General features: G+C 63.7%; 218 protein-coding genes and 8 tRNA genes (2 of these 226 cut by a window edge). 107 read left to right on the top strand and 119 right to left on the bottom strand.

Annotated features, from left to right (window positions below; translation table 11 throughout):
- Positions 1-351, bottom strand: partial view of an MmgE/PrpD family protein gene (locus HG718_RS07045; protein WP_160587991.1) — the start only. The gene continues 996 nt to the left of window position 1, outside the view; the window shows 351 of its 1,347 coding nt (coding positions 1-351); the start codon lies at positions 349-351; its stop codon lies off the left edge, out of view.
- A 128-nt stretch (positions 352-479) separates the two neighbouring features.
- Here HG718_RS07045 and HG718_RS07040 point away from each other — a divergent pair, with 128 nt between their 5' ends.
- The 11 genes from HG718_RS07040 to HG718_RS06990 all read left to right on the top strand — a co-directional run bounded on the left by HG718_RS07040 (position 480) and on the right by HG718_RS06990 (position 10,148).
- Positions 480-1,568 carry a septal ring lytic transglycosylase RlpA family protein gene (locus HG718_RS07040; RefSeq protein ID WP_160587989.1) on the top strand — a complete coding sequence of 363 codons (1,089 nt, stop codon included), beginning with the start codon at positions 480-482 and terminating at the stop codon, positions 1,566-1,568.
- A gap of 275 nt (positions 1,569-1,843) precedes the next feature.
- Positions 1,844-2,989, top strand: a complete 1,146-nt coding sequence (locus tag HG718_RS07035) for a D-alanyl-D-alanine carboxypeptidase family protein (protein ID WP_027841083.1) — start codon at positions 1,844-1,846, stop codon at positions 2,987-2,989.
- Positions 2,990-3,000: 11 nt separating this feature from the next.
- On the top strand, positions 3,001-3,651 hold the full coding sequence (gene tmk, locus HG718_RS07030; protein WP_160587987.1) for a dTMP kinase: 651 nt from the start codon (positions 3,001-3,003) through the stop codon (positions 3,649-3,651).
- A complete protein-coding gene (locus HG718_RS07025) occupies positions 3,651-4,772 on the top strand; it encodes a DNA polymerase III subunit delta' (RefSeq protein WP_160587985.1) in 1,122 nt (373 codons plus the stop codon). Before tmk ends, HG718_RS07025 begins: the two co-directional genes overlap by 1 nt.
- Before the next feature lie 30 nt (positions 4,773-4,802).
- A complete protein-coding gene (gene metG / locus HG718_RS07020) occupies positions 4,803-6,359 on the top strand; it encodes a methionine--tRNA ligase (protein WP_160587983.1) in 1,557 nt (518 codons plus the stop codon).
- A 7-nt stretch (positions 6,360-6,366) separates the two neighbouring features.
- Complete coding sequence (locus HG718_RS07015; RefSeq protein ID WP_160587981.1) at positions 6,367-7,146, top strand: TatD family hydrolase; 780 nt, start codon at positions 6,367-6,369, stop codon at positions 7,144-7,146.
- Between the two features lie 106 nt (positions 7,147-7,252).
- Positions 7,253-7,777: a superoxide dismutase family protein gene (locus HG718_RS07010; protein WP_244617712.1), complete on the top strand. Its 525-nt coding sequence runs from the start codon at positions 7,253-7,255 to the stop codon at positions 7,775-7,777.
- 80 nt (positions 7,778-7,857) lie between these two features.
- The gene (locus tag HG718_RS07005) at positions 7,858-8,670 is read left to right on the top strand and encodes an MBL fold metallo-hydrolase (RefSeq protein WP_160587979.1); all 813 of its coding nucleotides are present in this window, start codon (positions 7,858-7,860) and stop codon (positions 8,668-8,670) included.
- Positions 8,667-9,140 carry a GNAT family N-acetyltransferase gene (locus HG718_RS07000; protein ID WP_160587978.1) on the top strand — a complete coding sequence of 158 codons (474 nt, stop codon included), beginning with the start codon at positions 8,667-8,669 and terminating at the stop codon, positions 9,138-9,140. The genes HG718_RS07005 and HG718_RS07000 overlap by 4 nt, the downstream gene beginning before the upstream one ends.
- Before the next feature lie 91 nt (positions 9,141-9,231).
- The gene (locus HG718_RS06995) at positions 9,232-9,657 is read left to right on the top strand and encodes a VOC family protein (RefSeq protein WP_160587976.1); all 426 of its coding nucleotides are present in this window, start codon (positions 9,232-9,234) and stop codon (positions 9,655-9,657) included.
- Positions 9,658-9,767: 110 nt separating this feature from the next.
- Entirely contained in the window at positions 9,768-10,148 is a 381-nt protein-coding gene (locus HG718_RS06990; protein WP_027841074.1) for a hypothetical protein, read from the top strand.
- 37 nt (positions 10,149-10,185) lie between these two features.
- Here the strand turns inward: HG718_RS06990 and HG718_RS06985 are convergent, their stop codons facing one another.
- The gene (locus HG718_RS06985) at positions 10,186-10,617 is read right to left on the bottom strand and encodes a YbaN family protein (protein ID WP_160587975.1); all 432 of its coding nucleotides are present in this window, start codon (positions 10,615-10,617) and stop codon (positions 10,186-10,188) included.
- Between the two features lie 118 nt (positions 10,618-10,735).
- Between HG718_RS06985 and HG718_RS06980 the strand changes: the two genes are divergently transcribed.
- The 4 genes from HG718_RS06980 to HG718_RS06965 are packed head-to-tail and all read left to right on the top strand — an operon-like array spanning position 10,736 to position 14,602.
- Positions 10,736-12,232 carry a hydroxymethylglutaryl-CoA synthase family protein gene (locus tag HG718_RS06980; RefSeq protein ID WP_160587973.1) on the top strand — a complete coding sequence of 499 codons (1,497 nt, stop codon included), beginning with the start codon at positions 10,736-10,738 and terminating at the stop codon, positions 12,230-12,232.
- A 9-nt stretch (positions 12,233-12,241) separates the two neighbouring features.
- Complete coding sequence (locus HG718_RS06975) at positions 12,242-12,970, top strand: alpha/beta fold hydrolase (protein ID WP_160587972.1); 729 nt, start codon at positions 12,242-12,244, stop codon at positions 12,968-12,970.
- Complete coding sequence (locus HG718_RS06970) at positions 12,970-13,341, top strand: DoxX family protein (protein ID WP_244617741.1); 372 nt, start codon at positions 12,970-12,972, stop codon at positions 13,339-13,341. The genes HG718_RS06975 and HG718_RS06970 overlap by 1 nt, the downstream gene beginning before the upstream one ends.
- 58 nt (positions 13,342-13,399) lie before the next feature.
- Positions 13,400-14,602 carry an acetyl-CoA acetyltransferase gene (locus HG718_RS06965; RefSeq protein WP_027841068.1) on the top strand — a complete coding sequence of 401 codons (1,203 nt, stop codon included), beginning with the start codon at positions 13,400-13,402 and terminating at the stop codon, positions 14,600-14,602.
- A 79-nt stretch (positions 14,603-14,681) separates the two neighbouring features.
- On the opposite strand, the gene HG718_RS06960 is transcribed toward HG718_RS06965, so the two are convergent.
- From HG718_RS06960 to HG718_RS06925, 8 genes are all read right to left on the bottom strand, one after another.
- Entirely contained in the window at positions 14,682-14,885 is a 204-nt protein-coding gene (locus tag HG718_RS06960; RefSeq protein ID WP_160587967.1) for a hypothetical protein, read from the bottom strand.
- 136 nt (positions 14,886-15,021) lie between these two features.
- The gene (locus HG718_RS06955; protein WP_027841066.1) at positions 15,022-15,567 is read right to left on the bottom strand and encodes a hypothetical protein; all 546 of its coding nucleotides are present in this window, start codon (positions 15,565-15,567) and stop codon (positions 15,022-15,024) included.
- Between the two features lie 196 nt (positions 15,568-15,763).
- The gene (locus HG718_RS06950; protein WP_160587964.1) at positions 15,764-16,927 is read right to left on the bottom strand and encodes a DUF3089 domain-containing protein; all 1,164 of its coding nucleotides are present in this window, start codon (positions 16,925-16,927) and stop codon (positions 15,764-15,766) included.
- Between the two features lie 42 nt (positions 16,928-16,969).
- Positions 16,970-17,560 carry a YceI family protein gene (locus HG718_RS06945; RefSeq protein ID WP_160587961.1) on the bottom strand — a complete coding sequence of 197 codons (591 nt, stop codon included), beginning with the start codon at positions 17,558-17,560 and terminating at the stop codon, positions 16,970-16,972.
- Positions 17,560-18,357: an enoyl-CoA hydratase/isomerase family protein gene (locus HG718_RS06940; RefSeq protein WP_160587960.1), complete on the bottom strand. Its 798-nt coding sequence runs from the start codon at positions 18,355-18,357 to the stop codon at positions 17,560-17,562. The genes HG718_RS06945 and HG718_RS06940 overlap by 1 nt, the downstream gene beginning before the upstream one ends.
- Before the next feature lie 60 nt (positions 18,358-18,417).
- Positions 18,418-18,807: a DUF6285 domain-containing protein gene (locus HG718_RS06935; protein ID WP_160587957.1), complete on the bottom strand. Its 390-nt coding sequence runs from the start codon at positions 18,805-18,807 to the stop codon at positions 18,418-18,420.
- A 12-nt stretch (positions 18,808-18,819) separates the two neighbouring features.
- The gene (locus HG718_RS06930; RefSeq protein WP_160587955.1) at positions 18,820-19,842 is read right to left on the bottom strand and encodes a phosphotransferase family protein; all 1,023 of its coding nucleotides are present in this window, start codon (positions 19,840-19,842) and stop codon (positions 18,820-18,822) included.
- Complete coding sequence (locus HG718_RS06925) at positions 19,839-20,870, bottom strand: DUF7064 domain-containing protein (RefSeq protein WP_160587953.1); 1,032 nt, start codon at positions 20,868-20,870, stop codon at positions 19,839-19,841. Before HG718_RS06925 ends, HG718_RS06930 begins: the two co-directional genes overlap by 4 nt.
- 158 nt (positions 20,871-21,028) lie before the next feature.
- On the opposite strand from HG718_RS06925, the gene HG718_RS06920 reads away from it, so the two are divergent.
- Together HG718_RS06920 and HG718_RS06915 are read left to right on the top strand one after the other, a co-directional pair.
- Entirely contained in the window at positions 21,029-21,757 is a 729-nt protein-coding gene (locus HG718_RS06920) for a DUF502 domain-containing protein (RefSeq protein WP_160587951.1), read from the top strand.
- A complete protein-coding gene (locus HG718_RS06915) occupies positions 21,754-22,098 on the top strand; it encodes a cupin domain-containing protein (protein ID WP_160587948.1) in 345 nt (114 codons plus the stop codon). The genes HG718_RS06920 and HG718_RS06915 overlap by 4 nt, the downstream gene beginning before the upstream one ends.
- A gap of 9 nt (positions 22,099-22,107) precedes the next feature.
- On the opposite strand, the gene HG718_RS06910 is transcribed toward HG718_RS06915, so the two are convergent.
- The 3 genes from HG718_RS06910 to HG718_RS06900 all read right to left on the bottom strand — a co-directional run bounded on the left by HG718_RS06910 (position 22,108) and on the right by HG718_RS06900 (position 27,142).
- On the bottom strand, positions 22,108-24,027 hold the full coding sequence (locus tag HG718_RS06910; protein ID WP_205345680.1) for a diguanylate cyclase: 1,920 nt from the start codon (positions 24,025-24,027) through the stop codon (positions 22,108-22,110).
- Positions 24,028-24,138: 111 nt separating this feature from the next.
- Positions 24,139-26,295: an ATP-dependent DNA helicase RecG gene (recG, locus tag HG718_RS06905; RefSeq protein WP_160587945.1), complete on the bottom strand. Its 2,157-nt coding sequence runs from the start codon at positions 26,293-26,295 to the stop codon at positions 24,139-24,141.
- Positions 26,261-27,142, bottom strand: a complete 882-nt coding sequence (locus HG718_RS06900; RefSeq protein WP_160587942.1) for an alpha/beta fold hydrolase — start codon at positions 27,140-27,142, stop codon at positions 26,261-26,263. Before HG718_RS06900 ends, recG begins: the two co-directional genes overlap by 35 nt.
- A 137-nt stretch (positions 27,143-27,279) precedes the next feature.
- Here HG718_RS06900 and HG718_RS06895 point away from each other — a divergent pair, with 137 nt between their 5' ends.
- The 3 genes from HG718_RS06895 (at position 27,280) to HG718_RS06885 (ending at position 33,024) form a co-directional block, all read left to right on the top strand.
- Positions 27,280-27,591, top strand: coding sequence for an FAD assembly factor SdhE (locus tag HG718_RS06895; protein ID WP_160587940.1), 312 nt, complete (start codon positions 27,280-27,282; stop codon positions 27,589-27,591).
- Positions 27,592-27,645: 54 nt separating this feature from the next.
- Positions 27,646-31,176 carry a transcription-repair coupling factor gene (mfd, locus tag HG718_RS06890; protein ID WP_170080225.1) on the top strand — a complete coding sequence of 1,177 codons (3,531 nt, stop codon included), beginning with the start codon at positions 27,646-27,648 and terminating at the stop codon, positions 31,174-31,176.
- A 126-nt stretch (positions 31,177-31,302) separates the two neighbouring features.
- A complete protein-coding gene (locus HG718_RS06885; RefSeq protein ID WP_027841834.1) occupies positions 31,303-33,024 on the top strand; it encodes a methyl-accepting chemotaxis protein in 1,722 nt (573 codons plus the stop codon).
- A 67-nt stretch (positions 33,025-33,091) separates the two neighbouring features.
- Here HG718_RS06885 and HG718_RS06880 read toward each other — a convergent pair whose 3' ends face one another.
- Both HG718_RS06880 and HG718_RS06875 read right to left on the bottom strand, forming a co-directional pair.
- Positions 33,092-33,652 (bottom strand): GNAT family N-acetyltransferase, encoded by a 561-nt coding sequence (locus HG718_RS06880; RefSeq protein ID WP_160587936.1) that lies wholly within the window; start codon positions 33,650-33,652, stop codon positions 33,092-33,094.
- Entirely contained in the window at positions 33,649-34,296 is a 648-nt protein-coding gene (locus HG718_RS06875) for a DsbA family oxidoreductase (protein ID WP_027841836.1), read from the bottom strand. The genes HG718_RS06880 and HG718_RS06875 overlap by 4 nt, the downstream gene beginning before the upstream one ends.
- A 231-nt stretch (positions 34,297-34,527) precedes the next feature.
- On the opposite strand from HG718_RS06875, the gene HG718_RS06870 reads away from it, so the two are divergent.
- Positions 34,528-35,292, top strand: coding sequence for an SDR family NAD(P)-dependent oxidoreductase (locus HG718_RS06870; RefSeq protein WP_160587934.1), 765 nt, complete (start codon positions 34,528-34,530; stop codon positions 35,290-35,292).
- A 248-nt stretch (positions 35,293-35,540) separates the two neighbouring features.
- On the opposite strand, the gene HG718_RS06865 is transcribed toward HG718_RS06870, so the two are convergent.
- Together HG718_RS06865 and HG718_RS06860 are read right to left on the bottom strand one after the other, a co-directional pair.
- The gene (locus HG718_RS06865) at positions 35,541-35,954 is read right to left on the bottom strand and encodes a hypothetical protein (protein WP_160587932.1); all 414 of its coding nucleotides are present in this window, start codon (positions 35,952-35,954) and stop codon (positions 35,541-35,543) included.
- Positions 35,955-36,008: 54 nt separating this feature from the next.
- Positions 36,009-36,323, bottom strand: coding sequence for a hypothetical protein (locus HG718_RS06860; RefSeq protein WP_160587931.1), 315 nt, complete (start codon positions 36,321-36,323; stop codon positions 36,009-36,011).
- Positions 36,324-36,433: 110 nt separating this feature from the next.
- On the opposite strand from HG718_RS06860, the gene HG718_RS06855 reads away from it, so the two are divergent.
- Entirely contained in the window at positions 36,434-36,919 is a 486-nt protein-coding gene (locus HG718_RS06855) for a winged helix-turn-helix transcriptional regulator (protein ID WP_244624787.1), read from the top strand.
- Positions 36,920-36,962: 43 nt separating this feature from the next.
- Here HG718_RS06855 and HG718_RS06850 read toward each other — a convergent pair whose 3' ends face one another.
- Positions 36,963-38,441 carry a class I adenylate-forming enzyme family protein gene (locus HG718_RS06850; RefSeq protein ID WP_244617710.1) on the bottom strand — a complete coding sequence of 493 codons (1,479 nt, stop codon included), beginning with the start codon at positions 38,439-38,441 and terminating at the stop codon, positions 36,963-36,965.
- A 676-nt stretch (positions 38,442-39,117) separates the two neighbouring features.
- Between HG718_RS06850 and HG718_RS06845 the strand changes: the two genes are divergently transcribed.
- From HG718_RS06845 to HG718_RS06835, 3 genes are all read left to right on the top strand, one after another.
- Positions 39,118-40,248 carry a CaiB/BaiF CoA transferase family protein gene (locus HG718_RS06845; RefSeq protein ID WP_160587928.1) on the top strand — a complete coding sequence of 377 codons (1,131 nt, stop codon included), beginning with the start codon at positions 39,118-39,120 and terminating at the stop codon, positions 40,246-40,248.
- Between the two features lie 28 nt (positions 40,249-40,276).
- Positions 40,277-41,014 carry a histidine phosphatase family protein gene (locus tag HG718_RS06840; RefSeq protein WP_160587926.1) on the top strand — a complete coding sequence of 246 codons (738 nt, stop codon included), beginning with the start codon at positions 40,277-40,279 and terminating at the stop codon, positions 41,012-41,014.
- Between the two features lie 73 nt (positions 41,015-41,087).
- Positions 41,088-41,675, top strand: coding sequence for a VOC family protein (locus tag HG718_RS06835; RefSeq protein WP_160587924.1), 588 nt, complete (start codon positions 41,088-41,090; stop codon positions 41,673-41,675).
- Positions 41,676-41,704: 29 nt separating this feature from the next.
- Here the strand turns inward: HG718_RS06835 and HG718_RS06830 are convergent, their stop codons facing one another.
- Positions 41,705-43,525, bottom strand: coding sequence for an extracellular solute-binding protein (locus tag HG718_RS06830; RefSeq protein WP_244617709.1), 1,821 nt, complete (start codon positions 43,523-43,525; stop codon positions 41,705-41,707).
- Positions 43,526-43,841: 316 nt separating this feature from the next.
- Between HG718_RS06830 and HG718_RS06825 the strand changes: the two genes are divergently transcribed.
- Entirely contained in the window at positions 43,842-44,459 is a 618-nt protein-coding gene (locus HG718_RS06825; RefSeq protein WP_027841845.1) for an invasion associated locus B family protein, read from the top strand.
- Between the two features lie 111 nt (positions 44,460-44,570).
- On the opposite strand, the gene HG718_RS15695 is transcribed toward HG718_RS06825, so the two are convergent.
- Both HG718_RS15695 and HG718_RS06820 read right to left on the bottom strand, forming a co-directional pair.
- Entirely contained in the window at positions 44,571-44,699 is a 129-nt protein-coding gene (locus HG718_RS15695) for a hypothetical protein (RefSeq protein ID WP_280179184.1), read from the bottom strand.
- A gap of 80 nt (positions 44,700-44,779) precedes the next feature.
- Entirely contained in the window at positions 44,780-45,502 is a 723-nt protein-coding gene (locus tag HG718_RS06820) for an acyltransferase (RefSeq protein WP_027841846.1), read from the bottom strand.
- Between the two features lie 119 nt (positions 45,503-45,621).
- Between HG718_RS06820 and HG718_RS06815 the strand changes: the two genes are divergently transcribed.
- From HG718_RS06815 to HG718_RS06805, 3 genes are all read left to right on the top strand, one after another.
- On the top strand, positions 45,622-46,728 hold the full coding sequence (locus HG718_RS06815) for an NADH:flavin oxidoreductase (protein ID WP_036264880.1): 1,107 nt from the start codon (positions 45,622-45,624) through the stop codon (positions 46,726-46,728).
- Between the two features lie 188 nt (positions 46,729-46,916).
- Positions 46,917-48,275 carry a DUF1835 domain-containing protein gene (locus HG718_RS06810; protein WP_160587920.1) on the top strand — a complete coding sequence of 453 codons (1,359 nt, stop codon included), beginning with the start codon at positions 46,917-46,919 and terminating at the stop codon, positions 48,273-48,275.
- Between the two features lie 40 nt (positions 48,276-48,315).
- Positions 48,316-49,227 carry a VOC family protein gene (locus HG718_RS06805; RefSeq protein WP_160587918.1) on the top strand — a complete coding sequence of 304 codons (912 nt, stop codon included), beginning with the start codon at positions 48,316-48,318 and terminating at the stop codon, positions 49,225-49,227.
- Positions 49,228-49,293: 66 nt separating this feature from the next.
- Here HG718_RS06805 and HG718_RS06800 read toward each other — a convergent pair whose 3' ends face one another.
- The 7 genes from HG718_RS06800 to HG718_RS06770 form a co-directional block, all read right to left on the bottom strand.
- Positions 49,294-49,914, bottom strand: coding sequence for a pyridoxamine 5'-phosphate oxidase family protein (locus HG718_RS06800; protein ID WP_160587915.1), 621 nt, complete (start codon positions 49,912-49,914; stop codon positions 49,294-49,296).
- Positions 49,915-50,112: 198 nt separating this feature from the next.
- Positions 50,113-50,373 carry a hypothetical protein gene (locus HG718_RS06795; RefSeq protein ID WP_160587913.1) on the bottom strand — a complete coding sequence of 87 codons (261 nt, stop codon included), beginning with the start codon at positions 50,371-50,373 and terminating at the stop codon, positions 50,113-50,115.
- A 71-nt stretch (positions 50,374-50,444) separates the two neighbouring features.
- A complete protein-coding gene (locus HG718_RS06790) occupies positions 50,445-52,061 on the bottom strand; it encodes an SPOR domain-containing protein (RefSeq protein ID WP_160587911.1) in 1,617 nt (538 codons plus the stop codon).
- A 368-nt stretch (positions 52,062-52,429) separates the two neighbouring features.
- Positions 52,430-54,256, bottom strand: a complete 1,827-nt coding sequence (glmS, locus tag HG718_RS06785) for a glutamine--fructose-6-phosphate transaminase (isomerizing) (RefSeq protein ID WP_027841852.1) — start codon at positions 54,254-54,256, stop codon at positions 52,430-52,432.
- A gap of 3 nt (positions 54,257-54,259) precedes the next feature.
- Positions 54,260-55,621 carry a bifunctional UDP-N-acetylglucosamine diphosphorylase/glucosamine-1-phosphate N-acetyltransferase GlmU gene (glmU, locus tag HG718_RS06780; RefSeq protein WP_160587909.1) on the bottom strand — a complete coding sequence of 454 codons (1,362 nt, stop codon included), beginning with the start codon at positions 55,619-55,621 and terminating at the stop codon, positions 54,260-54,262.
- A 123-nt stretch (positions 55,622-55,744) separates the two neighbouring features.
- Positions 55,745-57,646, bottom strand: a complete 1,902-nt coding sequence (locus HG718_RS06775; protein ID WP_160587907.1) for a polysaccharide biosynthesis protein — start codon at positions 57,644-57,646, stop codon at positions 55,745-55,747.
- A 167-nt stretch (positions 57,647-57,813) separates the two neighbouring features.
- Entirely contained in the window at positions 57,814-58,143 is a 330-nt protein-coding gene (locus HG718_RS06770; RefSeq protein ID WP_160587905.1) for a hypothetical protein, read from the bottom strand.
- A gap of 635 nt (positions 58,144-58,778) precedes the next feature.
- On the opposite strand from HG718_RS06770, the gene HG718_RS06765 reads away from it, so the two are divergent.
- The 3 genes from HG718_RS06765 to HG718_RS06755 all read left to right on the top strand — a co-directional run bounded on the left by HG718_RS06765 (position 58,779) and on the right by HG718_RS06755 (position 62,752).
- Entirely contained in the window at positions 58,779-59,531 is a 753-nt protein-coding gene (locus HG718_RS06765; protein ID WP_170080189.1) for an SPOR domain-containing protein, read from the top strand.
- A gap of 246 nt (positions 59,532-59,777) precedes the next feature.
- Positions 59,778-60,650 carry an esterase/lipase family protein gene (locus HG718_RS06760; protein ID WP_160587901.1) on the top strand — a complete coding sequence of 291 codons (873 nt, stop codon included), beginning with the start codon at positions 59,778-59,780 and terminating at the stop codon, positions 60,648-60,650.
- Positions 60,651-60,718: 68 nt separating this feature from the next.
- Complete coding sequence (locus HG718_RS06755) at positions 60,719-62,752, top strand: aldo/keto reductase (RefSeq protein WP_160587899.1); 2,034 nt, start codon at positions 60,719-60,721, stop codon at positions 62,750-62,752.
- 31 nt (positions 62,753-62,783) lie between these two features.
- Here the strand turns inward: HG718_RS06755 and HG718_RS06750 are convergent, their stop codons facing one another.
- Together HG718_RS06750 and HG718_RS06745 are read right to left on the bottom strand one after the other, a co-directional pair.
- Complete coding sequence (locus HG718_RS06750) at positions 62,784-63,452, bottom strand: glutathione S-transferase family protein (protein ID WP_160587897.1); 669 nt, start codon at positions 63,450-63,452, stop codon at positions 62,784-62,786.
- A gap of 198 nt (positions 63,453-63,650) precedes the next feature.
- Positions 63,651-64,331, bottom strand: coding sequence for a TetR/AcrR family transcriptional regulator (locus HG718_RS06745; protein ID WP_160587895.1), 681 nt, complete (start codon positions 64,329-64,331; stop codon positions 63,651-63,653).
- On the opposite strand from HG718_RS06745, the gene HG718_RS06740 reads away from it, so the two are divergent.
- From HG718_RS06740 to HG718_RS15640, 4 genes are all read left to right on the top strand, one after another.
- Positions 64,321-65,313: a nickel/cobalt transporter gene (locus HG718_RS06740; protein ID WP_160587893.1), complete on the top strand. Its 993-nt coding sequence runs from the start codon at positions 64,321-64,323 to the stop codon at positions 65,311-65,313. The two genes, HG718_RS06745 and HG718_RS06740, sit on opposite strands and share 11 nt — an antisense overlap.
- Positions 65,314-65,378: 65 nt before the next feature.
- Positions 65,379-67,742, top strand: a complete 2,364-nt coding sequence (locus HG718_RS06735) for a DUF3604 domain-containing protein (protein ID WP_160587891.1) — start codon at positions 65,379-65,381, stop codon at positions 67,740-67,742.
- A gap of 13 nt (positions 67,743-67,755) precedes the next feature.
- Positions 67,756-68,652, top strand: coding sequence for a peptidylprolyl isomerase (locus HG718_RS06730; protein WP_160587889.1), 897 nt, complete (start codon positions 67,756-67,758; stop codon positions 68,650-68,652).
- Positions 68,649-69,917, top strand: a complete 1,269-nt coding sequence (locus HG718_RS15640; RefSeq protein ID WP_160587887.1) for a HupE/UreJ family protein — start codon at positions 68,649-68,651, stop codon at positions 69,915-69,917. The genes HG718_RS06730 and HG718_RS15640 overlap by 4 nt, the downstream gene beginning before the upstream one ends.
- A gap of 7 nt (positions 69,918-69,924) precedes the next feature.
- Here HG718_RS15640 and HG718_RS06720 read toward each other — a convergent pair whose 3' ends face one another.
- Positions 69,925-71,019, bottom strand: coding sequence for a zinc ABC transporter substrate-binding protein (locus HG718_RS06720; protein WP_160587885.1), 1,095 nt, complete (start codon positions 71,017-71,019; stop codon positions 69,925-69,927).
- A gap of 114 nt (positions 71,020-71,133) precedes the next feature.
- Here HG718_RS06720 and HG718_RS06715 point away from each other — a divergent pair, with 114 nt between their 5' ends.
- From HG718_RS06715 to HG718_RS06695, 5 genes are all read left to right on the top strand, one after another.
- Complete coding sequence (locus tag HG718_RS06715) at positions 71,134-71,625, top strand: Fur family transcriptional regulator (RefSeq protein WP_160587883.1); 492 nt, start codon at positions 71,134-71,136, stop codon at positions 71,623-71,625.
- Positions 71,622-72,419 carry an ATP-binding cassette domain-containing protein gene (locus HG718_RS06710; RefSeq protein ID WP_160587881.1) on the top strand — a complete coding sequence of 266 codons (798 nt, stop codon included), beginning with the start codon at positions 71,622-71,624 and terminating at the stop codon, positions 72,417-72,419. Before HG718_RS06715 ends, HG718_RS06710 begins: the two co-directional genes overlap by 4 nt.
- Complete coding sequence (locus HG718_RS06705) at positions 72,355-73,203, top strand: metal ABC transporter permease (RefSeq protein WP_244617707.1); 849 nt, start codon at positions 72,355-72,357, stop codon at positions 73,201-73,203. Before HG718_RS06710 ends, HG718_RS06705 begins: the two co-directional genes overlap by 65 nt.
- Positions 73,204-73,260: 57 nt before the next feature.
- On the top strand, positions 73,261-74,781 hold the full coding sequence (locus HG718_RS06700) for an AbgT family transporter (RefSeq protein WP_027841664.1): 1,521 nt from the start codon (positions 73,261-73,263) through the stop codon (positions 74,779-74,781).
- Between the two features lie 105 nt (positions 74,782-74,886).
- Complete coding sequence (locus HG718_RS06695) at positions 74,887-76,296, top strand: aldehyde dehydrogenase family protein (protein ID WP_160587879.1); 1,410 nt, start codon at positions 74,887-74,889, stop codon at positions 76,294-76,296.
- 1,164 nt (positions 76,297-77,460) lie between these two features.
- Here HG718_RS06695 and HG718_RS06690 read toward each other — a convergent pair.
- The 3 genes from HG718_RS06690 to HG718_RS06680 all read right to left on the bottom strand — a co-directional run bounded on the left by HG718_RS06690 (position 77,461) and on the right by HG718_RS06680 (position 80,439).
- Complete coding sequence (locus HG718_RS06690; RefSeq protein ID WP_160587876.1) at positions 77,461-78,570, bottom strand: S-(hydroxymethyl)glutathione dehydrogenase/class III alcohol dehydrogenase; 1,110 nt, start codon at positions 78,568-78,570, stop codon at positions 77,461-77,463.
- A 66-nt stretch (positions 78,571-78,636) separates the two neighbouring features.
- Positions 78,637-79,704: a nickel/cobalt transporter gene (locus HG718_RS06685; RefSeq protein WP_160587874.1), complete on the bottom strand. Its 1,068-nt coding sequence runs from the start codon at positions 79,702-79,704 to the stop codon at positions 78,637-78,639.
- Positions 79,705-79,722: 18 nt separating this feature from the next.
- Positions 79,723-80,439: a DUF1007 family protein gene (locus HG718_RS06680; protein WP_160587872.1), complete on the bottom strand. Its 717-nt coding sequence runs from the start codon at positions 80,437-80,439 to the stop codon at positions 79,723-79,725.
- A 170-nt stretch (positions 80,440-80,609) separates the two neighbouring features.
- On the opposite strand from HG718_RS06680, the gene HG718_RS06675 reads away from it, so the two are divergent.
- The gene (locus HG718_RS06675; RefSeq protein ID WP_160587870.1) at positions 80,610-81,017 is read left to right on the top strand and encodes a DUF4332 domain-containing protein; all 408 of its coding nucleotides are present in this window, start codon (positions 80,610-80,612) and stop codon (positions 81,015-81,017) included.
- 82 nt (positions 81,018-81,099) lie between these two features.
- Here HG718_RS06675 and HG718_RS06670 read toward each other — a convergent pair whose 3' ends face one another.
- Positions 81,100-81,978, bottom strand: coding sequence for a tetratricopeptide repeat protein (locus HG718_RS06670; RefSeq protein WP_160587868.1), 879 nt, complete (start codon positions 81,976-81,978; stop codon positions 81,100-81,102).
- 173 nt (positions 81,979-82,151) lie between these two features.
- Positions 82,152-82,255 (bottom strand) — tRNA-Ser (locus HG718_RS06665).
- 138 nt (positions 82,256-82,393) lie between these two features.
- Here HG718_RS06665 and HG718_RS06660 point away from each other — a divergent pair.
- Entirely contained in the window at positions 82,394-82,948 is a 555-nt protein-coding gene (locus HG718_RS06660) for a hypothetical protein (RefSeq protein WP_160587866.1), read from the top strand.
- Positions 82,949-83,073: 125 nt separating this feature from the next.
- Here the strand turns inward: HG718_RS06660 and HG718_RS06655 are convergent.
- From HG718_RS06655 to HG718_RS06620, 8 genes are all read right to left on the bottom strand, one after another.
- A tRNA-Lys gene (locus tag HG718_RS06655) sits at positions 83,074-83,149 on the bottom strand.
- Positions 83,150-83,252: 103 nt separating this feature from the next.
- Positions 83,253-84,392, bottom strand: coding sequence for a tRNA guanosine(34) transglycosylase Tgt (gene tgt, locus HG718_RS06650; protein ID WP_160587864.1), 1,140 nt, complete (start codon positions 84,390-84,392; stop codon positions 83,253-83,255).
- Positions 84,389-85,483 carry a tRNA preQ1(34) S-adenosylmethionine ribosyltransferase-isomerase QueA gene (queA, locus tag HG718_RS06645; protein ID WP_244617736.1) on the bottom strand — a complete coding sequence of 365 codons (1,095 nt, stop codon included), beginning with the start codon at positions 85,481-85,483 and terminating at the stop codon, positions 84,389-84,391. The genes tgt and queA overlap by 4 nt, the downstream gene beginning before the upstream one ends.
- Before the next feature lie 76 nt (positions 85,484-85,559).
- Positions 85,560-86,027: a peptidylprolyl isomerase gene (locus HG718_RS06640; protein ID WP_027841674.1), complete on the bottom strand. Its 468-nt coding sequence runs from the start codon at positions 86,025-86,027 to the stop codon at positions 85,560-85,562.
- 37 nt (positions 86,028-86,064) lie between these two features.
- Positions 86,065-86,640 (bottom strand): peptidylprolyl isomerase, encoded by a 576-nt coding sequence (locus HG718_RS06635; RefSeq protein WP_160587860.1) that lies wholly within the window; start codon positions 86,638-86,640, stop codon positions 86,065-86,067.
- A 53-nt stretch (positions 86,641-86,693) separates the two neighbouring features.
- Positions 86,694-87,218, bottom strand: a complete 525-nt coding sequence (gene coaD, locus HG718_RS06630; RefSeq protein WP_244617706.1) for a pantetheine-phosphate adenylyltransferase — start codon at positions 87,216-87,218, stop codon at positions 86,694-86,696.
- Between the two features lie 107 nt (positions 87,219-87,325).
- Positions 87,326-90,145 carry a DNA gyrase subunit A gene (gene gyrA / locus HG718_RS06625; RefSeq protein ID WP_160588165.1) on the bottom strand — a complete coding sequence of 940 codons (2,820 nt, stop codon included), beginning with the start codon at positions 90,143-90,145 and terminating at the stop codon, positions 87,326-87,328.
- Between the two features lie 348 nt (positions 90,146-90,493).
- On the bottom strand, positions 90,494-91,360 hold the full coding sequence (locus tag HG718_RS06620; RefSeq protein ID WP_160587858.1) for a protein phosphatase 2C domain-containing protein: 867 nt from the start codon (positions 91,358-91,360) through the stop codon (positions 90,494-90,496).
- 176 nt (positions 91,361-91,536) lie between these two features.
- Between HG718_RS06620 and HG718_RS06615 the strand changes: the two genes are divergently transcribed.
- Positions 91,537-91,920, top strand: a complete 384-nt coding sequence (locus HG718_RS06615; protein WP_160587857.1) for a hypothetical protein — start codon at positions 91,537-91,539, stop codon at positions 91,918-91,920.
- Here HG718_RS06615 and HG718_RS06610 read toward each other — a convergent pair.
- Positions 91,917-92,414, bottom strand: a complete 498-nt coding sequence (locus HG718_RS06610) for a single-stranded DNA-binding protein (RefSeq protein WP_160587855.1) — start codon at positions 92,412-92,414, stop codon at positions 91,917-91,919. The two genes, HG718_RS06615 and HG718_RS06610, sit on opposite strands and share 4 nt — an antisense overlap.
- Before the next feature lie 290 nt (positions 92,415-92,704).
- Here HG718_RS06610 and uvrA point away from each other — a divergent pair, with 290 nt between their 5' ends.
- Complete coding sequence (gene uvrA, locus HG718_RS06605; RefSeq protein WP_160587853.1) at positions 92,705-95,824, top strand: excinuclease ABC subunit UvrA; 3,120 nt, start codon at positions 92,705-92,707, stop codon at positions 95,822-95,824.
- Between the two features lie 31 nt (positions 95,825-95,855).
- Here the strand turns inward: uvrA and HG718_RS06600 are convergent, their stop codons facing one another.
- Positions 95,856-96,572, bottom strand: a complete 717-nt coding sequence (locus HG718_RS06600) for a DJ-1/PfpI family protein (protein WP_160587851.1) — start codon at positions 96,570-96,572, stop codon at positions 95,856-95,858.
- Positions 96,573-96,760: 188 nt separating this feature from the next.
- On the opposite strand from HG718_RS06600, the gene HG718_RS06595 reads away from it, so the two are divergent.
- The 3 genes from HG718_RS06595 to HG718_RS06585 all read left to right on the top strand — a co-directional run bounded on the left by HG718_RS06595 (position 96,761) and on the right by HG718_RS06585 (position 101,115).
- On the top strand, positions 96,761-98,200 hold the full coding sequence (locus HG718_RS06595; protein ID WP_160587849.1) for an amidase: 1,440 nt from the start codon (positions 96,761-96,763) through the stop codon (positions 98,198-98,200).
- A 13-nt stretch (positions 98,201-98,213) separates the two neighbouring features.
- The gene (locus HG718_RS06590; RefSeq protein WP_160587847.1) at positions 98,214-99,644 is read left to right on the top strand and encodes an amidase; all 1,431 of its coding nucleotides are present in this window, start codon (positions 98,214-98,216) and stop codon (positions 99,642-99,644) included.
- A 94-nt stretch (positions 99,645-99,738) separates the two neighbouring features.
- On the top strand, positions 99,739-101,115 hold the full coding sequence (locus tag HG718_RS06585) for a DUF3179 domain-containing protein (protein ID WP_160587845.1): 1,377 nt from the start codon (positions 99,739-99,741) through the stop codon (positions 101,113-101,115).
- A 5-nt stretch (positions 101,116-101,120) separates the two neighbouring features.
- Here HG718_RS06585 and HG718_RS06580 read toward each other — a convergent pair whose 3' ends face one another.
- Positions 101,121-101,435: a 7(1) septoil knot domain-containing protein gene (locus HG718_RS06580; protein ID WP_205345679.1), complete on the bottom strand. Its 315-nt coding sequence runs from the start codon at positions 101,433-101,435 to the stop codon at positions 101,121-101,123.
- 185 nt (positions 101,436-101,620) lie between these two features.
- On the opposite strand from HG718_RS06580, the gene trmFO reads away from it, so the two are divergent.
- The gene (trmFO, locus tag HG718_RS06575) at positions 101,621-103,021 is read left to right on the top strand and encodes a methylenetetrahydrofolate--tRNA-(uracil(54)-C(5))-methyltransferase (FADH(2)-oxidizing) TrmFO (protein ID WP_160587843.1); all 1,401 of its coding nucleotides are present in this window, start codon (positions 101,621-101,623) and stop codon (positions 103,019-103,021) included.
- Positions 103,022-103,028: 7 nt separating this feature from the next.
- Here trmFO and HG718_RS06570 read toward each other — a convergent pair whose 3' ends face one another.
- Complete coding sequence (locus HG718_RS06570; protein WP_160587841.1) at positions 103,029-103,874, bottom strand: phytoene/squalene synthase family protein; 846 nt, start codon at positions 103,872-103,874, stop codon at positions 103,029-103,031.
- Positions 103,875-103,988: 114 nt separating this feature from the next.
- On the opposite strand from HG718_RS06570, the gene HG718_RS06565 reads away from it, so the two are divergent.
- Positions 103,989-104,573, top strand: a complete 585-nt coding sequence (locus tag HG718_RS06565) for a superoxide dismutase (RefSeq protein WP_160587839.1) — start codon at positions 103,989-103,991, stop codon at positions 104,571-104,573.
- An 87-nt stretch (positions 104,574-104,660) separates the two neighbouring features.
- On the opposite strand, the gene HG718_RS06560 is transcribed toward HG718_RS06565, so the two are convergent.
- The 4 genes from HG718_RS06560 to yajC form a co-directional block, all read right to left on the bottom strand.
- Entirely contained in the window at positions 104,661-105,281 is a 621-nt protein-coding gene (locus HG718_RS06560; RefSeq protein WP_027841687.1) for a urate hydroxylase PuuD, read from the bottom strand.
- A 170-nt stretch (positions 105,282-105,451) separates the two neighbouring features.
- Positions 105,452-106,396, bottom strand: coding sequence for a protein translocase subunit SecF (gene secF, locus HG718_RS06555; RefSeq protein ID WP_160587837.1), 945 nt, complete (start codon positions 106,394-106,396; stop codon positions 105,452-105,454).
- Positions 106,397-106,422: 26 nt separating this feature from the next.
- A complete protein-coding gene (gene secD, locus HG718_RS06550) occupies positions 106,423-108,027 on the bottom strand; it encodes a protein translocase subunit SecD (protein ID WP_027841689.1) in 1,605 nt (534 codons plus the stop codon).
- Positions 108,028-108,063: 36 nt separating this feature from the next.
- Positions 108,064-108,444, bottom strand: coding sequence for a preprotein translocase subunit YajC (gene yajC / locus HG718_RS06545; RefSeq protein WP_027841690.1), 381 nt, complete (start codon positions 108,442-108,444; stop codon positions 108,064-108,066).
- A 226-nt stretch (positions 108,445-108,670) separates the two neighbouring features.
- On the opposite strand from yajC, the gene HG718_RS06540 reads away from it, so the two are divergent.
- A complete protein-coding gene (locus tag HG718_RS06540; protein ID WP_160587835.1) occupies positions 108,671-109,582 on the top strand; it encodes an ATP-binding protein in 912 nt (303 codons plus the stop codon).
- Between the two features lie 7 nt (positions 109,583-109,589).
- On the opposite strand, the gene HG718_RS06535 is transcribed toward HG718_RS06540, so the two are convergent.
- From HG718_RS06535 to HG718_RS06465, 15 genes are all read right to left on the bottom strand, one after another.
- Positions 109,590-110,627 carry a M23 family metallopeptidase gene (locus HG718_RS06535; RefSeq protein WP_160587833.1) on the bottom strand — a complete coding sequence of 346 codons (1,038 nt, stop codon included), beginning with the start codon at positions 110,625-110,627 and terminating at the stop codon, positions 109,590-109,592.
- A 159-nt stretch (positions 110,628-110,786) separates the two neighbouring features.
- Positions 110,787-111,449 carry a protein-L-isoaspartate(D-aspartate) O-methyltransferase gene (locus HG718_RS06530; protein WP_280521612.1) on the bottom strand — a complete coding sequence of 221 codons (663 nt, stop codon included), beginning with the start codon at positions 111,447-111,449 and terminating at the stop codon, positions 110,787-110,789.
- An 8-nt stretch (positions 111,450-111,457) separates the two neighbouring features.
- Positions 111,458-112,279: a 5'/3'-nucleotidase SurE gene (gene surE, locus HG718_RS06525; RefSeq protein WP_027837851.1), complete on the bottom strand. Its 822-nt coding sequence runs from the start codon at positions 112,277-112,279 to the stop codon at positions 111,458-111,460.
- Positions 112,280-112,354: 75 nt separating this feature from the next.
- The gene (serS, locus tag HG718_RS06520) at positions 112,355-113,653 is read right to left on the bottom strand and encodes a serine--tRNA ligase (protein WP_160587831.1); all 1,299 of its coding nucleotides are present in this window, start codon (positions 113,651-113,653) and stop codon (positions 112,355-112,357) included.
- A gap of 104 nt (positions 113,654-113,757) precedes the next feature.
- Entirely contained in the window at positions 113,758-114,567 is an 810-nt protein-coding gene (gene tatC, locus HG718_RS06515; protein ID WP_027837849.1) for a twin-arginine translocase subunit TatC, read from the bottom strand.
- Positions 114,564-114,932 (bottom strand): Sec-independent protein translocase protein TatB, encoded by a 369-nt coding sequence (tatB, locus tag HG718_RS06510; RefSeq protein WP_160587830.1) that lies wholly within the window; start codon positions 114,930-114,932, stop codon positions 114,564-114,566. The genes tatC and tatB overlap by 4 nt, the downstream gene beginning before the upstream one ends.
- Positions 114,933-114,977: 45 nt before the next feature.
- The gene (locus HG718_RS06505; RefSeq protein WP_160587828.1) at positions 114,978-115,214 is read right to left on the bottom strand and encodes a twin-arginine translocase TatA/TatE family subunit; all 237 of its coding nucleotides are present in this window, start codon (positions 115,212-115,214) and stop codon (positions 114,978-114,980) included.
- Positions 115,215-115,357: 143 nt separating this feature from the next.
- A complete protein-coding gene (locus HG718_RS06500) occupies positions 115,358-116,407 on the bottom strand; it encodes an ABC transporter ATP-binding protein (RefSeq protein WP_160587826.1) in 1,050 nt (349 codons plus the stop codon).
- A gap of 76 nt (positions 116,408-116,483) precedes the next feature.
- Complete coding sequence (scpB, locus tag HG718_RS06495; protein ID WP_308936415.1) at positions 116,484-117,521, bottom strand: SMC-Scp complex subunit ScpB; 1,038 nt, start codon at positions 117,519-117,521, stop codon at positions 116,484-116,486.
- Positions 117,518-118,405, bottom strand: coding sequence for a segregation and condensation protein A (locus tag HG718_RS06490; RefSeq protein ID WP_160587823.1), 888 nt, complete (start codon positions 118,403-118,405; stop codon positions 117,518-117,520). The genes scpB and HG718_RS06490 overlap by 4 nt, the downstream gene beginning before the upstream one ends.
- A gap of 64 nt (positions 118,406-118,469) precedes the next feature.
- Complete coding sequence (gene nagZ / locus HG718_RS06485; RefSeq protein WP_373868330.1) at positions 118,470-119,480, bottom strand: beta-N-acetylhexosaminidase; 1,011 nt, start codon at positions 119,478-119,480, stop codon at positions 118,470-118,472.
- Entirely contained in the window at positions 119,477-120,325 is an 849-nt protein-coding gene (locus HG718_RS06480) for an SPOR domain-containing protein (RefSeq protein WP_160587819.1), read from the bottom strand. The genes nagZ and HG718_RS06480 overlap by 4 nt, the downstream gene beginning before the upstream one ends.
- Before the next feature lie 63 nt (positions 120,326-120,388).
- Complete coding sequence (gene argS / locus HG718_RS06475; RefSeq protein WP_160587818.1) at positions 120,389-122,155, bottom strand: arginine--tRNA ligase; 1,767 nt, start codon at positions 122,153-122,155, stop codon at positions 120,389-120,391.
- 111 nt (positions 122,156-122,266) lie between these two features.
- The gene (locus tag HG718_RS06470) at positions 122,267-123,487 is read right to left on the bottom strand and encodes a deoxyguanosinetriphosphate triphosphohydrolase (protein WP_244624786.1); all 1,221 of its coding nucleotides are present in this window, start codon (positions 123,485-123,487) and stop codon (positions 122,267-122,269) included.
- A gap of 3 nt (positions 123,488-123,490) precedes the next feature.
- Entirely contained in the window at positions 123,491-123,946 is a 456-nt protein-coding gene (locus tag HG718_RS06465) for a YtoQ family protein (protein WP_160587816.1), read from the bottom strand.
- Positions 123,947-124,115: 169 nt separating this feature from the next.
- On the opposite strand from HG718_RS06465, the gene erpA reads away from it, so the two are divergent.
- The 3 genes from erpA to HG718_RS06450 all read left to right on the top strand — a co-directional run bounded on the left by erpA (position 124,116) and on the right by HG718_RS06450 (position 125,796).
- Positions 124,116-124,487, top strand: coding sequence for an iron-sulfur cluster insertion protein ErpA (erpA, locus tag HG718_RS06460; protein ID WP_160587814.1), 372 nt, complete (start codon positions 124,116-124,118; stop codon positions 124,485-124,487).
- A 76-nt stretch (positions 124,488-124,563) separates the two neighbouring features.
- Complete coding sequence (gene xth, locus HG718_RS06455; RefSeq protein ID WP_160587812.1) at positions 124,564-125,355, top strand: exodeoxyribonuclease III; 792 nt, start codon at positions 124,564-124,566, stop codon at positions 125,353-125,355.
- A 15-nt stretch (positions 125,356-125,370) separates the two neighbouring features.
- The gene (locus HG718_RS06450) at positions 125,371-125,796 is read left to right on the top strand and encodes a GFA family protein (protein WP_160587810.1); all 426 of its coding nucleotides are present in this window, start codon (positions 125,371-125,373) and stop codon (positions 125,794-125,796) included.
- On the opposite strand, the gene HG718_RS06445 is transcribed toward HG718_RS06450, so the two are convergent.
- Positions 125,769-127,346: a M81 family metallopeptidase gene (locus HG718_RS06445; protein WP_160587808.1), complete on the bottom strand. Its 1,578-nt coding sequence runs from the start codon at positions 127,344-127,346 to the stop codon at positions 125,769-125,771. The two genes, HG718_RS06450 and HG718_RS06445, sit on opposite strands and share 28 nt — an antisense overlap.
- 242 nt (positions 127,347-127,588) lie before the next feature.
- Here HG718_RS06445 and HG718_RS06440 point away from each other — a divergent pair, with 242 nt between their 5' ends.
- Positions 127,589-127,957, top strand: a complete 369-nt coding sequence (locus HG718_RS06440; protein WP_027837839.1) for an EthD domain-containing protein — start codon at positions 127,589-127,591, stop codon at positions 127,955-127,957.
- A 26-nt stretch (positions 127,958-127,983) separates the two neighbouring features.
- Here HG718_RS06440 and HG718_RS06435 read toward each other — a convergent pair whose 3' ends face one another.
- From HG718_RS06435 to HG718_RS06390, 10 genes are all read right to left on the bottom strand, one after another.
- The gene (locus HG718_RS06435) at positions 127,984-129,051 is read right to left on the bottom strand and encodes a succinylglutamate desuccinylase/aspartoacylase family protein (RefSeq protein ID WP_205345678.1); all 1,068 of its coding nucleotides are present in this window, start codon (positions 129,049-129,051) and stop codon (positions 127,984-127,986) included.
- Positions 129,044-129,973, bottom strand: coding sequence for a 30S ribosomal protein S6--L-glutamate ligase (gene rimK, locus HG718_RS06430; protein ID WP_160587804.1), 930 nt, complete (start codon positions 129,971-129,973; stop codon positions 129,044-129,046). Before rimK ends, HG718_RS06435 begins: the two co-directional genes overlap by 8 nt.
- A gap of 13 nt (positions 129,974-129,986) precedes the next feature.
- Complete coding sequence (locus HG718_RS06425) at positions 129,987-130,505, bottom strand: ATP-dependent zinc protease family protein (protein WP_160587803.1); 519 nt, start codon at positions 130,503-130,505, stop codon at positions 129,987-129,989.
- Between the two features lie 76 nt (positions 130,506-130,581).
- Positions 130,582-131,310, bottom strand: a complete 729-nt coding sequence (locus HG718_RS06420) for a tetratricopeptide repeat protein (RefSeq protein ID WP_160587802.1) — start codon at positions 131,308-131,310, stop codon at positions 130,582-130,584.
- On the bottom strand, positions 131,297-133,021 hold the full coding sequence (gene ilvD / locus HG718_RS06415) for a dihydroxy-acid dehydratase (protein ID WP_160587801.1): 1,725 nt from the start codon (positions 133,019-133,021) through the stop codon (positions 131,297-131,299). The genes HG718_RS06420 and ilvD overlap by 14 nt, the downstream gene beginning before the upstream one ends.
- Before the next feature lie 131 nt (positions 133,022-133,152).
- Positions 133,153-134,340, bottom strand: coding sequence for a serine hydrolase (locus HG718_RS06410; RefSeq protein ID WP_160587800.1), 1,188 nt, complete (start codon positions 134,338-134,340; stop codon positions 133,153-133,155).
- A 4-nt stretch (positions 134,341-134,344) separates the two neighbouring features.
- Positions 134,345-137,179: a valine--tRNA ligase gene (locus HG718_RS06405; RefSeq protein ID WP_160587799.1), complete on the bottom strand. Its 2,835-nt coding sequence runs from the start codon at positions 137,177-137,179 to the stop codon at positions 134,345-134,347.
- Between the two features lie 165 nt (positions 137,180-137,344).
- A complete protein-coding gene (locus HG718_RS06400) occupies positions 137,345-138,121 on the bottom strand; it encodes a DUF2497 domain-containing protein (RefSeq protein WP_160587798.1) in 777 nt (258 codons plus the stop codon).
- Positions 138,122-138,343: 222 nt separating this feature from the next.
- A complete protein-coding gene (locus tag HG718_RS06395) occupies positions 138,344-139,822 on the bottom strand; it encodes a TolC family outer membrane protein (protein WP_205345677.1) in 1,479 nt (492 codons plus the stop codon).
- Between the two features lie 240 nt (positions 139,823-140,062).
- On the bottom strand, positions 140,063-140,731 hold the full coding sequence (locus HG718_RS06390; RefSeq protein ID WP_160587797.1) for a protein-L-isoaspartate O-methyltransferase family protein: 669 nt from the start codon (positions 140,729-140,731) through the stop codon (positions 140,063-140,065).
- Positions 140,732-140,995: 264 nt separating this feature from the next.
- On the opposite strand from HG718_RS06390, the gene HG718_RS06385 reads away from it, so the two are divergent.
- Positions 140,996-141,069: transfer RNA gene (locus HG718_RS06385), tRNA-Cys, on the top strand.
- A gap of 53 nt (positions 141,070-141,122) precedes the next feature.
- Here the strand turns inward: HG718_RS06385 and HG718_RS06380 are convergent.
- The gene (locus HG718_RS06380; RefSeq protein WP_160587796.1) at positions 141,123-141,398 is read right to left on the bottom strand and encodes a hypothetical protein; all 276 of its coding nucleotides are present in this window, start codon (positions 141,396-141,398) and stop codon (positions 141,123-141,125) included.
- Between the two features lie 221 nt (positions 141,399-141,619).
- On the opposite strand from HG718_RS06380, the gene HG718_RS06375 reads away from it, so the two are divergent.
- Positions 141,620-141,695: transfer RNA gene (locus HG718_RS06375), tRNA-Asn, on the top strand.
- A gap of 78 nt (positions 141,696-141,773) precedes the next feature.
- On the opposite strand, the gene HG718_RS06370 is transcribed toward HG718_RS06375, so the two are convergent.
- Positions 141,774-142,805 carry an SDR family oxidoreductase gene (locus tag HG718_RS06370; protein WP_160587795.1) on the bottom strand — a complete coding sequence of 344 codons (1,032 nt, stop codon included), beginning with the start codon at positions 142,803-142,805 and terminating at the stop codon, positions 141,774-141,776.
- Between the two features lie 167 nt (positions 142,806-142,972).
- Here HG718_RS06370 and HG718_RS06365 point away from each other — a divergent pair, with 167 nt between their 5' ends.
- The 9 genes from HG718_RS06365 (at position 142,973) to HG718_RS06325 (ending at position 152,703) form a co-directional block, all read left to right on the top strand.
- Entirely contained in the window at positions 142,973-144,022 is a 1,050-nt protein-coding gene (locus HG718_RS06365) for an ABC transporter substrate-binding protein (protein ID WP_205345676.1), read from the top strand.
- 15 nt (positions 144,023-144,037) lie between these two features.
- A complete protein-coding gene (locus HG718_RS06360; protein ID WP_160587794.1) occupies positions 144,038-144,898 on the top strand; it encodes an ABC transporter permease in 861 nt (286 codons plus the stop codon).
- Positions 144,895-145,698, top strand: coding sequence for an ATP-binding cassette domain-containing protein (locus HG718_RS06355; protein WP_160587793.1), 804 nt, complete (start codon positions 144,895-144,897; stop codon positions 145,696-145,698). The genes HG718_RS06360 and HG718_RS06355 overlap by 4 nt, the downstream gene beginning before the upstream one ends.
- A 150-nt stretch (positions 145,699-145,848) precedes the next feature.
- The gene (locus HG718_RS06350; protein WP_160587792.1) at positions 145,849-147,300 is read left to right on the top strand and encodes a cryptochrome/photolyase family protein; all 1,452 of its coding nucleotides are present in this window, start codon (positions 145,849-145,851) and stop codon (positions 147,298-147,300) included.
- 43 nt (positions 147,301-147,343) lie between these two features.
- On the top strand, positions 147,344-148,645 hold the full coding sequence (locus HG718_RS06345; RefSeq protein WP_160587791.1) for an NAD(P)/FAD-dependent oxidoreductase: 1,302 nt from the start codon (positions 147,344-147,346) through the stop codon (positions 148,643-148,645).
- On the top strand, positions 148,642-149,535 hold the full coding sequence (locus tag HG718_RS06340; protein ID WP_160587790.1) for a DUF1365 domain-containing protein: 894 nt from the start codon (positions 148,642-148,644) through the stop codon (positions 149,533-149,535). Before HG718_RS06345 ends, HG718_RS06340 begins: the two co-directional genes overlap by 4 nt.
- A gap of 5 nt (positions 149,536-149,540) precedes the next feature.
- Positions 149,541-150,800, top strand: coding sequence for an SAM-dependent methyltransferase (locus tag HG718_RS06335; protein WP_027837825.1), 1,260 nt, complete (start codon positions 149,541-149,543; stop codon positions 150,798-150,800).
- Between the two features lie 10 nt (positions 150,801-150,810).
- A complete protein-coding gene (locus HG718_RS06330) occupies positions 150,811-152,163 on the top strand; it encodes an MFS transporter (RefSeq protein ID WP_160587789.1) in 1,353 nt (450 codons plus the stop codon).
- Positions 152,164-152,214: 51 nt separating this feature from the next.
- Positions 152,215-152,703: a DUF3833 family protein gene (locus HG718_RS06325; RefSeq protein ID WP_160587788.1), complete on the top strand. Its 489-nt coding sequence runs from the start codon at positions 152,215-152,217 to the stop codon at positions 152,701-152,703.
- A 3-nt stretch (positions 152,704-152,706) separates the two neighbouring features.
- Here HG718_RS06325 and HG718_RS06320 read toward each other — a convergent pair whose 3' ends face one another.
- Both HG718_RS06320 and HG718_RS06315 read right to left on the bottom strand, forming a co-directional pair.
- Complete coding sequence (locus HG718_RS06320) at positions 152,707-153,522, bottom strand: SDR family NAD(P)-dependent oxidoreductase (RefSeq protein ID WP_160587787.1); 816 nt, start codon at positions 153,520-153,522, stop codon at positions 152,707-152,709.
- A gap of 11 nt (positions 153,523-153,533) precedes the next feature.
- Positions 153,534-154,184, bottom strand: a complete 651-nt coding sequence (locus HG718_RS06315) for a ChrR family anti-sigma-E factor (protein WP_160587786.1) — start codon at positions 154,182-154,184, stop codon at positions 153,534-153,536.
- Positions 154,185-154,473: 289 nt separating this feature from the next.
- Here HG718_RS06315 and HG718_RS06310 point away from each other — a divergent pair, with 289 nt between their 5' ends.
- From HG718_RS06310 to HG718_RS06300, 3 genes are read left to right on the top strand one after another with little or no spacing between them, the layout of a single operon-like run.
- Positions 154,474-155,499 (top strand): cysteine synthase A, encoded by a 1,026-nt coding sequence (locus tag HG718_RS06310; RefSeq protein WP_160587785.1) that lies wholly within the window; start codon positions 154,474-154,476, stop codon positions 155,497-155,499.
- Positions 155,496-156,356 (top strand): 3-mercaptopyruvate sulfurtransferase, encoded by an 861-nt coding sequence (gene sseA, locus HG718_RS06305; protein WP_160587784.1) that lies wholly within the window; start codon positions 155,496-155,498, stop codon positions 156,354-156,356. The genes HG718_RS06310 and sseA overlap by 4 nt, the downstream gene beginning before the upstream one ends.
- A 21-nt stretch (positions 156,357-156,377) precedes the next feature.
- Positions 156,378-156,893, top strand: coding sequence for a GNAT family N-acetyltransferase (locus tag HG718_RS06300; RefSeq protein ID WP_160587783.1), 516 nt, complete (start codon positions 156,378-156,380; stop codon positions 156,891-156,893).
- On the opposite strand, the gene HG718_RS06295 is transcribed toward HG718_RS06300, so the two are convergent.
- From HG718_RS06295 to HG718_RS06280, 4 genes are all read right to left on the bottom strand, one after another.
- Entirely contained in the window at positions 156,890-157,690 is an 801-nt protein-coding gene (locus HG718_RS06295; protein ID WP_027837818.1) for an amino acid ABC transporter ATP-binding protein, read from the bottom strand. The two genes, HG718_RS06300 and HG718_RS06295, sit on opposite strands and share 4 nt — an antisense overlap.
- Complete coding sequence (locus HG718_RS06290) at positions 157,683-158,822, bottom strand: amino acid ABC transporter permease (RefSeq protein WP_160587782.1); 1,140 nt, start codon at positions 158,820-158,822, stop codon at positions 157,683-157,685. The genes HG718_RS06295 and HG718_RS06290 overlap by 8 nt, the downstream gene beginning before the upstream one ends.
- A 3-nt stretch (positions 158,823-158,825) precedes the next feature.
- Entirely contained in the window at positions 158,826-160,031 is a 1,206-nt protein-coding gene (locus HG718_RS06285) for an amino acid ABC transporter permease (RefSeq protein ID WP_160587781.1), read from the bottom strand.
- A 90-nt stretch (positions 160,032-160,121) separates the two neighbouring features.
- On the bottom strand, positions 160,122-161,183 hold the full coding sequence (locus tag HG718_RS06280; protein ID WP_373868282.1) for an amino acid ABC transporter substrate-binding protein: 1,062 nt from the start codon (positions 161,181-161,183) through the stop codon (positions 160,122-160,124).
- Positions 161,184-161,437: 254 nt separating this feature from the next.
- Between HG718_RS06280 and metC the strand changes: the two genes are divergently transcribed.
- From metC to HG718_RS06255, 5 genes are read left to right on the top strand one after another with little or no spacing between them, the layout of a single operon-like run.
- Positions 161,438-162,592, top strand: coding sequence for a cystathionine beta-lyase (gene metC, locus HG718_RS06275; RefSeq protein ID WP_160587780.1), 1,155 nt, complete (start codon positions 161,438-161,440; stop codon positions 162,590-162,592).
- Entirely contained in the window at positions 162,589-163,416 is an 828-nt protein-coding gene (modA, locus tag HG718_RS06270; protein WP_160587779.1) for a molybdate ABC transporter substrate-binding protein, read from the top strand. Before metC ends, modA begins: the two co-directional genes overlap by 4 nt.
- A gap of 3 nt (positions 163,417-163,419) precedes the next feature.
- Complete coding sequence (gene modB / locus HG718_RS06265; RefSeq protein ID WP_160587778.1) at positions 163,420-164,103, top strand: molybdate ABC transporter permease subunit; 684 nt, start codon at positions 163,420-163,422, stop codon at positions 164,101-164,103.
- Between the two features lie 34 nt (positions 164,104-164,137).
- Positions 164,138-164,350, top strand: a complete 213-nt coding sequence (locus HG718_RS06260) for a biotin/lipoyl-binding carrier protein (RefSeq protein ID WP_160587777.1) — start codon at positions 164,138-164,140, stop codon at positions 164,348-164,350.
- A gap of 3 nt (positions 164,351-164,353) precedes the next feature.
- On the top strand, positions 164,354-164,764 hold the full coding sequence (locus HG718_RS06255) for a c-type cytochrome (protein WP_160587776.1): 411 nt from the start codon (positions 164,354-164,356) through the stop codon (positions 164,762-164,764).
- On the opposite strand, the gene HG718_RS06250 is transcribed toward HG718_RS06255, so the two are convergent.
- The 3 genes from HG718_RS06250 to HG718_RS06240 form a co-directional block, all read right to left on the bottom strand.
- Positions 164,758-166,098 (bottom strand): D-arabinono-1,4-lactone oxidase, encoded by a 1,341-nt coding sequence (locus HG718_RS06250; protein ID WP_160587775.1) that lies wholly within the window; start codon positions 166,096-166,098, stop codon positions 164,758-164,760. The two genes, HG718_RS06255 and HG718_RS06250, sit on opposite strands and share 7 nt — an antisense overlap.
- A gap of 163 nt (positions 166,099-166,261) precedes the next feature.
- Positions 166,262-167,632 (bottom strand): DUF1329 domain-containing protein, encoded by a 1,371-nt coding sequence (locus HG718_RS06245; RefSeq protein WP_160587774.1) that lies wholly within the window; start codon positions 167,630-167,632, stop codon positions 166,262-166,264.
- Between the two features lie 205 nt (positions 167,633-167,837).
- Positions 167,838-168,620, bottom strand: coding sequence for a tetratricopeptide repeat protein (locus tag HG718_RS06240; RefSeq protein ID WP_160587773.1), 783 nt, complete (start codon positions 168,618-168,620; stop codon positions 167,838-167,840).
- A gap of 260 nt (positions 168,621-168,880) precedes the next feature.
- Between HG718_RS06240 and HG718_RS06235 the strand changes: the two genes are divergently transcribed.
- On the top strand, positions 168,881-170,869 hold the full coding sequence (locus HG718_RS06235; RefSeq protein WP_160587772.1) for a TonB-dependent receptor domain-containing protein: 1,989 nt from the start codon (positions 168,881-168,883) through the stop codon (positions 170,867-170,869).
- The gene (locus HG718_RS06230) at positions 170,866-171,987 is read left to right on the top strand and encodes a PepSY-associated TM helix domain-containing protein (RefSeq protein WP_170080187.1); all 1,122 of its coding nucleotides are present in this window, start codon (positions 170,866-170,868) and stop codon (positions 171,985-171,987) included. Before HG718_RS06235 ends, HG718_RS06230 begins: the two co-directional genes overlap by 4 nt.
- 23 nt (positions 171,988-172,010) lie before the next feature.
- Here the strand turns inward: HG718_RS06230 and HG718_RS06225 are convergent.
- The 7 genes from HG718_RS06225 to HG718_RS06195 all read right to left on the bottom strand — a co-directional run bounded on the left by HG718_RS06225 (position 172,011) and on the right by HG718_RS06195 (position 175,356).
- Positions 172,011-172,087, bottom strand: a tRNA-Arg gene (locus HG718_RS06225).
- 104 nt (positions 172,088-172,191) lie between these two features.
- Positions 172,192-172,500, bottom strand: coding sequence for an ETC complex I subunit (locus tag HG718_RS06220; protein WP_027837807.1), 309 nt, complete (start codon positions 172,498-172,500; stop codon positions 172,192-172,194).
- A 144-nt stretch (positions 172,501-172,644) separates the two neighbouring features.
- A complete protein-coding gene (locus tag HG718_RS06215) occupies positions 172,645-173,349 on the bottom strand; it encodes a TetR/AcrR family transcriptional regulator (RefSeq protein WP_160587770.1) in 705 nt (234 codons plus the stop codon).
- A gap of 179 nt (positions 173,350-173,528) precedes the next feature.
- A tRNA-Pro gene (locus HG718_RS06210) sits at positions 173,529-173,605 on the bottom strand.
- Positions 173,606-173,719: 114 nt separating this feature from the next.
- Positions 173,720-174,199 (bottom strand): PaaI family thioesterase, encoded by a 480-nt coding sequence (locus HG718_RS06205; protein WP_160587769.1) that lies wholly within the window; start codon positions 174,197-174,199, stop codon positions 173,720-173,722.
- A gap of 33 nt (positions 174,200-174,232) precedes the next feature.
- Positions 174,233-174,739 (bottom strand): DUF192 domain-containing protein, encoded by a 507-nt coding sequence (locus HG718_RS06200; protein ID WP_160587768.1) that lies wholly within the window; start codon positions 174,737-174,739, stop codon positions 174,233-174,235.
- A 77-nt stretch (positions 174,740-174,816) separates the two neighbouring features.
- Entirely contained in the window at positions 174,817-175,356 is a 540-nt protein-coding gene (locus HG718_RS06195) for a cold-shock protein (protein WP_160587767.1), read from the bottom strand.
- Between the two features lie 336 nt (positions 175,357-175,692).
- On the opposite strand from HG718_RS06195, the gene HG718_RS06190 reads away from it, so the two are divergent.
- The 10 genes from HG718_RS06190 to HG718_RS06145 are packed head-to-tail and all read left to right on the top strand — an operon-like array spanning position 175,693 to position 183,385.
- Positions 175,693-176,166, top strand: a complete 474-nt coding sequence (locus HG718_RS06190; RefSeq protein ID WP_027837804.1) for a Na+/H+ antiporter subunit E — start codon at positions 175,693-175,695, stop codon at positions 176,164-176,166.
- 13 nt (positions 176,167-176,179) lie between these two features.
- Entirely contained in the window at positions 176,180-176,488 is a 309-nt protein-coding gene (locus HG718_RS06185; protein ID WP_027837803.1) for an MrpF/PhaF family protein, read from the top strand.
- Positions 176,485-176,868: a monovalent cation/H(+) antiporter subunit G gene (mnhG, locus tag HG718_RS06180; RefSeq protein WP_188658397.1), complete on the top strand. Its 384-nt coding sequence runs from the start codon at positions 176,485-176,487 to the stop codon at positions 176,866-176,868. The genes HG718_RS06185 and mnhG overlap by 4 nt, the downstream gene beginning before the upstream one ends.
- Entirely contained in the window at positions 176,865-177,443 is a 579-nt protein-coding gene (locus HG718_RS06175; RefSeq protein WP_036261224.1) for a DUF4040 domain-containing protein, read from the top strand. Before mnhG ends, HG718_RS06175 begins: the two co-directional genes overlap by 4 nt.
- Entirely contained in the window at positions 177,440-177,889 is a 450-nt protein-coding gene (locus HG718_RS06170; protein ID WP_027837801.1) for a Na(+)/H(+) antiporter subunit B, read from the top strand. Before HG718_RS06175 ends, HG718_RS06170 begins: the two co-directional genes overlap by 4 nt.
- A 3-nt stretch (positions 177,890-177,892) precedes the next feature.
- Positions 177,893-178,327: a cation:proton antiporter subunit C gene (locus HG718_RS06165; RefSeq protein ID WP_160587766.1), complete on the top strand. Its 435-nt coding sequence runs from the start codon at positions 177,893-177,895 to the stop codon at positions 178,325-178,327.
- The gene (locus HG718_RS06160; protein ID WP_205345674.1) at positions 178,327-179,877 is read left to right on the top strand and encodes a monovalent cation/H+ antiporter subunit D family protein; all 1,551 of its coding nucleotides are present in this window, start codon (positions 178,327-178,329) and stop codon (positions 179,875-179,877) included. The genes HG718_RS06165 and HG718_RS06160 overlap by 1 nt, the downstream gene beginning before the upstream one ends.
- The gene (locus HG718_RS06155; protein ID WP_205345673.1) at positions 179,874-181,397 is read left to right on the top strand and encodes a monovalent cation/H+ antiporter subunit D family protein; all 1,524 of its coding nucleotides are present in this window, start codon (positions 179,874-179,876) and stop codon (positions 181,395-181,397) included. Before HG718_RS06160 ends, HG718_RS06155 begins: the two co-directional genes overlap by 4 nt.
- Positions 181,398-181,412: 15 nt before the next feature.
- Positions 181,413-181,685: a hypothetical protein gene (locus HG718_RS06150; RefSeq protein ID WP_027837798.1), complete on the top strand. Its 273-nt coding sequence runs from the start codon at positions 181,413-181,415 to the stop codon at positions 181,683-181,685.
- Positions 181,682-183,385, top strand: a complete 1,704-nt coding sequence (locus HG718_RS06145) for a proton-conducting transporter transmembrane domain-containing protein (protein WP_160587765.1) — start codon at positions 181,682-181,684, stop codon at positions 183,383-183,385. Before HG718_RS06150 ends, HG718_RS06145 begins: the two co-directional genes overlap by 4 nt.
- Here HG718_RS06145 and HG718_RS06140 read toward each other — a convergent pair.
- Positions 183,376-184,980 (bottom strand): alpha-amylase family glycosyl hydrolase, encoded by a 1,605-nt coding sequence (locus tag HG718_RS06140; protein ID WP_244617705.1) that lies wholly within the window; start codon positions 184,978-184,980, stop codon positions 183,376-183,378. The two genes, HG718_RS06145 and HG718_RS06140, sit on opposite strands and share 10 nt — an antisense overlap.
- 103 nt (positions 184,981-185,083) lie before the next feature.
- On the opposite strand from HG718_RS06140, the gene HG718_RS06135 reads away from it, so the two are divergent.
- From HG718_RS06135 to HG718_RS06125, 3 genes are all read left to right on the top strand, one after another.
- The gene (locus tag HG718_RS06135) at positions 185,084-185,812 is read left to right on the top strand and encodes an SDR family oxidoreductase (protein WP_160587763.1); all 729 of its coding nucleotides are present in this window, start codon (positions 185,084-185,086) and stop codon (positions 185,810-185,812) included.
- A 139-nt stretch (positions 185,813-185,951) separates the two neighbouring features.
- Positions 185,952-186,557 (top strand): PAS domain-containing protein, encoded by a 606-nt coding sequence (locus tag HG718_RS06130; protein ID WP_160587762.1) that lies wholly within the window; start codon positions 185,952-185,954, stop codon positions 186,555-186,557.
- 236 nt (positions 186,558-186,793) lie between these two features.
- Positions 186,794-187,414 (top strand): PAS domain-containing protein, encoded by a 621-nt coding sequence (locus HG718_RS06125; protein WP_160587761.1) that lies wholly within the window; start codon positions 186,794-186,796, stop codon positions 187,412-187,414.
- On the opposite strand, the gene HG718_RS06120 is transcribed toward HG718_RS06125, so the two are convergent.
- Entirely contained in the window at positions 187,391-188,110 is a 720-nt protein-coding gene (locus tag HG718_RS06120) for an SIR2 family NAD-dependent protein deacylase (RefSeq protein ID WP_160588145.1), read from the bottom strand. The genes HG718_RS06125 and HG718_RS06120 overlap by 24 nt on opposite strands.
- 162 nt (positions 188,111-188,272) lie before the next feature.
- On the opposite strand from HG718_RS06120, the gene HG718_RS06115 reads away from it, so the two are divergent.
- Genes HG718_RS06115 through HG718_RS06100 form a run of 4 tightly spaced genes read left to right on the top strand, consistent with a single transcriptional unit; the run spans position 188,273 to position 190,607 of the window.
- A complete protein-coding gene (locus HG718_RS06115) occupies positions 188,273-188,692 on the top strand; it encodes a VOC family protein (protein ID WP_160587760.1) in 420 nt (139 codons plus the stop codon).
- Positions 188,693-188,707: 15 nt separating this feature from the next.
- Positions 188,708-189,352, top strand: a complete 645-nt coding sequence (locus tag HG718_RS06110; protein WP_170080186.1) for a hypothetical protein — start codon at positions 188,708-188,710, stop codon at positions 189,350-189,352.
- 51 nt (positions 189,353-189,403) lie between these two features.
- Positions 189,404-190,024, top strand: a complete 621-nt coding sequence (locus HG718_RS06105; protein ID WP_160587758.1) for a cytochrome b — start codon at positions 189,404-189,406, stop codon at positions 190,022-190,024.
- Between the two features lie 4 nt (positions 190,025-190,028).
- Complete coding sequence (locus HG718_RS06100) at positions 190,029-190,607, top strand: YceI family protein (protein ID WP_160587757.1); 579 nt, start codon at positions 190,029-190,031, stop codon at positions 190,605-190,607.
- Between the two features lie 11 nt (positions 190,608-190,618).
- Here the strand turns inward: HG718_RS06100 and HG718_RS06095 are convergent, their stop codons facing one another.
- From HG718_RS06095 to HG718_RS06045, 11 genes are all read right to left on the bottom strand, one after another.
- Positions 190,619-191,239: a PAS domain-containing protein gene (locus tag HG718_RS06095; protein ID WP_160587756.1), complete on the bottom strand. Its 621-nt coding sequence runs from the start codon at positions 191,237-191,239 to the stop codon at positions 190,619-190,621.
- Between the two features lie 262 nt (positions 191,240-191,501).
- Positions 191,502-192,119, bottom strand: a complete 618-nt coding sequence (locus HG718_RS06090) for a PAS domain-containing protein (protein ID WP_160587755.1) — start codon at positions 192,117-192,119, stop codon at positions 191,502-191,504.
- Between the two features lie 64 nt (positions 192,120-192,183).
- Positions 192,184-192,258: transfer RNA gene (locus tag HG718_RS06085), tRNA-Glu, on the bottom strand.
- A gap of 127 nt (positions 192,259-192,385) precedes the next feature.
- Positions 192,386-194,200 carry a single-stranded-DNA-specific exonuclease RecJ gene (gene recJ, locus HG718_RS06080; RefSeq protein WP_160587754.1) on the bottom strand — a complete coding sequence of 605 codons (1,815 nt, stop codon included), beginning with the start codon at positions 194,198-194,200 and terminating at the stop codon, positions 192,386-192,388.
- Positions 194,184-195,182 carry a class II fructose-bisphosphatase gene (gene glpX, locus HG718_RS06075; protein ID WP_027837788.1) on the bottom strand — a complete coding sequence of 333 codons (999 nt, stop codon included), beginning with the start codon at positions 195,180-195,182 and terminating at the stop codon, positions 194,184-194,186. Before glpX ends, recJ begins: the two co-directional genes overlap by 17 nt.
- 78 nt (positions 195,183-195,260) lie before the next feature.
- Complete coding sequence (locus HG718_RS06070; protein WP_160587753.1) at positions 195,261-196,577, bottom strand: homoserine dehydrogenase; 1,317 nt, start codon at positions 196,575-196,577, stop codon at positions 195,261-195,263.
- Positions 196,578-197,843, bottom strand: a complete 1,266-nt coding sequence (locus HG718_RS06065; RefSeq protein ID WP_160587752.1) for an LL-diaminopimelate aminotransferase — start codon at positions 197,841-197,843, stop codon at positions 196,578-196,580. It abuts the gene before it with no gap.
- Between the two features lie 267 nt (positions 197,844-198,110).
- Entirely contained in the window at positions 198,111-199,676 is a 1,566-nt protein-coding gene (locus HG718_RS06060; RefSeq protein ID WP_160587751.1) for an OmpA family protein, read from the bottom strand.
- A 484-nt stretch (positions 199,677-200,160) separates the two neighbouring features.
- The gene (gene argC, locus HG718_RS06055; RefSeq protein WP_160587750.1) at positions 200,161-201,120 is read right to left on the bottom strand and encodes an N-acetyl-gamma-glutamyl-phosphate reductase; all 960 of its coding nucleotides are present in this window, start codon (positions 201,118-201,120) and stop codon (positions 200,161-200,163) included.
- Positions 201,121-201,230: 110 nt separating this feature from the next.
- Positions 201,231-202,067 carry an esterase/lipase family protein gene (locus tag HG718_RS06050; protein WP_160587749.1) on the bottom strand — a complete coding sequence of 279 codons (837 nt, stop codon included), beginning with the start codon at positions 202,065-202,067 and terminating at the stop codon, positions 201,231-201,233.
- A 92-nt stretch (positions 202,068-202,159) separates the two neighbouring features.
- Positions 202,160-202,423 carry a DUF2061 domain-containing protein gene (locus tag HG718_RS06045; protein WP_036261215.1) on the bottom strand — a complete coding sequence of 88 codons (264 nt, stop codon included), beginning with the start codon at positions 202,421-202,423 and terminating at the stop codon, positions 202,160-202,162.
- Between the two features lie 218 nt (positions 202,424-202,641).
- Here HG718_RS06045 and HG718_RS06040 point away from each other — a divergent pair, with 218 nt between their 5' ends.
- Positions 202,642-203,391 (top strand): SDR family oxidoreductase, encoded by a 750-nt coding sequence (locus HG718_RS06040; RefSeq protein ID WP_160587748.1) that lies wholly within the window; start codon positions 202,642-202,644, stop codon positions 203,389-203,391.
- A 64-nt stretch (positions 203,392-203,455) separates the two neighbouring features.
- Here HG718_RS06040 and rpsI read toward each other — a convergent pair whose 3' ends face one another.
- Positions 203,456-203,962, bottom strand: a complete 507-nt coding sequence (gene rpsI / locus HG718_RS06035) for a 30S ribosomal protein S9 (protein WP_160587747.1) — start codon at positions 203,960-203,962, stop codon at positions 203,456-203,458.
- Between the two features lie 14 nt (positions 203,963-203,976).
- Entirely contained in the window at positions 203,977-204,441 is a 465-nt protein-coding gene (rplM, locus tag HG718_RS06030) for a 50S ribosomal protein L13 (protein ID WP_027837780.1), read from the bottom strand.
- Between the two features lie 334 nt (positions 204,442-204,775).
- On the opposite strand from rplM, the gene HG718_RS06025 reads away from it, so the two are divergent.
- The 3 genes from HG718_RS06025 to HG718_RS06015 all read left to right on the top strand — a co-directional run bounded on the left by HG718_RS06025 (position 204,776) and on the right by HG718_RS06015 (position 207,373).
- Positions 204,776-205,600 (top strand): enoyl-CoA hydratase, encoded by an 825-nt coding sequence (locus tag HG718_RS06025; RefSeq protein ID WP_160587746.1) that lies wholly within the window; start codon positions 204,776-204,778, stop codon positions 205,598-205,600.
- Between the two features lie 2 nt (positions 205,601-205,602).
- Positions 205,603-206,031 (top strand): CoA-binding protein, encoded by a 429-nt coding sequence (locus HG718_RS06020; protein WP_027837778.1) that lies wholly within the window; start codon positions 205,603-205,605, stop codon positions 206,029-206,031.
- A 64-nt stretch (positions 206,032-206,095) separates the two neighbouring features.
- Positions 206,096-207,373: an O-acetylhomoserine aminocarboxypropyltransferase gene (locus HG718_RS06015; protein WP_160587745.1), complete on the top strand. Its 1,278-nt coding sequence runs from the start codon at positions 206,096-206,098 to the stop codon at positions 207,371-207,373.
- A 91-nt stretch (positions 207,374-207,464) separates the two neighbouring features.
- On the opposite strand, the gene HG718_RS06010 is transcribed toward HG718_RS06015, so the two are convergent.
- Positions 207,465-208,538 (bottom strand): COX15/CtaA family protein, encoded by a 1,074-nt coding sequence (locus HG718_RS06010; RefSeq protein ID WP_170080185.1) that lies wholly within the window; start codon positions 208,536-208,538, stop codon positions 207,465-207,467.
- A gap of 119 nt (positions 208,539-208,657) precedes the next feature.
- On the opposite strand from HG718_RS06010, the gene HG718_RS06005 reads away from it, so the two are divergent.
- Positions 208,658-208,876 (top strand): DUF2842 domain-containing protein, encoded by a 219-nt coding sequence (locus HG718_RS06005; protein ID WP_160587743.1) that lies wholly within the window; start codon positions 208,658-208,660, stop codon positions 208,874-208,876.
- A 274-nt stretch (positions 208,877-209,150) separates the two neighbouring features.
- On the opposite strand, the gene HG718_RS06000 is transcribed toward HG718_RS06005, so the two are convergent.
- A complete protein-coding gene (locus HG718_RS06000) occupies positions 209,151-210,209 on the bottom strand; it encodes a polysaccharide deacetylase family protein (protein WP_160587742.1) in 1,059 nt (352 codons plus the stop codon).
- Between the two features lie 152 nt (positions 210,210-210,361).
- Here HG718_RS06000 and HG718_RS05995 point away from each other — a divergent pair, with 152 nt between their 5' ends.
- The 6 genes from HG718_RS05995 to HG718_RS05970 all read left to right on the top strand — a co-directional run bounded on the left by HG718_RS05995 (position 210,362) and on the right by HG718_RS05970 (position 217,553).
- Positions 210,362-211,582 carry a GNAT family N-acetyltransferase gene (locus HG718_RS05995; RefSeq protein WP_160587741.1) on the top strand — a complete coding sequence of 407 codons (1,221 nt, stop codon included), beginning with the start codon at positions 210,362-210,364 and terminating at the stop codon, positions 211,580-211,582.
- A 72-nt stretch (positions 211,583-211,654) separates the two neighbouring features.
- Complete coding sequence (locus HG718_RS05990) at positions 211,655-212,617, top strand: cupin domain-containing protein (RefSeq protein WP_160587740.1); 963 nt, start codon at positions 211,655-211,657, stop codon at positions 212,615-212,617.
- Positions 212,618-212,637: 20 nt separating this feature from the next.
- Positions 212,638-213,861 (top strand): GNAT family N-acetyltransferase, encoded by a 1,224-nt coding sequence (locus tag HG718_RS05985; protein WP_160587739.1) that lies wholly within the window; start codon positions 212,638-212,640, stop codon positions 213,859-213,861.
- Positions 213,858-215,267 (top strand): oligosaccharide flippase family protein, encoded by a 1,410-nt coding sequence (locus HG718_RS05980; RefSeq protein ID WP_160587738.1) that lies wholly within the window; start codon positions 213,858-213,860, stop codon positions 215,265-215,267. Before HG718_RS05985 ends, HG718_RS05980 begins: the two co-directional genes overlap by 4 nt.
- Before the next feature lie 121 nt (positions 215,268-215,388).
- Positions 215,389-216,630 carry a GNAT family N-acetyltransferase gene (locus HG718_RS05975; protein ID WP_160587737.1) on the top strand — a complete coding sequence of 414 codons (1,242 nt, stop codon included), beginning with the start codon at positions 215,389-215,391 and terminating at the stop codon, positions 216,628-216,630.
- A complete protein-coding gene (locus HG718_RS05970; RefSeq protein WP_160587736.1) occupies positions 216,630-217,553 on the top strand; it encodes a JmjC domain-containing protein in 924 nt (307 codons plus the stop codon). The genes HG718_RS05975 and HG718_RS05970 overlap by 1 nt, the downstream gene beginning before the upstream one ends.
- On the opposite strand, the gene HG718_RS05965 is transcribed toward HG718_RS05970, so the two are convergent.
- Positions 217,541-219,706: a GumC family protein gene (locus tag HG718_RS05965; protein WP_160587735.1), complete on the bottom strand. Its 2,166-nt coding sequence runs from the start codon at positions 219,704-219,706 to the stop codon at positions 217,541-217,543. The two genes, HG718_RS05970 and HG718_RS05965, sit on opposite strands and share 13 nt — an antisense overlap.
- A 386-nt stretch (positions 219,707-220,092) precedes the next feature.
- Between HG718_RS05965 and HG718_RS05960 the strand changes: the two genes are divergently transcribed.
- The 3 genes from HG718_RS05960 to HG718_RS05950 are packed head-to-tail and all read left to right on the top strand — an operon-like array spanning position 220,093 to position 223,128.
- Positions 220,093-220,602, top strand: a complete 510-nt coding sequence (locus HG718_RS05960; protein WP_160587734.1) for a polysaccharide biosynthesis/export family protein — start codon at positions 220,093-220,095, stop codon at positions 220,600-220,602.
- A gap of 9 nt (positions 220,603-220,611) precedes the next feature.
- The gene (locus tag HG718_RS05955) at positions 220,612-221,844 is read left to right on the top strand and encodes a glycosyltransferase family 4 protein (RefSeq protein ID WP_160587733.1); all 1,233 of its coding nucleotides are present in this window, start codon (positions 220,612-220,614) and stop codon (positions 221,842-221,844) included.
- Between the two features lie 3 nt (positions 221,845-221,847).
- Positions 221,848-223,128, top strand: a complete 1,281-nt coding sequence (locus HG718_RS05950) for an O-antigen ligase family protein (protein ID WP_160587732.1) — start codon at positions 221,848-221,850, stop codon at positions 223,126-223,128.
- 27 nt (positions 223,129-223,155) lie between these two features.
- Here the strand turns inward: HG718_RS05950 and HG718_RS05945 are convergent.
- From HG718_RS05945 to plsX, 5 genes are all read right to left on the bottom strand, one after another.
- Positions 223,156-223,232 (bottom strand) — tRNA-Pro (locus HG718_RS05945).
- Between the two features lie 101 nt (positions 223,233-223,333).
- Positions 223,334-223,825, bottom strand: coding sequence for a MerR family transcriptional regulator (locus HG718_RS05940; protein WP_192928116.1), 492 nt, complete (start codon positions 223,823-223,825; stop codon positions 223,334-223,336).
- A 90-nt stretch (positions 223,826-223,915) separates the two neighbouring features.
- Positions 223,916-224,266 carry an integration host factor subunit alpha gene (locus tag HG718_RS05935; RefSeq protein WP_160587730.1) on the bottom strand — a complete coding sequence of 117 codons (351 nt, stop codon included), beginning with the start codon at positions 224,264-224,266 and terminating at the stop codon, positions 223,916-223,918.
- 119 nt (positions 224,267-224,385) lie between these two features.
- A complete protein-coding gene (locus tag HG718_RS05930; RefSeq protein WP_160587729.1) occupies positions 224,386-225,354 on the bottom strand; it encodes a beta-ketoacyl-ACP synthase III in 969 nt (322 codons plus the stop codon).
- Positions 225,351-225,796 carry the end of a phosphate acyltransferase PlsX gene (gene plsX, locus HG718_RS05925; protein WP_160587728.1) on the bottom strand. The gene runs 640 nt beyond the window's last position, so 446 of the gene's 1,086 nt are visible here — the last part of the coding sequence; its start codon lies beyond the right edge, outside the window; it ends in the stop codon at positions 225,351-225,353. Before plsX ends, HG718_RS05930 begins: the two co-directional genes overlap by 4 nt.

The following is a 225,796-nucleotide window of genomic DNA, read 5'->3' as shown; positions in this document are numbered from 1 at the left end:
ACGCAGGGCCATCGCCCACGCCGCCGGCACCACCACGCAGCCCGGATGCACCACCGAGGCGCGATGCAGATCGTCTGTCTCAAGAATATGCGTGAGCCCGCCCATCAGGAAGGCGCGGGCCCCGGTCTCAGCGGGGCTTGCGGGCGCCAGCGGCCCGTTGCCCGCCCAGCGCAGCAAAAGCCGCCCGGCCTCGCTGTTGCGCCCGCCCAGCGTATTCGCCACCGCATCAAGGACGAACAGCGCCGCCAGCGCCAGATCGTCACCGGACGATGCCTTGGCGCGGGCATGGGTCACCAGGCGGCGGGTAAGGGAGGGCGCCGCGTCGGCAGCATGGGCTTTGGGAGAAGTCATGAAATCGTAAACGCCTCGTTTACCTTCGTGAAGGTATTCTAATGAATGAGGGTGAGACGCGCGCTGACAGCCTTGGCGGCACGCGCCCCTGACGGTTCGGGGTCAGTTCAGGTGGGGATAATGAAGCCATGATCCACATGATGTCACGCACGGGCGCGAAGTCCGTTCTGCGCGCCGGCGCACTGCCGGTCGTGCTGTCCGCGGTTCTGGCGCTTGCAGGCTGCGCCGAGACACAGCTCGCAGGCGCCGTCCTAAAGGATGTGAGCCGCAGCGAAACGCCCACCGGGGCAGGCGGTTACTGGAAGGTCGGCACGCCCTACAAGATCGCCGGTGAGTGGTATTACCCGAAGGACGATCCGAACTACGACAATGTGGGCATCGCGTCGTGGTACGGCCCCAACTTCCACAAGAAGAAGACCGCCAATGGCGAGATCTTCGACATGTACAAGGTCTCCGCCGCGCACCCGACGCTCCCCATGCCGGTGATCGCGCGCGTGACCAATCTCGAAAACGGCCGCTCCCTTATCGTCCGCGTCAATGACCGCGGGCCTTTCGCCCATGATCGCGAGATCGACATGTCGATGCGCGCGGCAGAGCTTCTCGGCTTCAAGGAGCAAGGCACGACCAAGGTGCGCGTGCAGTATTTGTCCCGCGCCGCCGACTGGAAGGGCGAGCAGGGTCTGCAGACGGCCCAGGCGCAGCCCCAGTCCCAGCCTCAGGCGACCCAGCCCGCCGCCCGCCAGGTTGCCGCGGCCTCTGCCGCATCCATGCAGCCCATCCGCGACGACCAGCCGAAGGATAATGACGACAGCGGCATCGCCACGGCAGGCCTGCCGCCATTACCCTCCATGCCCATGGATGTGTCGCTGCTCGCAGGCGCGGGCAGCGCCGCCGCCTCTGTGCCCTCCGCCATCACGGCCCCCCAGGCCGCGCCCGCAAGCCAGCCGCCGGTTTCGGAAACGCCGACTCGCGCCATGGCACCGGTGACGGATAATTTCTTCGTCCAGGCCGGCTCCTTCCGCAGTGCCAGCAATGCCAACAGCCTCGCTACCCAGCTCAAGGATCTGGGGCCCGTCGAGGTGAAGGAGACGGTCGTCAATGGCACACCCTGGTACCGCGTCCGCGTGGGGCCTGTGGATAACGCACCCGGTGCGGACAGCCTGCTCGAATCAGTCATCTCAAGAGGCCAGGACGGTGCCCGCGTCGTCGTGAACTGACGTTCCACCGTCCCATCAGTGCCTTGCCGCCATTGCCTCAGCCATCGCAGCAGGCGCGCAATCCGGCGGAACAGGGGCCTGCCGCCGCCAAGAATTCCCGCGGGCCCTCTGGTCCCGGGGCCCAAGACGCGGTAATCCAACAGGCGTCCATGGCCGGGTGCGGCACGCCATGCACCGCATGGGGAATGCACTCTCCGGCCAGACACTAAGTCCTGCGTGCCCGCTACGTGTCCCCGCGTACCCGCTACAGCCAATCCGGATGGAGCAGCCGTTTCATGACCGCCCGCCTGACCCTCCTGTCGTCCTTCCTCATCCTTCTGGCCGTGCTGGCCGCGGCCCCGGCCCGCGCCATTGAAAGCCCGGCTGAATACATCTCGCTGATGGATTACGACACCGGCGAGATCATCTACGAGAAGAACGGCACGGAGCTGATGGCCCCGGCCTCCATGTCCAAGCTGATGACCATGGTCATGCTGTTCGACGCGATCCGCGACGGCCGGGTGACGCTGGAAGACGAATTCGTCATCTCCGAAAATGCCTGGCGCAAGGGCGGTGCCGCATCGGGTTCCTCCACCATGTTCGCCGAGCTCGGCAGCCGCGTGCCGGTGAAGGACCTCATCTACGGCGTCATCGTCCAGTCCGGCAACGATGCCTGCATCGCCATCGCCGAAGCGCTGGAAGGGTCTGAAGCTGCCTTCGCCGAGAAGATGACTGAACGCGCGCGCGAAATCGGCCTGGCGAAATCCACTTTCCGCAACGCGACGGGCTGGCCCGATGAAGGCCATCTGATGACCGCCAACGAGCTGGCGAAGCTCGCGCGCTACATCATCGACACCTATCCGGAATTCTACGAGATCTACGCGGTCCGCGATTTCGAGTGGAACGGCATCTCCCAGTCCAACCGCAATCCGCTGCTCTACATGAACATGGGCGCCGACGGCCTGAAGACCGGCCACACCTCGGTGTCCGGCTACGGCCTCACCGCGTCCGCCACGCGTAATGACCGCCGCCTGATCCTGGTGGTGAACGGCCTGGACTCCGAAAAGGCCCGCGCCAATGAGACCCAGCGCCTGATGGACTGGGCCTTCCGCGAGTTCCGCAAATATGACCTGCTGGAAGCCGGTCAGGAACTCGAGCGCGCGCCTGTCTGGCACGGCACCAGCCGCACCGTGCCGCTGGTGATCCCCGAGGCGCTGGCACTCACCATGTCGCGCGACGCACGCAAAAACCTCGACCTCAAGGTCCGTTATGACAGCCCTGTGCAGGCTCCCATCGAACAGGGGCAGGTGATCGGCAAGTTGCAGGTCTCCGCGCCCGGCATGCCCACGCGCACCTACGACCTTCAGGCTGGCGAAAGCGTCGATGAGCTTGGATTGTTCGGCAAGGCCATGAGCGCCCTGGCGGCGCTCATCTCCGGCTGATCCCCGCCGCCATGGGGCAGGGACGCTTCATCAGCTTTGAAGGCGGGGAGGGCGCGGGCAAGACCACGCAGATCCGCCGGCTGGTGGCGGCGCTGGAAGAGCGCGGTATCGAAACCATCGCAACGCGGGAGCCCGGCGGCACCCAGGGGGCCGAGGAAATCCGCGCGCTGCTGGTGCGCGGCAGCGCTGATCGCTGGTCACCGCTCACCGAGGCCCTGCTGCACAACGCCGCCCGTTCCGATCATCTCGACCGTGTCATCCGCCCCGCACTCGATCGCGCCGCATGGGTGGTGACGGACCGCTTTGCCGATTCAACCCGTGCCTATCAGGGCCATGCCCTTGGGCTGGGCGATGAGGCCATCGGCACCCTCGAGGGCCTGACGGTCAGCTTCACGCGCCCGGACATCACCTTCATCCTTGATCTGCCGGTGGAAGAGGGCCTGGCCCGCGCCCGCGCCCGTGAGGCGGACGCCCAGGCGGGCGAGGACCGCTATGAGGGCTTGGACGTGACCTTCCACGAAAAGCTGCGTCAGGGCTTTCTCGCCATAGCCCGGGCCGAGCCGGAGCGCTGCATGGTGGTGGACGCGCGCGACCCCGCCGATGCCGTATCGGAAATTATCTGGCAGGAAGTCGCCCGCCGCTTTCCGGAGGTGACCGGCTGATGGCGCGCACGCCCGAACCCGTGGACATTCCCGAACCGGACAGCCTTGAAGGCTTTCCCCATCCGCGCGAGACCGAAATTCTCTATGGTCATCAGCAGGCGGAGGATGCGCTGCGCCAGGCCTTCATGGCGGGCCGCCTGCACCATGCCTGGCTGGTGACGGGTCCTATCGGTATCGGCAAGGCCACGCTGGCCTATCGCTTTGCCCGCTTCCTGCTCAAATATGGCGACCCGCGCGGGGCGGAGGCCACCGGTGTGTCCACCCTGCATGTGCCGCCCGAGGACCCCGTCTTCCGACGCATCGCCGCGCGGGGCCACGCCAATGTGCTGACCCTGCGCAAGCCTTGGGACGACCGGGCCAAGAAGTTCAAGACAGTGCTGACCGTGGACGAGGTGCGCCGCACCAGCGCCTTTTTCGGCATGAAGGCGGGCGAGGGCGGCTGGCGCATCTGCATCGTCGATACGGCGGATGACATGAACGCCAACGCCGCCAACGCCCTGCTGAAGGTGCTGGAGGAACCGCCAGCGCAGACTGTCTTTATGGTGCTGGCCAACCATCCCGGCCGCCTGCTGCCCACCATCCGCTCGCGCTGCCGCCAGCTGCCGCTGACGCCCCTAAGCCACGACCAGCTACTCTCCGCCGTGCACGGGCATCTGGGTGACATGGCCGATGGCGACATGGAGGCCATTGCCCGGCTGGCCCAGGGCAGCGTCGGCCGCGCCCTGCTGCTGGCGGGCGGCGGCGGGCTGGAACTCTACCGCGAACTGTTTACCGTCATGTCCAGCCTGCCGCGGCCGGACGTGCCCGCCATCCATGCCCTGGCCGACAAGCTGGCCCGGCGCGGCGCGGACCAGTCCTATGCCATGTTCCGTGAGCTCTTGTCGGACTGGCTGGTGCGCATGGTGCGCCAGGCCGCCGGTGGCCCGGCCATGACCGATGAAGTGATCGCCGGGGAGGCCGATGTGATGAACCGCCTCGCCGCCGGGGCGCCGCTTGATCGCTGGGTAGAGGTATGGGAAAACACCGCGCGCAATGCCGAGCGGGCGGACGCGCTGAATCTCGACCGAAAACAAGTGATCCTCGGCACGTTTGCAGCCCTCGAGACTGCGGCGCGCGGATAGGTCACGCTGCTATTTGCCGGACCAGACCCCATGCCGGGCGACAAGACCTTCTACATCACCACCGCCATTTCCTACCCCAATGGCGCCCCCCATATCGGCCATGCCTATGAAGCGTTGAGCACGGATGTTCTCGCGCGCTTCAAGCGGCTGGACGGCTATGACGTGTTCTTCCTGACCGGCACCGACGAGCACGGCCAGAAGATGGTGGAGACCGCCGAGAAGGAAGGCATCACCCCCGCTGAACTGGCCGACCGCAACACGCCCATGTTCAAGAACCTGGCGGCAGCGCTTGGGTGTTCGAATGATGATTTCATCACCACCCGCGAAGAGCGCCACGTCAAGGCATCGCAGGAAATCTGGCGCCGCCTTGCCGCCAAGGGCGACATCTATCTGGGCAAGTATGAAGGCTGGTACTCGGTGCGCGACGAGGCGTTTTATACCGAGACCGAACTCACCGAAGGCCCCAATGGCGAGAAGCTGGCCCCCACCGGCACCGAGGTGAAGTGGATGGAGGAGGAGAGCTATTTCTTCAAGCTTTCCGCCTATCAGGACAAGCTGATGGAGCTGTATGAAAGCCAGCCCGGCTTCGTGCAGCCAGATGCCCGCCGCAACGAGATCATGTCTTTCGTGAAAGGCGGCCTCAAGGACCTGTCCGTCTCCCGCAAGACGCTGAAATGGGGCGTGCCGGTGCCCGGCGACGACGACCACGTGATGTATGTGTGGATCGACGCGCTGACCAACTACATCACCGGCGTTGGTTTTCCGGATACGGACGAAGAGGCCTTCACCAAATACTGGCCAGCGGATTTGCACATCATCGGCAAGGACATCCTGCGCTTCCACACGGTCTACTGGCCGGCCTTCCTGATGTCGGCGGATGTGCCGCTGCCCAAGCGCGTCTTCGCGCACGGCTTTCTCTATAACCGCGGCGAGAAGATGTCGAAGTCCCTCGGCAACGTGCTCGATCCCTTCGAGATGATCGACAAATACGGGCTGGACCCGTTCCGCTATTTCTTCTGCCGCGAAGTGCCCTATGGCCAGGACGGCAGCTACGGCCATGAGGCGATGGTCAACCGCATCAATGCGGACCTCGCCAATGACCTTGGCAATCTCGCCCAGCGGTCCCTGTCGATGATCGCCAAGAACTGTGACGGCAAGGTGCCCCAGCCGGGCGCACTGACCGACGACGACACCGCCATGCTGGCAGCCGTCGACGGCCTGCTGGAGCCTGCCCGCGCTGCCATGGACGAGCAGGCGATCCACACCTATGCAGGGGACGTCTGGAAGGTGGTGGCCGAGGCCAACCGCTATTTTGCCGGCCAGGAACCCTGGGCGCTGAAGAAGACAGACCCCGAGCGCATGGGCACCGTGCTCTATGTGACGGCCGAGATCATCCGCCAGATCGCGATCCTGGCGTCCCCAATCATGCCAACGTCCTGCGCCAGGCTGCTGGACCTTGTTGTGATCCCCGAAGCAGACCGCACCTTCGCAGCGCTGGGCGAGGGGGGCCGCCTCACGCCGGGCACGGAACTTCCCAAGCCCGAAGGCGTTTTCCCCCGTTACGTGGAAGAAGAGAAAGCCGAGTAACCGTCCCATGCTTGTCGACAGCCATTGCCATCTCGATTATCCGGGCCTCGTCGAGGACATCGACGCCGTGGTCGCCCGCGCGGGCGAGGCGGGCATTGGCCGTATGCTGACCATCTGCGTCAAGCTGTCGGAGTTCGACCGCGTGCATGACGTGGCCAAACGCTTCGACAATGTGTGGTGCACTGTCGGCGTCCACCCGCATGAGGCCGACAGCGAAACCGGCGTCACCGCCGCGCGCATCATCGACGCGACGAACTCACCGGACGTGGTCGGCATCGGCGAGACGGGGCTCGATTATTTCTACGACAATGCCCCGCGCGATGAGCAGAAGACCTGCTTCCTTGCCCATATCGAAGCCGCGCGCGAGACCCAGCTGCCGCTGATCATCCACGCCCGCGAGGCGGATGAGGATATGGCGGAGATCCTGGAAGCCGAACACGCTAAGGGCGCGTTCCCCTTCCTGCTGCATTGCTTCTCGTCCGGCCCCGAATTGGCCCGGCGCGCGGTGGCCATCGGCGGCTATGTCTCATTGTCCGGCATCATCACCTTCAAGAAGGCCGATGACATCCGCGAGACCGTGAAGCAGCTGCCGCTAGAGCGCCTGCTGGTCGAGACAGACGCGCCCTATCTCGCGCCCGTGCCCCATCGCGGAAAGACCAATGAGCCCGCCTTCACGGCGCACACGGCAGCCAAGCTGGCGGAAATCAAGGGCGTGACGCCGGAGGAGATCGAAGAGATCACCACCGCCAATTTCCACCGCCTGTTCACCAAGGTGCCGCCCCTTTAGGGCCGCCCCCACAAGGCAGCCTGTTCCCGCCACACTTGTCTTTGGTTGATCCAGGGCCAAGACTGGCACGCCGCATTTCTCGCGGCGAGCGACAGAGGGGACATCCATGGCATTTCATTCAATGACAGCAGCGCTGGTTCTGGCCGCAGGCCTCGGGCTGGCCGGTGCCGCCCAGGCAGCTGCCACCGATGTGGATATCATCGGCGGCGCGGGCGATACCATCGGCCGCGCCAGCCTCACCCCGGCACCCACCGGCATCCTGATCCGCATCGAGATCAGCCCCGGCGGCCTTACCCCCGGCTGGCACGGCATGCACCTGCACAGCGTCGGTGACTGCTCCGACGTGGGGACCTTCAAGAAATCCAAGGGCCACATCAATTTCGACGACAACGCCCACGGCCTGCTCAACGATGAAGGCCCGGACAATGCGGACCTTCCCAACATCCACGCCGATGAGACCGGCGCGGCGCACGCCGAAGTGTTCACCCATCTGGTGAAGATGGACGGCGAGCGTGGCCTGCTGGACGCGGACGGCTCGGCCCTGGTGATCCACGCCAATGAGGACGATCATCTGAGCCAGCCCATCGGCGGGGCCGGTGCCCGGCTTGCATGCGGCGTCATCGGCGGGTAGTAGCCTACCCGTCACATCATTTGCGGCGGCACCGGCAAAGGCTCCGGCGCCGCCGCTGCGTTCTGAGGGTCTGACGGGGCATGAGCGGGTTTCTTGAGGTCACCATTCTCGGCTGCGGGTCATCCGGCGGGGTGCCGCGCATCGGCAATGTCTGGGGTGATTGCGACCCTGACGAGCCGAAGAACCGCCGCCGCCGCTGCTCGATCCTCGTACGCAAGAGCGAAGCCAAAGGCGGGCCGACCACTGATGTGCTGATCGATACGTCCCCCGATATGGCCGAGCAACTCAACCGCGCCAATCAGGGCCGGCTGGACGCTGTGCTCTATACCCACGCCCATGCCGACCAGGCCCACGGCATCGACGATCTGCGCATGGTCGCCATGAATATGCGCGCCCGCGTGGATGTCTATATGGACGAGACCACCGCCAGCTGGCTCAAGACGCGGTTCGACTACTGCTTCAGGACGCCCGACGGCTCAAGCTACCCGCCCATCCTCAACGCCCATGAGATGGAAGCCCATTCACCGGTCACCATCGACGGGCCTGGCGGCGCGGTCACCTTCGAACCGCTGCTGCTCGAGCATGGCGATATTCCCTCTCTCGGCTTCCGCATGGGCAGCGTTGCCTATTCACCGGATGTCATCGGCGTGCCGGAGCGCGCGCGCCAATCTCTGCGCGGCATCGACTGCTGGATCGTCGATGCGCTGCGCCGCGCGCCGCACCCCTCCCACGCCAATCTCGACCTGGCGCTGGAATGGCTCGGCGAGATGAAGCCAAAGCTGGGCGTGCTGACCAACCTGCATGTGGACCTCGACTACCGCACGCTGCTGGGCGAGCTGCCCGAGGGCATCGTACCCGCCTATGACGGCATGGTGCTGGAGTATCCCCTGTGAGCACTGAAACCCAAACGCGCTGGACCGGCAGCACCTTCCGCGAGGGCGACTTCGAGGTGTCCACCGACCGCAACCGGCTCGACCGGGCGGTCATCATGAACACCCTGTCGGAAACCTACTGGGCCGGCGACATGGCACCGGAGCAGCTGATGGAAAGCGTGGCCAACGGCCTGCCCTTCGGCCTCTATCACCTGCCCACCGGCCGCCAGATAGGCTTCACCCGCCTGGTGACGGATATGACGCGTTTTGCCTGGGTGTCGGACGTCTTCGTCATCGACAGCTTCAAGGGGCAGGGCTGCGGCAAGATGCTGATGCGCGCCATCCTCAGCTATCCGCCGCTGGAGAAGGTCTATAACTGGACGCTGGCCACCAAGGACGCGCACGGCTTCTACGAGCAGTTCGGCTTCCGGCTAGCCGAGGGCAAGGACGCGATGATGCAGCTCAAGCGCCCCAAGCGGCCGTCTCTCTGAGCACGAATTTACCGCTCCCGTTCTAGCACTTACCGCAGCGCCGCGTATGCTGCATCGTCCCGATCCGGACGATCTTAGCCAGGAATGTTGCATGGACCAGCGAATCAGCGTCATCACGCTCACCGTAAAAGACCTCGCCGCCTCGCGGGCCTTCTATGGCCGTCTCGGCTTTGAGGAAGCCGCCTCGTCAGAGGACAGTATCGCCTTCTTCAACATGGGCTGCTTCGTCTTCGCGCTCTACCCGCATGAGGAGATGGCAAAGGAGTTCCCGGGCGAGACGATGCCGGAGACAGGGCCTGCCCGTATGACCTTCGCCTACAATGTGCGCGAGAAGGGCGAGGTCGCCACGGTGCTGGACGAAGCGGTGGCCGCCGGTGCCCGCTTGGTTAAGGCCGGTGAGGACGTGTTCTGGGGCGGGCATTCCGGCTATTTCGCCGACCCGGACGGCCATATGTGGGAAGTGTCCTGGAATCCGCACGCTCCCTTGGCCGAAGACGGAGCCCAGCGCTTCCCGTAAGTCGTTTGATGTGGCCGTGAATTGTCCTGTTCCGGCCTAATGGTCCGTTAATATCCACATGCCAGACTAATCATCTGGGAACAGCCCGTTTCCGGTTTGGAGGTGTCTGCATGGTTCGCTACGTAGGCAAAGTTGAGACGCGCAAGGTCGACCGTCTGCTGACGAGTGCCGAGCTTGACCGCGAGCAGCGCCACGCGCTGCAGGCGTTCCGCGAACGCATGGATCGCACCATCATGGATGCGAACGAGATGGTGCTGCGCGCCAAGCTGCCGGAAATCACCCCCGAGGTGATGACTCGCATGGCTGTCCGCATCGCGGAGCTGCGCGCCGGCTACCTCGCAAAGGCGCTGGCCCTGGTGGAGACCCCAGGCGTGCCGCCGGTGGCAGCCCTTGATGACCTGCAGCGTCACCGCATGGCGTTCGAAGAACTGCGCGAAGCCTTTGAAGCCATCGAGCGCGTGATCGAGCGCGGCTATACCAAGGTCGTCTAGCGGCCCTGCGGCGGCGGCCCGCCAAAGCCGCCTTTCATCATTTTGTTTCGTGGGACGACGGTCGGCTGGCCACATAAGCTGAGCCGATGCCGCACAGTCCTATGCCGAGGGCAGCCAGCGCCCAGTGCATGTCCGCCCCGAACGCCATCCACGCCGAGGCCAGACCCATGCTGCCCAGCGCCAGCAGCTTGGCGCGCGGCTTGATGACCCCATAGGTCTCCCACTCAAGAATGAACGGCCCGAACAGCCGGTTGCTCAACAGCCAGCGATGCAGGGCAGGGGAGCCCTTGGCGAAGGCCCAGGCGGCGACGATCAGCGGGCCGGTTGTGGGGATCAGGGGCAGAAAAACGCCCACCGCCCCGATCAGCAGGAAGCTGACACCCAGCGCGATCCACAAACCCCGGCGCGATAAATGCAGCCAGGCGGGACCGATTTCCGCAGCGTCATTCTGCTTATCCGGAACGGGCACCAATTCCTCCGCCAAAACCGGCGTTTCCAACGTGCCCAATATGTTGTGCGCCATCCCGAGTTCCCCCTAAACTCCCGCCCAATCAACATTGAACAAAACAAGCATGGGGAACGCGTTAATGACCCAGGATATCGGGCTCACCTCGCTTGGCGGATATATTCCGCGTTTGCGTCTTCAACGTAAGTCCATTGCCGCCGCACACCAATGGCTGGCACCCAACTTAATCGGCAAGGCCAAGGGCGAGCGCTCCATGGCCAATTGGGATGAAGACGCGATCACCATGGCGGTGGAAGCCGCCCGTGACTGCCTCGGCAAGGATGACGACCGCAGCCACATCGACGCGATCTTTTTCGCCTCCACCACCATGCCGTTCACCGACCGCCTGAACGCGGGCATCGTGGCGGCGGCCCTGACGCTTGAAAGCGGCATCCAGTCCGCCGACATCGCCTCCACCCAGCGCGCCGGCACCTCGGCCCTGATCCAGGCGCTCAATGCCGTAGGTGCGGGCACCGCAAAGAACGCGCTCGTGGCGGCAGGTGAACATCGCCGCAGCCGGGCCGCCAGCGCCCAGGAAATGGATTTCGGTGATGCCGGTGCCGCGCTCAGCGTCGGCACAGAGAATGTCATCGCCAAATTCATCGGCGCCCACACCGAGACGGTGGACTTCGTCGATCACTTCCGCGGTGAGGGCGAGGAGTTCGACTACAACTGGGAAGAACGCTGGATCCGCGACGAGGGCTACTCAAAGATCGTGCCCAAGGCCATTGCCGCGGTACTCGAGAAGACCGGTGTCAGCGCCGGGGACATCGATCACTTCGTGCTGCCTTGCGTGTTCCCGCGCCTGCCGCAGTCGCTTGCCAAGAAGGCCGGTATCGACCCCGAAAAGGTGCGCGACAATCTCGCCCTTCAGTGCGGCGAAGCCGGGGCTGCCCACGGGCTCGTCATGCTGGTGCATGCGCTTCAGGACGCCAAGCCCGGCGACAAGATCCTGGCGCTGCAATTCGGCCAGGGCTGCGACGCGCTCATCTTCGAGGCGACCGACCTGATCGGCTCCATGGCCGACAAGCGCGGCATCACAGGCTCGCTGGCCCAGGGCCGCCAGGAAGACAATTACATGAAGCTCCTCGTCTTCAACGGTCTCGTTGAATGGGAGCAGGGCATGCGCGCCGAGCAGGACAACAAGACGGCGCTCACCACGCTTTACCGCAACGAGGACATGATCATGGGTCTCGTCGGCGGCCGCTGCACCAAGACGGGCACCGTCCAGTTCCCCCGGTCACGCATTTCGGTGAACCCGAATGACCACACGGTGGACACCCAGGAGCCTTACAAGTTCGCGGAGAAGAAGGCCAAGATCCTGTCCTGGTCCGCGGATTTCCTGTCGGCGTCCAAGAACCCGCCCAACCATTACGGCATGATCACCTTCGAGGAAGGCGGCCGCATCATGATGTCCTTCACAGACGTTATTCCGGGTACGGTGGATTCCGGCATGGAGGTGGACCTCGCATTCCGCATCCACTCCAAAGACGACCGCCGCGGCTTCACCCGGTATTTCTGGAAGGCCGTTCCCAAGGTGGAGGCCGCCGCCGGACAGACGGCCCAGGCAGCGGAATAGGGGCCGAAGGTGGCAACGCTCATCCTCGTCCATGGCGCGTGGCATGGCCCCTGGTGCTGGGAGCGGCTGGTGCCGCTTCTGGAAGCCAAGGGCCACACGGTGCTGACGCCCGCGCTGCCCGGCCATGACACGGCGGATGGCGCACCGGCCACCACAACGCTGGAAGACTATGGCCGCGCGATTGCATCTGTCGCCAATGGTGAGAGCGGGCAGGTGGTGCTGGTGGGCCATTCCATGGGCGGGGCTGTCATCACCCACGCGGCGGCGCTATCCAGCAATGTGGCGGGCCTGATCTATCTCGCAGCCTTCGTGCCGGACCACGGCGACAGCATCGCCGAGCTTGCCGGGGCAGCCCCGGCGGACGAGCTGAGTGAGCGCGTGGCGCTTGCACCGGACGGTGGCCGCACGGTGATTGAGGACGGCGCCGGGAGTGATGTCTTTTATGCGGACTGCACGGCAGAAGATCAGTCCCGGGCCAATGCCCGGCTGATCCCGCAGCCGATCCAGCCGATCACAGAAGCACTGGAGGATCCCGAGGGCCGCGCCGCGTCGCTGCCTGCCTTCGGCATCATCTGTACACAGGACCGCGCCGTGCACCCGGACCTGCAGCGTGACATGTGTGACGCGCGGGGCATGCCGACCAGCGAGATGGCAGCAAGCCACTCGCCCTTCCTGTCCGTGCCGCAGGACCTGGCGGATGAAATCAACAAGGCACTGGGCAAGATGGGGGTGTCGTGATGGGGATTGTTGGTGTTGTCGGCCGCGTACTGCTGGGCCTGTTCTTTCTGCTGCCCGGCCTGATGAAGGCCATGGACCCGGCCCAGGGGCTGGAATTGATGGTGGCGCGCGACGTGCCGTTCCACGTGCCCCTGTTCTGGGCATCGGTGGTGATCGAGGTGGTGTTCGGCGCCATGCTGGTGTTTGGCCTCCAAGCCGTGATCGCGGCCCTGGTGCTGGCGGGGCTGACGCTGGCGATCAATATCGGCGTCCACAATTTCTGGGCCGTGCCGGAGGACCTCATGCGCGCGGAACTTCAGCTATTTGTGAAGAACACAGCGGTCATGGGCGGGCTTTTGGTCGCCGCCGCATGGGCCTATTCTAAACGGTAACAAGAAACTCGAACTGCAATCGCCCGGCACGGACCGGGCCCACAGGAGGAAGTGCAACATGGCAAGCGGCATCAAGGACAAAGTCGCCATTCTGGGCATGGGCTGCTCGAAATTCGGCGAACGCTGGGACGCCGACCCCGAAGACCTGATGGTCGAGGCCTATCTCGAGGCGATGCAGGACGCAGGCGTGGAACCGACGCAGCTCGACGCCGCCTGGTTCTCCACCCATATCGATGAGATCGGCACCGGCAAGGGCGGCACGCCGCTGTCGGTTGCTCTCAAGCTGCCGAACATCGCCGTCACCCGCGTCGAGAATTTCTGTGCCTCCGGCTCCGAAGCGTTCCGCGGCGCGGTCTATGCCGTGGCGTCCGGGGCCTGCGATATCGCGCTGGCGCTTGGTGTCGAGAAGCTGAAGGACACGGGCTATGGCGGCCTGCCGGTGGGCAATATGGGCACGCTCATTCCGCAGTGGGCCCCGACGGGCTCAGCGCCCGGCAACTTCGCCCAGCTCGCCTCCGCCTATCGCGCCAAGCACGGCGTCAACAAGGACGATTTGAAGCGCGCCATTGCGCATGTGTCGGTGAAGAGCCACGAGAACGGCGCCAAGAACCAGAAGGCGCATCTGCAGAAAGCCGTGTCCGAAGAGCAGGTGCTGAACGCCCCGATGATCGCCGAGCCGCTGGGCCTGTTTGATTGCTGCGGCGTGTCGGATGGCGCAGCGGCTGCCATCGTGACGACGCCGGAGATCGCCAAGTCCCTCGGCAAGCATGACATCGTCACCGTGAAAGCGCTGCAGCTGTCGGTGTCGAACGGTCTGGAAAGCCAGCACAATTCGTGGGACGGCTCCTATTTCCACACCGCCCGCATCGCCGCTAAGAAGGCCTATCAGGAAGCCGGCATCGAAAAGCCGCGCGACGAGGTCTCGATGATGGAAGTGCATGACTGCTTCTCCGTCACCGAACTGGTGACCATGGAAGACTTGTTCATCTCGCCGGAAGGCGGCGCCGTGAAAGATGTGATGGATGGCTTCTATGACGCCGACGGCCAGGTGCCGTGCCAGATCGATGGCGGCCTCAAATGCTTCGGCCACCCGATCGGCGCGTCGGGCCTGCGCATGCTCTATGAAATGTACCTGCAGCTGCAGGGCCGGGCAGGGGAGCGCCAGCTCGCTGACCCGAAGATCGGCCTGACCCACAATCTCGGCGGGTCGCCGTCATCGAATGTGTGTTCGGTGTCGATCATCGGTGCCCACGGCGCGTAACAGCGCGCCCGTCAGAACGCGAAAAAGGCCGGGGCAATGCCCCGGCCTTTTTGTTTGTGTACGGATATGGGGCCGAAGCCTACTTCTCGATTACCCGCAGGCACACATATTGAAGCGCACCGGCCTCATAGGCCTTCTGCTCATCTTCCTTGAGCTTGGCCGGCACCGACTTGGCGACCTCCGCCTCGCAGGCGGCCTTGTCCTTGAAGGTGCCCGCATCGGTAACGACCCAGACATCCGGGCCCGACAGCAGGTGAAGCGTGACAGCGAGAATGGCGTACATGATGGTTCCCCCGATCATTTCATGGTGAGGCGCAAGCGCCAGCAAGACCTGTAGCAAGTCCCTGTGACAAACAGAAGAGGCCCGCACCGGGGTGCGGGCCTCTGTGTAAGGCTGCTGGCTTGAATACGTGTACGGATCAGTTGATCTGCCGCACCGCGAAGCCTTCGAAGCTCTCGGCCACCGTGTCGTCCACCATGTGGCTGTAGGCCAGCTCCAGCCCGTCATCGGTCAGCGTGCGTTTGTAGACCCGGTAATTGGCCTCGTCCGCCCGCTGGAACGACAGCATGGTGATGGTCAGCGTGTCCCCGGCGATCCGCGCCCAGGCGCAGCCGACCCGTGACACCGGGTTGCAGTCCGACTGTGCCTCGAAAACGCCCGGCTGCACCGTCGGCTCGAAGACCAGCGTCATCGAGTTCTGCACTTCCTCGCCCGCCGACCACAGCACTTCGCGCTGCGAGACGATGAAGCCGCCGGCGCCCTTGGGATAGATCTGCACATCCAGATCGGTGCCGCGGAAATCGACATTCTCCATGGCCCCGCTGCTCTTGGTTACGCCCTCGCCCAGCCATTGACCGAGAAACGGTTCGACGCCGCTGAACGCCCACGCGGCCGGTGCGCCGAACATCGACGCTGCCACCGCAAGCGCCGAAGCAAGACGGAGTCCTGACTTGAACTGCTTCATGATTTTTCCTCCCCATCATCCCCGCCGGGTCAAGCCCCGGAGCGGGCATGCGTGATGTTGCCATCGAGGCCAAGCCCGTCATTGGGCGCGGTGCTTTGACCTTGAGGCAAAGGCTACGCCCGCACGCCACGCCCGCCAAGTGGGCCGTCGTGCAGTGCAACATCCGTGGACACGGGGGAACGGATCTGCCCGGAATTTATTGCAGCGCAAGATATGCGGCCGCACGCAGCGCCGCATTGTCGCGAATGGAGCCGTAGAACAGGTTGTAGTCATAGACGTGATAGTCGTCATTGGCGAAAACCATCTCGCTGAACACCTCCGGCGGCTCCCGGTCCATATAGGCAATGCCCTCCCGGCACTGGACCGAAAAATCAAGCTGCTGCGGATCGGCCAGCCGGGTCAGCGGGGCGTCGTCCTCGATCCCGCTATAGGGCAGGGCCCCCTTGTGCAGCGCGCCGCCCGCCGCTGCGCCGTCCAGCCGCCAGCTCAGGGGATTGGTGCAGTTGAGCGCGCGGCCCGCAACGGGCTCCAGCCGGTTGCCCTGCCACACCCGCTGCTGCTCGAACCAGTCCACAGGATGGCCCGCGGGACCGAAGCTGTTGAAACTGACGAGACAGCCGGTCTCTTCCGGCGCCGCACAGGGCGGCACATGGGCAAGCTCGCGCGAGAACAGCGACACGGGCACTGACATGCCGATGGGATAGGCCGCCACCAGCCGCTGCTTCAGCTCGGGCCGGCGCAGATAGTCCTGCATCAGCCGCAGAAGATGCAGCGACCCCTGACTATGCGCTGCCAGGATGAACGGCCGCCCGTTGTTGTAGAGACGGATATAGGCCTCAAAGGCCCGCGCCACGTCCTGATAGGCAAGGTCCAGCGCCTTCGGCCCCTGCGGGTCCGACAGCTCGTCCCAGGGTTCAAGGAAGGAGTAGAGCGTCGCCTGCCGGTAGCGCGGCGCGTAGATGCGGCCGGCCAGGTTGAAGGCGCTCGCCTGGTGGGCCATCACCGCCCGGTCGACCAGCCGCCGGGACTCCGGCTCGTCGATCGCAGCGTTCCAGCTCTCGCCGGTGAGATGGGTTGTCGGGTGGATGAAGAACACGTCCACCTGCGCGGCCCTGTCATCCGGCTGCTGGTCCATGCCCGGCGGCACCAGGTCCGCCGTGTCATCACGGCCGGGCAGGGCGGACCACGAGGCCGCGTCGGCATAGTCCGGCGCAGGCGGCGGTGTATAGGCCATGAAGGCGTCCCCCGGCTGCACCATGAAGCGTATGATCTCGGCCCGGAACAGGAACAGCGCCACAACGCCAAGGGCGATCAGCGCGATCACACCGCCTGCGAGCCAGGCCAGATATCTGAGCATCATCAGGTCACTCCGCTTGGGTACCGCCGCATGAGGGCAGGGGCGCTAGTCATCCGTATCCTGAAGGAATTCCGTGTCGATAGTCAGGGTGATCTCGTCCCCGACGAAATCAAGCCCGAAATCCATCCCGAAATCGGACCGCCGGATCACCCCCTTCGCCGTGAAACCGTGCCGGGTCTTGCGCGAGGAAAACGGATCGCCCGCCGACCCGTTATAGGTCACATCCAGCGTCACCGGCCGGGTCACGCCGCGCAGGGTCAGGTCTCCCGTCAGAAGACCTGCCGCTTCACCTGACGGGTCGAACCCGGTGGCGACAAAGTTCATGCGCGGATGATCCTCCGCGTCGAACCACGACCCGCCCATCAGATTGGCGTCGCGCGCGTCCAGCCCGCTGTCGAGGCTTGCAATGTCGATGCTGACCTCCACCACGGCGCTCTCCGGCCGGTTGCGGTCCACCACCGCCCGTCCTTCCACCTTGTCAAAGGTGCCGTGGGTGCGCGCCAGCCCCAGATGCATGACGCTGAACATCACATGGGTGTGCTGCGGGTCAAGCGTCAAGAACAGGGTCTCCGCCCGCAGCGGAAGGGGCAGCGCCATAACGCTTGCCATCATCAGCACGGCCAGGAAACGCTGCATCAGGCAATCTCCCCGTCGCCGTCGAGAAAGGCCTGCATCCGCGCCATGGCGTCATCATCCTCAACCAGCAGCCGCATGAAGGCGGCGCGCTCCTCCGCCAGCCCGTCCGCCAGCGGCCGGTCCGTCGCGCCCTTCACCAGCCGCTTCGCTGCCGCCAGCGCGGCAGGCGCCTTGCGCGCCATATCCTTGCCGACATTGATCGCCGCCTGCAGCAGATCATGGGTCTCCACCCAGTGCACCATGCCCAGCTGCGCCGCTTCCTCCGGCGACACCACGCGCCCGCGCAGGATCATTTCCAGCGCGCGCGCTTCGCCCACCGCCCGCGGCAGACGCTGGGTCCCGCCCGCACCGGGAAAGATGCCCACATTGGTTTCAGGCAGGCCGATGGTGTAGGGGCCCGGCGCCGCGATGCGGATGTCGCAGCACAGGGCAAACTCGAACCCGCCGCCCATGCACATGCCGTTGATCGCCGCGATCGTCGGCTTGCCCATCCGGTCCACCCGGTCAAACAGCCGGGCGATATCGGTTTCCGCCCGCGCCGCCTCGGCGATGTCGTCTGTCGAACGGCCGGACTGGCGCACCAACTCGCCCGCCTGCACGATCTCGCCCACGTCATAGTGCCGGATGAAGACGTTTGGCAGCCCGCCGGTGAAGACAATGGCCCGGACATTGTCGTCCGCCTCATAGGCGGCGACGATCCGGTCCAGCTCCTTCACCATCTCCATGTTCATGAATCCCATCGGCGGGTTCTCGAAGGTGACAATGGCCACCGGTCCGTCGTCGGACATCATGATCATGGAAGGCTCCTCGGCTCTGTTTCGGTCAGTGCGCCCGGCGTGACGGCCGGGCGGGGGCCATCACGCATCCAGCTCCGCGATGGTATCCTTCGCCCGGCGATAGGCCGCATAGCGGGGCTGGTCGATGGCAAGCTTGGTCAGCGTCGTCAGCCAAAGGTGGTCCGCCAGCCCTTGCGTGTCCAGCGTCATCCGCCCCTCGCTGATCGCGTCGCACAGCTTTACGTTGAGGTCGTGCAGCGAACCGTCTTCGCCCAGTAGGCTGCGCAGCCGCGCTGCCTCCTCCGCATTGCTGTCCGGCCCGATGACCAGCTCGCGCTCCACGATGGCCAGCGCATTCGCCGCCACGCGTGCATGAAAGGCGTCGTGCCCCTCGAGCTTCGGCATGGCGACATTTTCAAGAAACTCGCGCACGGCCAGCACGAGGTCTTTTGCAGCGGGTTGATCCTGCATGGGAGTGCTCCTTCAGATATGGCGCGGGGCGAGGAGATTGAGCAGGTCAATCTCGGTTTCAGAGGCGCGCCGCCCGATGGCCGCGCGTTCGACGGAGCGGTCCATGCCGCTGCTGAAGGCCTGCACCATGATGAGGCACATCACCCCCCATTTGAGCGTGCCCAGCACTTCCCAGTACTTCACCCGCTCCGGGTCCACGCTCGGCCCGCCGGCGGCTTCATAGCCGGCGAACATGTCCTCCCGCGAGCCGAAGCCGCCGACAGGATTGTCGATCTCACCGAACCGCCATGAATTGACACAGATCCAGCCGAGGTCCTCCATCGGGTCACCGATATGCGCCAGCTCCCAGTCCAGCACCGCGCGCACGCCGTCAGGCCCCACCATCAGGTTGCCGTTCCGGAAGTCCCCATGCACCAGCGTCAGCCGGTCGTCCGCCGGCAGATTGTCTTCCAGGTAGCGGAAGGCCAGCTCGAACACCGGATGCGGATGGTTGGTCGATTTATAGATGTCGCGATACTTGTCGATCTCCGCCCGCGCCGGGGAGCGCTGGAGGTCCGGCAATTTATCAAGCGGCACATCATGGATGCGGGCAAGCATCTCGCCGCATTGCCGAGCAAGCCTCGGCCGCGCCTCCGCATAGGCCTCGTCGCGGAGGATCTTCCGCGCAATGGTCTCGCCCTCGATGCGCTCCATGATGAAGCCGTCACCAAGCCCGTCGGTCTCGTCCAGCACCAGCGTCACCGGCGGCACCGGCACGCCCTGCTTCTGGGCCAGCTGGATCAGATGCGCTTCGGTCGCCAGCGGCACCGCCGTGTCGCGCTTGGTATTGGTGTGCCCGCCCGGTGCCCGGCGCAGGATCAGCGGGTGGACGTGATGGTCCGTCACCGCGTCAAACGCCCATGTCTCCTGGCTCGCACCGCCCGACAGCCGCCGTACATTGCGCACAAGGTCGATATTGGCGAGCGCCCGCCCCAGTGCCTCGCGAAGGGCCAGGGCAATGTCGTGTTTCGGATCGTTGTTTTCCGCAGCACTCATGATGCGAGGCTCACAGGTTTGCCGTCCACGATCTGGTCGAGATATTCCGACAGGCCATAGCCCGTCTGCCCGTCGCAGGTGAACTCGGTCATGCCTTCGGTGATCCGCGTCAGCAGCTCATCGCCTTCAGGCGTGGTCCGCCGGTTGCGCAGGGGAATGAGGGACATCACCTTGCCGCTCACCTCGTAGGCGGCACCGCTTTCCGTCCGCACAGTCGCGCGCATTGCGGTCTGGTACCAGTTGTCGTCCCAGTCGCTGTCGATCTCCGCGTGCTCGATCAGGTCATAGGCGCCGTCCTTCAGCACCATGCCCCCCATCCGGCTCTGGCCTTCCGCATTGGTGACGATGGAAATCATCATCGCGAAGTCACGCCCGAAATTCATCGGCAGCCAGCGATACCAGTGGATCGCCTGCCAGTAGCGCGGCCCCCAGCTCTTGTCGCGCAGGCCGAAGCCGTCCACCTCAAAGCGCTCGTCGCCGATGGCGAAGTGCCCGCTGGCGGCGCAGTGCTGCTCGTAGTGAGCCTTGGCAAAGCTCTTCTCCGGGTCCAGGTCCAGCTCGCTGCCGTCTTCTTTCACCGTCTGCCCGCCGAACATCGGCGACACGCCCTCATAGTCGAGGGCCACCTCGCAATCGACGACAGGGTTGGTCTTGAAGGCGCGCGACGGCTCGGCCATTTCGTTCGGCTCCGTCATCACGCACAGCTTGCCTGAATAGGTCACCCGCAGCTTCTTGAACGGCTCCACGACCTCGATCTTCAGCCCGCCCGCATTCAGCTCGGTGTTGCCGCTGATCTTCGGCCGCGCATACATGAAGCCCACGCGCCCGTCCGGCAGGTAGAGGCACACGGACATTTCCGCGTAGCCTTCATTGGGCCGGTTGCCGACGCGGAACCAGCCGCCGACCTTCCGCTCCGGGTCGAACACGTTGAAATACATGCTCTCATTATAGTTCTTGGCCGCGTCCGGCTCGTGGCAATACTCGTCTTCCGGGTCCAGGCGGATGCGGTGTCCGGCGGGTGCTTTCATGGGTGTTTCCTCTGTCCGCCGCCCGCCCGTTCTGCGGGGCGTGGGGCGTGTTTGAATGGCGTTTTCCCGTTCATTCTAGCCCCCAAGAGGCTGATGACCAGACGCCTTCCGTCAGGCTAGACTGCCCCTACGTCACTCCCCAGCCGGATCTTCCATTCATGACCGACGACCTGCCGGAAACCCCTGACCGCCCCTCGCGCCTGGGGATTCTGTCGCGCCTGCGCAACTACTTCCTGACGGGCCTTGTGGTGGCCGCCCCGGTGACCATCACCGTGCTGCTCATCATGTGGTTCGTTGATTTCGTGGATGCCTGGTTCACGCCCATGATCCCGGCGCGCTACCGGCCGGAACAATATCTGGATGTCACCATACCCGGCGTCGGTGTCGTGCTTGCGGTGCTGCTGCTCACCCTGCTGGGGGCACTCACCGCCAACCTGTTCGGCCGTACCCTCGTCAGCTATGGCGAGCGGCTGGTGGGCCGCATGCCGCTGGTGCGCAACATCTATGGCGCGCTGAAGCAGATTTTTGAAACGGTCCTGAGCCAGTCTCAGAACTCGTTCCGGGAAGTGGCGCTGATCGAATATCCGCGCCGTGGCGTCTATTCCATTGCCTTCGTCACCACCGCCGCCAAGGGCGAGATACAGGCGCGGGCGGATGAGGAAATGGTGAGCGTCTTCCTGCCCACCACACCCAACCCCACCAGCGGCTTTTTGCTGTTTGTCCCGCGCAGCGATGTCATCCCCCTTCAGATGTCCGTGGAGGATGCCGCCAAGATGGTCATTTCCGCGGGCCTGGTCGCACCGGAATACAGGCCCGAGGATGGCGGCGAGCCGTACCACGTGCATACCGAGGCGGAGCTTGAACGGGTGCTGGAGCGGAATCGGTGAGCACGCAAGGCGGCAATCTGTTCTCTGGTCTGCCGGATCATCCGCTGACGGAGGAAGAATATGATCCGCTGCTGTCGCACGGCCCCGTGCGCATCGAGCGCATCGTCTCCACCGGCCAGACCGCGCCGGAAACAGGCTGGTTCGACCAGGAAGAGGATGAATGGGTCTGCCTGCTGGAAGGCAGCGCGCGGCTGGAGATCGAGGGGGAAGGGGAGCGCGGGCTTGTGCGGGGTGACTGGCTGTTCCTTCCGGCCCATTGCCGCCACCGGGTCACCTACACACAGGCAGCACCACCGACCGTCTGGCTCGCCGTCTTCATGGCGCAGCGCCGAGCAGGCTGAGGCGCCGCCTCAGGAGCGCGGCTTGCGCGGGCCGGCCGACAGCAATGTGAGATGCTTGCGCGTATGCAGGTCGGAACGCACCTGGTTCCGCCCGCTCTGCTTGGCGAGATAGAGAAGCTGATCTGCCCGGCTCATCAGGTCTTCCAGGCTTTCGCCGTCCTGGTGCGTTGCAACCCCGAAGCTTGCGCTGATCTTGATGTCGGTATCCTTGGAAAAATAGGTGTGCGCCTCGATCGCCTGGCGCACTTTTTCCATGGCTTCATATGCGCCGTTGGCCGGGGTTTCCGGAAGGAGCAGGGCAAATTCCTCACCGCCGATACGCCCCACGCAATCAACGGTGCGGATGGCATTCTTCAGGATGTTGGCCGTCTCCACCAACGTCAGATCGCCGGTCGCATGGCCATGGGTGTCGTTAATCGACTTGAAGTAGTCGATGTCCATGATCGCAATTGAGAATGTGGTCTCATAACGGCGCGCGCGGTCCACTTCGCATTGCCCGCGCCGTAGCAATTCACGCCGGTTCGGCAGGTTGGTCAGCGGATCCGTGGTTGCCAGCTCATGCAGCTCGCGCTCGCGGCTCGCAATTTTCTCATCGGCCTGGGTGCGGGCGATTTCGCGGGCGATGATGCTGCCGGCCAGACGCACGACCTCGATCTCGATGTCGAGGAATTTGCCCGTGTGGGGCGCTGTGTTGGCAAAGCCCACACCGCCGATCACCTCATTGTTGACGACGATTGGCGCCCCGGCAAAGGCACGGATCGGAAACTTGCCCGGCGTAATGCCGGAGACGTCAGGGTCGATCTTGACGTCTTCAATGGCAACGCAGTCCCCGCTGGAGACTACCCGCCGCATCAGGTGCTTTGCCACCGGCATGCCGCCGATCTGGAAACCGTCCGGCGCATGGGTCACAGTGCTCTCAAACTGGCCCGTGGGCGAGCGCCGCATGATGCCGGCAAAACGCATGTTGAGCAGGTTCGCCACACGCCCCAGTGCATCCTGGGAGTTTTCAGCGAGGTTGGCATTGGCACCGAAATGCATTCGCGCCAGCGCGGCGATACTGGATTCCAGCCGCCGCCGCCGCGTAACGTCGGTGCCAAGAGCAGTGATGCTGATCACATTTCCATGTGCGTCGAAGTTTGGCTGATACCGCACTTCGTAATTTATGGGCTCGCCGTCCTTGTCGGTGCTCGCGGCCTCGAAATGCACCGTGTGCCCCTCAAGGGCACGCTTGAGGTAGGGCTCAATGATCGCAAAGCGTTCCTCGCCCAGAACGTCCCGCATCCGCATGCCGGGGCGAAGTTTGCCGTGGGAAAACTGGGAGAAGCTCTGATTGATCAGCTTGTAGGTGAGGTCCGTATTGATGACCGCCAGCGTCGCCGGCATGTTCTCGATCACCAGCCGGTGCAGGCTGCGTTCGTCATCCAGCCCGGATAGGGCGTGTTCCATCTGCTCACGGGCATGGCCCGCTGCCAGTTCGTGGGACGCTGTTGCCGCCAGGTCCTCAAGGATGGGCAGATGAGGCTCCGTATCCAGGCGCGGGATGGTGTCGATCACGCACAGCGTGCCGAGCACATAGCGCCCGCAGGAGGAAAACAGCGGCGCGCCCGCGTAAAAGCGGATGTTCGGGTCGCCCGTCACCAGCGGGTTGTCCTCGAAGCGCCCATCCTTGGTCGCGTCCGGCACCAGCACCAGTTCACGGCTGCGCACCGCGTGCTCGCAGAAAGCAAGGCTGCGCGGCGTCTCGCTGACATCCAGTCCCTGACGCGACTTGAACCACTGCCGGTCTCGGTCAACCAGTGACACAAGGGCGATGGGGGCATTGAACGCGCGCGCGGCAATACGGGTCAAACGGTCGAACCGTTCTTCCTGCGCCGTTTCGAGCACGTTCAGTGCATGTAGAGCGTCGAGGCGTGCCTTTTCGGTATCCACCACGTCCGTCCTGTTTCGTGTCCCCAACCGGGGACATTAGCCAGAAGAACGAAACACTTTCCTAACCCGCATCACGAGAAAGCGGGAAAAATACAACCAAAAAGTGTGGGGTTAACCGGCCCGCAGGAAGCGGATCGCCTCGTCCCGCTCGAATAAATAGAGCAAAACCCTGAGCGCCGCCCCGCGCTCGCTCTCAAGCTCCGGGTCCCGCTGCAGGATCAGCTCCACATCATCCCGCGCCGCAGCAATCAGGTCCGCATGGGCTTCCAGCGACGCAAGCCGGAATTGCGGCAGCCCTGATTGCCGCGTGCCCAGCACTTCGCCGGCCCCGCGCAGGATCAGGTCTTCCTCGGCAATCACGAAGCCGTCTTCCGTGTCCCGCAGGGTCGCAATGCGCTTCTTGGCGACCTCGCCGAGGGGCGTCTTGTAGAGCAGCAGGCAGCTTGATGCCGCCGACCCCCGGCCCACGCGGCCCCGCAACTGGTGCAGCTGCGCCAGCCCGAACCGCTCCGCGTGCTCGATCACCATGATCGACGCATTGGGCACATCCACGCCCACCTCGATCACAGTCGTCGCCACCAGGATGTCGATGTCACCTGCCTGGAACGCGCCCATCACCTCTTCGCGCTCCGGCCCCTTCATCCGCCCATGCACCAGCCCGACCCGCGCCCCCAGCGCGGCTTTGAGGCCTGCATAGCGGTCCTCGGCGGCGGCAACGTCCAGCACGTCGGACTCTTCCACCAGCGGACACACCCAATAGACCTGCCGTCCCTCGCCGATGGCCCGGGCGAGCCCGGCGATCACCTCATCCATCCGCTCCAGCGGCAGGGCGCGGGTGACGACAGGCTTGCGGCCCGACGGCTTCTCCGTCAGCCGCGACACATCCATGTCGCCATAGGCAGTGAGCTGCAGCGTGCGTGGAATGGGGGTCGCGGTCATCACCAGCACGTCCGTACCGGCCACGCCCTTGGATGACAGTTCCATCCGCTCGCGCACCCCGAAGCGGTGCTGCTCGTCCACCACGGCGACCGCAAGGTCCCGGAAGGCTACGCTGCCCTGGAACAGCGCGTGCGTGCCGACCAGAATATCAATCTCCCCGGCTTCCGCCGCCTGCACGATGGCCTCGCGCGCCTTGCCCTTGTCGCGCCCGGTCAGCACCGCCAGCCGCACCCCCGCTGCCTCGCAGAGCGGGGCCAGCGTCTTGGCGTGCTGCCGTGCCAGGATTTCCGTCGGCGCCATCAGCGCCGCCTGCGCCCCGGCCTCGACCGCCACCAGCATGGCCATCAGCGCCACCATGGTCTTGCCGGAGCCCACATCCCCTTGCAGCAGCCGCAGCATGCGATAGGGCTCCTTGAGATCAGCTTCGATCTCCGCCACCGCCAGCATCTGCCCGCGGGTCAGCTCAAACGGCAGGTGATCCATCACCTTGCGCCGCAGCCGCCCGTCGCCGGTCAGCGGCCGCCCGCGTGTCCGTTTCATCCGTGCCCGGACAAGCGCCAGCGCCAGTTGGTTTGCCAGCATCTCGTCATAGGCCAGCCGCGCCCGGGCCGGGTGGCGCGGCTCAATGGCGTCGGGCGCCTCCGGCTGGTGCACCGCGCGCACCGCCTCATGCCAGGCGGGATAATGCTGCTGCCGTGCCCAGGCCGCGTCCATCCATTCCGGCAATTCCGGCACCCGCTCCAGCGCCGCCTGGATCGCCTTGGCCAGCACCTTGCCGGACAGTCCCGCCGTCAGCGGATAGACGGGCTCATAGGGGGGCAGGTCCTGCGCTTCATCAGGGGTCAGGATGTGGTCCGGGTGGGACATCTGCGCCAGCCCGTTATAGATCTCCACCTCGCCTGAAATGATCCGCCGCTCGCCCTCCGGCAGCGTGCGGCGGAGATAGTCCTCCCGCGCATGGAAGAAGGTGAGGGTGATCTCCCCGGTCTCGTCCGTGCACGGAATGCGGTAGGGCGCCCGGCTGCCCCGTGGCGTCGGCTTGTGCGGCCCCACGGTCACGTCCAGCGTTGCCACCTGTCCGGCCCGTGCGTCGATGATATGGGGCCGGTGCCGCCGGTCGATCAGTCCGGAAGGCAGATGCCACAAAAGGTCGATGACTTTGGGGCCGGTCAGCTTTTCCAGCAGTTTCTGCAGCCGCGGCCCGATGCCCGGCAGCTTCACCGCCTCCGCGAACAGCGGAAACAGGTTTTCAGGCCGGCCCTTGGGGACGCGGGGGCTTGGGGGGACGCGGGGGCTAGAGGTGGCTGACGAGCCGCTGGATGATGTCATCCCGGTGATTTAGCACGACTGAGAAATGCCCGTCATCGGGGCTGAAATGGCTTTCGATGCCCGGCACACGCTCGGCGTAATAGCGGCCCACCGACGGCGGCACGATGATGTCCGCTTCCCCGTGCCACAGATAGAAGGGCACCCGCAGCTCCGCCAGCCGCCACCCCCACGGCGTGCCGTAAATGCGCGCATCCGCCGAAATGCCCTCAATGCCGGTATTGAGCGCCTCTCGCCAGCTTTCCAGCATCAGCTGACCCATCTCGCCGCGCATCAGGGCCTGGTCCGCGCTCGCCCGCGGCATCCGCGCGCGATAGGCCAGCGCCCGGCGCACCAGCCGGTCATCCAGCATGATCGCCCGCCCAAGCCGGAACAGCACCGCCCGCGACACCGGACGCCGGCCGAGATCTGTCAGCAGCTTCAGCCGCCCGCGCCGCATGGCAGGCGCTTCCGGCGGCCCCAGCGGGCACACCAGCGCCGCCGCCGCCACCCGGTCCGGCAGCATCCGTGCGCAGATCGCCGCATAGGGCCCGCCGCCGGACACGCCCATCACCCCGAATGACCCGATCCCCAGATGATCCGCCAGCGCGGCGATATCCGCCGCGAACCCCCGCAGGGTCCGGCCCCGCAGGGGAGTGGAAAGCCCATATCCCGGCCGGTCCACGCCGATCAGCCGCGCCTCGGGAATGGTCAGGAACGAGGCTTCCAGCCGCGAGCCGGGAAACCCGTGGAAATAGAACACCGGCGGCAGGCTTTCATCGCCCGTATCCGCATAGCCCAGCCGCCGCCCGTCAGGCAGCAGGGCGGTTTGCCGGGCTTTCCGGCTGCGAATGGTCTCGAAAGGGCTCATGGCGCGATGCCTGTGGCGGGGGACTGTGGAAGGGGGCAGGCAGGGCTGCGGAAGGCGGGCCAGGTGGCAGATTTGTGAGGCCGATATAGCTATCTAGGGGCTGACTTTCATCCCCATCACAAGGTATATCGCTGGCCATGACAGACACCACACAGACTTCCGGGTCCGACAGCCTGGATGACGGCGCCCGCCGCCGCCGTCTGCGCTTCCGCGCGTGGCATCGGGGCATCAAGGAAAACGACCTCATCATCGGCACGTTCGTTGATACCTATATTGATGACCTCAGCACGGACGACATCGCAGCGCTCGAAGCGCTGATGGAAGAAAACGACCAGGACGTCTATCGCTGGATTTGCCAGACCAAGCCCGTGCCCGAGGCCCACATGACGCCGGTCCTGCGCCGTCTCCAGGCGCATATCGTGGGCACGCGCGAGCGCATGGGCGGCTGAGTACCGCAAGACACTTTTAAGATGAGCAAAAGCCAGACCAGCATGCCGGGCCGGATGGCGGCGGCAGACACTCCCTTTGTCTCCGCCGAAGGCCGCCTTGCGACCGGCGGCGTGCCGGAAGGCTTTGATGCCATCGCCCTGGGCGACCTCGCCCGCGCCCGCAATGGTCTTGTCGTCCACATCGCCCGCGACGAGCCGCGCCTGGCCCGCCTCAAGGAAGCGCTGTGCTTCTTCTCGCCCGACATCGCCATCATCGAACTGCCTGGCTGGGATTGCCTGCCCTATGACCGCGTGTCGCCCAACAGCGACGTCGTGGCCCGGCGCATGGCCGCGCTGGCGGAACTTGCCGCACGGGACGAGACATCCGGTCCGGCCATTCTCATCGCCACCGTCAATGCCAGCCTCCAGCGCATGCCGTCCCGCAGCGTCATGGCGGATACCAGCTGGCGCGCTGCCCAGGGCAATGTCATCGACCTCGACAAGCTGCTCGCCTTCCTTGGGCGCGACGGCTATCTGCGCTCGGGCACCGTGCGCGAACAGGGCGAGTTCGCCGTGCGCGGCGGCATCGTCGATATCTTCCCGCCCGGCTTTGCCGAGCCCGTGCGGCTTGACTTGTTCGGCGACACGCTGGAAGCCATCCGCAGTTTCGATCCGGAGACCCAGCTCACCACCGGCCAGCTCACTTCGGTGGAACTGGTTCCGGCGACCGAGATCATGCTGGACGAGGAGACCATCCGCCGCTTCCGGGCAGGCTATGTCCAGCTCTTCGGCACCGTCACCGGCGAGGACCCGCTCTATGAGGCGGTGAGCGAAGGCCGCCGCCACCAGGGCATGGAGCACTGGCTCCCGCTCTTCCATGAGGATGTGGCAACGCTCTTCGACTATGCGGGGGAGGGGACCATCATCACCCTCGATCCGCTGGTGGAGGAAGCCGCCGGCGAGCGCCGCGAACTCATCGACGATTACTACGCGGCCCGCGCCGAAGACGCCGAAGCCAGCGCCGCCGTCGCCAAGGCATCGAAGAAAAAGAAAACCGCGGCCGATTTCGATACGCCGTCCTACCGGCCCATGCCGCCGGACTCGCTCTACCTCACCATGGATGAGTTCGCAGCTTCCCTGCGCGACCACCCGGTCCGCGCCCTGTCGCATTTCGATGTGCCGGATGCGCCTGACGCGATGGATATGGGCGCCCGCCCGGGCCGCGACTTCGCGCCTGAGCGCAAGGCCGAGAACGCCAATGTGTTCGATGCCCTGCGCGGCCACATCAACGGCCTGGCGAAATCCGGCAAGCGCGCGGTGATCGCTGCATGGTCCGACGGCTCCGCCGAGCGCATGAGCCACGTGCTGGCCGAGCACCGTATCGAGCCTGTCACCATCGTCGATAGCTGGCACGACGCCCTGTCCGCGCCGAAGGGCACGGTCCCGCTCGTGGTGCTGGGCCTTGAAACGGGGTTCGAGACCCCGGACCTCGCCGTCATCGCCGAGCAGGATGTGCTGGGCGACCGCCTGGTCCGCACCCGGAAGACCCGCCGCGCCCAGAATTTCCTGTCGGAAGTCTCAAGCCTGTCCCAGGGCGATTTCGTCGTTCACGTTGATCACGGCATCGGCCAGTTCACCAGCCTTGAGACCATCGAAGTCCAGGGCGCGCCGCATGACTGCCTGCTGATCGTCTATGCGGGCAACGACAAGCTCTATTTGCCCGTCGAGAATATCGAGCTGCTGTCCCGCTACGGCTCCGACGACACCGAAGTGGTGCTCGACAAGCTGGGCGGCGGGGCATGGCAGGCGCGCAAGGCCAAGATGAAGGAGCGCATCCGCGAAATCGCGGATCAGCTCATCGCCGTTGCTGCCGCCCGCGCGCTCAAGACAGCCGAACCGGCCGTGCCCGCGGCGGGCCTCTATGATGAATTCGCCGCCCGCTTCCCATACGAGGAAACCGAGGATCAGGCCCGCGCCATTGGCGACGTGATCTCCGACCTTGCCGAGAGCAAGCCCATGGATCGGCTGGTCTGCGGTGACGTTGGCTTCGGCAAGACGGAAGTGGCCCTGCGTGCCGCCTTTGCGGCCGCCATGTCCGGTCGCCAGGTGGCGCTCATCGTGCCGACAACGCTGCTGGCCCGCCAGCATACCCGCACCTTCCAGGAGCGTTTCGCCGGCTGGCCACTCAAGGTCGCCCAGCTGTCGCGCATGGTGTCCGCCAAGGAAGCGGAAGAGACCCGCGCCGCCATGGCATCCGGTGATCTCGACATCGTGGTCGGCACCCACGCGCTGCTGGCCAAGAGCATCAAGTTCAAGGATCTCGGCCTGCTCATCGTCGATGAGGAGCAGCGTTTCGGCGTCGCGCACAAGGAGCGCCTCAAGCAGCTCAAGGCCGATGTTCATGTGCTGACGCTGACGGCCACGCCCATTCCGCGCACGCTGCAACTGGCGCTGACGGGCGTGCGCGAACTCTCCATCATCGCCACCCCGCCGGTGGACCGGCTTGCCGTCCGCACCTTTGTTACGCCATTCGACCCGGTCGTGATCCGCGAGGCCCTGCTGCGCGAGCGCTATCGCGGCGGCCAGAGCTTCTATGTCTGCCCGCGCATTTCCGACCTGGCCGAGGCGGAAGAGTTCCTCCGCGAATATGTGCCGGAAATCAGATCCGTCACCGCGCACGGGCAGATGCCGCCGGGCCAGCTCGACGACATCATGAATGCCTTCTACGACGGCAAATATGATGTGCTGCTGTCCACCACCATCGTGGAAAGCGGGCTCGACATCCCGACCGCCAACACCATGATCGTCCACCGGGCCGACATGTTCGGCCTTGCCCAGCTCTACCAGTTGCGTGGCCGCGTCGGCCGGTCCAAGTCGCGCGCCTTTGCCTATCTCACGGTGCCGCCCAACCGCACGCTGACGCCCAACGCGGAAAAACGCCTCAAGGTCCTCCAGTCGCTGGACAGTCTCGGGGCGGGCTTCAATCTTGCCAGCCACGACATGGATATCCGCGGCGCGGGCAACCTTTTGGGCGATGAGCAGTCAGGCCATATTCGCGAAGTGGGCTACGAGCTGTATCAGCACATGCTGGAAGAAGCCGTGGCCCAGGCCCGTGCCGGCGGCCTAGACAAGGAAGAGGGCGAATGGTCGCCGCAGATCAATGTGGGCACGGCCGTCCTGATCCCCGACACCTATGTGGCCGATCTTGATGTTCGCATGAGCCTTTACCGCCGCCTGGCATCGCTCGAGGAACACGCGGAGATCGAAAGCTTCGCCGCCGAGCTGATCGACCGCTTCGGGCCGCTTCCGGGCGAGGTGAAGCACCTGCTGGAGATCGTCGAGATCAAGCGGCTGTGCCGTGCCGCCAACGTCGAGAAGATCGACGCCGGGCCCAAGGGCTGTACCATTGGCTTCCGCAACAACGAGTTCGCCAACCCCGCGGGGCTCGTTCAGTTCATCAACCGCGCCCGCGGCGAAGCCAAGCTGCGGCCCGACCACAAGATCGTGGTCAAGCACAATTGGCCTGACGCGGAAGACCGCCTCAAGGGCACCCGCCAGGTGATGGACGAGCTGGCTGAACTGGCCCGCGGCGGCTCCGGCGCCTGATGCGCGCACCGGTTGCTTCACATCTTCGTTTGCAACCAATGGGGTGAAAATCATTTAACCTGAAAGTAATTGGAAACAGGGCATAACCGGCGACAGGGATCAATAAAACCCGGGGTAGGGGGTTACATGTTTTCGTTCCTGTCTAAGACAAAGCTGACGGTTCGCACCGTCGCGCTGACGATCGGCCTGATCGTTCTGTCCATCGCTGCCATCGGCGGCGCCACCATTTTCCAGATCACCAGCCAGATCCAGAATGACGTGCTCAGCCGTCAGGCGGCCAGCGTCCGTGCGGCGGCGCTGATCATGGGCGACACGGTGCCGGGTCTCGAAACGCGCTTCAATGCCGAGGGCAATGTCGAGCGCCTGACCCTGGCTGAAATTCCCGAGTTCACGTCCCACGACATGATCGACAAGGTCGGCAAGATCACCGGCGAGACGGCCACCGTCTTCGCGCTTGATCCGGCCAATGGCGATTTCTGGCGCAAGACCACCAATATCACCAAGCCCGACGGCTCGCGCGCCGTGGGCACGCCGCTGGGCAAGTCCGGCGCCGTCTTCCCGGTGGTGTCCGCGGGCGAGACCTTCCGGGGTGAGGCCAACATTCTCGGCCTCGACTACTACACGGTCTACAAGCCGATCTTCAATCCGGCGGGCGACGTCATCGGCATCCTCTATGCGGGCGTGCTGAAGTCCAACGTGGACGCGCTGATGTCTAACGTCACCGGCAGCCTTGCGCTGTCCTCGCTGCTCGTGCTGGCAATCGCCGTGGCAGTCGCCTTCATCGCGTTCCGCGCCATGATGAAGCCGATCCCGGTCCTGTCCGAGGTCATGCGCAAGCTGGCGGCCAACGACAAGTCGGTGACCGTGCCCTATCTCGACAATGGTGACGAGATCGGCGACATGGCCCGCGCGGTCCAGGTCTTCAATGAAGGCATGATCGAGAATGAGCGCCTGCGCGCCGAGCAGGCCGAGAACGAGGCCCGCGCCGAGCAGGAGAAGCAGGCCTCCATGCGCGGTCTGGCGGATGACTTTGAAACCCGCGTCGGCCAGATCGTCGCCAAGCTGTCGGACGCCACCCGCGCCCTGACCGAGACCTCGAACCAGGTGAACAGCAACGTGGCGGAAGCCGGCCGGGAAACGGAATCCGTGACCCAGACCACCGGCGAAGCGTCGGATGCCGTTCAGGCCGTTGCCGCCTCGGTGGAGGAACTCTCCGTCACCGTGGCAGAGGTTGCCCAGCAGATGGCCCAGGCCAACAGCGTGGCCACCACGGCCAACCAGCGCATCGAGTCCACTGCCGGCACCGTCGCCAATCTCAGCGAAACCGCCGAGAAGATCGGTGAGGTCGTCGGCCTCATCAGCGACATCGCCGAGCAGACCAACCTGCTAGCGCTGAACGCCACCATCGAAAGCGCCCGCGCGGGCGAGGCCGGCAAAGGCTTTGCGGTCGTGGCGTCGGAAGTGAAGGCGCTGGCCAGCCAGACGGCCAAGGCCACCCAGGACATTTCCGAGCGCATCGCCGAAGTGCAATCGATCTCTGCCGAAGCGGTGACGGCCATCAGCGAGATCCGCGAGACGATCAACGAGGTGTCGTCCATCGCCACCAGCGTGTCGTCCGCTGTGGAGGAACAGAACTCCGCCACGCAGGAAATCGCCAGCCGTGCGCAGGTGGTGGCCACCGGCGTCTCGCAGACCGCCGCCAGCATCGGTGTCGTCAACACCCGCAACATGGATGTGCAGAAGAGCGTGTCCGAAATGGCGGACGCGACGAGCCAGCTGGCCGCTGAGAGCGACACGCTCAACGCGGCCGTCAGCTCCTTCCTCAGCGGCGTCCGCGGCGCCGCCTGATACGGGCTGATACGAGGATCAAGGAAGAGGGAGGCCGCGCCAGCGTGCCTCCCTTTTTCATGCCTGCTTACCAGTAGGCTGGATCATCCAGCGCGTCGCAGCAGCGCACCGGGCCCGCCACGTCGAGAGCCCCGCCATCCGGCGCCCGCACCATCCACGCATCGAGATGCGCCTCGGGGATGGGATGCGGCGGCGGCAACTCCTGCGGGATCGCCGCCGTGAAGCCGAACCGCCCGTAATAGGCCGGGTCGCCATACACGAAGACCGCGCACACATCGTCGCCCGCATTGCTTGCGGCCAGGCGCGCAAGCCCCTCGCGGATCAGCGCGCCGCCGATGCCGCGTGCCTGCGCCTCCGGCATCACGGCCAGCGGACACAGGATCGAGCCGTCTGCGTCGCCGCCCAGCCGCACCCGTGAAAACAGGATGTGCCCCAGCACATCGTCCCCATCCGCCGCCACCAGCGACAGCGTCGGTGCCGCGCTCTCATCCATCAGGATGGCCCGGACAAGCCCTGCTTCCTCATCGCTGCCGAAGGCCGCCCGGTGCACCGCAAGAAGGCACTCGAGTTCCTCGGCCCGGGCTTCGCGGACAGTGACGCCGGATCCCGCCGCAGGCGCTGCGCTCATTGCGCTGAGGCCTGCTCGCTCAGCTTGGCCTGCACCTTGTCGATAGCGCGCAGATAGCCCGTCACTTCCTGTGCGCCCATCACGGCATAGGCGCCCTGGAACAGGAAGGTGGGCACGCCGGAGATTCCCATCTCGCGCGCCTGGCTGGCTTCCTTGGCCACAAGTTCCGCGTCCTTGTTGTGCAAGAGCAGATAGGCCACAAGCTCGTGATCCATGCCTGCTTCCTGTGCCGCATCCACCAGCACCTTGCGGTCGCCGATGTCTTCGCCGTCCTCGAAATAGCGGCGGAACAGGATATCCACGATTTCGTTCTGGCAGCCCGCGCTGGCGCTCCAGCGGATCAGCCGGTGCGAATCAAATGTGTTCGGTGAACGGTCGATCTTGTCGAACGCAAAGGAAATACCCGCGTCCTCACCGGCTTCCCGGATGGCATCACCAACTTCACGTGATCGATTCTTTCCGAACTTGGCTTCCAGATATTCACGCCGGTCCACGCCTTCCGGCGGGATTGTCGGGTCGAGCTGGAACGGCCGCCAGCGCACCTCCAGCTCAATATCCGGGCGCTCCGTCCGCGCGGCGTCAAACCGCTTCTTGCCGATATAGCACCACGGGCACACCGTGTCGGATACAACGTCGATGAACATGGGATGGCCTCCCGCTCGTCCTGATGGGTCTTGTGTCGGTTCGTCGTCAGTATGGGCCGTTTGCACCACAACGTCCAAATCACCAGCCGGTGACGGCGGACTCCTCTTTGCTGGCCGCTTTGCCGAGCCCATTGCTGGACCCATTGCCGATTGACCGCCGCGCACCGCCACCTAGGATGCGCCCGAACCCGCCACACCCAGTCATTCATCGCACATCAGCGGAGCCATCTCATGACCGACGCCCACACCATCGACCTCACCGGCAAGACCGCGCTCATCTCCGGCACCACCTCGGGCTTCGGCCGCCACATGGCGCTGACCCTCGCCAAGGCCGGTGCGCGCGTCGCCATCACCGGCCGCCGCACCGAGCGTCTGGCCGACCTCAAGGCGGAGATCGAGGCGATTGACGGCCGTGCGCTGCCCATCTCCCTGGACGTCACCAGCCTCGACAGCATCCGCACCTGCGTTGAAACCTGCGAGACCGAGCTCGGCCCCATCGACATCCTCGTCAACAATGCCGGCATGAACGTGGACCAGCGCGCCACCGACGTCACCGAGGAAGCCTATGACACGGTGATGGACACCAACCTCAAGGGCGCGTTCTTCATGGCGCAGGAAACCGCCAAGCGGATGATCGCCATGGGCCGCCCGGGCCGCATCATCAACATTGCCTCGATCGGCGGGCACACGGTGCTGCCCGGCCTGTCCGTCTATTGCATGTCGAAGGCAGGTGTCCTGATGATGACCCGCTCTCTGGCGCGCGAATGGGCCCGCCACGAAATCAACGTGACGGCCCTGTGCCCCGGTTTCATCGAAACCGAGATCAACGCCCATTGGTTTGAGACCGAAGGCGGCCAGAAGCAGGTGATGTCCTATCCGCGCCGCCGCCTCGGCGAAATCGCAGATCTCGACGGCGCGCTGCTGCTGCTGGCCTCCGAGCAGGGCCGCATCATCACCGGCACCTCGATCACCATCGACGACGGCCAGTCGCTCTAGGCGGTGGGTCCCGGCGGCAGCAAGCCGCAGCATTTTTGGCGGAAAAGCACGCCGAAACGAATAAGGGCCGTGCCGCCGGGTGGAGAGAGGGGACAAGGTACTCCAATAGCCCGGCTGCACGGCCCTGCTGTTCGTCTTCGGCAGAAGACGTTTTGGATACGGCGACCCGGGCCGGCTGGATCACCCGGGGCAGATTTTTTATCCACCGGCTGGGCCGATACGCGCGCCAGGCCGGAGCAGGGCAGGGCTCACGCCGATTTGGCCGCCGCCACCTTCGCCTCGTGGGCCACCAGCCAGGCGGCTTCCTCCCCCGGTTCCGGCATGATGTCGCCACCTTCCATGACCCAGCTGGCGGGCACGTCCTGAAGGCTCATGCCGATCCCGTCCAGAGGCACATTTGTGCGCTGGTGAACGGCATGGCGCATATCCGCCTTGATCTGGTCTTTCTGTGCATCCGTCCGGCCGCGGCGGATATTGCCGTAAAGCGCGATGGTTCCCTCCCCGATATCCGGTGCCAGCCCGTCTTCGAAGAAGAAGACATGAACAAAGGCCGGAGGTGCGCCCGTTGCTTCGCAATGGATGCGGGTGATGTCGCCGGCGATCTGCGCCTTCGCGGTGTCAGACACGGCACCGGGGCGCGCATTGCAGAGGTAAAGCGGCATGATGAAGTCCTCCTCGAAAGGGCGGGGGCAATGAGCCCTGCCAGGGTGCGGTGCCTATTGCGGGTCGGTGACGGTGGCGACGATCTCGTTCAGGGAACAGCCGGTCTCCGCCATCCAGATGTCGCAGATCTCCTCAAGCAGCCGGATCCGTGTCGGCTGATCAAGTGCCGTGTCGGCCTGAAAGGTCACGATCGAACTGGTGGAGGGTTTTGCTTCGGTGAAGCCGTTGCCCGGCGGTACGGCAATCCACGTCTGGTTTGCCGGGGCGTCGAAAGCCCGGCGGGAAAACGCGTCGAGCTGCGCCGTGAGAGCGGCCCGGCGCGCGCCGTCGATCTGGCCGTCCTGGAAAAAACAAATGCAGGGGATCATGGCGGTCCCTTCCCTGGAGTTTACAGGCGGTCGGAATGGCCACCTGTGTTATAGTGGTCTCAATATAAGACCAAAATGGTCCTATGATGCAACCAAAATGGGAGCCTGATGTGAAAGTGACGTCCTTCGGCGATATGCCGTGCTCCATCGCAAGGTCGCTGGACGTGATCGGACCCTGGTGGGCCCTGCTCATCATCCGGGACGCCTTCATGGGCGTGCGCCGGTTCCGGGATTTTGAGAAGTCACTGGGGATCGCCAAGAACACCCTGACGTCACGGCTCAACGATCTGACCGCTGGCGGCATCCTGGAGAAGGTGCCGGACCCGAACGGGGGCAAGCACTTCGAGTATCAGTTGACGCAAAAAGGCCTGGAGCTGTTTCCGGTGATCGTGGCCTTGTCGCAATGGGGCGACAAATGGGCCGTGCATCCGGATGGGGCCAGCTTCGAGATCATCGATACCCGCGATGGCAAACCGATCCCGCAGCAGATGATCCACGACCGCAAGGGCAAGCCGATCCCGCCGGAGCATCTCAGCCAGCGCGCCGGACCCGGCACCCTGGCCCGCCGCAAGCGGGCGCGGGACGCGGGTTCGTAACAAGAGGGTCCGGGTCCGGCATGTCCGCCCGGGTCTCCGTTGCTTAGAGCCGGTCCGGCAGCATCCGCCGGGCCAGCTTGCCATTGGCCGTGTGGGGCAGGGCCTCCAGGAAGCGGATCTCGCGCGGCATCTTGTAGTCCGCCAGATGCGCCCGCGAATGCGCCATGAGCGCGTCGGCGTCCCGGGCCTCACCGGCCGGGCGCACGAAGGCGGCGATGATGGCAAGCCCGTTGCCCGCCACAACTTCCCGCACGCCGACTTCAGCCACATCCGGATGGGTTGCGATGGCCGCTTCCACCTCCGCCGGGCTGACGCGATAGCCGAAGGCGTTCATCACATCATCGGCGCGGCCCTCGAACCACACATAACCGTCGTCATCGAGCCGGGCGAGATCGCCGCCGCAGAACCAGTCCCCGCGCCACACCTGCGCGTCTTCATCGGGTCGGTTCCAATAGCCGAGCATCAGGCCGGGGTCCGAGCGGTGCACCGCGAGCAGTCCCACCTCTCCGGCCGCAAGTGGCACCGGCTCGGCGTCTTCATCCGCCGGCAACACGGCCACGCAGCGCCCCGGCTGCGCCCGGCCGGGACTGCCGGTCCGCGTCGGCGTCAACGGGCCGGAGGAGATATAGGTCGAGCATTCGCTCATCCCCAGCGCTTCGAACAGGTCAAGCCCCGTGGCCGTGGCCCAGGCCTCTGCCACGCGCGCGGGCAGGGGCTCGCCCGCCGTCAGCCCATGCCGCAGGGTCGGCACCCCGTCGTCAATGTCGCTGTCGCGCAGCATCTGGCGGTAGAGACTGGGCACAGCCGCAAACAGCGTGCCCCCATGAGCGCGGATCAGCTTCGGCCACACGGTCACGTCCTTCGGCCCGTTATAGAGCACCGTCGCCGCGCCATTGGCCCATGGGTCGGACAGGCCAACCCCCAGCGTATAGGTCCAGTTCATCGCGCCCGCATGCACCATCACGTCGTCGCGCGTAAGGCCGTACCAGCCATCGACCATCGGCTTGCGGCCCCACACGCTGCGTTGCGCATGCAGCACGCCCTTGGGCGTGCCGCTGGTGCCGGAGGTGTAGACGAGAAAGGCCGGGTCATCCCGGTGTGTGTCCGCATAGCCCTGACCCGGCGTCGTGCGCAGGGCCGCGATGTCATCCGGCAGCAGCACCGGCACGTCGCCCGCATCAAGCGCAAGCTCAGGTGATTTCGCGACAAGCCCCGCGCCGCTGTTGGTCAGCACGAAACGCGCTTCCTCCGCTGTCAGCTGCGCAGAGGAAGGGACAGGCACGAACCCGCCTGCAATGGCGCCGAAGAACATCAGCGCCGCGTCCGGGGTGTTCCCCATACGGATCATCACCCGGTCACCTTGCGAGAGCCCGCGCGCCGCAAGCCCCGCGGCAATTCCCTGCACTGCCTCGTCCAGCGCCCCATAGGTCCACCGGTCGGGCGCGCCCGAACCATGCTCGACGGTAAGCGCCACCTTCCCCGGCACCCGGTGCGGTGCCGGCGCCAGACAAAACGCCGCCATGTTGAACCGCTCAGGCGGCAGCGGCGCTGAATATCTAGTTGTTCCCATGGCCGCAGGTATAGGCCGGGATCGGCGGGCTTGAAAAGCCGCACACGGAGATTGGGTGAGGGAGGGCGGCAATGCACACTCTTCCCTCTCCCCTTGCGGGAGAGGGAGGGGCCCGCGGGCGCAAGCCCGTGGGAGGGTGAGGGGGCGGCAGCGGTGGTGATGGATTTCAGAAGTTGAGATAGCTGACAGGCCCATCCCCCTCACCCGGTGCTGGCGCACCGACCTCTCCCGCAAGGGGAGAGGTGACTTTTCGCGCACCCCCACCATCACCCGCATCCCTCCGGCTTGACCGGAGGGCCCACTCGCTTTTGATGTTGGGCACAGTGCCGGAGGCAGGGGAACACAGCTGTCCGCACGGGCTGCGGCAAGCAGCATTGAGAGTAGACCCTCCGGTCAAGCCGGAGGGATACGGAGTCTGGAGTGTGATGCTGCGGTCTCCTCTCTCCCCAATGGCGGCGGGGCACTTTTCCGCACCCATGCCCCCGGATGCAGGCCACCCGCCATCACCCGGCCCGGTTGACGCAGGGGCATGCTGGCACCGGGAATGGCCATTTGCTGCCCTCAGGCCAACCGGCTAAAACCGGGGCCAACAAGCCAATCAAACCGATTTGTCGAGGGAGACATCGTCATGGGTAAGGGGCCGCTTTCCGGCGTCAAGGTTCTCGAATTCGCAGGCATCGGCCCGGGGCCGTTCTGCGCCATGCTTCTGTCCGACATGGGCGCGGATGTGATCCGGATCGACCGCAAGGGCGCCCAGGGCGGTTCCAAGTTCGACATCACCGCCCGTGGCCGCAAGTCGATCGCGCTCGACCTCAAGAACCCGGATGCCATCGAGACCGTGCTGAAGCTCGTCGAAAAGGCGGACGTCCTGCAGGAAGGCTTCCGCCCCGGCGTGATGGAGCGCCTCGGCCTTGGCCCGGACGTGGTGCTGAAGCGCAACCCGAAGATCGTCTATGGCCGCATGACCGGCTGGGGCCAGGAAGGGCCGCTGGCGCTGGCCGCCGGCCACGACATCAATTACATCTCGCTAACCGGTGCCCTGCACGCCATCGGCCCCAAGGAGGGCAAGCCCGTCCCGCCGCTTAACCTGGTGGGTGATTTCGGCGGCGGCGCGCTCTACCTCGCCATGGGCATGCTGGCCGCGCTCCTCAGCGCCCGCGACACCGGCAAGGGCCAGGTGGTGGACACCGCCATGACCGATGGCGCCACCTCGCTGATGAGCATGTTCTTCGGCTTCATGGCGTCGGGCATGTGGGAAGACGACCGCTACCGCAACATGCTCGACGGCGGCGCGCACTTCTACGACACCTATGAGTGCTCCGACGGCAAGTTCATCTCCATTGGCTCCATCGAGCCGCAGTTCTATGCCCTGCTGCGCGAGAAGGCCGGTCTCGATGACGCCGCCTATGACGCACAAATGGACAAGTCCAAATGGCCGGAGCTCAAGGACAAGATCGCAGCCGTCTTCAAGACCAAGTCGCGCGACGAATGGTGCGGGATTATGGAAGGTACGGACATCTGCTTTGCCCCCGTGCTCTCCATCGGCGAGGCCAAGGATCACCCGCACAACAAGGCGCGTGAGACCATCGTCGAGATCGATGGCGTCGTGCAGCCCAACGTGGCCCCGCGCTTCTTCGGCACGCCGTCCGAAATCCAGGGGCCGCCCCCGTCTGCCGGTGGCGACACCGATGCAGTGCTCGGCGAATTCGGTTTCTCGGCTGACGAGATCGCCGGCCTGAAGGACAAGGCGGCCATCTGAGCCGGTCACATCTGTTGGAGTTAGCGGCATGAGTGCGTTGCCCGGAACCACGGGCCGCCGGCGCATCTATCTGATGCGTCACGGCCATGTGGACTATTTCTCGTCCATCGTGCGTGAGACCGGGGACACGTCCCTCGTGCCGCTCACCGACCTCGGTCAGGCCCAGGCGACAGCCGGAGGCAAGGCCCTGTCCCATGTCACCTTCGACCGGGCCATCTGCTCCGGCTATCCGCGTACGGAGCAAACCGCCCGTGGCGTGCTGGCCGAGCTTGACACCCCGGTGCCGGAGCTTGAGGTGGACAAGCGCCTCGTTGAGCTTCACGGCGGTGGCTTCGGCCCGATCAATGACCGCGATGACATTGCCGCCGTCATGACCTTCGCCTTTGATCAGGCAGGCCGCCCCGGTGCCCGCATGGGCCCGGAAGGGGAGGCGTTCGCCGACGCGCTCGACCGTGCGGTGGAGGGGTTCACCGATCTTCTCATGTCACCGGGCTGGCACACGGCGCTGGTCGTCGCCCATGAAGGCATCAACCGGCTGCTGCTTGGCTGGTGCACCGGCAACGGCCTCAACGCCATCCAGTCCTTTGAGCAGGACCCCGCCTGCATCAACATCATCGATGTGGACCTGGCACCCGCCGAAAGCGGGGAGGGCACCGAGATCCTGCGCAAGATCATCAAGGCCGTGAATGTGACGCCCTACAATTACGTCAAGCACGGGATGAACATGACGAGCCTGGAAGCCATCTTCGCCCGCGACCCGGCCTGACGGTGCGGGTCGCCGGTGCTTGCAAGCGCCCGCCAAGGCGCTAGGCTTCCTGACGTGACAACGGGAGGACGCCATGAAGGAACTTCTGGCAACGGTGGACCATATCGGCGACATCAAGACCGGGGCCCCCACCATTTCAGGCATTCATCACTCGGCCTATCGCTGCCGCGACGCCGGGGAAACGCGCAAATTCTATGTCGATATTCTCGGCCTGGAAGACGCTGCCGCGCTGGCCTTCGACAAGGACCCGGCGGGCAATGACCGGCCCTACATGCATCTGTTCTTCAAGATGGGCGACGGCAATTTCCTCGCCTTCTTCGATGAGCCCAATTCGGTGGAAGAGGGGCTGTTCGCCATGAAGGATGGCATCGAGGATTATCACTTCGCCTTCGAAGTGGCCTCGATGGACGAGCAGGCGCAGTTCAAGCAGCGGCTGGAAGAGGCCAAGGTGCCGGTCTTCGGTCCCATCGACCACGGCTTTTGCCACTCGGTCTATTTCTTCGATCCCAACGGCCTGGCGCTCGAGATCACCGTGCGGGACGCCAAGCACGACGAGATCATGGCCGACGAGGCCGCCCAGGCGAAGGCGCATATCGAGAAATGGTCCGAGCGCACGCGCACCCTCAAGCAGGCACGGCTGGCCCAGGCGGCAGCTGAATAGGATCGCGGACTGTGTGCGGGGGCAGGGCGCTAGTTGCGCCCCGCCGCCCACCACGTATCGAAGCGCACGATCTGCGGCTGCACGCGCGGATGCTCCAGCTCCTGCCACCGCGCCACCCATTGATGCGGTGCGTGGTAGAGCGGGATCACGTAGTGGCCCGACAGCAGCACCCGGTCGAGCGCCCGCACGGCCGCCACGAAGTCCTCGCGGTCGCGGGCTTCCAGCATGGCTGCGATCATCGCGTCCACGGCCTCTGACGTCACGCCCATATAGTTGCGCGTGCCGTCGGTGTCGGCACTGTCGCTGCCCCAATAGAAGCTCTGCTCATTGCCCGGGCTCAGGGACGCTGACCAGAAATTGAAGATCATGTCGTAGTCATAGGTCTGGCGGCGCTGCTGGTACTGGCTTGAATCCACGTTGCGCACCTTGGCGTCGATGCCCACCCGTTCGAGGTTCCGCGCAAAGGTCAGCGCGATGCGCTCGTCTTCCGGGCTCGCCACCAGGATTTCGAACGACATCTGCGCGCCCGTGGCAGCATCCACCAGCTTGGCGTCGGTCACCGCGTAGCCTGCGTCCTTCAGCAGCGCCATCGCGTCGCGCATCTGCGCCCGGTTGCGGCCGGACCCGTCGGTCCGTGGCGCCACATAGCCCATGGCCATGATCTCAGGCGTCACCGCGTCGGGGTAGGGCGCCAGCAGCGCCTTTTCCTTTGGCGAGGCGGGACGGCCGGCGGACGACAACTCCGAATTGTCGAAATAGCTCTGCGTGCGGGCATAAAGCCCGTGGAACAGGTTCTTGTTCACCCACTCGAAATCGAACATCAGGCCCAGCGCCTTGCGCACCCGCACATCCGCAAACAGGTCCCGCCGCGTGTTGAACACCAGCGCCCGCATGCCGGACGGCGTGCCGAGCTTGATCTTTTCACGGATGATCCGTCCGTCCTTTACCGCCGGCACGTCATAGCCCGTGGCCCAGCGCGTCGGGTCATCCTCGATGCGCAGGGTGTATTCGCCTGCCTTGAATGCCTCGAAGGAGGCATTGGCATCGCGGAAATAGTCATAGCGGATGCGGTCAAAATTATTGTGCCCGCGCGCCACCGGCACGTCCTTGCCCCAATAATCCGGGTTCCGCACATAGGTGATGCTGGCGCCCGGCTCCACCTTGCCGATGGTGTAGGGCCCGGAGCCGATCATCGGCGTCAGCCCGGTGCGGGTGAAATCCTGCCCGCCATAAACATGCTTCGGCAGGATCGGCATCAGCCCCATGATCAGCGGCATCTCCCGGTCGCCTTCCTCGGTGAAGGTCAGCCGCACCGTTCGCTCGCCCACCTTCTCCATGGCGGCGACCTTGCCGTAATAATATTTGTGGTTCGGGCGCCCCTGGTCGCGCAGGGTTTCCACCGAGAAGATGACGTCGTCCACGGTCACCGGCGTGCCGTCCGAGAATTTTGCTTCCGGCCGCAGGGTAAATTCCACCCAGCTGCGGTCGTCCGGCGTCTCGATTGTTTGGGCAATCAGGCCATAGAGCGAAAACGGCTCATCGTAAGCGCGGCCCATCAGGCTCTCGAACACATGCCAGCGAATGCCGGCAGCGGGCGTGCCGCGCACAATCATCGGGTTCAGGCTGTCGAAGCTGCCGATCGCCGCCAGCCGGACTTCGCCTTCCTTCGGCGCCCGGTCGTTCACATAGTCGAAGCGGGTGAAGCCCGCCGGATATTTCGGGGTGCCATGCATCGCAATGCCGTGGCTCGGCTCCGCCTGGGCCGTGCCCGCCAGCACCAGCACCAACACGAACAGCGCCGCTGTCGCACCGCCGAGGGTTCCCGTCACCGCACGGCGTGCGCGCGCCATCACAAAAGCGCCCATCTTCATCCTTAACCCTTGTGTCCGATTGCTGTGGGAGACTGAATCGCTCCGGTTCACCCTAGGGTGTCCCGGAACTCTGCCGCAGGCAATGTGTCAGGCAGTGTCTTGTGTCAGGCAATGTCTAGAGCCTGCAATATGTAGAGCAAATGAATCACAGGCGTTTCTGGCTGAATTCGGGCGCATAAACAGCGCCCGCCGCGGCCCGGCCAATTGACAGCGCCCGCACGCCCGCGTTAGCGAATTGCCCACCGGGGGAGCAGGGGATGGCACCGCACCCTGAAACAGATATGAGGACGAGTTCATGATCCGCACGATTGGCGCAGTCACGCGCAAGGCCGCAGGGACTGCCTTCGGCATTGCCGCCGGCCTGACCCTGGCCCTGGCAGCGCCTGCCCTGGCGCAGGATGGCGGCCCCGAAGCCAAGCAGACCGTGGTCGAGAAGTCCGGCGCCTGGGTGTTTGAATGCACCGAGCAGGGTGGCCGCGAGTTCTGCACCATCCAGCAGGTGCTCAGCAATGCCGAGACCGAGCAGGTGCTGCTGCACGTGACCATTGCCTATCATCCGCAGACGGCGGATCTGCTGATGGTCAACCGCACCCCGCTGGGCGTGGAACTGCCCATCGGCCTCGGCCTCAAGATCGACGAAGGCCGCCAGATGGCCGCGCCCTATACCAACTGCACCCAGGCCGGTTGCCGCGCCACCGCGCCGCTGACTGACGAACTGGTGGCCAACATGAAGTCCGGCAACACCATGACCATCAGCTACGGCTATCTGGGCAAGCGCCTGGATGCGCCGGTGTCGCTGGAAGGGTTCACCGCCGCCTTTAACCGCCTCGCCGAGCGCAAGCCGGTGGCAAGCCAGCCGTCGCTGACGCCCACGCCGGGCCCGGCCACGCAGCAATACGTGCCCGGCCAGTAATCACAGAGCCAGAAAGCGCGCCGATCAGGCACGCCTGAAATGCAAACGCGCCCCGGTCAGTCCGGGGCGCGTTTTTGTATCGGTTACTCAGCCCGCATCGGGCAGCCGGCATCAGTCAGACGCATGGCCGAACGGGTCGGCGCGATCCGTCGCCACCATCGAGCAGATGAAGAGCGTCACGCCGAATGACAGCATGCCGATGCCCACAAGGGCGAGATAGGCGATGTTTCCAGGTTCCATGCCGTGTCCTCCTTACACAGATATCCCACGCTAGGAGGTGCGGCAGCCATGCGGCGTTGATCTGGATCAGGAGGGGGCAGTCAATCCCGCCGCGTGGGTGCGACCAGTGCGCGCAGCCAGCCGAAAAACGAATTGCCGCGCAGGAAGTAACTCTCCAGCTTGTCCATCTCCGCTTCCAGCGCCGGCGGGTCCGCATAGAGTTCCGAGCGAAGACGCAGCGGCCTGTCTGGGTCGAGCGTGCGCACCACGCGGGCCGGATTGCCAACCGCGATCACATTGGCGGGCAGGGACTTGGCGACAACCGATCCGGCGCCCACCACGCTGTTGCGGCCGATGGTGACGCCCTTGCAGATCTTCACCCCGTAGCCGAGCCACACATTCTCTTCCAGCGTGATGGGGCTGTGCGCATCTTGCTCGCTGGTCCGGTCATAGACGTCGTGCCAGTCGGAGTCCGAGATATAGACCTCGCCGGCGATCATCGTGTTGCTGCCGATCCGCACATGGTCGGAGGAGAGAATCCGCGTGCCCGGTGAGATCAACACATGATCACCAATGTCGATGCGCCCCTCGCGGTCCGCGCTGGTCCATGTGGTGAGAGTGATGGGGTAGGCGCGGGCCGAGCGCAGCGTGGCGCACCGGCCGATCGAGATGTTCGGTCCGTGCACTGTCACATATTGCGGGTACACCGCGTCCATATAGGGGCCCACGGCGTCGAATTGCGGCTCCAGGAAGTGGCGGCTGCGCCAGCGCATGACGGTGCGGTGCAGCCTCTTGAGCCAGAACGGCCGGTGGTCCTTGCGCACGGGATTTGCCCCTTGTTGATCCGGCCCCTGATGCCGATATGGCGGGAGATTAGCTCAATCGCCGGTTTGCTGCTAAACAGCAGGCGAACCGAATTCCCTACCGAATAAGCGGATATCATATGACCTCTGTAGACACACTCTTCCGGCCCTTCAAGCACGGCAAGCTGTCGCTTGAAAATCGTATCGTCATGGCTCCCATGACGCGCAGCCATTCCCCCAACCAGGTGCCCGGCCAGGACGTTGCCGACTATTACCGCCGCCGCGCGGAAGCCGAAGTCGGCCTCATCATCACCGAAGGCACCACGGTCGATCATCCGGTCGCCAGCTTCGACACCAATGTCCCGGCCTTCCATGGTGAAGCCGCGCTGGCCGGCTGGGCCAATGTGGTGGAGGAAGTGCACCGCGTCGGCGGCAAGATCGTACCGCAGCTGTGGCATGTGGGCATGGCCCGCAAGCCGGGCTCCGGCCCCCACCCGGACCTGCCCAGCGCCGGTCCCTCCGGCCTTATCAAGCCGGGCAAGCAGGTGGCCGAGCCCATGTCCGAGCAGGACGTGACCGACGTCATCGAGGCGTTCGCCAAGGGCGCCGCCGCGGCCAAGAGCATCGGCATGGATGGCATCGAAATCCACGGGGCGCACGGCTATCTGGTGGACCAGTTCTTCTGGGGCGGTACCAATGAGCGCAGCGATGCGTGGGGCGGCAACCAGGTGCAGCGCGCCCGCTTCGCCGAGGAAATCGTAAAGGCCTGCCGCGCCGCGACGGACCCGGATTTCCCCATCATCCTCCGCTTCTCCCAGTGGAAGCAGCAGGACTATGACGCCCGTCTTGCGCCCACCGAGGCCGAGCTCGAAGCCTTCCTCGCCCCGCTCACCGATGCAGGCGTGGATATCTTCCATTGCTCCACCCGCCGTTTCTGGGAGCCCGAATTCGACGGCTCGACCATGAACCTCGCAGGCTGGACCAAGAAGATGACCGGCAAGCCGACCATCTCCGTCGGCAGCGTCAGCCTGAACCAGGAATTCCTCGCCACCTTCGCCGGTCAGGACGCGTCGAACGATGCGGACCACATGGAAGACCTGCTGGAGCGCATGGAAGCCGATGAGTTCGATCTCATCGCCGTCGGCCGCGCCCTGATCAGTGATCACGAATGGGCCAAGAAAATCCATGAAGGCCGCTTCAACGACCTGAACGAGTTCAGCAAGGAAGCCCTGGCCACCTATTACTAGGGCCTGAACATCATCGCCGGGCAGGGGGCTTGACCCGTGCCCGGCCGGACGACAAGGTGCGGGGAGGTGCTGCAAGGTGCCTCCCCGTCCGCGGAAAGGGCTGCGCCCACCACACGGCCTTACCAGACCGATCGCATCGATTTCCTGCCTGACATGCGGACACAGGCATTTCCTTCAAGGGGAATCGTATGCCTTCCGACAGCCATACCCATCAGCACGACTATTTTCACGGCCTGCTCAATCTCGAGCAGCAGCGCCGCCGCGCCAAGGACTTGCTCAAGGCCCTGCGCAGCGGCCAGCCCGATGCCCTTGACCGCCTGACGGCCCATGCGGGCATAACCGATCCCGCGTCCGCCGCGCTGCGGCTGGCGGATGCCCAGCTCGTCATCGCCCGCGAAAACGGCTTTGCAAGCTGGCCGAAGCTCAAGGCCCATTGCGACCGGCTGCAGGAAAGCAGGCGCCAGCGCGAGGCTGGCCGTCTGACCCCTCCGGATACGGAAGATGTGGTGCATCTGCGCTGCGGCTCGGACATCCGCCACGGGCTGGAGATCGCGGGCTTCCTCGGCCGCTTCGTCGAATTCGCCGACCCGTTCTGCCAGGGCCCCGTGCGCGACCTGCCGCGTGATGCCTTTCTCTCCGAACGGGCCGCCTTCATCGCATCGTCCTACGGCTACCGGATGGCCGACGCGCTTGCCCGTGGACGGCAGGAGTACGACGCGCTGGACACAGCGCTTGCCGCGCAACACCTCGTGCTCTGGTTCGAGCATGACAGCTACGACCAGCTCATCCTCGCCCATGTGCTTGCCGCGCTGGCGGCGAAAGACCCGGCCGTGCGTCCGGCGAGGCTTGAGCTTGTCTGCGTGGACAGCGTGCCCGGCGTGCCGGGATTTACCGGGCTGGGCCAGCTTGCCCCGGACATGCTGCTTTGGCTCTGGGACAACCACCGCGTGCCGGTGGGAGACGCGCAACTGGCGCTCGGGCGCGATGCCTGGCAGGCGCTAACGGCCGAAGAGCCGTCCGGCCTTGTGGCCCTCGCCACAGCGGGAACACCTGCCATCCCGCCCATGGCCCGCGCCCTGCGCCGCCACCTGCAGGAACTGCCGTCCGGAGCCAATGGCCTGTCGCAGACGCAAGGTCTCGTCCTGCGTATCCTGGCTGACAAGGGTACCTGCACGGGCGGCCAGCTCTTCCGTGAACTGATGACCAAATATGAGGAACTGCCATATCTCGGTGACCTCATGTTCTGGCATGTGCTGGATGATTTTGTGTCCAGTACAAACCCGCCTGTTGATGTGATGGAAGTGAAGGGGGAAGGGGGCCCGGACCCGGATGCCGGCACCGATCCTTTGCCTGAGTGGCTCCGGCGGCGTGTTGCACTGAATGGCCAAGGCATGGCGCTGCTGGCGGGTGAAGCGGACTACATGATGTCCTATACAGGGGAGCGGTGGGTTGGCGGCCTGCGTGTCGCCTCGCCGGACAGGGGCGGTGTCCCGTTCCGCTGGACCATGTCGGAGGGCCGCCTGGCAATCACCGGGACCGCCCCGTAACAATAAGGCGCGCGCCGTCCGCGCGGTGAGGGAGACCAAAATGCCCCTGGCATCCATCGACCATGTGCTTGTCGCCGTTCGCGACCTTGAGGCTGTGACGGCGGACTATGAAAAGCTGACAGGCCGCAGCGTGTCCCTCACCGGCAGCCACCCGGACTACGGCACCGCCAATGCCATCTTCCAGCTTGAGAACACCTATGTGGAGATGATTTCGCCGGTGGGAGAGGGGCCCTTTGCTGATCGGCTGACGGCCTTTCTCGATGCGCGCGGTGACGGCCTCATCGGCATTGCTCTGGGTACGGAGAACGCCCAGGCCCTGTCGGAGGAATGGCGGGCAGCCGGGCTCCATGCGTCGGCGCCGCAGCCCGGCGAAGGCCACGCCCCGGACGGCCCGGATGGCCCGAATGGCGGCGTGCGCCAGTGGCGCAATGTCTTCGTGCCGGAGGAGGACGTGCTGGGCCTGTTCCTGTTTGCCATCGAGCATGTGTCCGATGCGAGCACGCGCCCCATCGCCGCGCCCCGTGGGCCGGAAGCGGCCACGCTGCATGCGGTCGATCACGTGGTGGTCAACACGCCGGACGGCGACCGGGCAGTTGACGTCTTCGGCACCAAAATGGGCATCCGCCTGGCGCTAGACCGCGACGCGCCGCAATGGGGCGCACGGATGATGTTCTTCCGCCTCGGCGGCATCACGCTGGAGGTCATCCAGCGCTATGGCGACGACAAGACGCCGCCCATGGCGGAGGACGCGCCGGCCTTTTTCTGGGGCATGGCCTTTCGCGCGGCTGACGTTGCCGCTGCGCGCGACCGGCTGGCGGCTGCCGGCGTCACCGTCTCGGAGGTCCGCAAGGGCCGCAAGCCCGGCACGGTCGTCGCCACGGTGAAGGACCACAGCGGTGGTGTGCCCACACTCATCATCGGCCCGGACCCCGAGGCCGAAGCGAACACCTGACCCGATAGCCGGTTGTCAGAGGGAAGGGGGGGGCCGGGATCTCACCCGGCCCGGCGGTCGTCGCTCTCAGTAAAGATTGTCCCGCGCGTCCTGATCCAGCGCCTGGTCGATCAGTTCGGCCTCCACGTCCAGCGACAGCTGGTCCCGCATGATCTGGCCCAGCGAGGGGAAGTCGGCGCGCTTGATCTGCGCTGCCGGATCCCACAGCCCCGCGCGCTTGATGGCCTTGGCGCAGTGCATATAGGCCTCCTTCACCTCGATCACGGTCACCGACAGCGGCGGTCGGCCCTCCGCATCGAAGCGCGCCATCAGTTCGGGATCGGTGGAGATCGACGCGGTGCCGTTCACCCGCAGCATCTCGTTGACGCCCGGCAGGAAGAACAGCAGCCCCACGGCGGGATTCGCAGTGATGTTGCCCAGCGTGTCCAGCCGGTTGTTGCCCGGCCGGTCAGGCATCGCCAGATGAGTCTTGTCGAGAACATGGACGAAGCCCGGCTCGCCGCCGCGCGGCGATACATCGCCAAACCCGTCCGCCCGCGACGTGCCGATCACGCAGAAGGGCGACAGCTCGATGAAGCGGGCGCAATGCGCATCAATATGCCGGATATCCTTCGCCAGCACCGGATCACCCGGCATCGCATATGTTCCGCGAAGATCCTCTTCGGTCCTAAGTGTCCCATCCGCCATGATCGTGCCCCTGAAAATGCATTGCCTGTAAACACGCGAAGAGTGCACGGGCGATGCCGCAAGTGCAACTCAGTGGCAACGGAACGCGGCAGAATTCAGCGGAATAGACAGCCTCTCGTGCCAGAATATGTCAGCACAATATGCGCATAATATATATTATGGAAAATAAATGGTAGCGTGGTTTTTTGGGGCAGCGCTTCAGGCGTCGTACTTTGCCGTCGCCGGATCGGTCAGCACTTCGATGGCGGCCAGCACCATCTCCCAGAATGCGTAACCGTCCATGTCCCCGGCAAAACCGAGTTCTGAGACCCGCATCATGGCGATGACCTGGGCGTCTTCGCCGTATTGGGCAATCAGGGTGCGCGCGGCGTGGACGGCTTGCGCTTCGGTGCTGCCGCCAGCTTCGTGGGTCACGGCGGCGGCCGTTTCGGTATGTATCGTGGGCGGTTTTTCTGTCATGGGGTCGGACCTAGTCCGGCCGCCCTCCTCGTCCAGTGCCGCACCCCGCGAAACTGCCGTCTTCAGGCCTGTCAGAGCTTGCTGACGTAGCAATCCTGCCCCTGCGACTTCAGCGTGCTGCACAGGGCGCTGGCGGCCGTCCTGGCGCTCATGGGGCCCACGCGCAGCCGGTAATAGACGCCCTTGCCGGGAATGTCGGCCCGCTGCACCAGGTGATCCCGGTCCTGCAGCGCCGGACCCAGCCGCCGCGTCGCCGCCTGCCAGGCGGCTTCGGCCTCGGTCTCCGAGCGGAAACTGCCCAGCTGCACCGCATAGCCTGACCCTGCGCCCGCAGAGGCAGCCTGCCGCACAGGTGCCTGGCGCACCGGAGCCGACCGGGCCGGCTCGGCAGCCGCCGAGCGATAGGCCTCTGCCGGAACGCCGGGGAATGCCAGGCCCTTTTTCGGCTGCAGCCCCATGCCCGCCGCGGCGGGTGCCGTGACCGGCGTTGCCATGGCGGCAAGCTGCGTTTCCTCGTTGGCTTTGAGCGCCAGCGCCGGGCCCGCATCATCCAGGCGGATGGCCTGGTTGCTGCCTGCCGGCAGGATCGTCGTCGTCCAGCGGCCGCTGACCTGTGCCGGCGTTGCGGCTGCCGGTGTGGCCACTGGTGCGGCTGCTGCTGCGGCGGCCGTGCTGGCCGTCGTCACGCGCTGCTGGCCGCTCTCCGGCGCTGTGGTGGCGGCCATGCCGGGTTGCTGTGCGAACGGCATGTGCGGCGCTGTGGCAAGCTGCCCGGACGTCGGAACCTGGCCGGGAACGGCCGGCCCGCGCGGCGCGTCATTGGCTGCTGCCAGGGGCTGAACCGGCGTCACCGGTGCCGGAAGCATGGCGGTCTCAACCGGTGTCACGGCTGTCTCTGCCCTGCTTGCCACCGGGGTGCTGGCTACCGGGGGGCTTGCCACCGGCTCGGCCGTCACAGCTTGCGGCGCGGCGGCGACTGTCAGCGCGGACGGCGCTTCCGGCAGATCTGCCAGCGCGGTTCGGGCCGGGGCGTAATCCGGTGCCAGCGACACGGCCTGTTCGAGATCGGCCCGCGCGCCTTCGATGTCGCCCAGTGCTTCGCGCGCCGCGGCGCGGCCGTAATGCGGCAGATGCGGCAGCGGATTGCCGAGCGCGATCGAGGTGTCGTAATCGGCGATGGCGGCCTCATACTCGCCCATGCGGCGCAGCACATTGGCGCGGTTGTTGTAGGCCGGGGCCATCTCCGGCATCAGCGCGATCGCCGCGTCGAAATCCGCCTTGGCGCGGTCCTGCTGGCCAAGATTGTCCAGCGCCGTGCCGCGATTGTAATGGGTGCGCGCGCGCATGTTGTCAGGCAGCGCGTCGAGCCACAGCGCGGTGGTGTAATCCGACGCCGCCTCGTTGAAGGCGCCGCGCTTCTGATAAATGATCCCGCGATGATAATGCGCCGCCGCCATCAGCTGCGGGGCCCGCGCATTGGTGGCGATGATCTCGTCGAACAGGCGCATCGCCTCGTCCAGCCGGTTGTTAATCAGCGCCTGCGTGGCCGCGTTCGTCTTCTCGAGAAGCTGCCGCTCGGCGTCCTGCGCCGTCATGGCCTGGCCAGGTTGAACCTGTGACTGCGCGAGCGCCATGCCCGGCGCACCGGCCATCACGATGCCGGCGGCGATCAAGGCAAGTGCCGTCATCCCGCCCGCAATCGTAGGGAACCCCAGTGTCGGGAAACCCAGTGTCGGGCCCCCCCGTGTCGGGAATTTCACTGCCGCGCAAGCCTGTGTCCGCAGGGCCGCGTCACTCTTCGCCGGTTTGCCGGTCACGAATCGCTCCATCGCACTCATCCTCCAGCCTAACAGACAGCGCGGTGCGGGAAACGTGCGGTTTCAAGTCATGCCGCCGCCCGCGGGCAAGCCCCGCTGCATGGCGGCACTGGACCACACAAGGGCTTGCGCCCCGGTGCGCAGGCGCGGATGGCTTTTCGGAAAATTGACGACGGATTTGTCCGGTCTTTATCGCGCAGTCGCGATAAAAACTGCATAAAATCCAATCTATTACGCAGCTATTCTACGGTGACTGATTTGGCCAGGTTGCGCGGCTGATCCACATCCGTGCCCTTGTGGACGGCGGTGAAGTAAGCCACCAGCTGAAGCGGCACCGCATAGAGAATGGGCGCCGTGAACGGGTCCACATCCGGCAATTCCACCACCGCAGTGGCTTCATCGCCTGCAATGCTGATGCCCTTGCGGTCAGACAGCAGGATGATCCGCCCTCCCCGCGCCATCACTTCCTGCATGTTGGAGACGGTCTTCTCGAACAGCCTGTCCCACGGCGCGATGACGATTACCGGCAACGTGTCGTCAATCAGCGCGATCGGCCCGTGCTTCAGTTCGCCCGCCGGATAGCCTTCGGCGTGGATATAGGAAATTTCCTTGAGCTTCAGCGCGCCCTCCAGTGCCAGCGGGAAACTGGCCCCGCGGCCCAGATAAAGCACATCCGTCGCATCGGTCAGTTCATCCTGCGCCAGCTTCTCGATCAGCGGGCCCAGATGCAGCGCGTCGGACAGATGGCGCGGCATCGCCGTCAGCTCGGCGGCCAGCCGCTGCTCTTCATCCGCGTCGATGGCCCCGCGCGCCCGTGCCGTCGCAATTGCCAGCACGGCCAGAACCATCAGCTGGCAGACAAAGGCCTTGGTTGAGGCAACGCCGATTTCAGGTCCGGCCAGTGTCGGGAAGATGTGGTCGGACTCGCGCGCGATCGTGCTCTCGGTCACATTGACGATGCTGGCGATGTGCTGGTCCTGGCTGCGGCAATAGCGCAGCGCCGCCAGCGTGTCCGCCGTCTCGCCCGACTGGCTGATGAACAGCGCCAGCCCGCCCGGCGTCATCGCGCATTCGCGGTAGCGGAATTCGGAGGCCACATCCACGTCCACCGGCACCCGCGCCACCTGCTCGAACCAGTACTTGGCAACAACGCCGGCATAATAAGCGGTGCCACAAGCCACGATGGTTATGCGGGGAATGGCCGCCAGGTCGAACGGCATTTCCGGCAGCTTCAGCAGCTGTTTTGCCGGGTCCACGTAATGGCCCAGCACATGGCCGACCACTTCCGGCTGCTCATGGATTTCCTTCGCCATGAAGTGACGGTGATTGCCCTTGTCCACCAGGGCGGCGGATACCGGCACCACCTGCACCGTCCGTTCCACCGGCGTGCCCTTGGCATCGAAGATCTGCACGCTGGTGCGGCTGATCACCACCCAGTCGCCGTCATCCAGATAGGCCACCCGGTTGGTCATCGGGGCCAGCGCGAAAGCGTCGGACCCCAGATACATTTCCCCGTCGCCATAGCCGACCGCCAGCGGGCTGCCTTCGCGCGCGCCGATCATCAGGTCGTCTTCACCCTTGAAGATGATCGCCAGCGCAAACGCACCCTCAAGCCGCCCCAGCGTCGCCGCCACCGCGTCCTTCGGGCTCTTGCCCATGTCGAGATAGCCGGTGATCAGATGGGCGATCACTTCGGTGTCGGTCTCGGAGGAAAAGCGCGTGCCCTTCCCTTCAAGCTCCTCGCGCAGCACCTTGAAGTTTTCGATGATGCCGTTGTGAACCACCGCCACCCGCTCGGTGGCGTGCGGATGCGCATTGTCCGTGGTCGCGGCCCCATGGGTCGCCCAGCGGGTGTGACCGATGCCGAGCGAGCCCGGCAGCGGCGCCGTGTCCAGCTCGCCGGCCAGCGACTGCAGCTTGCCGGTGGCCCGCCGCCGGTCGATGGTGCCGTCCACCAGCGTTGCGATGCCCGCGCTGTCATAGCCGCGATATTCAAGCCGCCGCAGCGACTCGAGGATCACCGGCGCTGCGTCACTCTTACCGATTACACCGACAATGCCGCACATGCCTCAGGCACCTTTCTTCTTTGCTTCTTCCTTCCGCGCACGGAAGCGGGCCGCCCAGCCGGGCACCTCCTTCTGCACGGAACGCTCCACCGCCAGCGCGTCGCCCGTCACATCCTTGGTGATCACGCTGCCTGAGCCCGTATAGCCGCCGTCGCCGATGGTCACAGGGGCCACCAGCGACGTGTTGGAGCCGATGAAGGCTCCCGCGCCGATATCGGTGAAGTGTTTGTCATAGCCGTCGTAATTGCAGGTGATGGTGCCCGCGCCCACATTGGCGCCCGTCCCCACCCGCGCGTCGCCGATATAGGAGAGATGGTTGACCTTGGCGCCGTCCTCGATCTTGGCTTTCTTGGTCTCGACGAAATTGCCGATCTTGGCCTTGACGCCAATCTCCGTACCCGGACGAAGCCGTGCATAGGGGCCCAGCACCGCACCGTCGCGCACCTGCGTGCCCTCAAGATGCGAGAACCCCTTGATGGTGACATGGTCGCCCACTGTGACGCCGGGGCCGAACACCACGTTCGGCTCCACGATCACGTCGCGGCCCAGCACCGTGTCATGGCTGAAATGAACGGTCTCCGGCGCGATCAGTGTCGCGCCGTTCTCCATCGCCGCACGCCGCAGGCGCGCCTGCAGCAGGCCTTCGGCCCGCGCCAGCTCCACCCGGGAATTGATGCCATGCACCTCGTCCTCCGGCGCTTCGGAATGGGTGCAGCCAAGCCCGCGCGCCCGCGCCACCTTTACGACGTCCGGCAGGTAGTACTCGCCCTGCGCGTTGTCATTATCGATGGCTTCGAGAATGTCCCACGCATGGGCCCCCGCCAGCACGATGGCGTTGGAGTTGCAGAGGGTCGACGTCTTCTCTTCGGGGGTAGCGTCCTTGTCCTCGACGATCCGGTCAAGCTGTCCGTCCGCGTCCAGGATCAGCCGCCCATAGGCATGGTCGTCATGGCAATGGAAGCCGAGAACGGCCACGGCCGCCCCGCCGGAAAGCGACGTGCGCAGCGCCGCCAGCGTCTCAGGGCGGATCAGCGGCACATCGCCGTTGAGGATCATCAGATCACCGTCGAAGCCGCTAAGTGCGTCCTTGGCGGCCAGCACCGCATGCGCCGTCCCCAGCCGGTCATGCTGCACGGCGGCCACGGCACCCGGCACGCTGTCGGCGATGGCTTCCATGCCGGGCCCCACGACGATCACCAGCTTCTGCGGGTCGAGCGCTGCGGGCGCCTTGGCCGCGTGGCCGACAATGGGCAGCCCTGCGATCTCGTGCAGCACCTTCGGCGTGTCGGAACGCATCCTCGTGCCCTTGCCCGCCGCCAGAATGACAACGGCAAGCGGTTTGGCGGAAGCGGCAGTGGCGGTCATCGGTGAGGCTCTCCGGGCAGGCAGGTCTTTGTGTCGTGGACCCCGCTCTCAATAAGCCAGGGCCGTTACAATCTTAAATAACGTATGATGACGGAGCTTTACGCGATCAGCGGTCCGCCGCGCCTACTGGGCCGCATGGGCCTCGGCTCCCAGCCGCGTGCCGGTCTGGCTTTCGAGTGCCGCACGGGCCGCCTGTTCATCCCCCTTGCGGGCCAGCACCACCATCCGGTCAATAGCATCGGCCACCTGCGCCAGCGGCCCCGCGTCGGGCTGCGCCAGCAGCAGCGCCGGGTGCCCCGACGGCATGTGTTCCTCGCGCTTGTCGAACAGCGGCTCGGACAGCCGCTCGCCGGGCCGCGCGCCGGTGATCTTGATCTCGATATCCACGTCCGGCTCGAGGCCGGCGAGGCGGATCATCTGCCGCGCCATGTCGATGATGCGGACCGGCTCACCCATGTCGAGCACCACGATGGCGCCCACGCTCTGATCAAGGCTCGTCTCGCGCGCGCTGGCGAACAGCACGAGCTGCACCGCTTCCTCGATGGTCATGAAGTAGCGCACCATCTCAGGGTCGGTCACCGTCAGCGGCCCGCCCTTGGCGATCTGCTTCTGGAACAGCGGCACCACGGAGCCGGCTGACCCCAGCACATTGCCGAACCGCACGGTGACGAAGCGCGTGCCGTCGGCCTTTCCGCGCTGGTCGATGTCCAGCGCCTGCGCATAGGCCTCTGCCACCCGCTTGGACGCGCCCATGACGCTGATCGGGTCGGACGCCTTGTCAGTGGAAATCATCACCATCACGCCGACGCCGTGGCGTACGCAGGCATCGGCCACGTTGCGGCTGCCCAGCACATTGGTCAGCACCGCCTGTGAGGGCTGCGGCTCCAGCAGCGGCACATGCTTGAGCGCCGCGGCGTGGAACACCACGTCCGGCTTCTCCGCACCCAGGATGCGGTCCACCTGGTCGCCATTGCGCACATTGCACAGATGCGCTGTGTGCGGAACACCGGCGAAATCCTCGTCCAGCGTCCGGTCGATCTCATAAAGGTTGTATTCGGACTGCTCCAGCAGCGCGATGGACGCCGGCGCGAAGCCTGCCACCTGCCGTGCCAGTTCCGAGCCGATGGAGCCCCCCGCCCCGGTAATCGCCACCCGCTTGCCTTCCAGCAGGTTGCGCATCGCGTCGCGGTCGAGCTTTGCCTGCGGCCGGCTCAGAAGATCCGCCACGTCCACCGGCTGAACCTGGAAATGGGTGCCTTCATCCTTGTGCAGAACGCTTTGCTGGGGGATGCGGTCAAGGCGCAGGCCGTGATCCACCGCCATCGCCAGCAATTCGGAGCGCGTGACGTCACCCGCATAATCGCCGGTGATCACCAGCCGCTCCGGCATCGCCCCGCGCTTGGCCAGCTTGGCGACGATCTTGCCCAGGTCACGCACCGGCCCGTGCACCCGTACCCCGCGAATGGTTGTGCCGATGCGGGCGGGGTCATCATCAACGATCCCGATCACCCGGTAATTTGCACCGCTGTCGCGGCGCATCTGCCGCTGGAAGGCCTCCGCTTCGTCCCCTGCCCCCAGCAGGATCACCGGCACCCGCCACTGGGTGCCGCGCTCCAGGATGTTGGCCATCCGCCCGTCCCGGTAGGCCCGGTAGAACAGGCGCGGGGCGGCCAGCAGCGCTGCGAAGACGAAGGTGTTGATCACCACGACAGAGCGCGGAAACAGCTCCGCGCGGAACAGCAGGAACAGGACCAGCAGGAAAATGAGATTGGCAATTAGCGAGACGCGGCCGATCTGCAGCGCGTCATCCACGGAGGCATAGCGCCACGACCCCCGGTCGAGCCGTGTGCCCACCAGCACCCCAAGCGCAGTTATGCTGAAGATCGCCCAGCCCTGGCCGAGCACGGCGGCGCTGTGGTCCAGCGCGTCCCAGCCCAGCCGCAGGAATACCGCGATCGGAAACGAGACGAGCGCCATGCCGGCGTCATGAAGCATGATCACCGCACGGCGGAGTGTCTTGTCCATCAGCAATGCCATCTAGGCGCCCGAACCAAGCCAGCAACGCCCCTGCCCCCGCGGGCCTGGCGCGGCGCAGCGGAGCGTTTTCCAACTTGGCAGTAGCAGAGGCGGGCGCGCCCTGCAAAACCTGTTTCTGATCGCGGTGAACAGCCGGGCAGCCGCCGTAACGGCTCTCAGACCCTCGCGAGGCTGCGCGGCCCGTAAGGCTGCTTGGGCGCGGGCCCCGGCACGACCTTGCGGCCATTGCCTGCGTGGCGTCCGCCCTGCTTGCGGCGGCGCAGCGGCCGGGGGGCACCCGGTGTTCCCGGCGCGCGGGGGCCGGCACCCTTTTCCACCGCCCCGACGAGCGCGTTGAGCTCTTCCACCAGCCGCGCTGCCTCGCGCCGCGATTCCCGCGCGGTCGCAACAGCACTGCTGACGCCATGGATGAGCGCCAGCAGCACCATGGACAGGATAAAGGCGCCGACGCCGATCATTGCCTCAAGGGGCAGGCCTTCAAACATGGGGCAATCCTTCTCACCAGTTTGCCGTTACCAAAGTCGGGCCCGGGTGGCTGCCGGTGCCGGTAAGTCCCGCGTGCCCCGCCCGGCGCACAGCCTTTGTCAGGCGCGCCTTGAGCGGTGCGGCGGTTCTCCGGCACGGATCCGCACCCCCGGACCTGTGCAGAACAGTCTCGGGCGACAGCGTTTGCATGAACCGGGCCGGTCTTGGAAGTTGCGCCCGGACCATGTGCCCGCCGGGGGCTAAGTCTGTGTCCTGCCTGCGAAATCCCGCAAGCAGACGGGAATTTCATGGTTAATTTTCCGGCAGACAGGTGCCGGGTGACGCGCTTTGAGGCGCATGGTTGCCCAATGGTTAATCAAACCGGTCAGGCTTTAGGCAATGTGGCGCGAGCACTGCCAGGCTGCGGGTGAGCGCGGCGGCACCGCCGGCAGGACCACCTTGCGACGAGGCGCGCCAAGAGGTTTGACCGGCGCCACCCGCCAGAGTACCCACGAGGTTGGGATAAAGGCGCTGATTCGCCGGGATTACGGGCATTTTGTCACCCGGCAGGCAGCCGGTCCCTTGGGCCCGGACGTTCCGGTTGAACGGACGGGCTGGAGATCGGGGTGGAGCGATGGCCGTGAAATCGGGGGCCGTGAAGTCAGGGACGCATAGGCGCAGCGCTGCGGGCCGCACCGCGCGCACTTCCGTGCCTGCCCTTATCGCCGCCCTAACGCTCAGCCTCGGCCTCGCCGCCTGTACCGAGCTCTCGGGCACGGATCCCATCATCACCTCAAGCGCCGGCCCCGGCACCACGACTGGCCCCGCCGACCCTGCCCTGCTGCCGTCCGCCGTGCCGGGGGAAACCCTAGAGCAGCGGCTGGCGCGCCTCGAGTTCGACCTGGCCCAGCTGAAGCTCGATTACTCGGTCGTGCGCCCCAGCTTCGAGCAATTGGTCGAGCGCGAGGAAAACCTGAAATCACGGGTGGCCGCCGTTGAAAGCGCGCTCGGCCCCTTCACTGCCTCGATCCCCGCCGGCACCGGCCGCGCGACACCCGCACCGGCGCCGGCACCGAGGAAAACGCCCGCTCCGGCCCCGGCGCGCAGCACCAAGGCGCAGCCCGTCACCACAAGCTCCGTACCCGGAGAAATGGGACTTCACCTCGCGTCCTATCGCAGCCTCGACCGGCTCAAGGAAGGCTGGGCGGAACTGAAGGCCAAGCACCCTGCTGAACTGACCGGCCTCAACGTCCGAATCCAGCGAATCAACACCGGTTCAAACGGCGTCTTCCAGCGCCTCATCGCCGGTCCGGTGACCTCCCACACGGCGGCCGACGGCCTGTGCCGCACGCTCTCCAGCAAGGGCGTCTACTGCAAGCCCATGGGCTTCACCGGCGATGCCTTCTAGCCTGATTGCGCGCGGGACATCCGAAAAACATGTTGTAAACCAATTGGTTAGACCGCGCATTGAAGCGCCGGGCGCACAACGCCATATCCACTACATACCCCTGCCCGCAAAATGGGCACACGCATATGTGCGCATTCCGTGAGCATTAATGGTGCCTTAAAAATGCATGGCGTGCCCATGTAAAAGGCGTCACACTTGTGTGGAATTCTGAACTGATTGGGAGCCGTCCCCGGGATGGCAGCGCGCATGCCGATAAAGCACACCGTCGATCTGCTCCGCCTTCAGGGCGACGCCCTCTGGGCGGGGGGTGAATTTGCCGCCAAGCTGATGACCGATCCCATTCTCGATCAGATGGCCCCCAAGGGAGATGGGCGCACGCCTGTGCTCACCCTCCCCGGCTTTTCCGGTCCTGAAGTGTCTTTGCGCCCCTTGAACCGCTTTCTCAACAAGCGCGGCTTCGTTGCCGAGAGCTGGGGGCTGGGCATCAATCGCGGCCCCGAGAGCATGGAATATATTGCCACCCTCGGCCGCCTCTTGGGCGACCGCATCAAGATGATGGCGGATGAAAACGGCAAGGCCGTCTCCCTCATCGGCCAGAGCCTGGGCGGTGTCTATGCACGTGAACTTGCCCGCATGTTCCCCGAGGACATCGACCGGGTGATCACCCTTGGCAGCCCGGCCCATGTGAAGCCCGGTGACCATGACCTGCTCAACAGCGGCGTCGGCCTGGCCGTGCGCTTCTTCACCGGCCGCCCGGTGGAGGAACTGCTCAACGAGGTTGAGCTTGAGGAACTGGCGATCCACCAGCCGCCGCCCGGTGTGCCCCTGGTGGCGATCTTCAGCCCCTTCGACGGCGTGGTCCATCAGGAAACCGCCGCCATCCCGGACGAGTATCTGGGCATTGACGGCGAATCCCCACGCGAGAATATCGAAATCATCTGCTCGCATATCGGCATGGGCGTGAACCCGCTGGTTCTGCTCGCCATCGCCGACCGCCTGCTGGAAGATCCCGAGACCTGGGTCCCCTTCAACGCGCGGAATTATGTGCCCGCCCCGTTCAAGGGCCTGCCCAAGCTGTTCTTCCCGGAGCCCGCAGCCCTCAACCAGCAGGCATCCTGAGCCGCCCGGGTTTCCCCGTTCCGCATATCCCGTTCAGTCATCCCTTTCAGCACATGAAGTGAGGGCGCATGTCCGGACTTTCCTGGGGCATCCTTGGTACGGGCGCGATCGCCCATGCTTTCGCGCGGGCCGTCGCAAAGAGCGACAGCGGCACTCTGGCCCGGATCGGCAGCCGGACGCCCGAGAGCGCCGCGGCCTTCATCGCCAAATTGCAGGCCGACGAGGTGGCAGCAGTTGCCTCTGGCACCTCAGACACAAAAGCATCCGGCGACTATGACGCCCTCCTCGCGGACCCGGCGGTGGAGGCGGTCTATATCGCCACGCCACATACAAGCCACGCCCAATGGGCCGTCCGCGCGGCGGAAGCCGGCAAGCACGTGCTGGTCGAAAAGCCCGCCGCCCTCAACCACGCCGACACGATGGCCATGGCGGAAGCCGCCCGCGCGGCGAAGGTCTTCTTCATGGAAGCCTTCATGTACCGGCTGGCGCCGCAGACCCGCAAGCTCGTCGAACTGATCGAAGTCGGTGAGATAGGCAGTGTACGGATGATCGAAGCCAGCTTCGGCTTCCACGCGCCCTTCAACGCGGAGAGCCGCCTGTTCTCCAACGCGCTTGGCGGCGGCGGCATCATGGATGTGGGCCTCTACCCTGTTTCCATGGCGCGGCTGGTGGCGGGTGCGAATGACGGCCGCGGCTTCCTTGATCCCGTATCGGTGCAGGGCAAGGCCCGCCTCGGCCGCACCGGGGTTGATGAATGGGCCGCAGCCCTCCTGCATTTCGACAATGACGTGATCGCCCAGGTCTCCACCGCCGTCTCCGCCTGGCTGCCCAACACGGTCAACATCTTCGGCGAGACGGGCTCCCTGCATCTGGCGGGCCCGTGGCACGCCGCCGGTGTCGAAGGCGGCAGCTCCGCAATCGAACTCCGCCGCTTCGGCAAGGACACGCAGACCATAGACGTGGCGCAGGACAAATGGCTCTACGAGATCGAGGCCGACCACGTGGCCGACTGTGTCGCCCGCGGCCTGACCGAAAGCCCGCTGGTGCCCATGGCCGACACGCTCGGCAACATGCAGGCGCTGGACGCCTGGCGCGCTGACGCGGGCTTCGCCTATCAGGCGGAAAGCCGCCACCAGGGCTGGCCCACCGTCTCCCGCCGCGCTTTGGCCCAGCGTCCCGGCGCACCCATGCAGATGCGCGCCATTGAAGGAGTTGCCCGTCCCGTCTCGGCCCTCGTGATGGGCTGTGACAACCAGACGACCATGCCCCATGCCGCGGTGCAGTTCGATGATTTCGTCATGCAGGGCGGCAATTGCTTCGATACGGCGCATCTTTATGGCGGCGGCATCATGGAAAAGCTCCTGGGCCGCTGGATCGAGGATCGCGGCATCCGCGATGACGTGGTGCTGATCTGCAAGGGCGCGCACACGCCGGACTGCCGGCCTGACGCCGTGCGCCCGCAGCTGGAGGAAAGCCTCGACCGCCTGCGCACCGACCGGGCGGATATCTATTTCCTCCACCGGGATGACCCGCAGGTGCCCATCGCCGAATGGGTGGACCTGCTCAACGAGCTGAAGGACGAAGGCAAGCTCAGCGTCTTCGGCGGCTCCAACTGGTCGATGGCGCGGATGCAGGAAGCCAATGCCTATGCCGCGGCCAATGGCAAGCAGGGCTTTACCGTGCTCTCCAACAATTTCTCGCTGGCGCGGATGAACAACCCCATCTGGCCCGGCGTCATGTCGTGTTCGGATGATGCGTACCGGACATGGCTCGAGGAATCGGGCACCGCCCTCTTCTCCTGGTCGTCCCAGGCGCGCGGCTTCTTCACTGAGCGGGCAGGCCCCGACATCAAGGCCGACACGGACCTGATGAACGCCTTTTACAGCGACGACAATTTCGAGCGCCGCCGCAGGGCCTATGAGCTGTCGGACCGCAAGGGCGTGCACCCAATGACCATCGCGCTGGCTTATGTGCTGGGCCAGAAGATGCCGACCTTCGCCCTAGTCGGCCCGCGCACGCTGGCGGAATTGCGCACGTCGCTGGATGTCTTCCAGGTCGAGCTCAGCGATCAGGAAATCGCCTGGCTCGACCTGAGAGACTGAAACCCACCACTGACGGATTGAGGCCCGTGCCTCAGGCGGCGCGGGTCTTGGCGAACAGGGCGGCTTCTTCGTCGATCAGGGCGGTGAAGGACGGCCGCGCGTGTATGCGCGCCACATAGTCGGCCAGCGCCGGCCACTTGGCGGCATCCACCTTGAAGCCCGCATGCTGCAGATTGACGAACTGCGTCGCCACCGCGATGTCGGCGATGGAGAAGGCCGAGCCCACCATGTAGTCCCTGTCGCCCAGCACGTCGGACAGATAGTCGAAGATGCGCGGCATCTTCTCCGTCATCGTCTTGTTGGCGGTTTCGGTGTCCTGTTCCTTGCCCATCAGCGCCGACAGGGCGATCGGCCGGAAGACGCCGAGGCCGATATTGCCCGCCATCTCCGTGTCCGCATATTCCTCGAGCCAGGCAGCCCGGCCGCGCTCGAACCCGTCCTGCGGGTAAAGCTGCGGCTCCGGATGCGTCTGTTCGAGGTAAAGGCAGATGGCCGAGGAATCCGGAATGGTGTTGGGCTCGGGCTTGTCCGTGTCGCGCAGCACCGGGATGCGCTTGAGCGGGCTGATCTCCATGAACCAGTCCGGCGCCGGGAAAATGTTGACGTTCTCGAGCGTGTAGTCGACGCCCTTTTCCGCCATCACCACGCGCACCTTGCGCACAAATGGTGACGGCCCCATGCCATAGATGATCAAAGCCATGCCCGGCCTCCCTTGCTGTTGATCCGCATGTCCGTCAGGCCCGCCAGGACCCGCGCATGCGGTGAAACCGCAGCAGTGATGCGTGACCCGGCCGGGGCTTTCAATGAATAACTTCGTGACCATCCTGCAGATATGCAGGTAGGGCGAGCGTGACCCTGCAGCACATGCAGGCAATCAGGCACCACTAAGGCTGTGCGGTCAGCCTTTCGGTGTCGGCCCGGTCAGATAGGCGGCAAGGCTGCGGCCTGCCTCGGCGATGGCCCAGTCGAGATCCGGCGCGGTCCCCGCCTCCACTTCGCGGGCAAAATCCGCCATGGCGGCGATGATGAAGGACGGCAGCAGGCGCATCCGCATCCGCACGCTGTCGCGCGGCACGTCTTCCAGCAGGTTCAGCATCCGGCGGCTGGAGGCCTGCACCCCGTCCGGTGCCAGGTCTTCCATCAGCCGGTCCACCTCGAAGCGCGGGTCGGCGGCGATCTGCATGAGGAACATGGCGTATAGCCGCCCGCCCTCTTCCATGCAGGTCTCCAGCATGGGGGCGATGGTCGTCTCCATCACCCGCACCATGTCTTTGCCCTCGCCGGCTGCATCCATCTCTTCCATCAGCGCCAGGCGCTTGGAATCGATGTCTTTGATCCGGTCAGCGAAGACCGCGCGGATCAGGGCTTCCTTGCTGCCAAAATGATAATGCAGCGCCGATTCATTCTTGGCACCGGCGGCCCGCGTGATGTCGCGCACGGACACGGCCCCCAGGCCGTTTTCCGCAAACAGCCGCTCGGCGGCGCGGATGAGCCGGATCTTCGTGGTTGCTTTGCTGGCCTTGGCGGCGGCCGCTGCCGATGTTTTTTGCTGCATCGCCATGAAAATAATGGAAGACATTACAAATCTCAACGGGCATAGTGACGCCATGAAGACCTGTTCGCTCCATGCTGCCATGCCCGTGCTGGTTGCGCTTGCCGCCGCCACCGTCCTGCTTTGGCCGGAAGGCGCTGCCGCGTGCACAACCTGCGCAGGTATGTATACCGAATTTTCCCTGATGGGTGAGATCATCTATCAGGTCGAGAAAGTGCATTCGGGCATGATGCAGGCACTGGCCGGGGCGGAAGCCGCTGCCCAGTCAGGCCGCATGACCCAGGCAGCCCTGCTGCCGCTGGGGCTTGGGTTCTCCTATGGCGCGCTGCATGCGCTGGGCCCAGGACACGGCAAGCTGGTGGTCGCCGGATATTTTGCAGGCCGCACGGCCCCGGCGCGTGAGGCTTTGCGCATGGCCGGTGAGATCGCCGTGCTCCATGTGGGTTCCGCAGCGCTCATTGCCATTCTGGCGGCGATCCTGCTGGGCGGTGTCATCGATGCGTCCGGCCCCGCTTTCCTGACCGTCAAGCTGATCAGCTACGCGCTCATTGCGGCGGCAGGTGCCATGATGCTGTACCGCGCCGCAGCCCTCTGGCTGGCCCCGCGCGGCATTGCCCTGCCCTGGCCCGGCGGCATCGCCCAGGCCGGGTGCGGTTGCGGCCACGATCACGAACATGATCATGACCACGCCCATACCCACACGGCTGTAAGCTCTGCACGCGAACGGGGCCTGCTGTCGCTGGCGGTGGGGGCCGTGCCCTGCACCGGCGCGCTGATCGCGGTGCTGTTCGCGCTTGCAAGCGGTGCATGGCTGCTCGGCCTGCTGGCGGTTGCCGCCATCTCGCTGGGCATGGGCGTCACGCTGGCGGGTGTCGGCCTCTTCACTATCTGGACGCGCGGCTCGATCGCGCCCGGCTCCAGCACGGCGCTGTCGGGCTTCAGCGCAGCCGGCGGCATGCTGGTCATGCTCGTGGGCGCGGCCCTGTTCTACGGCACGGCCGCTGCCTGACACGGTTTCAAACGCCCCTGCTCAACATGGGGCGCATACAGAAGAAGGCATTGGGGGACAATCTGATGCGTTATGTACTTATTGCATTCGCCATCCTCGTGGTGGCGATCAGCGGCGGCTATTACTACCTCGCCAATGTCGCAGGCGACGTCATGCATGCGGGTGAGCCGCAGGCCACCGTCCGCCCGGCTGACGTGGTCCAGGCGCGCCAGGACGCGCAGGCCGACGCCGCCGCTGCGGTGGATGTGACGGAACCCAAGCAGATCCTGTTTGGCGATCTCCACGTCCACACCACCTTCTCCACCGATGCCTTTCTCTGGGCCCTGCCGATGAATTCCGGCCCCGGTGCGCACCCGGTGGCGGATGCCTGTGATTTCGCCCGTCACTGCTCGGCCCTCGATTTCTGGTCGATCACCGACCATGCCGAGGCCTCGACCCCGCGCCGCTGGAAGGAAGCCAAGGAAACGATCCGCCAGTGCAACGCGGTGTCCGGTGATCCGGCCAATCCTGACATGGTGTCCTTCATCGGCTTTGAGTGGACCCAGGTCGGCCAGACGCCGGCCGAGCATTACGGCCACAAGAACGTGATCTTCCGTGGACTGAATGACGACGAAGTATCGCCGCGCGCCATCGCCGCCGGCGGCGTCGCTACCGATGCCTTGCGCAATTCCGTCGGCAACCTGCCCGTCGCCACAGCGCTGGTCGATTGGGAAAACCGCCAGCCCTATCTCAACTTCCGCCAGTTCATGCGGGAAGTGCGGGCGGTGCCGGAATGCCCGGCCGGCGTGCCCTCCAACGAGCTCGACACTCAGTGCTATGAAGCCGCCGACACGCCGGAGGACCTTGCCCGCAAGCTGTTCGATGAGCTGGCGCTTGATCCCGTCATCATCCCGCACGGCACGTCCTGGGGCTTCTACACCCCGACGGGCACCACCCTCGACAAGCAGCTGACCGCGCGCATGCGACCGGAAAACCAGGAGCTGATCGAGGTCATGTCCGGCCACGGCAATTCCGAGGAATACCGCCCCTGGCGCTCAGCCACCCTCGACGGCGAAGGCAACATCACCTGCCCCGCCCCGAGCTACAACTACCTGCCGACCTGCTGGCGCGCCGGTGAAATCATCCGCGCCCGCTGCGAGGAAGCAGGCGAGGATGAGACCACCTGCACCACCCGCGCCGAGGAAGCCCGCCATAATTTCGCGCAGCTCTCGATTGCCGGCCATCTGACGATCACCGGCGAGGACCCGTCCGAATATCTGGACGCAGGCCAGTGCCGCGACTGCTTCCTGCCGCCCTTCAATCACCGGCCCGGCACCTCGGTGCAATACGGCCTGGCGGTCAGCAATCTGGATGACCCGGATAATCCCAAGCGCTTCAACTGGGGCTTCATCGCCTCGAGTGACACCCACCGCGCCCGTCCCGGCACCGGCTACAAGGCGGTGGACCGGGAGTATCAGTCGGACGCGCGCGGCCCCCGCAGCAAGGTCTGGGCGGACCGCCAGAACCTGAAGAAGCAGGAGGCGCTGCCCTACTCCAAGCCGCTGACCCGTGAGGACATTGCGGATGTGCCGGGCTTCCAGCTCACCGAGTTCGAGCGCCAGGGCTCGTTCTGGACCGCAGGCGGCCTTGCTGCCGTGCATTCCGAAGGCCGCGACCGCGATGCCATCTTCGATGCCTTCAAGCGCAAGGAGACCTACGGCACGTCCGGGCCCCGCATCCTCCTGTGGTTCGACATGATCGACCCCGTGGAAGTCCCCGCGCCGGAAGTGACTGAGGACGCCGAAGCCGAAACGGTTGATGCTGAGACTGCCGGTGCGGAAGAGACGGACGCTGCCGCGGAGGACACAGCCGCACCGATGCTGTCTGATGCCGAGCCCGTCGTCGTCGCGTCAATGGGCGCGACCGTGGAGCGGAGCAAGAGCCCCACTTTCCGCGTCAAGGCCGTGGGGGCGTTCAAGCAGAAGCCCGGCTGTCCGGACAGCGCCGAAGCCTCCATGCCGCAGGACCGGTTCGACAGTCTCTGCCGGGGTGAATGCTACAACCCCACTGACACCCGGCATGTGATCGACCGTATCGAGATCATCCGTATCCGGCCGCAGATCGATGGAACCGAAGATGTCGCCGAGCTTATCGACGACGCCTTCATCACCCATCAGTGCGAGCCTGACGAAGCGGGCTGTACCTTCACCTTCACCGACCCGGAATATGAAACCCTGGGCCGTGACACGCTCTATTATGCCCGCGCGGTGCAGGAGAAGACCCCGGCCATCAATGGGGCCAATCTCCGCTGTGAGTTCGACGCGGACGGCAATTGCATCAAGGTGAACCCGTGCTACGCCGATTACCGCACCGACGCGGATGATGCCTGCACGGCCGATGTGGGTCACCGTGCCTGGTCATCGCCGATCTATCTCACCCATCGCGGCTGATCGGAGACCTATCGTGACATCCCATTTCCGGCAGCGTATCGCCGGTGCCGCCGTGACCTGTGGCCTGGCCCTCGGGCTGTGGGGCGCGTTGGCCGAAAACCCGTTCGATGACTGGGGCGGCGAGCAGGGTCTCGCTGCCTCGGTGAATGGCGCCTCGGTCACGGCCGATGATCTCACCCTGGCAACGGAAGCGGTCGCCGCCGACAAGCGCAATGCGCTCACCGACGCGGACCGCGCCCGCATCCTGGCCCGCCTGATCGACGAGGAACTGCTGATCCAGCGCGGCATCGAAGTGGGCCTCGTGGACAGTGACAACACCGTCCGCAAGGCCATCGTCAATGCGATGATCTCCAGCATCCTCGCCGAAGCCGCCGACAGCGAGGCGCCGGAAGAAGAGCTCCGCCGCCTCTATGAGGAAAGCCCGGCGCTGTTTTCCGGCAGCGCCCGCTACCGCGTCGCCCAGCTCTTCCTCGCGAGCGGCGACGGCCAGCAGCAGGCGTTGGCTGATGCGGAGGCAGCCCTTGAGGCGGGCACACCTTTCGGCGACGTGGCAACGCGCTTCGGAGACAGGCCCGCCCTCGCCCTGCCCGACACACTGTTGCCGCCTGCCAAGCTGCGTGACTATACGGGCCCGTCGGCGCTCGCAGTCGTGCGATCGCTCAAACCGGGCGACACGAGTGCGCCGGTCCCGGTGCCTGGCGGCATCGCGCTCATCCATCTGATTGAGGTGGATGCAGGCACACCGCGTCCCTTCGAGGAGGTTCGCGCGCTCGTCGCTGCCGAACACGCCCGCCGCCGGGATGACGCGGCCCTGCGCACCTATCTCAACTGGCTGTGGGGCCGCGCCGACATCGCCTTTGCCGAAGGCTACACGGCAGCGCCGGAAGACGTGCCGGAGATTGCCCGGTGACAGCCCTGCCCTTCCGCCGCAGTCACGCCGGTGCCGCACTGCTGGCCGTTCTGGTGCTGCTGGCCACCATGCTCGTCACCCCGGCGGCCGACGCCCATACGCGCAGCCAGTCGATGTCGTCCCTCAGCGTTGACGGTGACGAGATTGAGATCACCTTCCGGGTCCCGGCCCGCGAGGTCACGCGTCTCGGCGTGCTTGATCCGCAGGCGGAGAGCCTCGAGGCCCTGCTAGCCACGCATGTGCTGAAACAGCTGAGCGTGCAGCGCGGAGACGCGCCTTGCGCGGCGGCAGATGCGCCCCGCCCGGTCCGGGCCTCGGCGGCCGACATCGCGCTCGAACTGCGCTTTGCCTGTCCGCCCGGCACGGCGGAGGCGCCCGTCGCCTTTACCAACAACGCCTTCTTCCCCATCGCCAGCCGCCACATTCACTTTGCCCGCGCCCGGGCCGGTGATGGTGGCTTTGAAGAACAACTGATGACGGCGACCGACCGCACCGCCCATTTTGCTTTCACCCGTGACGGTGACGTGGCGCCGCTGCAGGAAAGCGCGGGCGAAACCGCCTGGCGCTACATCAAGCTCGGGGCCGAACACATCTGGATCGGCATCGACCATCTGGCTTTCCTGGTCGGGCTTCTGCTGCTGTGCCGCCGCCTGCGGGACGTGGTCTTCGTGGTCACGGGCTTCACCATCGGCCACAGCATCACGCTGACGATGACGGTGCTCGGCCTCGCCGTCCCCAATCCGCCGGTGGTCGAGGCGCTGATCGCCTTCACCATCGTGCTGGTCGCCGTGGAAGCCCTCGTCGCGCCGTCAGGCATGACGCTGCGCGGCATTGGCGGCGCGGCCCTGCTCATCGGCCTGCTGGCGAGTGTGGCTGCTTTCACCGGCGCGCAATTGGGCGCGGCGGTCTGGCTGGGGCTGCTGCTGCTGACGGCCGGCTATCTGTGGCTCACCCGCGACGCGGATCTGGCGCGCAGGCTGCTGCCGGCGGTCACCACCATTTTCGGCCTCATTCACGGCTTCGGCTTCGCAGGCGTGTTGCTGGAGCTTGGCCTGCCTCAGGAGCGGCTGGCGCTGGCACTGTTCAGCTTCAATGTGGGGGTGGAGATCGGGCAGGTCGTCTTTGTTGCTGCCCTGTGGGGCGTGGCGGTGCTGGCCGGCCCGCTGATCAGCACGCCGCGCCAGGCCGGTATCCGGATCGCAGCGGCGTCCCTGCTCTGCCTTGCCGGCAGCTACTGGTTCGCCCTGCGATCCTTCGGCGGCTGAGCGTCCGTCAGGACTGCTCGCCGAGGCAGGCGATCATGTCGTCTGCCAGCTTGGTGATCAGCGCCGGATAGAACCCGGCACCCGGATCGATGTCAGCCCCCACCGGGTCCAGCACGCCGGATTTCGCCTCGCTGTCTTCCAGCACGGCGGTCAGCACGCGCGGCTCGAACTGCGGCTCGGCAAACACGCATTTGGCGCCCCGGTCCTGGATGCGCTCCTGGATCTCGCGGATGCGGGCCGCGCCCGGCGCCACGTCGGCCGACACGGTGACCGAGCCGACGGCGGACAGGCCGTAGCGGGCCTCGAAATACTGATAGGCGTCGTGGAAGACGATGAAGGGGACGTCCGCCACGGCTTCAAGACGGGTGGCGGTTGCCGCGTCGAGCTCTGCCAGCCGCGCAGCCTGCGCCTGCTGGTTGGCCGCATAGGTCGCGGCATTGTCCGGGTCGATGGCGCTCAGCGCATCGGCCACGGCCTTGCCGAGGACCACCACATTGGCCGGGTCGAGCCAGACATGCCCGTCGGTTTCGTCGCCATGGCCATGATGATCGTCGTGCTTTGCATGGCTTTCATGATCGTGGTCGTCATGCTTGGCGTGGTCATGATCGTGACCATGATCATCCTCATGCTTTGCATGCGCCTCGTGATCATGGTCGTCATGCTTGGAATGGTCGTGGTCGTGCTCCTCATGATCATGCGCGTCGTGATCATGCCCGTCACCGTGGTCATGAGCATGGGCGTCCCAGATGCCGCCTTCGCGGATATCAAGGAGCGTGATGCCGTCCACACCGGTCATGGCCAGGTGCTTTGCCTTCGGTGCCAGCGTGTCGAGATCCTCGACAAGAAAGGTTTCGATCTGCGGGCCGACCCAGACCACCAGCTCGGCTTCCGACAATGCCTGTGCGTCAGACGGCTTGAGGCTGTATGTATGGGGAGACGCGCCGCCCGGAATCAGAAGCTTCGGCGTGCCGACACCGTCCATCACGCCACTGACGATGGAATGGACGGCAGGTATCGTCGCCGTCACCTTCGGCGCGGCAACAGCCGCAGACGCGGACACAAGGCCCAGTGAAACAATCAGGGATTGGACGAGAACGCGCATTGTCTGTACCTTCTGGCAAGAAATTTGTTTTGTTATAGTGTAACAGATGATCGCTGACAACAAATTCACCCGGCGCAGCGCGCCGCTGTCGGCCAGGCGCGGCCTGATATCAAGATGACCGAAACCTCCGCATTTCCCAGCACGACCCATGACCATGCCCGGTGCCGCAGCGAGGCGCTGGCCCAGGCCGAGGCCATGCTTGCTCGCAAGAAGGCGCGCCTGACGCCGGATCGCCGGGCCGTGCTGGAAGTCCTGCTGGATGACCACCAGGCCCAGGGTGCCTACGACATCATGGAGCGGATCGACTGGCGCGGCCGCCGCCCGGCTCCGACGGTGATCTACCGCGCGCTTGATTTTCTGGTGAGCCACGGTCTCGCCCACAAGATCGAGAGCCTCAATGCCTTCATGGCCTGCCCCCATGCGGGCCATGAGCACCGGCCGATGATCATGATCTGCACCAACTGCTCGCAGGTGGCGGAATTCGCCTCCACCACCATCGACAAGGCCGTGGCGAAAGCAGCGAAGGACAGCGGCTTCACCCCGCGTGAAACCACCGTCGAGGTCACCGGCCTGTGCAGCCATTGCCGCGAAAGCGCCACCGCATGAGCCATCTGATCGAAGCAAGCGGCCTCGCCGTCACGATAGGCGGCCGCACCCTGCTGCACGACATCAGCCTGAGCGTCGATGAAGGTGAGATCGTCACCATCATCGGCCCCAATGGCGGCGGCAAGACGACCCTGGTCCGCGCCCTGCTCGGCACGCGCGCAATCTCGGCCGGCAGTGTGCAGCGGGTGCAGGGCCTCACCATCGGCTATGTGCCCCAGCGCCTTGAGCTCAACCCGATGATGCCCGTCACCGTCGCCCGCCTGATGACTGGCGCGGCCCGCAGGCCCCGGCACCTGATCATCGAGGCACTGGAAGAAACGGGCGTCGCCCACCTTGTGGACCAGTCGGTGCATACCCTGTCCGGCGGCGAGTTCAGGCGTGTGCTGCTGGCCCGCGCCCTGTTGCGCGACCCGCAATTGCTGGTGCTGGACGAGCCCGTCGCCGGTGTGGACCACGCAGGCGAGCTGGCGCTCTACGAACTCATCAAGACCATTCGTGATCAGCGGGGCTGCGGCGTCCTGATGGTCAGCCACGATCTGCACGTGGTCATGGCCGCCACCGACAAGGTCATCTGCCTCAACGGCCATGTCTGCTGCACCGGCCAGCCGCATGAAGTCTCTCAGCATACGGAATATGTGCGCCTGTTCGGCCCGCGTGCTTCAGAGGCGCTGGCCTTCTACGAACACCAGCACGACCACGAGCACGATCTGTCCGGCGAAGAGATGCCGCATGGATGCGGTCACGATCACGACCACGATCACAGCCATCAAAAAGACCACCACCATGCTGGATGATTTCTTCGTGCGGGCCATCCTTGCGGCCCTCGGGGTGGCGGTGATGGCAGCACCCCTCGGCTGTTTCGTCGTGTGGCGGCGCATGGCCTATTTCGGCGACACCACAGCGCATTCCTCGCTGCTGGGCATCGGCCTCGGCATCGTGCTGGGCATCGACCTCACCATCGGCGTCGCGGCGGTCACCGTCAGCGTGGCGCTTCTGCTGCTGGCCATGGAGCGGCGTGTCGGCATCGGGCTTGATGCCCTGCTCGGCATCCTTGCCCACTCCACCCTCGCCCTCGGTGTCATCGTCATCGCGCTGACACCCGGCGTGCGGGTGGATCTGACGGCCTATCTGTTCGGCGATGTGCTTGCGGTCTCCGTCAGCGACCTGGCCCTGATCTTCGGTCTCGCAGCCGCTGTGCTGGCGGTCCTCGTCAGCTTGTGGCGCCGCATGGTGGCGGTCACCATGGATGAGGAACTGGCCGCCGCCGAAGGCATCCCCGCCCCGCTCTACAGGCTGGCGCTCGTCCTGCTGCTGGCCGTCGTCATCGCCGTTGCCATGAAGATCGTCGGCGTCCTGCTGGTAACAGCCCTGCTGATCATCCCTGCCGCTTCCGCGCGCGGCCTTGCCCGCTCACCGGAGCAGATGGCCGTGCTGGCAACCGTCATTGCCGCGACCGCTGCTGTCGGCGGGCTCATGCTGTCGCTTTACGTGGATACGCCGTCTGGCCCCTCCATCGTCGTGGTGGCCGCGGCCCTGTTCGTGGCAAGCCTGCTGCCGGTCTCCCTGCGACGGGGGTAGACTGTACAAGGGAATCGGCGCCGCCTGCGCCGCACCTTGGTACAGGGGACCAGCACAATGACCGACCAGCCGCCGCGCCGCACCGCCCTCACCCGCTCGCTCGACTGGGTGGAGCGGACCGGCAATGCCCTGCCGGACCCGGTGACCCTGTTCGCGATCCTCATCGTCCTGGTGGTCATCGCCTCGGTTCTGGCCGCGGGCGCGGGTGTCTCTGTCCCGCATCCGGGCACCGGCGACGTGGTGGTGGCGAAAAGCCTCCTCGACAGTGACATGATCCAGCGCCTGCTGGTGGAGATGCCCAAGACCTTCACCAGCTTCGCGCCGCTGGGCTATGTGCTGCTGGTCATGCTCGGTGTCGGCGTCGCGGAGAAGACAGGCTTCCTCACCGCGGCCCTGCGCGGGCTTGTTTCCAATGTCTCCCCGCGCCTACTCACGGCCGCCCTCGTCTTTGCCGGCATAATGTCATCGCTGGCGGTTGACGCGGGCTATGTGGTGCTGATCCCGCTCGGCGCGGCGTTGTTCATGGGGGCGGGCCGTCACCCGGTGGCGGGGCTTGCCGCCGGGTTTGCCGGCGTCGCAGGCGGCTTCTCCGCCAATCTGGTGCTTACCCCGCTTGACCCGCTGCTGGCAGGCCTGACCCAGGAAGCCGCGCAGCTCACCGCGCCCGGCTATGTGGTGGACATCACCGCCAATTATTACCTGATGATCGCGCTGGTGCCGCTCTTCGTGCTGGTCGGCACATGGGTGACGGAGCGCCTCGTCGAGCCGCGCCTTCCGGCCTGGAGATCCACCATCACGCCGGAGGCAACCGACAAGGCCGACATCGCCGGGATGGAGCGCCGCGGCCTTCAGGCAGCGCTCATGGCCATTCTCGCTGTCATCGGCGCAACAGCGGCGCTGGCCTGGGCCCCCGGCTATCCCCTGCGCGGGGCAGATGGCAGCTTCCTGCCGCTGATGCGCAGCCTCGTCGCCATCATGTTCATTGCCTTCCTGCTGGCAGGCATCGCCTATGGCGTCGCCATCCGCGTCATCCGGTCCGACAAGGATGTGGTGCGATACATGTCGGACTCGATGGCCGATATGGGCGTCTACATCGTGCTGGCCTTCGTCGCCGCCCATTTCATCGCCATGTTCAAATGGTCGAACCTCGGCGTGATCTCCGCCGTGGTGGGGGCAGACGGCCTACGGTCGCTGGGCATCGAGGGCTCGCCGCTTCTCGTCGGCCTCATCCTGCTGGCAGCCATCATCAACATTCTCGTGGGCAGCGCCTCGGCCAAATGGGCGTTCCTCGCCCCTATCTTCGTGCCCATGCTGATGCTGCTCGGCCTGTCGCCAGAGGCCACCCAGGCCGCCTACCGCATCGGCGACAGCTCCACCAACATGATCACGCCGCTGCTGCCCTATTTCCCGCTCATCCTCGTGGTCGGCAAACGGTATGACGCCAATTTCGGTATCGGCACGCTGGTCGCCACCATGCTGCCCTTCGCGATTGCCTTCGGTGTCAGTTCCACCCTGCTCTTCGTCATCTGGATGGCCATGGGGCTGCCGCTCGGCCCCGGTGTCCCCAGCGTCTTCTGACCCTGCCGCAAAAACCATTTTGCGTATTTTTGATACGCGATATGGTCTGCGGGAACGAAAGAGCCTGCGGCTGTCAGTGCTGCGGGCCGACAGGGAGAAACGACAATGGCAGAGCAAGCCTACAAGCTGCTGATCGGCGGCAACCTCGTCGATGGCGACAGCACCATGGACGTGATCAACCCGGCCACCGAGGCCGTGTTCACCCAGGCGCCCCGCGCCTCCGAAGCGCAGCTGAACGACGCCGTGGCGGCTGCCAAGGCAGCCTTCCCCGCCTGGGCCGCCACCCCCATCGACGAGCGCCGCAAGGTCATCACCGCCATCGCGGATGCAGTCGAAGCCAATTACGAGGATTTCGCCCGCCTGCTGACCCAGGAACAGGGCAAGCCGCTGCAGGACGCTACCGGCGAAGTGCTCGGCACCGTCGCCTTCATGCGCTACTTCGCGGGCCTCGACATGCCGGTGAAGGTGCTGGACGACAGCGAAGGCCGGCGCGTGGAAGCGCACCGCAAGCCGCTGGGCGTCATCGGGGCCATCGTGCCGTGGAACTTCCCGATGATCCTCATGGCCTTCAAGCTGCCGCCGGCGCTGCTGGCCGGCAACACGGTGGTGCTGAAGCCGGCCCCGACCACGCCGCTGACCACCCTCAAGCTCGCCGGGCTGATGAAGGACATCGTGCCTGCAGGCGTGGTCAATGTGATCACCGACGCCAATGATCTCGGGGCGCCGCTGACGGCCCATCCCGATATCCGCAAGGTCTCCTTCACCGGTTCCACCTCGACCGGTGCCAAGGTCATGGCCGGGGCCGCCAACCTCCTCAAGCGCATCACGCTTGAGCTTGGCGGTAATGATGCGGGCATCGTGCTCGACGACGTGAACCCGAAGGAGACCGCGCCGCAGCTGTTCCAGTCGGCGTTCCAGAACTCCGGCCAGGTCTGCATCGCCATGAAGCGGCTCTACGTCCATGAGAGCATCTATGACGAGATGTGCGCCGAACTCGCCAAGCTGGCCGAGGACGCGATCATCGGCGACGGTCTTGAGCAGGGCACGCAGCTCGGCCCGCTCCAGAACAAGATGCAGTATGACAAGGTGAAGGACCTTATCGAGGACGCCCGCAAGGACGGCCAGATCATCGCCGGCGGCACCACGCCGGACCAGAAGGGCTATTTCATCCGCCCGACCATCGTGCGCGACATCTCCGATGGCACCCGCCTGGTGGACGAGGAACAGTTCGGCCCCGTGCTGCCGGTGATCAAATATTCCGACCCGGAAGACGCCGTGGCCCGTGCAAATGCATCACCCTACGGCCTCGGCGGCTCCGTCTGGTCGAAGGACACCGACCGCGCCTATGCGCTGGCCGACAAGATGGACGCCGGCACCATCTGGGTGAACAAACACGCCGAACTCGACCCGATGATCCCCTTCGGCGGCTCCAAGATGTCCGGCGTCGGCACCGAGCTTGGCGCTGATGGGCTTGAAGAATTCACTCAGCTCAAGATCATCAACATCGCGCGGTAAGGCGTTGAAATTACTGTGACAACAGAGCGGGCCGCTGACGCATCAGCGGCCCGTCTTCATGTGGGTGAATCGGTGCGGGTGGCTGTGGCAAGGCTGCGTCTCCGTCCCGCCTCCCTTCCGCTTTCCCTCCGGCTTGACCGGAGGGCCCACTCGCGTCCGCTGTTGAGCACAGGGTGAGCGGTTCCCGCCGTGCCGTATCCCCACGCGCTGCAACAAGCCGCAACGAGAGTAGACCCTCCGGTCAAGCCGGAGGGATACGGGATTGGTGGTTCGGGAGTGGGGTGTGACCGCAACTTATCCCCACCCTCCCGTCCCTGCCGCATACTCACCCCACGGCTTCCCGCCACACGGACAGCCGGGCCGACCGGATCTGGGGCGGGAGGGCGGATGCCCGGAAGGTCGGGTGAGAGGCGGGTCCTTGGGAACGTGGGCCACGCGCACCGGGCCGCGACATGCAAGTAACGGGTGCATGTTCCATGGGCAGCCTCACCCCGGCCCCGGTCACGCCCTGAAAAAGCTGGCCCCACGTCGATCGTGCCCGTTCCAAAGTGCGCGAGGTGGAAGACGGGGACGCGGGACGGATCAGCAGGGTAATGCCTGCCCCGCCTGGTTCGGGTGACGCTGACGACCATCCGCGCGGGGATGCGCCTGACGGCTGCACACCCCTCACACTTTCTCCCCGGCGCCTTCGCAGGCGTCAGGCGCATCCCGGCTCTCCGGGCGGCACCCGGGCATGACCGCAGCGACCCCGTCGCGTGCGGGCGGTTCGGTGTGGGCATCGCCCGTCCCAACCAAATTCCGCTCGCCCTCCGGCTTGACCGGAGGGAAGGCGTTGTTTTTGGGCGTGGGGACCAACACTCCCCTCCATGTCACCCCGCGACTTGATCGCTGGGTCCAGGGCAATACGGCATGGCCTGAGCGGACCGCGCTGGATTCCGCGATCAAGTTGCGGAATGACAGATGGGGCATTTGGCTGCCCCCCTCATCCGTATCCCTCCGGCTTGACCGGAGGGCCCACTCGCATGCGCTGTTGGGCAGGGCGTTCTTAGCCTCCGCTCTCCCGCCCGCCGTCACAGCGGCAAGCCGCATCGAGAGTAGACCCTCCGGTCAAGCCGGAGGGATACGGAAGGGGGAAACGGATGAGGCGCAAGCGGGCCAGCGCCCTTAATACACCACCACGCTGCGGATGCTTTCGCCGGCATGCATGAGGTCGAAGCCCTTGTTGATGTCTTCGAGCGGCAGCGTGTGGGTGATCATGGGGTCGATTTCGATCTTGCCGTCCATGTACCAGTCCACGATCTGAGGCACGTCCGTCCGCCCGCGCGCACCGCCGAAGGCCGTGCCGCGCCAGGAGCGGCCGGTGACGAGCTGGAAGGGGCGCGTGGAAATCTCCGCCCCGGCGGGCGCGACGCCGATGATAATGCTCTCGCCCCAGCCCTTATGCGCGCTTTCCAGCGCCACCCGCATCACATCTGTGTTGCCGATGCATTCAAAGGTGTAATCCCCGCCGCCGCCGGTGATGTCGATCAGATGCGCGGTCAGGTCACCGGTGACTTTCATCGGGTTGACGAAGTGGGTCATGCCGAACTTTCGGCCCCAGGCCTCGCGGTCGTCATTGAGATCGACGCCGACGATCATCTTCGCGCCCACCATGCGCAGGCCCTGGATGACATTGAGGCCGATGCCGCCGAGGCCGAATACGATGGCGGTGCAACCCGCCTCGGCTTTTGCGGTGTTGACCACGGCCCCGATGCCCGTGGTGACGCCGCAGCCGATGTAGCAGATCTTGTCGAAGGGCGCGTCCTTGCGGACCTTCGCCAGCGCGATCTCCGGCACGACGGTGAAATTGGAGAAGGTGGAGGTGCCCATATAGTGATGCACCGTCTGGCCATTGACCGAGAACCGGCTGGTGCCGTCCGGCATCAGCCCCTGCCCCTGCGTGGCGCGGATGCTCTGGCACAGATTGGTCTTCGGGTTGTGGCAGTACTCGCACTCCCGGCATTCGGGCGTGTAAAGCGGGATCACGTGATCATCCACGGCAAGCGACGAGACGCCCGGCCCCACCTCGCGCACGATGCCCGCGCCTTCATGCCCAAGGATCGACGGGAAGATGCCTTCCGGATCCTTGCCGGAGAGCGTGAATTCGTCGGTGTGGCAGATGCCGGTGGCCATGATCTCCACCAGCACTTCCCCCTCGCGCGGGCCCTCAAGGTCGGCGTCGACGATCTCAAGCGGGCGTCCGGCTTCAACGGCAAGGGCGGCGCGGGTCTTCATGGGGCGTCTCCGGTCTCGGTATCTGGGGACCCGAGACCTACGCCGCACGGCATGAGGCCGCAAGGGCTACATGAGAATGTTGCTGGCCGTTACCTGGGTGGCGCTCGCATAGGCGAACAGCGACCCCATCAGCACCAGCACCACGCCGCCGGCAATCGCCAGCCAGTGCACCGCCTTCTCAACGCGCGCATCATCGAGCCGTGTCACCGCCCAGGCCCCGTCGCGCAGCCCCACGGCGGCAAGGGCGATGAGGGCTACGGCAAGCGCCGTGCCCGCCGACATGGCGATGACGGCGGCAATGCCCGCCAGCGTCATGCCCGCGACCTGGGCAAAGACGAGCACCAGAATGGCCCCGGAACACGGCCTAACGCCGATGGAAAAGACCACGCCCGCCATTTCCCGCAGCGACCCGGCCGCGCTGGCCTGCTGCGGTGTCGGCATATGGGTGTGCCCGCAGCCATGGGTGCCGCAGTCATGGTCGTGGTGGTGGGCATGGTCGTGGTCATGCTCGTGAGTATGCCCGTGCCCGTGATCATGGTGGTGATGCCCCCCGCCGGCGGGCGCAAGCTGCGGGAACAGCACCCGCAGCGAGCGCCAGATGAGCCACACCCCGACGCAGGCCACCAGCGCGAAACTCGCCGCTTCCAGCCACTGCACGATCATGCCGGACGAGCGCAGCGCCACCCCCAGCACGGTCAGCACGCCCATTACGACAACGATGGCCGTCACCCCCTGCATGAAGGAGGATGCGGCTGCCAGCGCCAGGCTTTTCTTCAACGCCGTCGGCTGGGTCACCAGATAGGTGGACAGCACCGCCTTGCCGTGTCCCGGCCCGGCGGCATGGAACACGCCATAAAGAAAGGACAGGCTGATCAGCGCCCAGGCTGCCGTGACGGAGCCTTCCGCCTTCAAGGTGCGGATGGCACCGGCCAGCGCCCGGTGCAGACGCTGTTGCTCGGCCTGGATATAAAGAATCGTTTGCGTGAGGAACGACGGCTCAGACGCTGGTGTTTCAGTGACTTGCGGGGTGGTGCTGCGATCCGTTCCCAGTTGCGCCAGGGCGGGTGTCGTGGCGGGCAGGACGCTGCTCAGCAGCATGAGTGCCAGCATCAGTCGTGCAAAAAGGTGCCCCATCCCCGGTCCCGTCCCCGATCAGTTGACCGCAGGCGCGGCGGGTTCCGAGCGCGCCGCGTCGGGGCGGCAGTCGATGGTCACGTTCTCGGCGAAGACGGCCCCCAGCGTGTCCGGCCCCTGGTCCATGCGGTCCAGCGAGGCGGCGAGGCTGATCATCTCGAAGCTCGGCGACGGCTTTTCGAGGTCCAGCGTGCAGCTGTCCGGTGGCGACCCCGCCATCAGCAGCCCCGTCTCCGGCACATGCAGCATCTCGATGAAATAGTCCGGATCAAACACCGAATAGCGCACCGGCCAGTCGGTCACGTCCACGGGCTTGGTCAACTCCGCGGTGAAGGTCAGCTCCAGCCGCTGGTCCGGACGCAGCTGGGCCGACTGGTCGCGCGCTGTGACCTCCAGCCGCCCGTCCCTGCCCTCGATGCGCATGAGATAACCGAACTGGGCAATGCTGTCGGTCATCTCCACGGCGTAATCCGCAAGCTGTGCGACGCCGGGAGATTCACCGGCGGAGAGATTGAAGCCTTCGAGCTGGAACACCGTATAGAACTCGTCAAACGTCCAAACATGGGTGAAGCCCGTAAGCTCCCCCGCCTCGTTGAACTGCGAGGTGACCGTCATGTCGATCCACACATGCGGATGGGCCCGCACCGGCGTCTGCCCGCTTGCCATGACGGCAGCAGCGATCAGCCCGGCAAGAGCCCAGATCCGTACCGGGCGGCCTTTGAAGATCAATCGCATCGTCAACTCGATAACTGTTACAACATTACATTTTATGGTGCCAGCCCAAAGGCTGCGCCAACTGTCATGCGGCGGTGAAAATAGCATGCACATGCTGGCCACCGGGTTAAACTGACCCCTGCGTGGGGCAAGATTATGGACGTGACGTTCGAGGGAAAGGACAAACACCCGTGAGCTATCCTGTTGAAGACATTGAAGGTGTCGGCCCCGCCTATGCCGAGGCGCTGGCCAAGGCCGGCATCAAGACGACGGAAGACCTGCTTGCCATTGGCGCCGCCCGCAACGGCCGCGGGGACATCGCCGCCCAGAGCGGCCTGTCGGAGAAACTCATCCTCAAATGGGTGAACCACGCGGATCTGATGCGCATCTCCGGTGTCGGCGGCGAGTTTGCCGAGCTCCTGGAAGCCGCGGGCGTGGATACGGTGAAGGAACTCCAGCACCGCAATGCCGGGAACCTGGCCGAGACCATGAAGTCCACCAACGAGGAAAAGAACCTCACCCGCGTCGTGCCCAGCGCCGACACGGTCGCCAAGTGGATCGAGCAGGCCAAGGGCATGGAGCCCGCCGTCAGCCACTAGGCTGCCTGCTCATCACCAATTGAAAAGGCCGGACCTGTCTCACAGGCTCCGGCCTTTTCTGTTTTCCGGCGCTGGCCGCGCCCTATTGCTCCGCCATCTCCACATCAATGCCGATCAGCAGTCGGCAATTGCTCTGCGCGCAGGCCCGCACCGCCTCCCGCGTGGCAAGGTCGAAGACGCCGGTGGGAATGGCATCCAGCAGCCCGTGATGGATGAGCGCGTTCTGGATCTGCCGCACATAGCCATTGCCGCCCACCCGCGCCGCCTTCTCGAAATAGTCCACCGCCTCATCGCTGCGGCCGAGCTCGGCGAGGATATGCGCATAGGTGTCAAGCGAACCAGAAGCCTCCTCATTGTCGTTCTCAAGCGCCCGCTCCGCATAGGGCAGCGCGTCCTCGGCCCGCTTGAGCGTCACCAGTGTCCAGGCCATGGAGTTCAGCGTCGCCGCATTGTCCGGCTCCATCTCCAGCGCCTTTTCGATGTCCGGCAGGCTCTCCTCATAGCGCTTGGCGAGATACAGGGTCTGCGCCCGTTGCGTATAGGCGGCGGGTTCTTCTTCGTCCTGCGCGATGGCGCGCGCATGATCCTCGAGCGCTGCGTCATAATCGCCGATCAGCCGGAACACCCGCGCCCGGTTGTAGTAGTTCAGGAACTCGTCCGGGTAATAGCGGATCGCCTCGTCGTAGTCGGCCAGCGCGCTGTCATAGTCGCGGATGCTCGCGTGCCCGTTGGCGCGGTTGAGATAATAGGTGGCCAGCGTCTCGTCATCGAGATCCTCGCGGTCCGCCGACCCCTCGATGAGCGTCGTGCACGCTTCCACCTGCGCCAGCCCCGAGCGATAGCTGCAGGACATCTCGGTCATCTGGGTGGCCTGCGGCCCGGCCTGCATCTGCTGTCCGGCCAGGATGGCGCCCGCCGTCACCACCGCCAGCAACACGGCCGTTATCAGGAATTTCCACATGATGCGCTCCCCCGAACACGCCACACTCCGCGCATGAATTCCAATCCGCCCAAGCCCGCCCAGCATGCACCGGCCCGGCAACCAGCGGCTGCACCAAACCCTACCCGCCCCGCACCAGCAGGTCCATGCGCTCGCCCGTGCAGGCGGTATTCAATCGGTGATTTTCGGGAAAGTGGTGAGCCCGACAGGGTTCGAACCTGTGACCTACTGATTAAAAGTCAGTACAAGGATCAATAAAGTCAATGGGTTAGGTGTCGGACAATGCCAAAACTACCCCCATTTTGACCGAAAAGTCGGACGTTTCATCACACTACAATTCCAACCTGCAGTTTGAGCACGATAATGTGCCTTTGGCTCTGAAGACGTAACGTTGCCACTATCAACGGAAGCGCTTCCTGATCGGAGCGGACTGGGCTTGGAGGCTATCGAATTGAATAGCGATGACACCTTTCTTCTTGAGAACTTGAAAGCTGCATTTTCCTTTGCGCATCTAGCACTTCGCAGCATGGTCCTAGCAAATGGCGTTGCCTTGACTGCCATCCTCGGGTTTTACGGAAACGTTTTTGGAAGTGGTGCGCAGAGCCAGATTGATCTTGGCTTTGCTGCAACCTGCTTTGTTTGGGGTCTGATACTTGCACTAGCGGCAACCGTCCTAGCTTACGCAGCACAGTTGTGTTTTGCCGAAGAAGTGAAGGTCTCGATGACTGGCCAGGCGACACTTTCGCGGACGGAGCTTTCGAGCGATGTACGGAAGAAGACCGAAAAGCGAATGAAGCGTTGGCTGTGGATCGCTGGATTAATGCGTGTAGCCACCTTGGCAACGGTGATCGCAGCTGGTGGTTCTTTTTTTGTCGGCGCGTACGGTGTGCAAGTAGCCCTGACCGGCCAAACTGTTACTGATAACCGGGTTGGAAGTGGTGCCGAAAGTCGGATGGAAAATGAGTCGTCAGAAGCTCAGACCGTGCAGTGATTCATTGCTGATTGTGAGCTCGAAATTTAAAAAAGTCGGACGCTTTTCGGAATATTTCCGCACGATGTACGACCCGATGTTTCTAAGGAGGTCGGCTTAATATGTTGGTTTTAAAGGAAAAAAGATGGTGAGCCCGACAGGGTTCGAACCTGTGACCTACTGATTAAAAGTCAGTTGCTCTACCAGCTGAGCTACGGGCCCTGAATGCGGGTCGCGGGAGTCGCGTCCGGCTTTTCGTGAGAGGCCGGAAACTAGGGGGCGGTGGCCTGCGGGTCAAGCGCGCAGGCGGGTTTTTCAGCCGCCCTCACAGCGGCGGAATATCGCCCTCTCCGCGCTTTGCATAGAAGTCCGCAACGAAGGCCTCGAAGCGTTGTTCGGCGATGGCCTCGCGCATCTGCGCCATCAGCCACTGGTAATAGGCCACGTTGGCCCAGGTGATCAGCATCGCTGCCAGATACTCGCCGCTTTTGTACAGGTGATGCAGATAGGCGCGTGAATAGAGATTGGCCGCTTCGCACGGGCTGTCCGCATCCAGGGGCCGCGGATCGGCCGCATGGCGCGCATTCTTGATCGCCACCCGCCCGCGGCTGGTGAAGGCCTGGCCGTGGCGGCCCGAGCGGGTCGGCATCACGCAGTCGAACATGTCGATGCCCCGCCGCACTGCTTCCACCAGATCTTCCGGCGTGCCCACGCCCATCAGATAGCGCGGCTGATCCATGGGCAGCACTGGCTCGGCAGCCTCGATGGTGTCGAGCATCAGGTTCTGTTCCTCGCCCACCGACAGCCCGCCCAGCGCATAGCCGTGAAAGCCGATATCCACCAGCGCTTCCGCATGTGCCCGGCGCAGATCAGGAAAGGTCGAGCCCTGCACGATGCCGAACAGCGCCTGCCCGTCCTTGCGGTGCGGCTGAGTGTCGAACGCAGCCTTCGAGCGCTTCGCCCACCGCGTGGTGAGGTTCATGCTGTTTTCCGCCTGCGCGCGCGTGGCCGGATAATCGGTGCACTCGTCCAGGATCATCTGGATGTCGGAGCCCAGCAGGCACTGGATCTCGATCGACCGCTCCGGCGATAGTGAATGGGTGGAGCCGTCAATATGGCTCTGGAAGGTCACCCCCTCCTCGGTCATCTTGCGCAGCTTGGCCAGCGACCAGACCTGGAACCCGCCTGAATCCGTCAGGATCGGCCTGTCCCAGTTCATGAAACGGTGCAATCCGCCCAGCGCCGCCACTTCCTCCGCCCCCGGACGAAGCATCAGATGGTAGGTGTTGCCCAGCACGATATCCGCGCCGGTCGATTTCACCGTGTCGGTGGTCATCGCCTTGACTGTGCCGGCCGTGCCCACGGGCATGAAGGCCGGCGTGCGGATGGTGCCGCGCGGCGTGTCGATCCGGCCTGTCCGGGCCTTGCCGTCAGTCTTGTCGAGATGGAAGGTGAAGGCGCTCATGCCTGGGATGTGTCCTGTCGGTCGATTGGTCGTGGCGACGCGCCGTCCTGCGGAAACAGGAGGCTCGAGTCCCCGTAGGAATAGAAGCGGTAGCCCGTGCCGATGGCATGCGCATAGGCTGCGCGCATGGTCTCAAGCCCCGCGAAGGCCGAGACCAATACCATGAGCGTGGAGCGCGGCAGATGAAAATTGGTCATCAGCACGTCCACCCCGTGGAAGACATGCCCCGGCGTGATGAAGATGTCGGTCTCCGCCGCGAAGGGATGGAAGACACCCTGCGCATCAACGGCGCTTTCCAGCAGCCGCATGGAGGTGGTGCCCACGGCGATGATGCGCCCGCCTGCGGCCCGCGCGGCATTGAGGCGGTCTGCCACCTCGCGGGTCACCTCGCCCCATTCCGCATGCATCCTGTGGCCCGACAGCGTGTCGGACTTCACCGGCAGGAACGTCCCCGCCCCCACATGCAGCGTCACCATCTCCCGCGCGACACCGCGCGCATCCAGCGCTGCCAGCAAGTCGTCGGTAAAATGCAGGCCCGCCGTCGGCGCGGCGACGGAGCCCTCATGGCGGGCGAAGACGGTCTGGTAGTCCGCTTCGTCGCTGTCATCCGCCTTGCGCTTGCCCTCGATATAGGGCGGCAGCGGCATCTCGCCGGCCCGCGCGATCGCGTCGTCCAGGCTCACCCCATGGGGGGTCAGCCGCACGACGACTTCGCCGCCGTCGCGGTCCAGCACATCCGCCGTCAGCGCCTCGTGCACCTCGATCACGTCCCCGGGCTTGAGCCGTTTGGCGGGCCGGGCGAAAGCCCGCCAGCAGCCGGCGTCCGGCAGCGGCTTGTGCAGCAGCAATTCAATATTCGCGCACGCTTCACCCCGCCGCCGCGTGCCGCGCAGGCGCGCATGGATGACCCGTGTGTCATTGGCCACCAGCACGTCGCCGGGGCGCAGCAGGTCGGGCAGCTCGCGCACGATCCGGTCCGAAAGACTGCCCGGGCGCGCGTGATTGACGACCAGCAGGCGCGCGGAATCCCGCGGCCGCACGGGCCGCAGGGCGATCAGCTCTTCGGGGAGGTGGAAGTCATAGGCATCCAGACTGTCCGGGGACGGCGCATCTGCCGTTGCAGAAACCCCGTCCCGGGTGTCTGAAGCCTGATCCGGCGATGGGCGCCTAGGCGTCTGCGGCAATGACGGCCTTCTCGATCTTATCCGGGTTTGCCGGCGGCTCGCCGCGGGTGATGGCGTCCACATGGTCCATGCCGTCGGTCACCTGGCCCCACACCGTGTACTGGCCGTCCAGCCAGGACGATTCCTGGAAGCAGATGAAAAACTGGCTGTCCGCGCTGTCGGGGTCCGCCGCGCGCGCCATGGAGCAGGTGCCGCGTGTATGCGGCTCGGACGAGAATTCCGCCGACAGCTTCTTGCCTGAGCCGCCCATGCCGGTGCCCGTCGGGTCACCCGTCTGCGCCATGAAGCCGTCGATCACCCGGTGGAACACGATGCCGTCATAAAACCCCTCGCGGACCAGTTCCTTGATGCGCGCCACATGGTTGGGCGCCAGGTCCGGGCGGAGCGCAATGGTCACATCGCCTCCCTTGAGGGTGAGGATCAGGGTGTTGTCAGGCGAAGTATCGGTCATCGCTCTCGCTTTCTTCAGGGGGAAAATGGGCCCCGCCTTACGGCAGGTCGGCCTTGATACGCGCGGACACAATCTTGCCCGGCTCTGCCGGCGGCTCGCCCTTGGGCAGCGCGTCCACCGCGTCCATGCCGGAAATCACTTCGCCCCACACGGTATAGAAACCCTGCGGGTTGCGCGGGTTGTTCATGTGCCGGGCCAGGTTGAACATGATGAAGAACTGGCTGTTGGCCGAATTGGGATCATTGGTGCGGGCCATGCCGATGGTGCCGCGGCGGAACTTCGTCTCGGTGAATTCCGCCTGCAGGTCGGGATAGGTCGAACCGCCCTGCCCCGTGCCCGTCGGGTCGCCGGTCTGCGCCATGAAGCCGTCGATCACCCGGTGAAACACGATGCCGTCATAGAATTTCTCGCGCGTCAGCTTCTTGATGCGCTCCACATGCAGCGGTGCCAGGTCCGGCCGCATCAGGATTTCGGTCGTGCCGGTAGAAAGCTCCAGCACCAGGATGTTTTCTTCATCGTCAGCGAAGGGCACCTGCGCGGCCGCCGGACGGGCGAGCATCAACGCGGCGAATGCCAGGGCGAGAACGGGCAGGATCGTACGGAAAATACGCATGTCGGGATCGTCACTCCTTCATCGGCGGGATCATCGGGCCGCCAGTCAAATCGTCAGGACGCGGCCTGCTTCAGCTCGTTGAAGCGCGTGATAAGCCGCTCGCGCACCATCGGTGTGGTGAAATGGGAAATGTCTCCGCCAAGCCGGGCGATCTCCTTCACCAGCCGCGAGGCCACGGCCTGATGCTGCGCTTCCGCCATAAGGAACACGGTTTCAATGTCCGGATTGAGGCGCTCGTTCATGCCCGCCATCTGGAACTCATACTCAAAGTCCGACACTGCCCGCAGGCCGCGGATGATCATCTGCGCGCCGATCTCCTCGGCGAAATGCATCAGCAGGCTTTCAAACGGCTTCACCTCGACGGTGCACTCGGACTGGGTGCGGTCCTGCAGCTTGCGGACCTCCTCCTCGACCATCGACACCCGCTCCTCGAGCGCGAACAGCGGGCCCTTGTCGCGGTTGATGGCAACACCGATCACCAGGTGGTCCACCATCTTCATGGCACGGCCGATAATATCGAGATGGCCATTGGTAATCGGGTCGAAGGTGCCCGGGTAAAGCCCTGTCCGTTTCATCATGCCGGCCGGCTCCTCATTCCTGCGTCGTCACTCCTGGAGCGGGCCGTTGGGCCGTGTGCCGACCATCCGTCCCGCAATTTGCCGCCGTTTTAGACGCCGGAAGCTGATTAGTCGAGGTTCGCGTCCGGGCCGTTCTCACCACCGGCCCCATCATCGTCCTCCTCCTCGCCGTCCGCGTCATTCCCCGACGCGTCCGCGATATGGGAAATCGACACGACGCTCTCATCATCCGCCGTGCGGAAAATGGTGACGCCCTGGGTCGCCCGACCGGCCACGCGCACATCGTTCACGGGGCAGCGGATCAACTGACCCGCATTGGTGACGAGCATGATCTGGTCGGCTTCATCCACCGGGAAGGCATCCACCAGCAGGCCGTTCCGCGGCGTCACGGTCATCGCGATGATGCCCTTGCCGCCGCGGCCCGCGGTCCGGTACTCGAAAGATGACGTCCGCTTGCCGAAGCCGTTCTCGGAGACAGCCAGCACGAACTGCTCGCGCGCGCCCAGCTCCGCATAGCGTTCCGGCGTCAGGGTGATGTCATCCCCCTCCTCGCCCGCATCATCCGGTTCCTCGGCGGGTGCCTCACCGTCAAGCGCTGCCCGCATGGCTTTTGCCTGCTTCAGATAGGCCCGCGCCTCCGCCGGCTCCGCCCCCGTGTGGTGCAGCATCGCCATGGCGATCACCCGGTCGTCATCATCAAGCTTGATGCCGCGCACGCCGGTGGAGGTGCGGCCCGAGAACACGCGCACATCTGTCACCGGGAACCGGATCGCCCGGCCCTTGGCCGTCGTCAGCAGCACGTCGTGATCTTCCGAGCAGATGGCGACGCCAAGAATGCCATCCTCCGGATCGTCCAGCTTCATGGCGATCTTGCCGCTGACATTGATCCGCACGAAATCCGACAGCTGGTTCCGCCGCACATTGCCCTTGCGGGTGGCGAACATTAGCTGCAGGTCGCCCCAGCTGTCCTCGTCCTCCGGCATCGGCATGACGGAGGTAATCCGCTCGCCGTCCTTGAGCGGCAGGATGTTGACCATCGCCTTGCCGCGCGATTGCGGCGACCCGGCGGGCAGCCGCCAGACCTTGAGGCGATAGACCATGCCTTCCGACGAGAAGAACAGGATCGGCGTATGGGTGTTGGCGACAAAGATCTTGCTGACGAAATCCTCGTCCTTGGTCGCCATGCCCGAGCGGCCCTTGCCGCCGCGCCGCTGCGCCCGGTAGGTGTCCAGCGGCACGCGCTTGATGTAGCCGCCATGGGACACGGTCACCACCATGTCCTCGCGCTGGATCAGGTCCTCGTCCTCGACCTCACCGATGGCATCCATGATCTCGGTGCGCCGCGGTGTCGCGAACTCGTCCTTCACTGCAACCAGTTCGTCGCGGATGATGCCCTGGAGCTTTTCCTTCGAGCGCAGCGTTTCGAGATAATCCTCGATCTTCTCGCCCAGGCCCTTCAGCTCATCCCCCACCTCGTCGCGGCCAAGGGCCGTGAGGCGCTGCAGGCGCAGATCGAGAATGGCACGGGCCTGCTCTTCGCTCATCCGCAGCGTGTTGCCGTCGGTCAGCACGTGACGCGGGTCCGCGATCAGCCGCACCAGCGGGGCCACGTCTGCTGCCGGCCAGTCGCGTGCCATCAGCTGCGCGCGCGCCGTCGCCGGGTCCGGCGCATTGCGGATCAGGCGGATCACCTCGTCGATATTCGCCACCGCAATGGCAAGACCAACCAGCACATGTGCGCGCTCGCGCGCCTTGCCAAGCTCATGCTTGGTCCGCCGCGTCACCACTTCCTCGCGGAACGCCAGGAAGGCCTCGATGAAGCCCTTCAGCGTCAGCATTTCCGGCCGGCCGCCATTGAGCGCGATCATGTTGCAGCCGAATGATGTCTGCAGCTGCGAGAATCGGTAGAGCTGGTTCAGCACCACGTCAGCCACAGCATCGCGCTTCAGCTCGATCACCACGCGCAGGCCCTGCCGATCGCTCTCGTCGCGCAGATCGGCAATGCCCTCGACGCGCTTCTCGCGCACCAGCTCGGCGATCTTCTCCACCATCGAGGCTTTGTTCACCTGGTAGGGAACCTCGGTGACGATGATCGCTTCCCGGTCGTTGCGGATTTCCTCGATATGCACCTTGCCGCGCATGACGACGGAACCGCGCCCCAGCTGGTAGGCAGACTTGATCCCGGCCCGACCGAGGATCAGCCCGCCGGTGGGAAAGTCAGGACCCGGAACAATCTGCATCAGCTCCTCGAAGCTGATCTCCGGGTTGGCCAAGGTCTCGACGCAGGCGTCGATCACCTCGCCCAGATTGTGCGGCGGCACATTGGTGGCCATGCCGACGGCGATGCCGCCCGCGCCATTGACCAGCAGATTGGGAAAGCGCGCCGGCAGCACCACCGGCTCGCGCTCGGAATTGTCGTAGTTGTCCTGGAAATCGACCGTGTCCTTGTCGATGTCTTCCAGCAGCGCATGCGCCGGCTTGTCCATGCGCACTTCGGTGTAACGCATGGCCGCGGGCGGGTCGCCGTCGATGGAGCCGAAATTGCCCTGCCCGTCCAGCAGCGGCAGACGCAGGGAAAAGTCCTGCGCCATGCGCACCAGCGCGTCATAGATCGATTGGTCACCATGCGGGTGATACTTACCGATCACGTCACCGACCACGCGGGCCGACTTGCGGTAGGGCTTGTTCCAGTCGTAGCCGTTCTCACCCATCGAGAACAGGATGCGGCGATGCACCGGCTTCAGGCCGTCACGCGCATCCGGCAGCGCACGGCTGACGATCACGCTCATGGCGTAATCGAGATAGGACGAGCGCATCTCGTCCTCGATGGAGATGCGGCCAATACCGTCCGAGGGGCCGTCCGGCGGCGTCGCACCGCCTGCGGGCGGCTCGCTGCCGCCGCTGCCGTCGGCGGCGTCGCCGGTCACAGCGCTCTCGTCCACGGGCTCGTTATTATCGATGTCTGACACGGGGCTTTTGGTTTCTGTTCTTTCTGGCACCGGACAAAAGCCGGGCCCTGCGCAGGCTCGAAATGGCAGCGCAATCGGGTCTCATCTCATGTGCGGAATCGCGCGGAAAACGCACCCCGAAAACTAGCACTGGGTGCCCCTGACCGCAAACCTGCCCGCCCCCGGAAAGCCGGGCCGGAAGCGCTCTCTAACCCTTTGAAAACACGGCAGAAAATCAGGCGATTTTTACGCCTTGCCGCGTGTTTTCCACAGCCCCTGCGGCGGCACCTGAAAATCTGTCCCGGAGGGGCAAATCACCCGTCCGGCTCAGCCCAGTTTCACCAGCATCGCGGTCGCGTCATCCGACTGTTTGAAGCGCGGAAACTGATGCGCTTCCGGGTCCAGCTCGCGCTCGATATGCCGCAATTCGTCCTTCAGCGACGCAAGCCCGCGGTCAAGCGCTGCGTCGAGCAGCGCTTCCTCGGTATAGCGGCCATAGTCGCCCGCCAGCGCCTCGAAGCCGTCTGTCATCATCAGCGCAATCGCCGGGGCCGTGATGGGGAAGCTCCGCGTCCGCGCATGTTCCGCCGCCTCCGGGTCGAGCCCGAACACCCAGTACCCGCCGGAGACATTGTGCCGGTTGCGCACCTTGCGCAGGCGGTCGAGGAAGCTGCTGCGATGCTGGTCCGGTGCACCGCCCTCTCCCTCGGTCTTGCGCTGTTCCGAAAAGCGCGAGGCGAGATTGTTCTCGTAGCTCTCGCTTTCCTCGTTGCTGCCGAAACTGTGAAACGCGCCCGTCCCGTCCCGCAACAGCACCTTGCAGTCGCCGAAATTGAGGCAGTCCACCACGCCGCCCGTATGCCGTATCAGGATCAGCGACGCCGTTGGCCGCTCAAAGCGCTCCGCAGGCTGACGGTCAGCCTCCGCGTCAAACCGGCGCGCCACATCGCTCAGCACTTCTTCGGCCAGGGCCGTCAGCGGCCCGCGATGGCTCGGCGCCCGCGCCTTGAGCGCCGCACTGCCCGCCTGCGCCAGCCATGCGGCATCACTCGCAGTGCCCGTGAGCTGCGTGTCCCCAAGTCCCGTTGCCCCGTCAAACACCCAGGCGCAGTTTCCCGCGTGCCCCAGATCATCGTCATTAGGCCCGCCCGGCTTGCCGGGGTCGTGGATGGTGTCGAGCACGTCAATGGTCATGCGGCGGCCTCATGCAGGGAGTGAAAGCTTATCGGCCCCGTCATCCGGGCGCCGAACAGGCAGGTAAGTGAGCCTATGTCCCGATATTGCTAGTTTTATGGCACCGGCACGAGACGCATTGCTCCGCGCACACACATGCGAGACCGTCATGTGAAGACCGTCATGGGAGGATCAAGATGACCCGCCGCAAGATCATGCTGTTCGCCCTGATCGGCGTATTTCTTTGGTTTGTCGCAGCCATCTGGCTGCGGGACTGGGCCCCTGCCTTCTACGATCTCGGCGCGGGCCACCTCACAGCTTTCGCACTCGCCACATTCACCGCCCCGCTCTTCGTCTGGGGCATGGCGAAAGCCACCGCAACGCCGCTCGACGCCATGGTCGCCCCGACAGGCATCGCCATCGTCGCCGCCACCCTGCTCGACGGCATCGCGCTGACCTGGTTCCCCGCCTTCTACGCCGGCCAGGGCCCGCACCTCGCCCACACCGGCGCCCAGCTCCTCTGGGGCGTCGGCTGCGCCATGCTCTCAGCCCTCATCTTTGCGCGTCGCCGTCTGGCCTAGAACGGCACTTCGTCGTCGAAGTCGCCGCCGCCGAAATCATCGGCCGGCTGGGACGGGCGGCCACCGCCGCCGCCACCCATGGAGCCACCACCACCCATGGCACCACCGCCACCGCCCATGGAGCCGCCGCCTTCGCCGCCGCTGCGACCGTCCAGCATGGTCAGCGTTGAGTTGAAGCCCTGCAGCACCACTTCGGTGGAGTAGCGGTCCTGGCCGGACTGGTCCTGCCATTTGCGGGTCTGCAGCTGGCCCTCCAGATAGACCTTCGAGCCCTTGCGCAGATATTGCTCGGCAATCTTGGCGAGGCCTTCGGAGAAGATCACCACGCGGTGCCACTCGGTGCGCTCGCGGCGTTCCCCGGTGCTGCGGTCGCGCCAGCTTTCAGACGTCGCAATGCGCAGATTGACAATCGGGCGGCCGTCCTGCGTGTGGCGCACTTCCGGGTCCGCACCCAGATTGCCGACGAGGATCACCTTGTTCACGCTGCCTGCCATTCGAAGCCGCCTTTCTTACGTCTGTCTCGCGCGCCTTCTGCGGCGCGGGTCTCTACTTTGGCACGGACCCTAACGGATTATTGCCGGGCCCGCGCGCCCTTGCGCAACTCATCCACAGATAATTGCGCAATAGTTCCTGTTATGTTCCTGTGCTGCGGTCAGTTGTCAAGATGAGTCGGGCCCGGGGCAACTAGCCCTCGCCAACCGGCACCCAAGCCCCTATCTATCGCGGCGCTGCCCGTTCTGCCGCCCGCCCGCCCCCAAAGGCCCCAACCAGTGGAAATTCATTCGTGACCGGACTTCGAAACATCACCGTCAAAGGCGCCCGCGAACACAATCTCAAAGGCGTGGATGTCGAGCTGCCGCGCGACAAGCTGGTGGTGATCACGGGGCTGTCCGGCTCCGGCAAGTCGTCGCTTGCCTTTGACACGATCTACGCCGAAGGCCAGCGCCGCTACGTGGAAAGCCTCTCGGCCTATGCGCGGCAATTCCTGCAGATGATGGAAAAGCCGGACGTTGACTACATCGAAGGACTGTCCCCGGCGATCTCCATCGAGCAGAAGACCACCTCGCGCAACCCGCGCTCGACGGTGGGCACGGTCACCGAGATCTACGACTATATGCGCCTGCTCTTCGCGCGCGTCGGCATCCCCTATTCGCCTGCCACCGGCCTGCCTATCGAAAGCCAGACCGTGAGCCAGATGGTGGACCGCGTCCTGACGCTGGACGAAGGCACGCGCCTTTACCTGCTGGCCCCGATGATCCGCGGCCGTAAGGGCGAATACCGCAAGGAGTTCGCCGACCTCCTGAAACGCGGCTTCCAGCGCGTGAAGGTGGATGGTGAGTTCTATGAACTCGATAGCGTGCCTGCCCTCGACAAGAAGAAGAAACACGACATCGAAGTGGTGGTGGACCGCCTCGTCGTGCGCCCGGACATCGCAAGCCGCCTGGCGGACTCGATGGAGACCGCCCTGCGCCTTGCCGACGGCATCGCCATCGCCGAATTCGCCGACGAGAAGGACGATGACGGCAATCCGCGCCAGATGATCTTCTCCGAGAAATTCGCCTGCCCGATTTCCGGTTTCACCATCGAGGAAATCGAGCCGCGCCTGTTCTCGTTCAACAACCCCTTCGGCGCCTGCCCCTCCTGTGATGGTCTGGGCACGGAGCTTCAGTTCGAGGCTGACCTGGTGGTGCCGGACCCGTCGCTCTCCCTGCGCCAGGGTGCCATCGCGCCGTGGTCCAAGACAGGCAACACCTCCCCCTACTACACTCAGACGCTGGACGCCCTGGTCCGCCATTTTGGCGGCTCCATGACCGAGGCCTGGAGCGACCTGCCGGAGGTGCTGCGCGATGCCATCCTGTTCGGCACCGGCAAGGAGCAGATCGAGTTCCTCTATGATGATGGCATCCGCTCCTACAAGACCAAGAAGACCTTCGAAGGCGTCGTCGGCAATATCGAGCGCCGCTGGCGGGAGACCGACAGCCAGTGGATGCGCGAGGAGCTGTCCCGCTTCCAGTCAGCCAAGCCGTGCGAGACCTGCGGCGGCTACCGCCTGAAGCCCGAAGCCCTGGCCGTGAAGATCGCCGGTCTGCATATCGGTCAGGTGTCGGAGTTCTCCATCCGCGAGGCCCATGAGTGGTTCTCGACGGTCGACAAGACCTTCACCAAAAAGCAGAACGAGATCGCCGAGCGCATCCTCAAGGAGATCCGCGAACGCCTCCGCTTCCTCGTTGATGTGGGGCTCGACTACCTCACCCTGTCGCGTGGCTCCGGCTCCCTGTCGGGCGGTGAAAGCCAGCGCATCCGCCTCGCCTCGCAGATCGGCTCCGGCCTCACCGGCGTGCTGTACGTGCTGGATGAACCGTCCATCGGCCTGCACCAGCGTGACAACACCCGCCTGCTTGAAACCTTGAAGCGCCTGCGCGACATCGGCAACACGGTCGTCGTTGTGGAGCATGACGAGGAAGCCATCCTCGAGGCCGACCATGTGGTTGACATGGGCCCCGGCGCCGGTGTCCATGGCGGCACGGTGATCGCCGAAGGCACGCCCAAGAAGGTGATGGAAACCGCCGACAGCCTGACCGGGCAATATCTCGTCGGCATGCGTCAGATCGAGCTGCCCTTCGAGCGCCGCCCCGTCGACGGTCGTACGCTCTCCATCAAGGGCGCGCGCGAAAACAACCTCAAGAATGTGGATGCGGATTTCCCGCTCGGGGCGTTTGTCTGCGTCACCGGCGTGTCCGGCTCCGGCAAATCCTCCCTGCTGGTGGATACGCTCTACCCGGCCCTGTCCCGCCGCCTGATGAACGCCCGCGCCCAGCCCGGCGCCCATGACAAGATCGAGGGCATCGAGTTTCTCGACAAGGTCATCGACATCGATCAGTCGCCCATCGGCCGGACGCCGCGCTCCAACCCGGCCACCTATACCGGCGCATTCACGCCGATCCGCGAATGGTTCGCTGGCCTGCCCGAAGCCAAGACGCGCGGCTACACCCCGGGCCGCTTCTCCTTCAACGTGAAGGGTGGCCGCTGCGAGGCCTGCCAGGGCGATGGCGTCATCAAGATCGAGATGCACTTCCTCGCTGATGTCTATGTGCAGTGCGACGTCTGCCATGGCCAGCGCTACAACCGCGAAACCCTGGAAGTGAAGTTCCGCGACAAGTCCATCGCCGACGTGCTCGACATGACGGTGGAAGACGGGGCCGAGTTCTTCAAGGCCGTCCCCGCCGTGCGCGACAAGCTCGAGACCCTCAAGCAGGTCGGCCTCGGCTACATCAAGATTGGCCAGCAGGCGACCACCCTGTCAGGCGGCGAGGCCCAGCGCGTCAAGCTCTCCAAGGAGCTGTCCAAGCGCGCCACCGGCCGCACGCTCTACATCCTCGACGAGCCGACCACCGGCCTGCATTTCCATGACGTGGCCAAGCTCCTCGAGGTGCTGCACGAGCTCGTCGATCAGGGCAATTCCGTGGTCGTGATCGAGCACAACCTCGAAGTCATCAAGACCGCCGACTGGATCATCGACATCGGCCCGGAAGGCGGCGACGGTGGCGGTGAAGTCGTCGTCCAGGGCACGCCCGAGGACGTGGCCGCCGAACCGCGCAGCCACACCGGTGCCTATCTCAAGCCGCTCCTTAAAAAGAGCCGTCGCGCCGCGCCAAAGTCCGAAGAGCGCCGCCGCAAGACCGATCTGGCCAAGGCCGCCGCCGCGGCCTCCCGCCGTCCCATGCGCCGCAACACGTCAAAGACGGAAGAGGAGACGCCGGCCCCAAAAACCAAGACGCGCGCCAAGAGCAAGACTGCTGCCAAGGCAAAGACCAAGGTCAAGACAAAGTCCAAAACTGCGTCCAAGACCAGCACGAAGACCGCGGGAAAAACCCGCGCCAAGGCACGCAGCAAGGCACGCTGACCGGCAGTCCCGCTCGACGGGACAGGTGACCCTATTCGGCTGCGTGGCGTGCATCTTTTTTCGCCTGCGCCGCCCGCGCGGCGTCGGCCATGCGCTCCACCACCGGGCCCACCATGGCCTGGCTGGTGGCCAGCGTCTCTGCCGAGGCCTTGTCCGGCGTGCCGCTGTCAAATGGCGGTTGCGGATCATATTCGAAGGACAGCTGCACCAGCTTGGCAGCTTCCTCGCCCGCCAGCTCCGCCACCATGGTCAGCCCGAAATCAATGCCCGCCGTCACGCCGCCGCCGGTAATCCGGTTCCGGTCGCGCACCACCCGCGCCTTTTTCGGCGTCGCGCCCACCAGCTCGAGCTGATGATGCCACGCCCAGTGGCAGCTGGCCTCATAACCGTCCAGGAGGCCCGCGGCCCCCAGCAGCAATGAACCTGTGCACACGGCCGTCACATAGCGTGCGCCCTGGCCCTGCTTGCGGACGAAATCGACCACCACATCATCCGTCATCAGATCAACCTGGCCGAACCCGCCGGGCACGCAGATCACGTCAAGCTGCGGACAGGATGCAAAGTCGTCCGTCGGGTTGATCGTGTAGCCCGCATCCGCCGCCACAGGCTCCATATCCTTCCACACATAATGCATCACCGCCCCGGGCACGAGCGACAGCAGTTGTGCCGGGCCCAGCGCGTCCAGCGCCGTCACGCCGGGATAGATCAGAAAGCCGATGTGGATGTCCTGCGGGGCTGCGTCGGTCATGGGGGGCTCCATCATGCAACAAATCTCTGCGTCCAGAATGACCGCGCGCGGACCTGTCGGAAATGACATTCACCCGGCAATTCCCGTCAAATGACCCACACCGCCGCCCTTCCGGTTCCTCCCGTCGTCCGCTAGCGTATTGGCAACACCAAGAACCAATAAGACTGTCCGGGAGGATTAGGGACATCATGCCGATCAAGGATTACGTCGCCCATGACGGGGTCGCGCTTGCCGAACTCGTGCGTAAGGGCGAGGTCAGTGCCGCCGAATTGGCGGAAGAAGCGCTGAAGCGGATTGAGAAACACAATCCCACCCTCAATGCCGTTGTGACGGATATGGCCGATCAGGGCCGCCGGATTGCCAGGGATATCGACGCAGGCGACAAGGCCGCGCCCTTCGCAGGCGTCCCCTTTTTGCTGAAGGACATCATGGGCGATTTCGAGGGCGTCGCCACCCAGTATGGCAGCCGCCTTGCGGCCGGAAATCCCGCAGCCCAGCACTCCACCCTAACCCAGCGCTTCCTCGCGTCCGGCCTCGTGCCCCTCGGCAAGACCAACGTGCCCGAGTTCGGCCTTCTGCCTGTGTCCGAAAGCAATCTCTATGGACCCGCCCGCAATCCGTGGAACCCGGATCATACGCCCGGCGGCTCCTCCGGCGGCTCGGCGGCGGCGGTCGCAGCAGGCATCGTGCCGCTCGCCCATGCCAATGATGGCGGCGGCTCTATCCGCATTCCCGCCTCCTCGTCCGGCCTTGTCGGCCTCAAGCCCAGCCGCGCCCGCATTCCGCAAGGCCCGGTCATCGGTGATGCCATGTCCGGCCTCACAGCCGACCTCGTCGTCAGCCGCACCGTGCGCGACACGGCGGTCGCCCTCGACATTGCCGCAGGGCCTGAACCCGGCGATCCCTATTTCGCCCCCCACCATGAAGGCATCTGGTCGGATGATGTGGGCGTTGCGCCCGGCAGCCTGCGCATCGGCTTCACCACCCGCACCATCGGCGGCGAGCCCGTCGATCCTGAATGCGTGGCCGCTGTCGAGAACACCGCCAAACTGCTGGAGAGCCTCGGCCACCACGTGGAAGAAGCCTCGCCCACCATCGACAACGACACCATGCAGCAGGCCTTCATGGCGATCTGGGCCACCGGCGTGGCGCAGCAGATCAGCCTGCAGGAACTGCTGTTCGGCAAGACGCCCAACCAGGGCGATCTGGAGCCACTGACACTGGGGCTTGCCGAGCGCGGTCGCCAGGTCACGGGCGCCGATTACCTCAACGCCGTCGCCATGCTGCAGGTCATGGCGCGCACCGTTGCCCAGTGGCACGACGAATATGATCTCTGGCTCACCCCCACCCTGGGCGAGCCGCCGCTGCGGGTCGGCACCATCGACGTGAATGAGAGCGACCCGGAAAAGGCGTTCGCCCCGGTGCTCAACTATGTAGCCTTCACCCCGGTACAGAACGCCACCGGCCAGCCGGCCATCTCCCTGCCCCTGCACTGGACGCCGGACGGCCTGCCCGTCGGGGTGCATTTCGCAGCCCGCCAGGGCGATGAAGCAACGCTCATCCGCCTTGCCTCGCAGCTTGAGGAAGCCCAGCCCTGGATCAACCGCCATCCGCCGATCTGGGACTAAGGGAGCACGCATCATGACAATCGACAATTATGCCGACTATGACGGCGTCGCCCTCGCAGACCTCGTCGCCCGCAAGGAAGTCACCCCGCTCGAACTCGTCGATGCCGCGATCGAGCGGATCGAAAAGCACAACCCCGCCCTCAACGCGGTCGTGCACAAGGGCTATGAGGATGCCCGCGCATGGGCCAAGGGCGATCTGCCGGATGGCCCGTTCAGGGGTGTCCCGTTCCTGGTGAAGGATCTCGGCGTCAAGGTCAAAGGCTGGCCTGCCACTGCCGGGTCGCATTACCTGCGCGACTATGTGGCGGAAGAGGACAGCATCCTTGCCACCCGCTACCGGCAGGCCGGCGTGGTCTTTGTCGGCCGCACCAACACGCCGGAATACGGCATCACCGGCACGACAGAATCCGCCCGCCTCGGCCCCTGCCGCAATCCGTGGAACACGGAGCATATTTCCGGCGGCTCGTCGGGCGGGGCCGCAGCGACCGTCGCCGCCGGCATCGTCCCTATGGCGCATGCATCTGACGGTCTCGGCTCGATCCGCATCCCGGCCGCCTGCTGCGGTCTCGTCGGTCTCAAGACTACCCGCGCCCGCAACCCGGATTCAGGCGAAGACGGTGAGCGCGCCATGGGCTTCTCGGTGGATCACGTCGTCACCCGCACCGTGCGTGACAGTGCCGCCATGCTCGACGCCACCTGCGCGCCGGAGCCCGACAGCCCCTACCCGCCGCTCCCCTATGAGCGTCCCTTCGCGGAGGAAGTTACCCGATCCCCCGGCAAGCTGAAGATCGCCTATTCCGCCGAGACGCCCCGCGGTGCCGACATCCATCCGGAAAACCAGGCAGCTCTCGAAAAGACGGTGACCCTTCTCAGGGAGCTCGGCCACGAGGTCGTGGAACAGGGTCTGGGTGTCGACTACCGCACCCTCTACCGCGCGCAGGGTGCTGTCTCCGCCTCCAACTTCGCCGCCGGCATGCTGGAGCGGGAGGAGATGCTTGGCCGCCCGCCGGAAGAGCATGAGCTGGAGCCGCTCACCTGGCGTGCCCTCAATGCGGGCCGCAAGATCACCGGCGCCCAGGCCTTCTGGGGCTGGCGTACTCTGCGCCGCCTGTCGCGGCAGATCATCCACAACCTGCTGCCCTATGACGCCTATCTATGCCCCGTCATGGGCACGCCGCCGCCGAAGATCGGCCATATCGATCCGGTGAACCTCGACCCCAAGGAAGTGGACAAGCGGCAGGCGGAGGTCTTCCCCTTCACGCCGCCCTTCAACTTCACCGGCCAGCCGTCCCTGTCCCTGCCCTTGTGGTGGAGTGCGGACGATCTGCCGCTCGGCATGATGTTCACCGGTCGCTTCGGCGACGAGGCCACGCTGCTGCGCCTGGCCGCCCAGCTTGAAGAGGCTCGGCCCTGGATCGGCCGCAAGCCGCCGGTCTGGAACTAGCCCGCGATCTCACACAAAAGTGTCGCGGCGTGTGCTGCGGGACGATCAGCATGGCGTCACTCTTCGGATAACCGATCTGCCGGAGAGTGACGTCATGGCCCCGCGCCTCATCCTGACCCTTGTCCTGCTGCTCCTGCCTGCGGGTGTCGTCGCCCAGCCTGCGCAATCAGCATCCGCGGATCCGGAGACCGTCGAACGGGCCGTGCATCTTGTTGCGGGCAGCGACCGGCAGGTCATCGATGCCATTGATTACTTCATCAAGCGCAGGCAGCCCGACGGCGCATTCGCCCTCGTCCAGGCCATGCGCTTTCACCGCGACCTCCGCCCGGCGCTCGGCATCGCGCTGTTGAGCCTCACCGGTGTCGACCACGGGGACAGCTGGTTTGACTGGATGACCTGGCTTCAATCACAGGACGGGCTCACGCCCTTCGATGGCTTCGATGAGGCCCGCAGCCGCGTCCTCGCTGAAATCGACCCGGCCTTCGCAACCTTCATCCATTCAGGCGTTGCCCACGACATTCCCCTGTGGGAAGCGGTCTGGGGCGGTGTCCTCAAGGATGGCATCCCGGCTCTCACCAACCCGCACTTTGTGACTGCAAGGACAGCGAATTATCTCACCGACGATGAGCTGGTCTTCGGGGTGGAGATCAATGGGGATGTCCGCGCCTACCCCCTGCGCATCCTCGACTGGCACGAAATGGCCAATGACGTTATCGGCGGCGTGCCTGTCAGCCTCGCCTACTGCACCCTGTGTGGCTCCGGCATCCTGTTCGAAACGCAGCTTGACGGACGGGACGCGCCCTTCGTCTTCGGTTCGTCAGGGCTCCTCTACCGGTCAAACAAGCTGATGTACGACACCGCAACCGGGAGCCTGTGGAACCAGTTCACCGGGCGGCCGGTGATCGGCAGTCTGACCGGTAGCGCCATCGAGCTGAAGACCCGGCCGGTCGCCATCACCACATGGGGCGACTGGCGCAGCCGCCACCCGGAGACAAGAGTCTTGTCCCTCGACACCGGCCACACCCGTGACTACACGCCCGGTGCTCCCTATGCGGATTATTTCAACAGCCCGGATCTCATCTTCCCGGCACCCGTCGATGAGGCTGGTCTTTTGCCCAAGGATTATATCTTCGCCCTGCGCGGATCAGGCGTGGACAAGGCCTGGCGCCTTTCCGCCTTCGAGGGCGGCCGTGTCATCAATGACATGGCAGGCGTCGTTCCCGTCACGCTGATTGGCACCGCCGCCACCCGCACCGTCCGTGCCTACCGCACAGACGGCCGCACCTTTTCCAGAGCAGCCGACGCAGATCATGTCAGCGACGGCGTGTCGGAGTGGCAGATCACCGAAGCAGCACTGGCAGGCCCGGATGGCACGCGCTTTCACCGGCTCCCCGGCCACATTGCCTATTGGTTTGCCTGGAACGGCTATCTGGGAGCGGATGGCGAACTTGCCGACGCCGGGGCGCAATAGCTGGCTCAGTTCAGCCCGGGATTGCCGCTGACTTCCTGGATGCGGATGTCCCCGCCCGTCGGCACGATCTGGATCGTGAAATCCGCGCCCAGCCCCACGCGGCGCCATTCGCCGCATTCATCCGCATGCCGGTTCACCCACTGCACGCGGAGGTCAGCGCCAGATGCCACCACTTCCACGCGCACATCCGGGTCGCTCTCAACGACGGAGACTTCGCCGAAAAGCGGTATGCCCTGAAATTCGCAGGTCGGAAGCGCGTGTGCCGGTGCCGCACCGGCCATCAGGAAGGTGAAGCCCGCAAGGGCGATCAGCCGTGTCATCCGCAAGCCTCCCTGGTTGAAGTGTGTGCCTCCGCCGTGCCCGCACAGGACCGCAGCGCACCTCACGTATAGTCGCATCCGGTTGCAGTTTCCAGCCGCGCCCCGGCACGCCACGCTGTGATTTGCACTCCTTGCATGATTTCAGGGACTTGCGGCGAAGTAGGCCCTGCCTTAAGTCTCCGCCCATGAGCAAGATTGATCCCATCCACGTCATTGGCGGCGGCCTCGCCGGGTCTGAAGCCGCTTGGCAGATCGCCCGTGCCGGCGTGCCTGTCGTGCTGCACGAGATGCGCCCGGTCCGTGGCACCGACGCCCACAAGACCGGCGGCCTCGCCGAACTGGTCTGTTCCAATTCCTTCCGCTCTGATGATGACGAGACGACGGCCATCGGCCTGCTGCACTACGAATTGCGCAAGGGCGGATCGATCATCATGCGCAGCGGCGACGCGAGCCAGGTTCCGGCGGGTGGCGCCTTGGCCGTGGACCGGGACGGCTTCTCGCAGACCGTGGAACAGGCCCTTGAGGCCGAGCCGCTGATCACCATAGAGCGCGGCGAGGTCGCGGGCCTGCCCCCGGAGGACTGGGGCAGCGTCATCATCGCCACCGGCCCCCTCACCTCGCCCGCGCTGGCGGATGCAGTGCTGTCCCTCACTGGTGAGGATGAACTGGCCTTCTTCGACGCCATTGCGCCTATCGTCAATTTCGACTCGATTGACATGGACAAGGCCTGGTTCCAGTCTCGCTACGACAAGCCGGGACCGGGCGGCACCGGCGCGGATTACATAAATTGTCCGCTCACGGAAGAAGAATACAACGCCTTCATCGACGAGCTGCTCGAAGGCGACAAGACCGACTTCAAGGAGTGGGAAGAGAACACCCCCTATTTTGACGGCTGCCTGCCCATCGAGGTGATGGCGGAGCGCGGCCGCGAGACCCTGCGTCACGGCCCGCTCAAACCGGTCGGGCTCACCAACCCCCACAAGCCGGACGAAAAGCCCTACGCCGTCGTGCAGCTGCGCCAGGACAATGCGCTTGGCACGCTCTACAACATGGTCGGCTTCCAGACCAAGCTGCGCCATGGCGAGCAGTCGCGTGTCTTCCGCACCATCCCGGGCCTTGAAAAGGCGGTCTTCGCCCGTCTTGGCGGCCTGCACCGCAATACCTTCCTCAACAGCCCGAAGCTGCTCGATGGCCAGCTGCGTCTCAAGGCCATGCCGCGCCTGCGCTTCGCCGGTCAGGTCACCGGGGTGGAAGGCTACATGGAGAGCGCTGCCATCGGCATGCTGGCCGGGCGCTTCGCCGCCGCCGAAGCAAAGGGCGAAACCCTGCCGCCCCTGCCGGAGACAACCGCCCTTGGGGCGCTGCTGGGCCATATTACCGGCGGTCATCTGGATGCCGGCAAGGGCTCCTTCCAGCCGATGAACGTCAATTTCGGCCTGTTTCCGCCTGTTGAAATGCCGAAAGCGCCGGATGGCAAGCGCCTGCGCGGCAAGGCCAAGAAGCCCGCCCGCAAGCAGGCCTATACGACCCGGGCCAAGGCGGATATCGAAGGCTGGTTCGGCACCCCGCCGCTTGCCGCCGAATAGGCAGAGGTCAGATGCGCCGCCGCATGGCGCGCGCCATCAGCGCAATCTGCCGGCGGAAGGCCGGGATCTCCGGCGCACTGCGCAGGAAATCGAAGTCTTCCCGCGCAAACAGCCGCGCATAGGCGGGCACCAGCCCCGCATGCAGCATGGCCGGCAGCGCCGCCGCATCAGGCCGCAGGGATGTATCGCGCGAAGCCTCTTTCAGCCGGGCCGCGGCCTCCCGCGCCACCGCCTGAAAAACCGCCTTGGCTTCCGGCGCCAGGCGGCCGCTGAACACAGCCTCTTGCTTGCCCGCAAGACCGTCCATCGGCAGGAAGGCCGACCGCCGCCCGGCGGCAGCGCCGCACCGTTTCAGCAGGTCGATCAGCCCATAGGCTTCGCCGAATGCTCCGCTGGCGGAAGATGTCTCGCCCCGGCCCAGCAGCATTGCCCCCATCTCCATGATGGTGCCCTCGGCCCGGCGCGCGTGGCTGCGCATCATCTCCATGTCGGCAAAAGGGTCTTCCGCCATTTCGTCTTCCCGCGCATCCAGCCAGGCATGAAACCGCTCCGGCGGCAGGCTCCCGGCCTCGATCGCAGCAGCAAGCGCGGGAACAAGTTCATGGCCCTGCTGTTGCCCCTGATAGATGCCGCCGATGGTATCGCGCCACCACTGGAAGCGGATCGCCCCAAGCATCGGCTCGCTCACCTTGTGCGGGATCTGTTTGAGGTCGCGGTCCAGCGCATACAGCGCCCACAGATGGCCGCGCGTCTCCGCCGGAGCGAACAGTGACGACAGGAACCTGTCGGAGTCCTCGCGGCGAAGCTGCTCGATGATCTGCGGCGGCAAAAGATTTGTTTGCGGATCGGACACGCGAAGAAATCCTTGATAAATACGTCACGCGCACAAGGTAGTGCTGTGACAGAACCTTGCCAGGGCCATCCCTGTGCGCCGTACCCTTATGTAGCAGAGTTCAGGAGCTCCCCTATGAGTTTTGCCCTCCCCGACCTTCCGTATGCTCATGATGCGCTGGAACCGCACATGTCCAAGTCCACCTTCGAGTTCCACCACGACAAGCATCACCAGAAATATGTGGACACGCTGAACGACCTGATCAAAGGCACCGACAACGAAGGCAAGAGCCTTGAGGACATCATCAAGAGCTCCGAGGGCAAGCTGTTCAACCAGGCCGCCCAGGTCTGGAACCACACCTTCTTCTGGAACTCCATGACGCCGAATGGCGGCGGCAAGCCGACCGGTGCCGTGGCAGAAGCCATCGACCGCGACTTTGGCTCCTACGACAAGTTCGCCGAGGAGTTCTCCAGCGTTGCCGCCGGCGAGTTCGGCTCCGGCTGGGCATGGCTCGTTGCCGATGACGCGGGCAAGCTGTCGGTCATCAGCACCCATGATGCGGACACCCCGCTTGCCCACGGCAAGAAGGCCATCATCACCCTCGATGTCTGGGAGCACGCTTATTATCTGGATTACCAGAACAAGCGTCCGGACTATATCAAGACCTTCCTCGACAAGCTGGTGAACTGGGATTTCGCGAACGAGAACCTCGCCGCGTAAGCCATCCGCACACCAGACACCGCACACAAAAACGGCGCTGCCTCGAAACCGGGGCAGCGCCGTTTCTGTTTGAACAGCCGTAAGCGGCTAGAAGGCGTTCTGGTTGATCACCATGGCGAACAGCATCGGCACCGACAGCATGGTGTTGGTGCGCGAGAACAGCATGGCCGTGCGCGCAGCCTTCGGCTTGTCGTCAGCCGGAGCATCCACGATCCCCAGTGCCACCTTCTGGTTCGGCCAGATCACAAACCACACATTGAACCACATGATGGTCCCAAGCCACATGCCGATGCCGATGATCGTGCTGGCGCCATTGTCGGTGAAGCCCAGCAGATAGGCATCCACCAGATAACCGTTCAGCGCGGCCAGGATGATGCCGAAGGCGATGGTGCCCATGGCGCCCCAGCGGAACCACCACAGGGCGGCAGGCGCGATTACCTTGCCCACTGCCGGCTTCTGCTCATCGGGGATGTTGGGCATGTTGGGGATCTGCACGAAGTTGAAATAGTAGAGCAGACCGATCCACATGATGCCGCACAGCACATGCGCCCAGCGGACGATGAAGGCCCAGAAGGCCGTGGAGCCCAGCGCATCGCCGACATGACCGGCGGAGCTGTAGGCCCCGTAGATGTAGAAAACGAACAGGGCGAGCGCGAGCACGAAGCCCGTGATCACCGTGTTGCGCAGATTTGACAGAATCCCAGCCATCCCCAAGTCCCTCCTTTTGGTGGCAGTACTCACCGCAGGTTCAGCCACCGGTCGTTTGATGCCGGCGGCATGTGACGCACCCTGCGGCGACTCGTCGCGCTACAGGTTACGCCCTTCACTCGCCGGCGCAAATCCCGGGAATGGGGTCATCTCGTCGGATTATGCGCCAATCAGCTTGCAGAATTGGCGTTCTGCGCCGGCTCGCCCGCATTGGCTTCCGACCAGTCGCGCTTGACGCCCAGCATCAGCAGCAGTGGTGCAGCCACGAAAATCGACGAATAGGTGCCGATGATGACACCCCAGATCATAGCGAAGGTAAAGCCGCTGATGACTTCACCACCGAAGATGAAGAGCGCAAGCAGGGCCAGCAGTGTCGTTACCGAGGTCATAACCGTCCGCGACAGGGTCTTGTTGACGGCAAGGTCCAGCAACTCCGGCAGCGGCATCCGCTTGTACTTGCGCAGCTTCTCGCGCACGCGGTCATAGACCACCACTGTATCGTTCATCGAGTAACCGACAATGGTCAGCAACGCTGCAATGATCGACAGGTTGAACTCCAGCTGCAGCACGGCAAACAGCCCCAGCGTAATCACCACGTCATGCACCAGCGCGATGACCGCGCCGACCGAGAACTGCCACTCGAAGCGGAACCAGATATAGACAAGCATCATGCCCACAGCGAGCACGATGGCCAGCACACCGGCTTCGATGAGCTCGCCCGAAACCGTCGGCCCCACCACTTCAACGCGGCGGTACTCCACATTGGTGCCGAGCTCTGCCCGCACCTTGGTCACCACCTCCTGCTGGGCCTCCGCCCCGCCGGGCTGCGTGGCCACCCGGATGAGCACGTCATCCGGCGCCCCGAAGGTCTGCACCTGAACGTCGCCGAGGCCGAGATTGCCAAGACGGCCCCGCATGTCTGCAAGGTCGGCCGGCCCCTCGGTGCCCACTTCGATCATGGTGCCGCCGCGGAAATCGATGCCGAAATTGAGGCCCATCACTGCCACCAGCGTGATCGACGCCAGCACCGCCAGCAGCGATACGACGAAGGCGATCATCCGGAACCGGATGAAAGGAACATGGGTCTCGTCCGGAAGGAGCTTGAGCTTGCGCATTGTCGTGTGCTTTCCCGCGAGCGCGTCTAAAGCGGCAGTTCCGCCGGGCGGCGGCGCTTGAGCCAGATGGATACGAACAGCCGCGTCACGGTGAAGGCCGTGAAGACCGACGTGACGATGCCGATGGCCAGCGTCACGGCAAAGCCGCGCACCGGGCCTGAGCCCATCTGGAACAGGATGGCTGCAGCAATGAAGGTGGTGATGTTGGCGTCAAGGATGGTGCCCAGCGCGCGGGAATAGCCCACGTCGATGGCATTGATGGGCGTCTTGCCCGCCTTCATCTCTTCCTTGATGCGCTCGAAGATCAGCACGTTGGCGTCCACCGCCATGCCGATGGTCAGCACAATGCCCGCGATGCCCGGCAGGGTCAGCGTGGCTTGTAGCAGCGACAGCGCGCCGAACAGCAGCGCCACATTGATGATGAGCGCGATATTGGCGAACACACCGAACAGTCCGTACACGGCAATCATGAAGAGGATCACCGCCGCAAAGCCGATCAGCGCCGCGATCTCACCGGCCGCCACACTGTCCGCGCCAAGGCCCGGACCCACCGTCCGTTCTTCGAGAATGGTTAGCGGTGCCGGCAGCGCACCGGCCCGCAGCAGGATCGCCAGGTCATTCGCCGCGGTCACCGTGAAACCACCGCTGATCTGACCTTGCCCGCCGAGGATTGGACTCCGGATGACCGGTGCCGAAATCACTTCGTTGTCGAGCACGATGGCGAACGGACGGCCCACATTGGCCTTGGTCACATCTGCGAAGCGCTTGCCGCCTGACGCATCGAAGCGGAAATTCACCACCGGTTCGTTCGTCTGCGGATCAAACCCGGGTTGTGCATCAACCAGGCTCTCGCCGGATACCATCACCCGGCGGCGGATCAGCACCTGCCCGCCGGACCCGTCAACCAGCGGCAGCACGACCGACCCTGGCGGCGGCCTGTTCTGGATCGCCTCAATCACGGAGATGGATGTGTCCACCAGATGAAAATTCATCTGCGCCGTGCGGCCCAGCAGGTCCTTCAGACGCTGCGGGTCATCAAGACCCGGCACCTGCACGAGGATGCGGTCCGTGCCTTGGCGCTGGATGGTCGGCTCCGTCGTGCCCAGCTCGTCGATACGGCGGCGGATGATCTCGATGGACTGCTGCACCGCGTTGTTGAGCCGCTGCACGCGCGCGGCATCCGTCATTTCCAGTGACACGCGCCCGCCGGTTTCCGTCACCGCCAGATCCCGCTCCGGCACCGCCGAGAAGACATTGGTCGTGATCGGAGCCGACAGCCCCTCCAGTTCCTCGACGGCGCGCGCCACGTCTTCCGGCTTGCGGATACGCACGGTCACCCGGCCGTCGCTCTCGCCCAGACCCGTATAGCCGATGCGCGCCTCGCGCAGCGTCTGGCGCACATCGTCCACCAGCGCTTCAAGGCGGTCATTCAGCACGGTGTCCACATCCACCTGCAGCAGCAGGTGCGAGCCGCCCTGCAGGTCGAGGCCAAGATTGACCTGGTTGGACGGCACCCAGCCCGGCAGCCCGGCCAGATCATCCTTGGAGATCAGGTTCGGGGCCGACAGCAGAAAGCCGAGGGCGCAGACAAAGGCGATGAGGGTGTATTTCCAGCGGGGGAAATAGAGCATGCGAGGCGTCTCCGGAGAGAGGACCTTCCGGCCGGTCTAGCTCGACTGGCCGTCCTGGTCGTTGGCCGCTTTCGGCGCGGTCTTGGAAGCTTCGTTGGCGGCAGGCTCCGTCTTCGAGCGCACATCCGACAAGGTGCTCCGCACCACGCGCACGCGCACTCCTTCGGCCACTTCCACCACCACTTCATTATCGTCGGCCACCTTGGTGACCTTGCCGATGAGGCCGCCGGCGGTCACCACGGTGTCACCCCGGCGCACACCGGACACCATGGCATTGTGTTCCTTGATCCGCTTCTGCTGCGGCCGCAGGATCAGCAGGTAGATGATGGCGAAAACGATCAGGAAGGGGAAAAGGGTGACGAGGAAGTCGCCACCGCCGCCGCCAGCCGTCTGCGCATATGCCGGGGTAATCAGCATCAAATTCTCCGATGCGAGGGAAATCAGAACAATGGGTGCCGCGCGGCCTGCCCGTATGGCGGTATCGACGCAGCACAGCGGGCGGACTATACCCATGCCCCGCCGCTTTGAAAACCAGCCGCGGCCTCTTCGCAAACCCTTGAGATGGATGGGGTTTTGGGCAACATGACGCCACGGCCCGGCCGCGGGCGGTCCGCAGTCACGCACCCGGGAGAATCAAAGCTTCATGGCGGATAGCAACACCCCCTCGCCCACCTCAGCGCCAGCAGCCCCTGAAACCGATCAGGCCGCTCTCCGCCGCGCGCTTGAGCGCATCGCCGATGCGCTCGAAAGCGCCCATCCCCCCGCACAGCCTGCGCCGGACCTTGATGCTGCTCAGGCTTTCGTGTGGTGCGGGGATCAGGGCGTGCTTGACCCGGTGCCGGACGTCGCGCGCATGGAGCTCAGCCTGCTGCACGGCATCGACCGCATGCGCGATATCCTGCTCGAGAACACCCGCCGCTTCGCTGACGGCCTGCCCGCTAACAATGCCTTGTTGTGGGGTGCCCGCGGCATGGGCAAGAGCTCGCTGGTGAAGGCCGTTCATGCAGAGGTCAATGCCGGGCGCGGCGTGCCTCTGCTGCTTGTTGAAATCCACCGTGAGGACATCGCCACCCTGCCCCGGCTCATGGCCGTGCTGCGGACCGCAGCGGACCGCCAGGTGCTTGTCTATTGCGATGACCTGTCCTTCGATCAGGCGGATACGAGCTACAAGTCCCTCAAGGCCGTGCTTGAAGGCGGCATCGAGGGGCGGCCTAAGAATGTGCTCTTCTATGCCACCTCCAACCGCCGCCACCTGATGCCGCGCGACATGGTGGACAATGAGCGCCAGCGCGCCATCAATCCCACCGAAGCGATTGAGGAGATGGTGTCCCTGTCAGACCGCTTCGGCCTGTGGCTCGGCTTCCACAATTGCAGCCAGGATGAGTATCTGGAGATGGTGCGCCGCTACTGCACCCATTTCGGCATCGATGCTCCGTGGACTGATATTCGGGCGCAGGCCATCGAATGGACCAATACGCGCGGCAGCCGGTCAGGCCGCGTGGCGTGGCAGTTCATTCAGGATCTGGCGGGACGTCTGGGTATCCGGCTCGGCTAGCAGCGCGTCAGCGCGAGGCCAAGTTGTTTCCCAGATAGGACATCGGGTTCACCGGCTTGGAGCCGCGGCGGACCTCGAAATGGATCTGCGGTTCGCTCACGCCGCCGGACGCACCGGATGACGCGATCTTCTGGCCGCGATTGACGATGTCGCCGCGTTTCACCAGCAGGTCCGAATTATGCGCGTAAGCGGTCACATAGCCGTCCTGGTGGCGCACCAGCACCATGTTGCCATAGCCCTGCAGCTCGTTGCCCGCATAGGCGACGACACCGTTGTCGGCGGCAACCACCGGTGTGCCGCGCGGCACCCGGATATTGATGCCGTCATTGTGCAGCCCGCCCTTTTTGGGGCCGTAGCTTGAAATGATGCGGCCTTCCGCGGGCCACAGGAACCGACCGGCACGGGCCGGCGGCTCGGGAATGCGCGGCTTGGCCCGGGGCGAGGCAACGCCCCGCGCCGGCCGGGCCGACGGGCTCGGGACGGATGACGCCCGCGTGGACGCGGTGCGAACGGGCGCGGTACGCGCCTGACGGCGGGCATCCCCCGTCCCGCCATCAGGCATCCAGCCCCCCACGCTCAGGCGCTCCCCCACATAGATCGGATAAGGCGCGCGCTTGCGGTTCAGTGTGGCCACCTCGCGGGTGGTCGTATCGTATTTGAGGGCAATCTCCGAAAGGGTGTCGCCGCGCTGCACCGTGTGAACACGGCGTACCGGGACCGTCAGCTTCTGGCCCTTGTAGATGGTGTATGGCTTGGAAATGCCGTTTGCCCGCGCCAGCGCCTTCATCGGCACGTTGTGCCGGTCAGCGAGGATCGACAGGCTGTCGCCGGATTTCACCGTGATGACATAGGGTTCCGCCGGGGCCGAACCGCCGCTGCCGCCATAGGTGGCAACCGGGGCACCGCGATGGGCGGACGGTGCCGCACAGGCACCAAGAATGGCCAGACCCGTCATCAAGAGAGCCGCAATCGACACGGCGCGCGAGGCATTCCGGCTGTTGCCGTCCCGCTGCAAAGGCCGTGTCAGGGTTCTCAAGAAACGCATCAGTCCAGGTCCGTTCCGTCACAGATCCGGATGGCTGTCCCATGCACAAGACAAGCACCACCCGCTCATTCCAGACGAAGTGTCGGGTCATTTGGTTAATGAAGACTGGACAAGTCGAAGAAAAGGACTGTGCCGGGACACAATCAGCATGCACAGGGCCTACAGCTCCCGCGCCACGCCCTCGACCAGCGGCACAAAGCGCACGGGGATCAGGTCTTCCCGTTCAAAGCCGTCTTCGGTCTTGGTGAATTTCACCAGTTCCTGGCCGCCGCCCTTTGCCACCGGCACGTCGATTGGAACAATGGCGATGCCGCCGGGCTTCAACTGGTCGATCAGCGCGTGCGGCACATCCGGCGCCGCCGCGGTGACGATGATGCGGTCAAATGGTGCCTGCTCTGGCCAGCCCTTCGTCCCGTCGCCCACCTTGGCGGTCACATTGGTGAGGTTGAGCTTGCGGAAGCGGCTTTCCGCCTCGCGCAGCAGGGTCCGGTAGCGCTCGATGGTGTATAGCCGCCGGCACAGGCGCGCCAGCACGGCGGCTTGGTAGCCGGAGCCGGTGCCGATCTCCAGCACCTTCATCCGGTCAGTCAACTCCAGCTTGGTGGTCATGAACCCCACCACATAAGGCTGGCTGATGGTCTGGCCGCATTCGATGGGCAGCGCGTTGTTATCATAGGCCTGCGCCTCGAAGGCACGCTCGACGAACACGTCGCGAGGCGTGCGTTCGATCGCGCCCAGCACCCGGCCATCCGTGATGCCCTGGCGCCGCAAAGTCATGATGAGCTGGATGATCCGCGACGGATCGCTGTTATCGCCGGTCACCGTCAGGCTCACTTGCCGCCGGATGTGCCGGCGGACCGGACCACCGGGGTGATCTGCTTCGGCGGTGTCCCGCCCAGTTCCCGCGCCATCGCCTTGTGGGTGGCCTTGTGGGTCAGGTCCAGATGCAGCGGCGTCACCGAAATCCGGCCATCATATATGGCCCGCAGATCGGTCCCCTTGGGCGGGTTGGACAGGATGCGCTGGAAACCGAGCCAGTAATACGGGGTCTCGCGGGCATCCTCCCGCTCGTCGATCAGCGCATTGCTCTGGTCGCGCTTGCCCTGGATGGTGACTTCGACTTCTTCCACCGCAGTGTGCACCACGTCCGGGAAGTTGACGTTCATCAGCACATCCGCCGGCCAGCCCATTTCCACCAGCTTGGAAACAAGCGCAGGCCCGTGATGCTCCGCAGTGCCCCACTTCACCTTCTCGCGGCCTTCAAACCCATAGGCCTGACTGAGAGCGATGGAGGGGATGCCCAGCACCGTGCCTTCCATGGCAGCGGCAATGGTGCCGGAATAGGTCACATCCTCGGCAATGTTCTGGCCCCGGTTGACGCCGGACAGCACGAGGTCCGGCGGTGTCTCAGCCAGGATCTTCTTCACCGCCATCAGCACGCAGTCCGTCGGCGTACCTGAAACAGCAAATTTACGGGCGTTGATCTTCCGCAGGCGCAGCGGGTGCGCCAGCGTGAGCGAGTGGCCGGCCCCGGACTGCTCGGTCTCCGGCGCTACCACCCACACATCGTCCGACAGGGCCTTGGCGATCTTCTCGAGCGTCTTCAGGCCCGGCGCGTGAATGCCGTCATCATTTGAGCACAGGATGCGCAGGGGCCGCGTGCCGCCATCCGGGGTCTCGATACGCAACTTGTCAGCCATGAATGGCTCCCAGAATGAAGTGTCAGGTCAGCCGCCCAGCGCCAGGGTCTCGAGCCCGCCCATATAGGGCTTGAGCACGTCCGGCACAGCCACCGACCCGTCCGCCTGCTGATAATTTTCAAGAACCGCCACCATGGCACGGCCAACAGCAAGACCCGAGCCGTTCAGCGTGTGGACGAAGCGTGTCGCCTTCTCGCCTGCCGGCCGGCAGCGGGCATTCATCCGCCGCGCCTGAAAATCGCCGCACACCGAGCACGACGAAATCTCGCGGTAGGCATCCTGCCCCGGCAGCCACACTTCCAGGTCATAGGTCTTGCGCGCCCCAAAGCCCATGTCACCCGTGCACAGCACCATGGTGCGGAACGGCAGCTCCAGCCGCTTCAGCACCTCTTCCGCGCACTGGGTCATGCGCTCATGCTCGTCAATCGAGGCTTCCGGCGTGGTGATGCTCACAAGCTCCACCTTGGAGAACTGGTGCATGCGGATCATTCCGCGCGTATCCCGGCCCGCCGACCCGGCTTCCTTGCGGAAGCACGGCGTGAAGGCCGTGAAGCGCAGCGGCAGCTCTTCTTCCGCGTGGATGGCCTCGCGTGCCAGGTTCGTCAGCGGCACTTCGGCGGTCGGGATCAGCCAGTGCGCGTCCTCGTCATCCGGCGCGCCCGTCTTGAACTGGTCGTCGGCGAATTTCGGCAATTGCGCGGTGCCGAACATCGCCGGGTCGCGCACCAGCATCGGCGGCACCACTTCGGTATATCCGAAGTCCTGCGTGTGCAGGTCGAGCATGAAATTGGCCAGCGCCCGTTCAAGCCGCGCCAGCTGCCCCTTCAGCACCACGAAGCGGGCACCGGACAGCTTGGCGGCGAGCTCGAAATCCATCAAGCCGCCGGCCTCGCCCAGGTCGAAATGCTCCAGGGCTTTGAAGTTCAGCTGCCGCGGCTCCAGGTGGCGGCGCACTTCGACATTGCCGTCTTCGTCCTCGCCCACCGGCACATCGTCCAGCGGCAGATTGGGGAGCGATGCCAGCAGAGTCTCGAGCTTCTCGTCGATCTGCCGCTGCCGGTCTTCGCCGTCCTGGATCCGCGTCTTGAGGGCCGCAACCTCGTCGATCAGCGCCTGCGCACCGGCCTCGTCGCCGGTCGCCTTCGCCTTGCCGATCGCCTTCGACGCATCATTGCGGCGGGACTGCGCCTCCTGCAGGTCCTGGATGAGCGTGCGGCGTTCCTCGTCAATGGCGAGGATTTGCGCGGAATGGGGCTCGACACCGCGCTTGGCCAGCCCGGCATCGAATGCCTCGGCGTTGTCGCGGATCCATTTGACGTCATGCATGGGAAGCGAATCTTCTGCGGGGGGAAATCAGGGCGCGGGCCCCTCTATACGATGGGGGTTGCCACCGGTCCAGCGGCCTCTGGGAGAGTTGATCTGCCCGGCCCTCAGGCCGCGCTTTCGCCCGTTTCCGCTGCCCGCTTTTCCGCCCGTTTGCGCTCGATCAGCCGCACGCCGATGATCGAGATTTCATAGAGCAGGATGATCGGCACCCCCAGCCCCACCTGGCTGATCGGGTCCGGCGGCGTAAGAATGGCCGCCGCCGCAAAGGCGCCGACAATGGCATATTTGCGCTGCTTGACCAGGGCTGCCGACGACACGAGCCCCGCCCGGCCCATCAGCATCAGCAGCACCGGCAGCTGGAACGCCAGCCCGAAGGCGAAGATTAGGGTCATCACCAGCGACAGATATTCGCTAACCCGCGTTTCAAGCTGGATCGGCAGTGCGCCGTCCCCGCCGGCGGATTCAAACGACAGGAAGAACTCCGTCGCCATCGGCATGATGAAGAAGAACACAAGGGATGCGCCCAGCAGGAACAGCAGCGGCGTTGCCAGCAGGAACGGCAGAAACGCCATCCGCTCATCCCGGTACAGGCCCGGCGCAATGAACATCCACAGCTGCCCGGCAATGATCGGGAAGGCCAGGCACAGGGCGCCGAACATGGCCACCTTGATATAGGTGAAGAACGTCTCCTGCAGCGCCGTGTAGATCAGCCGGCGCGACGGATCATCCCCCAGCGCCTCCGCCAGCGGCTGGGTCAGGAACTGGTAGATCTCTTCGGAGAAATAATAGGTGACGCAGAAGGCCAGCACGAAAGCGATCATCGACCGGATCAGCCGCGACCGCAGCTCGATCAGGTGTTCGACCAGCGGCGCACGGCTGGCTTCAATGTCATCACTGCCCGGCCGGTCGCTCATGATGCGTCACCGGTCTTCGGAGCCGGAGCCGGGTCGATGGAGGGTGCGCCAGTTGATGCGGGTGATCCGGATACGGACGAGGTCGCGGAGCGGCCAGTGTCGTCATCCGTGTCATCGGGGCGGATCGGCGGCGGCGACGACAGGATGTCGCCCTGCCCGGCCCGGTCGATTTCCTTCTTCAGGTCTTCGAGTTCCGTCTGCCGGGCGATGTCTTCAAAGCCGCGTTGGAACTCCGCCGCCATAGCCCGCAGCCGCGCCACATAGCGCCCGACGGTCACCATCATGCGCGGCAGGTCTTTCGGCCCGACGACAATAACCGCCAGGACGGCAAGCAGCAGAAGCTCCCACCAACCGATATCCAACACGTTCGTCTGCCCCGTTCGCCTGGCTGCGCGTGAAGTGGCGCGGGACTACTGCTTCAGCGTCTCGCGGGTGTCGCTCGTGCTGTTGGCCGACGATCCCGAAGCAGCGCTCTGACCTTCGATCGTCTTGGCCTTGTCGGCGGAGGCCTCCTCTTCGGACAGCCCCTTGCGGAAGCTCTTGATGCCCTGGGCGACGTCACCCATCAGGTCGGAAATCTTGCCGCGGCCAAACAGCAGGATGACCAGAACGACGACGATCAGAATTTGCCAGATGCTCAGGCCCATGCGGAATAACTCCTAACCTTCGGCCAAAGGCACATCAGACATGCATCAGGCCGCGAAAACAGGCGATTATTGTTTCAGATGGGTCTGGTTGCAGCAAGCAACAAGCCGCAAGTCAGCATTGCTGACGTAATTCTGCCCCGCCCTTAGGCATCCGTTGCCTTTTCAAACAGCAAAGCGCGCTCCGGATCGGCACTTGCCTTCACATGGGTGCCTTCCGCCGGCAGCCACGTGCCGCGAATCCGCACTTGCAGCAGCGCGTCATGCCCGCCGACTTCCACCTCGATCAGGCTTTCCTCACCCAGGAGCCGTGCCCGGCGCACCGTCGCATCAACCCCGATGCCGGCACTGTGAAGGTCGATGGCCGAGGGGCGCAGCACCACATCCACCCTGGTCCCGTCCTCAAAGTCGGCTGCCGGGAAACTGCCGAGGGCGCAGGTCACAAGCCCGCCGCTCACTGTGCCGCCGCAGATATTCACATCGCTGAAAAAGGCCGCCGCCTGCACATCCACCGGGCGGTAATAGAGCTCCTGCGGCGTTCCCAGCTGCACAAGCTGCCCCTTGCGCATCAGTGCGATGCGGTCAGCCATGCGCATGGCTTCCTGAGGATCATGGGTCACCAGCAGCGCGCTGGCGCCGGACTGGTCGATCAGCGACAAAGCCTCGTCCCGCACGCTGTCACGCAGCCGGTTGTCGAGACCGGAAAACGGCTCGTCCATCAGCATGATGCGTGGATTGGGCGCCATGGCGCGCGCCAGCGCCACGCGCTGCTGCTCGCCGCCGGACAGCATATGCGGGTGCACCCTGGCATAGCGTGCCATGTTCACGCCCTCCAGCGCCCGCATGGCAATGGGCTCACGCTCATCCTTGGGCAATTGGTGCAGGCCGAACTTCACATTGTCGAGAACCGTGAGATGCGGAAACAGCGCGTAGTCCTGGAACATCAGCCCCACGCCGCGCTTCTCGGGCGGCACGAAGACACCCGGGCCTGCTACAGGGCGGCTGTCGATGGCCACCGTGCCGTAGCTCGGCCGCTCGACTCCTGCCGCAATGCGCAAGGTTGTCGTCTTGCCGCAGCCGGAGGGCCCCAGCAGGCACACGACCTCGCCCGCCCCCACATCCAGCGAGAAATCCCGCAGGGCGAGCAGCGCATCATATTGGTGGGCAATGCCCTGGAAAGAGAGGCGAGCACTCATGACGGCGCACCATAGTCAGATTGCGCCGCAGCACAAATGCGATTTGAGCGCGCAGGCATGACGGGATCGTGAGCCGTCAGACCCGGTCGCTCTCACCCTCACCGGCTTCGTCGCCGTCTGCCGACGCATCCTCTTCAATGTCACCGGCAACCGCGGACATCTCGGCGGCGGCGTCGCCCTCGGCAGCTTCCTCATCATCGAGGTTACCCGTCGGCTGCGGCACTTCCTCTTCCGAAGCCTCGCCGATCAGCAGCTCTTCGCCGCTGTCATCCTCGGCCAGTTCTTCCTCGTCGTCCGCCAGCGCGTCGTCCTTGGGCTGCGGCACGGAGAAGTCCGGCGGCAGGCGCGCGTCCAGCAGGCCGGCGGCCTTGAGGTCGTCCACCCCCGGCAGATCGCGCAGGGTCTCAAGGCCGAAATGCACCAGGAAGTCTTCGGACGTGCCATAGGTCAGCGGACGGCCCGGCACCTTGCGGCGGCCGCGCATCTTCACCCAGCCGGTCTCCAGCAGCACGTCCAGCGTGCCGGTAGAGACAGACACGCCTCGGATTTCCTCGATCTCCGCACGCGTCACCGGCTGGTGATAGGCGATGATCGCCAGCGTCTCCATCGCGGGCCGCGACAGCTTCTTCATCTGCACAGCCTCGCGCTGCAGCAGGAAGGACAGATCCTCCGCCGTGCGCATCAGCCACTTGCCGCCCACAGTCACGAGGTTCACCCCGCGCGGCGCATAGAAGGCCTTGAGCTCGCCCAGCATGGTTTTCACATCCGTGCCTTCCGGCAGGCGCTGCTCCAGGCTCTTCACGTCCAGCGGCTCGGAGGCGGCAAACAGAAGCGCTTCGATCATCCGCAGCGTCTTGGTGCGGTTCTCATCGGAAATGCTGGCCACGTTGGATTCCTCCAACTGGGCTGTGCCTTCCTCGTCGGCAGTCTCCTCACCGTCCGCCTCGGCGGTCAGGCCTGCGTCCGCCTGGCTCTCCGGCCGCCCTTCGGCCACGCCTTCCCCCTCGGTGGATGCCTCCGCCTCCGTGTCCGTGCCCGTGTCCGTCACGGCGTCGGTGATGTCGTCTTCGTCGTGCATGTCGTGGTGGTCAACCCTGCGCGGTGCGTTGGTCATGAGGCGTTTCCGTTTGCTGCGTCAACGGGCCGGGGTCCCTGTGGTGTCGTGCTGCCGCCACGGCCATTGCCGTCCCCCCTGCGGCGCACATAAAGCGGTTCGAACGGGCCGGCCTGCCTGAGTTCCACCTTGCCGTGCTTGGCGAACTCAAGACTAGCCGAGAAGGTGCTGGCGATGCCCGAGCGATAATGCTTGGCATCCCTGAAATCGTCCGGCACCAGCGCGTCAATGCGGTCCCAGTCGATCAGCACGCCCAGCATGCTCTCCAGCCGCGCCCTGGCGGCCTCGATGGTCATCACCGGCTGCTTGGGCATCTTCAGCCGCTCGATCTTCTGGATCGCGCGCTGGTTGGAATAGGCCTTCAGCAGGTCAACGAGGTCAGCCTTGTACTGGCTCTTCTTGATGACGGTCACGCCCTCAGGCATGCCGCGCGGGAAAATGTCGCGCCCCATGCGGTGCCGCGACATCAGCTTGGCGGCCGCCTCGCGCATCGCTTCAAGCCGCTGCAGGCGGAACGCCAGCCGCGCCGCCATCTCTTCGGCGGTCGGCTCGTCTTCCTCTTCTGGCGGCGGCAGCAGCAGGCGGCTCTTCAGGAACGCCAGCCAGGACGCCATCACCAGGTAATCGGCGGCCAGTTCCAGCTCCAGCCGCTTGGCCTCCTCCACGAAGGCCAGATATTGCTCGGCCAGTTCGAGAATGGAGATCTTGGCCAGATCCACCTTCTGCGCGCGAGCCAGTGTCAGCAGCAGGTCGAGCGGCCCCTCGAAGCCGTCCACATCCACCACCAGCGACCGGCCAGCGGGGCGGTCTTCCCGGTCGGCGGCCTCGGCCTCCGGGGCGCGCGGGGCGCCGCTCTCAAAATCGTATACTTCGCCTGGGCTCAACGGATCGGTTCCGGGGCTGGGAAATGACGGGAACGTGCACCGTCAGCGGTGCCGGGGGCGTGCGTCAAGCACTTGCGCCGACAAGCTCAACCCATCTCTCAAGAACAGCCTGGATTGATTCGTCGCTCGGTGTTTTTCGGCGGGAAAGTGCGGATTCTGAGCGCAGCCCGGCGGCAGCTGACAGGGCCGATGTCACACCGGCCACCGCTTCCATCTCGTCCATGTGCCCATTGCAGTGAAGGACGAGGTCGCAGCCTGCATCAATCGATTCGCGGACCCGCCCCTCCATCGAGCCGCCAAGGGCCTTCATTGACAGGTCATCGGTCATCAAAAGCCCGTCAAACCCCAGCTCATCGCGGATCAGCCGAATGGCATCGGGGCTCGTTGTCGCCGGCCTGTCGCCATCAATGGCCGTATAGACAACATGTGCCGTCATCCCCAGCGGCAGGTCAGCCAGTGACACAAAGGGTTTGAAATCAGTGGCGCGCAGCTCATCCAGCGGCGCATCCACCACCGGCAGGTCCTCGTGGCTGTCCACCCCGGCGCGGCCGTGACCCGGGATATGCTTGAGCACCGGCAGCACACCAGCGTCTTCCACGCCCGTGGCAGCCGCACGCGCCAGTGCCGTCACCACGTCAGGCTCCTCGCCATAGGCCCGGTCACCGATCACGTCATGGGCACCCGGCACCGGCACATCGGCCAGCGGAATGCAGTCCACATCAAGGCCCATGTCCCGCAATTCAGCGCCGATGAGGAATGCACCCAGGCGGCAGGCTTCCAGACCGGCCGCCTTGTCCTTGGCAAACAACTCGCCGTAGCGCCGTGCGGGCGGATAGGCCCGCCAGTGCGGCGGCCGGAACCGCGCAACGCGGCCCCCCTCCTGATCCACTAGAATGGGCGCGTCCCGTCCAACCGTCATCCGAAGGTCGGAGCAAAGGGCCGACACCTGCGCGGGCGTGTCGATATTGCGGGCAAAGAGGATGAACCCCCACGGATCGGCCGCGGCGAAAAACCGCTTCTCGGCATCCGCAAGTGTCAGGCCCTCACAGCCATAGATGGCCGCCTGCACCATCAGCGCTTGCGCACCAGGCAGTCGGTCCCTGCGGCCTTCAACTGGCCACAGGCCGCGTTCGCGGCATCCTTGCTGCCATAGCCCGCAGCCCGCAGGCGATACCAGATGCCCTTGCTGCCGAGGTCAGCCCGCTGAATGTCCGCAGGCTGGCTGCCCAGGATCGACGGATGCTTGCGCTGCAGCCCCGCCCATTCCGTATTGGCCCGCGCCGTATCCCGGAAGGCGCCGATCTGAACCACCCAATCGCCCGATGCCGCCGGGGCTGCCGTGGCCGGCGCTGCCGGAGCAGGCCTCGGTGCCACGGGGGCCGGTGCGGCAGGTGCCGGTGTGACTTGCACGGGAGCGGCGGCAGGCGCTTCGGTCTTGGGTGGCGTGCCGGCCAGCAGGTTTTCCGTGCCGCCATTGCCTGTGGGCTGGGTAGCGCCCGTGTCCCCGGCGGATGTCGCCGGCAATTGCGCGGGCTCTTCCGGCGGCGGCAACAGGCGCTCAACACCGCCATCGGCGTCGCTGCCGGACGCGTCGCCGGTGATGCGCTCGAAAATTTCCTTGTCCTGGTGCGGGATATCCATCCCGCCCGGATCCTGCGGGGCGACCTTCTCAGGCCCCTCATCCGCGCGCACGATCGGCGGCGCGGTCCGGATGCCCTCTTCCCGGCCCTGCTGGTAGGCGAAATAGACCACGCCCGCCAGCGCCGCCAGAACGGCAACGACCACGATCAGCATCAGCCAGCCGCGGCCGGCGGGCTCGTCATCTTCATCGGTGGCGTCATAGGTGTCCATCTCGTCGACCATCACCGGGTCAAACGCACTGTTGGCGTACCGGTCGTCGTCTCGATCCATGTTGGACATGGGCGAAAGCCCCCTCTTTGAAACGTGTCTTGTGTGGTCCCGACGCCGCCGGAATGGCAGGCCCTACCGCATTTCCTCGACCGGCGTAACGCCAAGAACATGCAGGCCCGCCGCCAGCGTGATCGCCACCGCGCGAATCAAGGCCAGCCGCGCCATGGTAACACCCGGTTGATCGGTATGGATAAAGCGCAGGCGTGCGTCATCCTTGCCCTTGTTCCACAGCGCATGGAAGCCCGCCGCCAGCTCCTGCAGGTAGAACGCAATGCGGTGCGGCTCATGGGCGACGGCTGCCTGTTCCACCAGTCGCGGGAAGGCGGCCATCTGCTTGATCAGCGCCAGTTCCGCTTCGTCCTCGAGCGACGCAAGGTCGACGCCCGCCAGCGCCGCATTCGACAGATCGGCATCCGGGAAGTCGTCCGCCGCCAGCCGCAGCACCGAGCAGATGCGGGCATGCGCATACTGGACATAGAAGACCGGGTTGTCCTTCGACTGCTCCATCACCGCCTTGAAATCGAAATCAAGCGGCGCATCGTTCTTGCGGGTCAGCATGATGAAGCGCACCACGTCGCGCCCCACCTCGTCCACGACATCGCGCAGGGTCACGAACTCGCCCGCCCGCTTTGACATCTTCACCGGTTCGCCGCCGCGATAGAGCTTCACCATCTGGCAGATCTTCACGTCCAGCGACCCGCCCCCGTCGGACAGCGCTTTGACGGCGGCCTGCATGCGCTTGATATAGCCCGCATGGTCCGCACCCCAGACGTCGATCATCTCGCCGAAGCCGCGCCGGTACTTGTCGAGGTGATAGGCGATATCGGCGGCAAAATAGGTGTGCGAGCCGTCGGACTTCTTCATCGGCCGGTCAACGTCGTCGCCAAACTCGGTCGCCTTGAACAGAAGCTGCGGACGCGGCTCCCAGTCGTCCGGCGTCTTGCCCTTCGGCGGCTCGAGCACGCCGGTATAAAGAAGCCCCTTGCTCTCCAGCAGGTCGAAGGCCTCCGCTAGCTTGGACCCCTGCTGCTCCGGCTCGCCCAGGTCGCGCTCGGAAAAGAACACCTCGTGATGGATGTTGAGGGCGGCAAGGTCGTCCTTGATCATCGCCATCATCGCGTCGATCGAGGCAGTCTTGACGATCGGCAGCCACTCGTCCTCCGACATCGCCAGAAGCGTGTCGCCATGGCGGGCGGCAAGGTCCTTTCCCAGCGGCACCAGATAGTCACCCGGGTAAAGGCCCTCGGGTATCTCGCCGATATCCTCGCCCAGCGCTTCGCGATAGCGCAGGAAGGCGGATCGGGCCAGCACGCCGATCTGTCCGCCCGCATCATTGATGTAGTACTCGCGTGTCACGTCATGGCCGGTCTTCACCAGCAGATTGGCCAGCGCATCGCCGAACACGGACCCGCGGCAATGGCCCACATGCATCGGGCCTGTCGGGTTGGCCGACACATATTCCACATTCACCTTCCGGCCCGCGCCGATATCCGCGTCACCGAATGTGTCCCCGGCTGCGAGCACACCGGACACCTGTGCCCGCATCAGATCTGCCGACAGCCGCAGATTGATGAAGCCCGGCCCCGCCACATCCGCGCTTTCAATTGCCGCGTCAGCCGTAATGGCCCCGGCAATGGCGTCGGCAATCTCCCGCGGCTTCATCTTCGCCTGCTTCGACAGTACCAGCGCCGCATTGGTGGCGATATCTCCGTGCGACGGATCACGCGGCGGCTCCACGGTGACATTGCCGAGGTCGAGCCCGCCGGGAAGCGTGCCGGCATCCGCCAGGCTGTCGATGGTGGCCGTAAGCACGGCGCGGATATCGCTGAAGAGATTCATGAGCAGTTTCGGTCGTCAGATACGGGGGGAAGGAAGCGCTCGATACACCTTTGAGCGCCATTTGTCATGTTGTGGACAGCAGGCCCGGCAGAACGGCGCAGAGCGGCCGCATTAGCGGAAAATCGGGTCGGTCTGGAACAGCCGCCGGTGCTCTTCGATGGCAAAGCGGTCCGTCATGCCCGCCACATAGTCGCAGACGGTCTCAGCCGTCCGCTGGCTGCGCGGCCCGTCCGTCTGCCGCTGCCATTCGTCCGGCAGCAGGTCCGGTTCGGAGACAAACAGCTCGAACAATTCCCGCATAACCCGCTTGGCCTTGCTCATCATCCGGTTGACCTGGAAATGCCGGTACATCCGCTCGAACAGGAAGGCTTTCAGCGCCCGGTCATGGGCCTGCATCTCCTCCGAGAAACTGGCCATGGTCCGCCCGGCGCGCCGCACGTCATCAGCCGTCTCGGGCCTGACCTCCGCCAGCCGCCGCGAGGTCTCCGCCAGCACGTCCTCCACCATGTGGGAAATCAGCCTGCGGATCGCTTCATGGCGCAACCGGCGCGGCTCAAGCCCCGGATAGGCATCGAACACGCTGCGGAACATGTCGCCCACAAGCGGCAGCGCCATCAGGTCATCAACGGTGAACAGCCCGGCGCGCAGCCCGTCATCGATGTCATGGTTGTTATAGGCGATGTCGTCCGACAGCGCGGCAAGCTGCGCCTCCAGCCCGGCATACGTATCGATCTCGAGCCCCTCGAGCCCGGGATACTCACGGAAGGCGCGCGGCAGGCTGTCGATGTTTTCGCCTTTTGCCAGCACCGGGCCGTTATGCTTCACCACGCCCTCAAGGGTTTCCCAGGTCAGGTTGAGGCCGTCGAAATCCGCGTAGCGCTGCTCCAGCCGCGTCACGATGCGCAGGGTCTGCGCGTTGTGGTCGAAGCCGCCATAGCCCTCCATGCATTCGGACAGCGCGTCCTCACCCGCATGGCCAAACGGTGTGTGGCCAAGATCATGGGCCAGCGCCAGCGCCTCGGCGATGTCTTCATCAAGCCCGAGGAACCGGCTCAGCGACCGGGCGATCTGGGCCACTTCCAGCGAGTGGGTCAGCCGCGTTCGGTAATAATCCCCCTCGTGATAGACGAAGACTTGGGTCTTGTGCTTCAGCCGCCGGAACGCGCCTGAATGGATGATCCGGTCGCGGTCCCGCTGGTATGGCGAGCGCGTGCGGCTTTCATCCTCGCGCACCAGCCGCCCGCGTGAGGCGCCCGGCTCCGTGGCATAGCTGGCCCGGCTGCCACGTGCAGAGGGGATCAGTGACGGGGTCTCTGTCAGGGGGGATGTCACGGGTCAGAGCGTGCCTTCGATCACGTATTTCAGCAGCCGCACCACCTGCGACGGCTCCTGGGCCCAGGCCAGCGCGGCCCCATCCACTTCCTTCAGCGGGTGGCGCAGCTCCGCGTCGTGCAGCGTGATGATCGGCTTGCCCAAAGCTGCGGCATAGCCCGCGTCAAACGCTGCGTTCCACTGCTTGTACTTGTCGCCAAAGCGCACGACCACGATGTCCGCATCCTTGATCAGCGTCGAGGTGCGGATGGCGTTCACCTTGGCGCCCTTGTTGTCGAACCAGAACTCGTTCTCCTCAGGCCCGAGGATTTCAGCCCCGCAGGCGTCCGATGAAGCATGATCCGTCACCGGCGCGGCAAAGCTCACCGGCAATCCCGCAGCCTTGGTTCCGGTCTCGATCTGTTCCCGCCAGTCGGTGTGGATTTCGCCGGACAGATAGACACGCCACGTCTTGCTCATCGGGGGGAGTTCCTTTCAACAGGCCGGGCCGTCAGCAACGATGCTAAGACCCTTTATTGACAACCGTTTTTCTGCGATTACCTAATGATTACAACATGCAGCGCAAGGAAGCCCGGCAGGAGCACCGCCAGGGCGCATCCGGAAGCTGCTTTGGTGTGAGGGTGTACCCATGAGTGATCTGCAAGTCGAGACCAACCAGACGGACGCAGCTTCCGGCGGCAGCTTTGCCGTCACCGAGAGCGCGGCACGGCAGATTGCCAAGATCCTGTCGGCGGAGCCGGACGGCACCATGCTGCGCGTGAGTGTCGAAGGCGGCGGCTGCTCGGGCTTCCAGTACAATTTCACCCTCGACGACACCCGGACCGATGACGACCTGGTGATCGAGCGCGACGGTGCCACCGTGCTCGTAGACACCATGTCGCTCATGTATATGGGCGGCTCCGAGCTGGATTTCGTGGACGACCTGATCGGCCAGTCCTTCCAGGTGAAGAACCCCAACGCCACCGCATCCTGCGGCTGCGGTACCTCCTTCTCGATCTAGGCCAAGGCCGCCAAGCGCGCTGGCCATAAGGCGGCCTCTCGCCTACCCTCCGCTTCCCTGAATTGCGGAGTCGTCCATGAAGATCGCCACCTGGAACGTCAATTCCATCAAGGTCCGCCTGCCCAACCTGCTGGCCTGGCTGAAAGAGGCCGAACCGGACGTGGTCTGCCTGCAGGAACTCAAATGCGTGGACGACGCCTTCCCCCGCTCAGCCATTGAAGACGCCGGCTACAATGTCGAGACCCACGGGCAGAAGACCTATAACGGCGTCGCCCTGCTCTCCAGGTCGCCGATGGAAGACGTAAGCCGTGGCCTGCCCGGCATGGAAGACGACGAGCAGGCCCGCTACATTGAGGCGCTGGTGCCCGCCGGCGACACCATGCTGCGAGTGGCCTCCATCTATCTGCCCAACGGCAATCCGGCCCCCGGTCCCAAATACGATTACAAGCTCGACTTCATGGCGAAGCTGCACGCCCATGCACAGGCGCTGCTGGCCCATGAGGAGCCGCTGGTGCTCGCCGGCGACTACAATGTCATTCCGAAGGCGGAGGATGTGCACGATGCCAACGCCTGGGCGGACGATGCCCTGTTCCTGCCGGAGACGCGCCTGGCATTCCAGTCGATCGGCAATCTCGGCCTGACCGACGCATTCCGCGCCTGTCACACCACCCCGCACCGATACTCCTTCTGGGATTATCAGGGCGGCGCCTGGCAGAAGGATCACGGCATCCGCATCGATCACCTGATGCTGAGCGCCCAGGCCACCGACCGCCTGTCCGGCTGCGACATCGACAAACATGTGCGCGAGTGGGAAAAGCCGTCCGATCACGTGCCCGTCTGGGCGGAACTGGATTTCAGCGCGAACTGAAACGGGAGGCGCATGATGACCGGGGACATCACCGGCGGCTGTTCCTGCGGCGCGGTGCGCTACAGCATCGCCACGGGCAAGCTGAACAGCGGCATCTGTCATTGCAGTGACTGCCAGCGCAGTTCAGGCGCCCCCTTCGTGGTCTGGGTGGGTATCGAACCGTCCCGCTTCACACTCCTTCAGGGCACCATCACCGAGTTCGCTTCGTCCAAATGGGCCCGGCGTGGCTTTTGCGCGGCCTGCGGCAGCACGCTGACCTACCGGCTTGCTGACGATGAGACCGAGATCAACATCGCAGGCGGATCCCTCGATACGCCGGATGTCGCCCCGCCCGCATTCCAGATTTTTCCGAAAGACCGCCCGGCCTTTATGAACGGCTTTGACGACCATTTGCCGGTGAAGGACGTGGAAGCCTATTTCAATGGCTTGCGGGAGCGCTGAAACGCAGGTCCCATGGGCATGAGCCGCACGCCGCTGCGCAGGCGCTTATAGGGCAGCTCTTCATGGTTGGCCGGGTTCGGCCCCGGGCTCGCGACAACCAGCACGTCGCGCGCAATTGCCTGGAAGTCCGCCCTGAAATGCACGGAGCTCTTGAGCGCTACGATGTTCTCTTTCTCCGGCGCGATGCCGAAGGCGCGGAACATTGCCCGGTCAGCCGTCTGGACTTTCTGGCTCGCCACCACGATGCGCACGTCATTGATGCGCAGCAGGACCGAGCGGCCAAGAGACAGCCGCGCGCCGCGATAGAATGCGCCCGGTGCATCGATCTCGCCGTCATGCAGCCTGAGTACTTCGAACACGCCCTTGACCGGGCTTTCAGACGCCCCGCCGGTCCACGCGCCGAGGGTCAATGCCACATGGCCGCCCTCCCCGGCCTCCCAGGCCGCAGCCACGGACGCAGGATCAAACATGACCCCGCATATAGCGCTTTCAGCTCCGGTAATCAGTGAGCGGAGCAAACCGACCGTGTCGCCGTTGCCGCCCGCGCCGGGATTGTCCTGCGTGTCCGCAAGGATCAGCGGGCCCTGCCGCCGGTCTCCGGCACTCGCGGCCTCGCCATAGGCCACGGCCTCTTCCGGTGCCCACAGCTTCTGCCGGAACCCGCGCTCGAACTCGCGGAACGTTTCCGCCAGCCGCGTCACGGCTTCGTCGGCGGCTTCCTGCGTATCCGCATAGGCAAAAACAGCCGGGCCGCATTCCGCGATGTCCGCGGGCGGAAAACCCATGGTGGCGGAAGCTGACAGGATAGGGGTTTCCTGCGCGTCGTCCGGCGCCTGCTTCAAAGCTTCAAGCGCCGCCACATCAGCGTAAATAAGCCCCGCCGGGTCCAGCATCGTGCACTGCGCCGTAAGCGGCACCAGGAAATTCAGCTTGCGGAAGGCCTTGGCCGGCCGCGCCGATGACCGGATGATCTGATCCGTGATGCGGGCCGCGCGCGCGCCTGTGTCCGCCATGTCCACATGCGGATAGGTGCGGTAGGCCACGAGGATGTCGGCATTGCGCATCATCTTCGCGGTCACGTTGGCATGCAGGTCAAGCGACGCGATGATCGGCACCTGGCCGCGCACCACGTTCCGCACCCATTCCAGCAGGTCGCCTTCTCCGTCCTCCTGGTCTTCGGTCACCATGGCGCCGTGCAGGTCGAGATAGATGGCGTCCAGTGGCCCGTCGCGCAGCGCGCGCTCCAGTTCCTCGATCAGCATGCCGCCGATATGGCCGAACGCGCTGCTCGTGACATGGGCCGACGGGGTGGCCGATGCCCAGACGAGCGGCACCGGCGTCATGCCCGATTTGCGGGCCTGGGCAAGAAACCCGGCAATGGGGATGTTCATCGAGGCGCTGCCGTCATCCGACGGCGCGAAAGTCGTCAGCAGGCCGTCACCGCCCTGCAGCGCCGGCCAGGCGTCCGGCTGCAGAAACGCGTCCAGATCCGCCTTCTGGGAAGCGAAGGTGTTCGTCTCGTGCTGGAAGCCTCCGACCGCGACGCGCATTCTGTTTGTCCCCAACTGCCGACAGGAGCCAGTGCCCCGCCGTCGAAGCTAGCTTAGGACCGTGACCCCTCCCATGGCTACAGACAAACAAGGTAAAAGATGGGCAGCACACATGACCCGCCGCCCTGCCCGATACCTTGCCTGCACCCCGCCCGGCGGTGACTGTTGGTCATCCCCGCCAGCGTGCCGAACCAGCGGGCCAAAAACACCCGGCTATAAGTACCGAGAAGGAAACAGGAAAATTGATCAAGCTCGTCTTCTGCCTCCACCGGCTGCCCCATCTCAGCACCGAGGCTTTCCGTGACTATTGGTGGACCAGCCACGCGCCGCTGGTGAAGCAGCACGCCCCCGCCCTGCGCATCGCGCGCTATGTCCAGTCCCACGGTCTGGAGCATGAGTTCGACGCCGCCATGCAGGCCTCGCGCGCCGCCCAGCCGCGCTATGACGGATTTGCAGAGCTGTGGTGGGCCAGCGAGGACGATCTGCGGGCCGCCATGAGCGAACCGGACGCGCTGGCAGCTGGCAAGGCCCTGTTGGAAGATGAACGCAAGTTCATCGACCTCAAGCGATCCTCCCTCACCTTTGTGCGGGAACGCCCGGTGGTGGAATGACGGCACAGCTGCCGGGCAGGGCAGCCCTAGAGGATCTCGTCCTCGTCAAACAGTGGGTCACCCTCGAAGGATTCCTCGAGCGTGTCGAGATCCGCGCGGGCTGCCGCGGCGCGGGGCACGGAGGCGATATGCACCAGCGCGTCGCCCTCGTTGACGATCGGCAGGTTGCTGCGCCCGATGATCAGCCCCGTATGCGGTGAGAGAATGTCGGTGTCCCGCTCCCCGAACGGGTCGGACACAACACCCAGCAGCGCCCCCTTCTTCACGAACTGGCCGATGGTGCAATGCGTCCGCACGACACCGCCCTCGGCGGCACGCACCCAGAATGTCCGCGTGGCGACAGCAGCCTGCGGCGCGGGCTTGTGTGCCGCGGCACTGCTCTTGCGGGCGGTGATCATGCCCAATTCCCGCAGCACATTGAGCACGCCCTTGACGCCGATCCGGATCGCCGTCTCGTCAAAGCGCAGGCCCTCGCCTGCCTCGAACACCATGACCGGGATATTACGCTCTGACGCAGCCTCGCGCAGTGAGCCGTCGCGCAGATTGGAATTGACGATCACCGGCGGCGCAAAAGCGCGAGCCAGCGCCAGCGCGCGCTTGTTGCTCGTATCCACCCGGATTTGCGGCAGGTTGATCCGGTTGACTGCCGCTGAATGCAAATCGATCCCCACGTCGCTGCGGGCCAGAACTTCATTGGTGAACAGATGCGCAAGCCGGGCGGCCAGCGATCCGCCAGCACTGCCGGGAAACGACCGGTTGAGGTCGCGCCGGTCCGGCAGGTAGCGGCTGTGATTGATGAAGCCAAACGTATTGACGATCGGGATCAGCAACAGTGTACCGGCCATCCGCCGCAGCGCTGGTGCGCGGATCAGCCGCCGGACGATCTCCACGCCGATAATCTCGTCGCCATGGATCGCTGCCGACACGAAGACTGTCGGGCCCTCTCGGCGGCCATGGATCACCTGCAGCGACAGGCTGGCCGGTGTGTGATCTGACATCATGCTGAGCGGCAGATCCACCACCTGCCGCGTTCCCGGCGCGATGAGTTTGCCGCCGATATCCAGCGGGGCGCGCGCCGGTTGCTTCCTAGTCACGCTTCGGGACGCTCCGCTTCTTTGGTGTCTTGGTGTGCGTTTTGCCTGGCTGGGCATTTTTTTCGATAAACTGAATGATCTGACCGGCAACGTCTACGCCGGTAGCTGTTTCAATTCCCTGAAGACCCGGCGAGGAGTTGACCTCCATCACCACCGGCCCCTCATTGGACCGCAGCATGTCCACGCCGCACACATTGAGGCCCATGGCCTTCGCCGCCTTGATCGCTGTGGCCCGCTCCTTCGGTGAGATCTTCACCACGCTGGCGGTGCCGCCCCGATGGAGGTTGGAGCGGAAGTCGCCCTCCTTGCCCTTGCGCAGCATGGCGGCCACCACCTTGTTGCCGACCACGAAGCACCGCAGATCCTCGCCATTGGCTTCCTTGACGAATTGCTGAACCAGGATATTGGTCCGCACGCCACCGAATGCCTGGATGATGCTTTCCGCCGCCTTGGTGGTTTCGCCCAGCACCACCCCGATCCCCTGCGTACCCTCCAGCAGCTTGATCACCACCGGTGCGCCGCCGGCGAGTTTCAGGATCTCGGTTGCTTCCGACGTCCGGTGCGCAAAGACGGTGTTGGGCAACCCCACCCCGTCGCGCTGCAGCAGCTGAAGGCTGCGCAGCTTGTCCCGTGCGCGGGTAATGGCCACGCTCTCGTTCAGCGGATAGACGCCCATCATCTCGAACTGGCGCAGCACGGCGGTCCCGAAAAACGTCACCGACGCGCCGATACGCGGAATGACCGCGTCATAGCCCTTCAGAGATATCCCGTCATAGTGGATTTCTGGGTCGCTCGACGCGATGTCGATATAGCAGCGCAGATGATTGATGACGTCGATCTCGTGCCCCCGTTCCTGGGCGGCCCCCACCAGGCGCTGATGGGAATAGAGGTCGGCGTTCCGGCACAGAAGAGCGATCTTCATGCGATTGAGACTTTCACTCGGAGGGTAAGGCGGCCATCTGTTCGGCCGTGCTGTCGGTTTGGGGTGATCCGGCAAGGAAGGACCGTCCCGGATCAATCAGGAAGTGTGTGCGAAGCAATTCGCGCCCCAGCAGCATGCGGAAACCAAGCTGATCCCTGTCTGCCAGCGTGACTTCTGCCAGCACTTCGTGGGCGCCCAGAATAATCGGTGTGCGGATGACATAGCGCATCTGCTGCTCGCCGTTCGAGCTGCGCACCCGGCGGCGGTCATGCACCGGTGCCACGCATTCGATTTCGGGCGTCTTCCGCCGCTGCACGGGGTGGAGCCTGAACGACACATACGGCACCCCGCCATCGGTTAGCGCCCTTATCTTGAAAGCATGGATCGCACTGGTGCGCGCGCCGGTGTCAATCTTGGCCTTGATCTGATCAACGCCAAGCTGCGGCAGCCCGACCCATTCCCGCCAGCCGATAAGGGGCTTGCGGGACACGGATTTGGGCAATGCAGTGCTGGGCCGCTTGGTGGAGGCCATGGGGCTGCTCACGGAGGGATTTGATCTGGTCCCTCTCTACCACGCCTTGCGCCGGATCAGGCGCGTTTTTTGCGCGCTACTTCTTCGGGTGTTCGAACCGGAAAGCCTCGGCGATCCGCACACCGGCGTCCCGCTGTGCCGGTGAGATCTGCTGCTCGCGCAGCTCCAGAAGCTTGTCGACGCCGGGACGCGTCTCGTCCGTCGCCGCCTGCCGCGCCAGTAGCAGGAAGCCATAGGCCTTCGCCTTGTCCTGCGGCAGCGGATCACCATCCCAGTAAAGCCCGGCCAGGTGAATGAGCGCCGGCGTGTAATACTTCTCAGCGGCGAGCTCATACCAGCGGATGCCTTCAAACCGGTTCCGCTCCGCGCCGACACCGTGATAGTGCATTTCGCCGATCTTCATCTGGGCTTCAGCATGTTGCTTCAGCGCGGCCTTCTCATACCAGGCCAGCGCCAGGTTGGCGTCCTTCTCAAGGTCCGCATCGGGAAAGCCCGCGCGGTAGAAATCCGCAAGCTCCACCTGCGCCTGGATGTGGTTACCCTCGGCCGCCTTCTGCATGTAGTAGACGATGTTGCCCGGATTGCGGGCCACGCCCTTGCCGCCCTCATACATCTTGGCGGCGAGATAGGCAGCCGTCGCATCGCCCTCTTCCGCGCCCTTCACCCAGGCAGCGGTTGCGCCTGCAACGTCGCCGGAGCTGTAGAGCTCAATACCGTCCTGCAGCGGTGCGGCAAACGCTGCTGCCGGGAGGCCCGCAAGGGCCAGTCCCGCCAGAAGCGTCAAAACGGTCTTAGATGTCCGCATAAACATGCGTTTCTTCCTTTGCGCCCGGATGGGTCAGCGCGCCATAGCGGGCCGGACCGACGAGCTGAGTGTATTTCCACAATGTGCCGGAATTATAATCTGTCTTGCGCGGCTGCCATTTGGCACGCCGCTGTTCCAGAACATCTGCGGAGACATCAAGTTCCAGCGTGCCCTTCTCGGCATCGATGGTGATGATGTCGCCATCCTCGATCAGGCCGATCGGCCCGCCTTCAGCTGCTTCCGGGCCCACATGGCCGATGCAGAAGCCGCGCGTCGCGCCGGAGAAGCGCCCGTCGGTGATCAGCGCCACCTTGTCGCCCATCCCCTGGCCATACAGCGCCGAGGTGGTGGACAGCATCTCGCGCATGCCCGGGCCGCCCTTCGGGCCCTCGTAGCGGATCACCAGTACTTCACCTTCTTCGTACTGACGGTTCTCCACCGCCTCGAAGGCGTCTTCCTCGCAGTCAAAGCAGCGGGCCGGGCCGGAGAACTGGAGCTTCTCAAGGCCCGCCACCTTCACGATGGCCCCGTCCGGTGCCAGCGAGCCCTGAAGGCCCACAACGCCGCCCGTCGGCGTGATCGGGTTGGACACCGGGTAGATCACCTTCTGCTCCGGGTTCCACTCGATTTCCTCGAGGTTCTCGGCAAGGGTCTTCCCGGTCGCGGTGATGCAGTCGCCGTGCAGGAAGCCGCCTTCGAGAAGCGTCTTCAGCAGCATCGGCACGCCGCCGGCTTCATACATGTCCTTGGCCACGTAATTGCCGCCCGGCTTGAGGTCCGCCACATAGGGCGTCTTCTTGAAGATCTCGGCCACTTCCATCAGGTCGAAGTCGATGCCCGCCTCAGCAGCCATGGCCGGCAGGTGCAGCCCCGCGTTAGTCGAGCCGCCGGAAGCCGCAACCACGGTTGCCGCATTCTCGAACGCCTTGCGCGTGCAGATGTCGCGCGGGCGCAGACCCGTCTTGATCAGCTCCATCACCGCGCGGCCTGAGGCCTCCGCATAGGCGTCACGGCTCTCATAGGGCGCAGGCGCACCGGCGGAGTTCGGCAGGGCAAGGCCGATGGCTTCGGACACGCAGGCCATGGTGTTGGCCGTGAACTGTCCGCCACAGGCGCCCGCGCTCGGGCACGCCACGCACTCAAGCTCATGCAGGTCATCATCCGACATGTTGCCGGCGGAGTGCTGGCCAACGCCTTCAAACACGTCCAGCACCGTTACATCCTTGCCCTTGAACTGACCCGGCATGATCGAGCCGCCATACATGAAGACACTCGGCACATTGAGGCGCAGCATCGACATCATCATGCCGGGCAGGCTCTTGTCGCAGCCTGCAAGGCCCACCAGCGCGTCATAGCAATGGCCGCGCATGGTGAGTTCGACCGAGTCCGCGATCACGTCACGGCTCACCAGCGACGACTTCATGCCCTGGTGACCCATGGCGATGCCGTCCGTCACCGTGATGGTGCAGAACTCGCGCGGTGTCCCGGCGGCGTCTTTCACGCCCCGCTTCACCGACTGTGCCTGGCGTTGCAGCGCGATGTTGCACGGTGCAGCCTCGTTCCAGCAGGTGGCTACGCCCACAAACGGCTGGTCAATCTCTTCCTGGGAGAGGCCCATCGCATAATAGTAGGAGCGATGCGGCGCGCGCTGGGGGCCGACCGTCACGTGACGGCTGGGAAGCTTCGACTTGTCAAAGGTGTTGGCGCTCATTGGAAAAACTCTCCAGGGGTTATGTCGTTTGGCGCGGAGTGTAGGCGTTTGGGGAAGGCTTATCCACCGCGGGAGCCGGTCACGGCCTTGCGGCCAAATGCCCTGCGCTCCCCGATGGCGTACGGAATGGATCAGGGAAGGTCTGCCTGGGCCAGGCTGCCGATCATGGCGAGATAGGCCGTGGTAAAGGCTGCCTGGTCGAGAGCCGCGTGCTCCGTGTTCCAGGTCGCCGTCACGCACCATGCGGACCCGGTCTCGTCCACCAGGTGGGTCGTCATGTTGAAAGCCCCGAAATTGGACCCGCCCTTATAGGCCACCTGTTCCCAGTCATCCGGGTTGGCGACACCGGGATTGACCTGCATGGCAGGCTGGGCCGCCACTTTGTCGATCAGCCCGCAGAGGTCGCGCGCGGATACATGCCAGCCGATTTCCGGCGACGGGCTGTCATCCAGCGCATCAATCGGCGGCAGCGGGGCGTCCGCGAGTTCGGCCAGCACCGCCCGCCGATCGGCAGGTTCCGATGCACGGTAGCGCGCCCGCATATTGTTCACATCCGCCTTGAGCTTGAAGAACTCCGCCGTGGTCAGCACCGGGGCGCTTGGCAGGTAGGCTTCCACGGCCTCACGGCCCAGAATGTCGATCAGCGCGTCTGTCGCCGTATTGTCGGAAATCGAGATCATCAGTGTGGCCAGAGTACCGAGCGTCACCGGCGTGTCTTCCGGCCATTCCTGCAGGATCCCGCTGGGCAGCGACCGCCAGGACGGCTTGAGAGCCACAACGTCGGCCCAGTTGCGCGTACCCTTGTCGACGCTGTCGCTCAGGGCGCGCAGCACGGCCATCTTGAACGCGGACCCCGCATCCAGTGCCGCATCCGGCGCCAGCGCCACCTGGTCCTGGCCATCCCGCGTCACCAGCACGGCAACCTGCCCGCCCCCGCTGCGTTCCAGCCGCACAAAGCCGCCCAGCGCTTCCTGCGGCGTCAGGCCCGCTGCCGTCGGCTGGCGGAAGAACAGGAAGGTAACAAGACCATTGTCGTCCAGCTTGATCTCAGCCGGCACGCGGCCGCGCTCGAGAAACACCGTGTAGGTGTTCGGCCCTTCCTTCTGCACGCCGCGGAACCCGCCCAGCGTGCCCTTCAGCCCACGGACAATGGCCACCACCTCTTCCACATTGGCGCGGTTGAGAAGCGACGGCGAAAACAGGCTCCGCTCGATGGTCTCAGCCTGGAAGATGGTCTCCAGCACATCTTCCTCGGCAGCCCATGCGGGAAGCACGAAAAGCAGCGCGGCAACCAGCGCGGATGCAAAAGTGCGGATCATCTGACTACGCAGCTCCCTCGAGACGCCCAAGCGCATCAGCCAGCTTGGCGCGGGTCTGTTCTGCGTCCGCCTTGCGCTCACGCTGTTCGGCGATCACGTCTTCCGGTGCCTTCGACAGGAATTTCTCATTGCCGAGCTTGCCATCGATCTTCTTGATCTCCCCGTCGATTTTCTTGATCTCCTTGGCCAGACGTGCGCTCTCGGCATCCAGGTCAATCACGTCCGCCAGCGGCAGGAACAACGTCGCCTCATCCACAACCGTCTGGATCGACCCCGCCGGCGCATCATCCCCCGCTGAGATGCTCTCCAACCGTGCAAGCCGCTCGATCATCTCCTTGTTGCGTGACATCCGGTCGATGGTGATGTCGGAGGCGCCCCGCAGCACCAGCGGAATCTTGGCACCCGCCGGCACATTCATCTGTGCACGGACGGAGCGGACCTCGGACACAAGCCGGATCAGCCAGTCGATTTCCGCGTCCGCCTCGGTGTCCCCGAGGTCAACCGGATAGTCAGGCCACGGCGCCGTCACCAGCATGGTGTCCCGTGCCGGGCCTTCCACGCCGCTCTGCCACAGCTCTTCGGTCAGGAACGGCATCATCGGATGCAGCAGCAGCAGGATCTGGTCAAGCGCCCAGGCAGCGGTCGCGCGGGTCTCGGCCTTCGCCTCCTCGTCGCTGCCATTCAGCACCGGCTTGATGAGTTCCAGATACCAGTCGCAGAAGACATCCCACACAAAGTGATAGACCGCCGCGGCAGCTTCATTGAAGCGATAGCCTTCCAGCGCCTCGGTCACCTTGGCGGCGGTCCGCCGCGTCTCCCCGGCAATCCATAAGTTGGGCGTGCCGCTCACAGACGAAATATCAAACCCGTCCACCCGCGCGCATTCATTCATCTGGCAGAAGCGCGCAGCGTTCCACAGCTTGGTGCCGAAATTGCGATAGCCTTCAACGCGTGAGGTTGCGAGCTTGATGTCCCGGCCTTGCGCTGCCATCGCCGTCAGCGTGAAGCGCAGCGCATCCGCGCCATAGCTGTCGATCAGCTCGAGCGGGTCAATCACATTGCCTTTTGACTTCGACATCTTCGCGCCCTTCTCGTCCCGGACGAGCGCGTGGATATAGACATCGCGGAACGGCACTTCCTTCATGAAGTGCAGGCCGAACATCATCATCCGGGCCACCCAGAAGAAGATGATGTCAAAGCCGGTGACCAGCACATCGGTCTTGTAATAGCGCTGCACCTCCGGCGTCTCGTCCGGCCAGCCCAGCGTCGAGAACGGCCACAGGCCCGAAGAGAACCAGGTGTCGAGGACATCCTCGTCCTGGGTCAGGTCTTCGTCCTTGCCATAGTGCGTGTGCGCAAGCGCCTTCGCTTCAGCTTCGTCATGGGCAACGAACACTTCGCCGTCCGGCCCGTACCACGCCGGGATGCGATGCCCCCACCACAGCTGGCGCGAAATGCACCACGGCTGAATGTTCCGCATCCACTCATAATAGGTCTTTTCCCAGTTGCGCGGGACGAAGACGGTTTCACCGCGCTCAACCGCCTCAAGCGCCGGCTTGGCAAGTGTCTTGGCATCCACATACCACTGGTCGGTCAAAAACGGCTCGATCACATCATTCGACCGGTCGCCATACGGCACGGCGATCTTGCGGTCCTCGATCTCTTCTAAGAGACCAAGTTCCTCCATCATGGAGACTATTTTCTTTCGCGCGTCGAAGCGATCAAGTCCCTGCAACTCTTCAGGTATTTCAGTCACAGCACGATCGTCGTCGGAGTCACTCCAAAAAGAGACAACACCGTCCCGCGGAGCGGTTTGCCGTGCCTGCTGAGAAACCTGAGGTGAGACTTCAAACTGATTGCGTATCTTGCCGCGCGTATCCATCACGTTGATCATCGGCAGGTCATGCCGCTTGCCGACTTCAAAGTCATTGAAGTCATGCGCCGGCGTGATCTTCACAGCGCCCGAGCCCTGCGTCGGGTCCGCATGCTCATCCGCAACGATCGGAATGCGCCGCCCCACCAGCGGCAGGATGATGTGCTTGCCAATCAGGCCTTGATACCGCTCGTCATCGCCGTTCACGGCAACCGCCGTATCACCCAGCATCGTCTCGGGCCGCGTCGTCGCGACGATGATGTAGTCGCGGGTCTCATACGCCGTCGGCTTGCCGTCCTCGTCATGCTCGACGGGGAACTCATACGTCACCCCGTCGGCCAGCGGGTAGCGGAAGTGCCAGAAGTGGCCGTTGACGTCCGTCGGCACCACTTCAAGGTCAGAGATCGCGGTCTCCAGCTTCGGGTCCCAGTTGACCAGCCGCTTGTCCTTGTAGATCAGCCCCTCATTGTAGAGCTGCACGAAGACCTTGAGCACGGCCTTGGACAGGCCCTCATCCATGGTGAAGCGCTCGCGCGACCAGTCGCACGACGCCCCAAGCCGCCGCAGCTGGTTGATGATCGTCCCGCCGCTCTCGCCCTTCCAGTCCCACACGCGCTCGATGAAGGCCTCGCGGCCCATGTCGCGGCGGCCCTGATTGCCTTCCTCGGCCAGCTGCCGCTCGACCACCATCTGCGTGGCAATGCCCGCATGGTCGGTGCCCGGCTGCCACAGCACGTCCTTGCCGCGCATGCGCTCGAAGCGGATCAGGATGTCCTGCAGCGTGTTGTTGAGCGCGTGGCCCATATGCAGCGAGCCCGTCACGTTCGGTGGCGGAATCACGATCGAATAGGGCTTGGCGCCTGCTGCCACCCGCTCGGGGTCTCCGGCCTTGAACGCGCCGGTCTCTTCCCATTCGGCATAGATGCGCGGTTCAACTGATTGGGGCTGGAAAGTCTTGTCTAGCATGATGTGTCAGCAGTGCTTTGGGGCCGTTGGCAGCGGATGGTGTGAGTGCAGGGCCGGAAACAGAAAAGCCGGTCCCTGCCCCGATGCGCCATGGCATCGGAAGTGGGAACCGGCTGGTTTTAACGTAAAGCGCCCCGATGGCAATATCAGGGCTGGATGACGCCTTTACCGCCGGCGATGGCGGGATACGCGCTCCAGTTCTTCGGCTACTGCCGCTTCGACGATGGTCGGCAGATTTTCATCAAGCCAGGCCTTCATCATCGGGCGCAGCAGGTCCTGCACGAGATCTTCAAGCGTGCGGGATTCGCCATCGCGCGAGGTGCGCATATTGTCGGTCAGGCGGTCAAAAGCTGCCGCCGCCGCAGCTGTGGCCTCGGTCGACATAAGGCCGCTGCCGCTGTCCGGGGCAATCGGCGCTGCAGGCGTGATGGGCTCAGGCTCAGGCGCCGCCATCACCGGCTCCGGTTCCGGCTCGAAAGCAGGCTCCGGTTCGGGTTCAGGCTCGGCCATCACTTCCGGCTCGGGCTCAGGCTCGGGTTCCGGCTCAGGCTCCGGTTCGCTTTCCTGGACGCGATCAATTGCCATGATGTCGCTGTCCTCGCCCGTGTCGAACGGGTCAGCCTCATCCATCGGCTCGGATTCCGCTGCAGGAGCTGCCGGTTCCGCCGGCGCCGCGTCCATTTCCATGGCGGGCGCGGCCTTTGCCTCGGGTTCTTCCTCGGCAATGTCGGTCAGTTCGAGCACGTCATCATCGTCGTCGGAAGCAGCCTCTTCGGCCATCGCCTCCTCAGCCATGCCGGCGTCGTCGGCAGCCACGGCCTCTTCGGCAGGGGCCTCAGCCTTTGCGGCACCCTCTTCCTCGCCATCCTCGGAGATGATCCGGCGGATGGAGGCAAGGATTTCCTCCATGGACGGTTCTTGCTGGGTGCTCTGTTCGCTCATGTCCTAACTCACCGCATTCCGCGCCAGGCGCTTTGTCTCGAGGCGCCGCGGGGGCACCATGTCTCAAAAACGGTCGCGAGCCTAGCCTAGCCGCATGGCCATTAAAAGGCAGACGCGCTCAGATGATTTTTTCAGATCCAGTTTAGGGCCGGAAGGTTAACCGCAGGCTAGTATCAATCAAAAAACGGCGGAAAGTCATCGCTTCCCGCCGTTATTGAGTGTCTAGAGCTGCGAGGCCGCATCCGTACCGGATTCCGGCGCGATTTCGTCCGGATCGTCCTCAATCCCAAAGCCGAACCACTTGCCGCTCACGTCGTCGTAATTGACCGTGGGCTCGTAGCGCTCGACCGGCAGGCCAAGATACTCCGCATTGAGACGACCGACCGCCGACAGAAGCTGATAGGCAGCCACATAGGCGTTGCGCTCCGATGTCACGAGCGCCACCCGGGAATCGAGCAGTTCCTGCTCGGCGTCCAGCACGTCCAGCGTGGTGCGCGAGCCGACCTGTGCCTCTTGCTGCACGCCGTCCAGCGCGATCTCGTTGGCCCGGACCTGTTCGCGGTCCGAAGTGATCTGCGCATTGGCGGCCCGGTATGCCTCCCAGGCGCTGGCCACGCCCTCTTCCACCTGCCGCAGCGCCTCACGGATCTGCAGGCGGGACTGGCTGTTGAGCTGCTTGGCCTGGCGCACCTGGCTGTAAACCGCACCGGACTGGTAGAGCGGAATGGTCAGCCTGCCTGTCACCGTCGCACTTTCGGAATTACGGACCGTTGAACTGGGATTGTCCGCATAGGTGTAATCGCCTTCCACGGTCAGGGTCGGCAGCAGCGCCCCCTTCGCCTGACTGATCGCGTGGCGGCTGGCTTCTTCGGCAAAGCGCGCTGCCTGAAGAGCCGGATTGTTGGTGACCGCAATATCAAGGGCCTCGTTCTCGGTGCCCGGCAGCGGCGGCAGGGCCGGCGAGGCGTCCAGCGTCCCCGGTGCCATGCCGACAATGCGCTCATAGGCAGCCCGGGAATTGGTCAGCGCGGCCTCGGCGGAAATCAGCGCCGACTGCGAGCGGCTCAGCCGGGCTTCTGACTGCGCGACGTCGGTGCGGGTGATCTCGCCCACGTCGAAGCGGTCCTGAGAGGCTTCAAGCTGACGCTGAAGCACAGTCACGTTGTTCCGGTTGAGCTCGACGGTCGCCGCATCCCGCAGCACGTCCATATAGGCCGTGACGGCGGCCAGCAGCACTTCCTGCTCGGTGCCGGAAAGCTGGGCCCGGCCGGCCGCGACCTGTGCCTTGGCCTGGCGTGTCTCAGCCACGGTCCGGCCGCCGCGGAAAAGGTTCTGGCGCACGCTCACCGTGCCCGAATTGCTCACCCGGTCGTCGCGCGAGCTCGTGAGGTTGGCAAAGCCCGCCCCCGACCGCAATTCGTTGTCAGACTGGGAAAACTGCGAGGTGCCCGTGACGCTGGCACTCGGCCGCCAGTTGCTCAGTGCCTGGGCGACGTTTTCGTCCGTCGCGCGCAGTTCAGCGCGGGCGGCCTGCAGCGTCGGATTGCTGCCATAGGTCGCCACCAGGGCGTCCTGCAGGTTTTCGGCCCATGCGGGGGTAATGCCAGTGAGACTCCCGGCGGCAAGCGCACCGGCCAGAACCAGTGTGCTGGCCCGGGCACGCAGATGTGTCTTCAGAAAATACGCAGAAGCTTTAGCCAAAATATCCCCCGAACAGCCGAATTGGCCTGTCACGATTATCTCGGACCTATATAGGGTCCCGCACCGGGCCTGTTCAATATTTACCAAGGCCCAAGTGGACAATAGTCAGGTTGCGGACGGGTAAATACCGCATGCTTGATTACACGCCAATGCACGCGCCCGGGCAGATTTTCGCCCAAAGCCGCGACATTTCTGTGTTCACCCTGCCGATTCAACGCAGGGATCAGCCAAATCCGTTGCTTAAAAGACGAAACCCTGGGGCTTTTCGAAGCCCGGCACCGGCGCCACCGCGGCGCTGAACTCTGCGCGGGCACTTGCCTCGCTGCCTGACCGCTCGACGATATGCGCCTTGCCTGCAAGCCCGTGTCCCACGACACAGACCAGACGGCCGCCATCCTTCAGCTGATCCTTGAGGGCTGCGGGGATTTCCGGTACGGCGCCTTCGATGATGATCACGTCAAAGGGCGCCTGCTCGGGGCAGCCGGCTTCAAGCGCACCTTCGATCACCGCCACATTGTCGGCAGAGACGTCGGAGAGATTCTGGCCCGCCGCCGCCGCCAGGGCCGCATCGCATTCAAGCGCCACCACGGTCTCCGCCAGCTTGGACACGACAGCCGGGCCATACCCCAGCCCGGCGCCCACATGGAGCACCAGCGAGTCGGAGCGGATGTCGGCCATCTGCAGCAGCCGGGCAAAGACCCGCGGCTCCATCAAATAGCGCTTGGCACCCTCGTCGGACGTATGGATCAGCATGTCCTCGTCCTGGTAGGCCACCGACCGCTTGCCCGCCGGCACGAACTTCTCCCGCGGCGTCTGCATCATCGCTGCCTGAACCGCCTTGTCCGTCACGTCATTGGTGCGGATCTGGCTCTCGAGCATGTTGTAGCGCGCGGTTTCGAAATCGAGCATGGGGGCAGCCTGCGGGGTGATGGATCCAGGGGACGCGCCGAAAAGCGCCAAATCATGTTCTGCGCCTTATAGTCTTGGCATTCCGGGCTGACAATGGCGCTTCACACCCCGCCCGGCAGAGGTGCCGGGAGCAGCGTCCTGGCGCCCGCCACTGCTTGAGCCGCGCATTGCCTGCGTTTTGCCGATTGTTTGCGCACACAAGCTCTGCTATAGCCCGCCTCCTTGGATGGCGCTGACGGGCTCTGCCCGCCCCATCCGAACAGAGGCCACGTGGCGGAGTGGTTACGCACCGGACTGCAAATCCGTTTACCCCGGTTCGATTCCGGGCGTGGCCTCCACTCTCTTCCTTCTCAGAATTTCGTTGCTGGGATGCTCAGCGGACCAGCGTGCGCTAGCGCTCTCCCGCCTCGGCCCCGTTCTGCCTCGCAGCCGCTTCCGCCTGCTGCTGCCGCCTGCGGCCAAGCCAGACCTCGAAGCGCCGCCTGATCCGGCGGATGCGCCAGGAATCGACCGACAGCACCAGCAGGCCGAGCGGAATCATCCAGAACCCGAGTACCGGGAGAAACCCCAGCATGCCGCCAAACACCAGCAGCACCCCAAGCGTGATCCGCACGGGTTTCGATCCGGGAAGCGGATAGGTCTTTCGGCCAAGCTTGATTCGCGCCATCGGGTGTTCGGTCCGGAGTTCAGTGAGGGTGCCCGCCCCAATGCGAGGGCTAGCGGGCATGATGGGCGGGAATGTGGCCCTTCCTCCGGCTGCTGTTAACCCAATCGAGACAGGTTTTCTCACATTCTTGGCAAATCGGGCTTTGCAAGGCGGTCAGTGCTTTGCTATACGCCTGCCTCTCGCAGGGACGCGGCGGCCACGGCCAAAGCGCTTGCGAGTGTTCCCCGGTAGCTCAGTTGGTAGAGCAAGCGGCTGTTAACCGCTGGGTCGCTGGTTCGAGTCCGGCCCGGGGAGCCACCCTCCTTCTTCTCGACAAATCACCGAAAAGACTCAGGCAGCGTGTCTCACGCGGGCCGGCCCGAGACATGCGCGTCGTCAGACGACCTTGTGGTCGATCAGCGTCTGCGCCCCATCAAGAATGCTCTCGCGCGCCGGGCGGAACGTGACCCCAAGCACCCGCTGCGCCTTCTCGTTTGAAACCAGCCGCTGCTTGTCCAGTTCCGGCAGGATCTGTTTCAGCGGCGGGTTCACCATTGCCAGGAAGCGCACAAGGAAGCTCGGCATCTTCCGTGTAGGGAGCTTCTTGCGATAGGCGGGGAAGGCGTCGCGCAACACATCGGCTATGTCGCCGAACCACATATATTCATTGGCAGCGATAAACCGTTCCCCGGCTGCGTCGGGATTTTCCATCGCCGCCACATGCGCTGCCGCCACGTCCCGCACATCGACAATGGGAAAGCCCAGCCGTGGCGTCGCCGGAAGCTTGCCGCCCAGAAGCTGCGTCAGCAGTTCAACTGATGCAGAGAAATCCCCGCTCAAAACCGGCCCAAGCACGGCACCGGGGTTCACCGTGGCGAGTTCAAGCCCCTGCCCGTCTCCGTTGACGTAATCCCACGCAGCCTTCTCCGCGATCGTTTTGGAGCGGGTATAGGCCGTGTTGTCAGCCAGATAGTCCGGGTTCGACCAGTCGGCTTCCGTCAGCAGTTTCGGCAGGCGCCGGTATCCATAGGCCACGGCCGCAACGGATGACGTCAGCACCACGCGCCGCACGCCCGCCTTCTTCGAGGCCCGCAGCATGCGCAGCGCGCCGTCTCGGGCCGGGACGATCAGTTCGTCCGGGTTTTTCGGCAGCTCCGGCGGAATGGGCGACGCCACATGCTGGACGAAGTCGCAGCCGGCAACCGCGTCATCCCAGCCGTCATCGGACGACAGATTGGCAGCGAACAGCTCGATGTCATTGGCAGCCGGATCATGCGCAGCCAGCAGGGCCTTCAGCGCTGGCGCCTTGTCCAGCGAGCGGATGGTGCCCCGCACCCTGTAGCCCTTGGCGAGCAGCTGCAGGATGATGTGCTGGGCAATGTAACCGGATGCCCCGGTGACGAGGACAGTAACGGGTGCTTCGGACATGGCGGATCTCCCCTTGCCTTTCCATGATGGCAAGTAGATAGGACCGCGCCCGGCACCGCCAAGCAAAAAATGACCGAAGGTCATAAAAAGTGGTCACGCGGCTTTGTATTGCCCGGTCGGCCCACCCTCGGGTGCATTCCTGTGAGGGCTGGCCTATGGTCTTGCCCATGATGACTCACGCCCGCCTTGCCGCCGCTGCCACGATACTCACCCTGTTCCTGTCCGCGCTTGCCGGCCCGGTACCCGTCCGGGCAGACACAGCTGCAAGCGACGCTGTCTGCCCTCTCGACCGCCCGGTGGTGCTGGCAGGTCTTGATTGGGACTCAGCCCGTTTCCACAACGCCGTCGCCGCCCGCATCCTTCAAGATGCCTATGGCTGCGACACCACGGCGATTGCCGGCGCAACCATCCCGCTCACCAATGGCCTCGCGCGCGGTGACGTGGACATCATGATGGAGGTCTGGCGCAACAGCCTGGCAGAAGCCTGGGTCAAGGCCGCCGAGACGGGCCGCGTGCGCGACATCGGCCCGAACTTCCCGGACGCCGTTCAGGGCTGGTACGTGCCGCGCTACGTGGTTGAGGGGCCGGACGCCCCTGCCCCGGACCTCAAGAGCGTTCAGGATCTCGCAAACTACACCGAGGTGTTTCGCGACCGGGAAGAACCCGGCAAGGGGCGCTTCTACAATTGTCTGGCCGGCTGGGCGTGTGAAATCGTCAACACCCGCAAGCTTGAGGCCTATGGCCTCGCCGGGCTCTACACCAACTTCAAGCCCGGCACGGGCGAGGCCCTCACCGCAGCCGTCATTGCCGCCACACGCCGCAAGAAGCCCATTCTTTTCTATCACTGGACACCGTCCTGGCTTCTGGGTGCCATTGATGCCGTCAAGCTCGAAGAGCCGCCTTTCGAGCCTGAGGCCTTCGATGCCCTGCGGCGTCCTGATGCACCCCTGCCCAAAGGCGTCGCCTATCCTGTCGCCTCAGTTGCCATCGGCGTGAATTCCGATTTCGCAGATGCCGCCCCTGAGCTCATCAGCATGCTGACGGCCTATGAAACCACATCCAGTCTCGTGGCCGGTGCGCTGCTGGCGATGGAGCAGGACAAGCTCACTGCCGAAGAGGCAGCCGACGCCTTTCTCAAGGCCAATGCGCCGCTCTGGCAAGGCTGGATGCCTGCCCCGAACGCTGCGCGCCTGTCAGCTGCCCTCGGCCTCAACTAGCACCGGCGGGCAACCATGTTTCCTGATTTCGGCACCCCCCTGCGCGACTGGGCCAATGCGGCGCTGGATACCCTGATCATAGAGCACGGTGATGCCTTCGATGCTGTCTCGGATGCCCTCCTCTGGGTGTTCCTGCAGGTGGAAGGCCCGATCCGCGCCCTGCCGCCCTGGCTGGTGCTGGCGGCCACGGCACTCGCAGCCTTCGGTGCCTCGCGCCGCCTGTGGCCCACCCTGCTGGCTCCTGCGGGCCTCTGGTTCATCGGCACGCTGGGGGTATGGGACGAAGCCATGCAGAGCTTCGCCATCGTGCTCGTCTCGGTCATCTTCTGCGCAATTGCCGGTGTGCCGCTCGGCATCGCCATGGCCAAGAGCCAACGCGTCCGGTCCGCCATCTCCCCCCTGCTCGACCTGATGCAGACCATCCCAAGCTTCGTCTATCTCATTCCCGTGGCCATGCTCCTGGGGCTCGGCAAGGTCCCGGCGATCCTCGCCACCATCATCTATGCCCTGCCGCCGCTGGCCCGCCTGACCGAACTCGGCCTGCGGCAAATCGAGCCTGAGCTGCTGGAGGCAGCCGACGCCTTTGGCGCCACCGCCGCCCAGCGTCTCACGAGCGTGGAACTGCCCCTCGCGGTCCCCAGCATTCTTCAGGGCATCAACCAGACGACCATGATGGCCCTGGCCATGGTCGTCGTCGCCTCCATGATCGGCGCACCCGGCCTCGGCCAGACGGTGCTGGAGGGCCTCCAGCGGGCCGATGTAGGAACGGGGCTGATTGGAGGCACGGCCATCGTCATCCTCGCCATCGTGCTCGACCGCATCACCCAGGCCTTCGGTGCGCGCAAGCTTGCCAGCGGTCAGGAGACAGCGCCGTGATCCGCCTGTCCCACGTAACCCACCTGTTCGGTGATGACATCCGTCAGGGCCTCGCCGCCGCCAGACAGCAGGCGGGCCGTGACCGTATTCGCCAGACCCTCGACATGACCCTGGCCCTGGACGATGTGTCGCTCGACATCCCAACCGGCGAACTCTTCGTGGTGATGGGCCTCTCCGGCTCCGGCAAATCGACGCTCATCCGCCTCATAAACGGCCTGATCCGTCCCCAGATCGGCCGTGTGGATGTGGATGGCACGGATGTGTCAGGCCTGTCGCCGCGCGACCTCGTCCGGTTCCGGCGCAACCGCATCGCCATGGTGTTTCAGTCTTTCGGCCTCTTCCCCCACAAGACGGTCGGAGAAAATGCGGGCTTCGGACTGGCGATCGAAGGTTTGGGCCGGGCCGAGCGGGATGAGCGTGCACGCCATTGGCTCACCCGGGTTGGGCTCGAAGCCTATGTGGACGCCTATCCGGCCGAACTCTCCGGCGGCATGCGCCAGCGCGTCGGTCTGGCCCGTGCGCTTGCCGTCGATGCCCCGATCCTGCTGATGGATGAACCTTTTTCCGCCCTTGATCCGGTCACCCGAAACGACCTCCAGGGCTTGGTCCTGGAGCTGGAAGCAGAGCTCCAGCGAACCATTGTCTTCGTGACTCACGACTTTTCCGAAGCGGAGCGCCTGGCGGGCCGCATGGCCGTGCTTCATGAGGGCCGAATTGCCCAGACAGGCACCCCGGCCGAAATCCGTACCGCCCCCGCCGATGCCCATGTCGCAGCCTTCGTCGCGTCCGCCGTTGCCTAGGCGGTTTTTGGCCCGATGAGAATTGTCGGCCCCAGAATCCCGCGAAAAATGATCCAATCCCACCCTGCCTGCGTAGACGAACCATAATCAGGCAGGCACCCGGCCTGCCGGCCTATAGTTTGGTTCTTTAACGCAAGCGGTGAATTGATAGTGAGCAAGGATCGCGTCATCTTCTGGTTCCGGCAGGATCTCCGCATCGCGGACAATCCCGCGCTCAGCGCGGCTGCCGGGACGGAAAAAGAGGTCATCTGCCTCTACATCCTGGATGACGAGACGCCCGGAGAGTGGGCCATGGGCGGCGCCGGCTGCTGGTTCCTCCACCACGCCCTCGACAGCCTCGACAAGGACCTCAAGGGCCTGGGCTCCAAGCTAGTCCTCCGCGCAGGCAATGCGACAGAAGTGCTGCCCGATTTTGCCGATGAGATCAGCGCCACCGCGGTTTTCTGGAACCGCCTTTATGAACCCTATGCCATCAAGCGTGATAAGGCCCTCAAGGCCTGTCTGCGCGAGCGGGACATCGAAGTAGAAAGCTCCAATGCGAGCCTCCTGTTCGAGCCGTGGACGGTGGAAACCAAGTCCGGCGGCCCGTACCGCGTGTTCTCCCCCTTCTGGCGTGCCTGCATGCGTGATTGTCCGTCCCCGGACGAGCCCATAAAGGCGCCAAAGTCGCTCAAAACACCCAAGCAGCATCCACGGACAGAGAAGCTGGATGACTGGGGATTGCTCCCCACCAAGCCTGACTGGGCAAAGGGCTTTGCTGAGATCTGGACACCCGGTGAGCAGGGCGCGAAGGACCGGCTGGCATGGTTCCTCGACGAGGCCGCTGCCGACTACAAGGACAAGCGCGATCGCCCCGGTGTCAGAGCGACATCCGGTCTGTCCCCGCATTTGCATTTCGGCGACATCGGGCCGCGCCAGATCTATCACGCGGCGCGCGCGCAGGCCGAGAAGCAGGACGGAACGGCCAAGAGCATCGAGAAATTCATCGCCGAGCTCGGCTGGCGGGAGTTCTCCCATCACTTGCTCTATCACTTCCCCAGCCTGCCGACGGACAACTACCAGGAAAAGTTCGATGACTTCCCCTGGCGTGACAATGACGATGACCTGAAGCGCTGGCAGGAGGGCCAGACGGGCTATCCCATGGTCGACGCGGGCATGCGCGAACTCTGGCAGACCGGCTGGATGCACAACCGTGTGCGGATGATCGTGGCATCCTTTCTCGTGAAGCACCTTATGATCCACTGGCGCCATGGAGAGACCTGGTTCTGGGACACCCTGGTCGATGCCGACCTCGCCAACAATTCCGCAAGCTGGCAGTGGGTGGCAGGGTCCGGTGCCGATGCCGCGCCTTATTTCCGCATCTTCAATCCCATCACCCAGGGCGAGAAGTTCGATCCCGACGGAGACTATGTCCGCCGGTATGTGCCGGAGCTGGCGAACCTTCCCAACAAATATTTGTTCTCCCCATGGACAGCGCCCGATGACGTTCTGAAGGAGGCAGGTGTCACCCTCGGCCAGGACTACCCCGAACCCATCGTTGACCATTCCGCCGCCCGCGACCGGGCACTCGGCGGCTATGACGACATCAAGAAGGCCAGCTAGGCCGACAGGCCCTGCCTGGATAACCAAGGAAAGACAGCAGCCGATGAAAATCGCCATTGCAGGAACCGGCATCTCGGCCAACGCGGCGGCCTATACGCTGTGCCGCGAGCACGAGGTGACTGTCTATGAAAAGAACAGCCGCATCGGCGGGCACTCCAACACGGTCACCGTTGATTACGATGGCGTTGAGATCCCCGTGGACACGGGCTTCATCGTCTATAACGAGCTCAACTACCCGAAGATGACAAAGCTGTTTGCGGAGCTCGGCGTTGAGACCGAGGCCAGCGACATGAGCTTTGCCGTCTCCACCATGGACGGCCGGTTTGAGTGGTCGGGCCAGTCCGTGCGCAGCGTCTTCGCCCAGCGCCGCAACCTGTTCAGCCCGGGCTTCCTGTTCATGCTGCGTGAGATCTTCCGCTTCAACAAGATCGCGCGTGAGGATCTCGCTGCTGGCATGGCGGAAACAGTCTCGCTCGGCGACTATCTCCGTGAGCGGAACTTCTCCAGCCGCTTCATGCGCGACTATCTGCTGCCCATGGGCGCGGCCATCTGGTCCACGCCCGCCAGCGAGATGATGCGTTTCCCTGCGCGTAGCTTTCTCGACTTCTTCCGCAATCACCGCCTGATTGATCATGACCGCCCCCAATGGCGCACAGTGACCGGCGGGTCGCAAAGCTACGTCAAGAAGCTGACGGCTCCTTTCGCAGACCGGATACGCCTTGGTACAGGCATTGCCGGCGTCACCCGTGAAGGCAACGGTATCACGGTGACCGACACCAATGGCCAGCGGGAGCATTTCGATCACCTCGTCATCGGCGCCCACTCAGATGAAGCTCTGGCGATGCTTGCCGACCCGTCTGACGCTGAACGTGAAATCCTCGGCGCGATCCGCTACACGCCGAACGAGGTCTACCTGCACCGGGATCCTTCCCTGATGCCGCGCCGCCGCCGTACGTGGTCGGCGTGGAACTATCTGTCACCAGGACGGTTGGACAGGGGCGATGCCCTGTCGGTGACATACTGGATGAACAAGCTGCAGAACATCGACGAGCGCTATCCGCTCTTCGTGACGCTCAACCCGGCCCGCCCGCCGCGTCCGGAGCTGACCTTCGCGCACATCACCTATGATCACCCGATGTTTGATACGGCCGCCCTCAAGGCGCAGACGGAGATCGACACCATCCAGGGCACCAACAATACCTGGTACTGCGGTGCATGGTGTGGCTATGGCTTCCATGAGGATGGCCTGTCGTCCGGCCTCAAGGCCGCTGAAATGCTGCAGCAGGCCGCCCGCTTCACAAGCGCCAAGCCTGGTCTGCTACCTTTCGTCGAGGCTGCCGAATGAGCATTACCGAGGCCCCGGCAAACGGCATCAGCGCGCCCCCGGCGCGGCTCTATTTCGGCAGGGTCATGCACGCACGCTCCAGGCCCCGCACCCACCGCTTCATTTATCGCGTCTTCTCGATGCTCATCGATATCGACAGGGTGCAGGAAGCAGGCCGTCGCAGCCGCCTCTTCTCCATCGACCGGTTCAACCTTTTCAGCTTCCACCGCAAGGACCATGGCCTGCGCGACGGCTCATCGCTCCGCGCCCACATCGTCAGTCTGCTGACGGAGGCAGGAATTTCCGAGCCGCGTCACATCCGGCTCCTCTGTTATCCGCGCATCCTCGGATATGTGTTCAACCCGCTGTCCGTTTACTATTGCTACGACGCCCGGGCCCACCTGACGACTTTGGTCTACCAGGTGCACAACACCTTCGGGGACGTGCACAGCTACGTGGCGCCGGTACAGGCACCTGAACGAGATGGCCGCATTGTCCGCCAGACGCGCGACAAGAACCTCCACGTCTCCCCTTTCGTCGGCATGGCAGCCACCTACGACTTTGCTCTGGATGACCCGGCGGAGCGTATTGCCATTCACATCCGTGAAAGCGATGAGAACGGCCCTTTCCTGCTGGCAACCTTTGATGGCGAGGCGCGGCCCTTCACCACGCGCAGCCTCGCAACAGCGTTTGTCATCTATCCGCTGATGACCGTGAAAGTGATGGCCGCAATCCACTTTGAAGCCCTGCGCCTGTGGCTGAAGGGCGTGCCCTTCTTCCGCAGCCCCGGAAAACCGCCAGCCTTGGCCAGCGCCGACGGGCCCTCGGGCGGGCCGCGCGGCAACGCTATTGACCCGGCCAAGGCTCCTGCAACAAGCTATCCAGATAGCAGTAACGCCAAGGCAGCTTGATCAAGATGACCCAGTCAGTTCTTTCAAGTGGTGCTGTGCGTAACAGCAGTGCCCCGGTTCAGGCGACACCGGAAGTTCTCGATGCCCTCAGCGGCGTGCCCCGCCTCGTGCGGATGGCGCTGCGCATGCTGCTCGGCATCGAAAGCGGCAGCGTCACCGTCACGCTCCCCGGCGGCACCGCCCTGCGTTTCGAAGGCCGCCGGCCCGGCGGTCATGGCGAACTCCAGCTCAACAATTACAGCGCCGTGCGCCGGCTTCTCACTGGCGGCGGCATAGGCTTCGCCGAAGCCTATATCGCCGGTGACGTGGATTCGCCGGACCTTGCCCGCTTCCTCGAAGTCTTTGCCCGAAACCGCCAGATGATGATGAAGGCGCTGCGCATGGGCATGTTCGACTGGGTGCACCGCCTCTATCACAAGATGCGGCCCAACACGCGCCGTGGGGCACGCCGCAACATCCATGCGCATTATGATCTCGGCAACGAGTTCTATGGCCTGTGGCTTGACCCGACCATGACCTACTCGTCCGCCATCTTCAAAGAGGGCATGAATGATCTGGCCTCGGGCCAGCATGAAAAGTATCGCGCCCTCGCCAGGTCCATGGATCTCCGGCCCGAGCACCATGTCCTGGAGATCGGCTGCGGATGGGGCGGCTTTGCGGAATACGCCGCGACCGAGATTGGCTGCCGCGTCACAGGCGTCACCATCTCCGAAGAGCAGCTCAAATTCGCCCGCCAGCGGATGGCGCGTCAGGGCCTCAGCGACCGTGTCGAAATCCGCTTCCAGGATTACCGCGACATCCCGGAAACCTATGACCGGGTGGCCTCTATTGAAATGTTCGAAGCCGTTGGCGAAGCCTATTGGCCGACCTATTTCGGCAAGGTCCGCGATGTGTTGAAACCAGGCGGCAAGGCCGCGCTGCAGATCATCACCATTGCGGATCACGCCTTCGAGGACTATCGCCGCTCAACAGATTTCATCCAGCGCTACATCTTCCCCGGCGGCATGCTGCCGTCGCCCACTGCCCTGCGCGACCAGATCGCCCAGGCAGGGCTCAGCTTTGTGGGCAGCCGGGAGTTCGGGCTCGATTACGGCCGGACCCTGCGTCAGTGGCAGGAGCGTTTTGCCGCCGCCTGGCCAAAGATCGAACCTCTGGGCTTCGACACCCGCTTCCGCCGTCTCTGGCACTTCTACCTCGCCTATTGCGAAGCCGGGTTCAATTCGGCCAACACGGATGTGACGCAGGTCACGCTGGCCCGCGCCTGATCCTGCATCCATGAAAGTCACCACAGCCCAGCAGTGGTGGTACGCCCTGCCGGGCCTGCCCCTCGCCGCCCTCACCCTGCCCGTCTACGTCTTCGTGCCCACCTATTACGGTGAGCTTGGCGTCTCGCTGGCGCTCATCGGCACCGTGCTGCTGGCGGTGCGGGTGCTTGACGCGGTCAGTGATCCCCTCATCGGCTATGTCAGCGACCGGGTGCATGTGCCGTTGCTCGGCGGCCTTGGCCGCCGCAAGCCATGGCTGCTCGTGGGCATGCTGCCCACGCTCCTTGCACTCTGGATGGTGTTCGTGCCGCCCGATCGTCCGGATGCGGGCTATCTCCTCATCTGGAGCACGGTTCTCTCCATCGGCTGGACCCTCATGCTGCTGCCCTACAATGCCTGGGGCGCCGAGCTGGCCGAGGACTATGACGGCCGCACCGACGTAACGGCCCGCCGGGAAGGCTTCACGGTGCTGGGCACCCTGCTGGCGACGGCCCTGCCCGTCTTGCTGGGTGTCTGGGACGGAAGCACGTCTGCGGGCCTGGGTGACGCGCTGCACGGCCTCGCAATCGCCCTGCTGCTCCTTGTGCCTTCAACGGTCCTTCTCGCCCTGTGGCGCGTGCCGCGCGAACGGGACAGAGGCCACGCCCGCATCCGCCTGCGTGATGGCTTGAAGGTGCTGCGCGGCAACAAGGCTTTCACGCGCCTAATCTCGGCGTTTCTCATCAACGGCTGGGCCAACGGCCTGCCTGCCTCGCTCTTTGTCCTGTTCGTCACCCACGTGCTTGTGGCGCCGGAGATGGTGGGGCCGCTGCTCTTCGCCTATTTCCTGTCCGGCGTCATCGCCATCCCCGGCTGGGTTGCCCTGTCGCGGCGGTTCGGCAAACACCGGGTCTGGGTCGGTTCCATGACCCTCGCCTGCGTCACCTTCCTATGGGTTCCGTTCCTTAGCGCTGGCGACATCTGGACCTTCGGCCTCATCGTGGTTCTGTCGGGTTTTGCCGTTGGGGCTGACCTCGTCCTGCCCGCCGCCATCCAGGCAGATGTCGTGGATGTGGATACGGCGGAAACCGGCGAGCAACGGACAGGCCTCTATTTCGCCCTGTGGAGCCTCGCCACCAAGCTGTCTTTGGCCCTTGCGGCCGGAATTGCGTTCCCGCTGCTCGAATTTGCCGGGTTCCGGGCTGATCTGGCCCCCGGCGCGGATGGCAACACTCCGTCGAGTTTATTCGCACTTTCAATGCTTTATGCCGGTTTGCCGGTGATCCTGAAGCTGCCCGCGCTCGTACTTATGTGGAATTTCCCATTGAGCCGGGATGCTCAGGGAGAGCTGCGCAAGACCATCGACACTGCGGCAGATATCTGAGCCCATCCGGGACCCGGCCCTCTCGATGGGGTGCGTGAAAGGTCCTCAAGCATGGTGTCCGCCCCGACAGGCCAAGACCTGCGACTGGAAGAATTCCTCGAGGGCAGCCTTGTGGCTGAAGGCGAGTTCCGGGATCCGTTCGGCCGCGTGCGCCGGACCTTCACCGCCCAGCTCACCGGAACGCGACTGCCCAATGCTATCCGGGTGGAAGAGCACTTCCTCTACAATGATGGTGAGACCGATGACCGTGAATGGCTGATCGAGGTCTTGGGTGATGGCCATTACCGCGGCACCGCCAACGACGTCGTCGACGTGGCCGAGGGCCGCGTCCACGGCAACCGGCTGGACTGGCGCTACCCGATCGAGCTCAAGATCAATGGCCGTCCCTGGCGGCTCACATTCGCAGATCGCTTCGAGCTTGATGGCACAGGCGCCCTCATCAACACGGCCAGGGTCAGCAAGTTCGGCCTGCCGGTCGGTTCCGTCTACCAGGTCATCCGCAAGGCTCCGGCCCTGGCAGCAGGGCAAGCCGCCGACTGAAGCCTAATCGCCGGTCGGCACCTCGGGTGTGGTGGCAGGATCGCTCCACCCCGTCACGCGGCGCACAAGCCCCAGCCGCCAGGCCGTGGGCAGCAACCCGATCAGTTTCAGCACATAGGTAAAGCGTTTCGGGAAGGTGATCTCGAAAGCATCTGTCTGCAAACCGGCGGCAATGCGCTTGGCTGCCTTGTCCGACGCCATGAGCGCCGGCATCGGGAACGGATTATCTTTGGTGGCCGGCGTGTCAATAAAGCCGGGATTGATCACCTGCACATGGATGCCGATCGGATCAAGCTCGATGCGCAACGTCTCAGCCAGGTTGATGAGCGCCGCCTTGCTGGCCCCATAGGCTGCACTCGTCGGCAGCCCGCCATATCCCGTAACCGACGCCACAATGGCAATCTGGCCCTGTCCTGCTTCGCGCATGGCGGCAATCACCGGCCCGAGGCAATTGGCAACTCCGACAAGGTTGACGTTGAAGGTGGGGCCGAACGCCCTGGCACTGAAGTTACGCGCATCCACCGGGAGATAGACCCCGGCATTAAGAACCGCCAGCGCCAGCGGTCCCACGCCGCTTGCGATCTCCCGCGCGATCTCAGTCATGCGGTCATGATCCGTCACGTCGCCGGGAAAGGCATGGATGCGTCCCTTGAGGGCGTGGGCCTCCATCACCAGCGACGCCAGTTCATCCTCGCTGCGGGCCGTAGCGGCCACGGTCCAGCCGTCACCGGCAAGCTGCAGCGCCACATCCCGCCCGATGCCTGAACTGGCGCCCGTCACCCAGGCAGCACCATGTGTCGGGTCAAGCGGAGAAGCCATCGGGAATCCTGTCAGTGTTGAAAGAGAGACTGGAGAATGCGCCCGAACGGCCCGGTCAGCCGCATCGGCGCTTCGTTCACAGCAAAACAGATGCAGGTGTCCCCCGGTTCCGCAATCGGCCGGTGGTCAACCGCGTGATCGGCAAGCTCCACGTCCCCGGGGCCAAACCGCCCCGCATCGTCGCGGAAGGCGCCCTGCAGCACGAGCGTGGCCTCGAGGCCGCCATGGGTGTGCTGAGGCATGGCGCGGCCCGGCTCAATGCGCAGCAGGCGCGCGATGATGCCGTTATCTTCGAGCTCCTTGAGGCGATACTCGTAGGCGCCACGGCCGCGCCATTTCCAAGCGAGGTCCGCCGCAGGTTTGCCTACAATTTCCGCAAGCGATGGCGGCATAACGCTGTCGTGGACAGGCCCGTCTGGCAGCGCCTGTTCGACCAGCGCCGCATCATCCATCTTGAAGCCAAGAGAAAACGGCTCCGCGGTCTCAAGCAGGTAACCGCCAACGTCCTCTATCCGCGCCGCTACCGCACGCTTTTGCGGGTTCAGCTCTAGATAGGCTTCTGCAAGAGCCGAGGCTGCCCGCGGCAACCGGCCGAGAGCATGCTGAGTGACCAGCCAGTCGGTGGTCGGCGCTGTGGGGGACTCAATGGATCCGTGCGGCATGGGGCAACTCGTCAGGCAAACGCGGCCCCGAATGCCGGTATAGGCAACGCGTCAGGAAACGGCAGTTTTTCGCCATTCCCGCCGGGGCAGGTGAATTTTCATAACAGTTACGGGCACATAGGCCATCCGGATCACCGGCAGGGCCGATGAAATTATCTGCTGGCCGGTGCACGCCAACACGCGCGGTTGCGCCCCGTGCCCCCGGTTCCTATTTTCCAGTCTCCGAGCGGAACCACATTCCGACAATGTGGATCGCCAGAAAACACGACGATCAGCGAGGATAGTCTCCATGAATGCCACCGGCAGCTCCAGAATCAAGAACGGCATTGTGGACGCCATCGGCAATACGCCGCTGATCCGCCTGAAAAAGGCATCTGAAGAAACCGGCTGCGATATCCTCGGCAAGGCGGAATTCATGAATCCCGGCCAGTCGGTCAAGGACCGTGCCGCCCTGTTTATTATTCAGGATGCGGTGAAGCGCGGCACGCTGAAGCCCGGCGGCACCATCGTCGAGGGAACCGCCGGCAACACGGGCATCGGCCTTGCCCTCGTGGGCAATGCTTTGGGGTTCCGCACGGTGATTGTGATCCCCGAGACCCAGACGCAGGAAAAGAAGGACATGCTGCGGCTCGCTGGCGCCGAGCTCATCGAGGTCCCGGCGGTGCCCTACAAGGACCCGAACAACTACGTGAAATATTCGGGCCGCCTCGCTGAGGAACTGGCCGAAAAAGAACCCAACGGCGCCATCTGGGCCAACCAGTTCGACAACGTGGCCAATCGCGAGGGCCATATCCAGACCACGGCCCCGGAGATCTGGGAGCAGACCGGCGGCAAGGTCGACGGTTTCATCTGCGCAGTCGGCACCGGCGGTACCCTGGCAGGCGTCGCCATGGGCCTGCGCGAGAAGAAAAAGGACATCGTCATAGGCATTGCCGACCCGATGGGGGCAGCGCTGTACAACTACTATGCCCATGGCGAACTCAAGGCCGAAGGCACTTCGATCACCGAGGGCATCGGCCAGGGCCGCATCACGGCCAACCTAGAAGGCCTGTCTGTGGATGAGCCGTTCCAGATTCCCGACGAGGAAGCACTGCCCGTCGCTTTCGACCTGCTGGAACATGAAGGCCTGTGCCTTGGCTCCTCCAGCGGCGTGAATGTCGCCGGTGCAATCCGCCTGGCGAAGAAGATGGGTCCTGGCCACACCATCGTGACCATCCTTTGCGACTACGGCACGCGCTATCAGTCAAAGATGTTCAACCCGGCCTTCCTGAAGGAAAAGGGTCTGCCGGTGCCGCAATGGCTGGATACGAAATGACAGGCGCTTGCGCCGCCGAGGACGAGCGGGTCCTCGTCTCTACCGGTTGGCTGGCCGACAGGCTCGGTATGCGCGACATCAAGGTCGTCGACGCCTCCTGGCACATGCCGTCAACCGGCCGTGACGCCCGGGCGGAGCACACCGAGGCACATATTCCGGGTGCGGTCTTTCTAGATATCGACGTGGTGGCGGACACGAACTCCGACCTTCCGCACATGCTGCCGCCGGCGCATCTCTTCGCTGAGGCTGTCGGCGGACTTGGCATTACCGGGGATGATCAGGTCGTCATCTATGACACCGCGGGCCTCTTCTCCGCGCCGCGTGCATGGTGGATGTTCCGCGCCATGGGGCATGATCGCGTGGCCGTGCTGGATGGCGGCCTGCCGCGCTGGCAGGCAGAAGATCGGCCGATTGAGACGGGACCGGTAACCGCAGCCCCCCAGCCTTACACCGCGATGCTCAAACCAGATCTCGTTGCGGGCCTCGATGACGTCCGCCAGGCGATCACTGATGGCTCCCGCCAGGTAATCGACGCCCGCCCGGCGCAGCGCTTTGACGGCGAAGTAGACGAACCCCGACCGGGCTTGCGGCGGGGCCACATGCCCGGCTCGGTCAACGTGCCCTTCGATGAGATTGTCACCGGAGGCGCCCTGCGCCCGCCGGAGCAGCTGGAGGCCCTGTTTGCCACCCGTGGCGTCAATGTGGGCATGCCCGCCATCACGAGCTGTGGCTCCGGTGTCACCGCAGCCATTGTGTCACTGGCCCTCGCACGCATAGGCGCGCCGGACGGCAGCCTCTATGATGGTTCATGGGCTGAATGGGGCGGTCGCCCGGACCTGCCCGTCGCCCTCGCTTGACCCCACCTCCCGCGAAAGACCATGGGCCGCAAACACAAGACCACGGTTACCTTCCTGAGCATGGATGCCGACCCGGACAACCATGTCCCGGTACCTGCGCGCAAGATGGCACTCATGCGGTGCATGAAGCCGCCGCTTCATTTCTACCGCTATCTCTATGATGCCATCGGGCGCGACCACCTCTGGGTTGATCGCAAGCGCAAGAGCGACGAGGAACTCGCCGCCATCATCCATGACGATCTGACCGAGATCTATGTGCTCTATGTCGATGGCGCACCCGCAGGATTCGCGGAGCTCAACTTCCGCGAACCTGGCCTTTGCGAACTGGTCTATCTCGGCCTGACGCCGGACAGCGTCGGCGGCGGCCTTGGTGAATACCTGCTGGCCCAGGCCATCGACATTGCCTGGCAGCACCCCATCACCAAGATGAAGGTGCAGACCTGCACCCTAGACCACCCCCGCGCCCTCGGCCTCTATCAGCGCCTCGGCTTTGTGCCTTATGCCCAGACGGAAACCGAGGTCGAAGAACTCGACTAATGCAGGATCTGGCTGAGGAACAATTTGGTCCGCTCGTTCTGCGGATTTGAGAAGAAGGCTTCGGGCTCGTTCATTTCAACGATCTGCCCGTCATCCATGAAGATCACCCGGTTCGCGACGGTGCGCGCGAAGCCCATCTCGTGGGTGACCACCAGCATCGTCATGCCGTCTTCCGCCAGCGACACCATCACGTCCAGCACTTCCTTAATCATCTCCGGATCAAGCGCCGACGTGGGTTCGTCAAACAGCATGATACGAGGGTTCATGCAAAGCGAGCGGGCAATGGCGACGCGCTGCTGCTGGCCGCCGGAGAGCTGACCCGGATATTTGTGGGCCTGCTCGGGAATGCGCACGCGCTCCAGATATTCCATCGCCTGTTCTTCGGCCTGCTTGCGCGGCATCTTCCGCACCCAGATCGGCGCCAGAGTGCAATTGTCCAGCACCGTCATGTGCGGAAACAGGTTGAAATGCTGGAACACCATGCCGACCTCGCGGCGGATCTCATCCACCTTCTTCAGGTCGTCCGTCATCTCGATGCCATCAACGATGATGCGGCCCTTCTGATGCTGTTCCAGCCGGTTGACGCATCGGATCAGGGTGGATTTACCCGAGCCGGACGGCCCGCAAATGACGATGCGCTCGCCTTTGAAGACATCAAGGTCGATGTCGCGCAGCACATGGAAGTCGCCATACCACTTGTTCATCGACCTGATCTCGATGGCTTTCTCCTGTGAGACAGTCATGCGGGAAGTGTCCACCTGGCCCTTTTCGGGCAGGTGCGGCGTTCGGTCAGTCATTCCGGTGTCCCGTATCCAGGCGCCGTTCCATGTAGCGGGAATATTGCGACATGCCGGCGCAGATGACGAAATAGAAGAAACCCGCGAACACATAGCCGGTAGCGGCCGTCTGCGGGGTGGCCCATGTCGGGTCTGTGAAATTGAGCTGGATGATGCCCAGGAGGTCGAACAGGCCGATGATCAGCACCAGCGTCGTATCCTTGAATAGCGCAATGAAGGAATTGACGATGCCGGGGATCACGGTCTTCAGGGCCTGCGGCAGGATGATGAAAATCATCATCTGCCAGTAATTGAGGCCCAGCGCCTGCGCCCCTTCATACTGTCCGCGCGGCACGGCTTGCAGCCCGCCGCGCACCACTTCCGCCATATAGGCCGCTGAGAACAACGCCACGGCGATGAGGCAGCGCAGCAGCTTGTCGAAGGTCACATCCTCCGGCAGGAACAGCGGCAGCATCACGCTGGCCATGAACAGCACGGTGACAAGCGGAACGCCGCGCCAGATCTCGATGAAGCCGATCGACAGCATGCGGATCACCGGCATCTGAGATCGTCTGCCCAGCGCCAGCAGGATGCCAAGCGGCAGCGAGGCGACGATGCCGGTAATGGCAACCACCAGCGTCACCAGCATGCCGCCCCAAAGTGCCGTCTCCACTTCTTCAAGCCCCATCACGCCGCCGGTCAGCAGGAAGAAGGCGATGATCGGATAGGGCAACAGCAGATAAAGCGCGTTCCAGAACTTGAACGGCACGCGCGGGATCAGCATGGGGATCAGCCCGGCAATCCCGAGGAAGAAGGTCCAGTCCACCCGCCAGCGCTCCTCCAGCGGATAACGCCCGTAGATGAACTGATCGAACTTCGCATCAATGAAGGGCCAGCAGGCCCCCGCCCCGTCACGCAGACAGGCTTGCCTGTCCGTCCCGGTAAAGGTGGCCGAGAGCAACGCCCAGTCGAGAATGGGCGGCACGATGCTGTAGAGCAGCCACGCGCCCAGAAGCGTCAGCGCCGTGTTGGACCAGGAGGAAAACAGGTTCTCCCGCATCCACGCCACCACACCGGTGGTCCGGCGCGGCGGCGGAAGCGGCGCTTTTTCCTTGGTACGCACATAAGCGATGTTGGCAGTCACGTCACTCATGGGCTAGCGCTCCACCAGCGCGATGCGCGCATTGTACCAGTTCATCAGAAGGCTCGTGGCGATGGAGAGCGTGAGATAAACCGACATGGTGAGAAACAGGATCTCCACCGCCTGCCCCGTCTGGTTCAGCACCGTCCCGGCGAAGACCGAGACAAGGTCCGGATAGGCAATGGCAACAGCCAGCGACGAATTCTTGGTCAGATTGAGATACTGGTTCGTCAGCGGCGGGATGATGACCCGCAGCGCCTGCGGGATGATGATGAGCCGCATCGTCTGGCCCGGCGTCAGGCCCAGCGCGGATGCGGCTTCGCTCTGCCCCTTGTTCACTGCCTGGATGCCCGCGCGCACATTCTCGGCAATGAACCCTGCCGTATAGATGCCCAGGGCCAGCACCAGCGAAATCAGTTCCGGGATCAGCGTCACGCCGCCGGCAAAATTAAGCCCCCGCAAGCCGGGATACTCAAAACTCATCGGCAGACCGAGAATGAGGAACACGAGCAGCGGAAAGCCCGCGACCAGCCCGAGTGTCCAGTACAGCACCGGAAATTGCTGCCCGGTCATTTCCCGCCGCCGGCGCGCCCATCGCGCAATGCCGAACGACACAAGAACCCCCAGGGCCAGCACGATGAGCACGAAGCCGAAGCCATCTTCCGCCAGCGGCCGCGGCAGGTAGATGCCCCGATTATTGATGAACACGCTTCCGGCAATCTCGATGCTCTGCCGGGGGCCGGGCACGGACCGCAGCACCGCGAAGTACCAGAAGAAGATGTGCAGAAGCAGCGGGATATTCCGCATCGTTTCCACATAGATGAAGCAGATCTGCCGGATCAGCCAGTTGCGCGACAGGCTGCCGATCCCGACGAGAAACCCGATGAGCGTGGCCAGCACGATGCCGATGGCTGCGACCAGCAGCGTATTGAGCAGGCCGACGAGGAACGCGCGGCCATAGCTGGATTCTTCCGTATAGCTCACCAGCGTCTGAATGATGCCGAACCCGGCAGTCGTGTCCAGAAAGCCGAAGCCGGATGCAATGCTGGCCCGCTCCAGATTGCTGACAGCATTGGTCCAGAACTCGGTGCCGACCCACACGACAAGGGCCAGCGTCACCAGCTGGTAGACAATGCCCCGCACTCGTGGGTCATAGAGAAATGCCGCGCGGGGGACATCGTCTCCAGCTGCCGGCGCGGATGATTTGGAAGGATCACTCATACGGTGACGTGCTTGCTCTGCCTGCCCGAAAAAAAGCGGCGCGCTGATCGATTCCGCAATCAGCGCGCCCCTGTAACCGTCACATGATGTTTAGCGGACCGGCATGGCGTAGTGAAGGCCGCCATCCTTGTACAGAGCATTTTGCCCGCGCTTGAGCGCCAGCGGCGTCGCCGAGCCCACATGCCGCTCGAAGCTCTCACCATAATTGCCGACGCTCTTGATGATGTTGTAGGCCCAGTCATTGGACAGGCCCAGCGCTTCGCCATAGGCACCTTCCGTGCCCAGCAGGCGCTTGATCGCCGGATTCTCGCTGGCCTTCATCTCATCCACATTGGCCGAGTTGATGCCAAGCTCTTCCGCCTCGATCATCACGTTGAGCGTCCAGCGCACGATGTCCAGCCATTGGTCATCGCCCTGCCGCACCACAGGCCCGAGCGGTTCCTTGGAAATGATCTCGTCCAGAATGATGTGCGCGTCAGGGTCTTTCAGCTTCAGGCGTTGCGCCGCAAGACCCGAGACATCGGTGGTGTACACATCGCAGCGGCCGGCATCATAGGCACCCACAACCTCATCGGACTTCTCGAAGGAGATGATCTTGTATTCGAGATTGTTGGCCCGGAAGAAGTCGGCGATGTTGAGCTCGGTCGTGGTGCCGGAATTGGTGCACAGATTGGCGCCGTTGAGGTCAAGCGCACTGGTAATGCCCAGATCCTTGCGCACCATCATGCCCTGGCCGTCATAGTAGTTAACGCCTGCGAAGTTCAGGCCGAGGGACGTATCCCGGTCCATGGTCCAGGTGGTATTGCGGGTCAGCACGTCAATCTCACGCGACTGCAACGCCGTAAACCGCTCCTTGGCAGACAGCGGCCTGTAGCGAGCAGCACTCGGGTCGCCGAAGATCCCCGCGGCCACAGCGCGGCACAGATCAACGTCCAGCCCCGTCCACTCCCCGGTCGCGTCAGGATTGGCGAAGCCCGGCAGGCCCTGGTTCACCCCGCACTGGACAAAACCGCGTTCCTTGACGGCTGACAGGGTCGGACCCGCATCCGCCGGTGCGGCCAGTGCCGAGGTGCTGAAGGCTGCGGCCATTGCCAGCCCGCCGATGCAGGCGGCAGCCGTGCGCCTGAAGGCGGGGAGAAGGATGGTGGTCATGAATCTGTTCCTCGCACGTGAATGTAGCCGGGTCCGGACAGGCCGGCCGTCTGACACGGAATTTTGTGGTTCAGCGCGCCTTATGCGGCCTTTGCCGGGAGTGTAACATTGTTGACCGGCTGAACCAGTGGTTTACGCGGAAAGTCTCATGACGTCCGCTTGACCCGCCCGGTCGCCGCACCGCAGAAAAACACACTCCGTAACCGGAAAATCCGGCAGCGCTCATGCCGATCCGGCTCACGAAAGAGGCACTCATGAAGGACGAGACCAAGGCAGTCCATGCGGGTCGGGACCCGCACAACAACCACGGCATCGTCAATCCGCCCGTCTATCACGCCTCCACCATCCTCTACCCCACCTATGAGGATCTGAAGCACCCCAAGACGCGCGTGCAATATGGCCGCCGCGGTACACCAACGACTTTCGCGCTGGAAGACGCCGTGGTGGCACTCGAAGGGGGGCATGGCTGCAAGATCGTCCCGTCAGGCCTCAGCGCGGTTACCACCGCCCTGCTCGCCTTGCTCGGGTCCGGTGACCATCTGCTGATGACTGACAATGCCTACGGTCCAACCCGCACCTTCTGCGACACCTTCCTCAAGCGCATGGGCGTGGAAACCACCTATTACGATCCGACAATCGCCGGCGGTATCGCAGACCTGATCCGCGACACCACGAAAGTCGTTTTCACGGAAAGCCCCGGTTCCCTGACGTTTGAAGTGCAGGACATTCCGGCCATCGCGGACGCTGCCCATGCCAGGGGCGTGAAAGTGGTGCTCGACAACACATGGGCGTCCCCCCTCTTCTTCAAGCCTTACGAGCATGGGGTGGATGTCTCCATTCAGGCCGCGACGAAATACATCGTCGGCCATGCGGACACTCTGCTGGGCACCATCACCGCCAATCAGGAAACCTTCTCGGCCATTCACGCCGCACACGGACAATTGGGCCAATGCGCCGGGCCGGACGATATCTATCTCGCGCTTCGCGGCCTGCGCACCATGGATGTCCGCCTGAAACAGCACATGCAGCAGGGCATAGACTTCGCCAAATGGCTTGAAACGCGCGACGAAGTGGATTTTGTCCTGCATCCCGCATTGCCCAGTCACCCGCAACATGACCTGTGGAAGCGGGATTTCCTCGGGGCCAGCGGGCTTTTTTCGGCCGTCCTGAAACCCGTCAGCGACACGGCGCTGTCAGCCATGCTGGATGACCTCGAGCTATTCGGCATGGGCTATTCATGGGGCGGCTTTGAAAGCCTTGTCGTCCCTTCCGACCCTGCGAAGATCCGCACTGCAACGGGCTGGGACGCCCCCGGCCCCCTGCTCCGTTTCCACGTGGGCCTGGAAGCACTGGATGACCTCAAGGAAGATCTCGACAAGGGATTTCAACGCATGAAAGCCGTCTCGTGATCCTCAAGCCCCTGCGTCCTCTTCTGCTGCTGTCTGCTGTGCTGATCACGATGCTGGTCACCGTGCCGCGTGCCGCGCATGCGGATACGCCCGTGCTGGTCTTTGCCGCCGCAAGCCTGACCAACGCGGTGACGGAAATCGCACGCGCATTCGAGGCAGAAACAGGCCGGCCGGTCACGCCGGTCTTCGACGCTACATCGCGGGCAGCACGACAGATAACCGAAGGCGCACCCGCCCAAATGCTGATCGCCGCCAACCGCGACTGGGTTGATTGGCTGATCACCTGCGGCCAGGCAGAAGCCACATCCCGACAGGTCCTCGCGCGAAATACCCTGGTCCTCGTTGCCGCATCTAGAGCGGCAACCACGGACGAAGTGTTCTCCGAACAAAACCCGCTCCTCGATGTACGACGGTTTGCGATTGCCGACCCGGAGGGCGTTCCCGCCGGCATCTATGCGCGCCAGTCTCTTGAGGCGATCGGTATGTGGGACAGGTTGGAAGCACGTCTCATTCGCGGCGACAACGTCCGCACCGTCCTTGCATGGGTGGGTACCGGCGCAGCGGATGCCGGTCTCGTCTATGCCAGTGACGCCGCCATAGCGCCGCGTCTCGCCGTTGCCGCAGTGGTTCCGGATCATCTCCATGATGCGATCCTCTACGAGGCTGTGCTGACACGTGACGCCCCGGCGGAGGCTCAGGCCTTCCTGTCCTACCTTTCTTCGGATTCTGCGCGTAAAGTTTTCACGGGCTTCGGCTTTTCATCGCCGCCCCCAGCTGACCAGATCCAACCCCAACCGTCCCCAACGGCGGAGGCATGCGGGTAGGCCATGGGCAATATCACCGATGCAGAATGGCAGGCGCTCTGGGTGTCCGTCTCCGTTGCGGGAACCGGCCTCCTGGTCACCATGCCGCTTGCTCTTCTCACCGGCTGGGCGCTCGCCCGCTGGACATTCTGGGGCAAGACGGCCCTCGATATCCTCGTCCACCTGCCGCTTGTCATGCCGCCGGTTGCCCTCGGCTATCTGCTGCTCTTGGCACTCGGGCCCCGCGGACCATTGGGGAGCGTGCTGGATAGCTGGTTCGGTGTCAGTCTCGCCTTCTCGTGGTCCGGCGCTGTGCTTGTCGCGGCAGTCAGCGGCTTTCCCCTTGCCGTCCGCGCCATTCGTATTTCAGCTGAGAATGTGGAGGAGCGGCTGATGCAGGCCGCCCGCACGCTCGGCCAGTCGCCCCTTGGCGCATTCGTTACCGTCGCCCTGCCCTTGATGCTGCCCGGTATTGTCGCCGGCGCGGTGCTGGCTTTTGCCCGTGCCTTGGGCGAGTTCGGCGCGACAATCACTTTCGCCGCCTCCATTCCCGGCGAGACGCGCACCCTGCCCCTGGCCCTTCACAGTTTTCTGCAACTGCCCGGCGGCGAAGACGCGGCATTGCGCGTGCTGGCCCTATCGGTAACGGTGGCGGTCGCAGCGCTTGTCGCCTCCGAGATTCTCGTGCGCCGCGCCACGCGGCGTTGAGCCTGCCACCCGAAGCAAGGAAGAACTGCACCCGATGGATATCAAGTCCGAGATTTCCGGCAAGGTCTGGAAGATCGAAGCCACCCCCGGCACCGAAGTCGAAGAGGAAGATGCGATCGTCATCCTGGAATCCATGAAGATGGAAATCCCCGTAGCGGCACCACGCGATGGCAAGGTAACGGAGATACTGGTGGCCGAGGAAGACCTGGTGGAGGAAGGCCAGATCGTGGCCCGTATGGAGGACTGACCCATGCTGTATCCCTCTCTGCTGGCAACAGCCATGGCCGTCCTGCTCCTAGCGGTGCCGCATGCACCGGCCCTGGCACAGGATGGGGATGTCGTGGGCAATGCGCTGGCCGGCCAGGAATTGGCTCAGAACCTGTGCGCTCCCTGCCACGCCCTCAATGACGGGCAGCCGTCACCCAACGAGGCTGCACCGGGCTTCCCGAACCTTGCCCTCACATACCCGCCCGAACACTTGGCCGAGGGTTTCGCGGAAGGGATCGTTGTCGGCACCGATGCGCATATCGCCATGCCGCAATTCGAGATGACGCCGGAACAGATTAATGACCTGATTGCCTATCTCGACACAGTCCTGCCGCCGCCTCTGCCTTCAGCGGAAGATGCGGGGACGGACGGCATGGAAGCTGTGCCTCAATAAGCATCCTCGCCAAACAGGCGCGCCAGATAGGGCGTCAGGAAGACGCCCTCCGGATCAAGGCGCTTGCGGACAGCCTGAAAATCATCCCACCGCGGATAAAGCGGAGCCAGTTCCCGTGCGGTCAGCGTGTGCAGCTTGCCCCAATGCGGCCGCCCGCCATAGGCGCGGAAGATGGCTTCCGCCCCGTCGAACAGACGCCGATAGGGCTGGCGTGCATATTGGTGCAGGGAGATCGTGACACTATCGCGCCCGTAGAACGGGCTCAGCCACATATCATCCCCCTTGATGGTCCGGTATTCGAGCGGAAACAGGAAGTTGCCTCCGTTCTTGCGCATGTGGTCGGCAATCTCCCGCACGCAGTCAGGCCCATGCTCGATGGGCACCGCATATTCCATCTCGTTGAAGCGCACATTCCGCTCACTCGGAAACGCTTGATAAGCGTGGCGTATCTTCGCCTTGCCGGTGAACTCCCGCGCACCGAGCATCTCCGCGCCGGAGTTGCGCGTGAGAAACCGCTGCAGGGGCCCGCGCAGGAAAGGAAACACGCGCGACAGCTCGCAGCAGAACGTCATCACACGGTCTTCGAAATCACTCCCGGCAGACCGCGCGGGCCGCGCCGGTTCATCAGTGATGTTGAGCGTCTTGATGAGCACGTCATCGGCAAACGGAAACCAGAAGAACTCGAAATGCCGGTTGTCCCGCACCAGCGTGTCGAGTTGCTCAAACATGGCCTCCGCCTTCATGCGCCCGGTCATTTCGCTCAGCGTGTAGGCCGGCACGCATTGCAGGGTAAGTTCACTCAGCACCCCGAGCGCGCCGATGGAGACACGACCCGCGTCAAACACATCACGGTTCTCATCGGCATTGGCTTCGATGACGTCGCCACCCGCTGTTACCAGCTTCAGGCCAACCACCTGCGAAGAGACAGAACCGAGTGTCACCCCCGTCCCGTGCGTGCCGGTGGAAACAGCACCTGCGATCGACTGCTTGTTGATGTCGCCCTGATTGGCCAGCGCCAGACCGGCCTCCAGCAACGGCGCACCGAGATCGGCAATCTTTGTGCCCGCCTTGACCCGCACACGGCCGGTTGCTGCATCCGTGTCGATGATGCCTGCATGCCTGTCGATGTTGATCAGGCTGCCATCGGTAATGACGATGGGGGTGAAGGAATGGCCGGTGCCCGGCACGCGGATCGGCGTTGCGCCGTCATGGGAAGCATGGGTAATGGCGTCGGCAATCGCCGTCTCGTCTTCCGCCATGATCACACGTGATGGCGTACAGGTAAGCGCGCCGGACCAGTTGGTCCATGTCGCGCTATGGCTAGGCTGCGTCATTGTTTGTCTTGTCCCGCAGTTCGGTGCGTTTCTCTCTCGCGGGAAGCATCGGCGACTATGCGCGTCGATGCAATGCACCGCTGCGGATCCGATCTGATGCGGACATTAAAAAGCCCCCCGGACCGAGGTCCGGAGGGCTGTTCCAGTGGTTGTGTGTGAGCGCTTAGCGCACGCCGCGGCGGCGCAGGGCTGCCGGGGTCAGGAGATCTTCGTTCAGCTCGTCATAAGCGTAGTTGATCTCACGCTCCTGGTTCTTCAGGCCCTGCACGTTGTAGTAGCCGGCCTGGATGTCATAGGTGACGTCCGAGTTGTTCCAGCAGGTCGGCAGGTCATAATAGTTGATGATGTGACCTTCCTGCACACGCCACAGCTGGCCGCGGCTGTCATACATCTCGCCGGTGACCATGTTGTAGGTGTCTTCGTCGAAAGACATCACGCGGCGGGTGTAGATGTGACGCTGACCTTCGCGCAGCTTGCCTTCCGCCGTCCAGACGCGGTGCAGTTCATACCGCATCAGGTCCTGGTTCAGCGAATCCGCGTTCAGCATGTTCTCATACTCGTTCGACGGGTCGGCCCACTTGTAGGTGTTGTACGCGATGTACTTCTCCGACTTGCCCTGGTTGGTCCAGGTGTAGCGGTCCGGCGAACCGTTGAAGAGGTCGAACTGGTCCGTGGTCTGACGACCGTCGGAATAGCTCTGCGGGTTGTCGTAAGCCACGGTCGGCGCACGGCGCACACGCTTGGTGCCCGGGTTGTACTGCCACGCGTTACGGGCACCCTTCACCTGGTTGATGGTTTCGTGCACCAGCAGCAGCTCACCGGCACGGCGTGACGGCGCAATAACCGTCTGCAGATACTTGAGCGAGATGTTGTCGAGGCTCTCGAAGCTCTGCAGCGCCGGATCCGAGTAGGTGAAGATCACTTCGTCATAAACGGTAACCGGGGTGAAGCTGCCCGAGCCGTCCGGCGCGATCGACGCGAACTGGCGGTTCAGCTTGAAGCCGCGGTAGCGGAGATTGTGGTTCCACACCAGCTCCACGCCTTCCTGCGGGATCGGGAACGGAGCGGCGATCTTGGCGTTGGCAACACCGTTACCATCGGCCACGAGCTCGGCATTCAGCGCGTTGTACTTGAGCGCCTCGTTCACGAATTCCGGGTACGCGCAGTTACGGCGCGACGGGTAAACGATCATCTTGTAGTTGGCGACGTTGTCGAGCAGCGCCTTGTGCGTCTCGGTCAGCTTGTCGGCGTACTGCGCCTTGTTACTGCCATCGATGGTGAACAGCGGCTGATCATCGGCATAGGGGTCGGCGTAAAAGCCGCCCTGCTCATGTGCCGGCGTCGAGGCAAGCGGTTCCCAGGCCGGGATCGTGCCTTCTGCATTGCCCGCCTTTTCAGCGCCGATCGGCGTCAGTGAATTGCCGAGCTTGTCAGCTTCCGCCTGGCTCACCTTCGCTGCTGCCGGCACGGCCATCGCCGCTGCCGCAAGCAGCATGGCGGCGGCGCCAGCTGCGGTCTGGATCTTCGTACTCATTGTCAGTCCTCCTTGTGGGCCCCCCGGCCGTGGTTCCCAGTTGCGACAAGGGTTACACGGCCAGCCTGAACAAAACCGGTCCAAAGACAGTTAGGTTCTTAACTGTCGTTAACTATGCGCCTCACATACCACGATGGGAGAGGAAAGAAAGTGGAATTGCGGCACACGTCAGGGGCACTCGTAACGCGAAACCCTGAATCAAGTGTCAAATCGGGTCAAAAGATCTGGCGGCATCTACACCTTTTTTGATCTGCTCATTCGTCAATTTCGGTTCGAGCGCCGCGATAGCTTCGGCCGGATATTTGGGAAAGCCGTTTTCGTTCGACAGAAGATAGAACATGTAGGCCTTCACCAAATCCTGCTCGACGCCCTCTCCTTCCTCGTAAAGCACGCCGATATTGTACTGGCTGGCCGCGTGTCCCTTGCGGGCGGCCTGCTCATAAAGCTCTGCAGCCTTGGCCCGGTCCTTTGGCACACCAAAGCCCCAGTCATACGCGCTTCCGAGGTCTCCCATCGCCCGGGCTTCGCCCATCTCAGCGGATTTGCGAAGCCACTCCACGCCTTTTTCCAGGTCGATGGGCACTGCCTGTCCGTCCATGTAGGTAGCACCAACGCGGTAAGCTGCCCCTGCATCCCCATTTGCTGCGGCTTCCTGCCACACCATCAGGGCCTCGGGATAAAGTCCGCGCCGATAAAGGTCGAACCCGCCCTGCTCGGTCCGGGGAGCCTCCGCCACCACTTTCGCGATGGCCTCCGGATCGCCTGCCAGGGGCCGTGGCGCTTCCGCGGCCGGCTTGTTGGCTTCTTCCAGCGTATCAGCCTGGCGCTCGGCGGCATCCACAGGGGTGGTCGGCTCGGCAATGGAAACCCCGGCCCAGATCAGGGCTGCGGCTGCCAGGCTGCCCCCGAGGACCGGCAGAGCCGTCAGGCGGCTGCTGCGGCGCTGTGTCGTGGAACCGTGACCGGCGGTCTCGATTGGATCGGCCATCTGTTTTCTCCCGGATGTTCCAGCATTTGTGTGAGTCCTGCTGGTAACCACAATCTTGGGTAAAAACGTGGCGCTTTACAGAGGTTCCCCGCAAGTTACGGCTTCGTCAGGCATCTCACGTTGCTGTGTGGATCGCGCATCCCTTCGCCTCAAGCCAAATTTCCCCACAGACAGTATGCGAATAAGAATCGATTGCAAATGAAGCGGGTCTCGCCTAGGCATTGCGAATTGTTCGCAAATAGGGACTAGGGGGAAATACTATGTCCACGAATGATTTGACCTGCCGGCACACCGGCAGGGCGCGCATTGCCACGGCCTCATCCGCTGCATTTACGATTGCAGCCTATCTCACATCAATCACCTCACCTGCCCTGGCCGAAGTCTATGACCTCGAGCCCATCGTGGTGAAGGTCAACGCCATCCATCCTTCGCAGACGGTCCGCAGTGAAGTGGAGAACATGTTCACCAATCCGCGCTCGGCATCCGGTGTGGGGGGCAGCGAAATCCAGAACCTCAATGCCATCAACACGAGTGATGCCCTTCGCTTCACCACGACAGGCATGGTCAACCAGCCATTCTCCGGCGACCGTTTCGGTGGTGGCACCAAGATCCGGACATTCGGGGACTGGGGCGCATCCACATCCATCGACGGGCTGCCGGCCGTGAAGTTCGCGGACGAAGAAGGCGGCGGCTACTCAAGCTCCCGTATTCCCACAATCGCGATTGACCGCATCGCAATCCAGAAAGGCGGTCGCGGCGTTCAATATGGTGACGGCACCGATGGCGGCGTGGTGGAAACCTCGATCAAGTCAGGCCGCGGATATGACCGCCATCTTGCAGGCACCGTGGACATCAGCACGGCCGAAGAACGCGTGTACCAGCTGGAAGCCGCGCACGGCGAGAAGTACTGGGACATCTACGCAGCCGGGCGGATCTTTGACGGCAATTACGGCGGCGAACCGGCCAATCTCGACAAGCAGGATATCGAAGGGGCCGTCGCCAAGGTGGGGCTGAACCCGTCTGACAGCACGCGCATTGAGGCTCTCGCGATCGTCAACGACTCTGAGACACGCATTTTCCGTGGCGGCACGACCAACGACATCGATTCCGAAAGCCTGTTCCTGTCAGCAACGGTTGACCATGCTTTCAATGACGCGGTCAGCACCCGGGTCGGGTATCTCTACTCGGACACCGACACGCTGTGGCCGGCGCGATCACGTGACCGCAGCATCGAGATCGGAACAGCCTTCGGCGACCTCTACCACACCCGTTCCCTGGCGGACGGTGTGGACTATGCAGGCTCCATCGGCTTCGAGCACAAGCACACCAACTACCTGCGCGACAATCAGTGGGACGCCGAGTTCACGGACATCTCTGTCAAGCATTCAAGCGCGGTGACCTTCGACCACAATCTCACTCTTACCGCGGGCCTGCGCCACACCTGGTTCGAGAATGACATCAAGCTCAATGGTGTAAAGCAGCCCGATAATCTGCGCACGGACAGCCTCTTCAGCTGGGAAGCCGGTGCTGCCTACTCAGTCTTCGACATGACCCGTATCCGCGCCAATGTGGCCTCCGGTTACAATCGCTTTTACGAGAAGTACGGCAATTTCGGCACGGACGCGCTTAACCCGGCAGGTGCTGGCGACGAGATCGTCGAGTCCCTTACCTATGAAGTCGGTATCAACCAGGGCTGGGGTTGGGGCTACGCGGATGTCGCTGTCTACACCACCGAGCAGCAGAACGTGCCGCGGCGTGACGCCGGTGCCATTCAAAACGTCACTGTCGATCAGTCGGGCGTCGAACTCGAAGTCTATGCCGACGTCACCGATGACTTCTCAGCTTCCCTTGGCTACGTCCACATCTTTGAGCTGGAAGCCGAGCGGGCTGACGGCACCAAGGCCAATGGCAGCATCTTTTTCGGCTCCAACGGCGTCAACGTGCCGGAGCATCAGGCAACCTTGCGTCTTGATTACCGGATTACAGATGACGTGTCTCTGTGGGGTGCTGGTCTTGTAAGCGACGGCTACACACAAACAGATGCAAATGGCGTGACCACCGAGCGCAAGAGCTTCGAGCGCATTGATCTGGGCGCTGCCTGGCGTATCAACGAGCATGTCGCCTTGCGTGTCCGGGGTGAGAACATCACCGACGAGAAGGATTACGGTCAGACGCTCGAAGGTGCCCCGACAAACACGGTCGGCAAGCTCGGTAGCGTTTTCTGGCTCGGGGCTGACTTCACCCTATGAGCGGAAACCGGACAGGCTCCTGGTGGCCTGCATACAAGGCAGTGCGGCGGGCCCATCTGTGGCTCGCCGCTCTGGCATCCCTGCCCCTGGTGATCCTCAGCATCACCGGGGCTTTGCTTGTCTTCGGACACGAAATCGAGGCGGCCCTCTGGCCTGCTGAATGGCAGGTAGACGGCAGCCTGGAGCCGCTGCCATTTGAGGAACTGGTCGCCCGCTTCGACAGGCAATTGCCCGGCATACCAATCGCTGCAATTGCCATGGAGCAGCCCAAGGGCCACGCCTGGACCTTCTGGCTGGGAAATGGTCAGGGCGTGGCCAATGTGGACCCCGCGACAGGCGCAGTGCTGAAGCATTATCAGCAGAATGACACCCTCTACGGTTTCGTCCGTGCCTTGCATCGATGGTTGCTTGTACCGGGAGACGCGCGGTCATGGGCCAGGCACCTGGTTTCCGTGACTGCCTTGATCCTCATTATACAGATTATCGTTGGCACATGGATGTGGGCCCTGCCACCGAAGCGCATGAAGAGGCTAACGATCCCGCGGCGTGGCAGCACACATCTCATCGTGCAACGGGCCCATTCCGTGACAGCGCTTGTAACCGGGGCAATCCTCGCGCTGATCGCCTTCACCGGGATCTCGTTCAACTGGCACGACACCGCAGAAGCGGTTGTCAGTAGCGTGACCTTCGGCCCGGTCAGGAAACCGGGCGACATCAGCGCGCAGGCAATTGCCGGACAACGCGACATCGATCGCGCCGTTGCAGCCGCGCTCGACGCCGTGCCGGATGCGAAGCTCAAATCCGTCAATGTGCCGAAGCTAAACACGCAACCCGTGAATATACGCGTTGGCACCCCTGATGCCTTGAATGTCACCCTCGTCCGCGTGCACCCTGTCAGCGGCGATGTTTTCGATATCCACCATGCCGCGCATCACAACACCGCCACCGCATTCATGCAGATGGCCTACAAGCTTCATGTCGGGGATTTCTGGGGCCTGCCCGTGCGCATCCTGTGGCTTCTTCTGGCCCTGGCGCCTGCGGCCTATGTCATCAGCGGGTTCTGGCTCTATGCAAACCGGACAGGGCTGCGCCGCCGCCGGCAGCCGCGGAAGCCATAGCTGGAAATCAGATGCCGGATAACTGGCACGCCCGGCAGGACTCGAACCTGCAACCTACGGCTTAGAAGGCCGTTGCTCTATCCGGTTGAGCTACGGGCGCTGAGCTGTCATATGGTCCACCGGGGACACCTCGGCACGAGGTCGCCGGACCGTGGTCCCGGCCCTCGCCCCCTGACCTAAGGCCTCAAACCAAAGTCCCGAAACCTAGTGCGTCCAGTTGCCGTCCACGCGATCGGAGCGGAAATTATCGGAATAGGATTTCGGGCGTGCCGCGCGGGGCTGCTCATCGAACACCTGATACGGGATCTTGTGCTTTTCCGCATAGGCCACGGCCTCATCGCGGGTTTCAAAGCGCAGGGTCACCTGGGTGTTCATGTCGCCGGAACTTGTCCACCCCATCAGCGGATCGATTTCCCGGGCCGAGGATGGCTCATGCTCAAGCACCCAGTAATGCGTTTTAGCCGTACCGGACTGCATGGCCGTCTTGGCCGGCTTGTAGATGCGCGCCACCATGGTGTGCCCATTCCCCTCGTGCTGGATCAATCGCGAAAAACGGCGCCTCTAACGCCCGAACTTCCAAACTGTATGGCGGATGATGCGGTCCGGATGCAAGCACCAAGAAACAGCCTGATACCTGCTGGTAAAGCAGCCCTTCGGTCAGCCTCTCTGGCGGGCCCGGATCATGTCGGTCAGGCTGTCCATCAGCTCGCGTTCCACGTCCAACGGCTCTTTCTTGAGCTCAGGTGCCAGCCGCTGCAGCTCCGCAAGGAACTCGGGCGGCGGCGTGGAGAACTGCTGCAAGCCTATCGCAAGCGCATAGGCCCGCGTCAAAAGGGTTCGGCCGCCGCCGGCCTCAAGCCCGCAGGCCTCTTCAAGTGCGGCCCCAATGGTCTGCATCCGCCCCATGAGATGCGTCTTGAAGGCAATCACCGCTTCCATGCCTGCTCCGGGCTCAAGCTGCGTATAGAGCAGGCTCAACAGGTTGAGCAGGGCATGCGGCTCCAGCAGCGCATCCGTCATCGCCCGGGCGAGAAATTCCGGCGACTTGTCATCTTCACGAAAGCGCGCTTCCAGCGTGTCGAAGCACATGTCGATCTTGCGGGTCAGCACCGCCAGAAACAGCGCTTCCTTGCTGGGGTAGTAGAGATAGACCGTGCCCTTCGCCAGCCCCGCGCGCTTTGCGATCTCGAGGATGGTGATGTCGTGATAGCTCGCCTGCGTCAGCGCCTCTTCGGCAGCCAGCATCAATGCCTCGGCGCGGGCCTGCTTGGCCTCGGGCGCCCGGGCCTTGCGCGTGCCGGTGCGCCGCGATGCGCCCTGCTGCGTGGTGGATTTTGCCTGTGCGGCGGCTGAGGACGTCAAGACTAGCGGCCTTTCCGGCTTGAACTGTTGGGACGCAGGCGACTCGCAGCCGCCCTGCCCGATGCAAAACATACGCAAGCCTGCGCCTGTTCCCAAGGAGACAATTGCGCACATGACAGAACGTCACCGGGCGCATCTCTGTCAATGATGGCCTGTAAGTCATTGAAATTTTGGAAAAATGGTCGGGGCAGCAAGATTCGAACTTGCGACCCCCTGCTCCCAAAGCAGGTGCGCTACCAGGCTGCGCTATGCCCCGACAGGCGGGACGGCGGGCCAGATACTGGCTCCAGGCTCCGTCCGGACGCGGGACATTGGCTCATGCCGCCGCGCCCTGCAAGGCGTTTTCCGGCACCAAGGCCTCCTCGCCCGTTCAGCGTACCTTCTGGTGGCGCCCCATCAGTTTGAAAACACCTGTCGCATGCAGAATAGGCCGCGTTTTCACGTGAACTCTGGCCTCCACGAACGCCACTGACCGTGTTGCGCGGGTGACTGTTGCTGTCCCCTCGACCCAGTCTCCCACCTTCGCGATGGACAGGAAGTCCACATTGAGCCGGATGGTCAGCCCGACGATATCCGTCGCCCGCCACACAGCCGTGCCCATCAGCCCGTCGGCAAAGGCCGTCACCAGCCCGCCATGGACGATGCCCATGCCGTTGCAATGCTGTTCCGCCGCACGAAAGGCATGAACGAAGCTGCCGTCTTCATTGATCTTGTGAAAGAACGGACCGTTATGGGTCGTGAAGGGCCCGCGATTGGTGCTCTCTTCAAAACCCGCCGGCGGATTGGGCCCGGCAGTAGCCCCACCGTCCTTTAATCCGGTCTCGTCGGATGTTCTGTCTTTGGTGCTCATGTCAGCCGAGGTAGCGCAGCAGGGCCATGCCTGTCACGGGCTATTCGCTGATTGATCATCCTCAGCGAAGATCGGGTGAACCACCCGGTCCCCCACTGCGATGCCCCGCGCTGAGACGACGCCCGCATTGACCTCAAGCACACTGGCCACCGGATAGCGCGACGAAATAAGCGCCTCGGAGCCGGGCACGGTGTTCTCGGCAATATGGGCAATCCGGCCCGCTTCTGTGATGAAGATCATGTCCAGCGACAGCGGCGTGTTGCGCATCCACATGGTGACGATGCGGCTGTCGCCGAAATCGAACAGCATGCCCGCATCGGCCGCCAGATCCGTGCGGAACATCAGCCCGGTTCGCCGCGTCTCATCGGTATCCGCAAGTTCAACGATGAAGGTCTGCGGTCCCGCGCGCGTCTCGATGACAAGGCTGGAGGCGGCGCCACCATCGGGTGTGCCGCCACCCTCGCTGTCCGCACAAGCCGTAACAAAAGGTACGGCGACCAGGATAAAGGCAGCCGCAATGGCTCGCCGAAGATAACGCACGACAAGCAACTCCAGTTCAGTCGGTCCTCAGGGCCGTCCCACCCGCTCCTGGAGCAGGCAAGCTCTTCCCGGGAAGCCTATTCGTCCACGCGGATGCTGGCCACCATCAGTCCCTTGTCGCCCTCTCCAAAGCGAACACGGACGGTCTGGCCCTGGCGCAGTTCCCGCAGGCCTGCTTCCCGAAGGGTCTCCATGTGAACGAAGATATCCGGCGTGCCTTCGCCACGGGTGACGAAGCCATAGCCTTTGGCCCGGTTGAACCACTTGACCTCGGCTTCTTCCTCTTCACCGATGGCAACAACACGGCTTGCCCGCGCGGACATCACCGGCTTGGCCGGTTCAACCTGCTGGGGAACTTCCTTGGCGGTGCTGTCATCCACATCGATGACGCGCAGCGCCTGCAATCCCTTGGCTCGCTTCACCGCCTCGCATTCGACGGTTGCCCCTTCCCTGGCCGCATCCAGGCCGGCCTGCTTCAGGCAGGACATGTGCAGCAGAACATCTGCTGACCCGTCCTCGGGGACAATGAAACCGTAGCCCTTTGTCGTATCGAACCACTTCACAACGCCTGTTACGCGGAATGCGAGTTCGGCGTCACTCGCGGCATCTCCCTGCATGTGTGCTTGCGTATCCGCCACCCTATACCCCCGGCGATTTCGCGTTTCTCGTTTGGGCTCTTGTTGGATTGGACTTGTTGTGAGCCGCTTGTTCTTGGCGGGAGTTTGAGCGCCCGTTCTTATAGTTAAGTGCGGCAAGATAACACAGTCGAATAGTGGGGAGAAGCAGAAGCGCAATCATCTGCACGCAAAAGAGGCCGGTTTCCGCATTTTCTTGCCCTCCTGTCTCCGGTTCTGCTGGCCATCGGCGACCTCGCCCGCTATCAAGAAACAAGCCCGCTGCGCGGTGATTTGCGCCAATGACCGGGCTGTGTTTGGGGAGTTTGGCGGGAAATCATGCTGCGCGGTCTTTTCCTTGCGCTCGGTTTGTTCGGCCTCTGGCTGTTGCTGTCTGGCGTCTACAAGCCACTTTGGATCGGCCTCGGCGCGGCATCCGCCATTGCGGTCACCTTCTTGCTGGCGCGAATGGATGTGCTTGATTCGGAAGGTGTGCCGCTGCAGATGCGCACCAGCACCCTTCCCTACTGGGCATGGCTGCAGGCAGAAATCGTCAAGGCCAATATCGCGGTGACGCGAATCCTTCTGCGCCCGAAGCTCGACATTTCTCCGGCTATCACCCGCGTGAAGCCCACCCAGGCAACAGATATCGGCCGGGTGACCTTTGCCAATTCAATCACCCTCACACCGGGCACCGTCACCGTTGATGCCGATGGCAGCGAATTCATCGTGCACGCCATCGACGAGGCCTTTGCCGATCCCGACGGCCTTGCGGACATGGACCGCCGGGTCACTGAAATCGAACAACGTTAGGACGGCGGATCTGATGTTCTTTGCTGCCTGTCTTGCCGTGCTTGCCGCCATGCTGCTGACGCTGGTGCGTCTGTTCGCAGGCCCAAGCCTCTATGACCGGGTGCTGGCGCTCAATGCGTTCGGCACCAAGACCGTGCTGATGATCGGCCTTGTCGGCTTTCTCACCGGCCGGCCGGACTTCATGGACATCGCCCTGCTCTACGCCCTGATCAATTTCGTGGGCACCATCGCGGTCCTCAAGTTCTTCCGATACCGCGTGCTCGGCGACATTGCAGAGCTCGATGCAGATCAGTCTGCGGGCAAGCCGGGGGCAGGATCATGATCGACGCAGCCCTGATCGATATCGTTCTCGACATCGCCTCCGGTCTCCTGCTTGCGGCCGGCTGCTTCTTCGTGCTGATCGGCGCCATCGGTGTCCTGAGACTGCCGGACTTCTACACACGCATGCATGCGGCCGGCGTCACCGACACGCTGGGCGCGGAACTGATCCTGCTGGCGATGATCCTGCAGGCAGGCTTCAGCCTCGTGACAGTTAAGCTGGTCGCGATCCTCTTCTTCCTGTTCTTCACGAGCCCCACATCCACCCATGCCGTTGCCAACGCCGCCTGGACTGCCGGGCTGCGGCCACTGCTGGGCAAGCGCCTTGAAAAGGGAGAAGGCGGCGGACCGGTATCGGACGACGCACAGGAGGTGACACGGTGACCGCCATCATTGTCGATCTCGTGCTTTTTACGCTGCTGATTGCTGTCGCCATTCAGATCGTGCGTCTCGATCATCTGTTTGCCGTCACCATGCTGTCAGGCGTGTTCAGCCTGCTGACGGCGGCACTGTTCATCACCATGGATGCCCCGGACGTGGCCTTTACCGAAGCCGCCGTGGGCGCGGGCATCTCGACGGTGCTGATGCTCGGCACGTTGGCGCTTGTGCCGGGCACCCAGAAGGCCGTGAGGAAGGCACAGACCATTCCGCTTGTCGTGGTCATCGCAACGGGATTGGCCCTCATCTACTCAACACTCGACATGCCGGCCTTTGGTGACCCGGAAGCTCCGGCCCAGCAGCACGTCGCGCCCTACTACATCAATGAAACACCCGGCGACATCGATGTCCCCAATATCGTGACGGCCGTGCTCGCCAGCTATCGCGGCTTCGATACGCTGGGCGAAGTTGTGGTGGTGTTCATGGCCGGTGCGGGCGTCCTGGCCCTGTTGGGGCACAAGCCATTGGGCCGCCTTGTCGGCCGTGCCTCGGTCCGCGGTCGGCGGGAGGAAGAGGAATGAACCATCACATCGTTCTCCGGGTGGTGACGAAGATCCTCATCGCCCCCATCGTGCTCTTCGGCCTCTATGTGCAGTTCCATGGTGATTTCGGCGCCGGCGGGGGCTTCCAGGCGGGTGTCATCGTCGCGGTCGGCTTTATCCTCTACGGGCTCATCTTCGGCCTGACGACGACGCGCCGCGTGATGCCCCTGTCCGTTGTGCGCACCTGCGCATGCCTGGGCGTCCTTATCTATGCAGGCGTCGGCGTGGTCACCATGTTCTATGGCGGCAATTTCCTCGACTATGACGTGCTCTCCAAGGACCCGGAGAATTACGCAGTCGCGGGACAGCATCTGGGCATCCTGCTTATCGAGGCAGGCGTCGGGCTGACGGTGGCAAGCGTGATGGTGCTTGTCTTCTACGGGTTCGCGGATGCCGCGGGCCCCATCAATGACGAGGAGTGGTAGGCGATGGAACTGTCTCCGTTCCTTGAGTTCGTCATTGGCCGCTACAATTACTGGCTCGCAATTGTCCTGATGATGCTGGGCCTCTATGTGGTTGTCGCGCGCGGCAACCTGGTGAAGAAGCTCGTGGGCCTCAACCTTTTCCAGGTTTCCGTCTTTCTCTTCTACATCTCGGTCGGCAAGGTCACCGGCGGCACTGCGCCCATTTATGTGGACGCGCCTGATGCCCTTTACTCAAACCCGCTGCCCCACGTGCTCATCCTGACGGCCATTGTCGTCGGCGTGGCGACGCTCGCTGTCGGCCTGAGCTTGGTCATCCGTATACAGAGGGCTTACGGCACCATCGAGGAAGACGAGATGCAGGCAGCGGATGCCGGGCGCGCAGAAACGCCCCATGCGGGCGGCAGCAGTTCAGGCACCGTAAGCGGGGGCGCGACCTGATGTTTGACTTTCTGATGACCCACCTGCCCGCGCTGCAGGTCGTGGTGCCCATGCTCGCGGCTCCGATCTGCCTGATGCTGTCGCGCGGCACCTTCGCGGGCGCCCTGGCCCTGCTCACGGCCCTGGCCGCCTTTGCCATGTCGGTGCTGCTGTTGATCCAGGTGATCGACAGTGGCCCCATCTCCTACCAGCTGGGCGGCTGGCCGCCGCCATTCGGCATCGAGTATCGCGTCGATGCCATGAACGCTTTCGTGCTGGTCATTGTTGCCGCCACCAGCGCCCTGGTTCTGCCCTTCGCCCGCAACTCCGTCCGCGCTGAAATTCCGCCCTCCAAGCAGGCGCTGTTCTATACAGTCTTCACCCTGTGCCTGACGGGGCTCCTCGGCGTCACGATCACCGGTGACGCCTTCAACATCTTCGTCTTCCTCGAGATATCGTCCCTCTCCACCTATGTGCTCGTCGCCTTGGGTGCGCAACGGGACCGGCGCGCACTCACGGCGAGCTACACATATCTCGTGATGGGGACCATCGGCGCCACCTTCTATGTTATCGGCCTTGGCCTTCTCTATCAGGCAACAGGCACACTGAACCTCGCCGATCTGGCCGTGCGGCTGGAGCCGCTCGGAGACCTCACAAGCGTCCGGGCCGGCTTTGCCTTCATCACCGTCGGCCTGGCACTGAAGCTCGCCATGTTCCCGATCCACGCATGGCTGCCCAACGCGTACACTTATGCCCCGTCGGTCGTGAGTATCTTCTTGGCCGCCACCTCCACCAAGGTGGCCGTCTATGTGATGCTGCGCTTCATATTCACGGTGTTCGGCTATGAATTCCCGGTGGTGGAACTGTCGTTGGAAACCGTGTTCCTGCCGCTGGCACTCATTGCCATGTTTGTTGCCTCGGCAGTCGCCGTGTTCCAAACGGACTTCAAACGGCTCCTAGCCTATTCATCTGTCGCGCAGATCGGCTACATGGTGCTGGGCTTCTCCATGGCCAGCGTCACCGGCCTGACCGCGACCATGGTTCACCTGTTCAACCACGCGGCCATGAAGGGCGTCATGTTCATGGTCGCCGGTGCCGTGGTGTACCGCGTCGGCTCAAGCGCCGTCTCGAGCTTCGCGGGCCTTGGCAGGCAGATGCCGTGGACAATGGCCGCAATGGTGGTGGGCGGCCTGTCCCTCATCGGCGTGCCGATGACCGTGGGCTTCATTTCCAAGTGGTACCTGATCCTCGGGGCGCTGGAGACTGGCGATTGGGTCATCGCCTTCCTCATCGTCGCCTCATCCCTGATCGCGGTCATTTATGTGTGGCGCATTGTCGAAGTTGCGTATCTCACCCCAGCACCCGAAGGCGCGAAGCCCGTGCCGGAGGCACCCTTGTCCATGTTGCTGCCCATGTGGGCACTGGCACTGACCTGCATCTATTTCGGCATCGACGCCGAGCTGACCTCGACCATCGGCCGAACGGTCGCAGAAGCCCTCATATCCGGAGTGCCCGCCGTGCCCGAAGTCGAAGGGATTGACCTTTCCGTCGTGGAGGGCCTGACCCCATGATGCTGCACGACCTCCTCTTCGGACTGAGCAACGATCAGGCCCTGCTGGCGGCGGTGCTGCTGCCCTTCTTCGGGGCAGTGCTCCTGGTGCTCGTCGGCCGCTGGCCCAATCTGCGCGAGACGGTGACCCTGCTCACGGCCCTGTGCCTGTTCGCGCTCACCGTCAGTATCCTGGGCATTCACGAAACGGGTGAGGTCCAGAAGCTGGTCCTGTTCGATGTTGTGCCCGGCGTGCCCCTCGCCTTCAGTGTGGAGCCCCTCGGCATCATCTTCGGCCTCGTGGCATCGGGCCTGTGGATCATCACGTCGCTCTACGCGATCGGCTACATGCGCGGCAACAACGAGAAGCACCAGACACGCTTCTATGCCTGTTTCGCCATCGCGCTTGGCGCGGCCATGGGCATCGCCTACGCGGACAATCTGCTGACGCTTTTCATCTTCTATGAAGTGCTGACGCTGTCCACCTACCCGCTCGTCGCCCACAAGGAGACCGATGAAGCCCGCCGTGGCGCACGCATCTATCTCGGCATTCTTCTGTCCACATCTATCGGCCTGCTGCTGCCTGCGATCATCTGGACATATGCCATCGCCGGGACAGGTGACTTCGCGCTCGGCGGCATCCTCGACGGCAAGATCGACGAAGCCCTGCTGCCGATCCTAGTGGGTCTGTACATGTTCGGCATCGGCAAGGCCGCACTGGTGCCGATCCATCCGTGGCTGCCAAATGCCATGGTGGCACCGACCCCGGTTTCCGCCCTGCTTCACGCTGTTGCCGTTGTGAAAGCAGGCGTGTTCACGGTGCTCAAGGTCACGGTCTATGTGTTTGGTGTCGATTTCCTGGCCGGCACCGAAGCCAGCACCTGGGTCATGTGGGTCGCGGCCTTCTCCATTGTCTTCGCCGGCATCATCGCGATGACCAAGGACAATCTGAAGGCGCGGCTGGCCTACTCCACCGTCAGCCAGCTCTCCTATGTCACGCTTGGGGCCATGCTGGCCTCGGGTTATGGCATCACGGCCGGGGCGCTGCAGATCATGATGCACGCCACAGCCAAGATCACGCTGTTCATGTGCGCAGGCGCCATCTATGTCGCGACCCACAAGACCGAGTTGAGCGAGATGGACGGCCTGGGCCGACGTATGCCCTGGGTCTATGGCGCCTTCACCGTTGGGGCCCTCGCGATCATCGGCATTCCGCCCTTGGGCGGTGACTGGGTGAAGCTCTACCTGGTCATGGCGGCAACCGACAGCGGAGAGAAATACGTGATCTATCCGCTGATCCTCGCATCGCTCCTGTCGATCGGGTATCTGCTGCCGGTCGTCGCCCGCGGCTTCTTCGGTAATCTGGGCGACAGGCAGGAACCGGCCCCGCAGTTCAACGATGCCCTGCCGCGTGAAGACCGGATCAAGGCCCACCCGCTGACCGTCATTGCCCCGGTGATGACAGCTGCACTGTGCCTCGCCACCATCTTCATGGTGGAGCCGCTCAAGCACCTCATCGCGCCCCTCTTGGGCGGCCACTAGGGAGGTCTCAGCACCATGTCGGACAAACCTTCAGGCTTCTGGAGCTGGGCGCTCACCGAAAAAGCAACCCAGCGGATGCTCGGGGCCGTGGCCGTGATCTGCCTGCTGCTGGCTGTGGCCAACCTTCTGGTGCCTGCGGCGGACGTGCCCTATGTGGCGGACCTCCCGCTGGGTGCGGCCCTGCCCGCCTTCGCGGCAGCCCTCATTGCCGTGCTCCTCACCTGGCCGCTGCGCATGCTGTTGCGCCGCCGTTCCGGCTATTACACCCAGAAGGATGACGCCAAATGATCTCGGCACCCGATATCTTCGGCGGCCTCCTTGACGGCATCTCACCGGGCTTCCTGCTGATCGCTGCCGGGCTGCTGATCCCGGTGCTCCCACGTATGCTGCGGCCAGTGATCGCAGTGCTGGCGCCTCTTGCCGGCCTGTTCCATCTGCTTGCTCTGCCCACCGGCCCTCACGGCACGTTCGAGATGTTGGGCATTACCGTTGCCACCATCAACGTGTCCGAAACAGGCTTCGCCCTCGGCATCGCCATGCTCGTTGCCGGAACGCTGGCAGGCGTCTTCAACTGGCATGAGCGCGCGGGCCTGCCGGTGTCCGCTGGTCTGGTCTATGTCGGCTGCGCTGTCGGTGCCGTGCTGGCCGGTGACCTGCCGAGCTTCTTCCTGTTCTTCGAACTCGCGTCCGTCTCAGCGGCCTTCCTCGTCTGGGCGGGTGGCACTGAGCGGTCCCTGGGTGCCGGCATGCGCTTTGCCGTCGCCAATATCTTGGCCGGCGTCCTCCTGCTCGAAGCTTTCTTGTTGACCTACAAGGCAACGGGCTCCGTCGCGTTCTTTACGGGCGATCTGGGCACCAGCGCGGGCATCTATCTCATCCTGGCGCTTGGTCTTAAGGCAGCCTTCCCTGTCCTGCATGCTTGGCTCACGGATGCCTATCCCGAGTCCACGCCCGGCGGCACCGTGCTGTTGAGTGTGTTCGGCATCACCACGGCGATTTATGCCCTGTCGCGTTTCCTGCCTGGCGAAGACCTCCTGCGCCTGATCGGCCCGATCATGATTGCTTTCCCGGTGCTGCTGGCGCTGCTGGCCAACGATCTGCGCCGGACGCTCTGCTACGGCATTATCAGCCAGGCGGGTCTTGCCGTGACGGCCATCGGTATCGGCACACCGGAAGCGCTGAGTGCGGCCACCGTGCTGATGATTGCCAACATCTTCGGCTTCCTCGTCCTGTTCATGGCAATCGGCGCGGTCCTGTACCGTACAGGCACCGCAAGTGCGGCGGCCCTGGGCGGCCTGGCAGCGACAATGCCGCTCACCACCGGGTTTGCGGTCTTGGGTGGTCTGTCTGTGGCCGGCCTGCCGGTTCTCGCGGGCGGCACCGCCGTGCCTTATTTGATGACGGCCATCTGGGCGGATGGAGGCCCGGTGGTCGCAGCCCTTGCCCTCTTCGGTGTTGCCGGCGTCTGGGCCCATGCAGGCCTGCGCGTTCCCGCAACAGCCTTCTTCGGTGAGAAACGTACGCCCGGCCTCAAGGCGGAAGAAGCCCCTGTGCACATGCGCTTTGCCATGCTGCTAGGTATCGCCGCCTGCATTGCCGTTGGCACCATGCCGTACTGGGCCGGCAATGCCATCTTCGAGCTGGCCGGTCTTATCCTTCACTTGGAAGTTCTGGCCTTCGCGCTGTTGGTATTCCTCGCTGCCCGCGCATGGGGCCTGCTCCCCCGCGAGGAGCCTTCTGCGCTTATCGACGTGGACTGGCTCTACCGAAAGCTCGGCCCGCAGATCGTAGGCGTTGTCATGTCGGTCACGAGTGCGGCTTATACGGCGTGGCAGAACTTCATCAGTAGCCGGATTAACAACGGCTTCCGCGCCATGTTCGCGGCAGCAGGACCGCAAACCAACATCGCCAGCACCTGGGGCACGGGCCTCGGCGTATTGTGGGTTGCCATCCTTCTCGTCGTGATGCTCCTGGTGAGCTACACCTGAACAGCGACGAAGCTCAGCGGCTCCATCTGCGCAGTCTCGCCTGACCGGGTTACCTGCCCAAGCCGCAGCACGTCCGTCCCACCGGATGGGAATGGCGTCTCGATCGCCGTGTCCGAGAAGTTGAAGGCGCAGCGAACCACCGCCCCGTCTGCTTTGCGCGTGAACGCAAGCACTGCCTCATCACTGTCTTCTAGGTCCAGGCTCCCGGTCCTCAAGGCAATATGGCTCTTGCGCGCGGCAATCGCCTCACGGGCGAAGGCAAGCACGGACTCCGAACCCGCTTCCTGTGTGGCCACGGACAGGCCGGGATGGCTGGGCCCAAGCGGCAGCCACGGTGTGCCCGTGGTAAAACCGGCATTGTGGGCCTCCGCCGTCCAGGGCATTGGCGACCGGCAGCCGTCGCGCCCCTTGAAATAGGGGTAGTAGATCAGCCCGAATGGATCACGGACCTGCTCCCGCGCGGTGTCGATATCATCAAGCCCCAGCTCCTCGCCCTGATACATCAAGGCAGTCCCACGCAGGCACATGAGCAGCCCGAGGCCAAGCTTGGCCACTCGGGTAGCATCTCGTCCCCCATGCACGCCACGCGCCCAACGTGTCACCGGCCGCGGCACATCGTGATTGGAGAAGGTCACGCAGGGAAACAGATCGTCCACAGGTCCCGCGATCTTCTCGTAATAGGTCTCGAATACTGACCGCTCCAGGCTGGCGGCTTCCAGCAGAGTAAATGTGTAGGCCGTATGCAGACGGTCATTGCCACCGGCATACTGGCCAAGGATCTTGTCATCCCCCGCAAATTCGCCGAACACTAGGCGGTCCTCGTAGCTGTCCACAAGCGACCGTATGCGCTGCATCACCTCGACGTTCTCGGGCTGGTTCCAGTCCCTGTCGTGCTGCTGGTGGCGTGGCGGATGCGCCCAGGTCAGGAAGTCACGATCCGCAGGCGGCACCGGCGCATTGTCCGCCAGGGAGGCGTCATGAACATAGGAATTGGCGACATCGAGGCGGAAACCATCAACGTCCTTGTCCAGCCAGAACTTCAGCACATCAAGGACCGCATCTACGACGTCCGGATTATGGAAGTTCAGTTTCGGCTGGGTGCGCAGAAACTGGTGGAAGTAGTACTGCATCCGTACCGGGTGCCACGACCATGACGGGCCACCGAAAGCCGCCAGCCAGTTGTTTGGTGGCGTGCCATCCTCCCGCGCATCCGCCCACACATACCAGTCAGACTTCGCGTTATCCTTGGATAGATGGCTTTCCTGAAACCATGCATGCTGATCGGATGTGTGGCTCAGAACCTGGTCGAGAATAACCTTCAGCCCGCGCTCATGGGCTTCCGCCAGCAGCGCGTCAAAGGCCTCCACGCCGCCCATCGCCGCATCAACATCCACGTAGTTTGCCACGTCATAGCCAAAATCATCATTCGGGGACGGGTAGATCGGCGACAGCCAGATGGCGTCAACTCCAAGCGAAGCCACGTAATCCAGTTTGCGGCGAATACCGTTAAGATCGCCGATGCCGTCCCCGTCCGTATCCAGAAAGCTGCGGGGATAGATCTGGTAGATCACCGCACCCTGCCACCAATCCGACATCTCTTTTCCTCCCACGGGGCTATGCCCGAATCCGGTATTTCTCCCCTGCGCCCGTCGCGGTACCGTGCCGCAGACAGCAGCCAAAGCAAGGTGTTTTTCCGTCATGACCCAACCGACAGCGATCCTCACCGATGCCACTCACTTTGTCGGGGATGCCATAGCCACCCGCCTCGCAGCCGAGGGTTACGCGGTCTATGCCGTCGATCAGAAGTTCCACGATGCAGAAGCCCGCACAGCCTTCGAGGCCTTGGCCGACGGGATCACGGCGCTGACGGAGCAGTCTGCCGAGGATGTCGTCGTCCATGTTGAGAACGCGCATGGGCGGATTGATGTGCTGGCCAGCAACGACGCCTACCCGGCGATCCGTGCGTCAATTGACGAGATCACCACCGTGCCGCTGCACGAAACCTTCGAGGCCCTGGTGTTCAAGCCCTTCGCCTTTGCGTCGGAGGTGGCCAAGCGCATGAAGCCGCGCGGCGAAGGCAAAATCGTGTTCCTCACGTCAGCAGCGCCCCTCAACGGCCTGCCGAACTACGCCATGTACTGCGCAGCCCGCGGGGCCATGAACGCCGCTGTCAAGGCGCTCGCCAAAGAGCTCGGCCCCTTCAATATCCAGGTCAACGCCATTGCACCCAATTTCATTGTCAACCCGGACTACTTCCCCCCGGAACTGATGGCGGATCCGGACAAGGCCGCCAAGATCCTCAAGAACATTCCGCTGGGGCGGCTTGGAAAACCGCAGGAAGTGGCGGGCCTCCTTGCCCAGTTGGTCAGCGATGACGGCGGGTTTTTCACCGGGCAGGTCATTGCAGCATCCGGCGGCTGGGCATGACGGGAAGCGCAATCCGGTAAGTCGGGAATTGGGGTAATCCCTTTTTCATAACTACGGACGAGAATTGTTTAATTGCAATTATCGCGCGAAGAATGCGCGCAGAGATACTGCGCCTCTCAGAAGCTGACGGCCACGATACATGCTGTATGCGGATACCTCACGGAAGGCTCTTCAGGGCTGGCTCACCGCCAGGGGTGATGGCCTGTATCCGCTTGCCTCGGAGTTTGGTCCCTTTGAGATGCGGCCGTACCTTCCCTACATGGCCATGTTCCGCCGCGTCGAAGACGGTACCTATCGCATCACCCTGGTAGGAACAGCCCTTGTCGAGGTCTTTGGCGACGATGCGACGGGCCGGGAAGTGAAATCCATCTATCCTGAAGAGATGCATGAGCTTCTTGAGGCCTACTACGATGCCCTCTTCGCCAACCACTATCTCGCTCATTCCCTGCGCATCTTTGAAGCGGGCAATGGCGCAGAAGAGCTCCTTGAGCAGGTACTCATGCCCATCGGCAATGCGGATGGTGAGCACGACCGTTACATGGTGCTGATGAACCGCCTGCCCATGCCCGAAGTGGCTCTTGATAGTCCGCGTCCGGATCTTCTGGTCGGCGATCTCCTGCGCCGGACGGTTTATGACGCCAGGACTCTTCTGCCGGTGGACAGCGATCTCTCCACACCTCGCAACCCCGAGGAAATGCTGATCCCGCTGATCGATCTGGACACACCGGCCGATCTGGCGGTCTGACAAAGCGGCAGGCCACTCCATCGAAAGTGGTGTTGCTAGATAATACCCTCTTAACGAGTGCGGCCATACCATTGCCTTCGTAACAGAGAAGGCGGCGTGATGATCCCCCAAGGACCAGAGCGCCAGCTTGCGTATCTGGCTGGCACCGGCAGTTGCCCGTGGTTCAAAACCATCCGCTCTCTGACAATCCCGATCATAAAGTTGCATGAAGTTGCGCCTGATAAGGAGCTCCTATCATGCTGAAATCAAGGTATCTCAAGCTCGCGCTGGACGCTTGGCAGACAGCACGCCAGGACAAGCTCTACCCGTCCGTGCGTGACATGTCGCCGGCACACATGGTGCCGTTCATCGAGCACGTCGCCATGCTGCGCCGCGAAGCCGATGGCGCCTATCGCATCAGCCTCATGGGCACAGCGCTGGTCGAGTTGCTGGGTGCAGACGTAACCGGCAAGGATGCGAGCGCACCGCATGAGGAAGCATCCCGTGACGACCTCCGGCAATTCCATGATTTAGCGTTCCAGACAGGGTGCCTCTGTCACTCTCTGCGGGAGATGCACTATCCCAGCGGTTCACGCGGGTCACTCGAACAACTGCTGCTGCCCCTGACCCATCCTGACGGCACTCACGATCGCTTCATGATCGTCGCCGATGCCTCCGACGAGGAATTGTCAGTTGGCGAAAAACGCGACAGCAATGTCTTCTTCGGAAAGCTTCATCATCGCATGCTTTACGACGCCGGCACTCTTCAGCCTTTGAGCACCGAGCTCAATCGTCCGGATCCGGCCATGGGAGGCCACGGCCCGCTCGTCGAGAGCATCGCCCCTCAGCCGGACTCAATTGTGGGGCACCAAGGATGACAGGGTCAGTCCCGCTTCATCATTGATGACGAGGTCCGCAATCTGGTCGAGTTCCGTCTCCTCGCGGTTGATGATCACGAGCCCCGCCCCATTCTGCTTGGCGATAATCGGAAAGCCTGCTGCCGGATACACCACCAGTGATGAGCCGATTGCGAGAAACAGGTCGCAAGCCAGTGTTTCCGCTTCAGCCCTCATCATTTCCGCTTCGGGCATTGCCTGGCCGAACGAGATGGTCGCCGTCTTCAGAATGCCGTTGCAGGCGGCACAGGGCGGCGGCTTCCCTGATTGCTCAAAACCCTCCCGCACAAAGGCGATCTCGTGCCGCTGGCCGCAATCAAGGCATTTCGCGTAGGTCGTATTGCCGTGCAGCTCGATGACCTTGTCTTCGGGAACCCCTGAGTTCTGGTGCAGGTTGTCGATGTTCTGGGTGATCACCGATGTCACCTTGCCTGCCTGCACAAGCCGCGCAATCGCCATGTGGCCCGCATTCGGTCTTGCCTCGGTGAAGGTGTCATCCATGTTGAACTTGCGTTGCCAGGCCTCGATACGCATGGCTTCCGACGCCATGAAGTCCTGAAAGTAGATGGGCTTGTTCTGGGTCCACAGCCCGCCCGGGCTTCTGAAGTCGGGAATGCCGGACTCTGTCGAGATGCCGGCGCCGGTGAAGATCACCACGCGCTGCGCGTCATCCACCATGGATTTGAGTTCTGTCACTCGCCCATTCGTATTGTCAGCCACAGTCCGCCCCGGTATCCCTCAATCTCGTGTTTTGACCCTGCCCTGGCATTGCGCGATCATCTGGTCACGTAATGCCTTACGCCGGTTGTTCACCGGCAGAGTGCCGTGAAGAGAGACGGAATGAAATACCTGCATACGATGGTCCGCGTCCGTGACCTTAACAAATCCCTGAAGTTCTATTGCGATGATCTTGGCCTTGAGCAGCTTGGTCGTTTCGACATTGAAGAAGGCCGCTTCTCCCTCGTCTTTCTGGCAGCCCCTGGCGATCACAGCGCCCAGGTGGAACTGACCTATAACTGGGATGACGAAGAACTCGGCGAAGGGCGCAATTTCGGACACCTTGCCTATGAGGTGGAAGACATCTACGCCACGTGCCGGAAGCTGCAGGAAGCGGGTGTAACCATCAATCGTCCCCCGCGTGACGGACGGATGGCGTTCGTTCGCTCACCCGACAACATCTCCATCGAGCTGCTGCAGAAGGGTGGCGCCAAGGAACCGGTCGAACCATGGGCATCCATGGAGAATGTCGGTCACTGGTAAAGGCCTAGGCGCGTGATGGCGACCAGATCACCACAGGGCGTCCCTCTCGCCCTCAATTCTATCGGACGACTGGCAACGCTTGGCTGTCTGCTCGCCCTGGCTGCCGGCCCTGCCTTGGCGGAAGAAATTCCAGACGCCCGGAAGTCCGGCGCCGATCTGGTAAGGGAACGCCAGCTCGAGAAGAAGTCTGACGAAGGCCGCAGCACGGGCTCCTATTGGTCACCCTTTGAAATGGCGCGGGCGGGACGCTGCACAGAAGCCATGCCCGAACTGCGCAAGCTCGCACGGCTTGGGCGTGGCTATGAAAGCGCCCAGCACGTCTATGGCCGCTGCCTGATAGAGACCGGCCAGCGGGACGAGGGCCTGCGATGGGTGTCCCAGGCCGCGAATGCGGGCCTCGCAGACGCCCAGGCCACACATCTTCAGTTCTATCTCGATGACGGCCCGTCCTACATGCCACATGAAACTGCCGCAATGTGGCTCTATCTGTATCAGAGCAATCCCTTGCGATTGAGCATCGGGGCACAGAACCGTCTTGATGAGGCAACCATTGCCACCCTGCGGCAACGCATCCCCAGGACCGACTATCTTGCCGGGATCGGCAGGGCCCGGAACTGGACCCCGACCTTCGCCAACCAGGGAACGCACAGCACGCCTTGACGGCATTAAAGGCAAACGCGGGCTCACAGGCGCGCAGGAGATATCTGGGAAATGGCACTCACCATACGGAACTCCGAATACCGCTACGGCATCATTGCCGTGCTCCTGCACTGGCTTATCGCCCTCTGTGTAATCGGCCTCTTTATCGTCGGTTCTATCATGGAGGACATGAAGCCCTCGCTTCAGCAATTTGAGCTCTACCAGCTCCACAAGTCCTTCGGCATTCTCGTCCTGGCATTGACCGTTCTTCGCCTCGGCTGGCGGGTCGCCAATCCCCAGCCATCCCTGCCGCCGGCCATGCCGGCCTGGCAACAGCTCGCTGCCAGGACAACACACTGGGCCTTCTACGGCTTGTTGCTCGCAGCCCCCCTTGCCGGCTGGGCGATGGTGTCCGCATCAAGCCTCAACATCCCCACCGTACTTTTCGGATTGGTGGAACTTCCCCATATAGGGGTGATCGCGTCCTCGGCAGACAAGCAGGCCCTGGAGGGCACCTTCTCTGAGCTGCATGAACTGGCCGCGAACGGGTTGCTCGCCCTGTTCATCGTCCATGTGGGGGCCGCGCTTTATCATCACGTAAAGCTGGGTGACAGCGTCCTCCTCAAGATGCTGCCGATCTCCAGGGCAGCGTTTGATGAGCGCCTGGCCCGTGAGCTGAACAACAAGGGATAAGTCCATGATCGCTCAACTCAGCCGGGTCCCGGCACTTGCCTGCGCGCTCTTGGTTGCCGGCGGGGCTATGTCAGGTACCCAAGCCGCCCAATGGCAGGTCGATCTGGCCGCAAGCAGTCTCACCTTCGAGGCAAGCGTGTTCGGTTCATCCGTACCCGGTTCATTTGAGAGATGGGATGCTGATATTTCTTTTGATGAAACAGATCTGACATCTTCATCCGTCGAAGTGGTCATCACGATGGAGAGCGCGACCACCAATGACGCAACCCGCGACAGCAGCCTGGTGAGCGATGACTGGTTCGCAGTCACGGCACACCCGCAGGCACGACTGGTCAGCACCGCCTTCCGGAACACCGGCGATGGGACCTTCGAGATGGACGCGGACCTCACCATGCGTGGCCAGACGCAAGCAATCACCCTGCCCTTCACATTGGAAGATCTGGGGGACGGCAGCGTCCGTGCCGTCGGCACTGTAACAGTCGATCGAACCGACTACGGAATTGGCCAGGGTGATTTCACCAGCGGTGCAACAGTATGCGTCGACGTCCCCATCTCGATCGACATATCAGCAAAGCCGAAATAGGCACGAGCGTCTCAACAGATTTCCACAGGCGCCAATGCCCGGAGCGCAGGCATTGGGCGGCAATTGCCTTTCAGGGGCACAAAGAACACCTGTCCCACTCTGCTGGACTGAAACACAAGTTCCTCTTGTTCCGTGAAGGAACGATCATTGTGTCGAATATGCCAGGCCAGCATGTGATGCGCCTCACCATCCACACCCGAGGCAATTGGCAGCAGCAGGCTCTCGACCTTCATCATCACACCATTGCTGTAGGTGTTCTCGTAGATGAAGAGGCTGATGCAGCAATCATCAATCACTGCCTCGAAGCCTTGCCTGACACCTGAGTGAATGCCGGGGGCAAAATAGTCGAATACGTTTTCGCCGGTCAGGTCGCGCGTCATGCGCTCGACCACTTCAGTCCCCACCAGGCGATAGAGATACCGGCCATCACGCCGTTCCATGATGGTGAGGTTGGGCATGTAAGGCGCAAGCGTCCGGAAGTTGAGATCCGTGCGTGCTGGAGGCGCGGTCTTCTCCCACGCATCCAGATATGCGGCAATGAGAGTCCGCATGGCATCCGGCGCTTGCGTGTGCGCAAGGAGCGGCTCGAACCTTTCAAGGGTCAGCGAACCGGTGTCCGCGGCATTCTGCATCTGGACATTTCCTTCCCGGCGTTTTCCGCCAATGGTAGCGCAATACCGGAAATCGAGAACAGGCGAGCCTGAACTTTCTCAAATGGCGTGTTAGCTGGTAAGTGGATGCTGATCCTTTTGGATCAAGTACGGCCTTAAATGAAATAAACTTTTTGTCGCAGAACACGGCATAAGTGTGCCGCGATTTGACTGCCCGTATTGCGACTGTATTGAGGGCTTGCATGACCGGTGAAGTGTCACCCGGGTCAGGAATGGGCACTTGTCAGGATACAGCTCTGAGCCTGGCAATTTCATCCGCGGTCGGTACCCCATTGCCCAGATCGACCGGCTCGGTCCCGAATGTATCTGCGGCAATGATGGTGTTGTCGCCGACAGTGGCATAGTTGACCGTGGTCTGCACCAGATGCAGTCCGATGATCTGCGTGACCTTGTCGTCATCCCCAGCCGACAGAGGCAGCATGATGCTCTCGTTGCGGGAGAGGACCCCGCGGGCATACTGGTTGAGGTAGATCGAGAAGAGCCCCAGCGGCCGGGACACAATAAGATCCATAGCCCGTGCCGTCCCCCGCCGTTCCTTAGCAGACAGGAACTCGAGGAAGTTGCGACCGGTGAGGTCAGCCCCCATCCGCTCCGCCACGTCACTGCCCATCAGCCTATAGGTGATGGTGGCGTCATCCTCGATCTCCATCAGGGTTAGATCGGTAAGAAACGCGCTGAGTTTACGAAGATCCAGATCGTTACGGTGCGGGACCAGCCGCCCGTCTCGCATCTCGTCATAAAGGTCCAGGAACGCACGCAGCCGCCCTGGTGCCGCCGATTTTTCGAGCGACGTCCGAGCGTCCAATACTGCTGACTGATTTGACCGTGCCTCGAGGGGCATGGCTACGCCTCACCACTTCACATGAACCTATTGGCTCACATTTTACACAAAATGGTGAAGAAAGTGGCACGCCCTAGGGGAGTCGAACCCCTCTTTCCAGGTTGAAAACCTGGCGTCCTAACCGATAGACGAAGGGCGCGCTGAGCGGCGGAACAGACAAGCTGTCCCCGTCGCGGATGAGCTTGATACACACCCCGCACGCCGCATTCAAGACCCAAATCGCCGATTTTTTGCGGTTTTTTGACTGGAAAGCGACAATCCGAAGCCTAGTGGTCAGCGGCTGCTGCGTCCTCGATATGCAGCTCCACTGCCTCGCCGCCGCGCCAGCTATCGCGTTTCAACCGTCCGGCAACGTGCACGCGCATATCAGCATTGCCCAAAAGAGATTGCCCAAGTGGCTGATCTGCGGCCCGGAATGCAACAGCCTTCAGCGTCTTGCCGCTTTGCCCCTTCAGGGTGAGCCGCACATGGTTGCTGCCCACGACATCCGCATAGCCGATCCGGGCATCCGCCACGGCAATACGCGGTTCAGGATTGCCCGACCCATAGGGCCCCGCCTGGGCAATGAGGTCGACAAGTGACGCGGTGGCCCCGCTACAGGCAATGGCACCATCAAGAGTAAGACCCGCCGCCAGCCGCGCCTGCGCCACGTCATCAGCCATGTCCTGTTCCAGATAGGCTGTCAGGTCATCCACGCGATCCGCAGCAACGGTCAGCCCTGCGGCCATGGCATGCCCGCCACCATTGACCAGGAGCCCCGCTTCAAGCGCCCGGACCACGGAAGCCCCCATATCCACACCGGCGATTGACCGCCCGGACCCCTTGCCCATGCCCTTGTCATCCAGCGCGATGACGATGGAAGGATTGCCCGTGCGTTCCTTGATCCGCGCCGCGACGATACCAATCACGCCGGGATGCCAGGAAGGCCCGGCCACAACACTGACGGCCCGGTCCGCCAAACCGTCGCGGTCGACCAGGGCAATTGCCTGGTCGAGTACATCAGCCTCGATCGCGCGGCGCTCCGCATTCAGCACGTCCAGCCGGCCCGCAATCGCCGCAGCCTCGTCCGGGTCTTCCGTAGACAGAAGTTTTGCCCCGAGTCCGGATGCTCCGATCCTGCCGCCGGCATTGACGCGGGGCCCAAGCAGGAAACCGGCGTGATAGGGAGATGGCGCGCCCTCCATCCCCGCGACAGCACCCAGCGCCTGCAGGCCGCAATTCTGACCCTGCCCCATGATGCGCAGGCCCTGCGTGACAAAGGCCCGGTTGACGCCGCGCAGGGGCACAACGTCACACACCGTGCCAAGAGCCACGAGGTCCAACAGTCGCGTAAGATTGGGTTCAGGGCGGATATCTGAAAAATGGCCCCGTTGCCGCAGGGCGCGGTTCGTCGCGACCACCAGCATGAATACCACACCAACCGCGGCCAGCTGTCCGAGACCCGAGCCACAGTCCAGCCGGTTGGGATTAACCACGGCGCGCGCGATGGGAAGTTCAGGCGCGGCCTTATGGTGGTCGATCACCAGCACATCGAGGCCGAGCCGGCTTGCTTCCTCAAGGGGCGCGAAAGCCATGGTGCCGCAATCGACCGTAATGACGACGCGGGCCCCCTCCTCCGCCAACACACGCATGGCGGTCGGGTTGGGACCATACCCTTCGGCCAACCTGTCAGGAATATAGGTACGGGGTGTAACACCCAGCGCTTTCAGGTACCGGTCCAGCAGCGCGCTCGACGTTGCTCCGTCTACGTCATAATCACCGAAGACAGCAATTGGCTCATCATTGATGATTGCCTCTGACAGCCGGTCAGCTGCCGCATCCATATCGGCAAGGCACGACGGGTCCGGCAAGAGGTCACGCAGAGTAGGTGCCAGATAGCTGGGCACATCGTCAGCGGAAACTTCCCGCGCCGCCAGAATGCGGGCCAGGAAGGCGTCAATGCCATGGCGCTGGGAAATGAGTTCCGCCTGCCGCTCATCCGCCGGCCGCAACCGCCAAGCGCGCCCGGAAAATGACCGGGCGACGCCGAGAAACGGTGCCGGCTCGTCGTAGACCGGACGTGCGTTAGCGGAACTTGCCAAGGTAGCTGTGCGAAGCCTTGATGTAACGGACAGTGCCGGTGGATGACCGCATGACCACAGTGTGCGTCGTCACCCGGTCATTCTCCCACTTGATGCCGTCCAGCATTGTGCCGTCCGTCACGCCGGTGGCGGCAAAAAGCACATCCCCGGACGCCAATTCCTGGGTCATGTATTTGCGGTCGAAATCCGTGTAGCCGACACGCTCGGCCCGGCGGCGCTCTTCCGCGTCACGGAAGATCAGGCGCCCCTGGATCTGCCCGCCGATGCAGCGCAGTGCAGCGGCAGCCAGAACACCTTCAGGCGCACCACCAGTGCCCATATACATGTCGATGCCGGTATTGGGATCAGACGTGTGGATCACGCCCGCGATGTCACCATCCGGGATCAGGGTCACGGCGGCGCCTGCATCACGCACGCCCTTGATCAGGTGCGAATGGCGCGGACGGTCGAGGATGCAGACCGTAATCTGCGACGGGTCCACGCCCTTTGCCTGCGCCAGCTTCAGGACGTTGTCCTTGGGGTCAGCGTCGAGATCGACGAGACCTTCCGGGTATCCGCCGCCAATGGCGATTTTTTCCATGTAGACGTCCGGCGCATTCAGCAGGCTGCCGCCTTCGGCCATGGCAATGGTTGCCAGCGAATTGGGCATGCACTTAGCGCACAGCGTGGTGCCTTCCAGCGGATCCAGCGCGATATCAACCTTCGGGCCGTTCTTGGTGCCGACTTCCTCACCGATATAAAGCATCGGCGCCTCGTCACGCTCGCCTTCGCCGATCACAACGGTGCCGTCGATATCCAGAGCATTCAGCTCCCGGCGCATAGCGTCCACAGCGGCCTGATCGGCAGCCTTTTCATCCCCCCGGCCGCGCAGGCGCGAAGCCGCCACGGCAGCACGCTCCGTCACGCGCACAAGCTCCAGCGTCAGCTCACGGTGAAGAAGGGATTCACGGGTGTGTTCCTGCTCGGGCTGGGCCTGGCTCATGAAGATCGGTCTTTCTGTCCTGTAGGTGGCAGGCCCCGATGGGCCCTTCGGTTGTGAATAGCCGGTTACGCGGCTTGATTAAAGCGATTCGACGCGAATGACATTGGGCGATCCCGCCAGGATCCCGGCGCCTTCGATCTCCGCAATAGCCTTGGCAATTGCCGTATCCCGCGTTGCATAGGTTACCACGATGACAGGCATGTTGGCGCCAAGCTCGTGATCTTCCTCCGGCTTCTGGATCATCGTCTCGATTGAGATGTCATGCTCGGCCAGAATGCCGGTCATCGTCGAGGCCGTGCCCTTTTTGTCCGCCAGTTCCATCCGCAGATAGTAAGGAGCCAGCGAATTGTCCTCTGACGCGGACTTGGCCGGCGTAAGTTGCGCCGCAGGCGTGCCGAAGACCGGCACCTGGAAGCCACGGGCAATGTCCACGATGTCGGCCACCACGGCAGAGGCCGTCGGCTTCTCCCCTGCCCCCGGGCCGCCGAACTCAACCGTGCCGACCCAGTCGCCCTGCATCACGATGGAATTACCCGGCCCGCCCACATGGGCCAGCGGCTGCTCAAGCGGCACAAGCGCCGGGTGCACCCGCTGGATGATATGCCCGCCATTCCGGTCAGCCACGGCGATGAGCTTGATGCGGTAGCCCAGCTCCTTGGCCGCCTCGATGTCTTCGGCCGCCACGCTGTCGATCCCCTTCACAAGCACTGCGTCAAGATTGACCTGCGTGCCGAAGGCAATGCTCGCCAGCAGGGAGAGCTTGTGAGCCGCATCGAAACCGCCGATGTCGGTCGTCGGGTCAGCCTCTGCAAAGCCGACGTCCTGAGCTTCGCGGACAGCATCCTCGAAGCTCACTTCTTCTTCTTCCATCAGGCCGAGAACAAAATTGCAGGTGCCGTTGAGGATGGCGACGATGCGCTCGACCTGGTTGGCGGCCAGACCGTCACGCAACCCCTTGATCACCGGAACACCGCCGGCGACCGCGGCTTCGAAGCCGACGGCCACTGCCTTGGCTTCAGCACTCTCCGCAATGCTCTGCCCATGATATGCAAGCAGCGCCTTGTTGGCGGTCACCACATGCTTGCCTGCAGCAATGGCATTCTCGACCAGCACCTTGGCCGTGCCGTCAGCACCGCCAATCAGCTCGACAACCACATCCACGTCATCTGCCTCGGCCATGTCGAGGCAGTTGTCATACCAGGCATAGCCATCGATCTCGACGCCCCGGTCCTGCTGCCGGTTGCGGGCTGAGACCGCGGTGACGACCAGCGGCACACCGGCACGTGCTGCCAGAATGTCCTGCTGCTGGGTCAGCAGCTTGAGCACGCCGGCACCGACAGTGCCCAGGCCCGCAATACCGATACGCAGGGGATTACCGGAGGCGCTGTCACTCATCTAAACATCAACTTTCTTCTGATCGGCCGGAAGCGGATCGTCATCGCCCAGACGCAGATCAGGATGCTCACCGGCAAGGATGGCATCCGCGTTCTGCATGAAACGGCGCACATTGCGTGCGGCCTGCCGGATCCGCTGTTCATTTTCCACGATGGCCACGCGCACGTGGCCGTCGCCATATTCACCGAAGCCCACACCCGGCGACACAGCCACCTTGGCGTGCTCCAGCAGCAGCTTGGAGAATTCCAGCGAACCGGTCTCCCTGAACTTCTCCGGCAGCGGTGCCCAGGCAAACATCGTCGCGGGCGGCGACGGAATATCCCAGCCCGCCTGGCTCATGGACTGGACCAGCGCATCGCGGCGTGTCTGATAGATGGACCGCATCTCATCCACGCAGTCCTGAGGACCATTCAAAGCCGCCGTGGCCGCCACCTGGATCGGCGTGAAGGCCCCGTAATCGAGATAGGACTTGATGCGCGTCAGGGCAGCCACCAGCCGCTCATTACCGACGGCAAATCCCATGCGCCAGCCCGGCATTGAATATGTCTTGGACAGGGACGTGAACTCAATGGCCACATCCTTTGCCCCGGGCACCTGCAGGATCGACGGCGGCGGCGGGCAATCGTCGAAATAGACTTCCGAATAGGCCAGGTCAGACAGCAGGAAGATGTCGTGCTTGTAGGCGAACTTCACCATGTCCTTGTAGAACTCGAGGTCCACCACCCGCGCGGTCGGATTGGACGGGAAGTTAAGCACAACAGCCGACGGCTTGGGCACGGAGTGCCGCATCGCCCGTTCCAGCCCCGCCATGAACTCCTCTTCCGAGGTGATCGGCACATGCCGGATGACGGCACCGGAAATGATGAAGCCGAATGCATGGATCGGATAGGTGGGGTTCGGGACGAGCACCACGTCGCCCGGCGCCGTAATCGCCTGGGCCAGGTTTGCAAACCCCTCCTTGGACCCGATCGTCGCCACGATCTCGGTCTCGGGATTGAGCTTCACGCCAAACCGGCGCTCATAATAGGCGGCCTGGGCCCGCCGGAGACCCGGAATGCCCTTGCTGGCTGAATAGCGGTTGGTCCGGGGCTTTGAGACGGTCTCAACGAGCTTGTCGACAATATGCTGAGGTGTCGGCAGATCGGGATTGCCCATCCCGAGGTCGATGATGTCTTCGCCGCGGGCGCGCGCTTCTGCCTTGAGCTTGTTCACGACCTCGAAGACGTAGGGCGGCAGGCGGCGGATACGGTGGAATTCGTGCGACATGATTTTCTGGTTTCCGGTTCAAGCCCGGTCAGGTGCGGCGGGTCAGATGGAGCCCGCGCAAAGGACACGCGGCATTAGCAGACATTCGGCGCTTTTGACAATGTTTCGGCGGCATGGCGGAAATGAGCCTGAAACCGCGAAAACAGGAATGCCATCCCGGATGGGCAACGCCAACGGAGAAAGGCCAGCGCCCTTCGTCCGCAACGGGATCGAACAGCACCAGCCAGGTCTCGAGAGGAAGATGTAAGGGAGGGGGCCGGCTACGCGTTACTCGAGGAAGATTTCCGCGCGCCGGTTACCGGCCTCGCCTGCCGGCATGGACTCATAGAAGACCGGGGCCTGATCACCTTCTGCCTCAATCACCAGATCAGCAGCGGCAACGCCATGCTTCATCAGCTCAGCCGCAACGGCATTCGCCCGCTTGAGCGACGTATCGAAATTGGCGAGCAGGTGCTTTTCCACCGGCAGGTTGTTCGTGCGGCTGGACGCATGGCCCACAACACGCACGGGTCCACCACCGCGCTTCTTCTGCAGTGCGGCAATGTCACGGATTTCAGCACGATCAGCTGCTGACAGCGCCGTGGACCCATGGCCGAAATAGATCGCAACCGGCGTGAACGGTCCGCCTTCAGCATCTTCTGACAGCAGCTCATAGGCGGGTGTGGCCGCAGCCGAGCCCTGCTCATAGGAGCTTTCCTCAGGCACCGGTGACCCGGCACCGATAGCCGAATAGTCAATCACGACGCCATCGCCACCCGTCTGGGCAGGCGCAGCAGCAGGGGCACCGGTCTCAACGCGGGTTTCCTCGAAGCGGGCGGAAACAACAGCCGGCACCTGCGACAGGACTTCCGCCGGCAGCGGCGGCGCCTTCGAGGCCGCAAACTGCGGCTCTCCCGTCGTAACAGCAGGCGAAGCTGCGACTGGCCTCGCCGCCCGACCCGTCGGAACTGCTGAAGGCTGAACGGCGGCCTGCGCCGCAGCTTCCGTCTCATAAAGGGGGCGTGCCGTGGCAGGCACAGCCGGACGGCGGGCCGGAGCAGCCGTGGTCTGGCGCACCGGCGCAGGAGCGGCAACCGGCGCTGCCGGGGCAGCCTGCACAGCAGGCGCACTCGGCGCCGGTGTGCTGGTCGGTGCCGGGAGCGTCGCAACCTCAACCTTGTCAGACGCGGCCTTGGTCACCGCATCAGAAGCGTTGTCTGCAGTCCGCTCGGCTGCTTCCTCCGCGGCTTCACGACCGGCCTGGGCATTGCGGCGGACAACCTCTTCACGCGGCACATACTCGCCGTCCTTTACTTCGCCGATACGGCGGGACGGCTCGCGGAATTCCGGAACTTCCGGCGCGGGGATGACCTTGCCAGACGCAACCTGTTCTCCACTGGATGCAGCACCCGCCGTCTGGGGTAAATCCGGCAGCGGCGCGGTGCGGCGCGACGGCAGCGGCGATGCGGGCGGTTCGGTGCCGCCACGCAGGGCTTCACCGGAATATCGGGCATGCTGGCGGTCAGCAACGAGGCTGTTCGCCAGGTCGCGCTTTTCAGCCTCGGCACCGGTCTCAGGGACCTTCGGCGCAGAGCCCGCCGCGGGGAAAGCCGCACCGTCTGAACTGTTCTCGGCTGCAGCCTGCTGCGCGGCAACGGTCTCATTGGTCGGCTCGCTCGGTGACTGACCGGTGATCGAATCAGAGATGGTCGACGGGCGCGTCCATTCAGGCGTGGTGGAACACGCGGCAAGGAGCAGTGCGGCAAATGCGGCAGCCATCGGTCCTGTCCGGAAAAGGCCCGGACGGCGCGTCGAAATGGTCTTGCCCGTGGTCGACATGATTTCCATCGTCATCAAATTCTCTAAGCCCGCTCTCTTTTCAGCCCGTATCCGGGCCTGCTGCCGAAGCCGCGATGTCGCCCGTTTCGGGCTGATTCCGTGCCTTTTGACCTGCGGAACCGCCCATTCAGGCTGCGTCGCCGGACCAGTATGTCGACTAAGCCCGCGCGCCGGGCGCTCCCGGAACTCGCTGGCTCTCGCCGCAGTGTCAGTCAACCTGTTCTAGGTCTCCCCCGCTGGCTGTCCGCGGTTTAATCCGAAGTCGGACCGCGAAAAACCCCACATGCCAGACGATGCCCAAAGGCAGGGCCGCGCCTGAACCCGAACGATACCAAACTCCACAGGTCCGCGCAGTACCCTGACACCAAAAAGCTGAAAAAATACTGCTGTTCTCCACCCCGGCAACGTCCCACTGAGCCGGAGGGCAGCACTGCAAACATCTATCCACAGGGTGCGGGTGATTGGTTAACGGATACTTGCCGGGGCTGTCGGTGCGGACCTAAAGCCCTGCGCCCTCGTCGAGACCCAGCATCAGGTTGAGGCATTGCACGGCAGCCCCGGAAGCTCCCTTGCCGAGATTATCAAGCTCTGCCACCAGCAGCGCCTGCCCGCCCTCGTTATCCGACCCGTCGCGCCCAAAGACATTGAGGCGCAGCTGGTTGGTCCCCACCAGTGCTTCCCCAAACATTTCCGCAGGTGGGTTTTCAGCTTGCTCGGCGGCAACCTGCACAAATGCCTCACCTGAATAAAATGTAGTAAGTGACTGATAAATTTGAGTAACAGACGGGCGCGCAGGCAAAGAATCAAGCGCAAGAGGAACCTGGATAAGCATCCCCTGCCGGAACTGCCCCGTCGCCGGAACGAAGATAGGAGCCGAAGCAAGGCCGGTGAAATGCTTCATCTCCGGCAGGTGCTTGTGCTGAAGCGTCAAGCCATAAAGCCTATGTCCTTCAGCAATATACGCCTCGTTCTTGATGTTCTCGTACCGGTCAATCAGCGCCTTGCCGCCGCCTGAATAGCCAGACACACCAAACACGCTCACCGGCAAGTCGCGCGGGATCAGCCCCGCATCGACGAGGGGCCAAACCAGGCCGATAAAACCCGTCGGATAGCACCCTGGAACAGCCAGCCGGGTCGCTGTCCGGATGGCATCCCGCTGACCCTTCCGCATCTCGGGAAAGCCATAAACCCACTCAGGATCGGTCCGGTGGGCCGACGAGGCATCCAGAATCCGCGCCTTGGGGTTCGTGACCAGCGAAACGGCTTCCCGCGCCGCATCATCGGGCAAGCACAGAATGGAAGCATCGCAGCCATTCAGCAATTCGGCACGGGCATCGGCATCCTTCCGGCGTTCAGGGTCGATCGAGACGATCTCGATATCATCCCGCTGCTCCAGCCGGTCGCGGATCTGGAGGCCAGTTGTGCCAGCCTCGCCATCTATGAATACCGTATGCGCCATGCTGCGCCGCCTTTCGACAACCCGGTCGACAACCCGGAAACGACCAAGGGAGGCGCGGGTTTACCACGCCTCCCCGTGATCGCCTACCGGATTTGCCGTGCCGCCCGGCCCTATTTGTGGACCGCATAAAGCTGACGCAACAGGGCTGGCGGCTCAAAATGGCGCCAGCGCTTCTCTGCCTGGGCCAGGCGGTCCGCAATGGCGAAATAGACAAGCGGATTATAGGCAAGGCCCATATGGCTGGCGAACACCTCGATGGATTCCCGCTGACCGCCAGGACATTCACGGCAGGCATCCCCGGCTACAATGGCATCGGTCGGCGTAAAGATTGCTGTGGACGGCACGGGGATTGGCGAGCCGAGCGTCTTCTCGCGTTCCGGATCCTCGATCACATCCTCCGGCGCAAACATCTGCAGCATCATTGAGATGGCGTTCGCCCGCACATCCTGGAACGGGCTCCCCAGGGTCATGACTTGCCGCACGAGATCCGGGCACTCCCGCGCCACTTCCCGCACAAAGCACCCGCCGAGGCTCCAGCCGATCAGGCTCACTTTTCGGCCCGTCTCATCCGCGACAGCCTCGAGCTTGGCCACTACAGCATCAAGATTGGCCTGGGTCGCCCCCATATTGCGCCCATTATCCCAGCCATGTGCCACATAGCCCCTGTTTGCGATGAAGCGGCGCATCGGCGCCATTGAGGCATCATCGGCAGTGAACCCCGGCACCACCACCACGCCATGTCCATCCCCGTCAGGCGCCCGGTTGAGGGCGGGCCAGGCAGCTGCCAGCGCCGCCCCTTCGGCCAGAACGCGCAACTCCAGCGGCAGCAGCGCCGCGCGTGGCGGCGCAATCTTGCGGTAAGTGAAAGGTACGTCGGCTTCCGCCGAAGGGGTGTCTGACAGGATTGCGGCGTCCTGGTCGTGTCTGGGGGCGTAGGTGTGTGTCATGGGGGGACCTCAGGGTCTTTCTCTGCTCCGGTCTCAGCGGGGATGTGTGAGACATTCGCAGGATTAACCCTCGCCGCCCGGACGCGGTTCCCTCAGGCCGCCAAGGGTGACGCAGGGGAATCAGACATTTCCCTGCTCCTGCCCTCACCCGAGCCGTCATCTTGGCCCCAGGCCCGCTCGTGCAGGTGATAGGCCACTGTCTGAACCAGCGGCTCGATCAGTCCTATGCTGAAGGCCACGACCCAGCTGCCGCTGAGCACAAAGGCCACTGCGATCGCCACGGCCATGTGCATCACCGAATAGGTGAAGGTTTTTCGGGCAGCACGGGAACCGGCAACAGACACAACACGGGACATCTGACTTCTCCGACCATTAGATGCGAACAACTCGCAAAAGCAAGATGGGGCGTAGCGCAGGCCGCGTCAAGACTATTTCGAATAATTCTAATTAGGGGCACACCAAGCGCCTTCGTCGACCCGTGTCCGGCAATATTGCGTGGCCGGAAAGGGGAAGCCGGGAAAGCTGATCCTGCCTATTCCACCCTGCCAACCCACAGCTTTGAAGGGATCAGAAGGTGCTGGAAAACAAATGCATCATCATCACGGGCGCCAGCCGCGGCATAGGAGCCGCCGCTGCACGCCTTTTCGCGAGCCACGGAGCCACTGTCATTGTCAGTGCCCGGCGGCAATCGTCACTCGCCCCCATTGTTGAGGGCATTAGCGCCGCAGGGGGCAAGGCCGTAGCGGTTGCTGGTGACATCACAGAGGAGCAAACCTCAGCCCGGTTGGTCGAAACCGCACTCGCCGTCACGGGTCGCCTCGATGGCGCCTTCAACAACGCCGCCATTCTCGGAGAAGCGTGCTCCCTCCCCACAATCACGAATGAGAGCTGGCACGAGACGATTGCAACCAATCTCACAGCTGCTTTCTACGCAGCCAAACACCAGGTACCCGCCATGCAGGCAAATGGCGGTGGCGCAATCGTCTTCACGTCTTCATTCGTGGGCCATTGCACGGGAATTCAGGGCATGGGGGCATACGCAGCCTCAAAAGCAGGCCTTGTCGGCCTTGCCCGGGTTCTGGCGGCGGAAAAAGGTCGGGATGGCATTCGTGTGAACGCATTGCTTCCGGGCGGCACCGATACCGATATGGCACCGCAGGGCCCGGAGGCCCGCAGTTGGGTCAACGGGTTGCATGCCCTCGGCCGCATGGCACAGCCGGAGGAAATCGCACAGGCCGCTGCATTTCTCCTGTCCGACCAGGCGTCCTTTGTAACAGGCACGGCGTTTCTCGCTGACGGCGGAAACACCAGCTTCAAGGCCTGAGAGCTCAAAAAGAAAGGGCGGCTCCAGAAGAGCCGCCCTTCCCGTCTTGATCTGATGGCGCGTCTTAGCGCTTGGAGAACTGGAAGCTCCGGCGGGCCTTGGCGCGGCCGTACTTCTTGCGCTCCACCACGCGGCTGTCGCGCGTGAGGAAGCCGTTCGACTTCAGCACCGGACGCAGCGCCGGCTCAAACAGGGTCAGAGCCTTGGAAATACCGTGGCGCACAGCACCGGCCTGGCCGGAAAGGCCACCACCGGTCACGGTGCACACCACGTCGATTTCACTCTGGCGCTCGGTCAGCACCAGCGGCTGGTTGACCAGCATGCGCAGCACGGGGCGTGCGAAATACTGGGTCTGGTCCTTGCCGTTGATGGTGATCATGCCGGTGCCGCGCTTCACCCAGACGCGGGCAACCGCATCCTTGCGCTTGCCGGTCGCATAGGAGCGGCCGTGCTCATCAACCTGCGGGTCAGGAAGTTCCACCGGCTCGGCAGCAGCAACGTCGCTACCTGTGGCAGCCGCGGTCATGGCGTCGCCAAGGTCCTCGAGGGAACGGGTTTCAGTTTCAGACATGTTTCAGGTCCCTCTTAGTCGCGCGGCGTGTTCTTGGAATTGAGCGCCGCAATGTCCAGCTTTTCGGGCTGCTGGGCCTCATGCGGATGCTCGGCGCCCGGATAGATCTTCAGGTTGGACATCTGCTGGCGCGACAGCGGGCCGCCCGGCAGCATGCGCTGCACGGCCTTGCGCACCACGTCTTCCGGATTCTTGCCTTCCAGAATGCGCGTCGGGTTGGTTTCCTTGATACCGCCCGGATGACCCGTGTGACGGTAGTACTTCTTGTCAGTCATCTTCTTGCCGGTGAGAGCCACCTTGTCGCAATTGATGACGACAATGTTGTCGCCGCAATCCATGTGCGGAGTGAAAGTGGGCTTGTGCTTGCCGCGCAGACGGGTTGCGATGATGGCGGCCATGCGCCCCACAACCAGGCCTTCAGCGTCGATCAGCACCCACTTCTTCTCGATATTCGAGGGAGTGGCAGTAAAGGTCTTCATTGTTTCCGTGTCGTCCTTGAGGGCCGGCCCACGGGGACCGGCCAAAAAAGCAAAGCGCCGGGCAGCGATACCCGGCGGAACGTGGCGCGGTTTATCCTAAAGCCAGCGCGTCATGTCAATCGGCAAATGACCTGAAAAACGCTTTAAAACCAGCAACTTCCAATCGCGGTATTAAGGCACCCCATTTTTTAAAGCGTGCCCCTGCCTTGAACAGCTTTCAAAGACGGCACCGCCTTCATCGCGCCCTTCAAATGCCCTCAGCACCTGCGACCCGCTGTCGCCGGGGATGACGCCGCCCGGACCAACGCCTAGGCTTCACCTCAAAACAGGAGGAATGCGCATGTCCCAGGCTGCTGCGACAACCACGGATGCACCGGTTCTGTGCGAGAGCATCGAAGCCGGTATCGCGACCCTGACACTCAACCGGGCAAAAGCCCGTAACAGCCTGTCAGATGCTCTGATTGCCGCTCTGCACGAAGCGGTAAACCGGCTGGGAACGGATCCTGCCGCCCGCGTCATTGTGCTTGAAGCTGCCGGGCCGGCCTTCTGCGCAGGGCACGACCTCAAGGAGATGACCGCACACCGGGAAGACGCGGATGGCGGCAAAGCCTATTTCGAGGATCTCGTGGCCCGCTGCTCGGCAATGATGCAGGCAATCGTCCGGTGCCCTACCCCCGTCATTGCCAAGGTTCAGGGCATTGCCACGGCGGCAGGCTGCCAGCTCGTTGCCAGCTGCGATCTGGCCCTCGCCTCGCACCAGGCGCATTTCGCAACGCCCGGCGTCAATATCGGCCTGTTCTGTTCAACCCCCATGGTTGCCCTGTCCCGCAACGTGTCGCGCAAGCAGGCCATGGAGATGCTTCTTCTTGGCGAGATGATCGATGCACAGCGAGCTGAGGAGTTCGGCCTCATCAACCAGGCTGTGCCTGACGGCATGCTGGACGAGGAAGTCCACGCCTGGGCAAGACGCATAGCCTCGAAGTCCTCCCATACCCTCGCTGTCGGCAAGGCTGCATTCTACGACCAGCTCGAAAAGAGCCTCGGTGATGCCTATGACTATGCTGGCCGCGTCATGGCCGCCAACATGATGGCCCGCGATGCGGCAGAAGGCATTTCTGCCTTCATCGAGAAGCGCGATCCGACCTGGGAAGACAGATAATCATGCCGACTTACTCCGACGACACCCTCTCAGCCCTGCTGACTTCCACCAGGACCATTGCCCTCGTTGGTGCCAGCGACAAGCCGCACCGCGCCAGCAACGAAGTCCTCGGCTATCTGCTTCGCGAAGGCTACGACGTCTATCCGGTAAACCCGCTTAGGGCAGGCAGCGAAATTCATGGCCGCACTGTGCTGGCGTCGCTGAAGGATGTGCCGGTGCCAATCGACATGGTGGATATCTTCCGCAACTCCGATGTGGCTGGCGAAACCGTGGACGAAGCCATAGAGGTCGGTGCCAAATCTGTCTGGATGCAGCTGGACGTGATTGACGAGGCAGCCGCCCGCCGGGCAGAAGAAGCAGGAATGACCGTCATCATGGACCGGTGTCCCAAGCAGGAACTCCCGCGCCTCAGAGCCGCGGGATGCCTCTGATACCGGCCGCCTCAGTAGACGGCGCAAACGCGCCTCGTTTCAATCCGTACAGGGAGTATCTTTCATGAGCGACCAGGGCTTTGCCACTCGCGCCATCCACGCCGGCGCCGCACCGGACCCCACCACCGGCGCCCGCACAACACCCATCTACCAGACCACGTCCTACGTGTTTGACGATGTGGATCATGCCGCCCGCCTGTTCGGCCTGCAGGAGTTCGGCAACATCTACTCCCGCATCATGAACCCGACCCAGGCAGTCCTTGAAGACCGCATTGCGTCCCTCGAAGGCGGCACCGCTGCACTTGCGACTGCTTCGGGTCATGGCGCGCAGCTTCTGATATTCCACACGCTCATGCAGCCCGGCGACCACTTCATTGCGTCCCGCCAGCTCTATGGCGGCTCGATCAATCAGTTCGGCCATGCCTTCAAGAAGTTCGACTGGCATGTCGATTGGGTGGACATGTCGAACCCGGACAATGTGAAGGCGGCCATCACCCCCAAGACCCGCGCCATCTTCATGGAATCCATCGCCAATCCCGGCGGCGTCATTCAGGACATCGCCGCTGTTGCGGCTATCGCCAAGGAGGCGGGCCTGCCTCTAATCGTCGACAACACCATGGCCTCGCCCTATCTGTGCCGGCCGATCGAGCATGGCGCCGACATCGTCTGCCACTCGCTCACCAAGTTCATTGGCGGTCATGGCAACTCCGTCGGCGGGGTGATTGTCGATGCGGGGACGTTCGACTGGTCAGCCTCCGGCAACTACCCGACCCTCGGTGAACCGAATGACAGCTATCACGGCCTCAAGCTCCACGAGACCTTCGGCAATATCGCCTTTGCCATTGCCTGCCGCGTGCTTGGGCTGCGCGATCTGGGCCCGGCCCTCGCCCCCCAGAATGCCTTCCTGCTTCTGACAGGGTGCGAAACCCTGCACCTGCGCATGGAACGCCACTGCCAGAACGCCCTTGAAGTGGCCCATCACCTCAAGGACCACGACAAGGTGTCATGGGTGTCCTATGCGGGCCTCAAGGAAGATCCCGGCCACGCCCTCATGCAGAAGATCAGCCCCAAGGGCGCAGGCGCGGTTTTCACCTTTGGGCTCAAGGGCGGATACGACGCGGGCGTCAAGCTGTGCAACTCTGTCGAGATGATCTCCCACCTCGCCAATATCGGCGATACCCGGTCCCTGATCATTCACCCCGCATCCACGACCCATGCCCAGCTCTCGAGCGAGCAACGGGCTGCGGCAGGCGCGGGCGATGATACGGTGCGCATTTCCGTCGGCCTTGAGGATGCGGCCGACATCATTGCCGATCTCGACAAGGCGCTGGCTCTCACCTGAGCCTGACGGACATCTCCGAATTCAGAAACCCCGCAGGTAGACACGCCTGCGGGGTTTTGACGTTCGTAGCCATGACGTCTGAAGGTTGCTCTCAGCCCAGCTGCTGAACGGCCTTGTCGTCCCGGTGATACGCCACATGCGCCTGCAATACCGCAAGGCCCAGGACGACAACCGCACCGAACTGGTGCACACCGCCAAGCCAGACAGGCACAACTGCGAGCAGCGTCCAGATACCGATCAGCACCTGGAGCAGCACACCGGTGGCAAACCACATGGCAGCGCGCCGCTGCAGAGCCGGGGCTCCATCAGCAACGACCCGCCAGCAATAGACAACAGTCAGAATGCAGATGAGATAGGCCAGCATGCGGTGATTGAACTGCACCGTCATGTGATCCTCGAAAGCCGCCATCTCCCCGGCATAAACCCGGTCAGGCACGAAGGCCCCATCCATAAGCGGCCACGTGTTGTAGATTATGCCCGCATCAAGCCCGGCCACGAAGGCACCAAGTATGATCTGCAGATAGACAAGCCCCATGAGCCCGGCCGTCCAGCCGATCCAACGTCGGTTTGCATCGTCAGCGCGCGCATTGCCCCGCAGGATACCAAGCGCCACCCACACAAGGGCTGCAAAGATAAGGAACGCCAGTCCGAGATGGGCCGCAAGCCGGTACTGGGACACGCTGACCCGCTCCGTCAGCCCGGACGCCACCATGTACCAGCCAAGCCCACCCTGAAGCCCGCCCAGGATGAACAGCCCTGCGCATGTCCACGCCAGCTGCCCGCGCAGCCGTCCAGTCGCCAGGAACCACACGAAGGGCACAAAGAAGGCCAGACCGATGAGCCGGCCGAGGAAGCGGTGCCCCCATTCCCACCAGTAAATGGTCTTGAACTCATCAAGGCTCATGCCCTTGTTGACCAGCTGGTACTGTGGAATCTGCCTGTACTTGTCGAAATCCTCTTCCCAGACTTCAGCCGACAGAGGCGGGATTGCGCCGGTCACCGGCTTCCATTCGGTAATGGAGAGGCCTGACTCGGTCAGCCGCGTGAGCCCGCCAACCACCACCATCAACGCCACCAGCGCTGCGACACTCAGCAGCCAGATCGCGACCGGCCGTGTCCGGTCCGGCAGGCTATCGGTGGAGGATGAGGTCGTGGAAATGGTCATGGCGGCACGTGTTGGTTTTGAAATGTCCGGGAACCCGGTCTATATCACAGCGCCAAAGATAGCCCGGTCCCGTGCCGGCGGCAGCGGCGCGATGCCGCACCATGATCGCGAGAACTCAAATGACCCTTGGCATTCCCATGCGCTGGCGCAAGCTGATCGGCCTGATCGTCTTGCTGGTCTTCATCTTCTACTGGGCCATGCTGGTGATGACGGTTGCCATCTACAAGCTGCCGGATAACGGCTTCATCGAGTTCGTCTACTTCCTGGCCGCCGGTATCCTCTGGGCCCTGCCCGCCGGATACATCATCAAGTGGATGCAGCTTCCCGACGCTGAATAGGCTCCGGACGCGCAAACGCCGACCGCGGTTACGGCCGGCGTCGGCAATTCTGGTCTGATGCCGGAAAATCCGGCCCTTGCGGGTGCTCTTAGTCGAGTCTGCCGAAGGTCATCTTGTTGAGTGCAAGAAACACGACCAGAAAGATCAGGATGGCATAGATCGCGGACATGGTTGGAACCCCGGCGGTCAGAAATGGGTGAATCTGCGGCGGACTATATCCGCATTTTCAGCAAAGCCAAATGCCTCGGCGGTAAGGCGCCAGATGATCAGGCCGTCAGGCCACATTCACGCGTTTGAAGCGGTTCCACAGGGCAAACGGCGCACCGCCGAGAAGAACCTCCACCAGATCCACATCCTGATAATCACCATTGAGAGACAGGCGCGGCAGCGCACGCAGATGATTCCCATGCTCGGCGAACAGCAGTCCCTTGCGGGTCGTCACAGCTGACGCAAAGCGCTGGCTCGTGGCCAGGTCAAACTCGCGCTGTGACGCAGAGCCTTCATCACCATAGGGATAGGCAAAGTGCTTTGGCTTGTCGCCGAGTTCCGTCTCCAGGCGCGCAGTGCCTGCCAGCATGTCCTCCCGCGCCCGTTCTTTCGGCAGCTTGGCGAGGGCATAGTGGGACGCGGTGTGTGCGCCGATGGTGCAAAGCGGATGTGAATGCAGCGCCCGCACCTGATCCCAAGACATCGCATGTGCATTGGCAATGGCCCGGCCATCAATGCCCGCCTGCTCTGCAAGCACGCTGACGGCATGGCGCATCTCATCCTCGGGAAGATCCCGCAAACGCCAGTAGACGCTCTCCCAGGCCCCGCGCTTGTCTTTGTTGGTCTCCGCCCGGTGATGGATGACCTCGCCACCGATCTCCATCTCCAGATGGTCCACGGCCCGGATCGATGCTTCCAGGGTCATCCACCACAGGTCAGCCAACCCATCCGGCAGGTCAGACGCCACATAGACTGCAAAAGGCGCGTCATGCTTCTCGAAGATCGGCAAAGCGAGTTCGAAGTTATCGCGATAGCCATCGTCGAACGTAAAGGCCGCGAAAGGACCGGGCCCTCCGCCACGCAGCCGGCTCACCATGTCGTCCAGCGAGACGATCTCGTAGCCGAGACCCCTGACACGGCCAATCACCGCATCCAGAAAATCAGGCGTCACTTCGAGGATCCTGTTGGGTGCAAATGCCGTGTCCGGCGCCGCCTCCTCGACAACCCGGTGCAGCATGAAAATGGCCCCCAGCCCCCGCCAGCTGTCCCCCAGCATCCTGTGCATGCCGGTGCTGCGCATGGTTGAAAGGCCAAGCTTGATGACGTCACGTCCGACACGGCGCATGGAGGCGGGATCTCCGGTAGGTGATTGGGGAGCCTGAAGCTCCCGGAGAGTAGTCCCGAACAATTGCCAACCGATTGACGGCGGGATTCTGCCCTTTCTGGCACTGCCCTTGCGGATATTGGGCAGAGTTTATTGCCTTGAAAGCACCGCACATGAGTATCGCCGCGGCACCAATTTCCGCCGAACCCGTTGATTTTGAAGAAAAAACCCCACTGGAGGACGCGACCGAGCTCGTCCTGAGCACCAGCGCGGATATAGACGGTCTGCGCGCTGACTGGGTCAATCTGGAGCACCGCGCAGCAGGCCACGTCTTTCAGAGCTGGGCCTGGGTCTCGCAATGGCACACCCATATCGGTGCGGCACGCGCCATCGAGCCCTTCATCGTTATGGCAAGCCGTCGCGGCGGAGGCCTTGTCGCCCTGCTCCCCATGGGCATCGAGACCCGCGGCCACATCCGCAAGCTCGTCTGGCTCGGCGCCGAGCACGCTGACTACAAGGGCCCCTTGCTGGACAAGACCTTCCTGGCACGCATGACCCCCAGGGTCACCCGATCGCTTCTTGAAGCTGCCTGCCGCATGGCACCCAACATCGACGTCGTACAGTTGCTGGAGATGCCGGCCACACTGGAAGACGGCTCACATCCCCTGCTCTGCTATCCCAATCACCTGTCGCCCATGGGCTCGCACAGCATGTCGCTGGGCACCGATTTCGACACCTTCTTCAAGGCGCGCCGTGGCGCATCGTCCCGAAAGAAATTGCGCCAGAAGGCCCGCCGCCTCGCTACTGCCCATGGTGAAACCCGGATGGAGATCGCGGCCAGTACCACCCAACGCGGCCGCATCATCACAGCCCTCATTGATCAGAAGCGTTCGCGCCTGGCGGAAATGGGCGTCGGCGATGTGTTCGCCGATGGTGACGTTCGCGCCTTCTATCGCAGCATGGCCGAGAGCCATCCGGGCATTTGCCAGCTGTCCGCCTACGTGGCCGGCGATACCATCACCGCCGCCAATTGGGGGCTCGTGTGGAATGGACGCTATTACTACGTCCTCTCCACCATGGCCGATGGCGACATGCGCGCATTCTCGCCCGGTCAGCTCCATCTGACGGACCTCATCGAATGGTCGATCGACAACGGCCTCAGCACCTTCGACTTCACGGCGGGCGATGAAGGCTACAAGGATGAGTGGTGCGACACGGTTATGCCGCTGTTCGACATTCACTTCGGCTTAACCATGAAGGGTCGCATCACAGCCTTCGCGCTGTCGGTCGGCCGACGGGCAAAACGCGCCATCAAACAAGATGAGCGCCTCTGGAAAGCCGCGAAAAACCTGCGAAAGCTGGTCTACCGCTTCCGTACACAAACGGCTTGGTAACCCTCCGCATGCGACTGTCCTGTCGAACCCTCCAGAACGGAGCGGCAAGACAGAAAGACGGAGCAGGCGCCCATGTCCCCCGATGTGATGTCACCGGACGCAAAGTCGTCGATTATCGACATCAGCAAGGAAGATGCTGAGAAATTCTCGCTCACCTCGCTGCGGTTCAAGCACCGTTTTGCCGAAAGCGGCCTGTTTGAAGATGACGCCCTCGCCGAACTGATCGAGACCTACCCCGGTCACCTGATGACGGTCTACACCACCACGCAGCAGCCGGATGGCAGCTATCTGTGGCGCTATGGGTCCATAAGCGGTCTCACGGGTGAACAGGTCCTTGAGGCCATCCAGCACGGCCACCTCTGGCTTAATCTTCAGCACATTGAAGATGCAGCGCCCCGCCATGCCGCGCTGGTACAGCGCGCCTTTGGCGACATTGCAAACCTCAATCCCGGCCTCCGCACGTTCCGCCATAACACCGGCATCCTCATTTCCAGCCCCGATATGAGCGTGCTCTATCACTGCGACATCCCGCCGATTGCCCTGTGGCACATCCGGGGACGCAAGCGCCTCTGGCTGTATCCGGACACGGATGAATTCCTGTCCCCCGAAAATCGGGAACGTGTTGTGCTGCGCGAACAGGAAGAGGAAGTTCCTTACAGCCCCTCCTTCGATCAGCACGCCAAGGTGTTTGATCTCGAAGCCGGTGACGCCGTGGCCTGGAAACAGCAGGCACCACATCGCGTGGACAATCTCGACGGCCTCAATGTGTCCATCACCACGTCCTATTACACGCCTGAAGCGCAGCGCTTCTACGGCGTTGTATTCGCCAATGGTGCCATGCGCCGCCTTCTGGGCGTGACCCCCACGAGCCGGAACACCACCGGTGTTGCCGCGATGGCCAAATGCGCTTTTGCCGCCGGCATCAAGTATTCCGGCTTGCTCAAGAGCCGCGAGCGCGTGCTGCAGACCAGCTTCCAGGTCGATCCGCGTGAAGAGCTTGGCTATGTGGAGCTTGGCGCACCGCAGGGTGCCTGACGGCAGGACACACGAGCACCATGTCCCAGCGCACCCCCAGCCTGACGTTGATTTCGACCGATACGCTGCCCACACGGCATGCGGTCGTCGGCGCGTCCGACAGCTATCGCGTGGTCATCGCTCACAGGATGAGTGACTGCGCCGCGGCCTGGCGACTGCTGGAGCAGCAATCATCTCCGGCCATTTTCCAGACCCATGACTGGCTCGCCTGCTGGATGGAAACGGTAGGTAAGGCTCAAAATGCTGAACCGCGCATTGCCCTTGTGCGGGACGACAATGCACGTCTCGTCATGATCCTGCCGCTGATGCTCCGCACACATATGGGGATGCCGGTGCTGCACTGGATGGCTGAAGAAGACGCGGACTACCACGCGCCATTGGCGCTGCCCGACTTCGCCCAGACCTGCACCGGTTCCATGATGCGCGATATCCTCATGCGCGTTGCCAATCAGGTTCCTGATGCAGCAGCCCTTTGCCTGAGCAAGACCGCCTCCGAGTTTGCCGGTATACGCGCGCCCCTGTCATTGATGCCGCATGCACCGCATCCAAGCGCGGCGCACGCCATCACTCTGACCGGTGACAACTTCGAAGACTTCTATGCCGCCGCTCGAAGTAAATCGACACGCAAACGGGATCGGCAACGCCGCCGTCAGCTGGAGAAGCACGGACCTGTAAGCTTCGAGGTCGCCGACACACCCATGCGCCGCCATCAGATGATTGATGAGATCCTGGCGCAGAAAGCAATCTGGCTGAAAGCACGCGGCATCTGCGATCCCTTCGCCCAGGACGGTGTCTACGCATTCCTGCACCGTCTTGTGGACGACCAGGCCATCTGCAAGCAGCTTCATATCTCTGCCCTGACCGTGAACGGTGAAATCATGGCCGGCAACATGGGCTATGTGCAGAACGAACGCTTCTACGCAGTTATCGGCAGCGTAACCGACGGTGACCTCGCAAGACACTCACCCGGCGTGTTGCATCTCCATGAGCTATTCAAATGGTGTTTCGCCAATGGCGTGAAAGTCTTCGACCTAACTGTGGGTGACGAAGGCTACAAGAAGGAATGGTGCGACAGCCGTCTCGACCTCATCGATATCCACGTCCCGCTTTCCATGGGCGGCGTTGCCCTGACCAGCATTGCGCGCGCCCGTGGCTATCTTAAGCGCAAGGTCAAGGCTTCACCGCGTCTCTTCACGCTCGCAACGGACGCCCGGCGGCTGGTGAACCGGGCCCTCGGACAATGAGCAGCCTGGATACATCGCATGCAGCCGGCCACGGCCTACAGGCCATGGCCCTGCGGCTGACCGGCCTGCTGCCTGCCCGATTGGGTGAGCGCATCCGCAACATGCTCCTTGAGGCAAACGATCTGGGAAGCGTGTTGCGTGGTGCGGCATCGGTTCTGGCCATCCGGGTTGCCGGCGCCGGCATCACCTTCATGTCCATGGTGCTGCTGGCCCGCTGGATGGGCGCGTTCGAGTTCGGCATCTATGCATATGTCTGGACCTGGGTAATCCTGCTTGGGACCATGGCTCCTCTGGGCCTGAATACCTCCGTCCTCCGCTTCATTCCAGAATATGTCGCCCGCCGGCGCTGGCGCAGGTTGTGGGGTCTTTTGGCCCGCGCAAACCTCATTGTACTGGGGTCGGGTCTGGTTGTTGGCGCCGCTGCCGCGCTCACCCTGCTCCTGCTCGAGCCCGTTATCGACGCCTACTACGTCATGCCTTTTGCTGTCGCACTGATCGCGCTGCCGATCTTTGCCATGGCGGATATCCAGGAGAGCGCCGCCCGCGCCTTTGGCTGGGTAACACTCGCCTACATCATTCCCTATGTCGTGCGGCCCCTCATGCTGCTTGGCGGCATCGGTGCCTTGGTGCTGGCCGGACTGTCACCAGATGCTGTCACCGCAATGCTCGCGATGACATCAGCCTGCGCTCTTGGTCTGGCACTGCAGGCGTCTATCCTGTTTCGTGGAATACGGCGCACGGTACCGCGCGCCCGGCCGCGCTACCACGCCGCCTACTGGCTCCGCATTTCAATGCCCATGCTGGTGTTCGAAGGCGCCTATCTGCTGATGTCATCCACGGATGTCATCATGCTGGGGCAAATCGAAGACCCGGCATCCGTCGCCATCTATTTTGCCGCAGCGCGGACGGCCAGCCTTATCGGCTTCGTCTATTTCGCCATCACTGCGCGCGCCGTCCCCAAATTCTCGGAAATCAACGCTTCCGGCACCCGGGCCGATCTCCAGGCATTTCTGGATGGCGTCAACCGCATGAGTTTCTGGCCAAGCATCGCTGGCGCTTTGGCGCTGCTGTCGGTCGGTGGCTATGTGCTTACACTCTTCGGCCCGGGTTTCGATGCCGGACACATCGTGCTGCTCATCCTGGTGATGGGGTATGTCGCCCGCTGCACGGTTGGACCGCTGGAATACCTCCTGTCCATGACAGGCAAGCAAATGGTCGCTACCTGGGTCATTTGCACGTCGGCCGCGCTCAATCTGGGCCTCAATGCGCTCCTCATTCCTGAATTCGGCACCATGGGAGCGGCCATTGCCACGCTGGCATCGCTGATCGCCAATCTCGCGATGCTGGCCATTGCCGTTAAGCGCTATCTCGGCCTCAACGCTTTCCTTTTTCGCCTCAGCAGCTGAACCACCGTGCCACCGGTCTGGCACCGGCCTTGCTGCGGATAACCAGGCATCCGTCGTCTGTTCCGCTTCAGGACAGATACGGGCGCATCACACATGGTTCCGCGCATAAACAGGACAGAAAATGGCGCTGATCTCCGATCATCCGACAGCCGCGCTCTCATTCAGGGACGCCGCCTGGCCTGCCGAAACTGCCGGCAATCCACGGTTTGCCACCCGCTGGCTAACCCATGAGGACGCAGCCGGCCCCCAGCGCAATGCCTGGCGCGAGTTAGCCGCTAATGCGAGCGAGCCAAACCCGTTCTACGAAGATCATCTGCTCCTGCCCGCTCTGCAGCATCTCTCAGGCAACACCGATATCCGCCTCCTTGCGATCGAGGACCGCCTTGAGCCAGGCCGGTTGATTGCCTTTCTGCCGGTCAAGGTCAGCCACACCTGCCGCGGCCTTCCCCTGCCGACAGCCACAGCGTGGCGATCGATCCACACCTTCCTCGCAACACCTTTGATCCGTAAAGGCTGCGAGTGGGACGGCATGCGCGCGATCGTCAGGTCACTGCGCCAGGCCGGCCTAAAGCTCATCCGTATGCCGCATATGGCCGCGGACGGGCCCGTGGCGGAAGCCTTGTCGGTCCTGACCAGCACGAACTCCCTCGCAGTCGCTACCTCCCGCAGCTTCGAGCGCGCCTTGCTCAAGAGCGGTCATGATGGCGAGAGCTACATCGCCGAGAGCGTATCCAAGAAGAAGCGCAAGGAATATGCCCGCCAAAGCCGCCGTCTGGCAGATCTGGGGGAAGTGACCTTCGAGACAGCCGACATGTGCGATGAGGCCGCTGTCGAAGGTATCGCCCTCGAGTTCCTGGAATTGGAATTGGCGAGCTGGAAAGGCCGCGCAGGCACGGCTATTGCGCAGCGCCCTGCAGAAGCACGGTTTTTCTTCGATGCCTGCCGCGCGGCCGCCGCCGCAGGGAAGCTTTTCCCGCTTACCATGCGCGTCGACGGCGCGCCTGTAACCACCATTCTCAACTTCGGTGGTAGCGGTTCAGACGGCACGGGACAGTTCTCGTTCAAGATTGCACATGACGAGAGCTACGCCCGTTACTCACCCGGCGTCTTGCTCGAGCTGGAATTGACCAGACGCTTGCTCGATACGCCTGGGATCGCATTTACAGATAGCTGCGCAAACCCCGACCACCCCATGATCGATCATCTGTGGCGTGAGCGACGGACAATGAAGGACGTGACCATCGCCACGTCCAAATTCGTTCCGTCTGCTGCGGTGCATTGGGCCGCGGCTGTCGACCGAAACGAGATTTCTGCCAAGCGCAGCCTGCGGGCCATAGTCGCCCGCATCAAACGGAGTGCATGATGAGCACGCACATTCACACCGCCCCGGAAAAGATCGAGATGAAGGTTGGCATGAGCCCCTTCACCCTCCGCCACGACCTTGCGGACAGTCCTCTGTTCACCCTCGAAGCCATGGCGGATCTCGCGGCCGACTTGCCGCGTGACAAGGTCGATTACAACCGGGCTGACCTGCCGGTAGATGTCCACGGCCTGCCTGTTCCCGGAAACGGCCTCAGCCCCGCAGAGACGGTTCGCAGCATTCGGGACAATGGCTCCTGGATGGTGCTGCAGGGCATTGAACACGCACCGGCATATCGTCACCTCATCGATGAGCTAGTCGATGAGATTGCCCGTCTGGCAGATGTCGCGCCATCCAGCTTCACCCACCGTGTGGGCTACGGCTTTGTCACATCCCCGGGCGGCGTCACGCCATACCATCTGGATTCGGAGCACAATTTCCTGCTTCAGATGTCAGGCACCAAGCGGATGACGATCCTGCCGGCGGAGGCATGCACCACGGCAGAAGATCTGGAAATTTCACCATCCAAGAGCCGCTACATCGAATACCGCCCGGCCTTCACACCCCTGGCGCAGACCTTCGATCTCGGCCCGGGAGACATGCTGTGCGTGCCCTTCAATGACCCGCACTACGTGGAAAACGGCGATCAGGTTTCCATTTCCATGGGCATCACCTTTCATGACGAGGCGAGCCTCAACCAGCGCAAGGTGCAGACGGTCAACCACATCATGCGCCGCATGGGGTTGCCGCAGCCGAAACCGGGCGTGAAGCCGCGTGCAGACAAGGCAAAGGCAGCAGCCTACACGGCGGTCAATATGGTTGTTGATCCGGTTCGGAAAAACCAGAAGGCGCGTCAGTTCGTGAAGCGTCATATCCTGCGCGGGGCGGCTCTGACACCAGGCACGACCGGCCCTCAGCCGACCTGAACCAAACCCGCACTCGGCGTCATCGGCAGGGACGGTGCAGTCCGGTCCCCGGCGGATACCAACACCAGCCCCGTGTCACACGCGCGGTCGATGGACATCGACAGCCCGGCAACCACGCTGTCTGCATCGGCAACAAGGATGATTGACGCCTGGTTCGACAACCCGGCCAGCGTCGACCGGATCAGGGCCGGGTCATCATGGATCGGGATCGTGCCCCAATCCACATAGCAAACCCGGCTTTGGCTCTCTGCCTGCATCACCTGCCCCAGGGAAGAGCGGCCACAGATCAAATCTGTAAAGCCTGGCGCACGCGAAGGCGCGCAGCCGACGACGAGAACACTGGCACCCGTCTGCGACAACAGCCGCGCCAGGCCAGCCAGTCCACGCGCGCCCGTACGTCCCGCACTCACCCGAACGAGATGTCCGCCCCGATTGATTGCAGGCCGTTGCCGGACGAACTGCAGGATTGTCTTGGCACCCTCGCCAAGCAGCCATTGGTCATGCGGGGTCAGATACGCCCCCGCAGGCAGACGTGCGATCATCTGTGTCACCGGCGCAGACGGCTGTGCCGGCGCGAAACCTCCCTGACCGGGCGGCGCCATCGGTGGTGGTGCCATGGGGTGCACGGAAGCCATCTGGGCCTGCTGTGACGCCGGCATTGCATAGCTGGCAGGAGGTGCAGGCTGATACGCAGGCTGCGCCATGACTGGCGGCGCAGTCGTAACCCGTGGACCGCGCCCCGCTTCCCGAACAGCGACCGGTCGCGGAACCGGTGCAAACATTTCGAAAGCCAGGATCAGCAACAAGCCAATCGTCAGCGACGCCATGAAGGCCAGCATCAACACCGGCCCCTTCTGCGGAAAGGACGGCGATTGCGGCGTCTCGGCACGCGAAATGATCCGCGCTTCGGGCCGTTGGATAAGCCGGTCATCGCGAGCCCCGGTCTCGCTCGCCCTCAACAGGAAGGATTCAAGGAGCCCCCGGTTGGCGGCAGCCTCACGCTCCAGTGCCCGCAACTCGCCCTCGCGCTGTTTCTCCCGTGTCACTTCAGATTTCAGGCGGGCAATGGATTGCCGCAATGAGCTTTCCCGGGCCGCGGCAACGCGCACTTCGTTTTCCAACCGCCTTACGATCTTGCCGACTTCGTCACCAATGGCGCGGCGCAGGTCATCCAGCTCGGCCTGCCGAGCGATCATGTCAGGGTGCTGCGGTAGCAGGTCTGCCGAAAGCTCCGTGATCTGACGTTGCAGCGCCACTTCCTGTTCACGCAATTGCTGGATCAGGCTGCTGTCCAGCACTTCCGATGATGTCTCAATGCCGCTGGGCGACTCCATCAGCATCCGCGCACTGTCGAGCCGCGCTTGCGCCTCGGACTTGGCTGCGCGAGCCAGAATGAGCTGTGTGTTGAGTTCTGAAAGTTCAGCAGACTTCAGCGTATTGCCATTGCTTTCGATCAAACCCGTCTTGCGGCGATACTCGGACACCGCATCTTCCGACGCCTTGACCTGCGCCCGCAGCTTTTCCACCTGCTGGTCCAGCCACGAACTGGCCCGCCGCGTTACAGTCACCTGCTGGTTCAGCTGATCGGCAATGTAGATATCGGCAATGGCATTGGCGATGATTGTGGCGCTTCGGGGATGCTCCGCCCAGAAATCAATCGCGATCACCCTCGAAGTACCGATCTGATAGACATTCAGACGCGAGAAATACGCGTCCATAACATCGCTCTTGCTGTTGGACCGGCTGCCGCCCAGACCAAAGAACCCCGTCGAGCTTGACGCGAACTCATCCCATTCTTCTAGCTTCAGCGTCGAAACAACATCATCGGCCAAAGAGCGCGACAACAGAACCTGGATTTCACTCTCGATCTTCTGCTGATCCGCTTCACGTACGGTCTGATTGCCCAGCGGATTGGTGGGATCCGGCGCGATACCTTCAATCAGCACACGGACTTCACCGGTGTATCGGGGGGAAACGGTCGACAGCGCAACATAGGCAAGCGCCATGGCGGCGCACACGAACAGGAAAAGGAAGCCCTTGCGGGCCCAGACACGCCCCGCAAGCGACCAGATATCCAGGGATGGCTCACCGCCATTCTCAGGCGATCCGGCCCTGCCGTCAGGCGCATATGTGCTGGATACAGCATAGGTCATCGATGCGCCGTACCGCCCTTTCTGCGCGCTGGATGGAAGCGCGCCCCCTTTAGGCCCGGCCATTCGGCCAGACTCGCAGTTTCGTCCACCTCGCTTTTTAGCCGCCTTAAGGTAACCGAGATGTTAACCGGGGCTGATTTCAGCGGATTTCCTCATCTGGCGAGCAGTCGGCTCACCTGTCCGCTAAGCGGATGGTAACCCTGCCCTGCCTAGTCTTTGGCCATTCTTGGGCATTCATTCGGGTGGTGACGATTTTGCGCGCGTATCTGCGGAGCCTGGCGGACATCCTTTCCGCCTACCGAAAGCTGGCACTCTTGCTGGTTCTCTCAGCAGGCCTCGCCGCCTGCTCGGGCAGTCCTGCCCCGACCGTTCCCGCCCCTCAACCCATGCCGGCGTCCCAGGCAGGCCCGGCCAGCGACGCTGCCCCGGCTGCTGTGTCCCAGTACCGATTGGACTCCGGTGACGAATTGCGGGTGATCGTTTTCGGGCAGGAACGTCTTTCTGGTACGTTCCGCGTCGATGATGCAGGCGCCATTTCCATGCCGCTGTTGCCGCCTGTGGGTGTGCGCGGCTTGACAGCCCTTGAGACCAAGGCAGCCATTGAGCAGGCCCTGTCACAAACCCTGCTCCGCAACCCCAACGTCTCGGTTCAGGTCGCCACCTTCCGTCCGTTCTTCATCCTGGGTGAAGTCAATTCTCCGGGCCAGTATCCCTATGTCGCCGGAATGACAGTCGAAACAGCCGTAGCCATTGCTGGCGGCTACACCTATCGGGCCAACACATCGCGCGCCCGCATCACCCGTGGCGGTCACGCCACCAAACAGGAATTCAAGGCAGACCCGACAGCAGCCGTCTTTCCCGGTGACACCGTGTTCATTCGCGAGCGCTTCTTCTAGGGCACGGCCATGACCAGCACCGAAGCACTGACCTTACGCGTCAACCACCGAGACCTCGACATCCTCCATGTGCTGCGCGCGCCCATCGGCGGGCTGATGCGCCATGTGGAAGACCTTGTCCGGGGCCAGGTGGATGCAGGCCACAGGGTCGGCCTGCTGTGTTCGTCAGCGGATGCAACGCCCGCAACCACGGCACGTCTTGAGGCACTCGCGCCACTTCTGGCGCTGGGACTTCATAAAACGCCCATTCGCCGCCTGCCCTCCTGGTCTGACCTGTCGGCCATTGGCCGGGTACGCGGCCTTGTCCGCCATCACGGCATTGACGTTGTCCATGGCCATGGCGCCAAGGGCGGCCTTTTGGCCCGGCTTGCCTTGCCCCGCCACCGCGACCGCGGCCCCTTCGCCGACACGCGCGCCGTTTACACGCCGCATGGCGGCTCGCTCCATTACGAGCCGGGAAGCCTGGCAGGACTCGTGTTCCTCAATGCTGAACGCTGGCTCGCTTCCCGCACCGATGCCTTCATTTTCGAAAGTCTCTTTGCCCGCGAGGCGTTCGCCTTCAAGGTGGGGCGCATCGGCGGTTTTTCGCGCATCGTCCACAACGGCATAGGCCCCGGTGACTTTGCACCTCTCCCGGAGGCGGAACCGCTCTATGACATTGCGTTTGTCGGTGAACTGCGGCTTCTGAAAGGCGTCGAAGACCTGCTCCGGGCTTTAGCGCAACTCAAGGGCCGGGACATCAAGGCTGTCATCGCGGGTGATGGTCCGGACCGTGACTATTTCAAATCCCGCGCCTGTGATCTGGGGATCGCCCATATGGTGACTTTCCCAGGCATGGTGCCTGCGCGCGAGATCTTCGCCCAGTCTCGCATGCTGGTCGTGCCCTCCTACGCTGAGTCCCTGCCCTATGTCGTTCTCGAAGCCGCGGCGGCCGGTATCCCGCTGGTCGCCACGCGGGTGGGCGGCATCCCTGAGATCTTCGGGTCACAGTCAGCGCGCCTCGTCTCGCCACACGACCTCGAGGATTTAACCGCGGCCATCAGCAACACACTGGATGATGCCGCCGCAGCCGCCCGAACTGCCGCTGAGCTCCGCACGAGCGTTGCCCGGCACTTCTCGATCGGCCAGATGATCGACGGCGTGGACGAAGTCTATCGTGTGGCACTACAGAGGGTCGAAGGCCCCTATGCGACGCATGTCGAGGATGCCGATACGACGCGCACCGCTGTCAGCGGAGGCTGACCGATGAGCATGGGCATTGCCGCTTCAGAACTGCCGGGACACGGCCCGGCCTCGCAGGGCTGGAGCCAGGGCATCGACATCGCGAACACGCGGTTTGCTGCCGTACTCCTTTTCTGCGTAACGGCAATTTCCCACTACGTTCTGCGCGAGCCTGCGCCTTACGACCTTCTGCTGGTGGCGACGGCCGGAACGCTATTCCTCCTGGGCCTCCGTATTCCACGTGGTCTGGCGGTTCCGGCAACGGGCATGATCCTCATCCTCTGTGGTTACATGATCGGGGGCACACAGGCACTCTATGTGGATCTGTCGATCACTTTCCTTCAGACATCCACCTACCTCACCCTCACCTTTATCTTCTTCGCCTCGGTCATCGCAGCCTCACCCGACCGCGCACTCGGCGCACTCTGGGCAGGTTACCTCGTGGCGGCTGTCTGCACGGCAGGGCTCGGCATAGGGGCCTATCTCAACGTGATCCCCGGCGGTGACATCCTTCTCGGTGCGGGACGTGCCAAGGCACTCTTTGAAGATCCCAACGTGTACGGACCATTCCTTGTGGCACCGGTGCTGTATGCCTTCTGGCGCATGAGCACCGGTAGCATGAAGTCCACGCTTCTTTTCTGGGGACCAGTCACGGTGCTCCTGGCTCTGGGACTCTTCCTCAGCTTCTCACGAGGCGCCTGGCTGCACCTGCTCCTGTCCGCCGCGATCTTTGCTATCCTGGCAAGCCTGTCGCCGGAAACCAGGCGTCAGCGCGCCCGGATCGCCGGAATTGCTGTCATGCTGGGTGTTGCCTTGTTCTTTGCCATCGGTTGGGCAGCCACCATTCCCGAAGTCAGGGACCTATTGGAAGCCCGTCTGGGCCTGCAGAGCTATGACACGCGCGAAGGCGGCCGTTTTACCGGTCATGCAAACGCCCTGAGGCACGCCCTGCAGCACCCCTTCGGTATCGGCCCCAACAATTGGGGCATGATCGCCGGGCTCGACACTCACAACATCTATCTCAACGTGTTTGTGGCCGGCGGCTTCATCAGCATAGCAGGACTGCTCACGGCCCTTGGTGCCACCATCATCAAGGGCTACCGCTACGCTCTTACCGGCCCACGCCGCGGCGTCTTCCTTGTGGCCTACGCGACCTTCATCGGCCTGTTCGCTGAATCGATCATCATCGACAGCAACCACTGGCGCCACATGTACCTTCTGATGGGCATGATCTGGGGTCTGATGCTTGCAGCGCCGCGAGTTCGGCACCGCGCCGGGAGCACACATCAAAAAAGCCGGGCCTGACCCCGCAAGGTCCGACCCGGCTCTTGATGGTCGGAGCGGCCGGATTTGAACCGACGACCCCTTGTCCCCCAGACAAGTGCGCTACCAGGCTGCGCTACGCTCCGATATGGCTTTCCGGCAGGCTGCACTGCCGGAAAGGAGGCGGACTATAGGGGCCTGAACCAATGTCCGCAACGCCCAAAACCCGCGAATTTGTCGCCTTCGTTCAAGCCTGAATGGCAGTTCGTGCGGCCTCCAGCCGCGCCTTCAGGCCTTCAAGCTCATCGAGGATATTCTCCAGCTTGTCCTGCTGTTCCTCGGTCAATGGCTGTGGTGGAAACGGCGCCGGCGCCAGATGTTGAGGAGTGGCGTCTTCAGGCTGCGCTGATGCTGCCGGATCCCCATCGACGGAAACACCCGCTGCTTCGCCGCCCTGATCCTGGGGCGCAGGAGCACCATCGGCCTCCATCGCCGCCAGCTCAGCTTCCAGCTCCTCGCGGCCGATCTCTGTCACATGGCGCAGGCCCTGCTCACGCAAGACCTTCTGCACCCCTTTGATCGTATAGCCATCGTGGTAGAGCAGCGTGCGGATGCCCCGCAGAAGGTCGATGTCTTCCGGCCGGTAGTAGCGCCGACCGCCGCCCCGCTTCAGCGGCTTGATCTGCGTGAACTTCGTCTCCCAGAAACGCAGCACGTGCTGGGGCACGTCCAGTTCCATGGCGACTTCTGAAATCGTACGGAATGCGTCGGGAGACTTTTGCACGGTGGAATGGCCCTCAGGCCCGGAATCCGGACTCACGGATCAGCCTTACGCGGAGTCGCTGCCGGATGTATCGGACGCAGCGCTGGTCACACCCTCATCCCGCGGAGCGGATTTGTTGACCCGGTCCTTGAGCACATGGCTGGGGCGGAAAACGAGCACACGCCGTGGCTTGATGGGAACTTCCTCACCCGTCTTCGGATTACGGCCGACGCGGCCACCCTTCTCGCGAACGGCAAAGGCACCGAAGGACGACACCTTGACGGTTTCGCCCTGCTCCAGGCTCGAGGAAATCTCTTCGAGCACCCGTTCCACGAAATCAGCAGACTCGTTCCGGGAAAGGCCGACTTCCTGATAGACGGCCTCGCTCAGATTCGCGCGTGTAAGTGTACGTCCCATGGGGTGTTTGTACTCCTGCCCAAGCAGGGCTGCAAGCATCTTAAGGCCGGAAAAATACCGGCACAGCAACAGGTTATCAGCAAAACTTAACGTGAGGGAACATCCCTGCGACGCCGTGCTTACCAGCGCACGAGCGCGGACCCCCAAGTAAACCCGCCGCCCATGGCCTCAAGCAGCACCATGTCGCCCTGCTTTATGCGCCCGTCCTTGACCGCAACATCCAACGCGAGCGGCACGGAGGCAGCTGATGTGTTGGCATGCTGCGCCACCGTCACCACCACACTCTCAGGCTTGAGCCCGATACGCTTGGCCGTCGCATCAAGGATGCGCTTGTTCGCCTGATGGGGGACAAACCAGTCAATGTCCTTGGCCTCGAGCCCTGTTGCATCCAGCGCCTCGTCGATCGCCTCGGCGATGTTGACGACCGCGTGGCGGAAAACTTCCTTGCCCTCCATCCGAAGGTGACCGACAGCGCCACGGGACGGACCGCTATCCACATACAGCTTGTCGCGATACCGCCCGTCGGAATGCAGATGCGAGGTCAGAACGCCGCGATCCTTGTTTGTCCCGTCACCTTCGCCCTTCTGCATCACGATGGCACCGGCACCGTCGCCAAAAAGCACAGCTGTCGTCCGGTCTTCCCAATCGAGGATGCGCGAGAAGGTCTCAGCACCAATCACCAGCACATTCTCGGCCTGTCCCGCCTTGATGAAATTATCAGCCGTTGCAACGGCATAGACAAAGCCGGAGCACACCGCCTGCATGTCGAATGCAAATCCGCGCTCGATACCAAGCTGTGCCTGAATGACAGTTGCTGTTGCGGGAAAGGTATCGTCTGGCGTGGCCGTCGCAACGATGATCAGGTCGATCTCATCCGCATGCACCCCGGAGTTCTTCAGGGCTTCACGGGCAGCCGCGGTCCCGAGATCAGAGGTCAGCTCGCCCTCGGCAGCGATGTGCCGCTGCTTGATACCCGTACGGGCGGTAATCCAGTCATCTGAGGTGTCCACAAGCGTGGCCATCTCGGCATTGGTGATTATACGCTCGGGCAGATACGCGCCCACGCCCTTGACTACTGATCGGATCATTCCGTCCCCGTCTCCGCCGTCTGCGGTATGGCAGAGGCTTCAGCTGCCGCCGTTTCCGTCCGGGCGCCATGCACCCGTTCAAGATCAGCGGCGATCTTCTTGATGATGTCGTTGCGCGCCATGTCGATCGCGAGGTCAAGCGCAGCAGCAATGCCTTCCGCGGTTGCCGAGCCATGGCTCTTCACCACAACCCCGTTGAGGCCGAGGAAGACACCGCCATTGACCTTGGACGGATCCATGCGCTGGCGCAGCACATTGAAGGCACCACGGGCCAGCAGATAGCCGATACGGGAGGCCAGCGACCGGCGCATGGCATTGGATAGATAATCCGCGATCAGCCGGGCCGTGCCCTCTGCTGTCTTCAGGGCCACATTGCCCGTGAACCCGTCTGTCACCACGACATCAACGGTGCCTTTGGAGATGTCGTCACCTTCGACAAAGC

It is taken from the genome of Pyruvatibacter mobilis (assembly GCF_012848855.1).
GTDB classification, from domain to species: domain Bacteria; phylum Pseudomonadota; class Alphaproteobacteria; order CGMCC-115125; family CGMCC-115125; genus Pyruvatibacter; species Pyruvatibacter mobilis.
This window is presented reverse-complemented; position numbering and strand designations above follow the sequence as displayed.

Excerpts from the sequence above, each read along its gene's own strand:
- HG718_RS06165 (WP_160587766.1), top strand. The coding sequence starts at position 177,893 with ATGGAACTGTCTCCGTTCCTTGAGTTCGTCATTGGCCGCTACAATTAC.
- HG718_RS06335 (WP_027837825.1), top strand. The coding sequence starts at position 149,541 with ATGACCCAGTCAGTTCTTTCAAGTGGTGCTGTGCGTAACAGCAGTGCC.
- HG718_RS06960 (WP_160587967.1), bottom strand. The coding sequence starts at position 14,885 with ATGTACGCCATTCTCGCTGTCACGCTTCACCTGCTGTCGGGCCCGGAT.
- ilvD (WP_160587801.1), bottom strand. The coding sequence starts at position 133,021 with ATGAGCGCCAACACCTTTGACAAGTCGAAGCTTCCCAGCCGTCACGTG.
- HG718_RS06400 (WP_160587798.1), bottom strand. The coding sequence starts at position 138,121 with ATGAGCGAACAGAGCACCCAGCAAGAACCGTCCATGGAGGAAATCCTT.
- HG718_RS05940 (WP_192928116.1), bottom strand. The coding sequence starts at position 223,825 with ATGGAACTGGACGTGCCCCAGCACGTGCTGCGTTTCTGGGAGACGAAG.
- mfd (WP_170080225.1), top strand. The coding sequence starts at position 27,646 with ATGGCGGCGGCAGACACTCCCTTTGTCTCCGCCGAAGGCCGCCTTGCG.
- HG718_RS06420 (WP_160587802.1), bottom strand. The coding sequence starts at position 131,310 with ATGCGGACATCTAAGACCGTTTTGACGCTTCTGGCGGGACTGGCCCTT.
- HG718_RS06010 (WP_170080185.1), bottom strand. The coding sequence starts at position 208,538 with ATGACCATTTCCACGACCTCATCCTCCACCGATAGCCTGCCGGACCGG.
- HG718_RS06705 (WP_244617707.1), top strand. The coding sequence starts at position 72,355 with ATGGATGCGGTCACGATCACGACCACGATCACAGCCATCAAAAAGACC.
- HG718_RS06145 (WP_160587765.1), top strand. The coding sequence starts at position 181,682 with ATGATCTCGGCACCCGATATCTTCGGCGGCCTCCTTGACGGCATCTCA.
- HG718_RS06810 (WP_160587920.1), top strand. The coding sequence starts at position 46,917 with ATGCCTTCCGACAGCCATACCCATCAGCACGACTATTTTCACGGCCTG.
- HG718_RS06260 (WP_160587777.1), top strand. The coding sequence starts at position 164,138 with ATGGATATCAAGTCCGAGATTTCCGGCAAGGTCTGGAAGATCGAAGCC.
- HG718_RS06690 (WP_160587876.1), bottom strand. The coding sequence starts at position 78,570 with ATGAAGACCCGCGCCGCCCTTGCCGTTGAAGCCGGACGCCCGCTTGAG.
- HG718_RS06930 (WP_160587955.1), bottom strand. The coding sequence starts at position 19,842 with ATGAGTGCTGCGGAAAACAACGATCCGAAACACGACATTGCCCTGGCC.
- HG718_RS06045 (WP_036261215.1), bottom strand. The coding sequence starts at position 202,423 with ATGTCCCGTGTTGTGTCTGTTGCCGGTTCCCGTGCTGCCCGAAAAACC.
- HG718_RS06585 (WP_160587845.1), top strand. The coding sequence starts at position 99,739 with ATGGCCCCGCGCCTCATCCTGACCCTTGTCCTGCTGCTCCTGCCTGCG.
- HG718_RS06920 (WP_160587951.1), top strand. The coding sequence starts at position 21,029 with ATGACCGACGACCTGCCGGAAACCCCTGACCGCCCCTCGCGCCTGGGG.
- HG718_RS06060 (WP_160587751.1), bottom strand. The coding sequence starts at position 199,676 with ATGACGATGGAAATCATGTCGACCACGGGCAAGACCATTTCGACGCGC.
- HG718_RS06105 (WP_160587758.1), top strand. The coding sequence starts at position 189,404 with ATGGCACTCACCATACGGAACTCCGAATACCGCTACGGCATCATTGCC.
- HG718_RS06875 (WP_027841836.1), bottom strand. The coding sequence starts at position 34,296 with ATGTTCATCGACGTTGTATCCGACACGGTGTGCCCGTGGTGCTATATC.
- rplM (WP_027837780.1), bottom strand. The coding sequence starts at position 204,441 with ATGAAGACCTTTACTGCCACTCCCTCGAATATCGAGAAGAAGTGGGTG.
- HG718_RS06695 (WP_160587879.1), top strand. The coding sequence starts at position 74,887 with ATGGCAGAGCAAGCCTACAAGCTGCTGATCGGCGGCAACCTCGTCGAT.
- HG718_RS06995 (WP_160587976.1), top strand. The coding sequence starts at position 9,232 with ATGGACCAGCGAATCAGCGTCATCACGCTCACCGTAAAAGACCTCGCC.
- HG718_RS06025 (WP_160587746.1), top strand. The coding sequence starts at position 204,776 with ATGCGCATGTCCCAGGCTGCTGCGACAACCACGGATGCACCGGTTCTG.
- HG718_RS06235 (WP_160587772.1), top strand. The coding sequence starts at position 168,881 with ATGTCCACGAATGATTTGACCTGCCGGCACACCGGCAGGGCGCGCATT.
- erpA (WP_160587814.1), top strand. The coding sequence starts at position 124,116 with ATGAGTGATCTGCAAGTCGAGACCAACCAGACGGACGCAGCTTCCGGC.
- HG718_RS06090 (WP_160587755.1), bottom strand. The coding sequence starts at position 192,119 with ATGCCCCTCGAGGCACGGTCAAATCAGTCAGCAGTATTGGACGCTCGG.
- HG718_RS06835 (WP_160587924.1), top strand. The coding sequence starts at position 41,088 with ATGAAGGAACTTCTGGCAACGGTGGACCATATCGGCGACATCAAGACC.
- HG718_RS05985 (WP_160587739.1), top strand. The coding sequence starts at position 212,638 with ATGTCCCAGCGCACCCCCAGCCTGACGTTGATTTCGACCGATACGCTG.
- HG718_RS06870 (WP_160587934.1), top strand. The coding sequence starts at position 34,528 with ATGACCGACGCCCACACCATCGACCTCACCGGCAAGACCGCGCTCATC.
- HG718_RS06285 (WP_160587781.1), bottom strand. The coding sequence starts at position 160,031 with ATGAGTGATCCTTCCAAATCATCCGCGCCGGCAGCTGGAGACGATGTC.
- HG718_RS06390 (WP_160587797.1), bottom strand. The coding sequence starts at position 140,731 with ATGCTCGATTTCGAAACCGCGCGCTACAACATGCTCGAGAGCCAGATC.
- HG718_RS07035 (WP_027841083.1), top strand. The coding sequence starts at position 1,844 with ATGACCGCCCGCCTGACCCTCCTGTCGTCCTTCCTCATCCTTCTGGCC.
- HG718_RS06590 (WP_160587847.1), top strand. The coding sequence starts at position 98,214 with ATGACAATCGACAATTATGCCGACTATGACGGCGTCGCCCTCGCAGAC.
- HG718_RS06925 (WP_160587953.1), bottom strand. The coding sequence starts at position 20,870 with ATGAAAGCACCCGCCGGACACCGCATCCGCCTGGACCCGGAAGACGAG.
- HG718_RS06325 (WP_160587788.1), top strand. The coding sequence starts at position 152,215 with ATGGTGTCCGCCCCGACAGGCCAAGACCTGCGACTGGAAGAATTCCTC.
- HG718_RS06205 (WP_160587769.1), bottom strand. The coding sequence starts at position 174,199 with ATGAGCACCAAAGACAGAACATCCGACGAGACCGGATTAAAGGACGGT.
- HG718_RS05965 (WP_160587735.1), bottom strand. The coding sequence starts at position 219,706 with ATGACCTATGCTGTATCCAGCACATATGCGCCTGACGGCAGGGCCGGA.
- HG718_RS06610 (WP_160587855.1), bottom strand. The coding sequence starts at position 92,414 with ATGGCAGGCAGCGTGAACAAGGTGATCCTCGTCGGCAATCTGGGTGCG.
- HG718_RS06760 (WP_160587901.1), top strand. The coding sequence starts at position 59,778 with ATGCCGATAAAGCACACCGTCGATCTGCTCCGCCTTCAGGGCGACGCC.
- HG718_RS06965 (WP_027841068.1), top strand. The coding sequence starts at position 13,400 with ATGGCAAGCGGCATCAAGGACAAAGTCGCCATTCTGGGCATGGGCTGC.
- HG718_RS05960 (WP_160587734.1), top strand. The coding sequence starts at position 220,093 with ATGCCGGCGTCCCAGGCAGGCCCGGCCAGCGACGCTGCCCCGGCTGCT.
- HG718_RS06195 (WP_160587767.1), bottom strand. The coding sequence starts at position 175,356 with ATGCAGGGAGATGCCGCGAGTGACGCCGAACTCGCATTCCGCGTAACA.
- tmk (WP_160587987.1), top strand. The coding sequence starts at position 3,001 with ATGGGGCAGGGACGCTTCATCAGCTTTGAAGGCGGGGAGGGCGCGGGC.
- argC (WP_160587750.1), bottom strand. The coding sequence starts at position 201,120 with ATGGCGCATACGGTATTCATAGATGGCGAGGCTGGCACAACTGGCCTC.
- HG718_RS06840 (WP_160587926.1), top strand. The coding sequence starts at position 40,277 with ATGAGTGCGTTGCCCGGAACCACGGGCCGCCGGCGCATCTATCTGATG.
- glmU (WP_160587909.1), bottom strand. The coding sequence starts at position 55,621 with ATGACCGCCACTGCCGCTTCCGCCAAACCGCTTGCCGTTGTCATTCTG.
- HG718_RS06710 (WP_160587881.1), top strand. The coding sequence starts at position 71,622 with ATGAGCCATCTGATCGAAGCAAGCGGCCTCGCCGTCACGATAGGCGGC.
- tatC (WP_027837849.1), bottom strand. The coding sequence starts at position 114,567 with ATGAGCGACCGGCCGGGCAGTGATGACATTGAAGCCAGCCGTGCGCCG.
- HG718_RS06135 (WP_160587763.1), top strand. The coding sequence starts at position 185,084 with ATGACCCAACCGACAGCGATCCTCACCGATGCCACTCACTTTGTCGGG.
- HG718_RS06500 (WP_160587826.1), bottom strand. The coding sequence starts at position 116,407 with ATGAGTGCTCGCCTCTCTTTCCAGGGCATTGCCCACCAATATGATGCG.
- HG718_RS05955 (WP_160587733.1), top strand. The coding sequence starts at position 220,612 with ATGACCAGCACCGAAGCACTGACCTTACGCGTCAACCACCGAGACCTC.
- HG718_RS06560 (WP_027841687.1), bottom strand. The coding sequence starts at position 105,281 with ATGGCTGGGATTCTGTCAAATCTGCGCAACACGGTGATCACGGGCTTC.
- HG718_RS06000 (WP_160587742.1), bottom strand. The coding sequence starts at position 210,209 with ATGCGCCGTGTCGGACGTGACGTCATCAAGCTTGGCCTTTCAACCATG.
- HG718_RS06750 (WP_160587897.1), bottom strand. The coding sequence starts at position 63,452 with ATGGCTTTGATCATCTATGGCATGGGGCCGTCACCATTTGTGCGCAAG.
- HG718_RS06050 (WP_160587749.1), bottom strand. The coding sequence starts at position 202,067 with ATGACACACACCTACGCCCCCAGACACGACCAGGACGCCGCAATCCTG.
- HG718_RS06190 (WP_027837804.1), top strand. The coding sequence starts at position 175,693 with ATGCTGCGCGGTCTTTTCCTTGCGCTCGGTTTGTTCGGCCTCTGGCTG.
- HG718_RS06755 (WP_160587899.1), top strand. The coding sequence starts at position 60,719 with ATGTCCGGACTTTCCTGGGGCATCCTTGGTACGGGCGCGATCGCCCAT.
- HG718_RS06290 (WP_160587782.1), bottom strand. The coding sequence starts at position 158,822 with ATGAGTGACGTGACTGCCAACATCGCTTATGTGCGTACCAAGGAAAAA.
- HG718_RS06380 (WP_160587796.1), bottom strand. The coding sequence starts at position 141,398 with ATGGCGCGAATCAAGCTTGGCCGAAAGACCTATCCGCTTCCCGGATCG.
- HG718_RS06445 (WP_160587808.1), bottom strand. The coding sequence starts at position 127,346 with ATGCGCGTCGCGGTCGGAGGCTTCCAGCACGAGACGAACACCTTCGCT.
- HG718_RS06065 (WP_160587752.1), bottom strand. The coding sequence starts at position 197,843 with ATGTCGCACGAATTCCACCGTATCCGCCGCCTGCCGCCCTACGTCTTC.
- rpsI (WP_160587747.1), bottom strand. The coding sequence starts at position 203,962 with ATGTCTGAAACTGAAACCCGTTCCCTCGAGGACCTTGGCGACGCCATG.
- HG718_RS06600 (WP_160587851.1), bottom strand. The coding sequence starts at position 96,572 with ATGACCGACGCAGCCCCGCAGGACATCCACATCGGCTTTCTGATCTAT.
- HG718_RS06020 (WP_027837778.1), top strand. The coding sequence starts at position 205,603 with ATGCCGACTTACTCCGACGACACCCTCTCAGCCCTGCTGACTTCCACC.
- HG718_RS06095 (WP_160587756.1), bottom strand. The coding sequence starts at position 191,239 with ATGCAGAATGCCGCGGACACCGGTTCGCTGACCCTTGAAAGGTTCGAG.
- HG718_RS05930 (WP_160587729.1), bottom strand. The coding sequence starts at position 225,354 with ATGATCCGATCAGTAGTCAAGGGCGTGGGCGCGTATCTGCCCGAGCGT.
- mnhG (WP_188658397.1), top strand. The coding sequence starts at position 176,485 with ATGATCGACGCAGCCCTGATCGATATCGTTCTCGACATCGCCTCCGGT.
- HG718_RS05980 (WP_160587738.1), top strand. The coding sequence starts at position 213,858 with ATGAGCAGCCTGGATACATCGCATGCAGCCGGCCACGGCCTACAGGCC.
- HG718_RS06680 (WP_160587872.1), bottom strand. The coding sequence starts at position 80,439 with ATGCGATTGATCTTCAAAGGCCGCCCGGTACGGATCTGGGCTCTTGCC.
- HG718_RS06990 (WP_027841074.1), top strand. The coding sequence starts at position 9,768 with ATGGTTCGCTACGTAGGCAAAGTTGAGACGCGCAAGGTCGACCGTCTG.
- HG718_RS06830 (WP_244617709.1), bottom strand. The coding sequence starts at position 43,525 with ATGGCGCGCGCACGCCGTGCGGTGACGGGAACCCTCGGCGGTGCGACA.
- trmFO (WP_160587843.1), top strand. The coding sequence starts at position 101,621 with ATGAGCAAGATTGATCCCATCCACGTCATTGGCGGCGGCCTCGCCGGG.
- HG718_RS06110 (WP_170080186.1), top strand. The coding sequence starts at position 188,708 with ATGGCGACCAGATCACCACAGGGCGTCCCTCTCGCCCTCAATTCTATC.
- HG718_RS07010 (WP_244617712.1), top strand. The coding sequence starts at position 7,253 with ATGGCATTTCATTCAATGACAGCAGCGCTGGTTCTGGCCGCAGGCCTC.
- rimK (WP_160587804.1), bottom strand. The coding sequence starts at position 129,973 with ATGAAGATCGCTCTTCTGTGCCGGAACGCCGACCTCTATTCCCATCAG.
- HG718_RS06465 (WP_160587816.1), bottom strand. The coding sequence starts at position 123,946 with ATGAGCAAGACGTGGCGTGTCTATCTGTCCGGCGAAATCCACACCGAC.
- HG718_RS06295 (WP_027837818.1), bottom strand. The coding sequence starts at position 157,690 with ATGACTGACCGAACGCCGCACCTGCCCGAAAAGGGCCAGGTGGACACT.
- HG718_RS06340 (WP_160587790.1), top strand. The coding sequence starts at position 148,642 with ATGAGCATTACCGAGGCCCCGGCAAACGGCATCAGCGCGCCCCCGGCG.
- HG718_RS15695 (WP_280179184.1), bottom strand. The coding sequence starts at position 44,699 with ATGGAACCTGGAAACATCGCCTATCTCGCCCTTGTGGGCATCGGCATG.
- HG718_RS06850 (WP_244617710.1), bottom strand. The coding sequence starts at position 38,441 with ATGGCGGCGTTTTGTCTGGCGCCGGCACCGCACCGGGTGCCGGGGAAG.
- HG718_RS06300 (WP_160587783.1), top strand. The coding sequence starts at position 156,378 with ATGGGCCGCAAACACAAGACCACGGTTACCTTCCTGAGCATGGATGCC.
- HG718_RS06450 (WP_160587810.1), top strand. The coding sequence starts at position 125,371 with ATGACCGGGGACATCACCGGCGGCTGTTCCTGCGGCGCGGTGCGCTAC.
- HG718_RS06735 (WP_160587891.1), top strand. The coding sequence starts at position 65,379 with ATGCGTTATGTACTTATTGCATTCGCCATCCTCGTGGTGGCGATCAGC.
- HG718_RS06635 (WP_160587860.1), bottom strand. The coding sequence starts at position 86,640 with ATGCGTATTTTCCGTACGATCCTGCCCGTTCTCGCCCTGGCATTCGCC.
- coaD (WP_244617706.1), bottom strand. The coding sequence starts at position 87,218 with ATGATGAAACGGACAGGGCTTTACCCGGGCACCTTCGACCCGATTACC.
- HG718_RS06120 (WP_160588145.1), bottom strand. The coding sequence starts at position 188,110 with ATGGTGGATGACGCGCAGCGCGTGGTGATCTTCACCGGCGCCGGCATC.
- tgt (WP_160587864.1), bottom strand. The coding sequence starts at position 84,392 with ATGAGCGCCTTCACCTTCCATCTCGACAAGACTGACGGCAAGGCCCGG.
- secD (WP_027841689.1), bottom strand. The coding sequence starts at position 108,027 with ATGCTCTATTTCCCCCGCTGGAAATACACCCTCATCGCCTTTGTCTGC.
- HG718_RS06070 (WP_160587753.1), bottom strand. The coding sequence starts at position 196,577 with ATGAGTGACAGCGCCTCCGGTAATCCCCTGCGTATCGGTATTGCGGGC.
- HG718_RS06115 (WP_160587760.1), top strand. The coding sequence starts at position 188,273 with ATGAAATACCTGCATACGATGGTCCGCGTCCGTGACCTTAACAAATCC.
- HG718_RS06315 (WP_160587786.1), bottom strand. The coding sequence starts at position 154,184 with ATGCCGCACGGATCCATTGAGTCCCCCACAGCGCCGACCACCGACTGG.
- metG (WP_160587983.1), top strand. The coding sequence starts at position 4,803 with ATGCCGGGCGACAAGACCTTCTACATCACCACCGCCATTTCCTACCCC.
- HG718_RS06860 (WP_160587931.1), bottom strand. The coding sequence starts at position 36,323 with ATGATCCCCTGCATTTGTTTTTTCCAGGACGGCCAGATCGACGGCGCG.
- HG718_RS06895 (WP_160587940.1), top strand. The coding sequence starts at position 27,280 with ATGACAGACACCACACAGACTTCCGGGTCCGACAGCCTGGATGACGGC.
- HG718_RS06365 (WP_205345676.1), top strand. The coding sequence starts at position 142,973 with ATGATGACTCACGCCCGCCTTGCCGCCGCTGCCACGATACTCACCCTG.
- HG718_RS06255 (WP_160587776.1), top strand. The coding sequence starts at position 164,354 with ATGCTGTATCCCTCTCTGCTGGCAACAGCCATGGCCGTCCTGCTCCTA.
- HG718_RS06580 (WP_205345679.1), bottom strand. The coding sequence starts at position 101,435 with ATGACACGGCTGATCGCCCTTGCGGGCTTCACCTTCCTGATGGCCGGT.
- sseA (WP_160587784.1), top strand. The coding sequence starts at position 155,496 with ATGACAGGCGCTTGCGCCGCCGAGGACGAGCGGGTCCTCGTCTCTACC.
- HG718_RS06980 (WP_160587973.1), top strand. The coding sequence starts at position 10,736 with ATGACCCAGGATATCGGGCTCACCTCGCTTGGCGGATATATTCCGCGT.
- xth (WP_160587812.1), top strand. The coding sequence starts at position 124,564 with ATGAAGATCGCCACCTGGAACGTCAATTCCATCAAGGTCCGCCTGCCC.
- scpB (WP_308936415.1), bottom strand. The coding sequence starts at position 117,521 with ATGACCAACGCACCGCGCAGGGTTGACCACCACGACATGCACGACGAA.
- glmS (WP_027841852.1), bottom strand. The coding sequence starts at position 54,256 with ATGTGCGGCATTGTCGGTGTAATCGGTAAGAGTGACGCAGCGCCGGTG.
- HG718_RS06330 (WP_160587789.1), top strand. The coding sequence starts at position 150,811 with ATGAAAGTCACCACAGCCCAGCAGTGGTGGTACGCCCTGCCGGGCCTG.
- HG718_RS06280 (WP_373868282.1), bottom strand. The coding sequence starts at position 161,183 with ATGACCACCATCCTTCTCCCCGCCTTCAGGCGCACGGCTGCCGCCTGC.
- HG718_RS06310 (WP_160587785.1), top strand. The coding sequence starts at position 154,474 with ATGAATGCCACCGGCAGCTCCAGAATCAAGAACGGCATTGTGGACGCC.
- HG718_RS06845 (WP_160587928.1), top strand. The coding sequence starts at position 39,118 with ATGGGTAAGGGGCCGCTTTCCGGCGTCAAGGTTCTCGAATTCGCAGGC.
- HG718_RS06900 (WP_160587942.1), bottom strand. The coding sequence starts at position 27,142 with ATGAGCCCTTTCGAGACCATTCGCAGCCGGAAAGCCCGGCAAACCGCC.
- HG718_RS06955 (WP_027841066.1), bottom strand. The coding sequence starts at position 15,567 with ATGAAGCAGTTCAAGTCAGGACTCCGTCTTGCTTCGGCGCTTGCGGTG.
- yajC (WP_027841690.1), bottom strand. The coding sequence starts at position 108,444 with ATGCTGATTACCCCGGCATATGCGCAGACGGCTGGCGGCGGCGGTGGC.
- HG718_RS06640 (WP_027841674.1), bottom strand. The coding sequence starts at position 86,027 with ATGACCGATACTTCGCCTGACAACACCCTGATCCTCACCCTCAAGGGA.
- metC (WP_160587780.1), top strand. The coding sequence starts at position 161,438 with ATGAAGGACGAGACCAAGGCAGTCCATGCGGGTCGGGACCCGCACAAC.
- HG718_RS06950 (WP_160587964.1), bottom strand. The coding sequence starts at position 16,927 with ATGATGCTCAGATATCTGGCCTGGCTCGCAGGCGGTGTGATCGCGCTG.
- HG718_RS07005 (WP_160587979.1), top strand. The coding sequence starts at position 7,858 with ATGAGCGGGTTTCTTGAGGTCACCATTCTCGGCTGCGGGTCATCCGGC.
- HG718_RS06100 (WP_160587757.1), top strand. The coding sequence starts at position 190,029 with ATGATCGCTCAACTCAGCCGGGTCCCGGCACTTGCCTGCGCGCTCTTG.
- HG718_RS05975 (WP_160587737.1), top strand. The coding sequence starts at position 215,389 with ATGGCGCTGATCTCCGATCATCCGACAGCCGCGCTCTCATTCAGGGAC.
- HG718_RS06320 (WP_160587787.1), bottom strand. The coding sequence starts at position 153,522 with ATGGCTTCTCCGCTTGACCCGACACATGGTGCTGCCTGGGTGACGGGC.
- HG718_RS07040 (WP_160587989.1), top strand. The coding sequence starts at position 480 with ATGATCCACATGATGTCACGCACGGGCGCGAAGTCCGTTCTGCGCGCC.
- HG718_RS05950 (WP_160587732.1), top strand. The coding sequence starts at position 221,848 with ATGAGCATGGGCATTGCCGCTTCAGAACTGCCGGGACACGGCCCGGCC.
- HG718_RS06345 (WP_160587791.1), top strand. The coding sequence starts at position 147,344 with ATGAAAATCGCCATTGCAGGAACCGGCATCTCGGCCAACGCGGCGGCC.
- HG718_RS05970 (WP_160587736.1), top strand. The coding sequence starts at position 216,630 with ATGAGCACGCACATTCACACCGCCCCGGAAAAGATCGAGATGAAGGTT.
- HG718_RS06615 (WP_160587857.1), top strand. The coding sequence starts at position 91,537 with ATGACCCGCCGCAAGATCATGCTGTTCGCCCTGATCGGCGTATTTCTT.
- HG718_RS07015 (WP_160587981.1), top strand. The coding sequence starts at position 6,367 with ATGCTTGTCGACAGCCATTGCCATCTCGATTATCCGGGCCTCGTCGAG.
- HG718_RS06815 (WP_036264880.1), top strand. The coding sequence starts at position 45,622 with ATGACCTCTGTAGACACACTCTTCCGGCCCTTCAAGCACGGCAAGCTG.
- HG718_RS06770 (WP_160587905.1), bottom strand. The coding sequence starts at position 58,143 with ATGTTTGAAGGCCTGCCCCTTGAGGCAATGATCGGCGTCGGCGCCTTT.
- recG (WP_160587945.1), bottom strand. The coding sequence starts at position 26,295 with ATGACATCATCCAGCGGCTCGTCAGCCACCTCTAGCCCCCGCGTCCCC.
- HG718_RS06140 (WP_244617705.1), bottom strand. The coding sequence starts at position 184,980 with ATGTCGGATTGGTGGCAGGGTGCGGTGATCTACCAGATCTATCCCCGC.
- modB (WP_160587778.1), top strand. The coding sequence starts at position 163,420 with ATGGGCAATATCACCGATGCAGAATGGCAGGCGCTCTGGGTGTCCGTC.
- HG718_RS06360 (WP_160587794.1), top strand. The coding sequence starts at position 144,038 with ATGTTTCCTGATTTCGGCACCCCCCTGCGCGACTGGGCCAATGCGGCG.
- HG718_RS06880 (WP_160587936.1), bottom strand. The coding sequence starts at position 33,652 with ATGAGCGCAGCGCCTGCGGCGGGATCCGGCGTCACTGTCCGCGAAGCC.
- HG718_RS06790 (WP_160587911.1), bottom strand. The coding sequence starts at position 52,061 with ATGACGGCACTTGCCTTGATCGCCGCCGGCATCGTGATGGCCGGTGCG.
- HG718_RS06220 (WP_027837807.1), bottom strand. The coding sequence starts at position 172,500 with ATGGTGGCGCGCATCTACAAGCCGGCCAAGACGGCCATGCAGTCCGGT.
- HG718_RS06125 (WP_160587761.1), top strand. The coding sequence starts at position 186,794 with ATGCTGAAATCAAGGTATCTCAAGCTCGCGCTGGACGCTTGGCAGACA.
- HG718_RS06685 (WP_160587874.1), bottom strand. The coding sequence starts at position 79,704 with ATGGGGCACCTTTTTGCACGACTGATGCTGGCACTCATGCTGCTGAGC.
- HG718_RS06795 (WP_160587913.1), bottom strand. The coding sequence starts at position 50,373 with ATGACAGAAAAACCGCCCACGATACATACCGAAACGGCCGCCGCCGTG.
- HG718_RS06595 (WP_160587849.1), top strand. The coding sequence starts at position 96,761 with ATGCCGATCAAGGATTACGTCGCCCATGACGGGGTCGCGCTTGCCGAA.
- HG718_RS05995 (WP_160587741.1), top strand. The coding sequence starts at position 210,362 with ATGAGTATCGCCGCGGCACCAATTTCCGCCGAACCCGTTGATTTTGAA.
- HG718_RS06540 (WP_160587835.1), top strand. The coding sequence starts at position 108,671 with ATGGCGGATAGCAACACCCCCTCGCCCACCTCAGCGCCAGCAGCCCCT.
- HG718_RS06155 (WP_205345673.1), top strand. The coding sequence starts at position 179,874 with ATGATGCTGCACGACCTCCTCTTCGGACTGAGCAACGATCAGGCCCTG.
- HG718_RS06130 (WP_160587762.1), top strand. The coding sequence starts at position 185,952 with ATGCTGTATGCGGATACCTCACGGAAGGCTCTTCAGGGCTGGCTCACC.
- HG718_RS07025 (WP_160587985.1), top strand. The coding sequence starts at position 3,651 with ATGGCGCGCACGCCCGAACCCGTGGACATTCCCGAACCGGACAGCCTT.
- HG718_RS06405 (WP_160587799.1), bottom strand. The coding sequence starts at position 137,179 with ATGCTAGACAAGACTTTCCAGCCCCAATCAGTTGAACCGCGCATCTAT.
- HG718_RS06745 (WP_160587895.1), bottom strand. The coding sequence starts at position 64,331 with ATGTCTTCCATTATTTTCATGGCGATGCAGCAAAAAACATCGGCAGCG.
- HG718_RS06740 (WP_160587893.1), top strand. The coding sequence starts at position 64,321 with ATGGAAGACATTACAAATCTCAACGGGCATAGTGACGCCATGAAGACC.
- HG718_RS06720 (WP_160587885.1), bottom strand. The coding sequence starts at position 71,019 with ATGCGCGTTCTCGTCCAATCCCTGATTGTTTCACTGGGCCTTGTGTCC.
- HG718_RS06620 (WP_160587858.1), bottom strand. The coding sequence starts at position 91,360 with ATGACCATTGACGTGCTCGACACCATCCACGACCCCGGCAAGCCGGGC.
- HG718_RS06160 (WP_205345674.1), top strand. The coding sequence starts at position 178,327 with ATGTTTGACTTTCTGATGACCCACCTGCCCGCGCTGCAGGTCGTGGTG.
- HG718_RS06865 (WP_160587932.1), bottom strand. The coding sequence starts at position 35,954 with ATGCCGCTTTACCTCTGCAATGCGCGCCCCGGTGCCGTGTCTGACACC.
- HG718_RS06670 (WP_160587868.1), bottom strand. The coding sequence starts at position 81,978 with ATGTGGAAATTCCTGATAACGGCCGTGTTGCTGGCGGTGGTGACGGCG.
- HG718_RS05935 (WP_160587730.1), bottom strand. The coding sequence starts at position 224,266 with ATGGGACGTACACTTACACGCGCGAATCTGAGCGAGGCCGTCTATCAG.
- HG718_RS06250 (WP_160587775.1), bottom strand. The coding sequence starts at position 166,098 with ATGACGCAGCCTAGCCATAGCGCGACATGGACCAACTGGTCCGGCGCG.
- secF (WP_160587837.1), bottom strand. The coding sequence starts at position 106,396 with ATGCGCAAGCTCAAGCTCCTTCCGGACGAGACCCATGTTCCTTTCATC.
- HG718_RS06700 (WP_027841664.1), top strand. The coding sequence starts at position 73,261 with ATGACCGACCAGCCGCCGCGCCGCACCGCCCTCACCCGCTCGCTCGAC.
- HG718_RS06425 (WP_160587803.1), bottom strand. The coding sequence starts at position 130,505 with ATGGCCTCCACCAAGCGGCCCAGCACTGCATTGCCCAAATCCGTGTCC.
- HG718_RS06970 (WP_244617741.1), top strand. The coding sequence starts at position 12,970 with ATGGGGATTGTTGGTGTTGTCGGCCGCGTACTGCTGGGCCTGTTCTTT.
- argS (WP_160587818.1), bottom strand. The coding sequence starts at position 122,155 with ATGAATCTCTTCAGCGATATCCGCGCCGTGCTTACGGCCACCATCGAC.
- HG718_RS06185 (WP_027837803.1), top strand. The coding sequence starts at position 176,180 with ATGTTCTTTGCTGCCTGTCTTGCCGTGCTTGCCGCCATGCTGCTGACG.
- HG718_RS06945 (WP_160587961.1), bottom strand. The coding sequence starts at position 17,560 with ATGCAGCGTTTCCTGGCCGTGCTGATGATGGCAAGCGTTATGGCGCTG.
- HG718_RS06170 (WP_027837801.1), top strand. The coding sequence starts at position 177,440 with ATGAACCATCACATCGTTCTCCGGGTGGTGACGAAGATCCTCATCGCC.
- HG718_RS06015 (WP_160587745.1), top strand. The coding sequence starts at position 206,096 with ATGAGCGACCAGGGCTTTGCCACTCGCGCCATCCACGCCGGCGCCGCA.
- HG718_RS06800 (WP_160587915.1), bottom strand. The coding sequence starts at position 49,914 with ATGGCGGATGGGACACTTAGGACCGAAGAGGATCTTCGCGGAACATAT.
- glpX (WP_027837788.1), bottom strand. The coding sequence starts at position 195,182 with ATGAGCCAGGCCCAGCCCGAGCAGGAACACACCCGTGAATCCCTTCTT.
- HG718_RS06935 (WP_160587957.1), bottom strand. The coding sequence starts at position 18,807 with ATGCAGGATCAACCCGCTGCAAAAGACCTCGTGCTGGCCGTGCGCGAG.
- HG718_RS06370 (WP_160587795.1), bottom strand. The coding sequence starts at position 142,805 with ATGTCCGAAGCACCCGTTACTGTCCTCGTCACCGGGGCATCCGGTTAC.
- HG718_RS06825 (WP_027841845.1), top strand. The coding sequence starts at position 43,842 with ATGATCCGCACGATTGGCGCAGTCACGCGCAAGGCCGCAGGGACTGCC.
- HG718_RS06230 (WP_170080187.1), top strand. The coding sequence starts at position 170,866 with ATGAGCGGAAACCGGACAGGCTCCTGGTGGCCTGCATACAAGGCAGTG.
- HG718_RS06005 (WP_160587743.1), top strand. The coding sequence starts at position 208,658 with ATGACCCTTGGCATTCCCATGCGCTGGCGCAAGCTGATCGGCCTGATC.
- HG718_RS06150 (WP_027837798.1), top strand. The coding sequence starts at position 181,413 with ATGTCGGACAAACCTTCAGGCTTCTGGAGCTGGGCGCTCACCGAAAAA.
- HG718_RS05990 (WP_160587740.1), top strand. The coding sequence starts at position 211,655 with ATGTCCCCCGATGTGATGTCACCGGACGCAAAGTCGTCGATTATCGAC.
- HG718_RS06505 (WP_160587828.1), bottom strand. The coding sequence starts at position 115,214 with ATGGGCCTGAGCATCTGGCAAATTCTGATCGTCGTCGTTCTGGTCATC.
- serS (WP_160587831.1), bottom strand. The coding sequence starts at position 113,653 with ATGCATGACGTCAAATGGATCCGCGACAACGCCGAGGCATTCGATGCC.
- HG718_RS06715 (WP_160587883.1), top strand. The coding sequence starts at position 71,134 with ATGACCGAAACCTCCGCATTTCCCAGCACGACCCATGACCATGCCCGG.
- HG718_RS06565 (WP_160587839.1), top strand. The coding sequence starts at position 103,989 with ATGAGTTTTGCCCTCCCCGACCTTCCGTATGCTCATGATGCGCTGGAA.
- HG718_RS06805 (WP_160587918.1), top strand. The coding sequence starts at position 48,316 with ATGCCCCTGGCATCCATCGACCATGTGCTTGTCGCCGTTCGCGACCTT.
- HG718_RS06940 (WP_160587960.1), bottom strand. The coding sequence starts at position 18,357 with ATGATCATGATGTCCGACGACGGACCGGTGGCCATTGTCACCTTCGAG.
- HG718_RS06240 (WP_160587773.1), bottom strand. The coding sequence starts at position 168,620 with ATGGCCGATCCAATCGAGACCGCCGGTCACGGTTCCACGACACAGCGC.
- HG718_RS06245 (WP_160587774.1), bottom strand. The coding sequence starts at position 167,632 with ATGAGTACGAAGATCCAGACCGCAGCTGGCGCCGCCGCCATGCTGCTT.
- HG718_RS06885 (WP_027841834.1), top strand. The coding sequence starts at position 31,303 with ATGTTTTCGTTCCTGTCTAAGACAAAGCTGACGGTTCGCACCGTCGCG.
- HG718_RS06535 (WP_160587833.1), bottom strand. The coding sequence starts at position 110,627 with ATGCGTTTCTTGAGAACCCTGACACGGCCTTTGCAGCGGGACGGCAAC.
- HG718_RS06410 (WP_160587800.1), bottom strand. The coding sequence starts at position 134,340 with ATGATCCGCACTTTTGCATCCGCGCTGGTTGCCGCGCTGCTTTTCGTG.
- HG718_RS06480 (WP_160587819.1), bottom strand. The coding sequence starts at position 120,325 with ATGTCCAACATGGATCGAGACGACGACCGGTACGCCAACAGTGCGTTT.
- HG718_RS06775 (WP_160587907.1), bottom strand. The coding sequence starts at position 57,646 with ATGGACAAGACACTCCGCCGTGCGGTGATCATGCTTCATGACGCCGGC.